Below are 182548 nucleotides of genomic sequence, written 5' to 3' on the forward strand. Positions count from 1 at the left end.
CTGATTCAAAAATACATCTACCTCAATATCATCTGGATGGAGACATTGAGCTTTGCTAAAGTGCGGATTGCCGTTATATCCTATTTTTGCTAAGGCATTTTTAACTATTGTTCTATACTCTTGATGACTTAAATTTACACTTGAGTTGATCTCGCCGCCAATTACAATATGCTTACCAGCAACGAAAACTTCACTAGCCACCCTTGCTTTTGAATCTTGCGAAAGTATCGCATCTACTATGCTATCAGCTATTATATCAGCACATTTATCTGGGTGTCCTGGACTTACAACTTCACTTGTAAATAGATACATATTTTTCCTTATTTTGACAATTTTTGGCGTGGATTTTAGCATAATTTTGTAAAATATATATTAAATTTGTAACTTGAATTTGATATTATCTCGCTATAAATATTACTAAATCTTATTAATATTTATATAGTAATTTAGATAAAAATTTTATAACCCCCTACTCTTAGCCAAATTTAATTAAATTTAAAATATAATAATTGATTTTATTAAAGGATTTTTATGATTAGACATATTGCACAGCGATATAATGATGGCAATTTAATAGTCCAAATTTTAGTTGGTATTATCCTTGGTGGGATTTTGGGGTTTGTAGCTTATGGTGGTAATGATATTGCGATAAATTTAGCCAATTTTGCTGCGATTTTAGGCTCTATTTTTGTGGGCGCTCTAAAGGCTGTGGCTCCTATTTTGGTCTTTGTGCTTGTGAGTGCTTCTATAGTGCTTAAAGAATTTGGTCATACGCATGGAATGAAAAATATAGTTATACTCTATATAATTGGCACATTTTTAGCCTCTTTAGCTGCTGTTTGTATTAGCTTTATCTCTCCTACTACACTTGTATTACAAAATACATCTGTAGCTATGAGTGCTGCACCAAGCGATATATCAGTGGTGCTAAAAGATCTAGCATATAAGATAGTAGATAACCCCTTAAACGCAATCGCAAATGGTAATTATATCGGCATCTTAGCGTGGGCTATCGGGGTTGGTATAGCTCTTAGGCAGTGTAGTAATGAGACAAAAAAGGTATTTAAAGATATGAGCGGCGCAATTACAAAGATAGTTAAATTTATAATTCGCCTAGCTCCATTTGGTATATTTGGTCTTGTTAGTATTAGTGTAGCTCAAACTGGATTTGCTGCACTTGGCGGGTATTTAAAGCTACTGCTTGTTCTTGTGGGGACTATGCTATTTGTGGCATTTGTGATTAATGCAATTATAGTATTTATAGTAACAAAGAAAAATCCATATCCGCTTATAATGATATGCCTAAAAGAGAGTGCGGTTATGGCATTTTTCACCAGAAGTAGTGCTGCAAACATACCTGTAAATATGAATTTATGCAAAAAATTAAATTTAAATGAAAATCTCTACTCAATCTCTATTCCATTAGGTGCTACTATAAATATGGCTGGGGCTGCTGTAACTATAGCGGTTCTATCTTTGAGTGCGGTTTATACCTTGGGGATTGAAGTTGGATTTTGGGATGCTTTACTACTTAGTATAATAGCAGCAATTGGTGCGTGTGGAGCTAGCGGGGTAGCTGGAGGCTCTTTGATGCTTATACCGCTTGCTTGTTCGCTATTTGGAATTAGCAATGATATAGCTATGCAAGTGGTGGCTATCGGATTTATAATTAGCGTTATTCAAGACTCAGTAGAGACAGCTCTAAATAGCTCTACAGATGTTTTATTTACCGCTATAATTTCAAATAATATAAAGGAATAATTATGATATGGGATCTATCTAAATTTTTTAATAGTATTGATGAGTTGGATAAATTTTGTCTAAATTTACGAAAAAATGCTGATGAATTTAATGGCAAATTTAGTAAAAATTTGAGTAATCTAAATAGTGATGAATTTAAAAATGCTATGGAAGGTTATGAGGAAATTTTAGCTGGTATTGGCAAGGTTATGAGCTATGCTTATTTAAATTTTGCTAAAGATACAAGCAAGGGGGCATTTTTAGCCAAATATGAGGAGATCTACACCAAGATAGAAGAGAGTGTGTTATTTTTCGAGATTGAATTTAATGAGCTTGATACAAAAACTCAAAAAAATTTTATAATAAACACGCCTAAATTTGGCTACTACTTAGAGAATTTGGCTAAGAGTAGATCTCACCAGCTAAGCTTTTTAGAAGAGAGAATTCTATTAAGGACAGCAAATACTGGAGCAAGTGCGTTTAGTAGGCTATTTGATGAGAGTATGGCTAGGGCTAGATTTGAGTTTGAAGGGGAGCTTTTAAAAGAAGAAGAGATTTTATCTAAGCTTAGTAGTAGTAGTGATAGAAATATAAGAAAAGAGGCTGCCAAATCCCTAAGTAAAGGGCTAGAGCCAATGCAACATCTGCTCACTTATATCTATAATATGATTAAAACAGATCTAAAAAATAGCTGCGAACTGCGTGGATATGAGTATGGAGAGTCAAGTAGGCACCTAAGCAATCAAATAGAAAAATCAAGCGTAGATGCTTTGATTAATGCTAGTGAAAATAGCTTTGGTTTGGTATCTAAATTTTATGATAAAAAGCGTGAAATTCTAGGCTTTGATAAGCTATATGATTATGATAGATATGCCCCTTTAGGTGGCGATGAAAAGATGGATTATGAGGAGGCAAAATCAATAGTAATTGAGGCATTTAGCCAGTTTAGTCCGCTATTTGGTAATTTGGCTAAAAGGGCTTTTGATGAGAATTGGTGCGATGTATATCCAGATGAGAATAAACAAGCCGGAGCCTTCTCACACTCTGCTAGTAGCGATGTCCATCCATTTGTACTGCTAAATTTTACCGGTAGAAGGCGAGATCTTTTCACATTAGCTCACGAGCTAGGCCATAGTATCCATCAATACCTTAGCTATAGCGTGGGATATTTAAATTCGCACACACCGCTAACCACAGCTGAAACAGCCTCTGTATTTTGCGAAATGCTGGTTTTTGAATATGTCAAAAATAGACTTCCAAAAGAGCAAAAAGTTGCTTTATTAGCTGGTAAAATAGAAGATATATTTGCTACTTTGTATAGGCAGATAAATTTCACTACTTTTGAACGCCTAGTGCATTCATACGAAGGCGAGATAAGTAGCGATGAATTAAATAGAATTTGGCTACAAGAGAGTAAAAAGATGTTTGGAAATTCTCTTATTTTAAATGATTATTATAAAATTTGGTGGAGCTATATTCCGCACTTTATACACTCCCCATTTTACTGCTATGCCTATTCATATGCTCAGCTTTTAGTGTTAGCGCTTTTTGGACTATATAAAAGCAAAGAGTGTGATAATTTTGTAGAGATTTATACTAAATTCTTAAGCCTAGGTGGAAGCAAAAGCCCAAAAGAGCTTGTAGGAATGTTTGGCTTTGATATTGATGATGAGAAATTTTGGAATATTGGAATTTCTCAAGTGGAAAATTTGGTTGATGAGTTTATAAAGGAGAGTAGTCTATGATTGAAGAGATTTTAAAAGATGATAAATTTGGCTCTATGATGCGTAAAAATATCTATGATTTGCTAAATTTTTTGATAGATAAAGGCTCTACAGTTGATATTTTAGTAAATACTAAATTTGTAAGCTTTAATCCAGATTTGCCAGATAGTATCAAATCAAGCTTTAATCCATCTGTTATTTTATTTAGTTTAGCTGGATATACGCTAAGTAGTGTTAAAATCAGTAGTGATGAGATAAGCTTTGAAGCTGGATTTGGCGAAGATGACTTTGCTAGTGTAGTGAGTGTCCCAATTGGTGCTATTATCAGAATTAGTATAGATGAAAATCCGCTATTAATAAATTTCGCTACCTATACACCAAATAGCATTAAAACAAAACAAGAACACTCAAAACAGATATTTTTAAATAACCCCAAAAATAGGGATATTTTCAAAGGTTAATAGATATTTTACTAACCTTATCTAGTATATGCTCATTCTCCCTAAGCCCAGCTATAAATACTGGGCGAATGATCTTTACTCCTTCTATATCGATAGGAAAGAGTAGTCCATCAGCAATAGCTTGTCTTATTAAAAATCTAGGCAAAAATGCCACATACTCTTTAGCCTTATTATTTAGCATTGCATACTTAGTAGCTACAGCACCATCTAGCCTATAAATGGTGCGAAGCTCTTCATAATTTACCCCAAACTGCTCAAAATACCCCTTTAAAAAGGATTTTGTCCTATCTGTAATGAAGTTAAACTCGCCAAGTTTTGCTGGGGTGATTTTTTGATTTGCTACCATATTTGAGACCAAGATTATATCATACTCAAATAGCTTTTTAAATATCAATTGCTCATTATATAATCTCTCTTGAGTCATGATAATATCGCATCTTTTGTCTATTAGACTTGAGACTAAATCATTATTTGTATCAGCTATTTTAACATCTAAATCGCTATTTATCACATCGCAAATTTTATCTAGCATAAATGGTAAAATCGCATGTGCTATAAGTAAATTAGTAGCAACTGAGATTTTAAATTTCTCATCTTTTATCCTATGGGCTTCTTCTTTAAACCTAAACATAGCCCCTTCAAATTTCATACATAATTTATAAAATCTATCGCCCTCTTTTGTCAGCACTATACCATTTTTACGCCTTACTAAAAGCGTGGTTTGTAGTGCCTCTTCTAGCTTTTTAATCTGTAAGGTAACAGCTGGCTGCGATAGCCCTAAGGTCGTAGAAGCCTTTGAGAAACTCCTTTCTTTGACAATTGTCATAAAAGTGTATATTTTATTAAAATCGATCATCAAAAAACCTTTTGGATTTTATAATTTTTTGATTTTATAGTTTATAGCTTAAATTAAAATTTAATATAATGTAAATTTTAATTATATTGATAATTATTAATAAAATATGTAACTTTTTGTAACACATATTATTATTAAGTTTAAATTTGGTATAATCTTAGCTTTAATAATAAAAAAGAGTAGTTTATGGATAATGTATTAAATTCGCTTAACGAAAATCAAAAAATCGCCGCCACGCATATAGATGGACCAATGCTTATTCTAGCTGGGGCTGGTAGCGGCAAGACAAAGACTATCACTTCACGACTAGCATACTTAATAAGCGAAGTTGGGATTGATCCTTTAAATACGCTTACGCTGACTTTTACCAATAAAGCTGCTACTACAATGAAGCAACGAGCTATGGCTATGCTTGGGGGATATAATGCTAATCCTTTGCTTTGCACATTTCATAAATTTGGTTTGCTATTTTTGAAATTTCATATAAATGAGCTAGGTAGAAGTAATAATTTTATCATAATTGATACTGATGATAAGAAAAAGATTATAAAAGATATAGAGAGCCAAGTCCCAGCTGCTATAATATCAAATGAGATCTCAAAATATAAAAATATGCTTTTAAGCGTAGAATCTGTAATGGATAGCTCAAAGCTAGATACTCAATACTCAAAGACAAATTATGAAAAAATTGCTAAAGCCTATAAATTATATGAAGAGTATTTAAAGGGTAATAATTTAGTTGATTTTGATGATCTTTTGTGCTTGACATATAATATTTTGGATAATAATCCTGCTTTAAGTAGCGAAATTTCAGATAGATATAAATATATAATGGTAGATGAGTATCAAGATACTAATGACCTTCAGTATAAACTACTTCGCAAAGTATGCCATAATCACCAAAATTTGGTCGTTGTAGGCGATGATGACCAGAGTATATATGGCTGGAGAGGCGCAAGAATAGAAAATATCTTAAATTTCAAAGATCAGTTTAATGATGTTAAGCTTATAAAATTAGAGAGAAACTACCGCTCTACCCCTTCTATATTAAAAGCAGCTAATGAGCTTATAGATCATAATAGATCTAGACTAGGTAAAAGCTTGATTAGTCAATTACCAGATGAAAATCCTATAGAGATACTAGATCATATCGATGAGAATGCTGAGGCTAAAAATATCGCTACAAAGATTAATAATCTATTATCAAGCGGTGTATCAGCTAGTCAAATTGCTATTTTATATAGAGTAAATGCTCTATCAAGAAGCTTAGAAGATGGGCTAAATAAAGCAAGAATTCCATATAAGATGGTAGGCGGAGTAAAATTTTATGAAAGAGCTGAGATTAAAGATATTATAAGCTATTTAAGATTGATTTTAAACCCAAATGATGATTTTTCTCTTACTCGCATTATCAATAGACCAAAGCGTGGTTTAGGCAAGGTTAGCTTAGCAAAATTAGAAAAATTTGCCTTTGATAATAAAACATCTTTATATAATGCGATATATATGGCTAGTGAGAATGTATTAAGCAAGAAATTAAGTCAAACGCTTATTGAGCTAGCTAATAATATTAAAGATCTCTCTACCCTAGCCCCATATGATTTGATAAGCAAATTTGACTCTACATTTGGGATTAAGGCATATTATGAGAGTTTGCCAGATGGGGCCGAGAGAGTGATAAATATCGATGAATTCTACGCTTTATTAAAAGATCATATATTAAATACTCCAAATTTTGATTTAGAGGAGTTTTTAAATGAGCTAGCACTTGAGAGCGAACAAGATAGAATTAGCGATGATGCTATATCTATTATGAGCGTTCATGCTAGTAAGGGGCTTGAGTTTGAGCATCTTTTTGTAATCGGACTTGAAGAGGGATTTTTCCCACTTCTTGGCGATGGTAGCGATATAGAAGAAGAAAGACGCCTAGCATATGTAGCCATCACTAGAGCCAAAAAGGGATTAAATCTATCATACTCAAATTCGAGATTTTACAAAGGTCAAAGGACAAGACTAAATAGATCAAGATTCTTAAGCGAAGCTGGGCTTTGCGAAGGCTCTTTAAAGATAGAGAGCCAAAATGAGTTTAAAAAAGGGGATCTAATCCAGCATAAGATTTTTGGTATCGGGCGTGTTATAGAAGTAAGTAAAATCAAAAATGAATTTAAACTAAAAATAAATTTTGGTGGAAATATCAAGGATATTATGTCATCTTTTGTTAAGAAGGTTATATGAATAGGCTATTTGTCGCATATAAACCAAAAGGAGTGGTATCAAATCACTTTTTAAGCAGACTTAAGCGTAAATATGGGGTTAAAAAAGCTGGATTTTCTGGGATTTTAGACCCATTTGCTAGTGGGTGCTTGATTGTAGCGTTTGGGTCATATACAAAGCTATTTAACTATCTAAATATCGAGCCTAAACTATATCGAGCGACACTTTGGCTTGGGGCTAGCTCACCTAGCTATGATAGTCAAAATATCACTCAAATTCAAGATATCCCATCTCTTGATGAGAGAAAAATCAAAGATGAATTAGGCAAATTACAAGGCAAAATCACCTACACTCCGCCGAAATTTAGCGCTAAAAAAATTAATGGCAAAAGAGCCTATGAATTAGCAAGAATGGGGAGTGAATTTGAGCTAAAAGAGTGCCAAATGGAGGTATTTGATGTGAAATTTATCCACTACTCTCACCCATTTTTAACCTTTGAGATTAAGGTTTCAGCTGGTTCATATATACGCTCTTATGCTCAAATTTTATCACAAAATTTATCTCAAATAGGCACTTTAAGCGCACTTGAGAGAATCAGTGAAGGTGAGTTTAAATTTCAAAATGAAGCACCGCTTAATCCTTTAAAATATCTAAATTTAACCAAAAATAGCTATAAAGGCGATATTATGGATATAATTTTGGGTAAAAAGCTTAGAGCGTGTGATTTTGATATTAGCAGTGATGGGGAGTATGTTATAGAGTATGATAACGCTTTTAGCATAATTAAGATAGAAAATCAAGAGGTAAAATACGCAATAAACAGGATGGAAAAATGCTTATATTAACAAGAAAAGCCACAGAGTCAATACAGATTGGAGATGATATAGAAATCAAAATTCTTAGCACCTCTAATAGCACGGTAAAGATAGCAATTGATGCCCCAAAAGATATTTTAATTTTACGAAAAGAGCTAGTAAAAGAGGTCGCTGATAATAACGCAGTAGCTAGCACACCTAAACAAAATTTACTTGATCTTTTAGCTAAAAAGATCTTTAAATGAGAAGTTTTGCTAAGATAAATGTATTTTTAAAGATTGTTGGATTTCGTAATAATTATCACGAGATTAAATCTAGATTTATCCTTTATAAAGGGCTTTATGATGAGATAGATTTGGTTAGTAGGGTTAGTGATGGGCTTATTATCGATAATCCTTTTAGTGATAATATAATTTTTAAAGCTTATAATAAAATAGCAAATTTGGGTTTTGCTAGTGAGCTTGATGAGTATTTTAAAGATAATCAAGTAAAATTAATTAAAAATATCCCATCTGGCGGTGGCTTGGGTGGTGGAAGTAGCAATGCGGCGGCTTTTTTACACTTAGTAAATGATAGGTTAAATTTAAACATTTCTAAAGAGAAATTAATACAAATAGCCCATAATATCGGTGCTGATGTGGCGTTTTTTGTAAGTAGATTTGACGCAGCAAATGTAAGCGGGATTGGCGAGATTGTGGAGGCTTTTGATGATGATATCCCAAATTTGGATATTGTAACAAGCCCTATTTTTTGCTCTACTCCAAAGGTTTTTGCAAGGTATAGAGCTGAATTTAAGGGATTTGATATAGATTTAGCTAATAAACTTTGCCAGATGAAAAGCAAAGAAATTTTAAATAGCTATGAAAATATCAGATTAAACGACCTACTAAAACCATGTCAAGAGATATATAGCAATTTAAGCGTGGCTAGCGATGAGTTTTTAAGCGGAAGCGGAAGTAGTAAGTTTAAACTAAAAATTTAATATAAAAAAGTAAAATATATAAAACCAAATCAAGAAGGAAAAATATGAAGGTACTACTAATAAAAGATGTAAAAGGCTTAGGAAAAGCAGGAGAGGTAAAAGAGGTAAAGGATGGCTATGGCAATAATTTTTTAATAGGCAAAGGTTACGCTAAGGCTGCTACGGATGCGGTTTTAAGGCAGTGGGAAGCCGCTAAGAGAAATGAAGCTCAAATAAAAGAGTATGAGATAAATCAAAATGAGAAGTTAAAAGATGAGTTGGCTGGGGTTAAAATCACTATAAAAACAAAATTAGGAGCTAATGGCTCTTTATTTGGCAGTATCACAAAAGATGAAATAGCTAAAGCCCTAAAAGAGCAAAAAGGCTATGAAATCGATAAAAAATCCCTAGAATGCGATAATATCAAAACCCCTGGAGAGCATGAAATTTCAATTAAATTAACCCACCAAATTCACGCTAAATTTAAGATTGAAGTAGTAGGTGAGTGATGTTTCATGCTACTACAATTTTAGCTTATAGAGGCAAGGATGCTGCAGTCATCGGCGGAGATGGTCAAGTTAGCTTTGGTTCTACTATTTTAAAGGGCAATGCTGTAAAGATAAGAAAGCTATATGATGGCAAAATTTTAGCTGGATTTGCTGGTTCTACTGCTGATGCTTTTAATCTTTTTGATATGTTTGAGCGAATTTTAGATGGGGTTAAGGGGGATTTGCTAAAAGCCGTTGTGGAATTTAGCAAAGAGTGGAGAAAAGATAAGGTCTTAAGAAAATTAGAGGCTATGATGCTAGTGCTAAATAGAGAGCATATATTTTTGCTTAGTGGCACTGGCGATGTAGTTGAGCCAGAAGATGGCAAGATAGCAGCCATTGGAAGTGGCGGTAACTACGCTTTAGCAGCCGCTAGGGCTTTGGATAAATTTGGCTCGCTTAGTAGCGAAGAGCTAGTAAAACAGAGTTTAAATATAGCTGGAGAGATCTGTATTTATACTAATACAAATATAAAAACTTATACATTAACGGATTAAAGATGAATTTAACACCAAAAGATATAGTAAAATTTCTAGATGATTATGTAATTGGTCAAAACGATGCTAAAAAAATTATCGCTATTGCACTTCGTAATCGCTATAGGCGTATGCAACTACCAAGTAATATACAAGATGATATAGTGCCTAAAAATATTTTGATGATAGGCTCTACTGGCGTTGGTAAAACCGAGATCGCAAGACGCCTCTCAAAGCTATTTGGGCTGCCATTTATCAAAGTAGAAGCTAGTAAATATACTGAAGTTGGCTTTGTAGGTAGAGATGTGGAGTCTATGATACGAGACCTAGCTATGGCGGCGCTAAATTTAGTAAAACAAGAGCACAGAGATAGAAATAGCGATAAAATAGAAGAGTATATAGAAAAGCGAATTTTAGAAAAGCTCCTTCCGCCACTACCAAATGGAGCAACTGATGAGAAAAAAGAGCAGTATGAAATCAGCTATGAGAAGATGAAGCAAAAGCTAAGAGATGGTAAGCTTGATGATTTGGTTATTGAGATTGAAGTGGATCAATCGAGCTTTGAAGCTGGAGCGAATTTGCCACCTGATATGGCTGCTATGCAAGAGAGCTTTATCAAAGTTATTGGTATTACAAACAAAAAAGTTAAAAAAGATATGAAGGTCAAAGACGCCAAAGAGAGTTTAAAAAATGAGGCTAGTGAGAAGATTTTGGATATGGAAAGTATCAAATCTGAAGCTTTAAAAAGAGCGCAAAATGAGGGGATTATATTTATTGATGAGATTGATAAAGTAGCCGTAAGTAGCTCAACTCGCCAAGACCCTAGCAAAGAAGGAGTTCAAAGAGATCTTTTGCCTATTGTAGAAGGTAGCGATGTATCTACTAAATTTGGGACTATCAAGACCGATCATATCCTATTTATCGCTGCTGGTGCATTTCATATGTCTAAACCAAGCGATTTAATCCCTGAATTACAAGGGAGATTTCCACTTCGTGTAAGCCTTGATAGCTTAGATGAAAACGCTCTATACGAGATCTTAACCAAACCTAAAAATTCACTTTTAAATCAATATAAAGCCCTACTAAGCGTAGAAGATGTAGAGCTTGAATTTGATGATGAGGCTCTTAGACAAATTGCTAAATTAACGCAAAATACCAATCAAAAAGTCGAAGATATCGGTGCTAGGAGATTACATACTGTGATTGAGAAGCTACTTGAGGATATTAGCTTTGATGCTGATATTTATAAGGGGCAAAAATTTATAGTAACTAAAGAGCTTGTAGATGAGAAATTGGGCGAAATTTGCCAAGATGAAGATAGAGCAAAGTATATATTATGAGAAGTGGGTTTGTAACCTTAATAGGTAGGACAAACGCTGGTAAAAGCAGTCTTTTAAACTACTTGCTAAATCAAAAAATATCGATGGTATCACATAAGCAAAATGCTACTAGGCGTAAGATTTTAGGCATTGTAATGCATGGAGATGACCAAGCGATATTTATAGATACACCAGGATTACACGATAGTAGCAAGGCGTTAAATAAATTTATGATCCAAAGTGCTATAAGCTCCTTAGGCGATGCGGACACGGCTGTCTTTGTAGCAAGTGTGTTTGATGGTGTAGAAAATTATGAAAAATTCTTAAATTTAAATAGCCCCCTACCCCACATAATCGCACTTACAAAAATAGATGAAATTACCCAAGATAAGCTATTTGAAAAGCTAAATGAGTATCAAAAATACTCTAATAATTTTCAAGCTATTATCCCAATAACAATCAAAAAACAAGCTTATCGTAAGATATTTTTAGACGCACTTATGCCGCTTTTACCTACTCATCCACACTACTATGATCCTGAATATATAACTACAACAAATGAAAAAGATATATATAAAGATTTTATCTTAGAAGCGATATTTGAGTGCGTAAGCCAAGAAATTCCATATAGCTCTGATGCTATGGTATCAAAGGTTAAGCAAAATGGCGATATTTTAGAAATTCAAGCTAAGATTATTACTGATAATAACCATCATAAGGCTATTTTAATAGGCAAAAATGGGGCTACAATTAAGCGGATTGGAATTGTATCTCGTAAAATTATAAGTAAATTTAATAATCAAAAAGTTTGTATGAAATTAAGCGTAGAAGTGGATAAAAATTGGCATACAAATGAAAATAGTATTAAAAAATATTTAGATATAAAAGGAAATTAAATGGGATTTCAAAGGGTTCTTAAGGCCATAGAAGACATAAAAAATGGTAAAATGATAGTTATGGTAGATGATGAAGATAGAGAAAATGAAGGTGATATTGTATTTTCGGCCGCATTTAGCGATGTTCAAAAGGTAAATTTTATGATTACTCATGCTAAGGGCGTTGTATGCACTCCACTTAGCAAGGAGTTAGCTGATAAATTTGAGTTATATCCGATGGTTGGGGCAAATACTAGCTCTCATGATACAGCTTTTACCATTAGTATTGACGCCAAAAAAGCCTCAACTGGAGTTAGTGCGTATGAGAGAGATATGACAATCAAAATGCTAGTAGATGGTGCTACAAGGGCTGGAGACTTTGTAAGACCTGGCCATATATTTCCTCTTATTGCTAAAAGTGGCGGGGTATTAGAAAGAACTGGACATACTGAAGGAAGTATAGATCTATGTAGGTTGGCTGGGTTAGCACCTGTGTCGGTAATTTGCGAAATAGTAAATGACGATGGGACGATGGCTAGGCGTGATGATTTAGAGAAATTTTGCGATAAATTTGGATTAAATATGGTTAGCATTGCTGAGATTATCGAGTATAGGCTCCACCATGAGAAATTAATTAGTGTTAGTGAGCTTGGCAAATCTCAAATTGCTGGTAAAAATGCAAATAAATATAGCATTATGGATCATTTAGGCAATACCCACTACGCTTTTATTTTTGGCGATATAAAAGATACAACAAATGTCAAATTTCATAAGATTAAAGATGATATTGAGCTTTTAAATTCGCATAAATTTAGCGAATTTATCTCCCATATAGATTTGCTTGATAAAGATGGTGGGATACTAATATTTTTAGCTGGTAATGAAGATGATGGTAGCTTGATTAAAAACTATGGTATAGGTGCTCAAATCTTAAAATATTTTGGGGCAAGCGATATTAAAATTTTAAGCTCTAGCGAATCTAAGGAGTTTGTAGCTATCAAAGGTTTTGGGCTTAATATTTTGGGACAAAAATCATAATAAAATCACTTGAAAGTTATAATATTAGAATATTTATAAAACTATAAATATTCTAATAAATTTAAACTAGATTTTAGCAAATTTAAAAACTAGATAAAATCTTATTATAATAAAAATTCTTAAAACACACTGGTAAAAAATTTACTAAATGCATCATAAATTTGCTTATTTCTATTTTCGATATCGCCTTTTAACCAATCCTCTTGCGGACTTGCGGCTAAATCTTGTGCTTCTATAAAATAAGAAGATTGATATATCTCTTTCTTTTTATTAAAATACCCATTTCCAGCCTGAATATTTAACTTTTTCTCCAAAAACATTTTATTACCAACCTGTTCTAAATACTCTTGAGCCTCCTTTTCATCCCAACCATTATAATTTGTATTTTGCCAATTTCTAGGAAAAATATGCTCAATCTCTGCCTTTACTAAACTATAATTTTTATTATCTTTATTCCATTCCATTACTTGATTTTCGTTATACAAAATAGCATAAAGAGATAAAATATAGCGAATTTGCTGTGGTCTAGCTTTTTTTGAAAAGTCTATAAAATTTTCTAATGATGGCATTTTTAAATCTGGTAAATTTATACTCGACTCAAAAATATTTTTTATCTTATTTTCTTTAATAATATTTACATTTGCTTTCATAAGACCCCAGAATAATCCAGAACTTCCACCCTTTCCATATATAAGCCCTAATGCATTATACGCTACAAGTTGTGGTAAGATTTTATCGAAAATACCCTTATTTTCATCATTTTTATCCTTATAAAAACATACACTTACAACCATCTGCCATAATCTATTTTGATAGGTATTTAAAATCGCAAAATATTTTTTAGCTTCTGGATTTAAATAATTATAAGGATTACACCAAAACTCACCCAATTGTTTAATAAATTCAAAAGTTTCTTCTTTATTTAATAAATCTTCATTCGCGGCAAAATTTACTCTTTTATTTTTAGAGTTCTCTTTATCTTTTTTAGTCCAAAACTCAAGCACACCAGGAATAACTGTATCAACTTCACCATGCTCCGCTCTAATAATGTGCTCATATTGAGTAAATAAGAAACTAACATCTTCTTTTTTAAGATAGTTTGAGTTTTGAATTTGATTTTCTAAAGCTTTCCACTCTTTTGCAAATTCCATTCTATCCTTATCATTTTTATTAGTAAAAATCAAGCCTTTAAAAATATCAGCTGGACTTAAGGAGACACCTCTATTGTTTAATGTATTAAAAATTCTTAAAGCTTTATCTCGACCATCACATTCAATTGGCAAAATTACACAATTTTGCAATAAACATAAACAAAAATTAAACCACTCTGTAGGTTTGTCTTTTGCTAATTCATCAATTTTATTTTGAAATAATATAAAATTTTTCTCATATAAAGATAATTTTTTACTCTCTTTATCAATAATTAAGTTATCTTTAAAAATATTTTCTAAGCTTTGATTGTCTAAATCTGTAGCCACTTCACTTTTAAAATGCACTTTATCAAAATCAATATTTCCAGTCAAGGGATTTATATCCCAAAGACAAGAAGCTAAATTATCCTTTAGCTTATCGATACCATTTTGCCCTCTTGCTTTTTCATATAATGCACGAATAAATAAACATAAAGTTGTCGTTCTTTGCTGTCCGTCAATAATGTTTTGTTTGCCATCTTCCTTATAAATTACCACAGAGCCTAAAAAATACTCCTCATCTTCTTCTTTATTTTCAAAGAAATTATAAACATCTTCCCATAACTGTTCGCACTCATCTTCGCTCCAAACATAATTCCTTTGATACATAGGGATTAAAAATTTATTTTTTGATAGATACTCAAAAATACTCTTTCTTTCCGCTCTCATTTCAGCCATCTGATCCTCCTAAATAACTTAAATTTTAAAGTTTAATCTACCTTTTCTTTGGTCTAAATACCTTTATTTTACTCTCATCGCACTCTATATACGCAGCACCTATTAGGTCTAGGCAGTATGGAATAGCTGGAAAAACCGGCTCTAAACACTCTCTTATCGCTTTTGGTTGGCCAGGCAGATTTACTATTAAAGTTTTATCTTTGATACCAGCAATTTGCCTTGATAAAATCGCTGTTGGGACATATTTTAAGCTCACACTACGCATTAACTCGCCAAAGCCAGGAAGTATCTTATCGCACACTGCTTTGGTCGCTTCAGGGGTTACATCTCTAGGGGCTGGTCCAGTCCCACCAGTGGTAAATACAATATCGCACCCTTGTGAGCATAGCTCTATTAAGCTAGATTTTATCAGCTCATACTCATCAGGAATTACCTTATAAATAAACTCCAAATCCCCTACTATCCACTCTTTTAATAAATTTTTAATAGCCACGCCACTCTCATCAGCATACACTCCAGCACTTGCCCTATCACTTAGAGTTAAAACCCCTATTTTAGCCATTATTTATCCTTTGTATTATCATTATTACATCTGATTTGCTAGCTGATTCATTCTCTATTAAAAATGCCGATAATAGCTCTATCTCGGCTCTCATTTTAGCAACCAAATCATCTACTTGAGCTCGTATATCTTCTAAAAGTTTGCTAATTTCATCATCGCTAGATATGATTTTCTCTCCCATCGCATACTCATCTACTATTTTTTTAGCAATATTTTTAGCGATTTTTAAATCATCTTTGGAGTTAGTATATAACTCGCCTTTTATTAAATTCAGTGCTGAAATACCAGCTAAATGCACCTTTATAAGTCCTAAAAGATCGCTTTTTGAGCTTAAATATGTATCTCCTAGAGTAAATTTATCATTTAAAAGTGAAATTTGATTAAAATTAATACCATAATATTCAGCCATAAGGGCTTTTGCTGATTGATATATGGCTTGGATTTGCTTCTCATTTTGATTTAAGCTATGAAGTGGCTTTTTGCCATCAATTACCCTATTTTCCACAGCTTTAAAATCATCATTAGTTATAATATCCTTACCATTTCTTAAAGCATTTATAGCCGCTTCATTGACTAAAGTCGCAATCGACGCACCGCTAAATCCAGTTGTATTTCTAGCTACAATATCTATATCTACGCTATGCTTTTTATCTTGTAAATACATTTTAAGTATATCGCTTCTATCTGAAATATCAGGCAGACCTACATAAATTCTCCTATCAAATCTCCCGCTTCTTAGTAGCGCTTCATCCATCATCTCAATCTTATTTGTAGCAGCGATCACCACCACGCCACTACTACTTAAAAATCCATCCATCTCTGTAAGCAACTGATTAAGAGTAGCCTCTCTCTCATCGCTTCTATTGCCACCCCTTGCTTTGCCAACAGCGTCAATCTCATCGATAAATATTATGCTTGGGGCATAAGTTTTAGCCATGCTAAATAGCTCACGCACCCGCTTTGCCCCCATTCCAGCATAAATTTGAACAAAATTAGCACCACTTTGGTAGAAAAACGGCACATTCGCCTCCCCTGCTACAGCCTTTGCTATTAAGGTTTTACCCACTCCAGGAGAGCCAACCATCAAGACACCCTTTGGCATTTTAATACCTAAATTTGCATATTTAGCTGGATTTTTTAAAAAATCCACTATCTCGATTAATTCACTTTTAACCTCTTTTATACCAGCGACATCATCAAATGAGACATTTGATACTACTGGCGTAATCTGATTTGTGATATTTTGAGCTAGCTCTGCGTTTTTACTTTTAGGCTCTAGCCTTGCTATCTGTGGTAGAAATTTAAATGCCATAAATGCCATTACACCAAATATAATTAGAATAAGAAAAATCCATATAAATGAGCCATCGCCACTTATCTCTACAGCTACTTTTTGACCCAATTCATTTAAATTTATCATCTCTTTTGGGATTATGAAGCTTCTATTTTCTGTTTTTATTATCACTTCGTTATTATCAATTATAGCATTTTGTATGGCACCAGCTTGGAGATAATTATCATACTCTAATAGGGTAATTTTGCTAGGCATTGAGCGAAATATAGCAATTGCAAATAGCAAAACCAAAACCAAACTAGCCGCTACAATGATGGATTTTTTGTTAAATTTAGATAGTTTTATTTGATTAAATTTTAGCATAGTTAAATTCCTGCATTATTTCATAATCTGAGATATTTATCCACTCTTTTGATATATTTTTAGGGCTTTTTATCTTTATTTTATTATAATATTGATCCCAACCTTCATAAATATCATCATCGCAGCGTTTCTCAACTAAAATATTTAAAGGCTTATTAGAGTTATTTTGCCTAAATTTATAGTTATTATCAGCAACTATATTTTGAAGGGTTTTTAATCTCTCTTTAGCGGTTTTAGGATCTACATCTATAGCCATTGTGGCTGATTTCGTCCCATTTCTTGGACTAAATATAAAAGCGTGGATATGAGTAAGTGGGAATTTAATGAAATTTTCTAAGGCTTCATCCCAAATTTTTGGCGTTTCTCCAGGATGAGCAACGATAAAATCCGTCCCAAGTGCAAATCCCATCGAGCTAAGCTCACAAAATAGATCCAGATCTCTAAGCGCCATATTTCGCCGATTCATTATAGTTAGCATATCTTGGCTAGTATGCTGAAGTGCGATATGCAAATGCCGCTCTAACCACGGCTCAAGCAAAATCTCCTTAAAGCTCTCATCGATTTGACTAGGCTCAATGCTACCAAGGCGAATTCGCTTAATTCCACTAATTTTACCAAGTTTAGCTAATAACTTACCAAGAGTAGTAGAGCTACCTTTGCCATAGCTACCGATATTTGTCCCAGTTAAGACAATTTCGCTATATCCATTATTTGCTAAAATTCTAGCCTCATTTAATATCACACTCTCATCGATGCTTCTGCTAAGACCACGCACACTTGGGATAATACAATAACTACAAGAGAAATCACAGCCCTCTTGAATTTTGATAAAGGCTTTAGTGTGATTTTCATAGTTGCTTACTATATTTTTATCGATGAAATTTAGATCACCAAGCTCATAAAATGGCTCATTTTTACTTAACATCTCATCAATTTTATCTTTATTACTCGCTCCCAAAACGCCAAAAATAGCTGAATTTTTATATAATTCCAAGCCCTTGCTAACTGCCCCACAACCTGTCAAAACAACTTTTTTACCACTGTTTCGCATACTATTTATATAGTTTCTTACTCCGCTATCAGCGCCATTAGTAACTGTACATGAATTAACCACAATTATATCAGCTAAGCTCTCATCATTTATAATCTCATAATTTTTAATATAGCTTTTTAAAAGCTCGGTATCATAGATATTTGTGCGACATCCAAATGTTTTAAAATATACTCTCAATCTAAATTTTCCTTATTAAATTCTAATTGTCTATTTTCTATTTTACCAAAGTGCCTACCCATAAATAGAGTTTGAGTTGGGTATGCGATTTTAATATCGCTCTCAGCATTTAATGCTTCTACAATTTCAGCACTAATAGTACTTCTAAGCGCAAGCGTGCCATACGAATTATTCATATACCATACACTAATATTAATCCCATAAGGCTCAAAAAAGCTAAATATTCTAGGCTCTACATTTGTATTTTTGATATTGTATTGATCTCTAAGCTTATTCATCTGTTGTTTGGCTATATCTGTGTAGCCTTTTGAATACTTTCTTGCTATATTTTTGATTATATGTATCGCTTTTTTGTGGTTGCTATCATAACTTAGCATTATATCGATCCCATCCCATACGGTTTTCATACCGCTGTGAGTGTAGTTGGCAATGAGTTCTGTAAATATATAGTTATTTGGTATAAATATAATCCTACCACTTCTGCGATTTATCTTATAAGTTGTAAGGGTGATATCTTCATATATCGTCATCCTAAGCAAACTAATATCTATAATATCTCCCACATAATCGCTATTTTGGTATCTTACACGAATTCTATCGCCCACATGAAATGTCCCACCAAAGATAATCACACTCCACCCAAGCAAACTCATAAACATATCTTTCATAGCAATAGCCAAACCAGCCGAAGCAAAACCCAAAATAGTAACTATATAGCTGACATTTTCTATATAGGCAAAGAGTAAAATAAATATTATGATAGTAAAGTTTATCACATTTATAAATTTATTTATTGTGTAGAATTTTTGATTATCTGTAAGATATTTTTTAGCTGTATATTTAAGCAAAAATCCAATCAAAATAACAATAAGAATGGTAAAAAATATAGTTAAAGTCTCTTTAATCTGTGATGTTAGGCTATCAGTAGCACGATTAATAGTCTCATCTAATCTAGTTTGATATACTCCAAATGTAGTTGTAGCAATCTCTTTGGCTATATTAAATTCGCTTAAAGTTCTATTGATCTCAACTAAATTTGTATAGTTTGCTGTAGTTTTATTTGCGTCATAAATCTCTTGGAGTAAATTTTGCTTTTTACTAAGAATATCTACAGCCACCTCAAGTTGTGCTAAGCGACTATAATACTCAGCCTTTTGCCCCTTAAGACGCTTAATATATGAAAAACCGCCAATTATAGCAATTGGATTTGTGATCTTATACTCCTCTTCAATATCAGGCACGGCTAACATATTTTGAAATGGAGATCGCTCATACTCTTTTAAAAGCTCAATTTGCTCTTTTAAACTAGCCACTCTGCTACTAGCTTCTTCATAGTTTTGAGTGGATTTATCACTATTTTTTAGCTGATTTTGAGCCTGTTCTAACTCTAATAGTAGATTTTGATAAGTGTTATAATTAGCATATTTTATCAGCCAAATATTGCTCTTTAAGGCTGTATCTAATCTATTTATATTCTCATTTAGCTGATTTTGATCACCAGCCATTAAAATGGTGGTAAAAAATATTAAAAAAGCTATGATTTTACTCATTTAAATAGCCTTAAAACTTCAATTACTTGCTCTTTGGATATATCACTTTTTATGGTATTTGCTCCAATTCCATTTGGAAGAATAAATTTAATCACGCTATTTTCACTCTTTTTATCTAGGCTAAATACGTCATAAAATGCGTATTCATCTTTGATTTTATACTTTGTTGGAAGGTCAAATTTGATTAGTAAATTCTCTATTCTATCAAGCTCCTTAACGCTCAAAAGCCCTAAATTTACAGCTAATTTATTTGCCATATTCATTCCTATAGCCACTGCCTCGCCGTGTAAAAGACCTTTATAATTTAGCTCATTTTCTATCACATGAGCAAATGTATGACCATAATTCAACACCGCTCTTAAGCCCTTCTCACGCTCATCTTGGCTGACAACCATCGCTTTTAGCTCTACACATCGCTTAATAATTTTAGTTAAATCGCTTTGATTTGTTATATCACAACTTTCAAAAAATTCAAAAAACTTTTTATCAAACATAACCGCCATCTTAATCGCCTCAGCTATACCAGCTACGAATTCACGACTAGGTAGGCTTTTTAAAAATTTACTTTGGCAATAGACTGCTTTGGGTTGATAGAAACTACCGATTAAATTTTTACCAAATTTATTATTTATGCCGGTTTTACCACCTACACTTGCATCTACTTGAGCTAAAAGCGTAGTAGGAATAGTGATAAAGTCAATCCCACGCTCATAAATACTAGCCACAAATCCGCTCATATCGCTAACCACTCCACCACCAAGGGCTATTATAGTGCTAGAGCGATCTAAACGGCTGACAAAGAGCTGCTCTAAAATGCTTTGTATGGTGGCCATATTTTTATACTCTTCCCCATCTGCAATGGTGATAACATACTTCTCATCAGCTTCGATTAGATCTAAAATTTCAGCTAAATATAGTCCGCCAACCTTAGAATTGGTAATTATAGCTACCTTGCCTTTAAATTTGAGTTTATCAAGCTCATCTATATAGACTTTATAACTATTTTTATCTAAATTTATATCAATTTGCATATTTTATCCTTTTTTTGATTTTATCCAACTCACCTTTAATTACTCTTTAATTAGCCTTGAATTGCGTATAATTTTTTACGCTCACTTGAGCTAGCAATATTTAGCATTTTACGATATTTGGTTATAGTTCTGCGGACTAATTTTATATCAAATTCACTCTCAATCATAGCCAAAATCGCCTCATCGCTTAAAGGCTTTAATCTATTTTCATTCTTAATTAAGTTTAGCAAAAACTCCTTAATAGCGGCATTTGATACCTCTTTTGCCGCTGCTGCTGTAAAGAAATTTTTTAGTGGGACAATTCCTCGTTTGGAGCTTAGAAATTTATTTTGTATCGCACGGCTAATAGTAGATGGATTTCTGCCTAAATCATCAGCGATATCTTTTAGCTTCATAGGCTTTATATCTCCGCCAAAGAAGTAGTCATATTGATATTCTATTATCATTAAACCAATCTTATAAAGCGTGGATTTACGCATCTCTAATGCATCGATTAGATCCTTTGCCTCTTTGATTTTACTAGATACAAACTCGCTTTTTTCATCAACTCCATCTATATCAATATTAATATGTGGATAAAATTCATCATTTACAGCCACCTCTATCGCACCATCATTATCATAAACAAAAATATCAGGAATAACTAATATATCACTATCCATATACTCTATTGCCGGGGGGTTTTTGAATTTTTTTATTATACTCATAGCGGCGTCATAATTTTTGCGTTTTGTAAATTTACTGATATTTTCAAAATTTTCTATAATCTCAACACAAAGCCTATATATCTCATCATCATCGCATAGATCATTAAGCTGAAATATAAAACTCTCCTTATAATCCACAGCCCCAACTCCAATAGGCTCTAAATAGGCAAATCTAGCACGAACTCTCTCAACTTCCTCCTTGCTAAAATTAGCAAATTTCTCATCACTCCACTCAAAATAACCCTCATCGCTAATAGACTCAATAATCAAATTTGCTATCTCTTTGGACTTTTGAGAAGGAAACAATCTATCATCGATTTGATTATATAGCTTTTCATAAAAGCTCTCTTTATAAATTATGTTTGATTCTATCGCATCACTTATGCTAGTTTTATATAGATCGTTATAAAAATTAATAGATCTACTTTTTGGATTTGGCTCTAGCTGAGCAAATGGGTTTTTTTCTAAAAATGGCTCTAAAGTCTCCTTTAGCTCATCGCCAGAAGCTTGTAAAATAGGCAACCAGCTACGAAGAGTTTGATTTAATTTAGTTTTAGCGGTGAGCTTTTGAGAGAGTTTCATTAGTCTAGCAATTTAAACTCTTCGCCAAGATAGTGAGTTCTAACCAAATTATTATTGGCTACATCTTTTGCGCTTCCACTAGCTAGCAAAGTTCCACTTTTAATCACATAAGCCCTATCACAGATCGCCAAAGTCTCTCGCACATTGTGATCTGTGATTAAAATTCCAATATTTAATTTTTTAAGATCATTTATAATACTTTGAATATCAGCCACAGCAATCGGATCTACCCCAGCAAATGGCTCATCAAGTAGTAAGAATTTTGGCATTATCATCAAGCTTCTAGCAATCTCACATCTACGCCTCTCTCCACCACTTAGACTAAGCCCTTTTCTAGTCCTAATAGGCTCAATATTTAATAAATTTAGCATCTCATCTACTTTTTGATCTATGATCTTACCATCTTTATATAGAATTTGTGCTGCTAAAATGAGATTTTCTTCTACTGTTAAATCTTTAAAAATACTGCTTTCTTGAGGTAAATATCCAATTCCTTGCATCGCTCTTTTATGTAAAGGATTGGCCGTAATATCATTTCCATCAAGTAAAATCTCGCCACTACTAGGCAAAATAAGCCCACAAATCATATAAAATGTAGTGGTCTTACCAGCTCCATTTGGCCCTAAGAGCCCCACTACTTCACCGCTTTTAATCTCAAGCGAAACCCCATTTATGATATTGGTTTTTTTAATATTTTTCTTTAAATTTCTAACCTCTAAGCTATGCATAACTCACCTCATAAATTCTCTCATCACCGCAAATTTCAATATCCACAATACACACATCAAGCCCATTTGTCTTAGCAAACTCAAGTAGCTCATCATCTGCCCACTCAATTATATGAAGTCCATCTTCATATAAATTCTCATATAATCCATTTTGTTTTAATGCTTTAAAGCCACCGCTATATATATCATAGTGATACACTCCATCATACTCTTGCATTATGCTAAAAGTTGGCGAAGTAACTAAATTTGAACTATTTATAATTGCCTTGCTAAGTGTAGTTTTACCACTAGCTAAATTTCCCCTAAGAGCGATAATTCCGCTATTTGGTAGCTCTTTTATAAGGCTATTAAGCTCATTTAAACCGAGTTTAAATCTCTTTGACATAGCTACTTTGCTCGCTTTTTGGGATTGATTTGGTCGTTGGGATAGCTAATACTTCATAGCTAATCTCTTTAACTAGGAATTTAATCGTAATCTTATCGCCGATTTTCACCTCTTTACTAGGCTTAGCTACAACTCCATTTATGCTTACTACGCCACTTTTACACATATCTTCGCTAATTGCACGGCGTTTAGTGATATTTACTGTATTTAAAAATTTATCTACTCTCATAGGAGTTATTTTAGCTAAATTTGGCTGAATTTTGATTTTAATTTATATATTTTATATAGTAGAGATAGCTCCCTCTTCATTTGAAGAGGGCAAGGGATTATTTTTTCTTGCAAGATTTGCAGTTAGCAACTGCATCTTTAAAGTTTTTACCAACTTTAAATTTAACAACTTTTTTAGCTGGAACTTTAACTTCTTTACCAGTGCTTGGAACTTTAGCCGTTCTGGCTGCTCTTTCAGTTACGCTAAAAGTACCAAAACCGACAAAAGTAACACTATCGCCTTTTGTTAGCACTTCGCTAATTGCTTCAAGCACACCATCAAGTGCAGCTTCTGCGTCTTTTTTTGTCAAGCTAGCTTTATTAGCTACTAGGCCTACAAATTCTGATTTTGTCATTATTAATCCTTATGTGGAAATTTGCAATATAATTCTACACTATTTTACCGCTAAATTCAAGAGTTTAGCCTATTTTTACGCAAAAACAAGCCATTTTATACTAAATTTATATAGTTTTGACTTTAAATTTAGTATAAATAGCCATAAATTCACTATCTTTTTACTATTTTAAAATTGAGTTAATAATGGTTTTTGCACCATCTTTATCTATTAAAGATATTAATTTTTGCGATATATTTTTTAAATTTATGCTATAAATTATATTTATTAAACTATCTTTATCTATCTTATTTTGCTCTATTATCATTCCAGCGTCTTGGTCTTGTAAAAATTTAGCATTATGGAATTGATGGTTATTTGCAGCGTGCGGAAATGGTATAAAAAGTGTAGGTAAGCCATTTGCACAAAGCTCCCAAATAGTGCTAGCTCCAGCCCTACTAATGCAAAAATCAGCTCTATTCATAAAAAGCTCAATATCTTTACTAAAAGGGAAAACTTCAGCTTTTACGCCAATTTCTTCATATTTTTTACAAATTATCTCATACTCTTTTTGACCGCATTGATGGATAATTTTAACCCCATTTTTATCTAAATCTTTAGCCAAATTTACAGCTAATGAGTTGATAAAATTCGCCCCTTGTGAGCCACCAAGAAATAAAATTGTCTTTAAATTTTCTCGAACTCTTCTTGTTTTAAAAAATTTCTCATCAACAGGATAGCTAAATTTTGGCTCAAAATATGAGCTAAAAAACCCCTTAGCAAATGGCTTAAGGATTAAATTTAACCTACCAATCACAGCATTTTGCTCGTGAATATATAACTTTTTACCCCACATAATCGCACCAAATGCCGCTGGAGCTGCACTATATCCACCCACGCTAATAACTAAGCTAACCCCATGAGTATTAAAAATTTGCTTACATTTAAAAGATAAACTTAGTATATTAATTAAAGATTTTAATCTACCCAAACCTCGCTTATTTACCACTCCACTGCTATTTAAAAAGTATGTAGCATCAAATATATCACTATTTTCAAACCACATTCTATCTTGTCCGCTACTTGAGCCTATAAATATCGTCTTAATGCCACGCGAATTTAGCTCATTAGCAAACGCTTTAGCAATAGCTAAATGTCCACCAGTCCCGCCACCTGTAATTGCTATCATGATAGATCTGCTTTCTTACTAACCATAAGCACCATTCCAACTCCTACACAAAGTGCTAAAATAGAGCTACCCCCATAACTCAAAAAAGGAACCGCAATCCCTTTAATAGGCGTAATTGATGTAATACCATATGAGTTGATTAAAAACGCCATCGTAATAATCGTCCCAACCCCTAAACTAAATAGATGATAAACTCTATTTTTATTTCTTGATGAAATTTTAAGTATCCTATAAATTGCAAATATCATTATCAAAGTAATACCAAAAATACCGATAAATCCAAGCTCTTCAGCGATTCCAGCTAATACAAAATCTGTATGAACTTCGCTTAAAAATCCAAGCTTAAATGTCCCATTTCCAAGCCCCACACCAAAAAATCCACCATGATATATAGCATTTAGCGAGTGGCCTATCTGATATGGCTCCTCTGCTCCACTTATCCGTAAAATATCAGCCATACTAGCTGGTAAAAATGACAATACAAAATCTTGATTTGTAACCCACCAAGACTGAAATCTCCTAATCCTATGCTCCTGAGTTATAATAGCAAAAAAGACTAAAATTACCCCAGCAAGACCAAATAAACCAAAAAATCTCTTACTAGTACCAGCAAATGTAGCTAAGACTATCAAAGTTAGTGCTAAAACCACCACTTGACCTAAATCTTTTTGTAAAATCGCAATCAAAAATACAGCAATAGCAAAAATAATAAAATATGGAAAAAGTAACATAAATTCATCTTTTAGCCGCTTTTTATTGTGATCTAGCTTTCTTGAAAAGCTCCAAGCTAAAAAAAACACAAATCCAATTTTAAAAAACTCCACAGGAGATAAAGAGATAGGGCCAAATCTTATCCAACGCTTAGCCCCGCCAGTAATAGGCACAAGCGAAGCTGGCAAAAACTGCATTATAATCATTGCTAAAAATGAGCCAAAAAATAGCGTAAATCCTATCACTTCAAAAGATGTAAGTGAGCCGATCCATCTCTTATCTGGGTCAATTTGCGAAAGCTTCCACATAATAAAAATTCCAACAACCCCTACCAAAAACTGTCTAATAAAAAAGTGATAACTAGAAAAATCATAATAAAGCACGGTAAAAGCTGGTAGCGATAGCGAAAATATCATACCAATAGTAATAAGCACAACACAGGTATAAAATAGCCTAAAATCAACCTCGTACATATTTCTCCATCACTAATCATTTAGCTCTTCAGCTACCTTTGCGGCTAGCTTTAGTTTATCGCTATCAAAATGTGTATAAATTCTAGAAGTATCAAGACTAGCATGACCTAAAGCTTCTTGGACTAAGACTAGGTCTTTTTGCTTTTTATATAGCATTGTAGCAAATGTATGTCTAAGCATATGAGCACCATTTTTGCCTTTTCTAATACCAGCTTGAAATAAAATTTGCTCTACAATCCGACTTACATAAGCTTGAGTTAGCTTCCCGCCATTGCGATTGACAAATATATAGCCATCTTGATTTATATAATTAATAGCTATAGCATCTAAATGCGTATCAATCAAATGCTTTTTTACCATCACAACTCTATATTTATTGCCTTTGCCTCGTATCCTAATAATATATAAATCCCCTTCTTGGCTAATATCTTTTCGTTTTAAATTTATTGCTTCACTAACTCTAATTCCAGTAAAAACAATAATCTTTATAATAAGTCTATTTCTATGCGTATTACTCTTAAATTCAGCCGTATCGATAGCGGCTATAAATTTTTTTACCTCGTCTTCGCCCATAAATTCAGGTAGTTTAGCCCCTTGCTTTCCGCTGATACCACCCCAATTTTTAAGCTCGATATCAAAGATATGAGATTTGCCATTCTCTTCATTTTGCTTACTTAGATAACTAAAAAAATTGATAGCTGCTATCCTATAATTTTTCTTACTTGCATCGCTTAGTGAGCCAGTAGCACTAGCTAATACTTCGCTTAATAGCTCTTCATTTATCTGAGAGAGACTCTCAAGATCATAATAATTTAGAGTCTCATATATCTTTTTAAGGGGGTTAAAATATGTGTTTATCCCAGTCAAACCAGCATTTCTAGCAACCTTAGCTAAGCCATCTAGCTCTTCAATATCCTTCACACCTTTAGTTAAAGCAAAATTTACACTAGCTAGGGCTTTTGGATCTTTTAGCTCTTTGTTTGATAGGGAATTTAACTTATATTTTACATATCTACTAAGCCAAAATAGCATAGAGCTTCGAAAATTATCTTTATAATCTAACTTATACTTCATGGCTTAGTAAAACTTTATTAATCAATTTTTCTACCATTTTTACCAGCGATGATAAAGCGAAGAGCATTTAATTTGATAAAGCCATTTGCGTCTTTTTGGTCATATACGCTATCTTCTTCAAATGTGCAATAAGCCTCGTTAAATAGATTATCACTTCTGCTATCTCTACCAATTATTATCACATTGCCTTTATATAATTCCACTCTTACTATACCATTTACATGTTTTTGACTCTCATCGATTGCGGCTTGTAGCATCTTTCTTTCTGGAGAGAACCAATATCCATTATAGATTAATTTTGCATATCTTGGCATTAATTCATCTTTTAAATGAGCTGCTTCTCTATCTAGAGTTATACTCTCAATGGCTCTATGTGCTTTTAGCATTATTGTGCCTCCTGGAGTCTCATAGCATCCACGACTCTTCATACCTACATAGCGATTTTCAACTATATCAAGTCTGCCAACTCCATGCTTTGCCCCAAGTCTATTTAGCTCTTCAAGCATCTTACTAGCTTTTAACTCCTTGCCATTTAATGCTACTGGGTCGCCATTTTTATATGTGATTTCTATGATTTCGCTTTCATTTGGAGCATCTTTTGGGCTTGTTGTCCAACGCCACATATCATCTTCTGGAGCGTTATTTGGATCTTCTAAAATCAATCCTTCATATGAGATATGAAGTAAATTTGCATCCATTGAGTATGGGGATTTGCCTTTTTTCTTGCTTATATCTATTCCGTGCTTTGAAGCATATGCTAAAAGCTTTTCACGACTATCTAAATCCCACTCTCTCCAAGGTGCTATAACTTTGATATTTGGATTTAGAGCGTAAGCCCCTATCTCAAATCTTACTTGATCATTCCCCTTGCCTGTAGCGCCATGACTAATGCAATCAGCCCCAGTCTTTGCCGCTATCTCAACAAGTCTTTTTGCTATTAAAGGTCTAGCAATAGATGTGCCTAGTAGATACTCGCCTTCGTATATAGCATTGGCTCTAAACATAGGAAATACGAAATCTCTTACAAATTCCTCTTTTAAATCTTCGATAAAAATATTTTCAGGTTTTATACCAAGGCTAATAGCCTTTGCGCGAGCTGGTTCTACCTCTTCACCTTGACCAATATCAGCTGTGAATGTGACAACCTCGCACTTATACTCATCTTGTAGCCATTTTAAAATTATACTAGTATCAAGTCCGCCACTATAGGCCAAAACTACCTTTTTGACATCTTTTGCCTTCATTTTTACTCCCTTAAATAAAATGGAGTATTTTAGCCAAAATATGCTTAAGATTTGATATTTTGTATATTTGATTTATCTTAAATTTAAAATATTTGGAGCTAGAATTGCTCCAAATTTATATGGTTTATTTTAAGATTGTGCCATCTTTGCGAATTAGTGAGCCATCTATATCGCGTAAAAATTTGCCATTTTCATCACATTTAAAAATATCTTTATTGGTAAATGAATCTACAATTTCCCAAAATTCATCAGCACTAAATCCACTATATTCAAGATACTTTTTAATAGCTTTTTTAGGCGGCTTACCATCATATTTATTTACTAGCCTTACGCCCTGCTCTCTATCTATATATCCTAGTCTAATATCCATACAAGCATTATCAGTAGCCCTTCCAAAGCCGTATTTACAATATTTTATATAATCATGCAGATGGTTTGAGTAGCAATCTAAATTCTCAAAATTCTCATATGTAGTCTCAACAGGGCGATCAGAGCAGCTAAAGCCATTCTCTTTTGCAATTCTTAAATTCTCTTTATAATCCCACTTCACATAATAGCCTAAAAATAGCCCAGTTACATTTACTCTTTTTAGCTCCTCATCGCTTGGATATGTGTAAAAATACAAATCTTCTTTAGTAAGTCCATCTACACCTATCATATCCTCTATACTACAACCCAAAAGCCCACCAAATCTATGTAGCCAAGATTTATCTAAGATATTATTATCCTTTGATGAGGCTGGGCCACCATACTCTAATTGCGGACTTTCGCCCCAGATTATTAGAGGAATTCCAAAATTTACAGCAATTCGTGGCACGCATGAAAAGATCCCAAGATGGTTTTGCCACTCATTATCCCCAGTCCTTTTAAATGCTGCTTTGGCTAGTTTTTTATAGACATTTGGATCTCTTTTTATATGGATAATATCAATTCCAAGTCTATTTAAATTTTTTAGATTTTTGCGACCTACTTTAGTTGGGATAGTAGGCTCAAAGCATACACAAAGCGGATTTAACCCTAAATTTAGCATTGTTAATACCTGAAAGTGAGAGTCCTTACCTCCGCTTACACCAATTACACAATCATATATTGGATGTTTTTTATGCTTTTTGATAATCTCTAAAAACTCAGCCTTTCTACCATTCCAATCAATATCTAAATTCTTTCTCTCTTGAGATCTACACGCATCGCATACTCCCTCTTCATCAAAATACAAATTTGGCTTTGTATTTGGCATAACGCATCTTTTACAAAATTTCATCAATTCTCCTAAAATTTTAAAATTTTCGCCAAATTATACCCCAATTGAAAAAAAAAAAAATAAATTTGAAAAATTAATAACCAAATAAAATAATATATTTAAAATAAATATAAATCTACTATATAATTAAAATATCCGTTTTTACCAATAATAATTAGATAAATTTAATAAAATATAGATATATTATTGATTTACTTGACATTGTTAAAATTTTTTGATACAATTCGGTTATTAATTTTGATTAGAAGGAGATAAAATGCAAAAGGAAACTTTAGCAACCCATTATGGTTATGATACAAAGGTTGGCACAGGAGCTATGTCAGTGCCTATATATCAAAGCACGGCTTATGACTTTGGCACAGCTGAAACTGCTGCAAATAGATTTGCATTAAAAGAGCTAGGGCCTATCTATTCTCGTCTTACTAATCCAACACTTGATATATTTGAATCTCGTATAGCAGCACTTGAAAATGGCAAAGCAGCCATCAGCACCTCAAGTGGTCAAGCTGCGATATTCTTTGCGATTGCAAATTTAGCTGAAGCTGGTGATAATATAATAGTTGCTAAGAAAATTTATGGCGGTGCTACAACACTTCTAACTCATACTATAAAAAGATTTGGTATAAAGGCTAAAATATTTGATTCTGATAGTGCTGATGATTTAGAGGCATTGATAGATGATAATACTAAGGCTATATTTTTTGAAACTCTATCAAATCCACAAATTGCCATTGCAAATGTAGAAAAAATCGTTGAAATAGCAAATAAATATGGCATTGTAACAGTAGCCGATAACACTGTTGCTACTCCAATTTTATTTAATCCAATAAATAAAGGCGTAGATGTAGTAGTTCATAGTGCTAGTAAATATATAAGCGGTCAAGGTATTAGCGTAGCTGGTGCCATAGTAGCTGGTGAGCAACTAAATAAAAAATTAATAGGAAATAAAAGATATAATCACTTCAATGTAGCTGAAGATAGCTATCACGGATTAGTATATGCTGATTTAGTCGGAGCCTTTGATATATATACGCTAAGAATTCGCCTAAGCTTGTTAAGAGATATTGGTGCTACTCTTTCAGCGTTTAATGCTTGGCAGTTAATACAAGGCTTAGAAACTCTAAGCATAAGAGTTAAAGAGCACTCTAAAAATGCACTTAAAGTGGCTGAATTTTTAGAGTCTCATCCAAAGGTAAAATATGTAAATTATCCAGGATTAAAAAGCTCAAAGCTAAATGATTATGTCAAAGCAAATTTCACAGATGGTTTAGCTAGTGGGCTTTTAAGCTTTGAAGTGGCTGATTATGATACAGCTAAAAAAGTGCTTGATAGTGTTAAAATATTTAGCGTAGTAGTAAATATAGGCGATAGCAAATCTATAATAACCCATCCAGCTAGCACGACTCATCAGCAAATTCCAGTTGATGAGCTAGAAGCTACTGGTATTAGCCCAGGACTAATCCGCCTAAGCATAGGTCTAGAAAACGCTAATGATTTAATAAACGATCTAAAAGAAGCTTTAAAATGAGCCTACTTACCACCAAAGGCGTATATGGCTTAATGGCGATCTTAGAAATATCAAAAGGAGATAGGAGCAATCCCGTCTCCTTAAAAGAGATCTCCACAGCCATTGATGTCTCAAAAAACTATTTAGAACAACTCCTAAATAGCTTACGAAAAGATGGTATAGTAGGAAGTATAAAAGGTATTAAGGGTGGGTACTATCTTAGTAAAACTATAGATGAAATTACCCTTTATGATATATTTAACAGCTTAGAAAATGAATTTAATCTAATAAGCATAGAGCTAAATATTAGCCCATACGATATATTTTTCAAAGAGTATAATAATAAATTAAAAGAGCTATTTATGCAGCCTCTAAGCAGTATTAAAATAGACTCAAAACAAGCTGGTAAATATCTAAACTACATAATCTAAGGAATAAATATGAAAATTGCAAATAGTGTAAGTGAGTTAATCGGTAATACTCCTCTTATAAAAATAAATAAATTTGGAAATGAAGCAACTATCTTAGCTAAATGCGAATTTTTAAATCCTAGCCACTCTGTTAAAGATAGAATTGCGTTAAATATGATTGAGAATGCAATTGCTACTAATAAAATTGATAAAAGCACAACAATCATTGAGCCAACAAGTGGCAACACAGGCGTAGGACTAGCTATGATAGCAGCTGAGAGAGGGTTAAAAATCATTTTGACAATGCCAAGCTCAATGAGTATCGAGCGTCAAAAGCTACTTAAAGCATTTGGTGCTGAGCTTGTATTAACAGATCCAAAATATGGCATGCAAGGTGCAGTAGATGAAGCTTTAAGGCTATCAAAAGAGATTTCAAATAGCTTTATTCCAAGTCAATTTGACAATCCAGCTAACCCAGAGATGCATAAAAAGACAACAGCACTTGAAATTTGGAATGATACAGATGGTAGAGTCGATATATTAGTCGCTGGATTTGGTACTGGCGGGACGGTAAGCGGTGTTGGCGAGATACTAAAATCTAAAAATCCAAATATCAAAGTAATCGCCGTTGAACCAGCTAAATCACCACTTTTAAGCAAAGGCGAAGCTGGCCCTCATATGATCCAAGGTATAGGCGCAAACTTCATACCAAAAAATTTAAATAGAGATATTGTAGATGAGTTTATCACAGTATCAAATGAAGATGCCATCGCTACAGCTAAAGCACTAGCTCAAAAAGAGGGTCTATTAGTAGGTATATCAAGTGGTGCAAATATATACTCTGCTAGCCAAGTAGCCAAAGCAAATCCAGGCAAAACAATAGTAACAATCCTATGCGATACTGGCGAAAGATATTTATCAACCGTGCTTTATGATTAAAATTTGGAGTGGATTCACTCCAAATTTGTATTTATAAAATTATAAAAGCGTAAAAAGCTTTTTAAGCGTGTTATCTTTTAAATTTTGGGTTTTAAAACCATAATTATTTTCTTGTAGCTCTTTTTTATATCTACTTAGCGTATCTTCTATACTAGCTAAGGCTGCGGCCTTATCTTTTGGCGACATATTTTGCATATCAAGAGCCTTTAATAGCTCAGCTCTTTTACGCTCAATTTGCTCTTTGATTTTGTCATTATTCATCATTGTGATGGTTGCCATAATGCCATATTGCATTATATTATCTTTAAAATTTTGAGTTATATCTGATGAGTTGCTACCATCTGTAAGATTAGAACTCATCTGCTCTAAAATATCGCTAAAATCGCTATTTGATTGAGATTTAGATATATATTGAGTGTAGCTATTTAGATTGTTATTTACTTGCATATCTATCCTTTAAAATTTAGATATATCAAGCAAATTTAATTCCAAATTTTAAGCTTTTTCTCTTTTAAATTTAGCTATTAAATTAAGAAATTTTAAGCTAATTATCTTTAGAAATCCACGCTTTTTACTCTTGCTTAGTAGATATTTGGCTATCTCTTGCCTATTAAACATCACAGCAAAGCTATATGGAGTAAGCCCCATTCCATTATTTGCATCTATATCGGCACCATTTTCGACTAAAAGCTTTGTCATTTCAAGATTACCCTTAAAACACACACCAGCAAGAGGAGTTTGCCCTCTATCATTTCTCTCATCTACTCTAGCACCTTTTTGGATAAGCATTTTTGTAGTTTCTAATGATCCATTATATGCTGCTAGCATAAGCAAGCTATCGCCTTTATGATTTTTTAAATTTGGACTAAGTCCAGCATCTATCATCTTTTCAAGCTCATTTGTTTCATTATTTCTAGCGAAGTTAAAGGCATATCCACATAGCTCTTCATATCGCTTTTCTTCTTCTGGAGTTATCATCTTTCTATCCTTATTGCAAATTTAAATTGCACCTTTGTGATACTTAAATTTACAATATCTCCCCAAGATGGGGAGCTTTTTATTTAGCTAATGCTACTTTTACGCCATCAGCGTAAGATGGGTCAATTTGGTTAAAGTGATTAATAGCTCTTTGAATTATCTCATCTTTAACCCCCTCCATACTCGCTGCGATATTAGAATAAAGCCTATTTTTCTCATCAGCTGGAAGGATATTATATAGAGATCTTGCATCAGTATAGTAATCAGCATAATACTCTCTATGACTAAATCTTTGTGCCACATCACCAATAGCTAGATCTGGCTCAGCGAATTTATCGCTCTCTACTGGACCACCAAAACTATTTGGCTCATAGTAAGCGTGTGATTCTTGCTTATAGCTACCATTATTCATAGATCCGCCAACATAGTAGTTATTTACATCTACTATAGGTTTATTTACATTAAGTTGTTGATAATGCACACCTATTCTATATCTTTGAGCATCTGGATAGCTGAAAATTCTAGCTTGAAGCATTCTATCTGGGCTATAGCCAATACCTGGGACTATATTGCTTGGGCTAAATGCGGCTTGTTCTACTTCATTAAAGTAGTTTTCAGGATTTTTATTTAAAGTCATCACACCAACTGGTATTAGCGGGTACTCAGCATGAGGCCAAATTTTAGTTAGATCAAATGGGTTAAATTTGCAATTATTTGCTTGTTCTTCGGTCATAATTTGTATTTTAAAATCCCATTTTGGAAAATCGCCTTTATCTATACTATTATATAGATCTCTTTGGTGGCTCTCTCTATCATTAGCGACTATTTTTGCTGCTTCTTCGTTTGTTAAATTTTTTATACCTTGACGAGTTTTAAAGTGGAATTTAACCCAAAATCTCTCACCTTTATCATTTATAAGACTATAAGTATGAGAGCCAAATCCATGCATATGGCGATAACTAGCTGGAATTCCACGATCGCTCATAAGTATCATTACTTGATGCATTGTCTCAGGGTTTAAAGTCCAAAAATCCCAGGCGGCATTATTTGATCGTAAATGAGTTTTTGGATCTCTTTTTTGTGAGTGGATAAAGTCTGGGAATTTCATACCATCTTTTATAAAAAATGTTGGAGTGTTATTTCCTACTAGATCCCAGTTGCCCTCTTTTGTATAAAATTTGATAGCAAATCCACGCACATCTCTTTCAGCGTCAGCTGCACCAGCCTCTCCTGCAACTGTTGAAAAACGGATAAATAATTTTGTTTTTTCGCCTTTTTGTAAAACAGAAGCCTTTGTATATTTAGATATATCTTCTGTAATCTCTAATTCTCCATAAGCTCCACTACCCTTTGCATGGACTGTTCTTTCTGGGATTCTCTCTCTATTTTGAAATGCTAGTTTCTCAATTAATTGATAATCTTGAAGTAGCACCGGCCCTCTAGCACCAGCTGTGATACTAAATTGATTTGAGCTAATTGGATTTCCACTAGCTGTGTTTAATTGTTTTGCCATATTCTTTCCTTCTTAATAAATTTGGTTTGTTTTGAAATTATATATAAATTTAAATAATATTTTTTAAATAAGAAAAATTATTATTTAAATTTATACCCCAAAGCTGGGTATAAATTTAATTTTCACTACTTTACTAAAGCTATTTTTAGCACATCCAAGATAGTATCAACTGGCATAATATCCATATTTTCTACCACTTGCTGTGGGATATCTTTTAGATCTCTATCATAATTTTTACTAGGGATTATCGCTCTTTTAACCCCAGCCTTATAAGCTGCTATCAACTTCTCTTTTAACCCTCCAATTGGCAAGACCTTGCCACTTAGCGTGATCTCGCCAGTCATAGCAACATCGCTATAAATTGGCGTATCGCTCAAAATAGAAGCAATCACGGTAGTCATAGTGATTCCAGCACTTGGGCCATCTTTTGGCGTAGCACCTTCAGGGACATGAATATGTAAATCATAGCTATCATATATAGCTTTTTCTTTGCCATCATCATCGGTTTGGATTAAATTTTTAGGAATTTTAATCTCGCCTCTATCTATCAAGCTCTTAACCAAGCTAAAAGCGATTGTTGCTGACTCTTTCATCACATCACCTAATTGACCGGTGATTTGCATCACGCCTTTGCCTTTGATCTTTATGGCTTCTATCTTTAATACATCTCCACCAACAGCCGTCCAAGCTAAGCCATTTGCGATACCAATCTCATTTTTATTGCCTACAATCTCTATCTCAAATACCTTTTTATCTAGATAGTTTTCTAAATTTTTTGTAGTTATTGATACTTTTTGAGTTGTGTTATTTAGAATTTCTAAGGCTGATTTTCTTAATATATCAGCTATTCTATGTCGCAAATTTCTTACTCCGCTCTCTCTAGTGTAATCACTAATTAAAAGATTTAAAGCATCTTTTTTGATTGTTACTTCGCTACTTTTTAGTCCATGTTTTTTAAGCTCATTTGGCCACAAATATCGCTTTGCTATCTCAAATTTCTCTTGTGGAGTATAGCTATTTAGCCAGATAAATTCCATTCTATCACGAAGTGGTGCTGGTATGGCACTAGCGTCATTTGCGGTAGCTATAAATATCACCTTGCTTAAATCTATATGAAAATTTAGGTAGTAATCACGAAATTTGCTATTTTGCTCTGGGTCTAATATCTCTAGCAACACAGCAGTCGGATCGCCCTTATAAGATCTAGCAATCTTATCAATCTCATCTAAAACCACAACAGGATTCATACTCTTAGCTTCAATCAATCCTTGGACAATTCGCCCTGGCATAGCTCCTATATATGTTCGGCGATGACCTCTTAGCTCATTTACATCCTCTAATCCACCAAGTGCGATACGCACAAGCTCACGCTTTAAGGCATTAGAGATTGAATTTGCTAAGCTAGTTTTGCCAATCCCTGGAGGTCCTACAAAGCACAAAATAGCTCCATTATTATCCTCAAGCCCCCTACTATGCAAAAGCTCTTTAAGCCCAAAATACTCTACAATTCTTCTTTTTGGCTTTTCTAATCCAAAGTGATCGCTATCTAGCTCTTTTTGGACATCTTTGACTGTTAAATTCTTAGTGCTAAAATTGCCAAATGGAATATCAAGCACCCAATCTAAATAGCTAGTAGTCATGCTGGATTCTGCGCTATCTGCGTGGAGTTTGCTTAGTTTTGTTATATTTTTATCAATCTCTTTATAAGCATCTTCGCTCATAAATTTTTGTTTGCTTTTTAATCTATTTTTATATTGAGCTATTTGGGCTTCTTTGTCTAAATCTATACCTAGCTCACGCTGAATCTCTTTTAACTGCTCTTTTAAAAAATACTCTTTATTGGCTCTATCGATTTTAGAAGTAACTTTGGTTTTTATCTCTTTTTGGAGCTTGTTTGTCTCTATTTGAGTATTTACATACTCTATAATATCTAAAATCTTCTTTTCTAAATTCATCTCTATAAAGAATTTATATGCTATATCTTTTTTAAGATGTAAGGCACTACATACAAGATCACAAACCCTATTAGCCTCATTGCTATCATCAATAGTACGAAGTAGATCTGGTGGAAAAAAGTGATTTAATAGGCTTAAGTTTTTCACACTCTCTTTTAATACACCCAAACTAGCCTTAACTCTATTTATGTCATAATCATCTAAATTTACACTTTGTACTTTAGCAGTAAGTGGGTCTATATCTATAGGCATTACTATCTTGCCGATATTTAATCCCTGAAATAGAATTTTTACCCTACCATCTGGCATAGCTACCCGTCTCATCACATTGCCTACTACGCCAAATTCATATATACTATCAAAATCCCTCTCTCCATCCTTTGATGGCTTGGAGCAGACTACCATTACAGATGTAGAGTCTTTTATGGCTAGATCTAATGCTTTGATATTTTTCTCATCGCTTAAAAATATCGGCGTTATCATAAATGGGTATAAAAACAGCTCATCTTCAACTATAATAGGTAAATTTGCCAAACTCATACTCTCTCCTACTCAAATGGCCTCATATACCAAGGCAATTTCGCCTTAGTAGAGTTAATATCATTTAATGGTGAATTATCTATCTTATCTTGATATATCGCAGCTGAATCTGATCTATCAAGCTTATCATAAAGATTATAAATATCGGAATTTAAGTAATATTCAGCCAATCTAAATTTAACAAGCATAGTCTCTATAAGTGCTTTATACTGAGTATTTGGGTAATTATTTAAAAATTCATTAATTTGAGAAATGCTCTCTTGGATCAATTTTTGATTACGATTTGGCTTAGAAAATGAGTCGAAATTTGCTTTAATTTTAAGATATTGAATATACTCAATACTCTCTTTTGTGCCATATTTTTTGATATACTCATCTAGATAAAAATTTGCCATTTTATACTCTTCTTCATCTACATGAGCATTAGCTAAGATGATTAAGACTTGCTCTAAATATGGACTAGCCACATGCTCACTAGCAAATGATATATAGTGTTTATTAGCAGTTTCTAAATCAGCATCTTTTATATCATCTAAAATTTGTTTATACCACTGATCTGGAGTAAGATTATATAATTCATTATCCTTTTTAGCTCCGCAACCTGCTAATAGTGTCAAAGATATGACAAATATAGCAGATTTGAATTTCATATTCATTGTAATTTCCTTGATTTATTATTGAATTTAGTGATTATAACAATATTTTGGTAAATTTATGTATTATTAGCAAAAAATTATATATTTTACATTTTAAACTCTATGAATTTGGAATAAAAAATGCTACAATATCACAAACCAAAATTTTTAAGGAGAGTAAAGTGAAATATTCTGTAAAAAACCCCATTCCAGGCTTTGAAAGTATAAAAGAAGTTGAGATAACTAAGATTGATGATTTTTTTGTCAAAATGCAAGATGTTGATAGTAAAACATCATTTACTATGATTAATCCATATGCACTTCGTCCTGATTATGAATTTGACATTCCAACACCATATAAAAATCTACTTGAAATAGATGAAAATTCGCAATTAGAGCTTTATGCAATTGTAGCTATTAGTAGCCCAATTGAAGAATCTACTGTGAATTTCTTAGCACCTGTGCTTTGTAATACCACATCTGCTACATTAGCACAGATCGTTTTAGATAATCGCTACTATCCAAATTTTGGTCAATCAGAGAAAATTAGCAATTATGTCCAAAAACAATAATTTGCTTATAGTGGCTCTTATTTGAGCCACGAATTTATGCGTTATGCCTTCTCATCGATTGAGTTAGTTATCTCAATTATCATTGTATCGATTGGAGTTTATTCGATACCATCAATAATACAAATCTCACATAAAAGTGCTAGTGATATGATTTTATCCCAAGCAATTAGCCAAAGCTATACTAAAATGTTAAATATAATCTCACACCCATGGAGTGATAGCATAGATCCAGCCCTACCCCAGCCCATCTACCACAGCGATACTCTACCGCTAAATTCACTTACTAGCAGACAGATATCTCAAATTTCGCCAAATAATATAAATAATAATAAAAATAGCATAAATGGATTTGATGGCGATAGCGGAGTATTAAAAGCTAGCTCAAAAAGTTTGCTAAATTTAGACTATTTAATTAAGGTTAAATTTGTAGATAAGCCAAATGGTATCAGCTCAAGTGATGCTATGCAAATTAGCATATCAACAAAAGCAAATGATCAATTAATTATACTAAATTCATATAGCTACAATATTGGCGAACCACTAATCAAAAGCCTCATAATCCCAGCAAAAGAGCAGCCGTGAGAAGAGCATTTAGCCTAATAGAGATGATAATCTGTATTGTCGTCGGGGTAATTTTAATAGGGGTAATAATACAAATATATAATCTCTTATATAGCAATTACCTTCACACATCATCGCTTAACAAGCTAGAATCTAGCTCCATAAATACTATGCTAATTATAGAAAATTATCTAAATCAAAGCATTAAAGAATCAATATCTATAAAAAGCAATAATCAAATTCTCCCACTTCATACTAGCATAAATTCAGATGAGTTTATATGGTTTAATCAAAGTGTAGAGAGTCGTCAAAATAGTAGTAGCCAATTTAAGTGGAGCGGATTTGTAGATATTGATAATTTAGAGATTAAGCAAAATTTAATTACTATTAATTCACCTCTAAGTAGCCTTAACTCTAGTTTAAAAGATAGGGTTATAAATAATCTTAAATTTGATAATGATGATATAAGAGTGATATTTAAAGGTAGTGATAATATCTATCAAAACGCATATAAAATTCTAAGCTCAAATGGCGAAAATATCACAATCCAAAGAGAAAATCAACCAATTTTTGTAAGTGAAATTTACTATCTAAGCCACAATCTAATATCGCTAAAACTACAAGATAACACTCTAATCTTAAATGAATTTAGCCCAAAAAACCTAAATTCACCCATTAGAAGTAATATCTTAGCCACCAATGTAAGCTCATTTAATATCAAACAAAATGGAGGCAATATAATCTTTAGTCTATGTATGTTTGATAACGATGTAGAGCTTTGTAAAAGTAGCGGAATATGAGGGGTGGATTTAGCCTGATTTTGGCTATAGTTTTTATACTTGCCATCTCAAGCATCGCCTTAAATATTATAACCATAAACTCAACTACAATCTCTATGACAAACCAGCTATATCTACACTCCCAAGCAAAATTAATAGCTATCTCATCTACACAAAATGCCATTGCTAATATCCAGCGTAATGATTTTGATAAAAGCTGTCCGAGCCAATTTACGCTATATTATCCAAATAGTGGGGATTATATGCTAAAATCCGTAGTTACAATCAAATATATCGGCGGTAAAATGCCTAAATCTTGTAATGCTCAAATTTGGAAAGAGAGCAAAGATGGTAGCGGTATAAAAGCAGCCATAATCCACACTTTAGTAAATTCCAATCCAAATCTACTAATAACCCCAGTAAATATAAGTAAAATAACCACTCAAAAGCCCTAAATAAGATTATTTATGATAAAATAGGTCCAATTTTTCAAAGGAGAGTGCAATGAATACAAGTATTGTAGGCAAACAATTTGAGCTAACTGAATCTATCAAAAACTATTGCGATAGTGCTTTTGATGCCCTTGGTAAATATAATTTAGATATTATATCTGCTAAGGCTATAATCTCAGCTGATGAAAGAAATGGCAAAAAGGGATTTGATGTGGAATTTGCTATTAATCTAGCTAAAAAAGATACAATAATAATTCGCCAAAAAGATAAAGATCTATATGCCGCAATCGATCTAGCGCTTGATAGGGCCAGTAAGGTTCTTCGCAGACACCACGATAAGCTAGTAACTCACAAAAATAGCGATGAGATTAAAGAGAGTAAAATAGCTGATGAGATAGCTATTGATGGTGCTGATGAGATAGTCCCTACTGAGCTTGAGCTATATAAACCTATGGAAGTTGAAGAGGCTCTAAATAAGCTCAAAGATAGCGGAGCGCAATTTTATGTATTTAATGATATGGATGCTAAAATGCGTGTGATATATAAAAGAAATGATGGAAAATTTGGATTATATTAATCCTTAATAAATATTGGGGGTTATACCCCCCCCCAATTTATTCTAAATTTAAATATAAAGGTAAATTATGAAGTATTGCAAAAATTGTTTGCAGCCAGATACTCGTCCGGGGGTAGCTTTTATAGATGGAATTTGTGGTGCTTGTAGATGGGAAAAAGAGTCTAAGACAATTGATTGGAAGCAAAGAGAAAATGAGTTAAAGGATATAGCTCAAAATGCCAAATCCAAAGCCAAGGGCGCTTATGATTGCGTAGTTGGTGTAAGTGGTGGCAAGGACTCTACATTTCAAGCTTTTTATGCTAGGGATGTGCTTGGACTTCGTGTTTTGTTAGTTAATCACGAGCCAATGGAAATAACGCCTATTGGCAGGGCTAATTTTGAGAATTTAAAAAATCATGGATTTGAGACAATATCTATAAATCCAAACCGCCATATAGCCAAAAAATTGATGAAAAAGGCCTTTTGGGAGTATCTAAATCCTACAAAACCTATAGAATACACGCTATACGCATCAGCTTATATAATTGCTGATATGTTTAATATCCCTATGATTTTACAAGGCGAAAATGCCGCCTTAACCTTAGGAGCCAATAAAGGCCTTCAAGATAGTAGCGGAAATGCTCTAAATATCGTCCAATCCAACACTCTAAAAGATGATCCACTATCTATATATATGGATGAAGAGATAGAGTTAAAAGATCTATTTTTATACAAAGTTCCAGTAAAAGAGCTAATGCAAAAAGATATAACCGCAGTGTGGCTAAACTACTACACAGACAAATGGAGCACCGGCCACAACGCTAAATTCTCAATGGCAAGAGGCCTTAGTATATATCCAAAAGATATAAATCCATATGATCTAGGCACATATAGAAGATGCTCTCAACTTGATGCTTATACAACTATTGTAAATCAATATTTCAAATATGTTAAATTTGGCTTTGGCCAATGCACTGACCATGTCGGCTACGATCTAAGAAAAGGCAATATCACTAAAGATGAAGCTAAATTTTTACTTCGTGAATTAGATGGGAAATATGGTGATTTTTATATGGATAAGATGAGCTCATATCTAGACCTTAGCAAAGATGAGATTTTAACTCACGCTAATAAATTTAGGGGCGATATGTTTGAGCTTGATGAAAATGGAGATTATAAGCTAAAAGACCCTATCTGGGATATAGAGCCTATAAAGGGTGATTATAGTGTAAAAGGCATTATGTCAAAGCTTGATTATTAATCTTGCTTAATCTTGATAATAAGCGACTATATCGCTTATTGCTTTTGCTATTTTATCTAAGGATTTTAGCTCTAAATGCTCATTTATGCTGTGTGGTGAGTGGATATTTGGGCCAATTGATGCGGCTTGTAAGCCCTTTTGCTTAGCTACAAATACTCCACACTCAAGCCCAGCATGAACAGCTTTAAATTTAACTTTTGGGTTATATTTTTGCATAAAATTTAATACCAAATTCGCAAACTCATCTATATCAGGCGTCCAAGCATCACTTCTTTCAAAAAAGCTCACATCAAACCCAGCCAATTTGGCTAAATTTGAAGTCTCAAATTTCAATCTCTCTAGCCCATTTTGGCTCATTGAGCGTGCGAAAAACTCAATCTCAATGCTATCTTCATTATCGTTTATTATAGATAAATTTATGCTATCATTTACAATATTAAGGCTCTCATTATAGCTCCTAACACCTTGAGAAAAGCTATTTATAAAATCTAGTATATTTTGACTCTCACTAATCACCTCACAATCGCAATTTCCAAGATATTTTACACCAACTCTCTCATCGCTATAAACCATATTATAACAAGCGATTAACGCTTTGGCATTCACAGGGATAGAGTTATTTCTCTCGCCACCACTAAAATTTACTATTTTACCACCATTTTTGGCTATAAACTCAGCCATAATTTTTATGGAATTTGGAATATCTTTGATAATCTCTATCCCACTATGCCCGCCAGGCAGACCACTGATATTAAGCTCATATAAATTTGATTTTACTGATTTTTTGGTTTTTGATATCTTAGCTTTGATTAACTCACCAGCAGCACACCCTATAAATACTCCATCTTCATCTTCGCTATCTAAATTCAAAAGCTGATTGCTTATAATCTTTTTATTAAAGCCATTAGCGCCGATTAGGCCTACTTCTTCATTAGCGCTAAATATCACTTCAAGATTATTAAATTTACTCATCATCTCCATCATAATTGCGACACCAATCCCATTATCAGCGCCTAAGCTAGAGTTTTTCGCACGCAAGATATCGCCATCATATATTAGCTCGATTTTAGGTGCTTGACCCACGCATACCATATCATAGTGCGATTGAAGGCAAATTTGTGGCTTGCCTTTAAAGGCGTAAATATTATCAAATTCATCAATTTCAACGCTGTATCCACAACTTTTAGCAAATTCAACTAGATAATCCCTAAGCTTTAAAGCATTAAAACTACAATGAGGAATGGCACAAATTTGCTTAAATTTATCTAATATTTGCATATTTTACTCCCAAATTTTTGCAAAATTATATCTAATTAAACAAAATAATGGTAACATTATCGCTATGAGAAATTTGATTATTTTTACTATTTTGGTGCTACTTTTACAAGGTTGCTTATGGGTAAATAAGCGTGGAATTTCAGATAAATACTACAATGGTTGTAAAGAGTATTATGATGCCTCTGGAGTCTATCATAAAAAGTGCGATGAAAATCTAATAGATTGGAAAGATTTATGAATAACACTTATAATGAGCTTTTAAATAGAATTTCAAAGCTTGATAATAGCAACTCCAAGCTTATCTTAGATGATAGCGTAAGGCTAGAGATACCAAATTTTACTAAAGATATTAAGGATATGGCTCTAGCCCTAAAGCCTTGGAGAAAGGGGCCATTTCATCTAAATGAGCTTTTTATCGATAGCGAGTGGAGAAGTTTTGTTAAGTTTAATATCCTAAAACCGCATTTAAATTTAAAAGATAAGGTTGTAGCTGATGTAGGCTGTAATAATGGCTATTATATGTTTAAAATGCTCGAATTTAAGCCAAAAAGCATAGTTGGATTTGACCCTAGTGAGTTAGCATTTTTGCAATTTAGCTTTATTAACCATTTTGCTAAAAGTGATATAAAATTTGAGATAGCTGGAGTGGAGAGTTTGCCTAGTTATGGTATTAAATTTGATACGATTTTTTGCCTTGGAGTTTTATACCATAGGAGCGATCCTATAAAGTGCTTAAAGGAGCTAAAATCCGCTATGAAGCAAGGTGGCGAGGTCTTTATAGATACTATGTATATTGAGCGTGATGATGAGATGGTGCTAAGTCCAAATGGCAGCTACTCCAAAATCCCAAATATCAGCTTTATCCCAAGTATAAAAGCACTGCAAAACTGGGTCAAAAGAGCTAAATTTAAAAGCTTTGAAATTTTAGCCACCAAAGATACTGATAGCTTCGAGCAACGCAAAACTAAGTGGATTGATAGCCAAAGCTTGGAGGATTTTTTAGACCCAAATGATAGCTCAAAGACAATTGAGGGCTATCCAGCACCAAAGAGAGTTTATATAAGATTAACTTAAAGGTAGATTATGAGTGAATATGATGAGAGTTTGCAAGATATTGGATTGATAGATAGCTCAGAGCGTTTTCAAGGGATTTTAAATATTCCAATGTCTATAAATTCAACACTATGTGGTGGAATATTAGATATGAAGTCAAACTACGCTAAAACCGCTTTGATGGCTAGTAATGAGATGGTTTTTGATGATGAGAGATTAGTTCATGGTGGATTTATCATTGGAGCTGGGGAGTGGGCTGCACATGTAGCTGTAAATACTCGATACTCAGTTACCATAAGCACAAAAGCAAATTTATACGCTCCAGCTAGGGTTGGGGATTTGATTGAATTTGAAGCTCACGCTTACTTTGAAGAGTCCAAAAAGCGTGAGATAAAAGTAGTAGGCACCATCAAAGGCGTAAAGGTCTTTGAAGGCACATACCAAATAGTTGTATTAGAAGAGCATATATTCAAAATTCAACAAAAGAAAAAATCTGACGACAACGATGAATAGTAGCCTATATGGCTTGAGCCCATCTGGTTAAAGAGCTTCTTTGGCTATCTAGAGTTGTTGGCTCTCCATGTCCTGGGTATAACTTATAATTTCTAAATTCAAGAACCTTATATAGGCTTTTTTTCATTAGACTTCCATCGCTAAAAGGAAAGTCATATCTACCTATTGAATCTTTAAATATAAAATCCCCACTAAACATAACTTCACCAGCTGTTATCACGCTGCACCCTGGCGTATGCCCAGCAAAGTGATGAAAGCAAAATTTAACCCCACCAAGCTCAATCTCATCTTTATCATCTACCATAATATCTGGCTCAAATTTCGCTTTTAAAAGCCCAAATGGATCATTTTGGCACATAAAAGCATCATCTTTGGGGATATAAATTTTGATTTTAAACTCATCTTTTATAGCTAAGCAATCATAAACATGATCAAAATGCCCATGAGTGCATAATATCGCTAAAGGATTTTTACACACTCTTTTAATCCACTCATAAGCCCCATCGCCTGGGTCTATTATCACCTCTCCACCATCTAAAACAACCACATAACAATTCGTCCCATAAATGCCAAAAGACCTTGAAATAATCTGCATTTTTACCTTTCTGATAATAAATTTAAATATTATAAGATATATTTTACCTTAAAATAGATATAATTTTGTCAATATTTTTATAGTTGATATTAGTGGAAAATTTTAAATTCTTAGAAAATAAACTTATAAATTTTCTTAGTTCTTATCTAAATAGCTCTAAAGCAAATGGCTTTATCCTTGGGCTAAGTGGCGGTCTAGACTCTGCGGTTGTGGCTACTCTTTGTTCTAAAGTCGCACCCACAAAAGCCCTTATAATGCCTACTTCTAGCTCAAATAAGGTAAATTTAAATGACGCTCTAACCCTATGTCAAAGCTTAAAAATAGATCATCAAATAGTAGATATCAGCGAAATTTTAGCCTCATTTTTACCTTTTAGCGATGAAAATGATAGATTAAGAGTTGGTAATATCACTGCTAGAATTCGTATGATAATGCTATATGATCAATCTGCTAAGCTAGGATATTTAGTCGCAGGCACGAGTAATAAAAGCGAGAGACTACTAGGATATGGGACAATATATGGAGATATGGCGTGTGCTTTAAATCCAATTGCTAATATCTATAAAAGCGATCTTTTTAAATTTGCTTCATATCTTGAGATTAATCAAAATATAATAGATAAAGCCCCAAGTGCTGACTTATGGCCAAATCAAAGCGATGAGAGTGAGCTAGGATATAGCTATAAAGAGATTGATGAGCTATTAAAAGCTATAGAAAATAGTGATGATCTATCCAAATTTGATAGCGAGCTTAAAAGCCAAATCATAGATAGAATGGCTAAAAATAGCTTCAAACTAAAACCACCAGCGATACCATAAATTAGGAGATTTAATGAGAGATATACCATTTTTTCGCCCACTGATTACAGATAGAGAACACGAGCTTATCAAAGAGACCTTAGAGAAAAATGCAAACTATATGGTTGAGAATTTAGAAAACAACATAAAAAATTTCTTCGGTGCCAAACACGCTATCACCACAAATAACGGCACCGCCGCTATACACCTAAGCTTATGTGCGATGGATTTAAAGCGTGGAGATAAGATCATCTGCTCTGTTAATGCCTTCCCTAGCATTGCTCAAGTTATTAGACATTTTGATGCTGAGCCGATCTTTGTCGATATAAATGAAGATGATTTTAATATAGACCCAAATGATTTAGAAAAAATCCTAAAAACCCAAAAACATAAAAAACTAAAAGCCGCATTTATCACTCATGTAGCCGGTCAAAGTGCCGATATGGACGCCATATACGCCATTGCTAATGAGTATGATATAAAGATTATCGATGATGCTAGTAGAGCGATGGGGGCTACTTATAAGGGCAAGTTAATTGGTAATATGAGCTCATATATGTCTTGCTTTCAGATCAATCCACAAGTCCAACACGCAGTAGCAACTACTGGGATTATAGTTACAAATGATGATGAGATGGCTAGTCGTGCAAGGCTCATTCGCAACCACGCTATAATCAATGATAGCTTTGATAAAGATGGAAATTTAGGATATATGTATGATGTTATAGATATTGGACAAAAATATGATTTAAATTCACTCTGTGCGGCATATAGTATCGCTCAATTTGAAAAGCTTGATATGTTTATTGAGCGTAGAAAAGCTATAGCGGCTATATATAATGAAGAGTTAAAAGATTGCCCACATATCACCACTCCAGTAATTAAGCGAGATCACATCTATAATCAATATATAATCAAAATTGATAAAAACCGAGATAGCTTTGCTAGGGAGCTAAAGGATATTGGCATTCACACTAGCCTTCACTACCGCCCAATGCATCTATTAAGCTACTATAAAAATAAATACCACCTAAGGGTAAATGACTTCCCAAAAGCACTTAAGGCTTATCAGCAAATTCTCTCACTACCTATATATGCTGCCTTAAGCGATGAAGAGGCGCTATATATCTGCAATGCAGTCAAATCAGTAGCGCAAAATCGTGTTTAACCCTAAATTACACGCTTGGCTGGAGAGATACTTTTATCAGCCAGGCTATTTTGAGCTAATTATTAGCACCCTACTCTTGCCATTTTCACTGATATATTACTGCTTGGTTTGGGTGAAATTTAAACTTGCTAAGCCGGTTAAATTTAGCATTCCAGTCATCAGCGTTGGTAACTTAATCTTAGGCGGTAGTGGCAAAACCCCGCTTACAAAGGCGATATTTAATGAATTTAGCCACAAATATAAGATATTTATAATCCTAAGAGGCTATAAAAGAGAGTCTAAAGGTATGCAAATAGTCGCCTTAAATGGTGTTATAAAGTGCGATGTAGCAACTAGCGGTGATGAGGCTATGGAGTATGCCATAAGCCTTAAAAATGCTAATGTAATCGTCTCAAATGACCGCAAAATCGCTATAGATAAAGCCATTAGCCTTGGCGCTAATCTTGTAATTTTAGATGATGGATTTGGCAAGGCTGATATTTATAAACTAAATATTTTGCTCCATCCAGCCAAAGAGCCAAGATTAAATTTCACCATACCAAGCGGAGTTTATCGCTATCCAAAAAGCTTTTATAACTTAGCTGATATTACCTTAAAAAGTAGCGATATAATCAAAGAAAATAGCATTATAAACCCCACTGATAAAATGGTTTTAGTAAGCGGTATTGCTAATCCTTCAAGACTTAGCTTCATATATGATAGCTGCGTTGGATATGAGCATTTTAAAGATCATCATAAATTTAGTAAATTTGAGTGTGAGAGTATATTAAAAAAATATAACGCCGATTCGCTTTTAGTAACGCAAAAAGATTATGTAAAGATTAAAGATTTTGGCTTAAAGCTCTCAATTTTAGAGCTTAAAACTACTATTTTGCCAAATTTAATAGATAAAATTGATATGTTTATCAAAAGCTACCAAATTTCAGATAGAATATACTCAAATTCACAAAAAGGAGATCTATGTTAAAAAGCAGTAGAACAGCTGAAGTAATTCTTAGTGCTTTGCCATATATACAGAAATTTAGGGATAAAATTTTTGTGATTAAATATGGAGGCGCAGCACAGATAGATGATAAGCTCAAAGATAGCTTTGCTAGGGATATTGTGCTTTTACAAATTGTTGGTATCAAGGTTATATTAGTCCATGGGGGCGGTAAAACAATTAACTCATTTTTGGATAGGCTTGAGATTAAAAGCGAATTTATAAATGGACTTAGAGTTACTGATAGCCAGACTATGCAAATAGTGGAGATGGCACTAAGTGGCTTAGTAAATAAAGAGATTACTAGTATACTAAATAAGCACGGCGCAAGAGCCATAGGAGTTAGCGGTAAAGATGACAATATGCTAAAAGCTAAAGCTATGGATAATGGCAAATATGGCTATGTAGGCGATATTACCAGCGTAGATGATAGGCTGATTAACTCACTTTTAGATGATGGATTGATACCAGTCATCGCACCAATTGCCATTGGAGAAAACTACGAATCATACAATATCAATGCCGATTTATGCGCTAGTACGATTGCTAGTAAATTAAGAGCTAATAAGGTAATATTTTTAAGCGATATAAAAGGTGTTTTGGATAAAAATTCAAATTTAATTGGCAAACTTAATGAAAATAGCATTAATGAGCTTAAAAAAGATGGCACAATAAGCGGTGGAATGATACCTAAAATAGATGCGTGTCTAGAGTGTATAAGAAGCGGTGTAGGCTCAGCACATATAATTGATGGTAGAATTCCACACTCATTGCTATTAGAGATTTTCACAGATGAAGGCATAGGGAGTATAATACAATGAAATTTATAATTATAAAATTAGAAAAAGATATGAGTAAAAAGGCGTTAAAAGAGCTTTCAAAGCATAAATCAGTATATGAAATTTACCACTTAAACCAGCACAACGCTAAGAAAATATTAGATATTAACATTGATGATAGTAAAGAGCTTATAGCAATCATAGGCAAATACAAGAAGATTAAATCTATTTTAGAAAGAGATTTCCCTGAGCTTATTAGAAATTTAGAAGCTAGAAAGCTAAATGAGATGAATCCTAAAAGTATTAAGGCGCTAAAAGATATTAATCTACCAAAATTAGTAGGCACTAGAGCTAATTTTACAGATGAAGATAATGAGCCTGTGAATTTGGATTACGCACTTCTTAATCCAGCAGCTAAATATGGCGGATTATACTCTCCAATCAATCTACCATTAATTAGCAAAAAAGAGTTTAAAAAGCTCTCAAATATGGATTATAATAAATTTGCTCTAGAAATTATCAAAAAATTTAACTTCAATATAAGCTTAAATAAATTTAAAAAGGCCATAGATAGATATAATAAATTTGATAAAAGTGCTGTAGAGATCAAAAAAATAAACAAAAATCTATATATAAATGAGCTTTGGCACGGTCCTACAAGAGCCTTTAAAGATATGGCACTTCAGCCTTTTGGAGAGCTTTTAAGTTCGCTTTCTAATGGCAATAAACAGCTAATAATGTGTGCTACAAGCGGAGATACTGGCCCAGCTACTTTAAGCTCGTTTGAGAATGCTAAGGATATTAAGGTAGTTTGCCTATACCCTAAAGATGGCACAAGCCAAGTCCAAAGACTCCAAATGGTAAATCAAAAGGCACCAAATCTCAAAGTTATTGGTATTGAGGGTAATTTTGACGATGCGCAACAAGCACTTAAAATGCTATTAAATGATGATGAATTTAAAAACACTCTAAAAGATTTAGGCTACAATCTAAGTGCGGCAAATTCAGTAAATTTTGGTAGAATTTTATTTCAAATAATATATCATATCTATGTCTGTGTCCATATAAACAAAAATGAAAAACCAATTGATATAGTCATTCCAAGTGGGAACTTCGGCAACGCACTTGGAGCGTATTACGCTAAAAAAATGGGTGCAAATATCGATAAAATCAAGATAGCTTCTAATAAAAATAATATCTTAACCCAGTTTTTTAATACCGGAATTTACGATCTAAACAACAAAGAGCTAATCCATACAATCAGCCCAGCGATGGATATTTTAATTAGCTCAAACATTGAAAGATTGCTATTTGATAAATTTGGCCCAGTAAGAACCAAAGAGCTAATGGATAACCTAGCAAATAGTAAAAAATATGAGCTGACAAACGATGAGCTAGAGGTGCTTAAGGCTGAATTTCAAGCAGATTATTGCGATGATGATGAGTGTATGGAGAATATTTGTAAAGTGGCTAAAAACGGTATATTAATAGACCCGCACACTGCTACATGCTTAAAATTAACTCAAGATGATAAAATAAGCGTGATCACCTCAACTGCTCAATGGGTTAAATTCACTCCAAGTATGATTAAAGCACTAAAAAATAGAGATAGCAGTGATGAACTAGCCGATATGAAGTTGCTAGCTGATAAATATCATATCAAACTTCCAAAAAGCATAATAAAACTATTTAAAGAAGATGAAATTCACACTCAAGTCGTAAAAAAAGATGAGATAAAATCAAATATAATAGATTGGATAAAAAGATGATAATCATACCAGCCCGCCTAGCTTCAACTAGATTTGCTAATAAAATCCTAGCCGATATAGGCGGGATTCCTATGTTTATAAAAACTGCCAAATTAGCCAGTAAATGCGATGATGTAGCCATAGCTTGCGATGATGAGGCCATAGCTCAAATCGCAACTAAATTTGGGATAAAAGCCATAATGACAAGCAAAGATCACAATAGTGGCACCGATAGAATCAACGAAGCGGCTAAAAAGCTAAATTTAAATAGCGATGATATTGTGATAAATCTACAAGCCGATGAGCCATTTTTCGAAGAGAAAAATCTAATTAAATTTAAAGACTTCACCGCTCAAAGAATCAAAGATGGGGCTTTTATGACTAGTTGCTTGAAATTTACTAGCCATGAAGAGGCTAAAAACCCAAATTTAGTCAAGGTAATAACCGATAAAGATGATTACGCCATATACTTCTCACGCTCACTAATCCCATATCCAAGGAGTCGTTGCGATCTATATAAAGCACATATTGGGATCTATGGCTATAGCGTAGATACCTTAGCTAGGTTTTGCTCACTTACTACTAAAGAGCTTGAAAATATAGAGAAATTAGAGCAATTAAGAGCCTTATCAAGTGGCAAAAATATAGCTATGCTTGAGATAAATAGTAGTAGCATTGGTATTGATACCATCGAAGATCTCCAAGCTGCTGCAAATAAATTTGGATTTACATCTACTTTACTGCGATGAATACAGCCACAAAAGAGTTAAAATCACACCCAAAAATTTATCAAAAGCTAATGCTACTATACATCATTATTTTAGCTGTATATGGCTCGATGTATGCTTACTCTGGGCTATTTTTTCTATTTACAAATTTTGCAATATTATTTTTCATATCTACGGCTCTTTATATTGATTTTAACGAGCCAAAATTTGAAAAAATTATAAATTTTTGGATTCAAATTAGTGCCACTTATGCTATGGTTATATCCATAATTACACTAGGCTGGGGATATGGATTTGAGCTATTTTTGCTTGAGTTAATAGGCGTTTACTATGTATCGCCAATGAAAAATTTATTTATCAAATTTATGCTTCCATCTCTTCAGCTAATTCTATTTATAGTCTTATACCTTACCTTTGGAGATCAAGATATTAAATATGGCTCACCAACACTTCAGCATATTAGTTTTCTATTTTGCTTTTTTATGATTGCTATTAAATTTATAGTATTACAAGATAGCCACAGCAATACCTATGCTATGGATATTATCACTACACAAAATGAGAATATCAGCTATAAAAATATCGCTGAAATTGACTATCTAACTGGCTTATATAATAGAGCTCCAATGAATGAGATAATAGAGCAAAATTTCAAAATGCTATCAAATAAAAAGATTAAATCACTAGCTATTATCCTTTGTGATATAGATAATTTTAAAAGCATAAATGACGCCTATGGTCATATATTTGGCGATATAGTTCTATCTAAAGTAGCAGAGATACTAGATAATAAAATATCTAAATTTGGCAAGATTAGTCGCTGGGGCGGAGAGGAGTTTTTAGCTATAATTCCAGCTCAAAATATAAAAAGATCAATCCAAATCGCAGAATCTGCTAGAGTAGCCATTCATAGCGCCAATCCAAATAAAGTCCCAATTAGCGCTACATTTGGTCTATTATACATAGAAGATGCCATAGATATAAATCAAGCTATTAGCCTTGCTGATAACCTACTTTATCGCGGCAAAAATCAAGGTAAAAATCAAGTAGTATCGGAAAAATATGAAACTAATAAGCGATAATCTCTCATTTAATTTCAAATTTGTATTAACGCTATTTTTGTGCGTTACACTTCTATACTCTTTTATATTTTACATGATGAATATGTATATTCTATCTGTTGTCTCATTTTTGGGGCTTTTTGTCTATGCTGTTTCTATTAAATCCATAGATGAAAATGAGTATGATAGGGTATTTTTGCTATCGCATTTGCATATTGTCATATCAGCGGTGTTGGCTACTATTATACTTGGGTGGGATTATGGGTTTTATCTTATTATTATAGCTATTGCATCAACTACATATCTAAATATCTTTAAAAATAGAGTGATTACTTATCTATTAGCTGGATTTGATTTTGCTATTTTTATCTTTGTTTATATGATCTCAAATATATATTTTCCAAAAGAGCCAGGAGAATTTGTAGAGATATTTTATATAAGCAATCTTGCCTTTTTATTATTTTTATTTGTTGTGATATTTAAGGTTTATGGTATCGTAAATCAGATAAATATCAAAGACCTTCACAGATATAGACATGAGCTAAAAACTGCCTCTCAGACAGATCACCTAACAGGTCTTATAAATAAACGAGCACTAAATATAATACTAGCTAAAAAATCCAATAAAACAATCACCATAGCTATGTGCGATATAGATAACTTTAAGAGTATAAATGATAAATTTGGACATAATGTTGGCGATGAAGTATTAAAAACTCTAGCTAAGATATTTACCGAAAATACAAATAAGTCTGATATAGTCTGTCGCTGGGGCGGAGAGGAGTTTGTCATCGTAGCAACCAATACTAGTAGAATAAATTTTATAAACCAAATTCAAAATATTAGATTTATAATCAATCAAACTCCAGTTAAAATCTCTAATAATAAATCCATTCACTTTACAGTAACATTTGGAATTTCAGATAGCGGGACAGATCCAAACAAACTTACAGATCAAGCTGATAAAAGGCTATATAAAGGTAAAAGAAGTGTCAAAAACTGCATAATTGCCAAATAGAGCTTAAATTATAAAATAATACCAAAGATCGCCACACTTGAAATATTATAAGGAGCTTAGTCGTGGCGATCTGAGTTACCAAAAATAGTAACTCTAAAAATATTAATCTACTTTTTCATACTACCTGTTTTATTAAATCTATCATGCCAGCTTAAAGCTTCGCTTAAAATATGTGGAGTATGACCTGGCTTTGGCTGAGCGCACGCTCTATCGAAGTAGTCTTGTAGCATATCTCTATAATCTGGATGAGCTATAGCTATCATCTTTTGCGCTCTCTGTCTTGGACTACAACCTCTTAAATCAGCATATCCATACTCAGTTACAACCACCATAGTATCATGCTCAGTGTGATCAATATGGCTTACAAATGGCACGATTGCAGATATTGCTCCACCCTTTGCTACTGAAGGGGTTAAGAATAGAGATAGATAGCCATTTCTAGCAAAGTCGCCACTACCGCCAATTCCATTCATCATCTGCGTTCCCATAACATTTGTTGAGTTGATATTGCCATATATATCAGCTTCTAGCATACCATTCATAGCTACAACTCCAAGGCGTCTTACTAATTCTGGGCTATTTGATATCTCTTGTGGGCGAAGAATTATATGCTCTTTATAGAAATCAACATTTTTTCTAAATTCCTCTACAGCAGTTGGGCTAAGTGAGAGAGCTGAAGCTGAGGCTAGATCAACGGTGCCGTCTTTTACAAGATCTAGCATACCATCTTGGATAACTTCTGAGTAGCACTCAAGCCCTTTATATCCAGCCTTGCTAAGAGCAGCTAAAACAGCATTAGCTACATTGCCAATACCGCTTTGAAGTGGCAATAATTTGCCTTTTGGTAATCTACCAGCCGCCTCTTCAGCAGCAAAAAATTTAGCTACATTATCCCCAATTGCTATTGATACTTCATCAAGCGGAGTAAAGCTATTTAGCCTATCATCAGTGGAGCTTAATACCACAGCTACAACCTTATCAAAATCCACGCTCATATATGGAGTTCCTATGCGATCTCTAGCAGTTTTAAGCGGGATTGGCTCACGAAATGGCGGCTTTGCTTGGACATAAATATCATGGAAGCCCTCAAGCTCTTTTGGCTGATTGATATTTAGCTCTAATATAACCTTTTTAGCAGCGTTTAGCCAAGCTTGGTTATTGCCTACTGATGTAGTAGGGATTAATTTACCATCTTCTGTAATGCCTGAAATTTCAATAACTGCAAAATCCATATCACCAAAATATCCACACTCCACTTGCCACGCAAGAGATGATAAATGCACATCAAGATACCTAGTCTCACCTGAGTTAATGCGACCTCTCATACTTGGGTCTGTATTAAATGGAGTTCTAAACTCAACACAATTAGCCTTAGCCAAAATACCATCTAAATCCACATCAGTGCTAGCACCTGAATATATACTAATTTTATACTCATTTCCAGCGGCATGTAATTTTTGCGCTCTATTGGCAATTGCAATTGGAACATACAAAGGACTTCCAGCACCGACAAATCCGCTAAATCCGATTTGAGATTTATGCGGGATAAGGGCTGCTGCTTCATCAGCTTTGATAACCTTAGATAAATATCTAGCATCTTTGATACGACTAGTATCATTTATAGTATTGTCAATCATTTTTATCCTTTAATTAAAATTTGACTTGATTATAAGCAAAATTTCTATAATTTCTCTTATAATATTAATAGTAGAAATTTATTTTAAGCCAAATTTAATATTTAAATCGATGGCTTTGCCATACCAGCTTCGACTAAAAAGCAGCTTGGTTGATACTGAACTTTTCTTATCTTATCATACTTAGCATAGCTTAGCACTAATTCATCTTTTGCCCTTGTAACAGCTACATAAAATAGCCTTCTTTCCTCTTCTATATCACTCATTAATTTTGAATTTGGAAATCTACCTTGAGCTAAATCCACCACAAAAACAAGATTAAACTCAAGCCCCTTACTAGCATGAATAGTAAGTAAATTTACCCCTTCGCCTTGGCTCATTTCGCTCTTGCCTAAGGTTAGAAAATTATAAAAATTATCAATATTATTATGGCGGTTGCTAATCTCTAAAAGCACATTAGCCTTTGATATTATACGCTCCATTGCGTTATGTTTTAGCTCATTATCTATATTACCACTTTTTAGCGTTGCTCTTTTAGTAGCTAAAATATCAACTATTATATTGTAAATTTTAGATTTTATTATCGTGTTTATAATCTCATTTGAGCTACTATTTTTATCTAGATTAAGGATTAAATTTCTAAGCTCATATAAAAATATTGCACCATTTTGATTTAAATTTGAGTAATTTAAAATAGGAGATGCCATAAATTCATCATCAAATCCAAGATCACAAAATCTATTTGAAGGTATAAATTCACTAAAATCATCAAACAATCCAAGCTGGTAATTGTGCTTTTTAGTAGAGAGTTTTACACTATTTTTATCTGGATTTCTAAGACCTTTTATTATGCTTCCATGACCTGCTGAGCTTATAATGTCAAAAAGCTCTTTAGCGTGAGCATTACCCACACCCTTAGCATACTCTAATATATGGATAAATGCCATAATATCCCTAGGATTTACCAAAATTGCCACTAGATCAATGAGTGCTTTTATCTCACGAGACTCAAAAAAGCTAATCCCGCCCTTTCTTTTGCAGCTTATGCCAAGCTCTTTTAATGCTATCTCTAAGCCATCTGCACTTGAGTTATTACGAAAGATTATGGCGATATCATTTTTATTATATCTGCTATCTAAGATTAGCTGTGCTACAGAGCTATACTGGATAAAAAGCTCATCATAAGTAAGTAAAATTGGGGATTTAAACTCCCCTTGACGCCCTACTTCAAGGGATTTTGGATATAGGCGTGGGTTGTTAGAAATTACCCTATTTGCTAAGGCTAGGATTTTAGCACTTGAGCGGTAATTTATATTCAAAGAAAACATATTAGAATCTAAATATCTATCTTTAAAGCTACCAATAATCCCTATATTTGCCCCATTAAAAGCGTAAATGCTTTGGTCAAAATCCCCTACACAAAATAGACTTTTAGTATTAAAAGCGTCTATTAATGAGCCTTGAAGGGAATTTGTATCTTGATACTCATCAACTAAAATTTCATCAAAATAAATTCTAGCCCCTTTTTTTAGCTCATTTTTCATCTTGATTAATAGATCGTTAAAATCAGCATAATTAAAATTTGCCTTAGTCTCTTCAAACTCACGCAAAATATCATCGTAAATTTCAGCAAATTCAGCCTGATCTGGATAGTTTAAGCTAAACCAATCTACAAAGCTCTCATCATTAACACAGCTATTACAAAACAAAGAGTATATATCATACAAATACGCCCCGCTATAGCCCTTAATATCGCTAATTCTGTGGAATTGCCTTCTATCTGTAATGCTCTTTAATAGCGTCTTTAGCTCACTAGGCTGCTTTAAGATCACCCCTTTATCAAGAGTTTTTAGGAGTAAATTTGAAACTGAATGAAATGTCCCAGCTGTGATTTGCGATATTGTGGAGCTATCAAAATAACGCTCCAATCTCTCTATCATCTCGCTAGCGGCTTTATTGGTAAATGTTAATAATAAAATTTTATTAGCTTTTATGCCTGAATTTAGAAGGTGAGCTATCCTAGCTACTATTGTGCTAGTTTTGCCAGTTCCTGCACTTGCTATAATGAGATTATGCCCCATAGGCGCTGTAGCGGCTCTATACTGCTCTTTATTTAGCTTTGAAAGTGGCATTTACTTAGCCTTATTTGAGCGATTAATTGCTCTTATATGGGCTTCATAAGTAGAGCTAAATATATGAGCTCCTGTGCTCTTATCTCTTACGAAATATAGATAATTTGTCTTTTTAGGAAAAATTGCTGCCTTAATCGCATCAAAGCTGACATTACAAACCGCATTTGGCGGAAGACCAACATATTTATAGGTATTATATCTTGAGTTGTCATTAGCTATTCTTTGTGGTGTTATCTTCTCGTGAGAGTGTAGATCATAATTTAGCGTCCCGTCCATCTGTAGTTTCATTCCGATTTTTAACCTATTATATATAACTGAGGCTACAATAGGCATTTCATCTTTATTTGCGGCCTCTTTTTGCACTACTGATGCTATGGTGATAAACTCATACCACCGCCTCTCATCCCACTGCCCAAATATCTTTTTGCTTAGGTTTTCGTGCTGTTTTTTTGAGATATTTATAAGGTAATAAACCAGATGAGCCTCGCTAATTCCAACTGGAATTTTATATGTTTCAGGGACTAAAAATCCCTCTTTAATTGGCGAATTTGCTAAATAATTTCTCATTAATTCATCATAATTTAAGCCAAATTTCTTAGAAATATCATAGAAAAAATATGCCGTAGTCTCTCCAGGAATTAAAGTAATATCTCTCATAGCAGCCTTAGCTGTAGTAAGCTTGTATAAAAAGTCAAATTTGCTAAGAGTGGTCTTGCCGATATCTATCCAGCCAGATTGCGGAAATCCCATTAAAACCAAAATGTATTTATCAAATCCATCAACCTTAAAATTTAGTTTAGCTAAATAGGATATAATTTCACCTACGCTTCCTTGTGGCAAATATACGACCTTACTTGTATTCATTGTTTGGGATAGTGATGCGAAAATCGTTAGGAAAAATATGAATAAAATTTCACATATTATATTTAAAAATCGCCTTTTAATGCTGTTTTTAACGCTAATTATAGCCATCTTTGCCCTTTTTATATGGTTAAAAATCGGAATTAAAATAGAATCTTTGGATTTTAACCGATTTAAAATTTCGCAATTATATATAAAATTAGATAACAAAATTACACTAAGAGTAAAAAATATAGATATTTTGCCATCTGATGATAAGCAAACTAGCCAAAAATCATCACTTCAGATTATACATTATGCTAAATGGATTGATATGCTATTTGATAAAATAGAGCTAGAAAACATATCAATTGGTAAGCAAAAATCATACTTCATCTATACAGATAATAAATTTAATCTTGATAGCAAAAAAATCTATATAAACGCACATTTAGCTAGGCAAAATAATAATCTAAATTTAGCCATAAATGAGATAAATATTAAGGATTTTAATACCACAATTAGCGGATATTTAAGGCTAAATTTCTATGATGATAAGCATAGTTTTAATGGCAAATTTAACTCATATGAGCTAAATGGGGATATAAATTTAAATATAGATAAAGATATTTTAAGCTATGAAATTTCAAATGTAAAAGCACCAGCCATAGCTCAATTTATGGATGCTTTAGCTGGTGCAATAAGCCTAGATAGCGAGGTTAAAAATTGGATTTATGGATATATCGTTGCTAGTGATTATAGGCTTGAGATTTTGCGTGGAGAGTTTAATCTTAAGAGTAATGACCCACTTATTTCTAAAATATATGGCAAAGCAAGTGCTAATATGCCAGTTGTCAAATTCCACCCAAATCTCCCAGCGGCAACTGCTAACTCAGTTATAATCACATTTGAAAACTCAAATTTGATATTTGATATCAAAGAGCCAGTTTATCAAGACCAAATAGCCGATATAGGACTTAGTATAAACAATCTAGATAAAAACTCAAATTTAATCTTAGATATTAGCACAAAATCTCTATATAATAGTAGTATCAACGATATACTAAAAGCCTATGATATAGGAATTCCAATATTACAAAATAGCGGATCTCTTGATACTAAATTGCGTCTTGATATAAACCTTAATAGCTCAAATCTTAAAGCTGATGGGGAGTTTATACTAGATGATAGCGTTATAGATATAGCAGGGGCTAAATTTAGCTCCAAACACGCCAAAATAATTCTAAAAGATAATAAAATCACAATCCAAGACGCACATATACAAAATGATATTTTTGATTCTAATTTCACTGCTTTGATAGATACTAATAGCAAAGTAGCGCAATTTAATACCAAATTTAACTCACTGAAAATTCCAAATCTACTTGATATTAAAGATTTAGATGATAATATCACTTTAGAATTTGCTAGCGATACTATAATTAGCTCAAAAGCCCTAGGCTATAGTATAAATTTAAATCAGCCAATAAAAATAGATATCCCTAGCATTTCCCCGCTTAAGCCATATTCTAAGCTGATAAATGACCTAAACATAACCAAAGCCAATATATCAATCATAACTGATGATTTTAGCAATATTACAGCTAGGGCAAGTGATGTAAATTTTAATTTACCAATCATAAATAAAAAAGATGAGAGCTACACTAAGGATAACTTCACCATACAAATTAGCGATGTTATAGATATTAAAAGCGATAGTGGAGTGATAAATGCAACCATTATAAATGATGAGATCAATCTATTTTTAAACTCAGCTAAAATTTCCATAGATTCAAAAGCGGCAAAAAGTAGCTTAGATACCAATATAAATTTCATAGCTAATAATACAGCCATAAATGCTACTGATATTAATAAAAGCGTTTTATTTGAGCATTTTAGCGGTAGCAAGAGAAAAGATGAGTTTAGATTTGACGGGGAATTTGATGGGGGATATATATCTTTAACTGAAGGGAAAGATATATTAAAAGCAAGAGGAAATGGCATATCAGCTCAAACCGTAAATGATATTTTAGACTTTAATAGCTTTAGTGAAGGTATATTTGGGATTAAACTAATAGGCAAAAGTAGCAAAAATTTTAAGGCTGATTTAGAGCTACAAAACACATATTTAAAAGATTATATAATCTACCAACAGCTCTTAACTTTCTTAAATTCCGTTCCATCTTTGCTTATATTTAAAGTTCCTGATTTTAATACCAAAGGTTTTAGTGTTAAAAATGGAAATATAAGAATTCAAAGAGTTGATGATAATCTTACCATACACGCCATAGATATAGAAGGAGCAAGTGCAGATATAGTAGGTAGCGGGAGTATAAATTTAAAAGATAATAGCCTAGATATAACCTTGGAGTTAAAACTCCTAAAAGACGCTAGCACCATAATAGATAAGATACCTTTGGTTAATCACATATTATTAGGCAAAGATAAAAGCATATCAACCATCATCGCCATAAAAGGGACAATAGATGAGCCAGATATTCAAACTCAAGTGATAAATGATGTCTTAAAAACCCCATTTAATATAATTAAAAATACACTAACCCTGCCCTTTGTGATATTTGAGTAGTGTTGGTTAAATTTAGTTAGTTATAATATTGATAAATCAAAAGGAGAATATATGCAAAAACATCAATTTCAAACACAAGTGAGCGATCTTTTAAATTTAATGATCCACTCACTCTACTCTAATAAAGAGATATTCTTAAGAGAGTTAATCTCAAATGCAAGCGATGCATTAGATAAGCTAAACTATCTAAGCCTAACTAATGATGAGTATAAATCGCTTGAGTATAGCCCTAGAATCGATATTAAACTAGATAAAGAGAGTAAAACTCTAATAATTACAGATAATGGTATAGGTATGGATGAAGATGACCTAATCAACAATCTAGGCACCATCGCAAGGAGTGGAACTAAAGGCTTTATAGAATCCATGAGCGGAGATGCGAAAAAAGATAGCTCTTTAATAGGTCAATTTGGGGTTGGATTTTACTCTGCGTTTATGGTGTCAAATAAGATAGAAGTAATTAGCCGTAAAGCTCTAAGCAATGAAGCATATAAATGGAGTAGCGATACAAATGGATATGAAATTTCAAAAGCCTCACTAGAGAGCCACGGAACCAAAATCACTCTATATCTAAATGATGATGAATTTACAGATAGCTTTAGAATAGAAAATATAATCACAAAGTATTCAAATCACATTCCATATCCTATTTTTATGGATAAAGATGAGTGGATAGCCCCTCAAGATGACCAAAAAGAAGGTCGCTATGAGAGCAAAAACTCTCAAATCAATAAAGCAAGTGCCCTATGGAGAATGAGTAAATCTACTTTAAAAGATAGCGATTACAATGACTTTTATAAGCAAATAAGCCACGATAGTAGCGATCCACTACTGCATATCCATACAAAAGCAGAGGGCAAAATAGAGTATTCTACCCTATTTTATATCCCATCAACTCAACCATTTGATCTATTTAGAGTAGATTATCAAAGTGGTGTAAAACTCTATGTTAAGCGTGTATTTATCACTGATGACGCTAAAGAGCTATTGCCACCATATCTTAGATTTGTGCGTGGGGTTATGGATGTAGAAGATATCCCATTAAATGTAAGCCGTGAAATCTTACAAGAGAATAAAATTCTAACCGCAGTCAAAGACCAAAGCGTCAAAAAAATCCTAAGCGAATTAGAAAAACTACTAAATAACGATAAAGAAAAATACTCCAAGCTATACTCTCTTTTTGGTAATGTTATCAAAGAGGGCCTATATGGATTTAATGCTAATAAAGATAATATCTTAAATTTATGCCTATTTAAATCCACTCTAAACGACAAGCCAATCACTCTAAAAGAGTATAAAGCCGCAATGAAAGAAGATCAAAAATCGATATATTATATCAGCGGTCAAAATGAGAGTATGCTACGAAACTCACCACTTCTAGAAGGATTTAAATCCAAAGGGATAAATGTCCTAATCTGTGATGAAGAGATAGATACAATAGTCTTGCCTATGGTAAATGAGTATGACTCCACACCATTTAAGAGTATAAATAGCTCTGATATAGATAGTGAGATAACTAGCAGTGAAATTTCAACTAATGATGAAACAAACGCCCTAATAAGCAAAATAAAAGAGATCTTAAAAGATGAAGTCAAAGATGTCAAAATATCAAATCGCCTAAGCGACTCCGTAGCGTGCCTAATCTATGACAAAAACGACCCAGATTATGCTATGCAAACTCTATTAAAACAGATGGGTCAAGAAGCGCCAAAAATCAAGCCAATCTTAGAGATCAATCCAAATCACGAAATCATCACCAAATTAGCTAATAACGAATTGATGATAAACGATGTTGCTATACTAATCTTAAATATGGCTAAAATAAGCGAAGGTATGAGCATAGAAAATCCAAGCGAATTTAGCTCTAAACTCGCTAAAATTATATCCAAAGCTCTATAAATTTACTCTGCCCTACTCTGGGCAGAGATACTCTATCAAACTGAAATTTATAAATAAATTTAATAATAATGTTACGATTATACACACCCAAACGATTTTTTTAAACAATTTTTATAATTTATTTTAAATTTAATAATAATTTACGCTAAAATAGAATTTCACAAAATTTTTATCGATAGGAGTCTATATGCAATGGACACAGATATATGATCCACTTGGCAATATATGGCTAAGTGCGTTTGTGGCATTTTTGCCAATTTTATGTTTTTTGGTTTCGCTTTTAGTTTTTAAGCTAAAAGGCTATATGGCTGCTTTTTTAACAGTTATTTTGGCTTCTGTTTTGGCATTATTTGTATATGATATGCCTTTTTCTCTCATCGGTGCTAGCTTCGTTCAAGGCTTCGCTCAAGGTATGTGGCCTATCGCTTGGATTATCATCGCTGCGATATTCTTATACAAACTTTCAGTCAAATCTGGCTCTTTTGAAGTTATCAAACAAAGCGTTATTAGCATCACTCCAGACCACAGAATTCAAGTTATCTTAATTGGATTTTGTTTTGGCTCATTTTTAGAAGGTGCTATCGGTTTTGGTGGTCCAGTTGCTATCACTGCTGCGCTTTTAGTTGGTCTTGGACTTAAGCCTTTATATGCTGCTGGATTGTGTCTGATAGCTAATACTGCTCCTGTTGCCTTTGGTGCTGTGGGTATCCCTATTATTGCGATGGCAAATTTAGTTGGCGTAGAACAATATGAAATCTCAGCAATGGTTGGTAGAATGCTAGTTCCACTTAGCCTTACTATTCCATTTTTCATTGTATTTTTAATGGATGGATTCAAAGGTGTTAAAGAGACATTTCCAGCAATTTTAGTAGCTGCAATTAGCTTTACTGCTACACAATTTATCAGCTCAAACTACCTTGGTGCCGAGCTTCCAGATATTCTTTCTGCTGTTGTATCTCTTATTTGTACTACTGCATTTTTGAAAATTTGGAAACCATCTAATATATTTAGACTTGATGACCAAACAGACTTTACAAGCAAAACCGAACTTAGTAACGGCCAAATATTCAAAGCTTGGCTACCATTTATCCTATTAATCGCTTGTATAATTCTATGGACTCAACCATGGTTTAAAGCACTATTTGCTAAAGGTGGGATATTTGATTACACAGTTGTAACTCTAGCTGCCAACAATGTAGGCGCAAGCATAGTTGATGCTACTGGTAAGGCTATTGGGTTAAATTTAAATATCAGCTTTGTAGGCCTTCAAGCTGGCACTGCTATATTACTAGCTGCTTTCTTATCAATTTGGTTTTTAAAAATCAAAGCAAATGACGCCGCAGATTGCTTCTGGGATACACTAAAAGAGATGGCGATTCCTTGCATTACAATCGGTCTTGTTGTATCATTTGCCTTTATCGCTAAAAACGCTGCTATGAGTACAACTCTAGGTCTTGCCTTTGCTCAAACTGGCGATGCTTTTGCCTTCTTTAGCCCTGTGATTGGCTGGATAGGCGTATTCTTAACAGGTTCAGATACAAGCTCAAATCTTCTATTTGGCCCACTTCAACAAGTTAGCGCTAGAGAGCTTGGTGTTGGTGAAGCACTATTTTTGGCAGCCAACTCAGTTGGTGGTGTCGTAGGTAAGATGATAAGCCCACAAAGTATCGCTATAGCATGCGCTGCTGTTGGTTTAGTAGGTCGTGAGAGTGAGTTATTTAAATTCACACTTAAATACTCAGTTGCTTTCATTATCTTAATTGGTATTTGGACTTTAATCATCGCATTCTTTATGCAAGGAATTATCCCAGATATCGTACTTAAGGGTTAACATCTATGAGAAAAGTATATTTTTTCGCTACTTGCCTTGGTAGTGCTGCTATGCAAGATAGCGTTTTAAATGCTATTAAACTTCTACGCCGTGGGGGCGTGGAGGTGATTTTCAAAAAAAATCAAACCTGTTGCTCTCAACCATCTTTTAATAGCGGATATTTTGATGAGAGTAGAGCTGTAGCTATGCATAATATAAATTTATTTGATGAAGATATCCCGATTATCGTCCCTAGTGGCTCTTGCGCTGGTATGATGGGGCATGATTATTTAGAGCTTTTTGAAGGAAGTAGTGAATTTGACAAGGTTCAAAAATTCGCCGCTAGAGTATATGATCTAAGTCAATACTTAGATGAAATTCTAAAAGTAGATTACCAAGATAAAGGCGATAAAATCAAAGTCGCATGGCACTCTAATTGCCACGCTTTAAGAGTAGCTAAAAGCGTAGAAGCTAGTAAAAATTTAATTCGCAAACTTGAAAATGTAGAGTTAATCGAGCTTGAACACGAAGAGGAGTGCTGTGGATTTGGTGGAACTTTCTCAGTTAAAGAGAGTGATATATCAAACGCAATGGCACTAGCCAAAATCGAAGATATTAAAAAAACTGGCGCTAGCTACCTAATAAGCGGTGATGGTGGATGCTTATTAAACATTTCAGGCACAATGAAAAAAAATGGAGTAGATATAAAGTGTATTCACCTATATGACTTCTTAATCAAACGGCTAGAGGGGGTATCTCTATGAGTAAAAAAATGCCACACGATCAAATCGTAAAGATAAAACTTGCCGATACTCAGTTAAGGCAAAATCTCACAATCGCTATGCATACCCTACAAAAAAACCGCCTAAATGTGATAAATGCTAAATTTAAAAATTGGCAAGGGCTAAGAGATAAGGCCAAAAAAGCTAAAAATAACGCTCTAATGTCCCTTAGCGATAGATTGATTGAATTTGAAAAAAATGCCACAAAAAATGGGATTAAAGTCCATTGGGCTAGCTCTGCTACAGATGCTTGTGAGATAATCTATGAGCTAATGCGTCAAAATAATATCAAAAAGATATTAAAAGGCAAATCTATGGCTAGTGAGGAGATAGGATTAAATCACTATCTAGCAAATAAGGGATTAAACGCAGTTGAGACAGACCTTGGTGAATTAATAATCCAATTAAACGATGAAGCACCAGTCCATATAGTCGTCCCAGCTATCCATAAAAACCGCAATGAAATAGGCAAAATTTTTCAAGAAAAATTAGGAGCTGATTTAGAGAGTGAGCCAGAAAAGTTAAATCAAATAGCTAGAAAACACTTAAGAGATCAGTTTGAAGGCTTGGAGATAGGGCTTAGTGGAGTGAATTTTGCTATGTCTAAAGAGGGGGCATTTTGGCTAATTGAGAATGAAGGCAATGGTAGAATGTGTACTACCGCACCTAAAATTCACGTTGCGCTTTGTGGAATTGAGAAGGTTATGGAGAGTTTTGAAGATGCGGCAACTATGGTTCATCTACTCACCCCTTCAGCTACTGGGCAATTCATCCCTACATATAACAACATAATCACAGCTCCACGCAATGAAGAATTAGATGGCCCTAAAGAGGTACATTTAATACTATTTGACCATCACAGAAGTGATATGTTAGCTCATCATGATTATTATGAGGCACTTAGATGTATTAGATGTGGGGCTTGTATGAATTTCTGCCCTGTATATGATAAAATCGGCGGCCATAGCTACCAAACCATCTATCCAGGGCCTATTGGCGAGGTGATTAGTCCAAATATATTTGGTATGGAGGCAACTGGCGATATTCTTACATTTTGCTCACTATGTGGTAGATGTAGCGAGGTTTGTCCGGTTAGAATTCCTTTAGCTGATCTAATCAGAAAGCTAAGAGCTAATAAAGTTGGTCAAGGCAAAAATCCACCACTTAGCACACAAAATGGCCATAAAAATAGAGGCGAAGCTTTTGCTATGAGACAATTTGCAAATATTGCTACAAACGGAGCTTTATGGAGATTTGGTCTTAGTAAAACTCATCTATTTAACGCAGTTTTACATAAATTTAAAGGCTCTATTCCGGTGATTAAAAACTGGAGTAAATATAAAGAGCTACCACAAATCAAAAAAGATCTATATAAAGAGCTTGAGAATATGGAAGGTGTCCGCTATGAATAGAATAGATGAAATTTCAGCCAAATCCAAAGAGATGATCCTTGCTAGATTAAAAGATAGCCATAAGATTACTGGATTTGAATCTAGCAGTAGCATTGATCCAGTAGAGCATATCCAAACAACAGATAATCCACTTGAAGAGATGAAGCAAAAAATGAGCGATAATAAATATATCGTTCATGAGTGCGACCCTTTGGCTCTAGAAGATACCATTAATGAGATTGTAGCAAGCTATGGGTATAAAAAAATGATCTATGGAAGTGGGCTAAATTTAAATTTAGACAAGATTAACGCAGAGCAAAAAATCTGCTTTGATAAGCCTATAGAGGAGTTAAGAGATATTGTATTTCATAGTGAATTCTCTATAATTCATGCTGAATATGGTGTCAGCTCTCACGGCGTAGCACTTGTAAAATCTAGCCAAGCACAGCCTAGAATGCTAAGTCTAGCTCCAAATCTTTGTATAGTGCTACTGAAAAAAGATAGGATTAAAAGCTCATTAGTTGGTGCGCTAAACGCATTAAAAGCTGATCACAATGGCAAACTTCCAAGCAATATTTTATTTATCGCTGGACCATCAAGAACTGCTGATATAGAGCTTATCACCGTTTTTGGCGTCCATGGCTCACAAAAGGCACATTTAATCTTATACTAAGAAATCTGCATGGGGAAACTCTCCATGCAAAAATTATCTATCCTTAAAATCCCTTAGAGTAACTTTAAATTTAGTCTGATTATCTCCACTTTGACACTCAATATTAAAACCAAGCTCATCGCAATATCTCTTAACCAAGCTAAGCCCGATCCCAAATCCGCCATTTTGTGTATCAAAACGGCTAAATTTATCATAAATTTTATCTATATTCTCTTTAGAAATAGTCGTTCCAAAGTTGATTATCTCAAAGCTATTTTGATTTAAATTTATAATAATTTTACTATTTTTACTGCTATATTTTATCGCATTTGATATGAGATTATCAACTATTTTACCCAATTTTTGCATATCACTAGATAGCTCAAAAGAGTTAGAGTTAATCTCAAATTTAATCCCCTTTGAAACTGCTGAAAGCTCAAATAGCTTAATGTGGCTCTCAAGCAAAGATTGCATATCAAATTTGCTAATACTATTTGGATTATTTTTTAAATTTAATGCCAAATCACTATAAATTCCACTTAGAGTTTTGGCAGCTACTTTGATATTTTCTAAATATTTTGGCGGATTTTTATCAAACATCTCACTACTCATAAGTATCACGCTAAGTGGGGTATTGATCTCATGCGTAGTATCGGTAATAAAGTTATTAAGTGCTTTAATCTGAGCTAAAAGGGGCAAATAAGCAAGCTTAACCAAAACAAACGCAATTAGCCCAACAAGTATAAAAACCGCCCCAGCAATAAACCACACACGCCAAAATAGATCATTAATATCACTAGCGGTAATTTCGTTTTGTAGCTCTAAATTTAGGTCAATTGTGCGTTTTCTAGAGTGGATATTCTCACGCATATACAAAGCATCAGAAGTCTCATAAAATTTATCTTTAAATTTAGGAATATCAAAGCTTTTATATATATACTTATTTGTTTTAATATTATAAAGATTGATTGGGTAAAGACTTGCTAGTTTCATAATATTATCTATATTATCATTTAAGCGAAGAAGGTACTCAAGCTCTTTAGCGAACGCTTCCATACGTATCATATCTCGTTTGATTATATCGAATTTGGCCTCTTTATAATACATAGTGGCAAATCCGATTAAAAAAATCATACTAGAGAGAGTATATAGCAAAAATATTGGTAAAATATACTTTTTACTATACATATTCATAGCCTATTTTTGGATGCGAGATTATCCTCTCCTCGCCTATGATTTTGCGTAAATTTCTGATATAAACTCTTAAGCTAAGCTCACTTGGTATTTGCCCATAATCCCATAAATTCATATAAATCTCATCTCTGCTTAATATTTTGCCACGATTTTTTAATAATAATACTAGCAAATCAGCCTCTTTTTTAGCAATTTGGACTATTTTATTATCTTTGATTAGCTTTTTTTGGATTATATCAAATTTTATATTTGGAGAAATTTCTACATAGCTATCACTACTTGAGTGGCTAAATTTGCGTTTTAAGATATTATCTACCCTTAAATGTAACTCTGCTAATTCAAATGGCTTTTTGATATAGTCATCGCAACCACTTTTAAACCCTTTGGCTAAATCACTTATATCATTTAATGATGTTATAAAAATAGATGGAGTATCTACTCCTGAGCTTCTAAGATTACTAAGCAACTCAAAGCCATTACCCCCAATAATCTTAACATCAAAGATAAAAATATCAAATTTACCCTCATACGCTAGGCTTAATCCATCATCATAGTTATCACTACTTACTACTTCATAGCCTTGCTCTGTAAGATAATCTTTAATCATCTCACAAAGCATTGGCTCATCTTCTATAAGAAGTATTTTGCTACTCACAATCTATCTCGCCGGGCAATCTAAATTTATACAATTTGGATGGTCATAGGTAAATTTACCTGGACGCTCGTGATGATATTTTACTCTTTTACCAGCACAAATTCCCTTATAAAACTTCTCATCTTTACCTAGTTTTGCCATATTTTGACGCATTTGATACCTAAATTCCTTATAAAATTCCTCTTTTTGTTTAGCATCCATATTTTGGGTTGCTTTTGTTATTTTGTCGTGAATTTTATCGCAACCTTCTTGAATTTTATAATACTCCCTACTAGCTTCTTTTTTAAACTCAAACATCTCTTTGCTTAAACTAGCTGGGCTATCAGTACCAAATGCTATACTACTACCTACCATAGCTATCAAGGCTATACTTAACACTTTTTTCATCTTAAATCCTTTGTATTAAAATATAGCGAAATTATATATAGCTCTTGTTGAAAAAATGTGAATTTAAAAAAGAGAGTTGAATTTTTCTATAAAAACTAATGGATCGACTTGAATATTTTGCACTATCACGCCAAAGTGTAAATGTGGGCCACTTACCCTACCAGTTGCACCACTTAGACCGATTTTATCGCCTTTAAGAACCTTTTGCCCTACTTTAACATCAATTCTATCTAGATGGTAATACTGAGTGTAAATCCCGCCACCATGGTCTATCACAACGCTCTTTCCAGCATAATATCTATCTTTAGCGATTCTTACAATGCCATCATTAGCACTTATCACACTCTGCCCTATAGCCGCCCTATAATCAACCCCACCATGATAGCTTTTAACACTACCATTAAACACTCTAGCATTCCCATACTGACTGGTAATAAAGCTATTCATCGGAGATATAAACTGGCTATTTACTAGCAAATTTGGACTAAAAGTCCTATATATCTGCGTAGCCTCATCTCTTTCTTTTTCTATGCGTTTCATCACATCTTTAGGCGGATTTGCCTTTGCTGGAGCTACACTTATACTCTCTTTTTTGTAGCTTTTTTGTTCTAATTTTAATAACATTGAGCTACTTTGATTATTTAAGCTATTTGTGATATTTATATCATTTTTAGCATAATAACTCACAGGAATAAAAGCTATTTTTACCCCATCTTTCTTAGGGTGATCTAGCCATAACGAGCTTTTATCATTAACTCTTAGCTCTCCTGCGTAATCTGACTCAATGCTAATAATCTCTAATCCACCATTAAATATAGTATTACCCCAGCTAAATAGAGCAAAAATCAAAAGAGAGAAAACTACTCGCATAATCAAACTGAATATAGGGATAAAAATCTTTTTCTACTAATTGGAGAGTATCCATTTAGCTGTTCATACGCCTCTTCTGTATCGCCATCTGTTAGCTCTTTAATCTTTTCAATAAGCTCATAAAGCTCTTCATCATCTAAATTTTCAAACTCCCCACACTCTTCTAAAACCTCTTGTATAATCGCTTCTAATTCTAATTCATCAAAACTCACTATGTCTCCTTAAAAAATTTTCGCAATAATACCCAAAATTCCTTAATCTAACTTTGAAATTTATATTTTGATAATTAAATTTATGCTAAAATTCCAACCAAATTTTTTGGAGCTTATGATGAGAATTTTACACTTTATACTACCTTGCTTTATCTGCCTTAGTGGCTGCGCTCAAAATATAGATGATTTATCCATACAATCATACAATATAGAAGTGGATTTTATGGACGCAAATGAGCATAATAAAAGAGATATAATGCTTGGATACAATGATATACTACACGATGTTCAAATAGACTCAAATAGCGATAATTTAACGCTTATAATAAGTGGAAAAACGGCTATAAATAGAGTTAAATTTGATGAAATTTCAAGCAAAATCGCACAATATTTAAAAAATCATAGAGAGCAAAATAAAATAGCAATCGAGTATCATCTAGATTCTAAAAAGCTATTTAAAGCCCTATTTTAGTCTTTAAATTTCATTTAAAATCGATCCCTTAAAGCGGGATCTAAAATCATATAGTTATCTCTTTAATATCAGCTACTTTTAAAAATGCTTGATAAATTTGACCAATTATAGATATACGATTTGCCTTAATCTTTGGATCATCACTATTAATCATAACATTATCAAAATACTCATCAATTTGTGGCTTGAGATTAAATAGAGTTGATAAATAGCCCTTTGTATCGCTAATATCTAGCTTTAAAGAGGTAAATGCTAGGTGTAATGCTCTTTCGCTCTCATGCTCCATTAGACTCTCATCTACTTTGATAATTTTGCTATCTTTAATGATATTTGCTAATCGCTTAAATGTGGAGAAATTCTCTTTAAATTCGCTATCTTTGCTGATTTCATCTAGAGCGATTATTGCTGAGTTTAATCTCTTAATATCGCTTATACCGCTATTTAAACAAGCTTTTATAACTGATGGATTAGCACTATACATAGTATAAAGCCTATCTGTGATAAATTCCTCTAAGCTATTTAAGTCAAATTTATCATAATTTTTAGCTATTAAAGATAGAATTTTTTTAATATCAAACTCTATATTTAGATTTAAAACAATGCGTATAATCCCAGCTGCGGCTCGCCTTAATGCGTATGGGTCTTTATTGCCTGTTGGGATTTTATTTATACTAAATAACCCCATCAAAGTATCAAGCTTAGAAGATAGTGCTACCATACTAGAAAAGTAGCTCTTAGGACAAACGCTACCCTCTTTATTAGGCAGATACTGCTCTTTTATAGCCTCAACTACAAAGCGATTTTCCTTTCTATACTGAGCGTAATAGCTCCCCATAATCCCTTGAAGATCAGTAAATTCATACACCATCGAGGTAGTAAGATCAGCCTTGCTAAGCATCACAGCACGATCAAGCTCATCTATAAATTCACCGCCAAACTCCTCTTTAAGCTCTTTTTCATATATTTTAGCTAGCTCTCTAGCAATCTGGCGCTCTCTAATCTCCTTATCATACATTGAGCCAAGACCGGCTAGATAGGTGATATTTTTTAATTTCGCTGAGCTAAACTCACTAGCTAAATCACTCTCCCAAAAAAATTTAGCATCACTAAGTCTAGCTCTTAGCACCTTTTCATTGCCTTTGATTATTAAATTTGAATCGCTGCTAATAGAATTGCTAACCACCACAAAGTGATTGCTTAATTTTCCATCTTGATTATATAATGGGAAATATCGCTGATTTTCCTTCATAGAAGTAACAATAACTTCGCTTGGCACCTCTAAAAATTCCTTTTCAAAGCTACCCATAAGCGCGGTAGGCATCTCTGTAATAGCCACAACTTCATCTAGCAAATCCTCATCTAATTCGATTTTTAAACCACTATTTTGCTCTATTTGTTTAAATTCATTTAAGATTTTTTGGCGTCTATTATCAGCATTAAGGATAACTCCATTAAACTCTAAAGCACTATAATACTCATCTATACTACTAAATTTTACCATCTCATAGCCATAATATCTATGCGGATAAAATGCCATTTGCGACCTAACGCCATAAATCTCCATATCCACTAATTCATCATTTAATATCGCTATAATAGATCTAATCGGGCGGATAAACTCATACTTACTCGCCCCCCATCTCATAGATTTGCCAAAATTTAAAGATGAGATAAATTTCTCAATAATCTTAGGAAGCAAATTTTTGCTTAAATCGCCTTTAATAACACTCTTATGATATAAAACTTCTTTGCCATTGATAGTTTCAAATTTAAGCTCATCTAGGCTTATACCGCACTTTTTAGCAAATCCTATAGCCGCAGCAGACCAATTTTGGTTGCTATCTAGTGCTATATTTTTTGGTGCGCCGATATTTTCTACTACCTTATCCTTAGCAAATTCAGCCATATCCCCTTGTAATACAATCCTTCTAGGCGTATAATCTAGCTTAAAATCGCAATTAATATTATACTCATCTAATACGGCTTTAAATTTAGGCTCGATATTGCCAAGCTCTTTTAAAAATGGTATCGCAGGAAGCTCTTCTACTCCAATTTCAATCAACATTCTCATTACTCTCTCCATCTATTTTTTGCTTTTTATCCTTAGCTGCCTTTCTAGCAGCTACTATCTCATCTCTAATCCTATTTTTCTCCATCATTTGGCGATTAAACCCAACGACAAGGACAAAAATAATAAATATAACGACAACCCAACCCATAAAACCTAAAAAATCACTCAATTATCAGCTCCTTTTGCCCCTTATAATTCCAAACAACAGCCCTTTTAACCGCTATTTTCCCATCACTTATTTTACGATTTGGGGAGTAAATTTTAAATTTATCTTTAGATATTTTAGCAAATCCACCACTAATATCTAAAGTAATATCATCTATCACATCGCCACTTGTAGCTATACTAATATCTTTTTTATCCATTAAATACTTGCTCTCATCTGCTTTAAATTCAGTATCTACACTTATATAAGATAGGCTAGTAACTTCGATATTTCCTTTATAATTCTCAATTTTATTTACCACCGCTTCAACCTTAGCCCCAACGCTAAGCGATGGATTTTTCTCATAGATATAAATTCCACGCCTACTCTCATCGCAGATTATATAGCCATTTTTATCCTTATACACAATTACCCCAGTGATTTTAGCCCTTTGTTTGGTAGATTTAATCTGATTAATCGATACCTTAGGCAGATCTTCAAAGAGTGATTTTGTGCTTAGAGTTGCATATATAGGGTAGTGATCAGAGTAGCTTTTATCCATAAAATTTGCCTTAAAAACGCCAAAACTTCCATCTTTATAACGCAAATTTCCACCCATTAAATCACTACTTAATATTATATGATCAATCGCACTCTTGCCATTTTTATAGCTACTTCTTTGACTAGCAGGGACAAACTCCCATAAATTCGTCCATTCATCAAGATCGTTAAGCAGAAATTTATATCCATAATTGCTATTTAAATCGCCTAAAATCACCCCATTTTTACTATTTTTTACAGCCTTTTTCATAGTATCGGCTGCGGAGATTCTGCTTTTAAGTGGATTTTTAGCCGCTGGAAAATGAGCTACAAAAAACTCAACACTATAACCATCAAATTCAACCCTACTCATCAATATCGGCCTAGTTTTGACATTTGGCACTATATAAACCATACTATCACTAATCCTATATCTACTAAGCAGTCCAAGCCCTACTGGGGCACCCTTTGTGGTAGCAAATTTATAATATTTATATCCGCTTAAATCGGCCAATTTTTCAATTACATTTTGATTTTCAATCTCATTTAAAGCGATAATATCAGCATCTAATTCCTTTAAAACTCTAGCGATTTTTTGCAATTTTTGATGATACTTCGCACTATTCCATCTATTTGATTTAAAATCAGCATACTCGCTACCGCTAATCTTATCATCAAAAAGATTTTCAACATTATATGTAGCAATTTTTAACTCCGATGAAAACAGCACTCCAAAAAGCAGCATAAAAGCAATCAAAACTCGCATACACTATCCCTAAAATCAAATTTATCTATATTTTGGCGGATAGCCTCATAGGTAATAATCCCCACACTAGTGGCTAAATTCAGGCTTCTTCCTTGGCTTGTCATCGGAATTGTGATACAATTATCCATATTTAATCTCATCAGCTCAAGAGGCAACCCACAATCCTCACCGCCAAAAATCAGATAATCTCCTGGATTAAATTTAGCCTTAAAATATAGTTTATTACACTTAGTGGTCGCAAAGAAAAATCTATCCTTAAACTCCAAATTCGCCTCTAAAAACTCCCCTAAACTCTCCCAAATTATGGGATTTAAATTCGCCCAGTAGTCAAGTCCAGCACGCCTTAAATGCTTATCATCAATCTCAAATCCAAGAGGCTTAACTAGATGCAATTTAGCTCCGCAATTTACACACATTCTACCGATACTACCGGTATTTGTGTGAATTTTGGGATTTACAAGCACGATATTAAACATTAAAATATCACCGTTTTATTATTATAAACAAAAACTCTCTCATCAAAAACAAGATTTAAAGCATTGCTAAGCACCATTTTTTCCACATCTCTACCAGCTTTTTGCATATCTTTCCAATTCATTTCGTGATTTACCCTTATAACATCTTGAGTGATAATTGGCCCTTCATCTAAATCATCAGTAACAAAATGCGCCGTAGCTCCGATAATCTTCACGCCACGCTCATAGGCTTGTTTATACGGATTTGCTCCGATAAATGCTGGTAAAAATGAGTGATGGATATTAATAATCTTTTTTGGATATTGCTTGACAAAATTAGGACTTAAAATTCTCATATATTTAGCCAAAACCATATAATCAAATTTATATTTTGCCAACTCATTTAATACCAGCTTCTCATGCTCACTTCGCTCTATTTTATCGGCATTAATATAGATAAAAGGTATATCAAATTTATCGCTTAATGGACGCAAAGTATCGTGATTAGCAATCACAGCTAAAATATTTGCGTTTAGATCCTTGCTACTATGCTTAATAAGCAAATCACCTAAGCAGTGGTTCTCTTTTGTAGCTAGGATTACTATATCTTTTTTCTTAATAGCTTCAAAAAATATCACACTATCACTTGGTAAATATGCACTTAAAGTATTCTTAAACTCAATAGTATTCACCTGCCCTACAACCACAGCACGCATATAAAATCTACTATTTTCATGATCTACAAATTCACTCGTGCTAACATAGTTTAATCCATGCTTAAATACAATCTCACTAACTCGTAAAATGAGGCCCTTTTCATCATTACAATCAATCTTTAAAATATAATCCACAATATCTCCAAAAATTTTAGAAAAATTCGGTAGATTATACAATTTTTTTGCTAAAAATTAGCCAAAATTAACCGCTTTACTGATATAACAAAATTAACTATTTTTAATAATTTTAGCCAAAAAAAATGCGTCCATATCGCAATCTGGTAAAATTCTAAGCCCAAATTCTCCCACAATCTCACTATCTAAACCAAAGCTAACTGACTCAATGCTAATATCAAATTTAGAGTTCAACCCATTTTTTACCACCTCTTCATTTTCACATTCAAAAAATGTACAAGTGCTATAAACCACGCTTCCACCTGGCTTTAAAGCTGTAAGAGCTGAATTTAAAAGCTGTTTTTGTAATCTTGATATGGCCTTAATCTCCTTAGCTGATTTTTCCACAAACCCATCACCAAAATGCGAATAGCTAGAGCATGGTGCATCTAATAAAATTTTATCAAATTTGTTTTGGCAAGTTCTTGAAATGCTCCTTGCGTCTTTATTATAAGTTCTCACCCACTCGCAACCATATTTATTTAAATTTGCCTTTAGTGTGTAAAATCTCTTGCTATCGCTCTCCATCACGGCTAAATTAGCATTATTTCCCATCATATTTGCTAATGCAATGCTCTTTCCACCTGGACTAGCACACATATCCAAAACTGCATCATTTTTACTCGGATTTAGGGCTAAAACTGCTAAATAACTGCTTGGATTTTGGATATATATCGCTCCGTTATTAAATAGCTCACAGCGGGTTAAAATCTCTTTAAATTCAGCCTTGCATAGATAAAAATTTGGCAAAAATTCTTTAATCTCAACCCCCAAATCATCTAAATTTGAGATAATATAATCCTTATCAAATTTCAATAAATTTAGATAAAATCCAACACTCTTAGGTTTAAAAAAGCTATCCCAAACCCTTTGAAAATCAGCCTTATTTAAACTAGATTTTAGATAATCTTTGAAATTCATCTTTTTAAAAATCTCTCCAAAATTATCATCGCCGCTACGCTATCGAATTTGCCATCTCGCCTATCTCTTACTAGCTCGCTAGCTTCAACGCTACTATAAGATTCATCTTGATAATGCACTTCTCCATCGAAATTTAAAAGAGAGATAAAGTGAGTAATCCTACGCTCCATCTCATCTTGGCAGCTACCACCCTTTGGCAAGCCTACAACTAAGATTTTGGCTCCATTATCTCTTAGCATATTATCAAGATCTCTTGCGGCTTGATTGCGATTTTTACGCAAGATTGGTATGGTTGGGATAGCAATTTTGCCATCTGGGCTTATAGCTACGCCAATTCTTTTAAGCCCTATATCAACCCCAACTATCATAAAATTCTCACATAAATGCCATCAATAGCAATCTTACCATCTAATTCATACTCATATATTAAATCCCCAAATTTAGCATAACAATCATCGAAATTTGAGTTTTGCTTGATAAATTCCACCACTTCATCGCCTCTATCATAATTTTCCACGCCAAATTTCATAGCAAATTTATCAAAATCAGTGATAATCTGTGCCTTACCACTTTGTAATAGCTCATTTGTTCCACTACTTTCTCCAAGCCTTTGAGGCAATACATAAAGCGGAATACCAAATTTAATAGCAGCCCTAGCACTACTCATAGAGCCACTTTGAATATCAGCTTGAGCTACGACAACTGCGTCACTTAGAGCCACTGTGATTAAATTTCGCTCCAAAAATTGCCACCCCTTTGCTGTGATATCTGGCTCATATGTGCTAAGCGCTAATGAATTTTCATAAATATCTTTTATGATTTTGGAGTTTTGAATAGGATAAATTTGATCTAAACCATTGCCAAAAACTGCGATTGTATGCGGATACGCTCCGGTATGAGCGCAAATATCCACCCCAATGGCTGCCCCACTAACTACGCAAACTCCATATTTTTTAAGGGTTGAAGCTAAATTTATAGTCATATTTTTGGTATAAGATGAGCATCTGCGTGAGCCTACAATCGCAACTTTTGGATAATCTAATAATTTTAAATTCCCCTTATAATATAGCTTTTTTGGCGGATTTTGGAAATTTGGATTTAGCTTAAATTCAGTGATAAAGCTCATACATATCCTTTAAAAGTATCAATCTAGTTTGGCTTTCTAGCTCACTTTTTATGGCTTTTAGAGCTTTAAAAGTCTGCTCATATGGATGTCCGATGGCTATGGCAAAACCATTTTTTTTAGCTATTTTTATACTTTCCTTTAGCTTACTAATTATAGCTTTTTCATCTTTGATATTATCTATAAAAACATCTCGCTTTAGATATTTATTGCCAAATTCATCGCTTAAAATCTTAGCTTTAGAATCTTTGGTGGTGTAGCTATCGATAAATATCATATTATGCTTTTTAAGTGTCTTAAATAGATTTTTCATAGAGTTATAATCGCTTGTAAATTTACTTCCTGTGTGGTTATTTATATATATGGCATTTGGGAAATTTGATCTGATTTTATAAATTTGTGCTTCTATTTTTGCGATATTATCGCCTACTTTTAGGGTATCTTTCTCTTGTGCTTGGTAGTTCATCGCCTCAAGTGGTAAATGTATCATATAAAACTCAAAATCCTTAGCCACATTAGCACTATTTGGGTAGTTTTTACTAGGTGGAAATATAGAAGGGGTGATATTCATATCCAAAGACTTAATCTTTTTAGCTTGATAAAATGTAGATATATCATCTATGATTATGGCCAAATTTGGTTTATCCGATTTTAAATCAATGCTATTTATCGTAGTTGGTGGTTCTATTTTTTCATCAAATTTAATATCATTTTGCGTCTGATTTTCATCTATATTTTTAGGCTTATCAAGGATGGTATAATCCCTTTTTTTACCTTCGAAATATCTATCAATATTATCAATAGCTTTAAAGCTTACACTCTCTTTTTTAGTGCTTGATGCTAAATAGACAACACCAATTATAACTATAATAGATATTAAAATACCAAAATATACAAGCACCTCGCCATTTGAGGTGCTCTTTTTGCTACGCTTTGCCAATTAATTTTTATCTTTATTTACTAATTTACCTTTATTTATCCAAGGCATCATAGCTCTTAATTTTTCGCCAGTTTTGTTTAGCAAACTCTCATCGCTTAATTTACGCTCAGCATTCATTTTTGTATATCCAGCTTTACGCTCTAAGATGAAATTTTTAGCAAATGTACCATCTTGAATCTCTTTTAAAATCTCTTTCATAGCTGCTTTTGATCTCTCATCTACTACTCGTCTGCCACTTACATAATCCCCAAATTCAGCTGTATTTGAAATAGAGTATCTCATATCAGCCATACCACCTTGATAGATTAAATCCACAATTAATTTCATCTCATGTAAGCACTCAAAATACGCCATCTCAGGCTCATATCCCGCCTCTACTAAGGTCTCAAACCCAGCATTTATAAGCGCACAAAGTCCGCCACATAATACAGCTTGCTCGCCAAATAGATCAGTTTCAGTCTCAGCCTTAAAGGTAGTCTCTATAATACCAGTTCTACCACCGCCAATAGCACTAGCATAGCTTAGAGCTATATCTTTTGCTTTGCCTGAAGCATCTTGAGCTACTGCGATTAGATCTGGGATACCACCACCATTGACAAATTCATTTCTTACAGTGTGGCCTGGGGCTTTTGGTGCTATCATTATACAATCAATGCCTTTTGGTGGGACGATTTGACCATAATGGATATTAAATCCATGACCAAATGCGATTGCACTACCGCTTTTTAAATTTGGTTCAATTTCAGCTTTGAAAATATCAGCTTGTAGCTCATCAGGAGTAAGTATCATCACAACATCAGCTTCTTTTGTCGCGTCGCTTACGCTCATAACCTTAAAGCCTTTAGCCTCTGCTTTAGCCCAGCTCTTGCCATTTGGATTTAGTCCGATGATAACCTCTACTCCGCTATCTCTTAAATTTTCAGCGTGTGCGTGACCTTGAGAGCCAAAACCTATCATAGCTACTTTTTTAGATCTAATTAGGCTTAAATCACAATCTTTGTCATAATAAACTGTTATTGCCATAATCTTCCTTTAGTAAAAAATAAATGGCAATTATACATTATTAAAATTTAAATTTAATAAATTTTCAAAAAAATTATCCAAAATTTAAGTTCAATCGTAGTAGAATTATGAAAATTAATCAAAAATTATTATGAGAAATTCCAATGAATGAAGCAATATATAAAAGTATAAAATCTCTACCACCACTTGATGAGACAATTATCAAAATTCAAAAGATTTGTAGCAATGATGATAGCGATATAGCAGAGTTAATTAGCGTAATCCACCAAGACCCAATGTTTACAGCAAATATTTTGCGTTCAGCAAATAGCCCATTATATGGCTTTAGTAGAGAGATAAATGATGTTGATAGAGCCGTGGCGTTATTTGGTATGGCGACTATTAGAGGATTTGCCCTTGCTGGGACTGTAAGTAAAAATTTTAAAATAAATTTAACTCCATATGGAATTAGTGAAACTCAATTTATGGAGTTAGCAACAATGCAAAATGCCTTAGCATTTAACTGGTGTAATAAGATAGATCGTGGGCTTTTAAATATCATATCACCGGCTAGTTTTATGATGGATATAGGTAAAATAGTAATCGCTAAAGAGCTAATAGACTCTAATAAATCAGATAAATTTAAATCCCAAATACAAAGTATATCAACCCCAATAGAGCTATATAATTTAGAGATAGATATGGTAGGTATCTCAAGCCAGATGGTAACAGCACAGATATTTAAAAACTGGAATTTAGAGCCAGAAATTTCAAATGCTATTAGATATTTATTAAATCCATCTGACGCACCAGATAATGTGAAAAAACACTGTATAATCTTAAATATCATAAGCAATAGTATAAATATTTTTGGCACTCTATCACAAAGTCAGATTGATAGCTCAAAAGAGCTTTTAGATTTTTATAATCTTGATGTTAAATCATACCTAGACGCCATAGAAAAAGTAAGAAATTGAGAGCATTTTTAAACTCTTTAACAACTGGCTTAGAGAGCAAATATATAAAGTCAAGTGAGCTTGAAATTTTAAGAGTTTTAGAACAGATAAAGGCCGTATCAAAACATAAAAATAGATACTATCTAAATGATGGCTTTGTCTGCGGAAAGCTCGATATATCTGGCAATGGAACTGGATTTTTATACCCATATGATAGTAGATTTAAGCAAGATTTAATGATAGAAAATCGTGATTTAGGTGGGGCTCACTTTGGCGATATTGTCCTTGCTAAATTAACTAAATTTAAAAAGCCACGCCAAAAAGCAGCCGTTGTGGCTGTATTGTTTATGGCAAATGAAACAAGCGTGGTCTATACTAAAAAAATTGGCTCCGTTATAATGGGCGTAACAATCCCAAATTCCATCACAATAGCTCTAAAAGCCAGTCAAAAATCCCTAAAAGAGCTACCTCAAGGCACAGTTTTAAAAATAAATAATTTAGATAATGATATTGTAGAGGTCTTAGGGGTATTAAGCGATCCAAATGTGGATCAAAAAATCTCTATGGCACTATATAATAAACGCGAAATTTTCCCTAAAATAGCAAGCAATGAAGCAATTAGCTTTGGCGATGAGGTTGATAAAAGTATGTATCCAGATAGGATTGATCTTACTCATCTACCATTTTGCACGATTGATCCAGTTGATGCTAAGGATTTTGATGATGCGATATATTTTGATAAAAGTACAAATGAAATTTACATAGCCATCGCAGATGTAAGCGAATATGTCAGCCCATATAGTGGGATTGATAAGGAGGCTAGATTTAGGGGCTTTTCTATATATTTTCCGCATATTGCCGTACCAATGCTACCTAGAGAGCTTAGCGAAAATATATGCTCTTTAAAGCCAAATTGCGATAGACTTGCCTTTGCTTTTAAAATCTGCTTAAACTCAAATTTAGAAGCCATTAAAGAGGAGCTAATAAGCTGTATAATTCACTCTAAAAGAAGGTTTAACTACGATGAGATTGATAGCTTAATAAATGGCGAATTTGAGTGTCAAAATGAGATAAAAGAGTGGATAACGCCACTTTTTAATATAACTCAAAAATTAAAAGAAAAACGGCTTAAAAATGGCTTTGACTTCCACACATTAGAGCTTAGAATGAGCCTTGATGAAAATGGCAATATCAAATCAACTAAATTTGAAAGCTCCACTCCATCGCACTCACTTATAGAAGAGTGCATGCTCTTAGCCAATAAAGCTGCAGCAAAAAGAGTAAATAAGGGCATATTTCGCAATCACGAACCAGCAGATTTTAATAAAATAAACGCTCTTTTAGATGACCTTAACCTGCTTGGAATTAGCGTAAAACCAACAAGCGATCTAGTATCTATGATAGCTCAAATTCAAGCTAAGGCTAATGAGCTAAATATAAGAGAAGATGTAGATAAACTCATCATAAAAGCACAAAAAAGAGCCGAGTATGCAAGTGTATCAAGGGGGCATTTTGGGCTTGGATTTGAGCTATATTCACACTTTACTAGCCCTATTCGTAGATACTCTGATTTAATTCTTCATAGAATTTTAAAAGCTCAAGATGATGCTAAATTGACAAACTACCTAATGCTAGGCATTGATGAGCTTTGTGCGAATTTAAATGTATTAGAAAGAGAAGCCGATAAGGTCGCTTGGGATTTTATGGATCGTAAATTTGCCCGTTTTGCAGCAAAAAATATAGATAAAATTTTTAAATGCTACATATATGAAAATAGCAATCAAACTATCGCTAGACTTGATGATGAGATAAAGGGAGCTAGGATTTTTTTAGATAATTTTACTTGCGATTTACTAACTCCGGTGATGGTAAAAATCATAGAAGTAGATATTCCAACGGCTAAAATTTTAGGAAAAGTGGTGGAAATTTTAGATGTATAAAAAGGATTTTATAGCACTTCTAAACTCTGCTAATATACCAAATTTTTTCTTACTTTATGGTGCTGAGAGCTATCAAGTGGAGTTTTACGCTAAGGAAATTTTAAAAAAATTTAATAATGATAATTTGCTTAGCTTATACTATGATGATTATGATTTTAGCCTTGCGATTTCGCATCTTAGTGAGCCTTCGCTATTTGCTAATTCAAATTTATTGCACATCAAAAGCGATAAAAAAATCCCATCTAAAGATACAAAAGAGCTAGTCTCTCAGTGTCAAAATAACCCAAATAATATCTTTATCTTTGAGTTACACGAAGGCGATGAGAAATCCTTAAGCGATATAAAGAAGCATTTTGGATTAAATTTCGTTAGATTTTTCCCACCTAGCAGTGCCACAGAGGTAAATCAAATTCTATCTAATCACGCTAAAATCCTTGGTCTTAATATAGATAGCCAGTCTCTTTTATATATTTATAACTTACAAAATGAAAATCTATATCTTAGTGCTAGTGAGCTAAATAAACTTGCAACCATAGCGACTAAATTTAATTTAGAAGAGATAAAAGAGCGAGTTTATCCCTTAAATGGAATTGGATTTGATGCTTTATTTGATAAAATAATTAGCAAAAAAAGTATTAATAGCGACTATTTTGAGTTTATAAACGATAGCTCATTTAACGAAATTGCCCTTTTAAATATGCTTTTTAAGGCATTTCATAGACTATATTTGATCCATAGCTCAATTAAAACTAGTGGAAAATTTGACCCAAAAATTGTATTAGGATACACTCCCCCGCCACAAATCCTAAATAAACTCCAATCTCAAGCAATATCGATAAAAATTTCACAATACTCTCAAATATTTAAATTTTTAAACGAGATTGAATTTGATCTAAAATGCAAAAGCAATATAGATAAAGAGTGCTATTTACTCTCATCGCTTTTAAATTTACAAGATATACTAAATAAAAACAGCAAATTTTAAGTAATTTTTCAGTATAATTCAAACCGCATTTTATGCAAATTTCCTTGCTCTTTTGGCAGAAAAAGGGCTAAATCCATAAGGAGAATATATGAGACATTATGAGCTTTTATTCATCTTAAAGCCAACACTTACAGAAGATGAAGTTAAAGTTAAGGCTGATTTCATTAAAGAGATCATTACAAAAAATGGTGGCGAAATCGCTAGTGTAGTTGAAATGGGCACACGCAAATTGGCTTATAAAATTGATAAATATGAGCGTGGCACATACTTTGTAATCTATTTCAAAGCTCCAACTCAATTAATCGCTGAATTAGTAAGAAATTTAAGAATAACTGAAGAGGTTATTAGATTCTTACCTGTAAAATATGAAAACAAAAAAGAGATCGCAGCTTGGGAAAAACTAAGCAAAGGTCAGAAATTAACTCAACCTAAAAAAGAGCCAAAAACAGAAGAAAAAGCAGCTCAACAAGAGTAGATATAAAGGCTAAATTATGTTTAATAAAGTAGTTTTAGTAGGAAATTTAACTAGAGATATTGAGCTTAGATATATCCAAAGTGGCACCGCTGTAGGTAGCACTGGAATGGCCGTTAATCGTAAATTTAATGTTAATGGCGAAAGAAGAGATGAAACTTGCTTTATTGACATAACTTTTTTTGGTCGTCAAGCAGAAGTGGCAAATCAATATCTAAATAAAGGTAGTAAAGTTTTAATCGAAGGTAGGCTTAAATTTGACACTTGGCAAGACCAAAATGGACAAAACCGCTCCAAGCACTCAGTCGTAGTAGAAAATATGGAGATGCTAGGAGGACAGCAAAATCAAGGTGGATTTATTAAAGATGGCAATGAGCCAAACTACGCTAACAACGGATATAGCACAAATATGTATAATCAAAATAGAGAGTATAGCCAAAATAGCGGTGGATTTAATAGAGAATTTAACCAAAATAATAACTACTCTCAAAATCGTAGCTATAATCAAAAGCAGGTAGTTTCAGAGCCATACCAAGAAAAAGTCCCAGAGATTGACATTGATGCCGATATTAAATATGATAACAAACCTACTAAATCAAATTTTGATAGTGGCACCGAAAATGAAGAAATTCCATTTTAAAAGGATACACAATGGCAGAAAAAAGAAAATATAGCAAAAAATATTGTAAATTTACAGAAGCTAAGATTGATTTTATCGATTATAAAGATACAGCACTTTTAAAACAATGCTTATCTGAAAGATTTAAAATTATGCCAAGACGCTTAACTGGCACGAGCAAAAAACACCAAGAGATGGTAGAAAAAGCAATTAAAAGAGCTAGACATGTTGCTTTAATACCATACATCGTAGATAGAAAAAATGTAGTTACAAATCCATTTGAAGGTTTGTAATACACAGCGCCCTACTTTAGGGCGTTTGCTTTTACATAATCTCTTTTAGCCTTATAATCAAATTTAAACCGCATTAAACAAATCTCGACAAGCTTTAGTGGTTGGGCTAAATGTTAAGAGCTTTAGTGAGTAACTATTCTTGATTTTATATAAGCTTTGATTGTTTTAGAATTTATCTCTTCTATACTACAAGCAAAAATCCATCACTCCAAAAGATTTTTTATTTTTAAAAATGTTTTTTAAATACTTCGAATCTTTCATCACGCCAAACATAAAAAGTGGTTATTTACTTCATATATTAAATAATAGAGCCTACGCTAACTTATAGTAAATATTATATCATTAAATGGATATGGTTTATATCGCTAAATTATATGTGCTTTTAGATTGTGTTTAGAGCAATTTGTAGAAATATAACCACACAGTTTATAATTATTCTTTTTCATTTTTTACTTTACACCTTTATAATACAATTATATAAAAAATGTGGAAGATAACATTTGTTAAGTGTCATAAAGTATAGAATTTACCCAATTAAAATACAAAAAGAGTTAATTTATAAATACTTTGACTGTGCTAGAGTGGGTTTATAATTATTTTTAGACTAAAGAGTAATTTAGTAAAGGCATAAAAGAAGAATATTTTACTTGATAACAAAATAAAACTTAATAAATCTAGGATAATAATCACCCAAAGTTTCTCTAAAGATAGCAATGGCGTGGCATCAAAGTATGTTTATACACTCTACCCATCAAGTCAAACGCTCTTTAGGCATTCATCATCACACTTATCAATTTATAACTCAAATAATTTTTATATATCTTAGGTGAGAAAATTTTAAAATTATAAAGCAAAAATCCCTAAAGCAATCATCAAATTTAAATAGATATTTTCTATTTAAATTTTTTAAGATTAAAATATATAATTATGATATTTATAAAGCCACTTAATTATTAAGTAACCTTATAATATCCAAAATCTATGAAAACCAACTCTTAATCTTATCCCAAATTCCCTTATCAGTAGCCATCTCGCCGCTTTTAACGCTAAAGCTATTTTGAAGTTTTTTAAGAAGCTCTATCTGCTCATCATTTAGCTTTTTAGGCATTTGGATTGAAATTTGAACTATTAAGTTGCCAAGCTGCTTAGTGCGAGCATTTTTAACACCCTCTTTAGGTATTACAAACTGCTGCTTATCCTTCGCTCCTACTGGCAAGTCTAAAATCGTATCGCCCCTAAGTGTAGGTATCTTAATACTATCGCCAAGTGCTGCTTGAGTAAAAAATACTGGAATTTCTATATATACATCATCTCCATTTCTAAGAAAATGCTCATCATCTTTTACAACAATACGAACATATAAATCGCCACTCATATCCTCATATCTATTACCCTTTTGGCTAACCCTTATCCTCGTTGCGTTATCTACGCCCTCTGGAATATTTATCTTAATGCTATCGCTTATCTCATTAAAGCCATTACCGCTACATTCAGGGCATTTATCCTTAATACTCTCACCAGTTCCAGAGCACTCCGGGCAAGTTTGCACAAACTGCATAAATCCTTGCTGAATTCCTATCTTGCCACTTCCACCACATTTAGGGCAAGTTTGCTTTTTGCCATCTTTTGAGCCAGTTGCATTACAGCTTTGGCATGGAGTTTTATATCTATATTTTATCTCCTTCTCGCAGCCAAAAACCGCTTCATTAAATTCAAGCGTAAGCCCTATTTCTATATCTAAAGCATATTTATATCTACTTTTAGAGCCCTTTTGACTAGAGCCAAATCCACCACCAAAAAATGAACTAAATATATCGCCCAAATCATCAAAGTCAAATCCGCCACTAAAGCCGCCACCGGCCATGCCTTTTAATCCATCTTTACCATATCTATCGTATATTTCTCTTTTTTCTGCGTTGCTTAAGACCTCATAGGCTTCATTGATCTGCTTAAATTTCTCTTCAGTCTCTTTATCGCCTTGATTTCTATCTGGATGATACCTAAGCGCTTGCTTTCTATAAGCCTTTTTTATGGTATCGCTATTAGCATCTCTTGATACCTCTAATATCTCATAATAATCAAATTCCAAAATATCTTCCTTTATAATTTTAACTGGCGATTTTATCTAAAAATTACTAAATTTATACATAAAAAGCAAATTTATTATTAATTTTTGGTATAATGTCGCTAATTTTTAATACTAGGAGTCAAAAATGATAAATGTATTAATGATAGAAGATGATCCAGAATTTGCTCAAATTTTATCTGAATATTTGATAAAATTTAATATCAAAGTTACAAATTACGAAGATCCATATTTAGGTCTTAGTGCAGGGATTAAAAATTATGATCTTTTAATACTTGATTTAACCTTGCCAGGTATGGATGGATTGGAAGTTTGTAAAGAGATTAGAGAAAAATATGATATTCCTATCATTATTAGCTCAGCTAGAAGTGATGTAAATGATAGAGTTGTTGGGCTTCAAATAGGCGCAGATGACTACTTGCCAAAGCCGTATGACCCAAAAGAGATGCATGCTAGAATCACAAGTTTAATTCGTCGCTATAAAAAAAGCAATGAAGTTCAAGAAGAGATAGCTGATACGCTATTTAGGGTAGATGATAAACGCCATGAAATATCATATAATGGCACACCACTTACCCTAACTCCAGCAGAGTATGAAATTTTAGAGTATCTTATTAAACAGCATAGCTTTTCAGTCTCAAGAGAGCAATTAGTCTATCATTGCAAGAGCCTAAAAGATAAAGATTCTAAAAGTTTAGATGTGATAATCGGTCGTTTAAGGACAAAGATTGGTGATAACTCAAAATCACCTAAGCATATATTTTCAGTCCGCGGAATAGGATATAAACTAGTCGGATGAGATACTCTCTAACTACTAAAATCACGATAATATTTGCTATTGGATTTATCGTGATTTGCACACTATTTTTTATGTTCTTCAAACTACAAAATGAGAGGATATTAGGCAAGATTGGGGAGAATCATTACAACTCAATTAATTGGCTACTCTCGCTATATCAAAAATCAAATATGCCAGAAGATTGGGAGAGATATTTTAGAAATTTTGATCTAGCCTATGTCAAAAATGTAAATTTACAAAAAGCAATCTTTGATAATGGTACAATTGTAAGCCGTGCTGATACATTAATTGGCACAGTAGATACCATCAGTTATAAAAATAATCTATATTTACGCATTAAAAATCAAAGTGTAACTATACTATTAGAATCAACCCTACATAGCGGAAATGATAGCTTATTATTTAGTTTTATCATTGTTATGGCGTTGTTTATATCTTTGTATGTGTCGATTTTTAGAAGCCTAATCCCGCTTAAGAAACTTCGTAGCGATATACGCAAATTCGCAGCTGGAAATATGGATAGCGTATGCGTGGTTAATTTTGCCAAAGGCAATGATGAGATAAGCGAAGTGGCATATGAATTTAATAACGCGGCTTGTAAAATTAAGGATTTAATACTCTCTAGACAGCTATTTTTACGCACCATTATGCACGAGCTAAAAACGCCAATTGGCAAGGGTAGAATAGTAAGTGAAATGATCGAAGATGAGACCCAAAAAGAACGCTTGATAGCTATATTTGAGCGGCTAAATATATTGATTAATGAATTTGCTAAGATAGAACAGCTATTAAGCAAAAGTTATAGCTTAGATTACGCAAAGTATCACTTCAGCCTTATACTAGATCAAGCTAAGGATATGATGCTTTTAGATGATTTTGATAGTAATGTCAAGGTAGAATTAATCTGTGATCCACTATTAAAAGTGGATTTTCAGTTATTCTCGCTTGCGATTAAAAATTTAATAGATAATGCATTAAAATATTCTGATGATAAAAAGGCAATTATAAAGTGCGATAATAACGCAATCTATATAAGAAATCATGGAAAACCGCTTAATCGCTCAATTGAGCATTATAAACAAGCATTCATTAGAGATAATAATGCTAAAACTAGCGGTATGGGGCTTGGGCTTTATATTATAGAGCATATCTGTTCTATGCATAAATTTAGCTTAGATTATAATTATATAGATGGGTTTCATGAGTTTTGTATTAAATTTGGAAGTGTAAATAGTGAAAAATCTTGATCAATTTGATAATCTCGTAGAAGCATTTGGCAAAATTCCTGGTGTAGGCAAAAAATCAGCCATAAAATATGCCTATTATATAGCACTTCAAGATCCATTTTTTGGTCTAAATTTAGCTCACACTATAGAAAATTCAATTCATAATCTAAAACATTGCGTAATCTGCGGAGGAATTAGCCAAAATGAAATTTGCGATATATGCGCTAATGATAGTAGGGATAGCTCATTAATATGCGTAGTAGAAAGCCCAAAAGATATATTAACCATTGAAGATTCTCACTCATTTGATGGGCTATATTTTGTATTTAGCGATATCCAAAGCGTTGAAAAATTAAAAGATATGATAATTAAATTTAGCTCAAAAGAGCTAATCTTTGCTTTTAGTCCAAGTATAAATAGCGATGGTATAATGCTATACATAGAAGATCAGCTAAAAGATATTAATATTAATTTTACAAAAATAGCTCAAGGAATTCCAACTGGTGTAAGTCTAGAGAATGTAGATATGCTCTCGCTTACTAAAGCAATTAAGGATAGAAAGGAGCTTTAAAGCTCAAATGCTTTACTCATTAACTCTGTTATTTTAAGCTCATCAAATTTATTATTATAAAATAGATTAAACGCAAGGACAGCTTGATAAAGCAGCATATCCTTGCCATTTTTAAATTTCAATCCCATATCTTTAGCCAAATTCAAAAATGGAGTTGGTCTATTATATATCACATCAAAGGCAAATTTAGAGCTACCTAAAATATCTTTTAAAATAACCTCATCGCACGGAAGCTCATTCTTACAAAGTCCAGCTGAAGTAGTATTAACCACTAGATCATAACCTGAAGGAGTAAAGCTAGAATGAGTGTGAAATTTATAATTTACAAACTGGGATTTTTTATCACTTCGATTTAAAATTTCAACATCCACGCCATTGATTGATAAAATATATGCAAGTGCCTTAGCAGTTCCACCAGCACCAAGTATCAAAGCCTTATCAATCTTACCAAATTCCAAAATCGCCATCATAAATCCGGGCGCATCGGTATTATATCCTTTGATTTTTCCATTTTTATTAACCAAAGTATTGATCGAGCCTATATCAGCTGCAATTTTATCAAGCTCATCACAAAGAGTTAAAGCTGACTCTTTAAAAGGGATAGTGATATTTGCTCCAGATAGATTATATTTTCTAAATTTAGCAATAATATCACTACCTTGCTCTAATAATACCCTGCCATAAATACCGCTTTGACCTAGCCCTTGCAATGCACTATTGTGTAATCTAGGCGATATGGAGTGAGATACAGGGTTACCAAATAGAGCAAAATAGCGCATTATAAATTCCTATTTTACCCTATATACAAAGGCACCATTTGATATATCTTGGCGAATTTTTTGCATATTAGCCTCTAAATCAGAACCAAATGGCCCAATAAGAATTTTAATAACCGTATTGCCATTTACTACAACTTTATGTGTTTTGTATTTATAGCCACTTGCTACAATTTTTTTGATTAAGGCGCTATTTGTATCTAGCTTGGATACTGAAGCGACTTGTATATATGCACCTTTTTCTAAAGATGGGTTGCTTTGAGATGCGTTTGTTTTAACGCTATCTTTTTTAACTTCAGCCTTTTTAGGCTCAGTCTTTTTAGGCTCAGTTGGTTTGGTTTGAGCTTTTTTATTCTCTACTTTTTTAGGTTCTAAATTTTTAGATACTTCTTGTTTTGTAGGCTCTTTTTTAACCTCTTTTGGCTCAGCTATACTAAATGGCTCTTCTACCTTTGGTGGCAATACAGGTGTAATTGTATTTGACGCTGTCTCCATAGTAGCTTGAGCATTCTTATACTCATTTACTATATTTTCAAAACTATCTTTTGAATTTGTAGTATCGCTTACTATAGGCACTTGCTCAAAAAGATCATTTGAGGCATTGCCAACTGGCGTATTAGTCGTAGGCAACTCTGTAGGCAATAAAAGAGTATCGGCTATATCGTTATTTTTGTTCTTATTATCTGAATTTAAGAATTTCATAACAATTAAAACAACAACAAAAACGATAACAAGCAACGCCACACTAATTAAAATTTTACGCACACCGCCGGACTTCTCTTCTTCATTTTTATCTAGCAATATATCTTGTAAATTATTATTTTCTTCCATATTTATCCTTTACATATGCTTTGACCAGCTAGCGCCTCGTTCTTTTTGATACAAAGCGTATGGCAAAGCTAGAATATTATACTCTAATGGCAAATCCATAGTAGGAAACATTCTCCACTCTTGTGGTAGCTTCTGTGATAGCATAACTGAGAGTTTGTTAGCTATTTGACAACCCTCCATAAAGGTGGTGTGACCCTTATGTATATATAGATGTAGATGACCTGGGGTTTTGCTCTCATAGGCTGTAAAATTTATAAACCCCTCCTCTCTTAACATCAGTTGAGCCCTATGCCAAAATCGTTCTGGCATTCTACCATTATAGTCAAAAACGATATTTTCAACCTTATTTAGCCTATTAATTAAAGAGTGTGCTACAACAATTTTTCTCTCTTCGTGCTCTCTTTGGACTGATAAGCTAAGCGGTTCATCTACCCTTTCGAATTTATCAAAATAATACCTACCCTTATGCTCGATCTTTTTTACTGTTATATCTCGCTTAATATAGTAGTGATCGGTTATCATTTTAATAAGTGATAAATCTATACGCTGCATTAGAATGTCGCCTTATTATAAATAATAAACTCATTAGCTAACTCTTTAAGCTGAGCTGCGATTTTGCGTTGTTTATCAACATTATTAATATCATCTAGCACATCAGCAATACGATTTGCAATTAGCTCAAACTCACTCTCTTTCATACCTCTAGCAGTAAGTGCTGGACTACCTATCCTTATACCACTTGTGATAAATGGACTTCTAGTTTCGCCTGGGACTGTGTTTTTATTTACCGTAATTCCAGCATTACCAAGAGCAATATCTGCATCTTTACCACTAAATTCTTTATTTAAAAAGCTTACTAGCACAAGGTGATTATCAGTACCACCACTAACCAAATCATACCCACGGCTAATTAAAACTTCGCCTAATTTTTTTGCATTTGCTTTTACCTGTTTAGCATAAACTTTCCATTCATCGCTTAAATTATGCTTAAATCCTACAGCCTTACCAGCTATAACATGCATTAATGGGCCACCTTGAATTCCAGGGAATATGGAGCTATTAATTTTTTTGGCAAATTCCTCATCATTTGTCATAATTATACCGCCTCTTGGACCCCTTAGAGTTTTGTGAGTTGTAGAGCTTACTACATGGCAGTGCGGAAATGGATGAGCGTGCTCTCCAGCCACAACTAGCCCAGCTATATGAGCCACATCGGCAAATAGATATGCACCCACGCTATCAGCAATCTCTCTAAAGCGTTTAAAGTCAATCTCTCTAGTATATGCACTGGCCCCACAAACTATCATTTTTGGTTTGACAATATTTGCTATATCAGCTACCTTATCATAATTAATCCTACCATCAAGCTCAACACCATAAAAGAAACTCTCATAATATTTACCAGAGCTTGAGACTTTTGCTCCATGAGTTAAGTGACCGCCATGACTTAAATCCATACCTAGAATTTTATCGCCTGGTTTTAAAAAGGCACCATACACACCTTGATTAGCCTGACTACCACTATTTGGCTGGACATTAGCAAACTCGCAACCAAATAGAGCTTTACATCTATCAATTGCTATCTGCTCTATCTCATCTACAAATTCACATCCACCATAATATCTCTTACCAGGATAGCCCTCAGCATATTTATTAGTCAAAATAGAACCCATAACTTCCATAACTTCAGGATAGGTAAAATTCTCACTAGCAATCATCTCTAAATGGCTACACTGACGCTCAAGCTCTTTATTTAAAAGAGTATAAATCTCCTTATCGTAACTTTCTAAATTCATATCTACTCCTTAATTTTTGGTTTCATCGCTGGAAATAATATAACATCGCGAATTGATTTTTTATTTAATAATAGCATTACTAATCTATCAACGCCAAGACCCCAACCAACAGTTGGTGCCATACCATAACCAAGAGCTACGCAATAATCCTCATCCATCTCATGAGCCTCATCATTACCAGCGTCTTTACTCTCTATTTGAGCCTTAAATCTCTCATATTGATCGACTGGATCATTAAGCTCATTAAATGCGTTTGCTAGCTCACGACCAGCAATAAATAGCTCAAATCTCTGTGCTATCTCTGGCTCTTCATCACTTCTTCTTGAAAGTGGCGAAATAGATATAGGAAAATCTGTAATGAATGTAGGATTAATAAGTTTACTCTCAACATAATTATCAAAAAGCTCAGCTTGTAAATGACCTAAATCTAGCTTATCATTTGCTTCAAATTTATCATCTCTTAATTTAGCTAAAATTTTATCTTTATCGCCTATAATATCCCTATCGATACCGCCTATTTCCACTAACGCATCAAGATATTTAATCCTTCTAAAAGGCTTAGAAAAATCTATATTTTCTCCATCAAATTCAATAATTTTTCCTAAATTTAACCTATCAAGCAAGGTGGCAAAAAGCTCTTCAGTCAAATCCATAGCCTCAAAATAGTCATGCCAAGCCCAGTAAAACTCAATACTAGTAAATTCAGGATTATGAGTTAGATCCATACCCTCATTTCTAAAACAACGATTAATCTCAAATACGGCCTCCATACCACCTACGATTAATCTTTTTAGATATAACTCTGGGGCTATTTTAAGGTATCTATCCACGCCTAGTGCGTTATGATGAGTTATAAATGGCTTAGCATTTGCTCCCCCAGCTATTGGGTGCATCATAGGCGTCTCAACTTCTAAAAATCCACGCTCTTCAAAAAACCTTCTAATAGTGCTAATTATGATTGAACGCTTAAGAAAATCATCTCTGACATCACTATTCATAATCATATCTAAATATCTTTGTCTATATCTAGTCTCAATATCAGTTAAACCATGAAATTTCTCAGGTAGTGGGGATATAGCTTTAGTAGCTAAAGTTATCTGACTTGCATGTAAGCTAAACTCCCCAGTTTGAGTAACAAAAGCATACCCCTTAGCAAGTATAATATCGCCTACTTCAAGATTTTTTTTGAATTTAGCATAATCTTCTTCGCCAATACTAGCTAGTGAGTAGTAAATTTGTATATTACCGCTCTCATCTTCTATATTGGCAAATGTGGATTTACCAGCAACTCTTTTTAATTTTATTCTACCAGCTATTGTTACTTCTTTAGTAGCTTTTTTATCGCCATCTGGTAGATCTTTTATATAGTTAAATTCACTCTTAAAATTAGCTATACTAAACTCTCGTTTTAAAAAATGCGGATATGGAGCAACGCCCATCTGCTTTAACTCATCAGCCTTAGCTAGACGAGTCTGCTCTAATTCATTATCAAAAATCAATCAAATTCCTTTTATTTTTTGTTTACTACACTCACTACAAACGCCATAAAGTTGCATTATATGACCTGTAAGCTTAAAGCCATTATCTTTAGCAATTGCTAATTGTCGTTTTTCTATTACTTGATCTTCAAATTCAACTATCACACCACACTGTCTGCAAATCATATGATCATGATGCGGTTTATTGGCTAGTTCAAATTTTTTCCCTTGAGCCCCAAAGCTAATAGATGTTACCATACCTGATTCTTCAAGTAAATTCAAGCTCCTATATACAGTTGCTATACCCACATTTAAATCAGGATAACGCTCCTTAATATGTAAATATAGTTGCTCTGGAGTAAAGTGTTCGCTATTATTATATAGCGTTTGTAAAAGCACCTCACGCTGCTTAGTATATTTTAGTCCATTATCTCGCAACACACGCTTAAAACGCTCTAATAAAGCATCATACTCAATATTTTCTATCATTCTTCCACCTTAGTTGAATTTTGTTCCATTGTCTCATTACTATCTAAAATTTCAGGCACGACTATTTCGCCATTTTCTAAGCTATTTTGGACGCTACTTATATCCATAGCCATTATAAACTCTCCAGCAGCTAGAAGTACTGGATAGACCTTACTATCTTTGAAATATGGAGAAATTTTTTGGTTTAAAACTGAAATTCTAGATACAATCGCAACCAAAATAGCAAGAACTAAAAATATCTTTGCAGCCCCTACGAAAAATCCAAGCAATCTATCTACAAATCCAAGTCCGCTCATCTTTAACATTTTAGATAGCAAATTTCCAAGCAATAAACATATAAACCAAAATATTAATAAAGTAAGCAAAAACCCAAAGAAAAACTCCGCCGAATCACTAAGCTCATATAGATAAAGGCTGATTTGCTCCCCTACTAAACTAGCATTTCTACTAGCTACGATCACACCGCCGATAATGCCAATTAGCCCAAATACCTCTTTAATAAGGCCATTTATAACACCCTTAATCCCTAAAATCACTACAACGGCGATAACAATAATATCAAACCAAGTAATAAAATCCATCAACTTTGCTCCATTAAATTTAAATTTTTAGTATTAAAACGCATTGCAACCTCTTTTGTAATTATATTCTCATTTAGTGCTTTTTGAATTTCATTAGCCATCACTCTCATACCGCTTTGAGCACTACCAATTTGCATTTGAGATAGTATTTGATGAGTTTTGCCATCTCTTATTAAATTTGAAATTGCGATATTATTTAGCATAATCTCAAAAAGCGCAATCCTACCACCTCCAATTTTTGGTAGTAAATTTTGCGATATTACAGCTATCAAAGATGAAGCCAAAGAGCTCCTAATGTATGATTGATCGCTAAGGCTAAAGCTATCTACAATTCTATCTATAGAGCTTGGGGCTGAGTTTGTATGCAAGGTAGCAAAGACCAAATGACCAGTTTGAGCCGCTTCAATCGTCATCGCCATAGTCTCTTTATCTCTCATCTCGCCGACTAAAATAACATCTGGATCTTGTCTTAAGGCATATTTTAATGCTTTTGAAAATGAGCTAGTATCACTTCCTACATTTCTATGGGAAAATAGAGAATTTTTACTTGTATGAATAAATTCCACAGGGTCTTCAATAGTGATAATATGCCTATTTTGTGTCTGATTTATCTCATTTAAAATTGCTGCTAGAGTTGTGCTTTTACCACTTCCAGTAGCACCTGTAACTAGTATCAATCCTTTTTGCTTTTTTGCAAGCTCAAATAGCAAATTAGGCGCACAAATATCATCTAATGTAGGCGTTTTAAATGGTATTATACGAAAAGCAGCACAAAGCTCCCCGTTCATTGTATAATAGTAATTAGCACGAAATCTACCAGCCCTATTAAGATCTACTATAAAATCAAGCTCTTTAGCAGATTTTAGCTCCATTTTTTGCTCTTGGCTAAGCAGTGGCAAGCAGATCTCTTCTACATCTTTTGGCGTTAAGGCCACACTTCCAGTAGATATAAGCTCACCATCAACTCTAATCTTTGGCACACTTCTAGCCACTAAGTGTAGATCGCTAGCCTTCCTATCTATAACTAAATCAAGAAAGGTTCTTATACTCATACTCTACTCAATAATCTTTGGCACTTCAAAGCTTCTGCCATGCTTTTTTGGGGCATTTTGTAATATTATATCTATAACATCGCTCTTTACTGGCTCATCATCACGAAGTAAAGTTCCACCACTTATAGTGCTTACAGCAGCCTCTACACCATCTAAATTTAACTCATTTAAAACATCTACAAAATCTACAATTTTGCTAAGTTGGCTTTTAAACTCTTCTCGCTTGTCATCTGGGATTTTTAATGCGCTTAACTTTTCTAATTTTTCAAGTATTTTATCATCAATATGCACGGCTATACTCTCGTAATTTAAAATTTTGGCGCTCATTATATCATAAGTTTTCTTAGATATAAATTATCAATATTATCAAGTTTTTAATAATTGGCTATTATTTGTTATATTTAAGAAAATTTATGCTAGAATTAGCAAATTTTTATTTTAAGGAACTTACTTTGGCAGTTAAAGAGAATATTGATTATATAAAAAGTGAGATAAGCTCTCAAGAGCAGTTTTTAGAAAGCGCTATAAAAAGCGAAAGATTTTTTAGAAAAAATAAGAGAATTTTAATTGCTATATTTTTGGTTATACTAATCGCAATTATCGCATATGGTGTTTTTAATACTATACAAGTTGAGACAAAAATAGAGGCAAATAAAGCATATAACGCACTAATAAATAATCCTGATGATAATAGCTCAAAAGAGCTTTTAATAGCTAAAAATCCATCTTTATACGCACTATTTGTGATTAAAACCGCAGATGATTTAAATAAAATCAAGCTTATAGATGAAGCATTGGCTTTAGATATTGATCCACTTTTAAAAGAGATTTTACAAAATTTAAAAGGTAATAAATCAGCTAAAATTTTATCAAATTATAACTATCTAATAGATGGATATGAGCTATTAAAAGATGGTAAAATCGACGAAGCAAAAGGCGAATTTGCTAAAATTCCACTAAATTCACAATTACAACCAATAGTTAAAAATTTAGAACACTATCAAGGAAAATAGTATGAATTTAAAAAACTACATTTTATCATCCTTAATTATTTTAACTCTTGCTGGTTGCTATACAAAAAGGGAGTATTATGAGCCTGAGTTTGTATCTAAAAATGTGAGTTTTGATGGCTCATTGAGCTCATCTTTGCAGCAAACTAGTAAATATGGAGCTGTCTTAAAAAATGGCAATATACTACTTAAAAATGGTAATATAATAGAGCTAAATTTAGATAAAAATGATAACTTCTTAGGCGAGTATCAAGGCAAATTATTAATATCTAGTATTGATGGTAATTTTAAGGTGTTAATGGGCGAAGATGAGTATTATACTACCAAATTTAAAACTCGCATAGTATCAGCATCTATAAATGACAACCACCTTGCAGCACTTAGCGTTGATAATACCATCTATCTAATAGATATGATAAGCGACAAGTTGCTACTAGAGTATAATGTCGGCGTAGCATATGCCATTGACGCTAAGATGGCAAATCCAGTATTTTTAAACTCAATTATCGTCTATCCAACATTGGATGGCAAAATTATGATAGTAGATAAATTTAATGGTCGCATATTAAGAGATGCAGTAGTAAGTAGTGAATCATTTTTTAATAATATTATATTCCTTGATCTCCTTGGGGATAAGATGTTTGCAGCCAGTGCTACTAAGCTAATGGCGATCTCTACTCAAGGAGTTAAGCACTATGATGGTCAAATCAAAGATGTCTTGATTTATTCTGGGAAAATTTATCTATTTTTAAAAGATGGAATGGTGGAGATTTTAGATTTAGAACTAAATAAGCTTAGTAGCAAAAACTTCAAATTTGCCATATTCTCAGGCGTTATCCCAAAAGATGATAAGCTATATATAATTGAAAAAACTGGATATATGTTTATCACTGATTTGAATTTAAATAATCTTGAAATTGTAAAGCTTGACTCAGAGATTAGCAAAAAGAGTTTTATGGGCGAAAATGCCTTTTATTATGATGATGAAATATTAGAATTAAAATAATGGATAATAGAATTTGTAATATTTTTAACCAGCATAAAATTCTACTTAAAAATCTACAAACCCTTGATATAAAGGAGTTTAGTAAAAAGCGTAACTATCAACTCTTTTTAGGTGTTGATAGTAGTGGATTTTATAATCTGCTTTTTTTTAGAGAGTCTAAAAGTAGATTTATAAATAAGGAGCTTGAAGAGTTGAAAAAAATAAGTGAGCTTGTAAAGCGTAAATTTGACATTAATATAGTTAAATTTGGCTTATTATATAACTCTGCGATATGCTCGAAAGTTTTAAAATCAAATTTAGATTGGAAATTCTATGATTTTGTGTGATATTGGCAATACTCATGCCACCTTTTTTGATGGTAGGAAGATTTGGAATTTAAATATTGATGAGTTTAATCTTTATGAACCAAAAGAGAAAATATATTATATAAATGTAAATGAAAGAGTAGCTCAAAAAATTCAAGAGCCACTATTTATAGATATTGAGCCATATATTAATCTAAATAGCACTTATATTGGCTTAGGAGTAGATAGAGCCGCAGCTTGCTACGCTATAAATAATGGGCTTATAGTGGATGCTGGAAGTGCTATCACGCTTGATCTGATGGCAAATGGATGCCATATCGGTGGGTTTATCATACCAGGAATTACAACTTCTCTATCTAGCTTAAAGACTATTTCAAAGCGTCTAGATCTACCGCTGAATTCGCAAATAGACCTAGAGTGCTTACCACAGCACTCTCAAGATGCTATTAGCTATGGAATAATCAAGCCAATAGTAAGCTTAATTAATGAATTCTCCCGTGGAAAGTCAATATATCTCACCGGTGGAGATGGGGAATTTTTATCTAAGTTTTTTTCTCAATCCATATATGATAGAATGCTAATTTTTCGCGGTATGCAAAGAGCTATAAATGAAAATAAGGAGATTTTATGCTAAGTGTAGCACTACCAAAAGGTAGAATTGCCGATCAAACCTTGGAGATTTTCACTCAAATTTTTGGTGATGAGTTTAAATTTGAAGATAGAAAGCTCATTATGCAAAAAGGAGAGTTTAAATTCCTAATGGTTCGCAATCAAGATATCCCGACTTATATAACCGAAGGAGCTGCTGATATAGGCGTAGTAGGTCTTGATGTGCTTGAAGAGCATAGGTGCGATGTGCTTAGACTACTTGATCTTGGACTTGGAAAATGCAGAGTTTGTATCGGGATTAAGGATAATCAAGAGCTAGATTACACCAAACCGGAGCTAAAAATCGCAACTAAAATGCCAAATATCACTAAAAATTATTTTGACCAAAAGGCAGTTGCAGTAAAGATAATCAAGCTATATGGCTCAATTGAGTTAGCTCCGATTGTGGGGCTTAGCGATGCGATAGTAGATATTGTAGAGACTGGCACTACAATGAAGCAAAATGGCCTAAAAGTAGCCCAAGAGATAATGCAAAGTAGCGCTCATCTAATTGCTAATAAAAATAGTTTTATCACTAAACGAGATGAAATTCTCTTGCTTTATCATAAAATCAATAGCATTATCAAAAAGTAATTTTATCATCAATTAAGGTTTTAAATGAGTCCACATATATTCATTCCACTATCTACAATTATATTTTTTGGTATGAATTTATATAGTTATTGGTGGTTTAAAAATAGTTTAATATCTAAATTTAAATGGCTTTTAAGACTGATTTTTACTCTTATATTTCTATTTGAGGTTGCATATTTCATCGCCATTAAAAGCTCTCCACTTCCGCCACTAATCTATCAAATATCCATAATTTGCATAGGTATAAGCTTTATGCTATTTTGCACCATTTTGCCATTTAATTTAGCACTACTTTTTATAAAAAAGCTTAAAAAAAATAGTCAAAAAATAGCTAAATTTATCATTGATATTTGTGTGATTTTTGGCTTTTGTTTGTATATTATAATTGGCGCTTATAATGCGAATTTCAACACCATAATCACTGAGTATAATGTAAAAATTCAAAATCTCAAATCCCCATTAAATCTAGCAGTAATCAGCGATGTGCATATAGGTGAGTTTTTTCAAAAAGAGTATATGGCTAGTATAGTTGATAAGGTAAATTTATTAAATCCAGATGCCTTATTTATCGTGGGCGATTTGGTAGATTTAAGTAGTGATGAATTGGGCGATTTTTTAGATCCTTTAAAAGATGTTAAAAGCAAATTTGGCACCTTTATGGTCGTTGGCAATCATGAGTATTATCACGGAATTGATGGATTGATTAGTAAATTTAAAGAGCTTGGAATTAGAGTTTTAGAAAATGAAAGTGTAGAGATGGGAGGCGTGAATTTAGCAGGTGTATATGATATTACCGGCTTTAAAATGGATAAATTTAAGCCCGATTTTAATCAAGCTTTCAAAAGTGTAAATCCAAATTTGCCTACAATCTTACTAGCCCATCAGCCTAGATCTTTAAAATATCTTAATAAAGATGTGGATTTAGCTATTTCAGGTCACACTCATGGCGGACAAATTTTTCCATTTTCACTCTTAGTATGGATAAATCAAAAATATATCTATGGACTATATAAAATCAATGAAAATATGCAACTACTAGTAAGCAGCGGTGCTGGACTATGGGGACCGCCATTTAGAGTTGGAACAAATAGTGAAATTGTATATTTAAAGCTGGGAGATTAATATGGATTATAATAAATTTTCAAACTATTTTGGCTTGGTCGCACACTATAAATTTCCAAAATGGCTTCAAAATGCTATAAATAGCTGGTATGTTAAAAAATTTAAAATAGATATGAGTGAGTTTAATCCAATTAATAGCTATGATAGTTTAAATGCTCTTTTTACTAGAAAATTACAAGCTCCAAGACCACTTGGCGATGGCTTTGTCTCGCCAAGCGATGGGCTTTGCCTTGAGTGTGCTAAGGGGAATAATCTAAAAGCTTATAGCATAAAATCCAAAGAGTATAAAATAGATGAACTACTAGGCAAATCACTTGAAGATAGTGAGCTTGATGGCGAATTTGACTATCTAAATATATATTTATCCCCAAGAGATTATCACCACTATCACGCCCCTTGCGATATGGATATTTTGAGTTTAAATTACACTCCTGGAACGCTATTTAGCGTAGCAAAAAGCGCTCTTTTAAAGCATGATAATCTCTATGCGTTAAATGAGAGAGTCGTGCTAAAAGCAAGGCTAAAAAATGGCAAATTAATCTGGATGGTCTTTGTAGGTGCTTTAAATGTGGGTAAAATGAAATTTGACTTTGAACCACGCATTAAAACCAACTCAAATCTAACCAAAGCTTTATATAAATATGATAATTTAAGCTTAAAAAAAGGCGAACATATAGGTAATTTTGATCTAGGCTCAACCATAGTTATAATCACTCAAAATAACGCTATCAACTACACAATCAAAAAAGATATGATACTCAAACAAGCTCAAAGCATAGCTAGTATATGCTAATTCTTAGCCTTTAATTTAACTGCTAGAGCTTGTAGATTTTTTATTCTATTTTCATGGCTTGGATGCGTGCTTAAAAACTCCAATCCACCATCGCCTGAGTGCTCTTGCATCTTCTTCCATAGTGAAACCGCACCATCTGGATTAAATCCAGCCATATAAGCAAGCTCAAGCCCTATCTCATCACTCTCATTCTCATGCGAACGGCTAAATGGCAGCGAAATACCCACATTTGCAGCTAAATTTGCAACCCCTAAAATAGTATTATCAACCCCAAAAATCGAAGCTACATTTATTAATCCGCTCTTTATCATCTCTTGGCTTTGCTGCTCTCTGACATGCTCTCTTAAGGCGTGAGCAATCTCGTGAGATAGGATAAATGCTAGCTCATCATCATTTAAATTTAATTTCTCTACAATTGCGGTATATACGGCGATTTTACCACCAGCTATACACCAAGCATTGATAGTATCGCTTGTAATTACATTTACCTCCCAATTCCACTTTGAGCTATCTTGTCTAAAATATGAAGTTTTAGCAATTAATCTATTTGATATATTATTTACTCTTTGTGTTAATTTTGGGTCTTTATTTAGCGTATTTGTCGCCCTTGCTTTATCAATTATCTGAGTATAAGCCTTAGCAGAAGCCTCATTTATCTCCTCGCTTGATATAAGCATCAACTGACCCCTATTAACTTCAGAGTGGCCTACATTTGTGGTATTTTGCACACAACCAAAAAGAAATATAAGAGTAAATACTAATATAAATTTTTTCATTTTAAACCTTAAAATTATTTTTGATAATTCTACCTAATTTTACTTTAAAACTCCCAGCTAAATATTAAATTTGCTAGAATTTAAGATTTATTTGGCTATAATCGCACATTTTATATAGAAATTTAAAGGTTAAAAATGAGTAAATGGAATAAAGATAGCTGGAGAGACTATAATATTTTACAACAACCTATATATCCTGATATTACCAAGCTTAGAGAGTATGAAGATAGACTTAGTAAGCTTCCACCACTTGTCTTTGCAGGTGAAGTAAGGAATTTAAAAGATGAGTTAGCCAAAGTTACTCAAGGCAATGGCTTCTTACTTCAAGGCGGGGATTGTGCTGAGAGCTTTGCTAATTTTAGTGCGGTTAATATTCGTGATATGTTTAAGATTATGCTGCAAATGGCGATTGTCCTTACCTTCGCTGGTGGCTGTCCGGTGGTAAAAGTCGGCCGTGTGGCTGGTCAATTTGCTAAGCCTAGAAGTAGCGATTTTGAAGAGATAAATGGAGTTAAACTCCCTAGCTATAGGGGTGATATTATAAATGGATTTGAATTTAATGAATCTGCTAGAGTACCAGACCCAAAAAGAATGATAGACGCATACTACCAAAGTGCTTCTACACTAAATCTTTTAAGGGCGTTTTCTCGTGGTGGTTTAGCTGATTTACATGAAGTCCATAGATGGAATTTAGGATTTATAAAGCGTGGTGAGCTAGATGAGAAATTTGAAAAACTTGCTTCTGAGCTTACTAACACTCTTAAATTTATGGAGGCTTGCGGGGTTACAACTTCCAATACTCCAACCCTAAGCGAAACTAAGCTATACACTTCTCACGAAGCACTATTACTACCATATGAAGAGGCACTTACAAGGGTTGATAGCTTAAGTGGAGATTGGTATGATTGCTCTGCTCATATGCTTTGGATAGGTGAGAGAACTAGAGGTATTAATGACGCTCATGTCCATTTCTTAAGCGGAGTTAAAAATCCAATTGGGTGTAAAATCGGCCCAAATGCCACAGCTGATGATGTGATAAAATTAGCCAACAAACTAAACCAAAATAACGAAAATGGTCGCCTAAATATCATAATTAGAATGGGTGCTGATAAGATAGAGAGCTACCTACCAAATATCTTAAAAAATGTTAAATCTGAAGGATTAAATATCCTATGGAGTATCGATCCAATGCATGGTAACACAGTAAAAGCCTCTAATGGATATAAAACTCGTGAATTTGATAATGTTTTAAAAGAAGTTAAAAGCTTTTTTGATATTCATAATGCTTGTGGCACTATAGCTGGTGGGGTGCATTTAGAGATGACAGGACAAGATGTTACAGAGTGTACTGGTGGTGCATTTAAGGTTACTCAAGAGGCTCTTGCTAGTCGCTATGAAACCCAGTGCGATCCAAGATTAAATGCCGATCAAGCCCTAGAGCTTGCTTTCTTAATCGCAGATGAAGTGAAAAAATCTCGCTCTTAAGCTATGGTATTTTAGCCATAGCTTTTAGAATATATTAAATTCAAAATAAATATAAGCATATTTTTGATATAATCCATATCTATTTTTACATAAGGTGATAGTATGGATTATCTACAAATCAAAGGTGGAAAAAATTTAGAAGGCAAAGTGGTAATAAGTGGCGCTAAAAACGCAGCCTTACCTATAATTGCTATGTCAATTCTAGCCAAAAATAGAGTAACAATCCAAAACGCACCACAAGTAGCTGATATAAAAACTTTGATAAAACTACTACAAAATTTAGGCGCTAAGGCTGAATTTACAAACTCAACCCTACAAATAGACACAATGGCTATAAACTCCACAAAAGCCACATATGATATTGTCCGCACTATGCGTGCTTCTATATTGGTGCTTGGCCCACTCCTTGCTAGATTTGGCCATTGTGAGGTTTCACTCCCTGGTGGGTGCGCCATTGGGGCTAGACCAATTGATTTGCATTTAAGCGCATTAGAGAAAATGGGGGCAAAGATAGAGATAAAAGATGGATATGTGATAGCTAGTGCAAATGATGGATTAAAGGGTGCTAATATCGTTTTTGATAAAATCACAGTTACTGGCACTGAAAATATCATAATGGCAGCAGCTCTAGCAAATGGCGTAACTAAGATATTTAACGCAGCCAAGGAGCCTGAAGTAGTCCAACTATGCGAAATTTTAAATCAAAATGGAGTTAGAATTGATGGTATTGGCACAAGCGAATTAACCATATATGGCACAAATAGAACGCTTATAAATTTAGATGAAATTAGAGTAATTCCAGATAGGATTGAAGCTGGAACATATATGTGTGCTGTAGCAATCGCTGGTGGAAAGGTTATAATAGAAAATATAAATCCAGATCACCTAGTAGCTATCACTTCAAAGCTTTATGATATGGGGGTTAAATTTGAGTTTAATCCTAACTCAATAAAAGTAATTAGCGATGGCAATTTAAAACCATGTAATATAATCACTACTGAATTTCCAGGCTTCCCAACAGATATGCAAGCGCAATTTATGGCTCTTGCTTGTGTGGCTGATGGAGTATCTAGCATTGATGAGAGACTTTTTGAAAATCGCTTTATGCACGCTAGTGAGCTATCTCGCATGGGAGCTGATATAAAGCTAAATGGGCATATAGCCACTATCACAGGCACAAAGCTAAATGGGGCTGATGTGATGGCAACTGACTTAAGAGCTAGCTCGGCACTTATCATTGCTGCTTTAAGAGCTAAGGGAACGACAAGAATTCACCGAATTTACCATCTAGATAGAGGGTATGAAAATTTAGAATCCAAGCTTACTGCCATTGGAGCTGATATAAAAAGACTTAGCGAGTAGATTATGAGAGTTGATGAGATATTTGAATTAGCTAAAGATTTAGAGCCACTAAATAGGAGCGAAATTTTACCCCTTAGCCAAGCTACTGGAAAAATCCTAGCTAGTGATATTATAGCTAGTAGGAGCTTACCAGCGTTTGATAATTCTGCTTTAGATGGATATGCTTTTGCTTACGCTGATATAGCTAGCCCTCTTAAAATTAAAGGGGTGATTTTAGCTGGAGATAAAAATAGCTATGAAATTAGTAAAAATGAGTGCTATAAGATTATGACCGGTGCGGCATTTCCTAAAGGCTCTGATAGCGTTGTAATGATAGAAAACGAGTCTTTTGATGAGAGTGGAAATTTAATAGTACCACCAGATACACCTAAAAATAATGCTAGAAAAATCAAAGGCGAAGAGATAGAGGCTGGAGAGCTTTTACTAGCTAAAGGCTCAAGGCTTACCCCAGCTAACATTATGCTCCTAGCAGCTCAGGGAATTAGCTATATTAATACTTTTAAAAATCCTAGAATTGCTGTTTTTAGTAGTGGAAATGAGATAAATGAGCCTTGGAGCGAGTGCGATAAACTATCTATATATAACGCAAATAGCTTTGGTATCATATCAGCATTAAGCCAAAATGGGTTTAAAAGTGAGTATAAAGGGATTTTAAAAGATGAAATTTCATATATAAAAGAGGCTATTAATAGCTGCAGTGACTATGATATTATCATCACAAGCGGTGGGGCTAGCAAAGGAGAGGCTGATTATATGAGTGAAGTATTAAACTCGCTTGATTTTAAGCCGTTATTTAGCTCTATCGATGCTCGTCCAGCCAAACCAACAAAATGTTATCAAAAGGGTAATAAGCTTATTTTTGTTTTGCCTGGCAATCCTATGTCATGCTTACTAGCTACATATATCGCCGTTATACCTTTTGTTAAAAGAGTTGCTAATTGGAGTGATTATCTACCTAAAACGCAGATTGCGAAATTTAAAGGTAGCTTAAAATTCAAAGCTAGTAGAGCAAATATTGTAATTGGTACAGCAAATAACGGCGAATTTAGAGCTACAAATGATAATATCTATAGTCCTTCGATGATAAGACCAATATCATTATCAAATTCTATATATATCTCTAATATCGGTCAAAGTGAAATTTGCGATAATCAAGAGATAAAAATTTATCAAATATCTTGACAAGTGGGTAAAAATATGATATTATTCCACCCTAATTTACAAAAATGCGGGAATAGCTCAGGGGTAGAGCACAACCTTGCCAAGGTTGGGGTCGCGAGTTCGAATCTCGTTTCCCGCTCCATATTTTTGCTTCTTATATTTTTTATTCCACTTTTTAGCGATACCTTAGTTGATAGACTTCACAAAACCATAAAAGATGAGTATCCCTCTATAAATATCAGCTCTATAAATATAGATAAGCCAAATGATTTACCAAATAATTTTAATGAATTTATACTAAAAGAGATTATTTTGCTTAATCTGCGTGATGATAGCGGGGCATTTCGAGCGATATACATAACGCCAAATAAGAGTAATAAAAGTATATTTTTTAACTTTAAAATTGATTTTAAACTTCAAGTATTAATCGCTAAAAGGGATATAGATAGAGATCATATCTTAAATTTAGGCGATTATGAGCAAAAATTTGTAAATTTAAAAGATTATGATAAACAAGCTTTAACTAATATTCCCAAATATCAGCTCATAACTAAAAGTAAGATAAAGCGTGGTAAAATTTTAACTAACCGCCACTTCAAAACCCTAAGCGATGTAAGAAAAGGCGATAAAATCACAGCCGTGATCAATGATGGTTCTTTAAAAGTTGAGATTATAGTAACAGCTCTTAGTGATGGCAATATAGGACAGATTATCAGCGTAAGAAATCAAAATAATCAAATTTTAAAAGCACAAGTAATAAATAAAAATCAAGCTATAATCAAGTAGAGGTAAAAATGAAATCATGTATATATCCAGGGACTTTTGATCCTATTACAAATGGGCATCTTGATGTTATTAAGCGTGCTAGTAATGTATTTGATAAGGTTATTGTAGCAGTTGCTTTAAATGAGAGCAAAACCCCATATTTTAACTACAATCAAAGAGTTGAATTAGCCAAAATCGCTACAAAAGATCTACCTAGCGTAGAGGTTATGGGATTTGATAATCTCTTAGTTGATTTTGCTAAATCGCTTAATATCAACACGGTTGTAAGGGGATTAAGAGCTGTAAGTGACTTTGAATATGAGCTACAAATTGGCTATGCTAATGCCTCTTTGTGGAGCGAATTTGAGACAGTGTATTTTATGCCAAGTCTTAAAAATGCCTTCATATCAAGCTCTATTGTTAGATCTGTTTTAAGTCATAAAGGGGATATTAGCTTACTTGTACCAAAAGATGTTTATCAAAAAATAAAGGATGAGTATGTTAATTAGTTTTGAAGGGGTCGATGGAGCGGGTAAAACAACGCAGATTAATATGCTAAAAGAGATCTATCCAAATGCCATAATCACCAAGGAGCCAGGTGGGACAGAGCTTGGAGCGATGATTAGATCGTATCTTATGAGTAATGCAAGTAAAATATCTCAAAGAGCTGAAATACTACTATTTTTAGCAGATCGTGCTGAACACTATGAGAAGATTATAAAACCAAATTATAAAAATTTAATCTTAAGTGATAGAAGCTTTATCTCAGGTCTTGCATACGCTATGGCAAATGATGATAATCTAGATATTAAAACCCTAATTGAGCTAAATAAATTTGCCCTTTGCTCGGACTTTGGGGATAAATTTATCTTTTTAAAAGCAAATAAAGAATTAATCCACCAAAGACTCTTTAATAGAGATTGTAGCGATGAGATTGAGAGTCGTGGGATTGAGTATTTAATGAGAGTTCAAGAATTTATGAGTATAATACTCACCGATTTAAAATTTGAAGTATTAGAGATAGACGCATCACTAGCACCAGAGATTATACAAGATAAAATAAGGAAATTTATATGATAACTGCTCTTCGTGGTATGAAAGATCTGCTTGAAAATGATGGCAAGCTATATAAATTTATAATACAAACCTGTGAAAGTGTAGTCAAAAACTACGGCTATAAATTTTGCGAGACCCCAAAGCTAGAAGAGACAACACTATTTAAAAGAAGCGTAGGACAAAGTAGTGATATTGTCGGTAAGGAGATGTATCAATTCATTGATAAAAGTGGTAATGATGTCTGCCTTCGCCCTGAAGGCACAGCTGGGGTGGTAAGAGCCTTTATAGAGAGTAAATTTGATAGAGTTGGTGGGATTAGAAAGTATTTTTATTATGGTAGTATGTTTAGGTATGAGCGTCCTCAGCGTGGGCGTTTGAGGGAATTTCACCAATTTGGCGTAGAGTGCTTTGGCGAAGCTAGCGTTTATGAAGATGCCTCAGCGATCTTAATGCTAAATGAAATTTTAAATAATCTAGGGATTAAAACAACTCTTAAAATCAACTCTTTAGGCGATGGCGAGTGCATGCCAACTTATAAAGATAAGTTGGTTAAATTTATAAATATAAACAAAGAAAATCTATGTCAAGACTGCCTAAGAAGGCTAGAGACTAATCCTATTAGAATACTTGATTGTAAAAATGATAGTTGTCAAAATATCCTAAAAAACGCGCCATTAATCACAGATAATCTAAATCAAATTTGCCAAGATGAGTTTAATAAACTTCAAGAGATTTTAAGAGCAAATGGGGTTGAGTTTGAGATTGACCCTAAGCTAGTTAGAGGTTTGGATTACTACTGCAAAAGTGCTTTTGAATTTGTAAGTGCTGAGATTGGCTCTCAAAGTGCTGTAGCAGGTGGTGGGCGATATGATAAACTTTGTGAGTATCTAGGTGGCAAACCTACTGCAGCAGTGGGCTGGGCTATGGGAATTGAGAGAATTATGGAAATTTTAAAGCAAAAAGAGCCACAAAATAGCCGTCAAGGGATTTATATATGTGCTTTAAATCCAAATTTAATAGATGAAATCTACAAAATCGCTCAAAAGCTAAGAAAGCACCATATAACAGAGATTTCATATGAAGCCAAAAGCCCAAATAAGCACCTAAATATAGCCGATAAAAGAGGGTTTGAGATATTTTTATGTCTTGGCAATGATGAGTTTAGCCAAAATCAAATTTGGTATAAAAATCTAAATGATAAGAGTGAAAAACGAATATCTATAGATGATTTATGGAGCAAAATATGACAAATGACTATGGACTTAGCCTTTGGGGTGATTCAAATTTTATAATTGATAGCGGTAAGGTCTGTCTAAATAGCGACTTAAAACCAGCATTAATCGATATAGTAAAAGAGATTAGAAATGATGGCTATAGAGGGCCTTTACTCCTTAGATTTCCACATCTTATAAAAAAGCAAATTGTCCAAGTCTATTCTAGTTTTGAAAGAGCCAAAAAGGAGTTTGGATATAGTGGAAGTTTTAATGCTGTATATCCACTAAAAGTCAATCAATATCCAGGCTTTGTAGAAAATTTAGTTAAAATCGGCCAGAGTTATGGCTATGGCTTAGAGGCTGGCTCAAAGGCTGAATTGCTCCTAGCTATGGCGTATAATAACTATGGTGCGCCAATTACCGTAAATGGATTTAAGGATAATGAGCTAATCGATATTGGCTTTATCGCTGCTGAAATGGGGCATAATATCACTCTTACAATTGAAGGGTTAAATGAGCTAAAATCGATAATCTCCACTGCCAAAGAGAGATTTAAGCCAAAGCCAAATATCGGACTTAGAATTAGACTTCATAGTAGCGGGACTGGAGTTTGGGCTAAAAGCGGTGGGATAAATTCCAAATTTGGATTAACATCAACTGAGCTAATTGAAGCGGTAAATTTACTAAAAGAGAATAATCTAATAGAGCAATTTACAATGATTCACTTCCATATTGGAAGTCAAATTGATGAAATTCACCCACTTAAAAAAGCTCTTATAGAAGCTGGAAACATATACGCAGAACTTCGTAAAATGGGAGCAAAATCCCTAAAAGCTATAAATTTAGGTGGCGGTTTGGCTATAGAGTATTCGCAATTTAAGGAAAATCCAAGTAGAAATTACACTCTAAAAGAGTATGCAAATGATGTTGTATTCTTACTAAAAACTATAGCAAATCAAAAAAATGAGATAGAGCCAGATATATTTATAGAAAGCGGTAGATATATTGCCGCTTCTCACGCTGTCTTGGTAGCTCCAGTGCTTGAGCTATTTAGCCAAGAATATACAGAAGAAAAATTGATATTAAAAAAAAATAATCCCCCTTTAATTAGCGAATTATATGACTTATATAGGAGTATAAAACCAAGCAACGCTATAGAGTATCTTCATGATGCAATAGATCATATGGAGAGCGTTTTAACCCTATTTGACTTAGGTTATGTAGATCTTCAAGATAGATCAAATAGCGAAATTTTAGTCCATCTAATCATGAAAAAAGCGATCTCGCTTTTAGGTAATAAGCAAAATTACGCTGAGCTTTTAAAAATTCAAGAAGAGGTTCAAGAGAGATACTTAGTAAATTTTTCTATGTTTCAAAGTCTACCTGATTTTTGGGGACTTGGGCAAAACTTCCCTATAATGCCTCTTGATAGGCTTGATGAGCGCCCTACTTTGTCTGCTTCTATTTGGGATATTACTTGCGATAGCGATGGTGAAATCAGCTTTGATGCGACTAAAAATCCTCTATTTTTACATGATGTGGATTTAGAAAAAGAGGATTATTTCTTAGGATTTTTCCTTGTTGGAGCGTATCAAGAGGTGCTTGGAATGAAGCATAATCTCTTTACCCATCCGACTGAAGCTACAATTATCCTTAATGAAAATGGCAATTATGAGATAAAAAATATCTTAGAATCACAATCTGTTATGGATATATTAGAAGATTTAGATTATGATATACACTCCATTAGAGATACTTTAAATGAAAGGATAGAAAACTCAACCTTGGTAGATGAGAAACAAAAAAAACATATCCTAGGTGAGTTATATCTATTTTTAAACGATAATGGCTATTTAAAAACTATAGGCTAAGAATGGGAATTTTAAAAACAATAATAGAAGATCTATCGCAACCAAAATCTCAAGATCCAGCATATCGTAGTTGCGTAGATCTGATATTTAACTATCCTGGTGTATGGGCTGTGTTTAATCATAGATTTATCCATGCTTTATGGGTTAAAAAATGGCATAAATTAGCTAGAATACTAGCTGGTATTAGCAACTTTCTAACTAGAGTTGATCTACATCCTGCAGCTGTGGTTGGCAGACGCGTTTTTATCGATCATGCAACTGGAGTTGTGATCGGAGAAACAGCAGTAATTGGCGATGATTGCTTAATATATCAAGGTGTAACTCTAGGTGGTGTAAGCTTAGATAAAGGCAAAAGGCACCCTACTTTAGAAGATGGAGTTGTAGTTGGTGCTGGGGCAAAAATTTTAGGCAATATAACTATTGGTAAAGGCTCTAAGATAGGTGCTAATTCAGTAGTAGTAAAAGATGTCCCACCTAACTCTACAGCCGTTGGAATTCCAGCTAAATGTGTTAGTGGCAACACTCGCCCATTAGAGCATAATAAACTACCTGATATTACAAAAGAGTTGCTAATATATCTCATAAAAAAAGTAGAAAATCTTGAATGCCACGGCGATTCTAAAATAGTATTAGACAAAAAATATCAAGAGTATATAAAATCAATCAAGGAGTAAAAAATGTTACTATCTCAAAGAATTTCTGTCCTAAGCGAAAGTATCACAATAGCAATTAGCTCAAAAGCCAAAGAGATGAAAGCAGCTGGGCTTGATGTCATTAGCTTTAGTGCTGGTGAGCCTGATTTTGATACACCTGAAGTTATCAAAAATGCGGTAAAATCAGCATTAGATAAGGGTTGTGGTAAATACACTCCAGTTCCTGGCACACCTGAGGTATTAGAGGCTATTGCTACAAAACTAAAAAGAGATAATAATCTAGATTATAAACCAAGCCAAATAATCACAAATGTGGGTGCTAAACACTCTTTATTTAACCTATTTTCTTGTATTATAAATCACGGCGATGAAGTTATTATCCCATCTCCATACTGGGTAAGCTATCCTGAAATTGTCAAATATTGCGGTGGAGTTCCAGTTATCATAGAAACTAGTGAAGATAATAAATTTAAATTAACTGCTAATCAGATAAAATCAGCCATAACCTCAAAAACTAGAGCAATTGTCATAAATAGCCCAAGCAACCCATGTGGTGGCGTATATAGTAAAGCTGAGCTTGAGGAGATTAGCGAAGTGTTAAAAGGGAGCCAAATCCTAGTAATAAGTGATGAAATTTATGAAAAATTAACCTACAATGGCGAATTCATCGCCTCAGCGTCAATTAGCGATGATATGTTTAAAAGGACAATTACCATAAATGGACTTAGCAAGTGTGGCGCAATGCCAGGCTGGAGATTTGGCTATATGGCAAGTAGCATTGATGAGCTAAATAAAGCCCTTAGAAAGCTCCAAAGCCAAAGTACGAGCAATATCTCAAGTATCGTTCAAGCTGGTGCTATCCCAGCACTTTTAGGAAAAGCTGATAATGATATAAAGTATATGAAAAGTAAATTTATAGAGCGTAGAGATTACGCAGTAAGTGCTATAAATAGCATAGAAAATCTAAGCGTAGTCTGCCCTGATGGCGCATTTTATCTATTTATCAATTGTAAAAATGTCGAGCCTAACTCAATGAAATTTTGCCAAGAATTATTAGAAAAAGCCTTAGTAGCCACTGTGCCTGGAGTGGGATTTGGTATGGATGGATACTTTAGACTTAGCTTTGCGTGTGATATAGATAGCTTAAAAATCGGTATTGAGCGCATTGCTGAATTTGTCAAAAATTATAAAAAATAAGCTATAGGAGTGCCATAAAGCACTCTTATTCAAACTAAATTCACAATCTTTAGCTATAATCCTAAGCTTATAAATAATAAAAGTATTAAAATGGGAAAAGATTTAGCAAAAAATAAAAAAGCATTTCATGATTATACCATCATTGAGAGCTTTGAAGCTGGTATAGTGTTACAAGGTAGCGAGGTTAAGGCACTTCGTGCTGGTAGAGCGAATTTAAAAGATAGCTTTGTGCGAATAATTCGTGGTGAGCTGTTTTTATTAAATGCTCACATCAGTCATCTCCAAACCGCTCACTCACACTTTCGCCCTGATGAGAGAGCGCCTAGAAAGCTACTTATGCACCGCAAACAAATCGATAAGCTCCTTGGTAAAGTCAGCACCGATGGCCTTACTATCGTGGTTTTAAGTCTATATTTAAATAATAAAAATATAGTAAAAGCTAATATAGCTTTAGCCAAAGGTAAAAATCTCCACGACAAAAGAGAAGCATTGAAAGAAAAACAAGCAAATTTAGAAGCTAGAGCAGCCCTAAAAAGATACATATAAAGGAAAAATATGAAAAATATTAAATTTATAACCCTATTTCTAACGGCATTTTTGCTACTTAATGGGTGTAGTAAAGATGAATCAAATACTCAAACAAGCCAATCAGAGCAGTATAAAACCGCAGATGAGATAGAGCTAACTAGCATAATTGGCACTAAAGCCACGCTAATACGCACAGAAAATGGATTTAAGCTCAAAGATAGCGATAAAATTCTAATGCTTGATATATTTGGTACATACTGCGCCCCATGCCAAAAAGAAGCCCCACACCTTATGGATTTTCAGCTTAAGAATGCAGATAAATTTATGTTAATTGGGCTAATTCACTTTGAAGATGTAAGCGATGAGTATGTGCTAGAGAACTTTAGCAAAAAATATAACGCCTATTATTTCATAGCAAATTCAAAAGAGAATAGCAAAATTGTAGATCAAATTCTAAATGATATTAACTACAATAGAGCCCTTTCTATCCCTTTTAAAGTGGTTTTAAAAGATGGAATATACCAAAGTCTAAGTGATAATATAGATGGCACAGTAGTTGGGAATAAATTCTACCTAGGAGAGGTTAGCACCAACACAATTAGCCAAGATATAGATAAGATTTTAAATGCAAACTAAAAGAACGCTTAATACTAAAACCAAGCTAAAAGAGTTTAAACCAACTCTTTTTAAGGTGATTTTATTAAACGATGACGTTACCACTATGGATTTTGTAGTTATGGTGCTTTGCGAAATTTTCAATAAAGAGCTAAGCCAAGCTGTAAATTTAATGATGCAAATTCATAAAAACGGAAGTGCGGTCTGTGGAATTTACACCAAAGAGATCGCACAAACCAAACAAAATCAAACGCTAAGCCTTGCTAAAGCAAATGGCTTTCCGCTAAAATGCGTTATAAAAGAGGATTAATGATAGAACAAAATTTAGCAATGTCAATAAAACAAGCCAATGACCTAGCCATATCTCAATCTCATGAGTATATTAGCTCAGAGCATATCTTATACACATTGACATTTGATAAGGAATTTATAAAACTTTTAGAAAATATCGGTATAAGCGATGTAGTAGCACTTAGAAATGATCTAATAAATATGTTAAAAGATACGCCAAAATCTAATGAGAAAAAGCCGCCGATACTCACTCATAAACTTAGCGAACTATTTTCTAATATCACTGAAGAAGAGAGATTTGGAGTAGAGGAATTTTTAGATGAAATTTTAGCTGATAAAAACTCCCAAATATATCAATTATTTGAATTTCACGGATTAAATTTAGAAGACAATGATCTACTATCTGTAGCCACAAATTTAAATGAATTAGTAAAAAATAATCAAATAGACCCAGTAATAAATAGAGATAAAGAGATTGATAAAGCACTACAAATCCTATGCCGCCATAAGAAAAATAACCCAATTTTTGTAGGCGAAGCAGGAGTTGGTAAAACCGCTATAGTCCAAGGAATAGCCCAAAGAATAGTAAATGGCAATGTCCCAGATAAATTAAAAGATAGTGTGATTTTTAGCTTAGATATATTTGCTATTTTAGCTGGAGCCAAATATAGGGGTGAATTTGAAGAGAGATTAAAAGAGATAATAAACCGCCTAAAAGAGAATAAAAATCACATAATTTTTATAGATGAAATTCACACAATACTAAACACAGGTAGCAATGACAATGGTCAAGACGCTGCAAATATCCTAAAGCCGCACCTAGCAAATGGAGATATTAGGTGTATTGGTGCGACTACTTATAGTGAGTTTAGGAATTTTAATAAAGATAGAGCCCTACTTCGCCGTTTTAATAAAATTGATGTAGCCGAACCAAGCAAAGAAGAGACTTTAGAAATTTTAAAAGGCTTAAGGCCAACTTATGAGAAATTCCATAGCGTAAAGTATAGTGATGAAATTCTAACTCAAAGTATAGAGATGGCTAAACGATATTTAAGTGATAAATTCCTGCCAGATAGTGCTATAGATATAATCGATGAGGCTGGAGCCGCTACAAATATTGAGCATAAAAAAAGCGTAACAAAAGCCAAAATAAATGAGATTGTCTCTAAAATGGCAAATCTATCTAATATCCAAACAAACTCTGATAACACTCAAATTTTAAAAAATTTAACCACCACGCTAAGCCAAAAAATATTTGGTCAAGACCTAGCTATAAAGAGCCTAAATGACGCTTTAATCACATCATATGCAGGGCTAAATGAGCCAAATAGACCTATTGGGGTATTTTTATTTACAGGAAGTAGCGGAGTTGGTAAAACTGAGTTAGCAAAAGAGTTAGCAAATGCTTTAAATATCCATTTTGAGCGATTTGATATGAGCGAATATATGGAGAAACACGCCGTAGCTAAGCTCATTGGGGCACCTCCTGGATATATAGGATTTGAAAATGGCGGTATGCTTACAAATATGGTAAAAAAGCACCCATATAGCGTGATTTTATTTGATGAGATTGAGAAGGCTCACCCTGAGTTATTAAATATATTTTTACAAATTTTTGATAACGCAACTCTAAGCGATGCAAGTGGAAATAAGAGTGATTTTAAAAACACAATTATTATAATGAGCTCAAATTTAGGCACCAAAGAAGCACCGATTATGGGCTTTAATAAAAGTGATAGCGATAAAACTGATAGAGCTGTGAAGGGATTTTTTACCGCTGAGTTTAGAAACAGAATTGATAAGATTATAAATTTCAACTCTTTAAGCCACGAAGTGCTTGAAAAAATAGTCCAAAAAGAGATAAAAGAGCTAGAAATATCAGCTAAAAAAGTTAAAATTTCCCTAAGCAAAAAAGCTATAAATGAGCTTATAAATCTAGGCTATAGTAGCGAATTTGGCGCTAGAAATCTCAAACGCACCATTAAGGATAATATAAATCTCAAGCTATCAAAAGAGCTTCTTTTTGGTGATTTAAAAAATGGCGGCGATGTTAGCATTGATTTTGATAATGGCGAGTTTAAGTTTAAATTTAGATCTAAAAATAGCCTATGAAATCCATCTTCCCAGATCCATCTAAAGCACCAAAAGATACGCCACTAGCTTATGGTGGCGATCTAAGTAGCGAAATTTTAATCGATGCTTATACCCATGGTATATTCCCTTGGCCTTGTGATGGAGCGATATTTTGGCATAGCCCTGATCCTCGTGCGATATTCTACCCGCAAAATGTTAAAATTCAAAAGAGTTTAAGAGCGTTTTTAAGGGATTATAGAGTTAAATTTGATTATAATTTTGCAAATTTTATAAATTTTTGCAAAATACAAAGAGAGCTTAAAGAGCCAACTTGGATAGACCAAAATGTCGTAGATAGCTATATCAAAATGCATGATCTTGGCTATGCTCACAGCGTGGAGGTCTATTATAAAGATGAGCTTATTGGTGGGCTTTATGGGTTGATATTTGGTAAGGTTTTTTGCGGTGAGAGCATGATAAGCAAGGGCAAAAATGCCTCTAAAGTTGCCTTGGTAACTCTAGCTAAAACTTTATCAAAGTATGATTTTATCATTGATGCACAGGTTATGAATCCTCATCTTGAGTTTTTAGGAGCAAAGAATATATCTAGAGATGAGTTTTTGGCTATTTTAAATATTAAGTCAAATCAACCTAGTGGATTTGAGAAATTTAGTGATTTAGAGCCAAATTTGGAATAAATTTTGCTTAATCAGCCTAATAAATTTAAAAGGATATCAGATGTATGCAGGTTTTAGCACTAGCAAGTCAAAGCAACTAGTTGATTCTGCTCTTAGTAGTAGGGTTACTCGCAACCAACTAATCGCCAGTAATATCGCAAACATCGATACTCCATTTTATAAAGCCAAAGATATTGATTTTGAAACTGCTTTGATAGAAAAAAGAAAAGAGATCTATAAGCTAGGCGCAAACGAGCCAAAGCTAGAGTTAGCTAGGACAAATGATAAACATTTTGAGGCTATTGATTTTCCATCATCAAAGATACCAACCATATATCTAAGAGACGGTCATATGGCTAGAAATGACGCTAATACCGTGGATTTGGATATTGAAACAAGCGAAATGAGTAAGAATGTTTTAATGATTCAAGCTCTAGATTCAGCTAGTAAAAAACATGGCGATATATTTAAAAGCGTGATAGACGCAAGCTCAAAAATCTAAAGGATAAGTGATGGCATATTTAAGTGATTTTGATATTAGCGGATATGGTCTTAGTGCTCAACGATTTAGAATGAGCGTAATTAGCTCAAATATCGCTAACGCTCACACCACAAGAACAGCTGAAGGTGGTCCATATCGTCGCAAAGAAGTTGTATTTAAAGAGATTGAATTTGACAAAGAGTTAAATAATCAAATAAATGCTAAAAATGATTTTTTAGAAAACGAAAATCCATTAGATGATATAGACGCACCAAGATTTCCAAAACCTGCCATCTCAACTGTGATAGTAGATAAGATTGTCCGTGATGATAAGGATTTTAAAATAAAATTTGACCCTACTCACCCAGATGCTAATGATAAGGGCTATGTAATGCTACCAAATATAAATCCAGTAATTGAGATGGCAGATTTAATAGAAGCCACAAGAGCATATCAAGCTAATGTATCGGCATTCCAAAGCGCAAAAGCAATCGCAACAAGTGCAATTGATATGATGAAAGGATAATTTAGATGAATATTAATAACATATCAAATTTAAACCAAATAGAGCAAAAAAATAGTAAAAATACAAATTTAACAGACCAAAGCTTTTCTGATATATTAAATAAAACTCTAGGCGAGTTAAATGATGTCCAGCAAAAAGCTGATAAAGCTGTAGCTGATCTAGCCACAGGAGAGGTAAAGGATCTCCACCAAGCAGCAATAGCAATCGGCAAAGCAGAGACTAGTATGAAATTAATGCTAGAGGTTAGAAATAAAGCTATAAGTGCATATAAAGAGATAGCAAGAACACAGCTATAATGAATCAAAATAGTAGCCAAAGTAAGGTTTATATAGTATTTGTATTAATAATACTTGGTATTTTTATATTTTTAACGGTTATATTTTATCGCTCCAGTATAGAAAGAAGACTTCCAAAACTCCAAAGTAGCGACTACACAAGTGCAATGCGTGGATCTATCTTAAGCCAAGATGGATTTAACCTAGCAAGTAGCCAAAAGCTATTTAAAGCTATGGTTGATACTAGAAATATCGATCCAAATAAAAAAGAGCTATTTATAAAGCTATATACTCTATATAGTGGCGATGATCCTAAAAAAATTCGAAAAATCTTAGCCAAAAAGGGGTTAGTTACCCTCTCATATGAGATTGACGCTAAGGGTGCTGCATATCTAAAAGAGTTAGCTAGAAAGCTATATAGAAGCAAAGTTTTTATAGCCTATCAAGATCCAAAAACAGGTATAGTCTCCACTCAAGGAATGAGTATAGTAGAAAGCGGAGAGAAAAGGCTATATATGGCAAGTGATGCTCTAACTCCAACTATTGGCTATATAAAAAAGATAGAGATTGATGGGATTACCAAGGTTGAAGGGGTAAAAGGTATTGAAAAAATATATGACAACCTACTCTCTTCTACTCAAGATGAGCTAACCAAAGGGCCAAGGGATTTAGCAAATACAATTATATTAAGCAAAGACGCAGAGCTCTCACGCCGCATTGATGGCTATAATGTCGTGCTAAATATCCCTTTAAAACTCCAAAAAATCTTAGAAAAAATGGCAACTGCAAAAATGAATGAGCTAATAGCAAAAGAGGTAATTATAGGGGTGATGGATGCTAAAACTGGAGCTATAATATCTCTAGTATCCACCTCAAGATACAACCCATCAAATATAACTAAAAAAGATTACCAAGCACTAAATTCAACCGCAAGCGAATATGCATATGAGATGGGCTCTGTTATGAAGCCATTTATATTTGCCCTACTCTTAAAAGCTGGTAAAATAGATCCATTAGAGATAATAGATGTATATGGCGGTAAGTATAAACTAGGCAAAAGAGTTATCACTGATAGTCATAAAAATGATAAGCTAAGCGCTCAAGATATTATAGTAGAATCTTCTAATGTCGGTATGATACAAATCGTAGATAGATTAAATGAATTTGAGCTATATAATGGACTTTTGGATTTTGGTTTTTCTAGAAAAACAGGGATAGATTTAAGCTACGAGCAAGTAGGCATTATGCCATCTATATCAAAATTAAAAAATAAAGTATATAAATCCACTTTAAGCTATGGCTATGGCGTTCAAGCTACATTTATGCAGCTTTTAACCGCTTATAACGCCATCACAAATGATGGTATAATGATAACTCCACGCATAGTAAATCACCTAGAAAAAGACTCCAAAGCATACAAATATAAAGAGCAAGAGCAAACCCAAGTCTTACCCAAAGAGAGCGCTCAAAAGATGAAAGATATCCTAGTAAAAGTAGTAGAAAGTCCAAATGGCACCGCTAGAAAAACGCAAATTCCAGGTCTTATAATAGGTGGTAAAACTGGCACCGCTCATATAGCAGCAAGTGGCGGATATAGTGATAAGAGATATAATGCTAATTTCTTTGGCTTTGTGCGTGATGCTAATGGCAAAGAATATACCATTGGGGTGCTAGTGCGTGAGCCTATGAGACCATATCCATACTATTACGCATCATGGAGTGCATTGCCAATATTTCGCTCCACAGTTGAATTAATGGTAGAAAATGGTTATTTAACACCAGCTAAAGTGGAGATAAAGAATACAAAAAGCAAAGAGACAAATGTGATATTAGACTAAAATTTACCATAAATAAAAGCTTTTTAAGTCACTTTAGCATATAATTTGAGTTTCATTTTTTAAGTAGAGTTGATTATGAATTTAATAGAAAAATTAGAAAATAACCAAAGATTAGAATTTGACGATGCTATTAAGCTTTATGATTTGGAGCTATTTACTCTTGGTAAATATGCCAACAAAATACGAGAGACAAAAAATGGTAAAAAGGTATATTTTAATATCAATCGCCATATAAATCCGACAAATTTATGTGCTGATGTGTGTAAATTCTGTGCCTTCTCATCTCATCGTCAAAATGCTGAGAAGAGCTATACAATGAGCTATGAGCAGATTATACAAGCAGTGGATAGAAGCGTCTTAAATGGAGCAAAAGAGATACACATAGTCTCAGCTCACAATCCAAATGTATCGTGGCAATGGTATTTAGAGATATTTAAAATGATAAAAGATAAATATCCAAATTTACATATAAAAGCACTCACGGCAGCTGAAGTGGATTATCTCCATAGAAAGCATAATCTAAGCTATGAAGAAGTGATAGAAAAGATGATTGAGTATGGAGTAGATAGTATGCCAGGAGGTGGGGCTGAGATCTTTGATGAAGGGATTAGATCTGAGATTTGTAAAGGCAAAGTAAGTAGCGATAACTGGCTTAAAATCCACTCCCTTTGGCACCAAAAAGGTCGCCAAAGCAATGCTACAATGCTCTTTGGTCATATAGAGAGTAAAGAGCATAGGATAGATCATATTCTTAGAATTCGCTCACTGCAAGATCGCTCACTTGCGTTAAATAATGGTGGCGGCTTTAACGCTTTTATCCCGCTAGTCTATCAAAGAGATAATAATTATCTTAAAAATATCCCATTTTTAGGCTCGGTTGAGATATTAAAGACAATGGCAATTAGCAGAATTTTACTTGATAATATCAACCATATTAAGGCTTATTGGGCCACTTCTACTTTGAATTTAGCTCTAATAGCACAAGAATTTGGTGCTGATGATTTAGATGGCACTATAGAAAATGAAAGTATTCAAAGTAGCGCTGGAGCAGCTAGCAAAAATGGCAAAAGTCAAAAAGAATTTATAGAACTTATCCAAACAAGCGGTTTTATACCCGTAGAAAGAGATAGTCTATATAATGAACTTAAAACATACAATTAGGAAAATCTTATGGATATATTTAAACTAAAACAAAATGGCACAACCATAAAAACTGAGTTAAATGCGGCTCTTACGACATTTTTGGCTATGTTATACATTGTCCCCGTTAATGCTTTGATACTAAGTGATGCTGGTATGCCAAAAGATGCTTTATTAGTAGCTACGGCGCTCATTACCATTATCGCAACGATTTTTAATGGATTATGGGCTAACACCCCTGTAGCACTAAGCACTGGAATGGGGTTAAATGCCTATTTTACCTATAGTATGGTAATTGGTATGCAAATTCCATGGCAAACCGCACTTGGGGCTATATTTATTAGCTCTGCGGTATTTACTATTTTAAGTTTTACTAATTTTCGCCTTTGGATTATCAAAAATATCCCACTAGATTTAAGGTGTGCTATAAGTGCTGGTATTGGTGCTTTTATATGCTTTATTGGCTTATCGCAAATGGGGCTTATAGTCTCAAGCCCATCAACCAAAGTAGCAATAGGCAATGTAGCAGATCCTAAGGTTTTAATCGGATTAATAGGCGTTATACTTATGATTATATTTTGGGCTTTGAAAATTCGTGGTGGATTTGTGCTAGCTATTGCTATTACTTCAATAACTGCTTGGGTATTTGGAATTTATAAAATTCCACAAAGCATAGTTTCAATGCCAGTTAGCATTGCTCCTATTTTTGGTGAGCTTGATATATTTTCAGCACTTCAAATTTCTCTACTTCCAGCTGTTTTAACACTATTTGTAACTCATCTATTTGATAGTATTGGCACTCTTACTGGGGTTGGAAATAGAGCTAATCTATTTAGTAGCTCTGAAGGAGAGAAAAAACTAGCTAGAAATTTAGAAAGTGATGCTATTGCTAGTATGGCTGGAGCCACTATAGGAACTAGCACTATAACTGCATTTGCTGAGAGTGCAAGTGGAGTAGAAGCTGGTGGTAGAACTGGGCTTACGGCTGTATTTATCGGAATTTTCTTTATATTTACCCTATTTTTCTTGCCGCTATTTGGTGCCATTCCTGCTAATGCGATATATCCAGTGCTTGTGATGGTGGGGATTTTGATGTTTAGCGAACTTGGCAAGATAAATTATAAAGACCCAGCTATTTGCGTATCTACATTTTTAACCGTAATTTTAATGCCACTTACCTACTCTATTACCATTGGATTAAGCGTTGGATTTATCTCATATTTTATTGTCAAACTAGCATTAAGAAGATGGGAAGATCTAAATTTAGGCGTGATTACCCTAGCTGTGATTAGTCTATTTGCCTTCGCTGCTAGCTCTATGCCAGATCTATTTCAATCCATAATTGGAGGCTAAAGGTGAAGTATTATAGTTTTAGCTCATTTGAGCAAGATGTTAAAATACTAGCTAAAAAAATCAAAAGTGATTTTAATCCAGATGCGATCTTAGGTATAGCTAGAGGCGGACTTACTCTAGCTCATTTTTTAGCAAATGGGCTAGATATTAGAGATTGCTTTAGCTTAAATTCCATTCATTATGAAAAAACCAAAAAGCTAGATACTATTGAAATATACAATATTCCAGATTTAAGCAAATTTAAAAAAGTTTTAATCACTGATGATATTGTAGATAGTGGCGAGACTTTGGTAGCTATCAAAAAAGAGATTAATAAGCTATATCCAAATTTACAACTTTGCATAGCAACTATATTTTATAAGCCAAAAGCCCTTATAATACCAAATTTTAGTATTAGAGAAGCTGATGATTGGATAGAGTTTTTTTGGGATTTGAGTTTGGATTAGACAATGAAACAAGCTGAGATTTTGCTATATTATTTTTGCACAGGGCTAACTCTATGCATCTTATACGCAACTCAGCCTATTGGACCTATCTTTGAAAGTCAGCTTGGTATCTCTAAGACCCAGGCTGCTCTATTTACCACTGCGATCATGACTCCACTAGCGTTTGCGGGGATATTTTATGGCTATTTGCTTGAGAAAATTCAGATAAAAAGCATATTGGTTATAGCATTTTTACTTCTTGGAATTAGCGAGATTATCTTTAGTTTTACCCACTCATATTTTTTGCTTTTAAATATTCGTGGATTTCAAGGATTACTAATCCCTGCGGTACTAACAGGAATTATGAGCTATATCAGCCAAATTTCATCTAAAGAGAGTGTCGCAAATGCCATTGGCGTGTATATTGGAGTGACTATAATTGGTGGATTTATGGGTAGAGCGCTTAGCGGATTTTTTACTGATATTTTTGGGTGGAGGGTGTTTTTTTTTATAATTGGTTGTGTAGCTATAATCGCTTCAATGCTTTTGCTTAAATTTAGCCAAAATATTAAAGCTAGTTATCTCAAACCACGCCTAGTAGATATAATCCACACGCTAAAAACTAGACACAATCTATATATATTTTTAATGATTTTTGGGATATTTTTTACATTTCAAGCAATGCTAAATTTCATTCCATTTGAGCTAGCTAAAATAGATAATGAGTATAGCTCATCAAAGGCTGGAATGCTATATATAGGCTATTTAGTTGGCGTATTGGTGGCATTTAATACTAAAAAAATAGTAGCCTTTTTTGGCGGCTCAATCAAGGCTATAACCGCTGGAATAATCATACTAATCATCGCTATTCAAATTTTTAGAGTAGATAGCTTTGAGTGGATTTTTATAGCTATGGTGATATTTTGCCTTGGCAACTTTATATCTCACTCAATTGCTAGTGGCTTTATAAACAAAATGGCAATTTCTCATAAGGGAATTTCAAATGGATTATATGTGAGCTTTTACTATTTTGGCGGTGCGCTTGGTAGCTTTGTGCCTGGATTTATATATATGCCTTTTGGTTGGAGTGCGTTATTGTGGTTTATTAGTGGTGTTAGCTTGATTTCGTTGATATTTATAATGGTGATTCGTGATATTAAAAATTAATATATATTGGCTCTTTGGAGCACTCATTTTAAACCTATCTCTTTTAATTTTTAGCCTAAGTGGATTAAGCATTAGCTATTATGAGGCTCAAATTTACTATAGTAACTCAAATTTAGGAGCAATACTACGCTATATTAGCTCTATTTTTAATAGCAATGAGACTATGCTTAGGGCAGTGTTTTTAACCTTACATATAGCCAATTCACTCCTTATCTACGCCATCTCTTTAAAGATTTTAAAACGACAAAGCGATTGCGTGATAGCTGCTATTTTATATATGTTTTTGCCTGGGGTATTAGTAAGCGCTCTTATCATCAACCAAGAGAGCATTGCTATATTTCTTACACTCATCATAATCCTTCTAGAGCAACACTCTAAGAGAATTCTAATGAGCCTAACTCTAGCCATAACCTTGCTATTTAGTGAGCCATTTATCGCCTTATATCTTGCTATTATGCTATTTGGAGTATTTAATAGAGATAAAAAAATGACAATCCTTGGGGTAATATTTTGTATCGCTTGGTATTATCTAAATGACTTTGATGCTAGTGGCAAGCCACGGGGGTATTTTTTAGATTCTATGGCGGTATTTGCTGCGGTTTTTTCTCCTTTGCTTTTTATATATTTTATATACACTTTATATAGAATCGCCATTAAAGAAAATAAGAGTTTTTTATGGTTTATTAGCACGACTGCCATTGGTGTGTGTATGCTAATCTCTATGAGACAAAGGGTAGAATTGGAGATATTCTTGCCATTTTGTGTGATTTTCGTGCCTGTTATGGTACGGACATTTTTTGCTTCATATCGCTCAAGACTTCCACAATTTAGAACAACACACAAAATAGCAACTATAGTAGTCCTAGCTACCTTAGCTATAAATAGCCTAACTATAATATTTCATCAATATCTATATCTATTTTTGGATAAACCAAGCAATCACTTTGCCTATAAATATGATATTGTAAAAGAGTTAGCAAATGAGCTAAAAAAGATGGGTATAACGAGCGTTAGCACAAATTCAATCCTATCACTTCGGCTTAAATTTTATGGTATTGAAAATGGCAAAGAGTATAAATTAAGCCAAAAATATCAAAAATCTTGTAAAAATATTAAAATATCTAAATTTAATAAAACCATCGCCACATTCTACCTATGCAAAAAATAAAAGCTTTTAGTATTCTTGAGCTTATAATTGTTATGATAATAATTGGTATATTTATATCCATCACAACTATAAATTTCAAAAATGATGAACTATTAAGAGCTGTAAATCAAGTAGCGTTTCATCTTAGATATACTCAATATCTAGCTTTGATAGATGATAAATTTAATCAAGATGATAAAGATTGGTTTAAAGGCAGGTGGCAAATATACTTTATAAAAACAATCGATAAAAAAAGCGTCTTACACTATGCTGTATTTAGCGATAGTGGCAAATATAGCGGAAGTCCAGATGGCTATGAAGTAGCCAAAAATCCGCTAAATCCAACCAAGGTTCTAGCCATCTCACACGCTGGGATAAGTAGTATAAACCCAACTGATGAGCTAGATTTGATGAGTAAATTTAATATATCTAATGTGGAGCTTTTAGATGGGTGTAGCTACTATAATTCAACTAGAATTAGCTTTGATAATCTTGGAAGACCATATAAAGGCAATCCAAAAAGTAGCTCTAACTCCACTCAAAATTTAATCACCTCCACTTGTAAAATCCGCCTAACCCATAAAAATGGCGAGTGCATCCATATAAATATCGCCCCAATCACTGCTCTAATAAGCATAGCAGATCCGCAAAAAAATTGCAATTAACCCCATTATACAAAGCTCGGAGCATCATTACTAAATAAGATTAAATCCCCACTCATAGTATTTGATGATAAAAACTCACCCATTTTAGACTTATCAAATAATCTTACAATCTTAGCTTTTTTAATATACTTTGTTAGCTCATTTTCATTTAAAGCACTTGTAATTACCAAAATATCAAAAACATCATCTATAGCCTTTGAAAGCTCGATATTTACGCCACTTCCACCCTCTATAATACCTGGTGTTAATATAATTTTTCTTCCTTTAAACTCACTTACAAGCTTATAACTAGCTAGCATACCATTTAAATTTCCATTAAAGCTATCATCGATAATTACCTTGCCATTAGCATCAATCCTTTGAAGTCTATGCTCTACGCTTTTTATGCTATCTAAATTTATATTTTTAACCCCAGCAGCCTTACAAGCCAAAATCGCAGCGGCAAGATTATAGCTATTAAACTCACCAAGCAAATTCGCACTAAAATGCCTTTTTACCCCATCTAAGCTCATATCAAACCAAACCCCATCAAGGGTGCTTCTAACCCCACTTACTAGCTCATCGTAGATTATGGCTTTATCTTTTAAATTTGTAGAGCTGTGAGCTATACAAGTCTTAAGTCTATTTGAGTTTAACGCCTCTAACTTTACAGCCCTTACCCTATCAAGTGAGCCAAAATACTCTAAATGCGCCCCACCAATCTGCCCTATAATCACAATCTGCGGATTTATAAATTTAGCAATCTCATCTATATCGCCACTAAGTCTAGCCCCAGCTTCAACTATATAAAGCTCCACATCACTGCTTAAATTATCATTAATATCACGAATGATCCCAAGCAAAGTATTTACGCTTCGTGGGGTCTTATGAGTTTTAAGCTCCCCATTAGCGATATCATAGATAAAATTCTTAATACTAGTCTTGCCAAAACTAGCTGTCACTAAGATAATTTTTAAATTTGGCATAGATTTTAGCTTTGAGATGGCTTGATTTTTATACCAAATAGCTACTATTTTTTCGCTAAGAGTGCTAAATAAAATGGCAAAAATCAAGCTAAAAATCGTATGAAAAAGCCAATTCCCACTATAAGGACAAAAGATAAAAAGCCCAAATCCAACAATCAAAAAAGCAAAAAATCTCTTCACCCTAGCAGTTATCACAACCCTTTTATCTAATTTATAAGCCCAAAAAATAGTAGCTATCAGATACAAAATAGTAATTGAAATTTGATATATAAAATTATCAAAAATAGCTATCAAAAATAGCGGTAAAATGATAAAATATATATGCCACATCGGCTTAGTATAGTGAAAAATCACCCTTTTAATCTTATAATTAAACCACTGAAACGCACTAATAAAATAGTATCCAAGAGTCATAACAAAGATAAATTTAGCCAGCACCAAGAATATACTCACTTTAGCTCCTTAGATATGGTTTGAGATATAAATTTAGCATTATTTAAGAAAAAAAAGTGATCGCCTTCAAGTGGGTAAAATTTGCTATTTTTAATCAAACTAGCAATCTTTTTCCCACTACTAAGTGGCGTCGCATCATCGCTAATCCCCCAAAATATAAGAGAATTTGAGTTAAGATTAGCAAAAATGGAGCTAAAATCCTCATCTACAACGCTCTTTAGCGTCTCATACATAATCTTACTCATATTATTCACATCTTTAGTAGCAAAAAATCTCCAAAATCTACTAAATCCAAAACGCTTTAAAAGCTTAAAAATAGCTATCTTAAATCGAACACTAAGACGCTTTTTATGGATTATCCCAGCACTACTAAGCAAGATTAAATTTTTTGGCTCTAAAAGTGTAGCTACCTTCCCACCAAAGCTATGCCCCATAATAGCATCAAACTCAAATCCTAGCATACTACTAAATTTACTTACAATATTAGCATAATCACGACTATTAAGCGCTACTTCTAAATGGCTACTAAGCCCAAATCCAGGGAGATCTAAATATACACAATTATAATCATCAAAATATCTACTAAATGCCCTTTTCATCAGCTCCTTATTTGCTCCCCAGCCGTGTAGGATTAGGATATTTTTACCGCTATTTTGCCCTAAAATTTCGTAGCTTAACTCATACTTTAATCCATTATACTCTATCTGTTTTACCGCCATCTTAGCTCTCTTTTTTCTTATTATAAATCGCTTCTAGCAAGGTTACAGCTTCGCTTAATCTCTCATACTCATCCATATTTAAAAGCACAGCTTCAAAGCGATTATTTTTTAGTATAAATGCACGCTTCATCTTAGCTTGTGAAATATCGCTCAAAATCGAGCTAAAATTTCTTACAACCTGTGTAGCAGTATAGATCTCATCTTTGCTAAATTTTGCCATCTATATTCCTTGATGCATGGTTTTATGTAAAATTATACATAAAACTAACTTTAATAGCGATGAATTAAGGCAAATTTAAATAGCCAAAAGGCCATTTAAATTTAGGCTAATTTACCCTTATTGCTTGTGATTGAGTTGATATATTTATAATCAACTGGGATTTTTCTCTCTATTTTTACACTATTTGCTAAGCGATTTATAGAGCTTGTAAAGTCGCTAAATAGATAGTTTGCTAAGCTACCTGGATTTGGATTTATCTCATTTAGATAGACCTCATCATCAATAACAAAAAAATCGCATCTAATGATCGCCCCATCAAAGCCACCACCGATATAAATCCTATTAAATGCCTCTTTAATCTTATCTTTAATCTTATCGCTAATATCAGCTTCTTGTGAATTTGAACTTGAAAAACTCATATATTTTTGATTAAAATCTAGCATTTTATCCTTTTTTGGCTCTTCGATTATAGATAGCTCAAGCCCATTATCACTCATAAATCCAGCTAAATTAAACTCTCTAACACAATCTATAAATGGCTCAACCAAAATCTCTTTATCAAACTCAAACCCCACATCCAAAGCATAATCTAGCTCTTTTTGGCTAGATACCACGCTTACCCCAATGCTACTTCCAAGGTGCGAAGGCTTTAGGATATATGGCAAGCTTAAATTTGGCTTTTGACCTCTAGTTATCACCTCGTATTTAAGCGTTTTAACACCGCATTTTAAGGCTAAAAATTTAGTTAAAACCTTTGAGTAGCTCATCACACTAGCCTCAAGTCGTGGGCCTATAAATTTAAGAGAGTAAAACTCAAATAGCCCAGCTATCTTGCCATCTTCGCCATCGCATCCGTGAATTAAATTTATATAACAATCCACCCCAATACTCTTAACGCCAAAGATATTATGAGTGATGAAACCACCATCTTTTAAATATAGTTTTTTACACTTTTTATACTTTTTAGAGCTGAAAAAATTAGCCCTCATATCGCTAGGCTCGATTAGATAAAACTCCCTATTAGCATCTACAAATATAAATTTCAAATTAGCTTTTAACGCCCTTTTAATAGCTATAGCTGAGACAATGCTAATCTCATGCTCCCAACTTGCCCCACCAAAGACTATACCATAATTCATAACCAACCTTTAAGATAATATTTTAAGCGCCTCTTTAATCAAAGATGGCGTATCGCTACTGGTGCATTTAGATAGAGCTGCACTTATTTTATCTCGTTTAAAGCCTAAGCTCTCAAGCGCCATAAAGGCTTCACTACTAATACTATTTGAGCCACTTATATCGCCTAATTTAGCATCGCTTAACTGAGCTATTAGAGTTCTAGCACTCTTTGGGCCTATTCCTGGGACACGCTTTAGCACTCCATCATCACCATTTATAATAGCTGAGCTAAACTCCTCTGGGCTTAGAGATGAGCAAACCGCCATAGCCGTAGAAGCCCCAATGCCATTAACCTTTAAAAGCAATTCAAAAATCCTTTGCTCACTCTCATTTAAAAATCCATATAGCAAATTCGCATCTTCTCTAATAATTTGGGTGATAAGCAACTCGACATTATCGCCTTTATTTAATGAAGTGCTAGTAAATAGCGATATATTTACTGCGTATGTGATACCGCTACACTTAATGTGTATATTTGTTGGCTCCTTTTTAGTTATTAATCCCTCAATTGCCCTTATCATAGCTCATTTGACCTTTTTATCTCATATCCATTTATACCAGCCTTTAGCGTCATAACCCTTGCTATCTCATTCTCTTTAGTGCTATATGATATATCAATTGGCGGCTCGATTAATTTAAATTTAATCTCATTTAGCTCAGTCCAGCGATCTCTATTTATGATTTTAGCATCAAAGATTATACTCTCCATACTAATTAACTCATCTTTTAAGGTAGCTAACTCTATCTGTTTTGAATTTATGCGTTTTAAAATTTGATTATAATCAGCTACTAATCCTTGGAAATCTTTTAATTTATTTAAAAACGCAGCTGGTGGGGTAATACCCTCTTGTCTCATCTCTAATAATCTATTTTTTATCATATTTATAGAGTTTTTATTACTCTCTATAACATTCTTTTTATACTCTAGATCTTTTGGCAATACCTTTAGCTCATCTTCTAAGGCTTGGATTTTTTTATGATGTTTGGTTACTTCGCCATTTTGATCTAATATACTACTTACATCTACTATTAATCTATTATTATCGCCCTTTAGCTCATCTATGCTTATTAAGGTTGAAGCTCTTATAACTGAATTTGAGTGAAGAGTTTTTATATATATCTCATCAGCTTCTATATCGCCACCTAAAACACAACCTATATACGCCTTTTTCGCCTTTATCTTACCACCTTCTAATCTATCTATATGAGCTTCATCGCACTCCAAATAACCCATATGTAATGATATATTCGCATCTTGTGTATAGATTTTTGATTGGGCGTGAGTATTACCCTCTATTACTACGCTTTTAGCTTTGATTACTGCATCTTTAGCGACATTACCAATAGCTCTAACCTCGCTAGTTTCAACCTTCATACCACTACCAATAGCATCGCTTAAATAATCACTCTCTTTAATATTTATCCTAACATCAGAATCCAAGCTTGTAGTAATCGAGCCAGTAGATTTTAAATTTACAGACCCTACATCTATCTCCTCTTTTATATCATATTTATTACCCTCTTCAATTACATAGCCACTTTTAAGAGCTATATATTTGATATGATCTTCGCTCTCTTCTGCTTTGATATTTTGACTTACTATTATTTGATTCTCTTCAGTGTTTTTAGGAGCTTCTACTGGGATAATATCCCCTTTTAAGCTACGCCCACAAGAGCCAATAGTAGGCTTAATATACTCCATTATCAAATCACCCTCTATAACACCACTTAAAAATCCCCTATCAATATCTCTTCTACCCTTTTTTTTATCATCATTATTGCTATCATCATTATTATTTTTATAATAAACTAGCAATTTACCATCCATAGATAGCACTGGATCAATGCCAGTAGCTACAACAATAGTCTCTGATTTTTCTATCATCTCATTTATTCTTAAAATTGAGGTTAGCCTAGATACTCTCTTTTTAAAATCTTTACATCTTAAATCGATTAAAAATCCAGCCTTAAGCATTTTTTTATAAATTGTATTTATCAGCTCTTTTTCAAATGTCGGAGTATATTTAACTGAGGTATCTTCTTTTATCGTTGCTACTACCTTTGTGGAGTATTTATTTGCTCCTAGAGTGATCTTTGGAAGGTGTGGTCTAATATCTTCTCTAGTATCATAAAATTTAACCTTATAACTTTGCATGATGGATAAATTCTCATCTAAGAAAAACTCATCATCATCAAAAATAGACACATCTTCTGCTAGAGCAAACTCGGCTTGTTGATTATTTTTATAACTAGTAAATATCTCTAAAATATCAAAATCCAAATACTCTGGCGGTACCCCCATACTCTTAGAAACCGCATCAATATCTTGATATGGATTTTTGCTGTCTTCTACCATCTATAAACCTTCTTACAGATTTTAAAATAAACTTAATCGCAAAATTATATCTAAAAAAGATAAAACGGCTTTTAAGCCTAATTATATTATACTTCGCACAATCTAATTTTTGGAGCAAAATTTGAAACAAAAGCTAATCTTAATCGGTGCTTCTACTGGTGGTCCTGGTCATTTAAAGAAGTTGCTATCTGGTATAAGCTTACCATCAAATGTCTCTGTAGTTATAGCTCAACATATGAATAAAAATTTTGTTGGTTCATTTGCTAATGGGTTGGCTCAAGAGTTAAAATCAGGCGTAGAGCTACTAAATAATAAAATAACATTACAAAATAAAATTTATATTTGTGAGCAAAATAGCATAATGCTAAATCATCAGCTTTTAACGGCAAATATAGATCAAAGCGGAGTTACAACCACATATAACCCAAATGTAAATATGCTATTTAACTCCGCTGTACCACTATGTAGGATCGTTGATGTGATGGGAATTTTGCTTACTGGTATAGGCGATGATGGAGCTAGTGGATTAAATGAATTATATAAAGCTGGAGCTAAATGCATAGCAGAAAACGAACAATCAGCCATAGTCTATGGAATGCCAAAAAGAGCTAAAGATATAAATCCAAAATTAGAAATTGGCAATTTAGATATGATTAAAACAAATTTACAAAGGTTTATTGTATGAGAGAATTTGAGTGTAGCAGTAATGATATTTTAGAATTTATTGAACTAGCTAAAAGATTTAGCGGAAATGACCTAATAAGCAAAAAAGATATAGTTAAAAATAAAATAGCTAGTTTTGCTAAAAATAAAAATATAGATAGTATGAAAGATATATGTAGCAAATTTCAATTTGATAGAGCTTTAAGACAGGAAATTTTAAATTTAATTACAATAAATGAGACATATTTTATGCGTGAGTTAAATCAGCTAAACTCTGCCATTCAATATGCTAATAACATTAGTATCGGCACAAATAGCGTTAAAATTTTATGTGCTCCATGTAGTAGCGGTGAAGAGGTCTATTCTCTTGGAATTTTATCTAAAATTATAGGAATAGATAGGTATAAATTAAAAATTATCGGGATAGATATCAACTCGCAAATGATCCAAAAATGTAAAGAGGGCGTGTATAATGAGCGATCTGTTAAAAATTTAAGGCAATCGCAAAAAGAGATATACTTCAAAAAATATGAAAATGAGTATCAAATCAAACAAGATCTAATGCCGATGATAGAGTTTAAAACCATTAATATATTTGATGATTCTCTATTTTCTCTTGGGCAATTTGATGTGATTTTATCTAGAAATATGATGATATACTTTGATGAGAATTATCGACTTTTAACTATAGAGAGATTTGCTAAAATCCTAAAGCCATATGGTAGAATTTACTTTGGTAATGCTGATTTGGTACCTTATTGCGATCTATATAATAAAGTAGTTGATCTATCTAGTACATATTATGAAAGAGTATAGTGTCTATATACATAAAGGTAGTAAAATGCCCCAAACAAAAATATCATCGCCATCAAAAATGTAATCATAGCTAGACTCACACCACTTTCATATAAAAGTCCAACCACAAAAGATATGGTAGCAGATATAAAATAATACACCATATCTTTATAAGCTATAACCCTACCATAAAATCTCTTATCGCAATTATTTTGTAACATTGTAAATGTATATGACCACAAAGTAGAGGTACAAAATCCAGCCGCCACAAGCCCTATAAGCCCCAAATAGTAATTAAACTGCAAAATAGCCCACAGCCCAATCCCCAAAAATTCACCAATAAATAGCCATATGAGCGTTTTGTCATTTGTAAATTTGCTCAAAACCATAGGACCAACAACCAAAGAAACCGCCCTTGTCATATTCATAAATCCAATTATCAATGATATGCTCATAATCTCCTTATACTCGTATTTTGCCATAAGGGCGATTAAATTATCATAGGCCGTAACCCCTACAAATGAGTGTAGCAATATTATATGTATTAAAACTGGATTTGATCTAATATACCTTAACCCCTCAATCATCATTTTTAGGATATTTTGAGTGGTGGTTTTTATGATTTGTGGTGCTTTTAAACGAGTTAAAATCAGCATACCAAAGATATATAGCCCAAAATCAAACAAAAATGACGCCTTAATCCCAAAATAGTGGATAAAAATCCCAGCTAACCCCATTCCAGCAGTATATGAGACAGCCCAGATGATGGAGTGAATTTCATTTGCTAATTTTAGATTTTTCCTACTCATTAAATTTGGCAGCAGACTCATCTCAGTTTGAAAATATACAACCCCTACCCCCATACGCACAAAAATAATTATAAAAAGCAACCAAAGCAAAGAAATATCATCTATAAAAAGTAGCATAAAAACGGTAATAGTCTCTATTAATAGCATTATCATCATTAAATTTTTAGGGTTAAATCTATCTACAATCACGCCATTTATAGGGGCTAAAAGCACATTTGGGATAAAGGCCATCGCAGCAGCTAAGGTAATAGCCCACACAGGAGCTGACATCTGTATCAAAAGGGTAAAAATCCCAGTATGAGAAAACCACATTCCAAAATAACATATAAATTGTATAGAGCTTAAAATTCTCAAATTTGGCTTATAACAAAGCAATGCGTAATACTTTTTCACAACTAACCTAATGCTAAATTTAAAGCCAAAATTATAGCTAAATTTATATAAATAAGCTTGAATTTTGCCACTTTTTGATACAATATCGCCTAAAAATTTAAGGAATTTTCGTGAGTAGATTAAGCGTTGATGAGGCTTTAAACCTTATCAAAAATGGAGATTTAAGAGAGCTTGGAGAGATGGCAAGCGCTAAAAAATTAGAGCTTCATCCTGATAAAATCACAACTTTTATAGTAGATAGAAATATTAATTATACCAATACTTGCTGGGTGGATTGTAAATTTTGTGCGTTTTATAAGCATGTTAATGAAGATGAGGCTTACTTGCTTAGCTTTGATGAGATTGATAAGAAGATTGATGAGCTAATAGAGATTGGCGGGACGCAAATTCTCTTCCAAGGTGGCGTCCATCCAAAACTCAAAATCGATTGGTATGAAAAATTAGTCTCTCATATCGCCACAAAATACCCAAATATCGATATTCACGGCTTTTCTGCTGTGGAGATAGACTATATAGCTAGAGTTTCTAAAATTTCAATTAGCGAAGTCTTATCAAGACTTAAAAATGCTGGATTATATAGCATTCCTGGTGCTGGAGCTGAGATATTAAGCGATAGAGTTCGCGATATAATCTCACCTAAGAAGTGCTCTAGCGATACTTGGCTAGAGGTACATAAAGAGGCTCATAAAATTGGGGTAAAAAGCACGGCTACAATGATGTTTGGCACAGTTGAGAGCGATGAGGAGATAGTAGAGCATTTAGATAAAATTCGCAATCTCCAAGATGAAACTAGCGGATTTAGAGCTTTTATTTTATGGAGTTTTCAATCAGCTAATACAAAACTAATTCAAGAGATACCAAATATCAAAAAGCAATCTCCAAATAGATATTTAAGACTACTAGCAGTATCAAGGCTATTTTTAGATAATTTTGCTAATATCCAAAGTAGCTGGGTAACCCAAGGCTCATATATAGGACAATTAGCGCTTAAATTTGGTGCTAATGACCTAGGTAGCACTATGATGGAAGAAAATGTAGTCAAAGCCGCCGGTGCAAGCTATAGAATGAGCCAAGATCAAATGATAGAGCTAATCAAAGATATAGGCGAATTCCCAGCTAAACGAAATACAAATTACGATATTTTACAAAGATTTTAATTTGTGGCTCTCATCGCCACAAATCCCTTAAAATTTATGTGGATTTCCACCATTTTAGGTTATCAAAATGAAATTAAAATAGAGATTAATTACTAATCCTATCTAATTAGTAGAAATTTCAGCTGGTTTTACTAAGCCTTTTTTTAGCTTTCTTACTAGAAATCTCGATGGATTTAAGGCGTGTAATATCGATTTTTTAACACAAATTTGACGCCCCAAAACCATATCAAGCAAGATATTAGCACCCATAATTGCCGTGCTAAGCCCCCTTGAGCCATGAGCTGCACTGATTAAAATATTTGGGTGATAGATCGGATCTTGATGGGTTAGTTTGCCCTTTGTCCATAGAAGTGAGCTATAAATTTGCATATATCTACTCGCATTATGAACTCCGCCAATTATAGGAAATCTATCGCCACTATAGCCTCTAAATCCAACATTTGAGCCAATTATATCTATATCTTTTCTATCGATAAATTCACTCACTAAAGCCAAATTCCCATCATCATCGCTACTTCTAGGCAAGGCATACTCATCGCCTCTAGCATAGCTAGCACCAATTAGCTGGATTTTATCTACTGCTTTGGTTATATACCCCCTAGCACTAAGTGGTCTATCAAGCTTGATAAACTCACTAACTAATGTAGTCTGCCCTCGAACACTGCTAAGTTGCATATATGGGTCATTAAACTCACCTAAAAAAAGCTCCCTTGCCCTATTACCATTAGCAAAAATCACTAAATCCGCTTTAATAATATTTAAATTATTAAATTCAACCTCATAGCTACCATTTTGATATTTAAGGGATTTATACTCATAGCCATAGCAAATATTTAGCTTGCTAGCTAGGCTTTGAGAAAGATTTTTAGGCATAATTTGCATAGCAAGATCGATATTTGCCCTAGGATATATATCATTAAAAATGGTAAAAAACTCGCTTTTATGGTTAAATTTAGCCGCCATTTTATCACTTATCAAATACTCATCACAACCGCAAAAATCTACAAATTCACCACCAAATCTCTTATAAAACTGCCTTGATAATAAAAATGAGCTAATATGCATATCGCCTAAAATCACTCCAGGCTGAGTAATCAGTGGCGCACAAACACCAGCTAAATTTGAGCTAGCACCTTGAGCTGAGCTACTAGCACTCTCAGCCACAATGACATCAAATCCAGCTTTGCTAAATAGCGTAGCGATGGATAATCCAGCAATACCAGCACCAACTACCAAAACGCTTTTTGGCTTAACTATCTTTGGCGGCTCAAACCAAATTTCCCTTTTAACCCTACTCTTTGGCGTTACACAAATGGCTTGTAGCATCTCTCGCTTTTTATGATAGCCCTTAATCTTGCTAACTTCAAATCCATTTTGACTAAGTCTATCACGCACCACCCTAGCGCAGCTAAAGCTTCTAATAACCGCATTTTCACTAGAGTAAGCGGCTAAATTTGATAAAAACTCTTCGCTCCACATTTGGGGATTTTTACTTGGAGCAAATCCATCTAAATACCAAATATCAGCCCTAAACTCGCACTCATCTAAAAACTCCAAAATATCGCCAAAATATAGATCAACAATAATGGTTGAATTTAGCAAATATATACGCAAAAGCGAATTTTTGACAATATAATAACTATCTAAAAACTCATCATAAATATCGCCACCAAGCCCAAGCTCTCTATATATAGTAGTTAGCTCATTCTTGCTAAATGGATACTTCTCAACTGCGATATAGTGAAGGCTTTTTTTGTTTAGGGTTTTGAATTTTTCAATAGTGCAAAAGAGATTTAGCCCCGTGCCAAATCCAGCCTCAGCTACTACTATTTCATCATTATCAATCTGCTCCAAAGCACTACTATAAGAGTATTGGCACTCCTTAAGCGGCTCATAAGTATTAAAGTATATATCATCAAATTTAGAGCTATAAAGCGTATTATTGATATACTCAATCATTGATTTTTCGCAAAATAATCATCAATTCCATTTGCTATCCCAAGAGCAATTTTGTTAGTGTAGTTTTTATCCGATAGCAATTTATGGTCATTTGTATGGGTTATATATCCAGCTTCTATCAATACAGCAGGCATCAAAGCCCCCACCAAAACCCAAAATGGCGCCTCTCTTACCCCGCCATCTACTACTTTAAATTTAGATTTGACCGCACCTAAGAGATTGGATTGAACATCAATAGCAAGCTTATTAGAAGCGATAATCTTCTCTCGGTTTAAAAAATTTAGATAACTAATTTTGGTAAAATAGTTCATCTCATCGGTATCAGCTTTATTCTCTAAATTTGCAGCTTGCATGCTTCGCTCACTTCTAGTTGGACTTAAAAAATAGGTCTCAATGCCTTGCATCTCTTTAGCTTTTTTCTCATTTGGGGCGGCATTTGCGTGGATTGAGATGAATATATCAGCTTTTTTCTCATTAGCAAAGCTTGTGCGATTTCTAAGATTTATAAATTTATCGCTACTTCTTGTATAATACACCTTATAACCACGATTTTTTAAGATCCTTCCAGCCTCTAAGGCTATATTTAAAACAACATTTTTCTCATATAATTTATTTTTACCTACAGCTCCAGCGTCCTTACCGCCATGTCCAGCATCTAAAACTACAATCTTATTTTTACCTGAATTTGTCTTTATGGTGGCTTTTTGAGCGTTATCGCTTTTTTGTGTAGATTTTTTTGTGGTGGTGGCTTTTTGCGTAGTTGATTTTGTGGTGAAATTTGAATTTTTAGCTGATTTTAGGGTAAAAATCACACTATTACCGCTTAATTTATACTCAATATCTTGCGATTTATCATCAGTGAAAACAACCCTAACTATCTCTTTATTAAACTGAGCTATTCTGATTTGATCTGAGATTTGATCCTTTTTATTCTTATAACTTGTAGTTAATACTCCATTAAAATCAAATATTTTGCGATATGTTTTATTCTGATTAAGCTGTGATGATTTGATATTTAAATCACTACTATTACTATTTAAATTCAAAATAAAAGTGGTTTTAGAAGATGATATAGATAGGACTTTATAGGTTATATCACCACTTTTATCTTTTTGATTATTTTTTTGATTATTCTTGCTCTCTTTAATGCTATTTTTAGTGGCGATTTTTGGCTTTAGACTATCTTTGATTGCGGTATTTTGGGCTTGTATGCTACTTAGCTCCTTAGCATAAACGCTATAATCTACCTTAAGAATCTTCCCGCCACTAACTAATCTTTTTAAGCTCTCTAATTTTAATTTGTCATTATCATTTAATATAGAATTAAGATATACGCCCTTTAGCTCGTGGTAAATTTGAACTCTATCTTGTTTATTTGCCTTAGTAAATTTATTATCGAAATCATCAAACACACCACCAAAGGCAAAAATAACAAGAATAAATGGCAATAAAAGCTTAACTATTTTCCCCATAAACCAACTTTTTTATAAGCTCTTTAACGCTAATTATCTCATTTAATCTATACCCATTTGCCCCACTGAAAAATAGCCCAGTCTCCTTATTGCCACTTACAGCGTCATATAGCCTATCAGCGATACAATATCCAACTTGCTTAGCCTCTTTGCCTCTTTGACATGGGGCTACGCAGTTGCTTATACATTGGATTTTTGGTCCAGCTTTTTTATCTACTAAATCAAGCAAATTTGTCTGAATTCCACGAGCTGGGTATCCAACTGGGCTTTTAATAAGCCTAATATCCTCTTTTTTAGCAGCGAGTAATACCTCTTTAAATCCATCCGCAGCATCACACTCATAGGTTCCTATAAATCTAGTTCCCATCTGAACGCCACTTGCTCCAAGATTAATAACCTTAGCAATATCATCATGATCCCAGATCCCACCAGCTGCTACTACTGGAATTTGCTCTTTTTTTATATCAGCCCATTTAGTCGCCTCATCAACTACTGGCTTAATCAAATTCTCAAGCTGATAATTTGGATCTAAGCACTGCTCATATGTAAATCCTTGATGTCCCCCACTAAGTGGCCCTTCTAGCACAACCGCATCAGGTAGTCTATTGTAGCGATCATACCACCTTTTACAAATTATTTTTAGAGCTTTAGCAGAGCTTATAATTGGCACCAAAGCTACATCAGCAAACCCCTTAGTAAGCTCAGGTAAATTGGTAGGAAGTCCAGCCCCTGAAATTATGATATTTATACCATGCTCACAAGCATCTTTTACAATCCTAGCATAATCATTACTAGCACACATTATATTTGCCGCTAGCGGTCTATCGCCACAAATTTTACGAGCGTTATCGATTATAGCTTTAAACCCCTCTCTAGAGTAGAAATTCACACTATCATATGGCTTTGAATTTAACTCTTTGGTGATATGAGCTCTATGCTCATAATACCCAGTACCAACAGAGCTTATAACGCCCAAACCGCCATTTAAGCTTACATTACCAGCTAATTTATTCCAGCTTATACCAAGACCCATACCACCTTGAATTATGGGATATTTGATTACATATTTTCCGATCTTTAAACTCTTTAATTCCATTATTTTACCTCTAATCTAGCATAAGCTTTTTTACCAACTTGTAATACATACTCACCCTTAGAAAGTCTAAGCTGTTCATCGCTAATCTTAGCTTGATTGATGCTTACAGCATTTGCCTTAATGTGGCGACGAGCATCTGAATTTGACCCAACTAACTTACATAAACTAAGTGCTTCTACTATCCAAATATCATCAGCATTAATCTCAAATTTAGCCATATCGCTTGGCAATTCGCCCTTAGCATGAACTCTATTAAACTCCTTCATAGCTTCCATAGCTGCTTCTTTAGTATTAAATCTAGCTGCTAACTCTAGGGCTAAATTCTCCTTAGCAACCTTAGGGTGTAAAGCTCCACTTTTTACATCACTTTTAAGCTTATCAATCTCATCGATACTTAAACTACTAAGTAGCTCATACCAAACCCACATAAGATCATCGCTAATGCTTAAAGTTTTAGCAAAAATATCACTGGCTGATTCAGTAACACCAATATAATTACCAAGACTCTTACTCATCTTATTAACCCCATCAAGACCCACAAGAAGTGGCATCATAATGATAGCTTGCTCTTTGCCGATATTATATGTTCTACCAAGAGTTCTGCCCATTAAGAGATTAAATTTTTGATCCGTTCCACCCATCTCTATATCGCACTTCATCGCTACGCTATCATATCCTTGTAATAATGGATACAAAAACTCGCTAATAGCAATTGGAGTCTCAGCCTTATATCGTTTAGTAAAATCATCACGCTCAAGCATTCTAGCTACATTAAATGTGCTAGCAAGTGCGATCAATCCATCAGCTCCAAGATCATTTAGCCAAGCTGAATTAAACATAACTTCAGTCTTATTCTCATCTAAAATTTTAAATACCTGCTCTTTATAGGTTTTAGCATTTTGAGCTATAACCTCATCGCTTAAAATCTTTCTAGTAGCACTCTTGCCAGTTGGATCTCCAATTTTAGCAGTAAAATCCCCTATCAAAAACTGCACGATACCGCCGTGCTCTTGGAGCAATCTCATCTTATTTAGCACCACTGTATGACCTAAGTGAAGATCTGGAGCTGTAGGGTCAAATCCAGCTTTGATATAGAAATTTTTGCCATTTTCATAGTAATTTTTGACTAATTTCTCAATACGCTCATAATCAATTATCTCAGCAGTTCCACGCCTAATTTCACTCATAATTTTAGCTATCATAATCTTCCTTAATTTTTATATGCATCACTTAGTGAGCTAAATTCAGCTATCTTATAGCGATCTTTTAGCTTATCTTTAATCACTGAACTATCTAAATTATCACTAAGCTCTATTACCACATCAAAATAATCAGCCGCTATCAAATCATCACTTTCACTAAGCGTAATAGTAACCAAATCGACATTTAGCTTAGCCAAATAGGTTAAAAATTCAGCCAAACTTCCCCTTTTATTTTCAATGCTTAAAATAACCTTATATCTATGTGGAGCATTTCTTGTCCATTTGACAAAGATCATCTCCTCTTTATCACTCATCAACTTAGCAGCTCTTTCACATAGCTTGTGATGAACTGTAACATTACTACCATTTCTAAATCCTATAATATCATCGCCCCGTTTTGGATTACAACAATAATCAAAATCCACACTCTTAATAGCGAAATTTGAATATACCACTATATTGTCAAATTTCTGCTTTTTAATCTCGTGTTTATCACCAAATTTAAGAGAAAATAGCTTATCTTTTTTAGAGTGCGTATCTAGAATTTGAACAACCTCTTTTAGATATACAGAATCTGTAGCAATCTTAGAAATCTTCTTACTTAATCCTTCTTTTTCTAACCAATCTAAAATTCTATCATTGCTAACATTAAATATAGCAGATAATATATCAATCGATACTTGATAGTTTATATCACGCAACTTTTGGCGACAAAAACTTCTAATAGTCGCCCTAGCCTTCCCAGTCTTAACACTATCAAGCCAACTACAACGATATTTGGCCTCATCTCCTGTGACAATGCGGACTATATCTCCATTTTTTAACTCGGTTAATAAAGGGACTTTTATCCTATTTATATAAGCTTCTTTAGCATGCAAACCAACTTCGGAGTGAATTTCATACGCATAATCCAAAGCCGTAGCACCCCTAGGAAGTGTGAAAATCCCACCTTTTGGAGAATATACAGCGATATCTTCTACATATAAGCTATCCTTAGCATACTCATATAGATCCTCAATGCTCTTATCATCGCTCTCTTGAGCTTTAATGTCACTTAGCCAATCAAGCTTAGGCGATACCAAGCCACCGCTTTTATACTTCCAATGAGCCGCCACCCCATACTCTGCGGTTTTATGCATGTCAAATGAGCGAATTTGAGCTTCTATAATAGATTTATCATCAAAGATCGTTGTGTGGATAGTTTGATATCCATTTTGCTTTGGCAAGGCGATATAATCTTTAAATCTTGATATTAATGGATTAAAATTCATATGTATAATCCCAAGTGCTAAATAGCAATCCTTTGGATTATGGACTAAAATTCTAACGGCTAAAAGATCCAAAACCTCTTCTAAGCTTATCCCTTTTCGTTGCATTTTAAGATATATTGAGTAGTAGTGCTTAATTCTCTTTTGCACAACAAAGCTATCTTCAGAAAAGCCATTTGCCAAAAGCTTTTCGCTAACCTTTTGGCTAAATGAATTTATCTTTAATTGAAGTTGTTGCTTATGCTCATTTATATATGACTCTATCCCGGCATACTCTTTAGGCATAACATATTTAAAGCTTAAATCCTCTAATATATTCTTAATAGATGATATACCGAGTCTATGAGCAATTGGCGCATACACCACCAAGGTCTCTTCTGAAATTCTCTTTTGCTTTTCTGGTCTTAATACATCCAAAGTTAGCATATTGTGTAATCTATCACAAAGCTTGATAATCAAAACCCTAACATCTTCTATAGATACTAAAAGCATCTTTCTAAATGTCAAAGCTGAAGCTGCTAACTTCTCATTGGAACTAGAGCTAATAAGCTCATTTTCTCTAATTGCCACAATCTTCGTAAGACCACGCACAAGCACCGCAACCTCTTCACCAAACTCAAATTGCAACTCCTCTTCAGTGCATTCAGTATCCTCTACCACATCATGGAGTAAAGCGGCAATAAGCATACTCTCATCGCCACCCATATGTGCTACAAATGAACATACCAAAATAGGATGAATGGAGTATGGCTCACCACTTTTTCTAAACTGCCCATCATGCAATCTAACGCAGTAATCAACAGCCTTTAAAAGCATTCCAGTTGGCTTAGCCACAGAGTATAAAACATCTTTTGCCGATTCTATGCTTTTAGCACAGACAACATCATCAATAAGCTGCTCTAAGAGCTGCTCGCTATCTATTTGATTCAACTATTCCCTCTAAAGCAATTTTACCATAAGCTATCTCTAAAAGCGCAATATCAGTATATTTCATCTTTTGTGTGTTTATATCTACTAAAATTTGCGCCCCATTTGCTAAAGCTTCAGCTCTTTTAGCCACTAAAAGTGCTAATTTATATCTATCATCGCCCACAGCTTCTAAAGCCTTAGCCGCTATCTCTTCTATTCTCATTATCTTCCTTTCTTATAAATTCTTAACTATCGAGCAGTTAGTATAATCTCCGTTTGCAATTTTCAATAAATTACCATCTTCAAACATATTACAAACTATAATTGGTAAAGAGTTATCCTTAGCTAAAGCAATAGCAGTATCATCCATAACCTTGATATTATCCTCCATAGCTCTTTCATAACTTAGCTCATTTAGAAGTTTTGCGTCATTAAATTTCATCGGATCCTTATCATATACGCCATTTACCTTTGTAGCTTTGATAATCATATCTGCATTTATCTCAATTGCTCTTAAAGTCGCAGCAGTATCAGTAGTAAAAAATGGATTTCCCGTCCCAGCAGCAAATATCACAACCCTTTTTTTCTCCAAATGTCTTTGAGCCCTACCTGTAATAAATGTCTCACAAATAGCCTCCATCTTAATTGCACTTTGGACTCTTACATCAAGCCCAGAGTGCTCCAAAGCTTCACGCATAGCAATAGCATTAATCACAGTAGCTAGCATACCCATATGATCGCCACTAGTTCTTTTAATGATACCGCCCTCAGCAGCACTCACACCACGAATTATATTGCCACCACCAATTACAATGCCAACTTCGATGCCATTATTAACTAGCGACTTAATCTCCCCAGCAATATATCTTAAAATATGAGAATCAATCCCAAATCCATTACCGCCAGCTAGTGCTTCCCCAGAAAATTTAACTAAAATTCGCTTATTCTTACTCATTGCTATCTCCATAAAATTTGGCAATTATATCTAAAACAAATTAAAAAACGCATTAATTAATAATCAAATTTAAATCCATCAATTCATAGCGATCAGCTCTAGCGGATTTATGTGATAATTTTTCTGTGTTACTTCAAATGTCAAATCTTGCTTAACTCGTCCAATTACATAGCCTTTTTTCACCTTTTGGCCTACTTTGATAGTAGGAGCGATCTTATCAAGATGTGCGTAAATAGTATGAATTCCATTACCATTTTCTACTATTACAACCTTATCAAGCACAGGTGTTTGCTTAGCAAAAACTATAGTCCCAGCTAATACATTTTTAACCCTAGCATCAGTAGTAGCTGAGCGTAATACAACAGATTCATTAAAAATTTTAATATTATAAACTGGATCTATATAATCGCCAAATTTCTGTTTAACGCTAAATTTATCCAAAGGCGCAATAGTTTTAGCCCCATTATATCTCTTTACATTTCCAGCTTGATAGCTTGAGCCTATCATTCTGACATCATCGCTTTTAGCTGTAGTTTGCTCTTTGGCTTGTTTTTTAGGCTCCTCTTTTGGTTTTGCGGCTAAAATTTGTAAATTCTCAAGCGTCTTTCTCATCTCATCTTGTTGCTTTTTAATATCATTTAACTTCTTAGAGTAGATATTTTTATCTTGATTTAAAATCTCTAACTCTCTTTTTTGCTTATTTTGCAAGGATTTGAGCGAAGCTTGTTTTTGGCGAAATTCTCTAAGGTCAAATTTTATAGATTCTATCTTTTTTGATTGTGATTTTATAAGATTAGTTGTCTCTTCGTAATCTTGAGCTAATTTTTTAAACTCACTACTCATCACGCTATTTAAATTTAGCAAAATTTCAGTAGCGATAATGCTATCTTGGCTCTCTGAATAATCATTTGGCACGACAAGATCATAAGCAAAATCCTCGCTAATAATCTTTACCATCCTAAGCTCCATATCTTTTTGACTCTTAATAAGCTCCCCATTTTGGCTTGTAAGCTTATCAAGCTCGATATTTGCACTATGAGCACTATCTTCTAAGGCTTTAACTTGCTGCGATAGCTCACTAATTTGCTTAGCGGTATTCTCTACAGCCTTATTACCAGCGATAATATCGATAGCTAACTCTTCTAGTTTTTTATTTATCTGATTTTCTAATTTTTTAGCTGAGCTTATGCTATCTTTTTGATCTTTAATCTTTTGTGAGACATTTGAGGCAAAAATAGCATTAAAAAATAGAGCAATAAGTAGTAAAAATCGCATTATCTACGCCTTGAAAACATCATAACCAAGCTAACTGCAACAATAGAAACCACAACTGATGCACCAAATAAAATTGCCGCATCACTTAGCAAATCTAAATTTGGCTGGTCAAATCCAATGGCAAAAATCGCACTTTTAAAGCTTGGAAGTGCTGGAAAAATAGCATAAAAGATCACAACAAGAGTAGTGGCTATAATGCTATCTACAATTGCAAGTTTGTAAAGCATAGCTGATTTTAGCCAATATGGCGCACCAAAAAGCGTCATAATCTCAACTCTCCTACGATGCTCATAAAGCCAAATTCTCATCTGCTTAAATACCAAAACAAGCCCCAAAAGCCCAACCAAAATAGCAAAATACCCAGCTAGGCTTTTAGATAAAATTAGCATATTATAGACTTGATCGTGCGTTTTAGAAAATGTCTCTACTCGCTTTATGCCTTGGATTTTAACTAAATTTGTCTTTATATCCATCATAGTTTCCTTAGATGGAAATTTAGTCAATTTAAGGGAGTAAAATCTTGGTAAAACGCTCTTTAATACGGATATATTTTTAGCTGATATATCATTTTTAAGACGATTTAAAACCAAATTCGCATCAAGCGTAGAAAGTGAAGCAAATGTCGGTATAACCGGAATTAGCATATTATCATTTAACTCCACTTCTGATACAACTACTATATTATAATCATTTGCCATTTTTAGCTCATAATCACTCACAAATTTACCAAGCATTAAGCTAAATTCAATAGCAAAAAGCAAGATAAGAAGTGGGAAAATAACGCTAATATGACTCTTAAATGATCTCATTTATCTCTCCATTAGATAGCTCAAAATGGCGATAGTGCATTCTTAAGCCTGAAGGGATCTTATGTGTAACAACCACCACGCAAGTCCCAAGCCCCTCTTTTGCTGAGCGAAGGAGCGACCAGATAACATCGCTTGAATACTCATCCAAGCTCCCAGTAGGCTCATCGCATAAAAGAAGTTGAGGATTGTGTGCTAAGGCTCTTGCCATCGCTACTCTTTGCTGTTCTCCACCGCTTAGCTCAAGTGGAAATTTATCAGCTTTATGAAGTAAATTTACATGATTTAATAGCTTTGCAGCCTGTTTTTTACACACGCTTTGATTGTAGCCTTTGATTATTAGCGGTAGCATCACATTTCGCTCTACATTCCACTCATTTATAAGTCTAAAATCTTGAAATATTATCCCAACCCTTTGGCGAAGAAGTGCTAAAGCAGATCTACTAATACCCTTTAGCTCACTCAAACAGACATTTAAGCTACCCCCACTAATATTCATATCCCCATACATTGAGCGGATTAAGGTGGATTTGCCACTACCACTTTTACCAGTTATAAACACAAAATCATTTACATTTATATTAAAACTAGCACCATTTATAACCTTAAAGCTTTTATCATACTCTAAAACCAAATCTCTAGCTTCTACAATGTGACGCATCTTAGCATATCCTCTAAATTCTTATGAGCTTTGATATTTTCTATGGTTAGTAATGGCTTTTTAAATAGATATGAGATACTATCTTTTGTTATTATTAAATATCTATGCTCGGGTCTATAAAATGAGCCAAATGCCACCCTTAATAAAATAGATCCATCACAAAGCGTATAAATTCGCTCTAAATGTATAAAATGATCGCTATTTTTGATAGTTTTATTGGTAAAATTTGATTTTATCTGCTCCAAATTTGGCCTATCAAACTCAAATTCACACTCCAAATTTAGCTCATCACTACTACCATAAAATGAGTAGATCACATCATAAATATCCTTATTTTGCCTTATCCATCTATCTTCATATTTGCTTGATATTTCTAAAAATCTATTTTTATATATCTGTATATTTGAAATTTGTAAATCCATAAAGCAACTAATGGTATAATCACTATACTCTCTATCATCACTTCTTAGCTCAAATTTGCCACCATCTTTTAATATACGCTTAGTCTCCATAGCAAATTGTTCGCTTACTACTCGTCTCATCTTACTCTTTGTCCATGGCACTGGAAAGTGTAAAAATAGCCTATCAATGCTATTTGATTTTAATAAGCTCATCACAAGTCTAGCATCTAAATTTAGTAATAAAATATTATTTAACCCATTAATTCTAGCTAAATTTTCTACTTGCATACAAGCTGGTTTATACACCTCTATACCTATTATTAGTTTATTTGGGTTCTCTTTAGCTTGATATAGTAGATGCCTACCACTACCAAATCCAATCTCTACAAAAATACTCTTATACTCACAACCATCTAATCTGCTTAAAAGCTCATCGCTGCTTATTATATACTGATTATAACTGCTATTTTTAGACTCTTTTAATGCTATAGCCTGACTAATAACATCAGTAGCAAATAGATCTTTATATGCTATTAATGCCTTTTGTATAGCCTTAAGATTGGCTGGTCTTGAGAGTTTATCGCACTTAATTACATATTTGTCGCCGCTATTTTTTACCACAAGGCAAAATTCACAATCTAAAGCTTTAGTATATACTAACTTCTCATCGCCATTTATAGCCTCCCAGATAAACTCCACCCCATCCAATGATACTGGAAGTTTAATATCTTTTAAATTCTTAGCTAAAAAATTTGGCATTATTTAGTTATCACCACTGCTTTTTGACTATATTTAGACTCTAAGCCAAACTCATCTATGGCTTGAATTTTATATGTATATTCTACGCCTCTTCTAACTTCAAAATCGCTATAAGTTTGAGAATTTATATCATAAATTATATTCTCGCCTTCACTGCTTGATTTTGTAATTTTGTATTTTACAGCTCTTAAATCACTACCTTGATTCCAGCTAAGCTCCACAGATGAGCCATTAAATCCAGCTGAGCTAAATAGCGGCTCTTTAGGGGCTGGAAGAGTTGAGCCGACTACTGCGTTATTTTGGCGTGGGCTTTCTAAGCCATCACTATCTACAGCTGTAACCTTATAATAATAATTCACCCCATTATCATTAATCAAATCCTCATATGCCGTATCTAAAGTGGTAGCAACCTTTGTCATAGGAAATATATCATTTGTAGCACGGTAAATAGCATAGTGATTAAAATCATCATTTGAATTTGGATCCCAAGTCAAAATAATTTTTTTAGGTAAATTCACACTAGCACTTAAATTCATAACCATATTTGGTAACGCCTTTGTCTGTGCATCTACTACCTTACTAGGAGCTGATATGATACCGCTATAGGTTTTGACTGAAATTCTATATCTATAATTCTGCCCTGGCTCAACACTATTATCTATATATTCTACATTTAACCTGCCATTTATACGAGCTACTTCGTGCCAACTATCACTAGATAGTGAGCTTTTTTCTAATATATATGAAGCCACCCTAAGGTCTGGATGGGGGCGCCATAAAACTTTTATCTTATTTGGCAAACCATAAAGAGCTTGAATAAATGTAACTGACTCAATAAGAGGCTGAGTTGTAGCACTGATTCTTTGTCCTTGTGCTGAGATATTGCCTAGCTCATTATATGTCCTAAGCTCATATAGATACTCAGTTGATGGAGCTAACGCACTATCTACATAATGGGTGGTGAATTTATCATCAAGCTTAGCTATTACATTTAGTTGATTATTATCATTTGGATTTGAGCGATATAGGTAGTATCCGCTGATATTTGCATCAGCCATCAATAGCCACTCAAAAGCAATCTCAGTCATATCGCTAATAGTTTTTAGCTCATTTACTATAGGCAAATTCGGATCTATCTGCGTTGCTTTATTCGTAACACACCCAGCAAGAAATATCCCTAAAAACATCACACAAAACACCAATACTCTCATCTACTATCTCCTTATTAAATTCCTTACCAATACGCTCATAAAATTCATTAGGCAAAGGGGCTTTAAATTCCATAATTTGACCACTTCTAGGATGAATTAATCTCAAAATATATGCGTGTAAAAAAATTCTGCCTATTTTATCATTATTGCTCTTAAAACCATATAAATCATCTCCTAAAATATGACGATTTATACTTGCTAAATGCACCCTAATCTGATGAGTTCGCCCAGTAAATAGCTTCGCAGCGATCAAATTTACCATCTTATTTTCGCTTGTTAAAATATTAGCAAATGCTGATTTAGAAGGCTTTGCACCACTTATTACGGCATTTTTTAATCTATTTTGCATATGCCTACCAATTGGTCTATTTATAATACAATTTTCCTTAAGAGGCAAATCACAAAGTGCTAAATAAATTCTACCCATATCTCTACTGCTTAATTGAGAGCTTAAATTTGCGTGAGATTCATTATTTTTAGCCACTACCATCACTCCGCTAGTGCCTTTATCTAGCCTATGGACTATTCCAGCACGCTCTTGAGAGGCTAAATTTGAAAGCGTGTAGCCATTTTGCTTTAGCCACTCTACAAGCGTGGCTTCTTTGACGCTTGGAGCTGGATGGACTGTGATATTAATTGGCTTATTAATTACCAAAATATCATCATCTTCATATATGATTTCTATATCAAACTCAGCTTTAAATTCGCTTTGAATTTGAGTGATTTTAGCTTGATTTATCGTGATTTTATCGCCTAAATTTAGATTAAATCCAGCTTTTTTTACCACCTTATTATTTACGCTTACATTTGCGCTTTTGATTAAATTTATCACTTGATTTCGTGAAATATTAAGATGAGATGTCAGCTCTTGGTCTAGCCTTGCGATATTTGTAGATATAAATTCAGTCAATATTAACCCTTTTTTGGCTAGAATTTTAGCCAAATTTTGCTTAGGTTTGAATTTTGATACTATTAGATAAGAGAATCTTAACACATTTTGACTATGTTCAACCAGCACTTATTTTGCCAATCATATTTCTTTCATATAGCCTAATAAACGAAGCTAGCGATATGCTCTCAGCTAAGATGGTGGCATATTTGATAATTGGCTTTGGGGCGTTTTTGCTATTTTTTTTATTACCAATTCGCAAACTTGAGTGGCTCATCCCTAGCGTATATTGGATAAATATAATTTTGCTACTAAGCGTAGAATTGGTCGGCGTTAGCAAGCTTGGAGCACAAAGGTGGATTGAAATTCCATTTATCAACTTTACAATCCAGCCAAGCGAGATTATGAAACCTGCTTTTGTCTTAATGCTTGCTTATATCATCAAAAAAACTCCACCAGATGATGAAGGCTATAATCTTAAGCAATTTATCAAAATTAGCTTTTACATACTGCTTCCATTTGTTTTAATATTAAAAGAGCCAGATTTAGGCACGGCACTTATGCTATTAATCACTGGATATGGAGTGCTATTTATAATCGGAGTAAATCGCAAAATTTGGATTAGCATAGCCCTTTTAATCGGGATTTGTTCGCCAATATTATACGAAAATTTACACGATTATCAAAAAAAGAGAATAGCTGATTTCATAAGCGAAAAACCAAGTTATCAAGTAAGACAGAGCATTATCGCAATCGGAAATGGCGGAATAACTGGTAAAAGCGTAGATGAAGCAACTCAAACTAAATTTAAATTCCTACCAATTGCTACAAGCGATTTCATATTTGCTTATACGGTTGAGAGATATGGATTTATCGGTGGTGCTGGGCTTATTATGCTATATGGGTTTTTGATTGTCCATCTTTTGAGCTTAAATTACAAGCTTAAAGATGAATATTTCATCAAAGTCGCAGTAAGCGCTGTGGCGCTTTTGATATTTATATATGTTAGTATCAATATCTTTATGACTATAGGTTTTGCGCCTGTTGTAGGGATTCCACTTCCATTTTATAGCTATGGCGGAAGTAGCTTTATAACATTTATGTGTCTTTTTGGAATTTTGCAAAATCTATTAACATTTAGATTTGATAAAACAAATAGATTTGTTAAGATTAATTTTTAGTCAATCCCAAAATCTCTTTTCTTATCTCATCTTTGGTTAAATTTGAGATCTCTTTATAAAATTTTCCATCTTTTTGAAATAGATAGAGTGAAGAGCTATGAGCCACGCTATAATCCATAGCTGAATTTTGTAAATTTACAATCTCATATCTAGCGTTATAATTTCTCACTACCCTTTTTAACTCATCATCTGTCATCTTTAAACATACTGAATTTGGATAAAAATATTTAGCAAATTCATCGCACTCCTTTTCACTATCTCTTTGTAAATCTAGTGTAACAAACAGAACTTTAATCCTATCATTTAACCCCATTTCATCGATTACTGATGAGAGAATAGTAAAAGTAGAAGGGCAAATATCAGGGCAGAATGTATAGCCAAAATATAAAATTTTATACTCATCTTTAAAGCTTGTTATATTCACAGCTCCAAGCGTGCTATTTGCGTCAAAATTATATTTAGCAATTTTTAGTCTATTATCTACCAAAATATACGCACCAAGTGCTAATACAATTAACAAAACAGCATACACCAATCTTTTCATAAGTGCTCCTAAAATTTGCTTAATCAAAATTTCCTTGCAAAGATTGAATTTGCAAGGATGAAAAAAGTGGGGAAGGGGTTATTTATTTGCTCTTTCTATATACTCGCCACGCACAGTATCTACACGAATTACTTCGCCCTCAAGCACATGAAATGGTATCTGAACTACAGCACCGCTTTCTAGAGTTGCTGGTTTTTTATTGCTACCTTGAGTGTCGCCTTTGAAATTTGGCTGAGTTTGAATAATTTTAAGCTCTACAACTTGTGGCACCTCTACACCAATTGCCTTGCCATTGTGGAATAGAATTTGAACCATCATTCCATCTATCATCCATTTTTTAGCTTCACCTATCTCCTCATCAGCAATGGCTACTTGCTCATATGACTCAACATCCATAAATTGAGAGTATTCACCATCATCATATAGATATTGCATCTCTTTTTCTACTAAATTTGGAGCCTCACACTTATCGCCTGCGTGGAAAGTTTTTTCTAATACCTTACCATCAACAAATGATTTGATTTTTACACGCACAAATGCTGCACCCTTGCCAGGTTTTACATGTTGATACTCGACAATTTTATAAGGTTTGCCATCAATTTCGATTTTTAAACCCTTTTTTAAATCTCCCATAGAGTATGTTGCCATATTTTCTCCTTTTAAATTAATACTGCATATCTAGCCCACACACACGCATCAAGTGCATTTAGCTGGTCTAGTATATCTTTGTTAATATCCTCATCTACTAATATAACAGCTAGGGCAAAGCCATCATTATCCCTACCTAATCTAAAATCAGCAATATTAATCTTAGCTTTTGCTAAAATTCCGCTAATATCGCTAATAACGCCTGGTATATCACGATTTTTAAATACTATCATTCTGCCTTTTGGCTTAAAATCAGTCTTAAAGCCATTTACACTTACTATTCTTTGCTCTGTTTCGCTAAATACAGTGCCACCTACGCTCACAGAGTCCTCATCTGTGATTAGCTTGATTGTTAATTTGCTCTTATATCCACTTGTTGGCACTACATTAGTAGATACTTCAATACCCTTTTCAGCTGCTTTTAGCGTGGCGTTTTCATAATTTATAGTATCACCTAAAACATCTTTTAAAGCACCAGCGATGCCAAAAGATAGCATAGCTTCAGCGTAATCTGATACCTCTCCTTCAAGCTCCAATCTAATAGCTTTAATCTGCTTTTTACCGCTAAGCTGAGAGGCAAAATATGCCATCTTAGGTAAAAGCTCTGTATAAGGAGCCACAAACAAAGGTAAATCCTCTACTTTAATAGGTAAATTTAGAGCATTTGGATAGCAAATACCCCTTGCTGCGCTAATAGCCTGCTCTGCTGCATCAATGGCGATATTTTTTTGTGATTCATATGTGTTAGCACCTAGGTGCGGAGTAGCACTTACATTGCTAAGCTCTAGTAGCTGATGGTCATTGCCAGGCTCTTTAACAAACACATCGATACCAGCATATGTTATTTTACCACTTTTTAAATTCTTATAAAGAGCCTCTTCATTATATAAGCCACCACGAGCGCAATTGATAAGCCTTACTCCATCTTTCATCTTAGCAATCTGCTCTTCATCTACCATATTTGTAGTCTCTTTATTTTTTGGTGTGTGAATAGTGATGAAATCACAACCCAAAATATCATCAAAATTCGTAGTATATGTAGCCCCCATATCTGTAGCCTTGCTAGGATCGATATATGGATCATAGGCTATAACCTTCATACCAAAAGCAAGACTTCTATATGCTACTCTTGAGCCGATATTACCAAAACCAATTACGCCTAAAGTCTTGCCATAAAGCTCATTACCATACCATTTTTCACGCTTCCAAACACGATTTTGCTGCAAGTCATTTACTGAATTAATATAATTTCTAGCACTATTTAACAGATGGCACATAGTCATTTCAACAGCCGCAATTGTATTTGCAGTTGGTACATTCATAACTATAATGCCCTTTTTAGAAAAGCCATCTATATCAACATTATCCACGCCGACACCAGCTCTAACTAAAGCCTTCAATTTTGTAGCTGCGTTTATAAATTTCTCACCACAATCAGTTGAGCTACGAGTAATAGCCACATCAGCCTCACCCAAAATCTCTAAAAGTTTATCTTTTGGCATATCTACAGCATCGATAACTTTTATATCACTTTGAGCATTTAAAATTTCAAAACCAACTGGATGGATAGCATCGCACACTATAACTGTTTTCATAGGTTAATTTCCTTTAAAGTTGTATGAATATTATATTTTTTGAGTCCATTAACTACTTTTAAAGCCATATCTTTATCATCTGTATCCATATAAATAGTAGCTATATCGCCATCTTTTACCACTGTAAAATTTAGATTAAAATCCTTAAAAACTCTATTTATACAAAACATAGAATAAAAATCACATCTATTGATAATTAATATATATTGTTTAGTAGGCTTATTATCAGCAATCTTCTTATCATCTATCTTAATTATCATTAAATTTGTAGGCAATACAGAGTTATTATTTTTAAACTCTGCAATCTTCTCTAGCCAATTACCTGATTTTTGATAGTTATACTCTAAATTTATATCACTACTAGTAGCTGTCGCTAAAGGAGAGGATAGCCCCGAATTTGCATAAGCAAACAAGGCTATCAATCCACCAAAAACTACTACAAATATAACAGCTAAAATAAGATAAAGGCTGTTAGTTTTCATAACTCAATTATGCTAACTGCTCTTTAATAATATCACCGAGCGTCATTTTATCATCATCATTAATCTCATTTAAGACTTCACGCTCTTTTTGTTTAGCTAATCTTTTTACGCTTAGGCGAATTCTATTCTTTTTCTCATCAATAAAAGCAATAGCCGCCTCTATGCTATCTCCAATTTTTAAAGAATCAATATCAAGTGAGCCTATATCTTCTTTTCTAATTAGAGCATCGACATTGCCATCTAAGCTTACAAATATACCAAAATCTTTAATATCTCTTATAGTTCCACTTACAATATCGCCTATAGAGTGAGATCTAGCATATTCCATAGCCGGGCTAGCTTTTAAATCTTTTTGGCTTAAAGAGATTTTTTGCTCTTTTGGATCAATTTTAATGATTTTTACCTCTACTTCATCGCCAGCTTTAAACATATCTTTACACTTATCATTTCTATCCCAAGATGAGTCTTCATTATGTAATAAGCCCTCTAATCCGCCTACTCTTACAAAAGCACCAAAATTAGTAAGAGTAGTTACTATACCTTTTACCACATCTCCTTCTTTAAATTTAGAGCTAAACTCATCAAATGGTTTTGGTAATAAATTTTTAAGACTTACTCTTAGGCGACGACTAGCTGGGTTAATCTCTATAACCTCTACATCTAACTCTTCATTTTCTTTGATGAAATCTTTAGGATTTTTTATATTTTTATCCCAAGAAATTTCGCTAATGTGTAAAAAGCCTTCAATATCATTACCCAAATCAACAAAAGCCCCATAAGGCTCGATATTACTTACAGTTACCTTAATAGTATCTCCTACCTCTAAGCCATCTTTGATCTCTTCCCATGGGTCTGGAGCCGCTGCTTTAATAGATAGCGATAGATGCTTTTTCTCATTATCATATTTAATAATTTTGACATCTACCTTATCACCCTCTTTATATAGAGTATTTGGATTTACTGGACCTTTATAGCTAATCTCGCTATAATGGACTAAGCCATCTATTCCACCTACATCTACAAACATTCCATATGTTGTAATTTTTTTGATTGTGCCTTCTATTATATCTTTATTTTCTAAGATTGTAGATACTATCTCTTTACGCTTTTTTCTATCTTCATCAACTAGCTTTTTGCGTGAGACTACAATGCTTTGATTTTCCTTATCAATCTTAATTACTTTGACTTTAAAGCTCTTATTCATAGCTTGATTTGGGTCTTTAAATCCGCTTTGCGATCTAGGCATAAAAAACTCTATACCATCATCATTAACAGCGACAAAACCACCTTTATTTTTTGATATAATCTTTACATCAAATATATTCTCAGCATTCTCATCAAAATTATCTATAAATGCCTTTACCTTCTCTTTTCTAAGAGCTTTTTTATGTGATACGCTAGGTCTGCCATTTTTAGAGCCTGTTACTGCTACTTTAATGCTATCACCGATATTAAATAGCAAATTTCCATTCTCATCAGTGATCTCAGATATACTCATCACTCCTTCTGATTTTTTGCGTATATCTACATAGACTTCATCATCTTTGATATTTACGATTACACCATCGCACACGGTAGCTTCTTCACTCTTTAAAGACTCTTCAAACATAGTAGCAAAATCTTCTTCTAGCTCGATTTTGTCAATGTCATTATTAACGAATTTATTCGCCTCAGCCATCTTGTTCCTTTTATCTATAGATTTCTTTCTGCTTTACAGCATTTAAGTGCTAAATTCTACCTTTTTTTAGCTTTATATTATATTAACCATTACAAATTTTATCGATATTTTCAAGCTCTTTTATCACATTTTGTATAACCCACTCAGGTGTGCTAGCCCCAGCACTTACGCCACAATATTTCTTATCTTTAAACCAAGATGAATTTAACTCATCTTGACTCTCAATCAAATAGCTATCCTTGCATAAATTCTTAGCTATTAAATATAACTGCTTGGTATTTGATGAGTTTTTACCGCCTACGATTACCATCACATCTGCTTTTGTAGCTAACTCTCTTACGGCCTCTTGATTTTCTAAGGTCGCATTACATATTGTATTAAAGACTCTAACCTCTTTTACTCTTTGCATAAGGTAGGTTACAATAGTCATAAAATCTTCAATTTTCTTAGTAGTTTGAGATATTACTGCTACTTTTTGAGGTAGTTTAGCACTTTCTAATTCATCTTTAGACAAAACCACATGAACAGTCTTAGTCGAATAGCTCATAACGCCTCTTACTTCAGGATGATTAATATCCCCAAATATCACTATTTCATAACCCTCATTACTCATTTTCTCGACGATATTTTGCGGTTTGGTTACAAATGGGCAAGTAGCGTCTATTATCTCTATTCCAGTGGTTTTAAGCCTTTGCAAATCACCTTTTGTAATGCCATGAGTGCGGATAATTGCCTTTTTCTCATCAGTTAGCTCATTTATATTTTTTAAGGTTTTTACTCTAAATTTATCCTTTAACCTATCAATTTCTAAGCTATTGTGTATTAATTCTCCGATTGTGGCTGATGTGGATTCTTGCGAACCGGCTGAATTTTCAGCTATTTTAATAGCTCTTTTAACGCCAAAACAAAATCCATAATTTTTAGCAAGTTCAATCTTCAACCTTAGCTCCTAAAACCCTTAAAAAATGGCTAAATTTAGGAAAAGATGTAGCTATAAATTCGCTCTTTGATATATTCATTCCGCACTTTAGCCCAAGCACCGCAAAACTCATAGCAATTCTATGATCTCCGTGGCTATCTATTAATGCCCTATTTGGTTTAGATCCAACTACCCAAAATCCATCATCATACTCTCCAGCCTCTATACCACAAGCCTTTAAAGCGTTGATAGTTACGCTAATTCTATCGCACTCTTTTACTCTAAGCTCAGCCGCATTTTTTAATTCGCTCTTACCATTAGCACAAGCAAAAGCAATAGCAAGGGCTGGGGCTTCATCTATTAGCCATGAGATGTTATCATCTACGATAATGGAATTTAATTTATCGCCGATAATTTCAATATCTCCTATATCTTCATACTCGCTATTTGTCAATGTGTAGCTAACTTTTGCACCCATTTTTTCTAAAATTTTATAGGCTTGAATTCTAGTTTTATTAAGTAGTATATTTTTAAATTTAATCCTAGCCCCAGGAGTTATAGCCGCAGCCACAGCGTAAAAAAAGCATGAGCTAGGATCATTTGGCACACTCATAATAAGTGGCTTTAATTTTTTGGAATTTAGTGGTTTTACTATGATTTTACCATTTTTATAGCTGATATCAGCGCCCATTCCTTTTAGCATTCTTTCACTATGATCTCGGCTCAATTCTGGTTCGCTAAATTCACAACCCTTCGCACAAAGTCCAGCTAAGATTAAGGCGCTTTTGACCTGTGCTGAAGATATCTTAGAATCGTAGCTAAAATAGTCTAAGTTTCTACCTCTAATAGCGATCGGTGCTTTATTAGCACTATCTCTACCATCGATAGTAGCACCAACTTTCATAAGCGGTTCAGCGATTCGCCTCATTGGGCGTTCATTTAGATACTCATCGCCACTTAATACATAAAATCCATCGCAACCTGCTAAAAGCCCCATATATATTCTCATCGCAGTTCCAGAGTTGCCGCACTCTAAAACTGATTTAGCCGAGCTAATTTTGGTTGGTGGAGTGATATAGTATTTATTATCAATTTTTTCGATTTTGGCGCCAAGTTTTTTAGCAATTTCTAATGAATTTAAAGTATCTTCAGCCTCAAGATAATCGCTAATTACACTCACCCCATCACTCAAAAGCGAAAATATCGCACACCTATGGCTAATGGATTTATCTGTTGATACTAGGTCAAACTCTACATCAAATTTTGATTTTAAAGGCTCTACTCTCATCTTAATCCAATACCCAAATTCTCTTTTAATGCTCTTAAAATACTATCCATAATAGCTACAATCTCTTCATCTTCAAGGGTTTTGCTATCATCTTGAAATGTAAATTTAATACTCAAACTCACGCTATTGCCTAAGCTCTCATCACTATAGATATCAACTGGTAAAAACTCTTTTAAGCTCTTAATTTCTAACTTCTCAATTGTCTCTTTAATGCGGATATAAGGCATATCTTTTGGCATTATGATGCTTAAATCTCTACTTAAGCTTTGGAATTTAGAGTATGGATTTGCTAATTTTTTTATAGGTTTTAAATTGTCAAAATCTATCTCACAAACATAGGTTTTAAATAGATCTCTGCTTTGTTCTATTGTAGCATTTACTCTACCAATATAGCCGATATAATCACCATTTTGATAGACTTTTGCTTGTTCAAATTCGCTTAGAAATTCAATATCACTTGATTTTCTTAGCTCAATTTTACCTAAAATATTTTGGATTAAATTGGCAAAATGTATAAAATCAATAGTAGCTGGTTTAGCCCCATTTAACAGCGTTGGCTCACCTATAAGTCCGCTAAAAACAAAGCCAAATTTAGCCCTTTGAATCCCATCTTTGCTAATAACATCGCCAAATTCAAATAACTTAATTGATCTTTTTGAGTTTTTGATATTAAAGCTTGTTGCGTTTAATAGATGATTTATAAGAGTTGGCTTTAAGATGCTAAGTTCGCTATTTATCGGATTTAGCAACGCTTCAGATGAGCAAGGCACACCTAATTCTTTTAGCTCGGCTGGATTATCAAATAGATAATGCACACTTTCAAAAAATCCTAAATTCGCAGCTTTTTGCCTAATATCACGAGATAATTTATATCTATTATATGCTTGATTTGTGCGGTTTTTTTCGCTATATTCTAAGGCTTTTGATAGGATATTATCAATCCCAATTATTCTTACAATCTCTTCGCAAATATCATGAGAATTTAAGATATCATGTCGATATAATGGGACTTTAGCATATATCTGCTCTTGTTCGACATTGGCATTAATATCAAATCCAAGCTTTTTAAGGATTTTAACGACATCGCTGCTACTTATTTGCATTCCGATCATTGAGCTAATCTCAGATGCGCTAAAGCTGATCGTTAGCTGCTCTTTATCTAGTTGGACTTGTTGGGTGCCAGAATATGGCGATATATTGCTATCTTTGGCAAAAATATTAAATAAGATATTCATAGCATAATTTAAATTTGGCTCTGACCCACGAGCTGTTCTGTAGGCGAATTCATCTTTTGATATATTTTTGTTATCGCCTAGCAACTCCAATACTAAATTTGGGTCTATATAACTAGCTTCTATTATCGCAATTTTGGTATTTTCATCCACTCTAGCTTCACTGCTTTGAGAGATTCCTGCTATACTAAGTATCTTATCAGCAGAGCTAATTTCATATAATTTATTACCTGATTTTTTGATTTTTATAGCGATTTTTTCATCGCTACTACTTGCTAATTTACCATGATCATAAGCTCTAAATATAACCCCTGTATGGTGGGTGATATACTCCAATACTCGCTCTAAATTTGTAGTTTTGTTTGAGCCTATCATCGCAACTCTAAGAGCAAGTTTAAGACTTTGATTAAAGCCTTGTGAGATACCAATGGCTCTATAAGCAAAGGCTCCATCTATCTTATCTTCGCAATGTATGCTAAGCAAACGACCAATCCCAAGCTGTCTATCATCTTCGCTAAGAGATTTTTCATCTCTCATTGCGATATCAAAGGCCGCAGATAGATCCCTAGCTACACCATAAATACTTAGACAATCTCCACGATTTGGTGTTAGCTCAAGCTCTATAATATCATCATTTAAAATATCATATTCATTAAGAGCTTTGCCAAGTTCTAGCTCTCCAATGCTATCATCTAAGATCATAATCCCATCATTGATCTTAGGTAAGCCTAATTCAGTTGATGAGCATAGCATTCCGCTACTTTGGACGCCTCGTAATTTAGCCTCTTTAATCTCCAAGCCATTTGGCATAATAGCACCGACCATAGCCACAGCTACATATATATCAGAAGTTGCGTTTTTAGCACCGCAAACTATCTGTAAAACTCTATCTCCTACATCAACTTCACAGAGATGTAGATGGTCGCTATTTTCATGCTTTAGACAGCTTTTTACATAGCCAACAACTATATTATCTGGAATTTTGATATTAGTAACACTATCTACTTCTAATCCGATTGAATTTAGCTTAGCACAGATCTGCTCGGTGCTAAAATTTGAAAAATCTATAATCTCATTTAACCACTTTTTGCTTATTATCATTTAAACTGCTCCAATAGTCTAATATCCCCTTCAAATAAGCTTCTAAGATCAGGAATTCTATGAAGCAACATCGCAAAACGCTCCACTCCAAGCCCAAAAGCATATCCGCTTACATTTTTATACCCTACAGCCTCAAATACATTTGGATCAACTACCCCACTACCAAGGACTTCTAGCCAACCTGTTTGCTTACAGACTCTACATCCGCACCCACTACAAAAAATACAGCTAATATCCACTTCTGTGCTAGGCTCTGTAAATGGGAAAAAGCTAGGTCGAAATCTAACCTTAACATCACCAAACATATATCTCAAAAAATCTTCTAAAATATATTTTAAATTCGCAAAGCTAACTTTCGTATCTTCTTCAACGACTAAGCCCTCTACTTGATGAAACATCGGAGTGTGAGTAAGGTCTAAATCCCTACGAAAGACTGACCCCGGCGCAATCATACGGATCGGTGGCTTTTGATTTAGCATGGTGCGGACTTGGACTGGGCTAGTGTGAGTTCTAAGAAGTCTAAAATCTTTTAAATAAAATGTATCTTGCATATCCCTTGCTGGGTGGTATTTGGGTAAGTTTAAAGCTTCAAAATTATGAAAATCATCTTCAATAAGCGGCCCGGTTTCAATACTGAAATTTTGTGCTACAAAATAGTCAATAATCCTATCCATTGTCTGCATCACTGGGTGTAAAGCGCCAGTAGAAAGCGGCTCATCAAATAGCGAAATATCAATGGCTTCGCTTTTCATTTTAGTTTTAATATACTCACTCTCAAGGATTATTTTTCTCTCATTTAGCTTGGCTGTTAGAGTGTCTCTTTTGATATTTAAGCTTTGAGCATAAGCCTTCTTATTTTCAGGCTCAACATCTTTTAATCTATTAAATTCAGCCGTAATGCTACCCTTTTTGCCAAATAGCTCAAGCCGAATTTGCTCTAATTCATCTAAGCTTGCAGCTAAGTCAATCTTACTAATAATATCTTGCAAACCATATTCCTTAACTAATTTTTAGATTTATTGTATCCAAAATTTAATTAAAAAAAATTGATACTGATAAGTTAAATTTATTAATCCATCTAATACTAAAATGAGTTATCATTTGAATATTTAAACAACTTTAATAAAAATAGAAAAATTATCAAAATTTATAAGGAATTATAAAAATTATCTGATATAATTATGAATAATTTCACATAGGAGTTTAACAATGTCTTGTATTTTTGATAAAATTGTAGCTGGTGAGATTCCATCAAATAAGGTCTTAGAAAATGATAAATTTCTAGCATTTCATGATATAAATCCTAAGGCGCCTGTGCATATCTTGATAATACCTAAAAAGCACTATGAAAATTTCCAAGAGATGGATCCAACTCTAATGGGAGAGATGACAAAATTTATCCAAGAAGTGGCAATAGCCATAGGCGTGGATAAAACTGGATACCGCCTAGTTACTAACTGCGGAGAAAATAGCGGTCAAGAGGTGCCACATCTACACTTCCATATGCTAGGTGGCACAATGCTTAAATGGACTGACAATCACCAACACGACCCAAAAAGTAGCTTCTAAGCTACATAAATACCGGCACTGGAGTATTTTCTAAAAAGTACTTCGTGCTACCACCTAAGAATATCTCTTTTACCCCATTTTCGCCATAACTACTAGCTATAACCATATCAAAATTGCCTTTTAATGTATTTTCTAGCAAGGCCTCACCTGGAATATTTGTAGTAGTTACCACCTCAAATGTAGCATTTACATCATGATACTCTAGATAGCTAAGAAGTCTGGTTTTAATATCCAAGACTGAATTATCATATTTTTTAGTTACAATTATATGAATATTTTTAGCTTTTTTTAATATACTCATTGAGTTTGTAAGACTTCTTGATATGCTTGTTGTGCCATTCCAGCCAATTAGTATATTATCCATACTAAATTTTTTCATTGAATTTGGCATTATAATTGCGTTTTTACCGCTATTTATCACAGCTGCGTCAAATGTCGATGTAGCCTCGCCTTTTATAGGACAAGCTGTAACGACTAAATCACAAAATTTAGCCTCATACTCATAAACACGACTTCTAATACCATTTTGTGTCTCAAAATTCGCACTTGCCACACTAGCGATATTGCCGATACTTATACCTAAATCATCGCAAACTCTTTTAAAAATTTGATAATTTTTATTTTTTTGTTCATTTAGCTCTGTGGCAAATGCACCCTTTAATGACTCAAACATATTACTTCTACTAATAGTCATATCTAAAATCGACTCAAAATCCATTTGCGAAGATAAAAAGTCTATATGAGCCTCAAATTTCTTAGCGATAAGCAAACCGCCATATATATCACTTTCTATCTCATCAGTGCGAATCAATGGACAAAATATCTTTTTAATATTCATAAACTCTCCTTTTAAACTAAATCTAATGAGATTTTACCAGACTTAATCTCGCTTACTTTTACCTTAAGACGCTCCCCTTCTTTGATTGGAGATTTGATTTTTGAGATATGTAAAAGCCCATCTACGCCATCTCTTAGTGAGATAAATGCACCAAATGTAGCTATCTTGATAATCTCTCCTTCAAATTCATCTCCTATTTTAAAGCTATCAATATTTTTGCTATCTTTTTTACCGCCTCTTGGTTTATGATCTTTTTGCGTAATTTGGATTATATACTCTTTTGCCGCTTCTACCTTGCCTTTTTGCGCCCCAGATACCTTAACTTCGCCTTTTTCTCTATCTAAATCAATGCTTACATCAAATTTCTCAATTATCTCTTTTATTGTCTTACCAGCTTGACCGATAATATCTACAATCTTTGATGGATCAACGCTAAATAGCTCTAGTTTTGGCAATATATCCTCATTTACCACTATATCATCATTTGCTTTTTGCATAATGTTTAAGATATGCTCTCTTGCCTCTTTAGCTTGTAAAAGTGCCTCTTTTAATACCTCTTGGCTAATTCCACCAAGTTTAATATCCATCTGAAGTGCCGTAATGCCATCTATGCTACCTGCTACTTTAAAATCCATATCCCCATCGTGGTCTTCTAATCCCATAATATCAGTTAATATCGCATATTTATCGCCTTCAAATACTAGCCCCATAGCCACTCCAGCTACTAATTTAGAGCTTTGTACTCCAGCGGCTCTAAGTGCTAAAGAGCCACCGCACACACTAGCCATAGAGCTTGAGCCATTACTTTCTAAAATTTCGCTAACAAGCCTAATAGAGTATGGACTATCTAGCTCCACGCTTGGATATAACGCCCTTTTGGCTAAATTTCCATGACCTAGCTCTCTGCGACCTGGAGCCTTAATGGCAGATGCTTCCCCTACGCTAAATCCAGGAAAATTATAATTAAACATAAATTTATCTGCTACAACGCCTTTTTCTGTTAGTAGCTCACTCATTTGAGCATCGCTATCAGTTCCCAAAGTCGCCACGACTAAAGCTTGAGTTTGCCCCCTTGTAAATAGACAGCTTCCGTGTGCGTTTGGCAATATATTTGTCTCAATGCTAATAGGTCTTACATCTCTTAAACCTCTACCATCAGCTCTTAAACCTTGATTTATTATCTGCTCTCTTACAATTTTTTTCTTATATTTACTTAAGATATTTAAGATAAGCTCCTTGTCCCAAGACTCGCTTATAGCAGTATCGCTAGAGGCTATTTGACTAGCAATTTGATTTAACTGACTAGCTCGCTCACTTTTTGCCATCTGATTTATAGCATTTTTGACCTCATCTTTATAAAATTCATCTACATAAATGGCAATATCTCTATTTTCTATCTCGCTTTTATACTCTAGCTGCGCTGGTGCTTTCTTATACTCTCTAAAGGCCTCTTCGTAAGCATTAGAGCCATTTAGTATAGCTATATTAGCAAATTTAATCGCTTCAAGTATCTTATTTTCATCAAATTCATTCATAGATTGCTTTTGAATAAAATCACTACAAAGCCCCATATCCATCACTGGATCTATAATCATCATAGGTGCCATATCGTTTGAGATGTTTGGCAAGCTTCTCATCTCTATCATCAAAAGCTCATCTTTAACACCAGCTACATATAGATCAAGGGTGGATTTTTTAAGCTCAGAGTTGCTAGGATTTAAAATAAACTCACCATCAATATGCCCAACTCTAACCCCACACACAGGACGCTCAACTGGAATATCGCTTAAATATAGTGCCACGCTTGCAGCATTTAATCCAATAACTTGTAAATCCACCTCTGGATCAGCACTCAATACCATCACTACTATTTGCGTAGGATAAGCATAGCCCTTAGGAAATAGCGGACGAAGGCTTCTATCAATTATGCGACTTGTAAGGGTCTCAAAGTCACCTGGCTTTGTCTCACGCTTAACATATCCGCCTGGAATTCTCCCAGCTGCGTATTGCTTTTCTATATATTGGACAGTTAAGGGTAAAAAATCTTCTTCAACTTGTGTATCTTCTCTTGCTACTGTAGCTAATACTACACTATTTTTTACTCTTAAAAGCACCGCTCCACTAGCTTGTTTAGCGACCTTGTTTAGATCGAAAATTTGAATTTGATTATTTACCTCTATACTGCACTGCATCTATATCTCCTTTGATTTTTGTATTTTTTGTAATGGTAGATAGTGTGGGCTATCTTCTAAAATAGACATAACAGAATCCACCGCCACCCTATCACTATAATAAAAATCCACATCCACAAAATTACTTATCTTCTTAGCATAATATAAGCTATCAACTAAGGTATTAAAATATGATAGTATATCAGAAGCGATTAATGGTGTGCCATACACTATGGATTTGACGCCTAAATTTATTAGTGATTTTATACACACTAAAGCTGTAATCCCTGTTTGACATCCTAAATCAACTAATAATATATTTCTACCTTGAAGATTTTCTAATAACTTGCCTTTGCGATATTTATAAACATTTTTTAAAATTTTCTCTTCATATTTACGATGAGCCTCTCCATATATAAAATCCAAGCTTATATCAAATGCATTAACTAACTCACTATTATAGACAATCTCCTCAATCTCACTTACTATAGCAATCTCGCATTCAGGGTTATTTGGAGCGTATAATCTCTCACTAAAAAGCAATTCATAGCTAAGCTCAAGTCTATTAGCCAACTCATCAGCTAGCACTACACTATCTAAAGATGAGCAAACTATAACAAAATTTCCATCCATAAGCTCTTTTTGCGGCAGCGCCTCTAATAGCTTATTAGCAGCATCTAGCTCATTTTGAAATTTAAGTTCATTTGGATTTATCAATTTATCGCCTTACTATCTTGTTCTATAGAGAAATCATATTTAAACTCACCCAATGGATAGAAACTAAAATATAGATATACTCCTTGGCTCTTTTTAGACTCTATACCAGCACTTGTGTTTTTTGGCTCAATATCTTCTTTATATATTAAACTATAATCCCAGCACTTTCTCTTATAGTGAATTCCGCTTTGCCACATCTTAGTATAATCTCTTTGTAAATCATAATCCACCCCGGCAAATAGCTCATAATTATATGGCAATTTAAAATTTGCACTACCGCTTATATAGCTCTCTTTATCATATGCATCTCCATCATAGTAGTTTTTATCATATGTATGCCATACTCTTGTTGCGATTTTGCTACCATTATATGAGATGCCTGTTTGGATTTTTGAAAGATCATTATCAATATGAGAATACTCTATTTTATTGGCAAAATCAAAATTTCCATAGTATAAATTAAATCTATTCTCCAAGCTCTCCATATCACTATCATCAAAGTTATAGCTCTGTTTTATACTATGCCTTATTAGCTTTTGTCCCATTGAATCATAAAAAAACTGCGAACCTTCAAATGCCAGTCGCTCGATTGTATATTTATTTGAAATTCTATCTATAAAATTATCTTCAAAAAGCGATAAATTGCTAGCATTATACGCCATTCCATCTTGGATTAAATAGTATTTTAAAAGCTTTTCATTAGTATCGCCATCATTATATCCAGGTTTAATATAATCAAATTTAAAATTTAAAGTGTGGTAAAAACTGCTAAAAGCTCTAGCTATATCACTTTCTAGTAAAATTCTGTGATAATGGTTGATTATATCATCGCTATTATTAGTATAAAAATCAGTGCCATTATAGTATTTAGCACGATTATAATCTATATGTGAAGCATATAGATTCTGGCTTAAATATAAATTCGCATAATCATCAAATATCCCAAACTGCAATCCAAGCGGAATATCTATCTCATATTGATTAGCACTAGCTCCAATCTTTCTTGTGTAATTATGATATTTAAAATCAAATGAATAGGTCAAATTTGGAACTATAAATGTATCAAAAAAGCTATGATATTGGATTCTTGGCAACTCTTGCAAGGTATCATCATTACCATATTTAGTGCCGATTTTTGCTGTATCTATATAATATTTTGCATAAGTTCCTAAATATTGATTATCAGTAGTAATAAAGTAGTTTAACTTAGATTGGACTAAAGAGTCATAATTGCCCCCATTTCGACCTCGCAAATTTAAATAATCAATATCATTTAAATTTACAAACTCCAGCCACAACCCTTCTTTAAAATCGCCATCTATCAAATACCCAACAAGCTTATCCCTATCATATCCTACCTCTATACCAGAGTGCTGTTTGTTTTTTAAATTCTCTTTTTGTTTATACTCACTTCTTTCTTCAAATACACCACCACGGATATATCCACTAGAGTATGGCGAGTCAGCAAATCTAAATGTAGAGTATAGCCCAACACCTCTATTTGTGCGGATCTGCGGATCAAATTCTAAATCCCACTCATTATACTCAGCTATATAAAATGGCTGTAAATATACCAGCCCTTCATCTTTGCTATATGATAGTTGCGGGGTTAAAAGCCCTGTTCTTCTAGTCTTATCAGTGCTAAAACCAAAATATGGAAGATACATAACTGGGGTATTTTTGACATAAAATACTGGATTGTAAAGGTGTAAGAATTTACTCTGTTTATTTAACTCTCCTTTGCTAAATCCTATATGCCAATCTGGATCGCTAACATTACAACTTGAGACTATAGAATTCTTTACACTTACCATCTCATCGCTATTACAACTTTGAGTACCTTGTAGCCAAATCTCCTTCTTTTTATCCATTATAAAGCTATTTTCAAAGATCATTTCATTAGTGCTTAGATCTATCCTAGCATACTCAGCCCTACTAGTCTCATACTCTCCACGCATTAGGCTAACATTGCCAAATAGCTCAATAATTTTATTTTTTTGATCATACTTTGCACTACTAGCACTAGCTAAATAGTTTTGCGAATATAATAAAACATTACCATTAGCAGTGATTATATCTCCATCTTTTTGGACATCACTAGCTAGAAATTCGACATTTTCTACATTGCCTAAAAGCTTATTAAATAAAAGCCCAACAAAAGCTAGTGATCTAATACGCATTACAAACCACGGTTTTGGCTAACTTATCTTGCCAAGTTTGACGCTGAGAATTTCCAAATGCCCATAAAAATCCGATATAAAACAGAGTTTCGCTAAGTATCCTAACACAAGCTCTAATAAAGCTACTACTAAGGCTTGGGCGAGATAACATAATGGTATCTATACAGACTATTTTACACAGCATTTTACCTGGAGTAGCAGCGTAATACCATATAAAAAATGTATGATAAACCACCTTCATAAGCGCAATTTGCCAAAATAACCCAGATATAGCGTTTAATGTCGCCTCAACCCCAACATCACTAGCCCTGGCGATAAAATCCCAATAAACTAGCATAAATAGCACAGATATGATAATATCATCAATAGCATACGCTAAAACACGCCTATTTATACTAGCGATGGTGATATTTTCCCTATATAATCTCTCTTCTAAACTCTCTTTCATCAAAGTGCCTGATACCCTATATCGTTGCGGTATTGCATACCATCAAATTTAATATTTTTAGCTAACTCATAAGCTCTATCTCTAGCCTCTTTTACACTTTTACCCTTACCAACAGCTACTAATACCCTACCGCCAGTAGCATACAGCTCATCACCAACTAGCGATACTCCAGCATATGCGATATGAGAATGGGGTGGTATATTCTCCACTGCTATTTTGGCTGCTGGACTACTTTTATAAGGGTAATCCTTACTAGCTAGCACCACTCCTACAGCATATCCATCATCAAGATCAAATTTATTTAATCTCCCAAGCGCCGCACCACGCAATATCTCACCTAGTTCGCCTTTGATAAGTGGCATTAAAACCTCGCACTCAGGATCGCCAAATCTTACATTAAATTCAAGCACATAAGGCACACCATTTACCACCATCAATCCTACAAACAAAACCCCACAAAATGGAGCATTCTCATCTTGCATTCCTTTAAGAGTTGGCTCTATAATCTCTTTTTGAACTCGTTTTATCAAATTTTCATCAGCCAAAGGACTTGGAGCATAAGCACCCATTCCACCGGTATTTGGCCCTTTATCGCCATCTAATAATCTTTTATGATCTTGTGCTACTGGTAAGGATACGAAGTTGCTACCATCGCAAATGGCAAAAAAGCTTAGCTCAAATCCATCTAAAAATTCCTCTATCACAACCCTACTTCCAGCCTCGCCAAAGCTCTTTCCGCTTAGCATATCCTTTGCTGCGTCTTTAGCCTCGCTCTTGCTTTTAGCAATTATAACGCCCTTCCCAGCACACAAACCATCAGCTTTTACAACGACTATATCACCTAAGGTATCTATAAATTTAGCCGCCTCTTCATAATTATTAGTATTTATAAATTTAGCCGTTCTTATACCATTTTTAGCTAGAAATTCCTTCATATAAGCTTTTGAGCTCTCTAGCCTAGCAGCCGATTTCGTAGGGCCAAAAATATTTAGATTATTAGCCTTAAATATATCCACAACTCCGTCACTTAGGGCATTTTCAGGGCCAACTATAGTAAGCTCTATTTTATTTTCAAGTGCAAATTTAGCTAAATCATTAAAATCACTAATATCCACATTTTGCCCCAAATTCGCAGTTGCTCCATTGCCAGGAGCGAAATAAAGATTGTGTTTTTCGTTATCTTGAGTTAGTCTTAATCCTATGGCGTACTCTCTACCGCCACTTCCAATAACTAAAATATTCATAGATTTCCTAATTTAAATTAAAGTACCCAAATGGTCGGTGCATAGTAGAATCGGCCCTAATATAAAGCCAATCTTGCAAATAGGCAGCAGCTTTAGGTCGCAGCTTCTAAACCAGTTAAGCCTCAAACAAAGTCGCGTCACACCACTTCTGCACATCTTCGCCAATACTAATTTGTTGGACCTTCGTAAAAATGCTATCGAGCCATCCAGGCGAAGAAATTATATAAAAATTTGACTTAAAATTTAGCACTATTATTAGCTTTTAAAATATTTTTTTCAAATTCAGCTCCAAATTGCTATAATCTTGTTTTTAATTTTAAATTTAAAGGTAAAAAATGTATCAAATAAGAGCAGCCTCAAAAGATGATATAAATGAGATAATTACCCTTGTAAAAGAGCTAGCTGAGTATGAAAAAATGAGCGATAGAGTTAAATTTAATGATACTCAATTTGCCTCTTGTATATTTGAGAAAAATTATGCCAAAATCCTAGTTTGCCAAAATGAAAGCCAAATTATAGGATATGCTATATATTTTTACACATTTTCAAGCTTTTTAGGTCGTGGTGGGATATATCTTGAGGATTTATATGTCAAATCCCAATACCGCAATCAAGGTATCGGCAAGAGATTTTTAGCCAAACTTGCTCAAATTTGCATAGATGAGAATTTGGGTCGCCTTGAGTGGGAGTGCTTAACTTGGAATGAGCCAAGCCTAGCGTTTTACCACAAAATTGGCGCAAAAAATAGAGATGAGTTTTTTCATCTTAGGGTAGATGGCAAAGAGCTTGAGAATTTAGCAAATTTTATTAAAGATTAAATCGCTTTTTGGTAGTATGATGGATAAAAATTGTAGTATTTATGAGCTTGAGATACTCCGTGCTATGGGATTTAAATTTCTTAACCAATCCCCAAATATAAAAAGTAATGAGTTTAACTCGCTTAAAATGCTAAATTTACAGATAAAAAGCTGCAATCTATGCCAACTATGCAAAAGTAGAAATAAAGCAGTAGTTGGTAGTGGTAATAGCGGTGGTGGCGTGGTTTTTGTCTTTGAAAGTCCAGATATAAAAAGCGATAAAAGTGGAATTTGTACCCCTGATGCTTCGCTGATGAGATATTTAAAAATGGCTGATATTGATATTGATGGCTTTTATTTTACATATATTTTAAAGTGTATCAATAAAACTTCTGAGCTAAAATATATGGATATATGCTTAAAGTTTTTTGAATTAGAATTTGAGATTTTATCGCCTAAATTTATAGTTAGCTTTGGGGAAAATTGCTTTAAATATCTAGCGAAAAATAGCTCATTTGATAGCCATAGAGGTGGCGTATATCAGCTAAAAAACTCGCTATATATGCCTACTTTTGATAGTAATTGGGTGGATAAAAATCCTAGTAAAGCTGATGAATTTATAGCGGATTTAAAAAAAATTAAAGGATATATATGAGAAATTTAATTATAACTTTTTTTATTATTTGTATGATTTTTACTCAATCAAATGGGCAAAATAGATGCGATAAAGAGTGTTTAAAAGAGCTTAGCAATGGAATGGATTTTATCCAATTTATATATAATCCACTTACTCTTAAAGAGCCGATTAAGGGCTATTATGCTGATATTAAAAAGCTTTTAAATATTCCTGAAATTGAGATTGGACGCAAAGATATTAAAGTTGCCCTAATCATACCTCAAGATGTGATAAAAAGCTACTCTGTTGTGGTTAGTGATTCTGTTTTTAGCTATATTTTTAAGCGAGATATTGGCTCTCATATTGAGATATTTTATAGCGGAGATGAGAGTAAAGATAGCCTAAATTTTACCATACAAAGAGCTAAAAATAGCGGATTTAAGCACTTTATAGCTCCACTCACTATAGATGGTATAGGGGTTATAAATAGCAGTGATTATGATGATTTAATCTTTTACATACCTACGGTAAATATCAAATCAATCCAAAATCCAAGCTCAAATATATTCTTTGGTGGGATTGACTACGAAGCACAAATTCAAAAGCTATTAACCAAATCAAATGGCAAAGTATCGGTATTTGGCGATGGGAGTAAGGTCGCTAATATGCTAAATGATATAGTGGCTAATAATACAGATAATCCATATATAAAAAATATCGAAGGTAACGATATAAAGCTAAATTTTTTAAAAGATAATTATAGGGTAAAAAATAGCTCAATCTTTCTAAATACCCCACTTATAAAAAGTGCTTTGCTTAGTTCGCAATTTAGAGTATTTGATCTAAATCCACATATACTTCTTTCTACGCAGCTTAATTACAATAGTGCTCTTATAAGCCTTACTCAAAGCAAAGATCGCCAAAATATCTATATAGCTAACTCCATAATGACCCCAGATAGTCAGCTAGAGACCCTTAGTGCTCTTTTAGGGCAAAAGCTTGCTTATGATTGGGTCGCTTACTCAACGATGATTGGAATGGATTTTATATATCTAAACTATATCAACAAAAATGCAAAAGCGATATTTAAAGAGAAATTACAAAATAATCAAGTCCAATATAAGATAGATATTATGCGTGCTGGTAATTATGGGTTTTACATAGATGAAGAGATATAATGGGTCTGATGACCCAAATTTAATCTTGATTTAACTTGCTAAAAACTTCAGCAAATTCTCCATCTAGCCTAGATAGCTTGCCATCACTAATAAATCCCACAGTGACATTCGCACAAAATATTAGCTCCCTTTGAATCTCGCCTTTGATATTAGCTACTTTATATATATCTTGCTCTAGGGTTAGGCTTACACCACCAATCTTTACAAGCTTAGTTTGTATATCTAAAATATCTCCTAAAACAGCTGGTTTTAAGTAGCGTGCTTCTAGCTTGGTAACTACGAAGTGGCGACTTTGGGTAAATTCAATCCCAGAGTTAAAAACTATCTCACTTCTAGCTCGTTCGCAAAATTTAATATAATTGCTATGATATACAATCCCGCCACTATCTGTATCTTCATAATAAACCCTAACTTTTAACCCCATTAGCTCTCCTTACGAGCTCTGATAAAAAATAATGCCACTTGAGCTAAAAGCATAGCTTTCATCACAATCTCACTAGCCTTATGCATACTAGCAAATTCCGCTGTAGCAGTCGCTTCGGCACCAATTTTTTGAGCTTGTAGAATATATGGAGTAAAGTAAAACACAAACGCCATAGCTAATAAAGATATGATAAGAGAGAGAAAAAACGCACTAATTTTATAATTAAAACTCTCGCTATTTTTCAAATTCACAATCTCAAAAAGCAAAAGCAAAGATGAGACAAAAATAAGCATAATATTATATTTTAAAAATACCTGAGTCATTAGCTGACCGCTTTGATAGTGGCTTAAGACGCCTTCGCCGATATATTGCGATGGATAGAATATCACAGGTGCCATAAAAATACCAATAGCAAGCTCAGCACCAATACAAATTCCAAGTAAAAATAGATAAAAACTTCTAAATTTAACCATTATTTTCCTTTATTATAAGCTACAAATCCACGATCCAAACCAGCCAAATCTCTATAAAATTCACTCTCAAAACCTAACATATCAAGATAATTTTTCATAGATTCTCTTTGGTCATAGCCCATCTCGCAAATAAGATATTTAGCTCTAAATTTAGCGATTTTAGCAATATCTTTTAATATCTCATCGCCTATATCTCCACCTATCAATGCGATTTTTGGCTCACTTAGCACCCATTTATCTAGCGGATAATTAGCTGCGATATATGGCGGATTGGAGATAATTATATCAAATTCTCCATCAATCTCATCAAGATAATTTGATAATACAAGCTCAACATTAGCTCCAAATTTCTCCTTATTAATCCTAGCAAACTCCAAAGCCTTGTGGCTAATATCAGTAGCAACTATACTAGCGTTTTTAAGCTCTAAAGCTAAAGATATGCTAATAACCCCACTACCAACGCCAATTTCAGCAATCTTTGGTGAGTTAAATTTCCTAGCTACTTCTATAGCTTTTTGAACTAAAATTTCGCTTTCAAATCTTGGGATTAATACCCCTTCCCCAACTACAAAATCTCGCCCCATAAACTCACATCGCCTAGTAATATACTCTAGCGGCTCACCATCTTTATATCTATTTAAAAGATGGATAAATTCGCTCTTTTTAAAAAGCTCATCATTTAAATGTAAAAATATCCACTCCCTACTTTGACCTAGATGAAACTCCATCAAACAATAGGCAAAATGGCTACCAAATTCTCTAGCTAAGCTTAGTCCATCACAAATTCTCAAGACGATTTAGCCTCTCATATAAGGTTGGATGTGAGTGATAAACCATACTATAAAGTGGGTGCGAAAGTGGAAACGCCTTATTCTCCTTACCAAGCTTTTTAAGTGCTAAAATCATACTATCTTTGCTTGTTTGTTTAGCACCAAACTCATCTGCACCAAACTCATGCGATCTAGAAAAAGTAGATATAACTGGCTCAACTATCACCATAAAAAGCGCAGAATATAGCAAGAAAAATATAAATAATCCACCACCACTTTCTTCAAGTCCCAAAGCGGTATAAAAACTAGCTGGAATATTACCAAAAATTGCAAATAATATAAAAAGGATTATACTCATCAATGCTATATTTTTAATTATATCCCTATGCTTAAAATGCCCTAGCTCATGCCCTAAAACGGCGATAATCTCATCTTTATCAAGCTTATTAATCAAAGTATCAAATAGCACAACTCTCTTTGTCGCTCCTAAGCCACCAAAATATGCATTCAAGCGGTTATCTCTCTTACTTGCATCCATGCTATACATGCCACTGCTTTTAAATCCGCAAGAGTTTAAAAGCTCATTTATAGCTAAATTTAAATCACTATTTTCTAGTGGCGTTATCTTATTAAATATCGGTGCTATTAGGGTTGGATATATCAAATTCACTATCAAAATCAATCCAAAACTAATCCCAAAAGCCCATATCCACCAGCTAGCCCCAAGCAGATCATAGCATAATAACAAAATCCAAGAAATAGCAAATCCAAATATCAAAATCATAACCAAACTCTTAATAAAATCTGTGATAAAAAGCCTAGCCGTGCTATTTGAAAAGCCAAATTTCTTATCCATTACAAAGGTGTTATATATCTCAAATGGCAAATTTAAAACCGCACCAATAGCTAAAAATAGCGTTACTAATAGAGCATCTCTAACCAAAATTGTCTCCACTCCACTAAGGGAATTTTGTAAAGCATTAGCTCCCCATACGCTCCATATCGCCACTATAATAAATGTGTAGATATTATGGATTATCTCAAATTTCTGCTTTGCTATCGCTACTTGTGCAGCACTTTGAAACTCACTAGCAGATAAGACCACAGGCTCTGTGCAACCACTTATAAATTTAATCTGCAAAATACTCAAAACTACCTTATAAGCAGTAAATAGAGCAAATAAAAAAATCAAAATTTCAAGCATTAAACTCACCTTAAAAAATTATCATAAAAACTACTAATAAATACAATTAAAATGATAAATGGAATTATAAATTTAACATAATAAAACCATATATCAACCACCCTTTTTGAACTCTTGGTGCCGTGCATTATCTCAGCCCTAGCCTCATCTTTTAACACCCAGCCGACAAATAACGCACAAAATAGCGATGTCAGCACAAAAAATATCGTAGCACTAATGGCATCATAAGCATCAAATATATTCTTGCCAAAAATCGTAATATCTGATAATATATTTGTAGCCATCAGTGATGGGATATTGCCAATTATAAAGATAGTAGCAAGAACTATGGCTATGGCATTGTGGCGTTTTATTTTAAATTTCTCTTCTAAAACCGTTATTATAACCTCATATATCGGTAAAGAAGTAGTAAGTGCTGCTATCATAAGCAAGCCAAAAAACGCAATAGCTATGATCTGACCAGCAAACATATTAGAAAATACAATTGGCAAACTCTTAAAAACTAAGCTTGGGCCACTATCTGGCGAAATTCCAAATGTAAATAGCGAAGGAAATATCATAAATCCAGCCACCACAGCAATTATAGTATTAATAACTCCTGTGATTATAGAGGTTTTGATGAGATCTTCATCTTTTCTTAAAAAGCTAGAAAGAGTAATCATAACCCCAAATCCAAGCGATAAAGCGAAAAATACCTGCCCCAAAACATCAATAAATAATCTCATACTAATCTTGCTAAAATCTGGCGTAAGATAAAATTTAATCCCATCAATCGCCCCTTCAAGCGTAATATTTCTAGCTACCATCGCTAACATTAATATAAATAGCAATGGCATTAGATATTTGGCTGCTTTTTCTATACCATCAACGGCGCCTTTGGCTAAAATAATATAGTTTATAAGGACAAAAATCGCCGTTGCAATGCTAATGGCAAGGGGTGAGTTTATGATATTTTCATCATAAAATTTAGCCGTAGTAGTAGCATTAATAGGCTGCGAAAGCTCAAATCCTCCGATAATTATATTATAAATATAATCAAGCACCCAGCCGCCAATAACCATATAATAAGCCATAATACCAAAGGCACCGCAAATTCCCATCCAACCTACAATTTTCCAAAGCGGATTTATCTTTTTGCCATTTGCATAACCACCAAAAGCATCTACAGAATTTATATGCAAACGCCTTCCTATGGCATTTTCAGCTAAGATCATTGGAATTCCAATTACAATCATCGCTATACAAAATATTAAAACATAAGCCCCACCGCCATTTTGCCCTACTAAATATGGAAAACGCCAAGTAGCACCAAAGCCGATAGTAGCACCAGCAACAGCTAAAATATAAGTAAGCCTAGAACTCCATGTCTGTCTATTTTCTATCATTGATATTCCTTAACTTTGAGAAAGCTCAAGCACCTCAAAATACTCATTCTCAAGCAAATTTAGCTCACCCTTTTTCTCTTCAAGCTCTTCAAATAGGGTTTGTAAGCCAACTTTTTGGTAAATTTCTGGAGTTGAAAGAGCGTGATTGAGCTCACTTATTCTACTCTCTAAGGCTTCTATTAGTGCTGGGTGATTTTGTAAAATTTGATTTTGTTTATAACTAAGCTTTATCTTTGATGCCTTTTGTTTCTCTTTGATTTCTATGCTTTGACCTAGCTCTCTTTCCATATCGCTTAGCTGGTTTAGCTCCTCTTCAATATCTAAATACTCACTATACTCCATATAAATTTGCTCTATTTTACCATTTTCATACGCCCAAAGTTTATTAGTGATCTTATCTATAAAATACCTATCATGGCTTACTATCAATATCGCACCTTCAAAGCTAAGCAAATACTCCTCTAAAATATTAATAGTAGCAATATCAAGGTCATTTGTAGGCTCATCTAAGATTAAGCAATCATACTCTTTGGTAAATAATAGAGCTAGGGCTAAACGATTCTTCTCTCCCCCGCTTAGAGTGCCAACTGGCTTATCTAAAAACTCTTTTGGAAATAAAAAATTCTTTAAATATCCATACACATGGTAGTTACGACCCCTTACCATTATGTGATCTCCACCATTTGGACAAAATAGCTCAATTAGGGATTTATCATCGCTAATATTTTTTCTATGCTGGTCAAAATAGCCTATTTTGATCTCGCCACGATTGATTGTGCCACTATCTGCTTCTAACTCACCTAGTAAAATTTTTAGCATGGTGGATTTGCCACTACCATTTCTACCGACGATTCCTATACGCTCACCTTGTAAAACCCTAGCATTAAAATCACTAAAAAGCAATTTATTATCTATAGTTTTGGATAAATTTTTACACTCAAATAGCATTTTTTTGCGATTTTGGTTTAATCCACCGCCATTAAAGCTCTTACTAGCCCTTTCTAATTCTAGTTTAACTCTGCGTATTAATCCTGGATTTTTCTTAGCCTCTTGGCGCATAGCTAGGATTCTTTGCTTTCTTCCTTCATTTCGTTTTAACCTAGCTTTTACTCCACGCCTTAGCCACTCTTCTTCGCTTTTTAAATTTTTTATTAATGTCTCGTGAGATTTAGCCAAGCTTCTTAAAATTTCCTCTTTTTTGGTTAGGTAATTAGCATATCCGCCCTCAAAACTCCTTAATAAACCATCTTCTATCTCTACAGAGCGAGTAGCTAATCTATCGATAAAATATCTATCGTGGCTTATAAATACAATAGTTTGGTTTGAGGCTAAAAGTAGCTCTTCAAGAAATCTTACCATATAGACATCAAGATGGTTTGTAGGCTCATCAAGCAATAATACATCAGGCTTTTTAAGGATTAAAGCACCCAAGGCAACTCTGCGAATTTCCCCACCACTTAGGCTATTTACCAGCCTATCTTCATACTCTCTAAGACCAAAACTATCTAAAATTCTATCAATCTTATTTTCTATATTCCAACCATCTTTGGATTCTATAAATTTCACAAGCTCATCTTGGCGGTGAAGTAGCTCAGGATTATCATGCTCATCACTCATTTTAGCTAGGACTTTTTCATACTCATTTCTAGCATTAAATATATCTTTTAACTCTAGATTTAAAGCCTCTTTTACGCTTAGATTATCGTCAAATTTAGGGGCTTGAGCAAGCATCTCTATAGTGATGGAATTTTGTCTAATCACCCTACCGCTATCAATCTCACACTCCCCACGCAATATCTTCATAAGAGTGCTTTTACCGCCACCATTTTTCCCTATAATGGCAATTCTTTCTTTTTCATTTACACTAAAATTTGCCTCATTTAAGATAATCTTATCGCCAAATTTCTTACTAACTTCTATAAGATCGATGAGTGCCATATCAATTCCTATAAATTAATATCTTTTCGTGCAAACATAAACCATACACTACAAGCAACAGCCACAAAACCAAGAAGAATCATATAATACGCCAAATACATAGGATCAAATTTAAACACCATCGCAGTTGCAAAAGGTGTAGTAACGCCCCCAGCTATAGCATAAGCAATATTATACGAAAATGAAATTCCACTAAATCTAAGCTTATTAGGATATATAGCAATCATCAAAAATGGTGCACCACATGGCCCAACACAAGCTAGTAATCCACTAAGCAAGTATAAAACCAAAACTATCTCAAAACTCGCCCCACTATAAAGCGCATCAAAATAAGCATATACGCTAATTGAAAATAGCAAAGCTAACACTAAAGTACTATTTGCAATCCCATATTTATCACTTAACTTTCCATACACAAAACAGCCAAAACACAAAAGCACTATAGCAGCCATTTGCATATATATGGTAGTTAAACGGCCAAGCTCTACCCCGTTAGCACTAAATGCTTTTGGCATAAAATTTGGCATTAAGAGTATAAGCACCACGATACATCCAGTTAAAACCCAAGTTATAAACATAGAGACAATGCTATCAATTTTATGAAATTTAAATATAGATTTAATCGGGATATTATCTAGCTCATTTTTAGCTTGCATCTCTTTAAATACCGGCGTTTCGCTTAAATATCTTCTAAGGTATATAGATATAATCCCAAAAAATCCACCCAAAATAAATGGCAATCTCCACATTCCATCTTGAATTTCAGCATCACTCCAAATATTTTTAACAACCATAGTTACAAAACTACCTAGTAAAATTCCAGCTACTACTGCTGCTGTTAAAACGCTTATGCTAGTATATAGCTTCCCACGAGGTGCATGCTCACTTACAAATACCCAAGCACCAGGCAGCTCCCCACCAATAGCAACCCCTTGTAAAATTCTAATAATCACTAAAATTATAGGTGCTAAATATCCAATACTCTCAAATGTAGGCATTATACCTAATAAGAATGTAGGAATTACCATAAGTAAAATAGAGAGCATAAACATATTTTTACGGCCATTTTTATCCCCAAAATGTGCCATAATAATACCACCAAGCGGTCTAGCTAAATATCCAGCAGCAAAGGTGCCATAGGTATTAAAAATAGCCCAAAAAGGATCTAGATCAGCAGGGAAAAATAGTATAGATATATAAGAAGCAAAGAATACAAAAATGATAAAATCATAAAACTCAAGCATTCCACCAAGAGATGAAAGCCCTAAAATCCTAATATCTGATCTACTAAATGACCTAGCCATATTATCCCTTAAAGCAAAAAAAATAAGTCTAGCATTATACAAAAGCATTGCTAAAATTGAGTTTAATATAAATTTTAGACCGCATTTGTGATTATCTCAGCTTCTTTTGTGCGTAGTTGGTCATCATAACTAGCTATTTCTCTTATTACTGCGGCGTTTTTTTGTTTTTCGGTAGAAGTTTGAGCTTTTACAAGCTCCGTTCTTGCTTTGTTAAACTCAATTTCAGCATTTGAGAGTAGCTTTTGGCTATTAG

General features: G+C 33.7%; 185 protein-coding genes, 1 tRNA gene and 1 pseudogene (1 of these 187 cut by a window edge). 90 read left to right on the plus strand and 97 right to left on the minus strand.

Translation table 11 applies throughout. The annotated features are described in order from the left end of the window. On the minus strand, positions 1 to 312 hold the start of the coding sequence (metK, locus tag CSUIS19072_RS00895; protein ID WP_086236690.1) for a methionine adenosyltransferase. 882 nt of this gene lie to the left of the window's left edge; only the first 312 of its 1194 coding nucleotides appear in the window; it begins with the start codon at positions 310 to 312; its stop codon lies off the left edge, out of view. A gap of 219 nt (positions 313 to 531) precedes the next feature. On the opposite strand from metK, the gene sstT reads away from it, so the two are divergent. Genes sstT through CSUIS19072_RS00910 form a run of 3 tightly spaced genes read left to right on the plus strand, consistent with a single transcriptional unit; the run spans position 532 to position 3925 of the window. Next, the gene (gene sstT, locus CSUIS19072_RS00900; RefSeq protein WP_086236691.1) at positions 532 to 1761 is read left to right on the plus strand and encodes a serine/threonine transporter SstT; all 1230 of its coding nucleotides are present in this window, start codon (positions 532 to 534) and stop codon (positions 1759 to 1761) included. After that, entirely contained in the window at positions 1761 to 3485 is a 1725-nt protein-coding gene (locus CSUIS19072_RS00905) for a M3 family oligoendopeptidase (RefSeq protein ID WP_086292652.1), read from the plus strand. Before sstT ends, CSUIS19072_RS00905 begins: the two co-directional genes overlap by 1 nt. Continuing rightward, positions 3482 to 3925, plus strand: coding sequence for a hypothetical protein (locus CSUIS19072_RS00910; protein ID WP_086236693.1), 444 nt, complete (start codon positions 3482 to 3484; stop codon positions 3923 to 3925). The genes CSUIS19072_RS00905 and CSUIS19072_RS00910 overlap by 4 nt, the downstream gene beginning before the upstream one ends. Here the strand turns inward: CSUIS19072_RS00910 and CSUIS19072_RS00915 are convergent. Then, positions 3915 to 4781 carry a LysR family transcriptional regulator gene (locus tag CSUIS19072_RS00915; protein ID WP_236845250.1) on the minus strand — a complete coding sequence of 289 codons (867 nt, stop codon included), beginning with the start codon at positions 4779 to 4781 and terminating at the stop codon, positions 3915 to 3917. The genes CSUIS19072_RS00910 and CSUIS19072_RS00915 overlap by 11 nt on opposite strands. Positions 4782 to 4967: 186 nt before the next feature. Here CSUIS19072_RS00915 and CSUIS19072_RS00920 point away from each other — a divergent pair, with 186 nt between their 5' ends. Genes CSUIS19072_RS00920 through CSUIS19072_RS00960 form a run of 9 tightly spaced genes read left to right on the plus strand, consistent with a single transcriptional unit; the run spans position 4968 to position 13027 of the window. Further along, positions 4968 to 7016: an ATP-dependent helicase gene (locus CSUIS19072_RS00920; RefSeq protein WP_086236695.1), complete on the plus strand. Its 2049-nt coding sequence runs from the start codon at positions 4968 to 4970 to the stop codon at positions 7014 to 7016. Beyond that, positions 7013 to 7840 carry a tRNA pseudouridine(55) synthase TruB gene (truB, locus tag CSUIS19072_RS00925; protein ID WP_086236696.1) on the plus strand — a complete coding sequence of 276 codons (828 nt, stop codon included), beginning with the start codon at positions 7013 to 7015 and terminating at the stop codon, positions 7838 to 7840. Before CSUIS19072_RS00920 ends, truB begins: the two co-directional genes overlap by 4 nt. Then, complete coding sequence (gene csrA / locus CSUIS19072_RS00930; protein ID WP_086236697.1) at positions 7828 to 8055, plus strand: carbon storage regulator CsrA; 228 nt, start codon at positions 7828 to 7830, stop codon at positions 8053 to 8055. The genes truB and csrA overlap by 13 nt, the downstream gene beginning before the upstream one ends. After that, the gene (locus tag CSUIS19072_RS00935) at positions 8052 to 8792 is read left to right on the plus strand and encodes a 4-(cytidine 5'-diphospho)-2-C-methyl-D-erythritol kinase (RefSeq protein ID WP_086236698.1); all 741 of its coding nucleotides are present in this window, start codon (positions 8052 to 8054) and stop codon (positions 8790 to 8792) included. Before csrA ends, CSUIS19072_RS00935 begins: the two co-directional genes overlap by 4 nt. Before the next feature lie 44 nt (positions 8793 to 8836). Further along, positions 8837 to 9280, plus strand: coding sequence for a 50S ribosomal protein L9 (gene rplI / locus CSUIS19072_RS00940; protein WP_086236699.1), 444 nt, complete (start codon positions 8837 to 8839; stop codon positions 9278 to 9280). Continuing rightward, the gene (hslV, locus tag CSUIS19072_RS00945) at positions 9280 to 9816 is read left to right on the plus strand and encodes an ATP-dependent protease subunit HslV (RefSeq protein ID WP_086292650.1); all 537 of its coding nucleotides are present in this window, start codon (positions 9280 to 9282) and stop codon (positions 9814 to 9816) included. Before rplI ends, hslV begins: the two co-directional genes overlap by 1 nt. Before the next feature lie 2 nt (positions 9817 to 9818). After that, positions 9819 to 11135 carry an HslU--HslV peptidase ATPase subunit gene (gene hslU, locus CSUIS19072_RS00950; RefSeq protein WP_086292648.1) on the plus strand — a complete coding sequence of 439 codons (1317 nt, stop codon included), beginning with the start codon at positions 9819 to 9821 and terminating at the stop codon, positions 11133 to 11135. Continuing rightward, positions 11132 to 12010 (plus strand): GTPase Era, encoded by an 879-nt coding sequence (gene era / locus CSUIS19072_RS00955; RefSeq protein WP_086236702.1) that lies wholly within the window; start codon positions 11132 to 11134, stop codon positions 12008 to 12010. The genes hslU and era overlap by 4 nt, the downstream gene beginning before the upstream one ends. After that, positions 12011 to 13027, plus strand: coding sequence for a bifunctional 3,4-dihydroxy-2-butanone 4-phosphate synthase/GTP cyclohydrolase II (locus CSUIS19072_RS00960; RefSeq protein ID WP_086236703.1), 1017 nt, complete (start codon positions 12011 to 12013; stop codon positions 13025 to 13027). Positions 13028 to 13146: 119 nt separating this feature from the next. On the opposite strand, the gene CSUIS19072_RS00965 is transcribed toward CSUIS19072_RS00960, so the two are convergent. From CSUIS19072_RS00965 to pseA, 16 genes are all read right to left on the minus strand, one after another. Continuing rightward, a complete protein-coding gene (locus CSUIS19072_RS00965) occupies positions 13147 to 14895 on the minus strand; it encodes a DUF262 domain-containing protein (RefSeq protein ID WP_086292646.1) in 1749 nt (582 codons plus the stop codon). Positions 14896 to 14932: 37 nt separating this feature from the next. After that, positions 14933 to 15460 carry a molybdopterin adenylyltransferase gene (gene mog, locus CSUIS19072_RS00970; RefSeq protein ID WP_086236705.1) on the minus strand — a complete coding sequence of 176 codons (528 nt, stop codon included), beginning with the start codon at positions 15458 to 15460 and terminating at the stop codon, positions 14933 to 14935. Then, positions 15450 to 17114 (minus strand): AAA family ATPase, encoded by a 1665-nt coding sequence (locus CSUIS19072_RS00975; RefSeq protein ID WP_086242104.1) that lies wholly within the window; start codon positions 17112 to 17114, stop codon positions 15450 to 15452. Before CSUIS19072_RS00975 ends, mog begins: the two co-directional genes overlap by 11 nt. Next, the gene (gene mtaB, locus CSUIS19072_RS00980) at positions 17101 to 18345 is read right to left on the minus strand and encodes a tRNA (N(6)-L-threonylcarbamoyladenosine(37)-C(2))-methylthiotransferase MtaB (RefSeq protein WP_086292644.1); all 1245 of its coding nucleotides are present in this window, start codon (positions 18343 to 18345) and stop codon (positions 17101 to 17103) included. The genes CSUIS19072_RS00975 and mtaB overlap by 14 nt, the downstream gene beginning before the upstream one ends. Further along, the gene (locus CSUIS19072_RS00985) at positions 18342 to 19895 is read right to left on the minus strand and encodes a mechanosensitive ion channel domain-containing protein (protein WP_086292642.1); all 1554 of its coding nucleotides are present in this window, start codon (positions 19893 to 19895) and stop codon (positions 18342 to 18344) included. The genes mtaB and CSUIS19072_RS00985 overlap by 4 nt, the downstream gene beginning before the upstream one ends. Then, positions 19892 to 20926: a 3-dehydroquinate synthase gene (gene aroB, locus CSUIS19072_RS00990; RefSeq protein WP_086292640.1), complete on the minus strand. Its 1035-nt coding sequence runs from the start codon at positions 20924 to 20926 to the stop codon at positions 19892 to 19894. Before aroB ends, CSUIS19072_RS00985 begins: the two co-directional genes overlap by 4 nt. Before the next feature lie 50 nt (positions 20927 to 20976). Then, positions 20977 to 22215 carry an RNA polymerase factor sigma-54 gene (locus CSUIS19072_RS00995; RefSeq protein ID WP_086292639.1) on the minus strand — a complete coding sequence of 413 codons (1239 nt, stop codon included), beginning with the start codon at positions 22213 to 22215 and terminating at the stop codon, positions 20977 to 20979. Beyond that, positions 22215 to 22943 (minus strand): LPS export ABC transporter ATP-binding protein, encoded by a 729-nt coding sequence (gene lptB / locus CSUIS19072_RS01000; RefSeq protein WP_086236711.1) that lies wholly within the window; start codon positions 22941 to 22943, stop codon positions 22215 to 22217. The genes CSUIS19072_RS00995 and lptB overlap by 1 nt, the downstream gene beginning before the upstream one ends. Then, on the minus strand, positions 22936 to 23328 hold the full coding sequence (tsaE, locus tag CSUIS19072_RS01005) for a tRNA (adenosine(37)-N6)-threonylcarbamoyltransferase complex ATPase subunit type 1 TsaE (protein ID WP_086242105.1): 393 nt from the start codon (positions 23326 to 23328) through the stop codon (positions 22936 to 22938). The genes lptB and tsaE overlap by 8 nt, the downstream gene beginning before the upstream one ends. After that, the gene (locus CSUIS19072_RS01010) at positions 23312 to 23557 is read right to left on the minus strand and encodes an RNA-binding S4 domain-containing protein (RefSeq protein ID WP_086242106.1); all 246 of its coding nucleotides are present in this window, start codon (positions 23555 to 23557) and stop codon (positions 23312 to 23314) included. The genes tsaE and CSUIS19072_RS01010 overlap by 17 nt, the downstream gene beginning before the upstream one ends. Before the next feature lie 97 nt (positions 23558 to 23654). Further along, complete coding sequence (locus CSUIS19072_RS01015) at positions 23655 to 23951, minus strand: HU family DNA-binding protein (RefSeq protein WP_086242107.1); 297 nt, start codon at positions 23949 to 23951, stop codon at positions 23655 to 23657. A gap of 163 nt (positions 23952 to 24114) precedes the next feature. After that, positions 24115 to 25119: an undecaprenyldiphospho-muramoylpentapeptide beta-N-acetylglucosaminyltransferase gene (gene murG, locus CSUIS19072_RS01020; RefSeq protein WP_086236715.1), complete on the minus strand. Its 1005-nt coding sequence runs from the start codon at positions 25117 to 25119 to the stop codon at positions 24115 to 24117. Next, the gene (locus CSUIS19072_RS01025) at positions 25116 to 26303 is read right to left on the minus strand and encodes an FtsW/RodA/SpoVE family cell cycle protein (protein WP_086236716.1); all 1188 of its coding nucleotides are present in this window, start codon (positions 26301 to 26303) and stop codon (positions 25116 to 25118) included. The genes murG and CSUIS19072_RS01025 overlap by 4 nt, the downstream gene beginning before the upstream one ends. A gap of 12 nt (positions 26304 to 26315) precedes the next feature. After that, the gene (locus tag CSUIS19072_RS01030) at positions 26316 to 27377 is read right to left on the minus strand and encodes a tyrosine-type recombinase/integrase (protein ID WP_086236717.1); all 1062 of its coding nucleotides are present in this window, start codon (positions 27375 to 27377) and stop codon (positions 26316 to 26318) included. Between the two features lie 17 nt (positions 27378 to 27394). Continuing rightward, positions 27395 to 28621 (minus strand): argininosuccinate synthase, encoded by a 1227-nt coding sequence (locus tag CSUIS19072_RS01035; protein ID WP_086236718.1) that lies wholly within the window; start codon positions 28619 to 28621, stop codon positions 27395 to 27397. Positions 28622 to 28745: 124 nt separating this feature from the next. Continuing rightward, complete coding sequence (gene pseA / locus CSUIS19072_RS01040) at positions 28746 to 29882, minus strand: pseudaminic acid biosynthesis protein PseA (RefSeq protein ID WP_086242111.1); 1137 nt, start codon at positions 29880 to 29882, stop codon at positions 28746 to 28748. A 256-nt stretch (positions 29883 to 30138) separates the two neighbouring features. Between pseA and CSUIS19072_RS01045 the strand changes: the two genes are divergently transcribed. The 3 genes from CSUIS19072_RS01045 to cysK are packed head-to-tail and all read left to right on the plus strand — an operon-like array spanning position 30139 to position 32738. Then, a complete protein-coding gene (locus CSUIS19072_RS01045) occupies positions 30139 to 31410 on the plus strand; it encodes an O-acetylhomoserine aminocarboxypropyltransferase/cysteine synthase family protein (protein ID WP_086236720.1) in 1272 nt (423 codons plus the stop codon). Next, the gene (locus CSUIS19072_RS01050) at positions 31407 to 31820 is read left to right on the plus strand and encodes an RrF2 family transcriptional regulator (protein ID WP_086236721.1); all 414 of its coding nucleotides are present in this window, start codon (positions 31407 to 31409) and stop codon (positions 31818 to 31820) included. The genes CSUIS19072_RS01045 and CSUIS19072_RS01050 overlap by 4 nt, the downstream gene beginning before the upstream one ends. 9 nt (positions 31821 to 31829) lie before the next feature. After that, complete coding sequence (gene cysK / locus CSUIS19072_RS01055; protein ID WP_086242112.1) at positions 31830 to 32738, plus strand: cysteine synthase A; 909 nt, start codon at positions 31830 to 31832, stop codon at positions 32736 to 32738. A gap of 39 nt (positions 32739 to 32777) precedes the next feature. Here cysK and CSUIS19072_RS01060 read toward each other — a convergent pair whose 3' ends face one another. From CSUIS19072_RS01060 to CSUIS19072_RS01080, 5 genes are all read right to left on the minus strand, one after another. Next, positions 32778 to 33185, minus strand: a complete 408-nt coding sequence (locus tag CSUIS19072_RS01060) for a hypothetical protein (protein WP_086236723.1) — start codon at positions 33183 to 33185, stop codon at positions 32778 to 32780. A 48-nt stretch (positions 33186 to 33233) separates the two neighbouring features. Next, positions 33234 to 33716 carry an ankyrin repeat domain-containing protein gene (locus tag CSUIS19072_RS01065; protein WP_086242113.1) on the minus strand — a complete coding sequence of 161 codons (483 nt, stop codon included), beginning with the start codon at positions 33714 to 33716 and terminating at the stop codon, positions 33234 to 33236. Positions 33717 to 33795: 79 nt separating this feature from the next. Then, complete coding sequence (locus tag CSUIS19072_RS01070; RefSeq protein WP_086242114.1) at positions 33796 to 35229, minus strand: catalase; 1434 nt, start codon at positions 35227 to 35229, stop codon at positions 33796 to 33798. 125 nt (positions 35230 to 35354) lie between these two features. After that, on the minus strand, positions 35355 to 37724 hold the full coding sequence (lon, locus tag CSUIS19072_RS01075) for an endopeptidase La (protein ID WP_086292637.1): 2370 nt from the start codon (positions 37722 to 37724) through the stop codon (positions 35355 to 35357). A gap of 8 nt (positions 37725 to 37732) precedes the next feature. Next, positions 37733 to 38380: an outer membrane protein assembly factor BamD gene (locus CSUIS19072_RS01080; RefSeq protein WP_086292636.1), complete on the minus strand. Its 648-nt coding sequence runs from the start codon at positions 38378 to 38380 to the stop codon at positions 37733 to 37735. Between the two features lie 161 nt (positions 38381 to 38541). Between CSUIS19072_RS01080 and fliW the strand changes: the two genes are divergently transcribed. From fliW to CSUIS19072_RS01110, 6 genes are all read left to right on the plus strand, one after another. Further along, a complete protein-coding gene (gene fliW, locus CSUIS19072_RS01085; protein WP_086242117.1) occupies positions 38542 to 38931 on the plus strand; it encodes a flagellar assembly protein FliW in 390 nt (129 codons plus the stop codon). Positions 38932 to 38952: 21 nt separating this feature from the next. After that, a complete protein-coding gene (locus CSUIS19072_RS01090; protein ID WP_086236729.1) occupies positions 38953 to 39513 on the plus strand; it encodes a hypothetical protein in 561 nt (186 codons plus the stop codon). Further along, on the plus strand, positions 39510 to 40292 hold the full coding sequence (locus CSUIS19072_RS01095; RefSeq protein WP_086236730.1) for a PilW family protein: 783 nt from the start codon (positions 39510 to 39512) through the stop codon (positions 40290 to 40292). The genes CSUIS19072_RS01090 and CSUIS19072_RS01095 overlap by 4 nt, the downstream gene beginning before the upstream one ends. Next, a complete protein-coding gene (locus tag CSUIS19072_RS01100; RefSeq protein ID WP_086236731.1) occupies positions 40289 to 40726 on the plus strand; it encodes a hypothetical protein in 438 nt (145 codons plus the stop codon). The genes CSUIS19072_RS01095 and CSUIS19072_RS01100 overlap by 4 nt, the downstream gene beginning before the upstream one ends. Before the next feature lie 49 nt (positions 40727 to 40775). Continuing rightward, positions 40776 to 41300 (plus strand): ribosome hibernation-promoting factor, HPF/YfiA family, encoded by a 525-nt coding sequence (gene hpf / locus CSUIS19072_RS01105; protein WP_086292634.1) that lies wholly within the window; start codon positions 40776 to 40778, stop codon positions 41298 to 41300. Between the two features lie 67 nt (positions 41301 to 41367). Then, a complete protein-coding gene (locus tag CSUIS19072_RS01110) occupies positions 41368 to 42540 on the plus strand; it encodes an N-acetyl sugar amidotransferase (RefSeq protein WP_086292632.1) in 1173 nt (390 codons plus the stop codon). A 6-nt stretch (positions 42541 to 42546) separates the two neighbouring features. On the opposite strand, the gene CSUIS19072_RS01115 is transcribed toward CSUIS19072_RS01110, so the two are convergent. Next, positions 42547 to 43818, minus strand: a complete 1272-nt coding sequence (locus CSUIS19072_RS01115) for a M20/M25/M40 family metallo-hydrolase (protein WP_086292630.1) — start codon at positions 43816 to 43818, stop codon at positions 42547 to 42549. A gap of 64 nt (positions 43819 to 43882) precedes the next feature. Here CSUIS19072_RS01115 and CSUIS19072_RS01120 point away from each other — a divergent pair, with 64 nt between their 5' ends. The 3 genes from CSUIS19072_RS01120 to CSUIS19072_RS01130 are packed head-to-tail and all read left to right on the plus strand — an operon-like array spanning position 43883 to position 45384. After that, the gene (locus CSUIS19072_RS01120) at positions 43883 to 44056 is read left to right on the plus strand and encodes a hypothetical protein (RefSeq protein ID WP_180379355.1); all 174 of its coding nucleotides are present in this window, start codon (positions 43883 to 43885) and stop codon (positions 44054 to 44056) included. Then, complete coding sequence (cmoB, locus tag CSUIS19072_RS01125) at positions 44053 to 44892, plus strand: tRNA 5-methoxyuridine(34)/uridine 5-oxyacetic acid(34) synthase CmoB (RefSeq protein ID WP_086292628.1); 840 nt, start codon at positions 44053 to 44055, stop codon at positions 44890 to 44892. The genes CSUIS19072_RS01120 and cmoB overlap by 4 nt, the downstream gene beginning before the upstream one ends. A gap of 9 nt (positions 44893 to 44901) precedes the next feature. Beyond that, positions 44902 to 45384: a hotdog fold domain-containing protein gene (locus CSUIS19072_RS01130; protein WP_086292627.1), complete on the plus strand. Its 483-nt coding sequence runs from the start codon at positions 44902 to 44904 to the stop codon at positions 45382 to 45384. A gap of 4 nt (positions 45385 to 45388) precedes the next feature. On the opposite strand, the gene CSUIS19072_RS01135 is transcribed toward CSUIS19072_RS01130, so the two are convergent. Beyond that, positions 45389 to 45979 (minus strand): MBL fold metallo-hydrolase, encoded by a 591-nt coding sequence (locus CSUIS19072_RS01135; protein WP_086236738.1) that lies wholly within the window; start codon positions 45977 to 45979, stop codon positions 45389 to 45391. 92 nt (positions 45980 to 46071) lie between these two features. On the opposite strand from CSUIS19072_RS01135, the gene CSUIS19072_RS01140 reads away from it, so the two are divergent. From CSUIS19072_RS01140 to CSUIS19072_RS01175, 8 genes are all read left to right on the plus strand, one after another. Then, entirely contained in the window at positions 46072 to 46797 is a 726-nt protein-coding gene (locus tag CSUIS19072_RS01140) for an NAD+ synthase (RefSeq protein ID WP_086236739.1), read from the plus strand. 13 nt (positions 46798 to 46810) lie between these two features. Then, on the plus strand, positions 46811 to 47944 hold the full coding sequence (locus tag CSUIS19072_RS01145) for a DegT/DnrJ/EryC1/StrS family aminotransferase (RefSeq protein WP_086236740.1): 1134 nt from the start codon (positions 46811 to 46813) through the stop codon (positions 47942 to 47944). Beyond that, on the plus strand, positions 47937 to 48911 hold the full coding sequence (locus CSUIS19072_RS01150) for a tetraacyldisaccharide 4'-kinase (protein WP_086236741.1): 975 nt from the start codon (positions 47937 to 47939) through the stop codon (positions 48909 to 48911). Before CSUIS19072_RS01145 ends, CSUIS19072_RS01150 begins: the two co-directional genes overlap by 8 nt. Next, positions 48905 to 49747, plus strand: coding sequence for an acetylglutamate kinase (gene argB, locus CSUIS19072_RS01155; protein ID WP_086292625.1), 843 nt, complete (start codon positions 48905 to 48907; stop codon positions 49745 to 49747). The genes CSUIS19072_RS01150 and argB overlap by 7 nt, the downstream gene beginning before the upstream one ends. Before the next feature lie 245 nt (positions 49748 to 49992). Further along, a complete protein-coding gene (thrC, locus tag CSUIS19072_RS01160) occupies positions 49993 to 51474 on the plus strand; it encodes a threonine synthase (RefSeq protein ID WP_236847904.1) in 1482 nt (493 codons plus the stop codon). Further along, complete coding sequence (gene kdsB / locus CSUIS19072_RS01165) at positions 51471 to 52202, plus strand: 3-deoxy-manno-octulosonate cytidylyltransferase (protein WP_086292623.1); 732 nt, start codon at positions 51471 to 51473, stop codon at positions 52200 to 52202. Before thrC ends, kdsB begins: the two co-directional genes overlap by 4 nt. Then, positions 52199 to 53263: a GGDEF domain-containing protein gene (locus CSUIS19072_RS01170; RefSeq protein WP_086292621.1), complete on the plus strand. Its 1065-nt coding sequence runs from the start codon at positions 52199 to 52201 to the stop codon at positions 53261 to 53263. Before kdsB ends, CSUIS19072_RS01170 begins: the two co-directional genes overlap by 4 nt. Then, the gene (locus tag CSUIS19072_RS01175; protein WP_086292619.1) at positions 53244 to 54260 is read left to right on the plus strand and encodes a GGDEF domain-containing protein; all 1017 of its coding nucleotides are present in this window, start codon (positions 53244 to 53246) and stop codon (positions 54258 to 54260) included. Before CSUIS19072_RS01170 ends, CSUIS19072_RS01175 begins: the two co-directional genes overlap by 20 nt. Positions 54261 to 54367: 107 nt before the next feature. Here CSUIS19072_RS01175 and CSUIS19072_RS01180 read toward each other — a convergent pair whose 3' ends face one another. The 3 genes from CSUIS19072_RS01180 to mltG form a co-directional block, all read right to left on the minus strand. Continuing rightward, positions 54368 to 55897: a succinate CoA transferase gene (locus CSUIS19072_RS01180; RefSeq protein WP_180380040.1), complete on the minus strand. Its 1530-nt coding sequence runs from the start codon at positions 55895 to 55897 to the stop codon at positions 54368 to 54370. Positions 55898 to 55998: 101 nt separating this feature from the next. Further along, positions 55999 to 58026 (minus strand): ATP-dependent helicase, encoded by a 2028-nt coding sequence (locus CSUIS19072_RS01185; RefSeq protein WP_086236746.1) that lies wholly within the window; start codon positions 58024 to 58026, stop codon positions 55999 to 56001. Then, positions 58027 to 59037 carry an endolytic transglycosylase MltG gene (mltG, locus tag CSUIS19072_RS01190; protein ID WP_439099124.1) on the minus strand — a complete coding sequence of 337 codons (1011 nt, stop codon included), beginning with the start codon at positions 59035 to 59037 and terminating at the stop codon, positions 58027 to 58029. Here mltG and CSUIS19072_RS01195 point away from each other — a divergent pair. From CSUIS19072_RS01195 to CSUIS19072_RS01220, 6 genes are all read left to right on the plus strand, one after another. Next, the gene (locus tag CSUIS19072_RS01195) at positions 58928 to 61453 is read left to right on the plus strand and encodes a YhdP family protein (protein ID WP_141083155.1); all 2526 of its coding nucleotides are present in this window, start codon (positions 58928 to 58930) and stop codon (positions 61451 to 61453) included. The two genes, mltG and CSUIS19072_RS01195, sit on opposite strands and share 110 nt — an antisense overlap. A gap of 51 nt (positions 61454 to 61504) precedes the next feature. Next, on the plus strand, positions 61505 to 63352 hold the full coding sequence (htpG, locus tag CSUIS19072_RS01200) for a molecular chaperone HtpG (protein WP_086292613.1): 1848 nt from the start codon (positions 61505 to 61507) through the stop codon (positions 63350 to 63352). Between the two features lie 187 nt (positions 63353 to 63539). Beyond that, positions 63540 to 65183: a lactate permease LctP family transporter gene (locus CSUIS19072_RS01205; protein WP_423775014.1), complete on the plus strand. Its 1644-nt coding sequence runs from the start codon at positions 63540 to 63542 to the stop codon at positions 65181 to 65183. 5 nt (positions 65184 to 65188) lie between these two features. Continuing rightward, complete coding sequence (locus CSUIS19072_RS01210; RefSeq protein WP_086292609.1) at positions 65189 to 65926, plus strand: (Fe-S)-binding protein; 738 nt, start codon at positions 65189 to 65191, stop codon at positions 65924 to 65926. Next, positions 65923 to 67356, plus strand: a complete 1434-nt coding sequence (locus CSUIS19072_RS01215) for a LutB/LldF family L-lactate oxidation iron-sulfur protein (protein WP_086292607.1) — start codon at positions 65923 to 65925, stop codon at positions 67354 to 67356. Before CSUIS19072_RS01210 ends, CSUIS19072_RS01215 begins: the two co-directional genes overlap by 4 nt. Further along, entirely contained in the window at positions 67349 to 68008 is a 660-nt protein-coding gene (locus CSUIS19072_RS01220) for a LutC/YkgG family protein (RefSeq protein ID WP_086292605.1), read from the plus strand. The genes CSUIS19072_RS01215 and CSUIS19072_RS01220 overlap by 8 nt, the downstream gene beginning before the upstream one ends. Positions 68009 to 68041: 33 nt before the next feature. On the opposite strand, the gene CSUIS19072_RS01225 is transcribed toward CSUIS19072_RS01220, so the two are convergent. From CSUIS19072_RS01225 to CSUIS19072_RS01245, 5 genes are all read right to left on the minus strand, one after another. After that, the gene (locus CSUIS19072_RS01225; RefSeq protein ID WP_086292603.1) at positions 68042 to 69175 is read right to left on the minus strand and encodes a sensor histidine kinase; all 1134 of its coding nucleotides are present in this window, start codon (positions 69173 to 69175) and stop codon (positions 68042 to 68044) included. After that, positions 69168 to 69836, minus strand: a complete 669-nt coding sequence (locus tag CSUIS19072_RS01230; RefSeq protein ID WP_086292601.1) for a response regulator transcription factor — start codon at positions 69834 to 69836, stop codon at positions 69168 to 69170. The genes CSUIS19072_RS01225 and CSUIS19072_RS01230 overlap by 8 nt, the downstream gene beginning before the upstream one ends. Before the next feature lie 3 nt (positions 69837 to 69839). Then, on the minus strand, positions 69840 to 70223 hold the full coding sequence (locus CSUIS19072_RS01235; RefSeq protein ID WP_086292599.1) for a hypothetical protein: 384 nt from the start codon (positions 70221 to 70223) through the stop codon (positions 69840 to 69842). 63 nt (positions 70224 to 70286) lie between these two features. Next, positions 70287 to 71093 carry a M23 family metallopeptidase gene (locus CSUIS19072_RS01240; RefSeq protein WP_086292597.1) on the minus strand — a complete coding sequence of 269 codons (807 nt, stop codon included), beginning with the start codon at positions 71091 to 71093 and terminating at the stop codon, positions 70287 to 70289. 2 nt (positions 71094 to 71095) lie between these two features. Further along, a complete protein-coding gene (locus CSUIS19072_RS01245; protein WP_086224406.1) occupies positions 71096 to 71305 on the minus strand; it encodes a hypothetical protein in 210 nt (69 codons plus the stop codon). A 118-nt stretch (positions 71306 to 71423) separates the two neighbouring features. On the opposite strand from CSUIS19072_RS01245, the gene CSUIS19072_RS01250 reads away from it, so the two are divergent. Then, positions 71424 to 71777, plus strand: coding sequence for a hypothetical protein (locus CSUIS19072_RS01250; protein WP_086292595.1), 354 nt, complete (start codon positions 71424 to 71426; stop codon positions 71775 to 71777). A 46-nt stretch (positions 71778 to 71823) separates the two neighbouring features. On the opposite strand, the gene glyS is transcribed toward CSUIS19072_RS01250, so the two are convergent. From glyS to ilvC, 10 genes are all read right to left on the minus strand, one after another. Next, entirely contained in the window at positions 71824 to 73848 is a 2025-nt protein-coding gene (glyS, locus tag CSUIS19072_RS01255) for a glycine--tRNA ligase subunit beta (RefSeq protein ID WP_086292593.1), read from the minus strand. Beyond that, positions 73832 to 74017: a hypothetical protein gene (locus CSUIS19072_RS01260; protein WP_086236760.1), complete on the minus strand. Its 186-nt coding sequence runs from the start codon at positions 74015 to 74017 to the stop codon at positions 73832 to 73834. The genes glyS and CSUIS19072_RS01260 overlap by 17 nt, the downstream gene beginning before the upstream one ends. Continuing rightward, a complete protein-coding gene (locus CSUIS19072_RS01265; RefSeq protein WP_086236761.1) occupies positions 74010 to 75299 on the minus strand; it encodes an endonuclease/exonuclease/phosphatase family protein in 1290 nt (429 codons plus the stop codon). The genes CSUIS19072_RS01260 and CSUIS19072_RS01265 overlap by 8 nt, the downstream gene beginning before the upstream one ends. Further along, complete coding sequence (locus tag CSUIS19072_RS01270) at positions 75287 to 75775, minus strand: tRNA (cytidine(34)-2'-O)-methyltransferase (RefSeq protein WP_086292591.1); 489 nt, start codon at positions 75773 to 75775, stop codon at positions 75287 to 75289. The genes CSUIS19072_RS01265 and CSUIS19072_RS01270 overlap by 13 nt, the downstream gene beginning before the upstream one ends. Continuing rightward, positions 75775 to 76605: a formyltetrahydrofolate deformylase gene (gene purU / locus CSUIS19072_RS01275; RefSeq protein ID WP_086292590.1), complete on the minus strand. Its 831-nt coding sequence runs from the start codon at positions 76603 to 76605 to the stop codon at positions 75775 to 75777. Before purU ends, CSUIS19072_RS01270 begins: the two co-directional genes overlap by 1 nt. Positions 76606 to 76698: 93 nt before the next feature. After that, positions 76699 to 77565: an RsmB/NOP family class I SAM-dependent RNA methyltransferase gene (locus CSUIS19072_RS01280; protein WP_086292587.1), complete on the minus strand. Its 867-nt coding sequence runs from the start codon at positions 77563 to 77565 to the stop codon at positions 76699 to 76701. Further along, complete coding sequence (ruvX, locus tag CSUIS19072_RS01285; RefSeq protein ID WP_086252496.1) at positions 77562 to 77933, minus strand: Holliday junction resolvase RuvX; 372 nt, start codon at positions 77931 to 77933, stop codon at positions 77562 to 77564. The genes CSUIS19072_RS01280 and ruvX overlap by 4 nt, the downstream gene beginning before the upstream one ends. Beyond that, positions 77930 to 78691, minus strand: a complete 762-nt coding sequence (locus tag CSUIS19072_RS01290; RefSeq protein WP_086292585.1) for a DNA-processing protein DprA — start codon at positions 78689 to 78691, stop codon at positions 77930 to 77932. Before CSUIS19072_RS01290 ends, ruvX begins: the two co-directional genes overlap by 4 nt. After that, on the minus strand, positions 78675 to 79628 hold the full coding sequence (locus tag CSUIS19072_RS01295) for a divergent polysaccharide deacetylase family protein (RefSeq protein WP_086236767.1): 954 nt from the start codon (positions 79626 to 79628) through the stop codon (positions 78675 to 78677). The genes CSUIS19072_RS01290 and CSUIS19072_RS01295 overlap by 17 nt, the downstream gene beginning before the upstream one ends. Further along, positions 79629 to 80651 carry a ketol-acid reductoisomerase gene (ilvC, locus tag CSUIS19072_RS01300; protein ID WP_086292583.1) on the minus strand — a complete coding sequence of 341 codons (1023 nt, stop codon included), beginning with the start codon at positions 80649 to 80651 and terminating at the stop codon, positions 79629 to 79631. A 143-nt stretch (positions 80652 to 80794) separates the two neighbouring features. On the opposite strand from ilvC, the gene CSUIS19072_RS01305 reads away from it, so the two are divergent. The 6 genes from CSUIS19072_RS01305 (at position 80795) to rpsR (ending at position 85895) form a co-directional block, all read left to right on the plus strand. Further along, the gene (locus tag CSUIS19072_RS01305) at positions 80795 to 81607 is read left to right on the plus strand and encodes an HDOD domain-containing protein (protein ID WP_086292581.1); all 813 of its coding nucleotides are present in this window, start codon (positions 80795 to 80797) and stop codon (positions 81605 to 81607) included. Then, a complete protein-coding gene (locus CSUIS19072_RS01310) occupies positions 81604 to 83526 on the plus strand; it encodes an RNB domain-containing ribonuclease (RefSeq protein ID WP_086236770.1) in 1923 nt (640 codons plus the stop codon). The genes CSUIS19072_RS01305 and CSUIS19072_RS01310 overlap by 4 nt, the downstream gene beginning before the upstream one ends. Beyond that, positions 83519 to 84511 carry a DNA polymerase III subunit delta gene (holA, locus tag CSUIS19072_RS01315; RefSeq protein WP_086292579.1) on the plus strand — a complete coding sequence of 331 codons (993 nt, stop codon included), beginning with the start codon at positions 83519 to 83521 and terminating at the stop codon, positions 84509 to 84511. The genes CSUIS19072_RS01310 and holA overlap by 8 nt, the downstream gene beginning before the upstream one ends. Positions 84512 to 84599: 88 nt before the next feature. Next, positions 84600 to 84986 (plus strand): 30S ribosomal protein S6, encoded by a 387-nt coding sequence (gene rpsF, locus CSUIS19072_RS01320; RefSeq protein ID WP_086236772.1) that lies wholly within the window; start codon positions 84600 to 84602, stop codon positions 84984 to 84986. 16 nt (positions 84987 to 85002) lie between these two features. Beyond that, on the plus strand, positions 85003 to 85623 hold the full coding sequence (locus tag CSUIS19072_RS01325; protein ID WP_086292577.1) for a single-stranded DNA-binding protein: 621 nt from the start codon (positions 85003 to 85005) through the stop codon (positions 85621 to 85623). Between the two features lie 11 nt (positions 85624 to 85634). Then, positions 85635 to 85895, plus strand: a complete 261-nt coding sequence (gene rpsR, locus CSUIS19072_RS01330) for a 30S ribosomal protein S18 (protein WP_086224380.1) — start codon at positions 85635 to 85637, stop codon at positions 85893 to 85895. Positions 85896 to 86263: 368 nt separating this feature from the next. Here the strand turns inward: rpsR and CSUIS19072_RS08515 are convergent. Next, a pseudogene (locus CSUIS19072_RS08515) lies at positions 86264 to 86341 on the minus strand (IS200/IS605 family transposase); the annotation flags it as partial. Between the two features lie 54 nt (positions 86342 to 86395). On the opposite strand from CSUIS19072_RS08515, the gene CSUIS19072_RS01340 reads away from it, so the two are divergent. Then, positions 86396 to 86488, plus strand: coding sequence for a helix-turn-helix domain-containing protein (locus CSUIS19072_RS01340; protein WP_086292575.1), 93 nt, complete (start codon positions 86396 to 86398; stop codon positions 86486 to 86488). Between the two features lie 386 nt (positions 86489 to 86874). On the opposite strand, the gene dnaJ is transcribed toward CSUIS19072_RS01340, so the two are convergent. Next, complete coding sequence (gene dnaJ, locus CSUIS19072_RS01345; RefSeq protein WP_086292573.1) at positions 86875 to 87984, minus strand: molecular chaperone DnaJ; 1110 nt, start codon at positions 87982 to 87984, stop codon at positions 86875 to 86877. A gap of 124 nt (positions 87985 to 88108) precedes the next feature. Here dnaJ and CSUIS19072_RS01350 point away from each other — a divergent pair, with 124 nt between their 5' ends. From CSUIS19072_RS01350 to recR, 3 genes are read left to right on the plus strand one after another with little or no spacing between them, the layout of a single operon-like run. Beyond that, on the plus strand, positions 88109 to 88780 hold the full coding sequence (locus CSUIS19072_RS01350; RefSeq protein ID WP_086236775.1) for a response regulator transcription factor: 672 nt from the start codon (positions 88109 to 88111) through the stop codon (positions 88778 to 88780). Next, positions 88777 to 90027, plus strand: a complete 1251-nt coding sequence (locus CSUIS19072_RS01355) for an ArsS family sensor histidine kinase (RefSeq protein ID WP_086236776.1) — start codon at positions 88777 to 88779, stop codon at positions 90025 to 90027. The genes CSUIS19072_RS01350 and CSUIS19072_RS01355 overlap by 4 nt, the downstream gene beginning before the upstream one ends. Next, entirely contained in the window at positions 90011 to 90577 is a 567-nt protein-coding gene (recR, locus tag CSUIS19072_RS01360) for a recombination mediator RecR (RefSeq protein WP_086236777.1), read from the plus strand. The genes CSUIS19072_RS01355 and recR overlap by 17 nt, the downstream gene beginning before the upstream one ends. Here recR and CSUIS19072_RS01365 read toward each other — a convergent pair. Genes CSUIS19072_RS01365 through gatC form a run of 9 tightly spaced genes read right to left on the minus strand, consistent with a single transcriptional unit; the run spans position 90574 to position 97871 of the window. Next, the gene (locus CSUIS19072_RS01365) at positions 90574 to 91356 is read right to left on the minus strand and encodes a shikimate dehydrogenase (protein ID WP_086236778.1); all 783 of its coding nucleotides are present in this window, start codon (positions 91354 to 91356) and stop codon (positions 90574 to 90576) included. The two genes, recR and CSUIS19072_RS01365, sit on opposite strands and share 4 nt — an antisense overlap. 9 nt (positions 91357 to 91365) lie before the next feature. Then, positions 91366 to 92184, minus strand: coding sequence for an SPOR domain-containing protein (locus CSUIS19072_RS01370; RefSeq protein WP_086292571.1), 819 nt, complete (start codon positions 92182 to 92184; stop codon positions 91366 to 91368). 9 nt (positions 92185 to 92193) lie between these two features. Further along, complete coding sequence (locus CSUIS19072_RS01375; protein WP_086236780.1) at positions 92194 to 92736, minus strand: DUF1882 domain-containing protein; 543 nt, start codon at positions 92734 to 92736, stop codon at positions 92194 to 92196. After that, complete coding sequence (locus CSUIS19072_RS01380) at positions 92736 to 93980, minus strand: serine hydroxymethyltransferase (protein WP_086292569.1); 1245 nt, start codon at positions 93978 to 93980, stop codon at positions 92736 to 92738. The genes CSUIS19072_RS01375 and CSUIS19072_RS01380 overlap by 1 nt, the downstream gene beginning before the upstream one ends. Before the next feature lie 2 nt (positions 93981 to 93982). Next, positions 93983 to 95476: a lysine--tRNA ligase gene (gene lysS, locus CSUIS19072_RS01385; RefSeq protein ID WP_236845258.1), complete on the minus strand. Its 1494-nt coding sequence runs from the start codon at positions 95474 to 95476 to the stop codon at positions 93983 to 93985. A gap of 3 nt (positions 95477 to 95479) precedes the next feature. After that, on the minus strand, positions 95480 to 95947 hold the full coding sequence (locus tag CSUIS19072_RS01390; protein ID WP_086236783.1) for a Fur family transcriptional regulator: 468 nt from the start codon (positions 95945 to 95947) through the stop codon (positions 95480 to 95482). Further along, positions 95944 to 96528, minus strand: a complete 585-nt coding sequence (locus tag CSUIS19072_RS01395) for a CvpA family protein (RefSeq protein WP_086292567.1) — start codon at positions 96526 to 96528, stop codon at positions 95944 to 95946. The genes CSUIS19072_RS01390 and CSUIS19072_RS01395 overlap by 4 nt, the downstream gene beginning before the upstream one ends. Further along, positions 96528 to 97580: a type IV pilus twitching motility protein PilT gene (locus tag CSUIS19072_RS01400; protein WP_086292565.1), complete on the minus strand. Its 1053-nt coding sequence runs from the start codon at positions 97578 to 97580 to the stop codon at positions 96528 to 96530. Before CSUIS19072_RS01400 ends, CSUIS19072_RS01395 begins: the two co-directional genes overlap by 1 nt. 3 nt (positions 97581 to 97583) lie before the next feature. Beyond that, complete coding sequence (gene gatC, locus CSUIS19072_RS01405) at positions 97584 to 97871, minus strand: Asp-tRNA(Asn)/Glu-tRNA(Gln) amidotransferase subunit GatC (protein WP_086236945.1); 288 nt, start codon at positions 97869 to 97871, stop codon at positions 97584 to 97586. A gap of 161 nt (positions 97872 to 98032) precedes the next feature. Between gatC and CSUIS19072_RS01410 the strand changes: the two genes are divergently transcribed. The 7 genes from CSUIS19072_RS01410 to CSUIS19072_RS01440 are packed head-to-tail and all read left to right on the plus strand — an operon-like array spanning position 98033 to position 103058. Beyond that, positions 98033 to 98593: a hypothetical protein gene (locus tag CSUIS19072_RS01410; protein ID WP_086236946.1), complete on the plus strand. Its 561-nt coding sequence runs from the start codon at positions 98033 to 98035 to the stop codon at positions 98591 to 98593. Position 98594: 1 nt separating this feature from the next. After that, a complete protein-coding gene (locus tag CSUIS19072_RS01415; protein ID WP_086292562.1) occupies positions 98595 to 99596 on the plus strand; it encodes an L-seryl-tRNA selenium transferase in 1002 nt (333 codons plus the stop codon). Continuing rightward, positions 99596 to 99922 carry a hypothetical protein gene (locus CSUIS19072_RS01420; RefSeq protein WP_086292560.1) on the plus strand — a complete coding sequence of 109 codons (327 nt, stop codon included), beginning with the start codon at positions 99596 to 99598 and terminating at the stop codon, positions 99920 to 99922. The genes CSUIS19072_RS01415 and CSUIS19072_RS01420 overlap by 1 nt, the downstream gene beginning before the upstream one ends. After that, positions 99909 to 100535, plus strand: coding sequence for a type III pantothenate kinase (locus tag CSUIS19072_RS01425; RefSeq protein WP_086292558.1), 627 nt, complete (start codon positions 99909 to 99911; stop codon positions 100533 to 100535). Before CSUIS19072_RS01420 ends, CSUIS19072_RS01425 begins: the two co-directional genes overlap by 14 nt. Further along, on the plus strand, positions 100529 to 101143 hold the full coding sequence (gene hisG, locus CSUIS19072_RS01430; RefSeq protein ID WP_086236789.1) for an ATP phosphoribosyltransferase: 615 nt from the start codon (positions 100529 to 100531) through the stop codon (positions 101141 to 101143). Before CSUIS19072_RS01425 ends, hisG begins: the two co-directional genes overlap by 7 nt. 24 nt (positions 101144 to 101167) lie before the next feature. Further along, on the plus strand, positions 101168 to 102265 hold the full coding sequence (locus CSUIS19072_RS01435; RefSeq protein ID WP_086292556.1) for a metallophosphoesterase: 1098 nt from the start codon (positions 101168 to 101170) through the stop codon (positions 102263 to 102265). Position 102266: 1 nt separating this feature from the next. Further along, positions 102267 to 103058: a phosphatidylserine decarboxylase gene (locus CSUIS19072_RS01440; protein WP_086292554.1), complete on the plus strand. Its 792-nt coding sequence runs from the start codon at positions 102267 to 102269 to the stop codon at positions 103056 to 103058. Here the strand turns inward: CSUIS19072_RS01440 and CSUIS19072_RS01445 are convergent. Further along, on the minus strand, positions 103055 to 103834 hold the full coding sequence (locus CSUIS19072_RS01445) for a M48 family metallopeptidase (RefSeq protein ID WP_086292552.1): 780 nt from the start codon (positions 103832 to 103834) through the stop codon (positions 103055 to 103057). The two genes, CSUIS19072_RS01440 and CSUIS19072_RS01445, sit on opposite strands and share 4 nt — an antisense overlap. A gap of 135 nt (positions 103835 to 103969) precedes the next feature. Here CSUIS19072_RS01445 and CSUIS19072_RS01450 point away from each other — a divergent pair, with 135 nt between their 5' ends. The 26 genes from CSUIS19072_RS01450 to CSUIS19072_RS01575 all read left to right on the plus strand — a co-directional run bounded on the left by CSUIS19072_RS01450 (position 103970) and on the right by CSUIS19072_RS01575 (position 127799). After that, positions 103970 to 105319 (plus strand): class II 3-deoxy-7-phosphoheptulonate synthase, encoded by a 1350-nt coding sequence (locus CSUIS19072_RS01450; RefSeq protein ID WP_086236793.1) that lies wholly within the window; start codon positions 103970 to 103972, stop codon positions 105317 to 105319. 102 nt (positions 105320 to 105421) lie between these two features. After that, positions 105422 to 106681 carry a UDP-N-acetylglucosamine 1-carboxyvinyltransferase gene (gene murA, locus CSUIS19072_RS01455; RefSeq protein WP_086292549.1) on the plus strand — a complete coding sequence of 420 codons (1260 nt, stop codon included), beginning with the start codon at positions 105422 to 105424 and terminating at the stop codon, positions 106679 to 106681. Positions 106682 to 106684: 3 nt separating this feature from the next. Next, positions 106685 to 107863, plus strand: coding sequence for a molybdopterin molybdotransferase MoeA (locus tag CSUIS19072_RS01460; protein WP_086292547.1), 1179 nt, complete (start codon positions 106685 to 106687; stop codon positions 107861 to 107863). Between the two features lie 46 nt (positions 107864 to 107909). Beyond that, positions 107910 to 107984 (plus strand) — tRNA-Gly (locus CSUIS19072_RS01465). 5 nt (positions 107985 to 107989) lie between these two features. Further along, positions 107990 to 108628: a flagellar basal body P-ring formation chaperone FlgA gene (gene flgA, locus CSUIS19072_RS01470; protein WP_180380992.1), complete on the plus strand. Its 639-nt coding sequence runs from the start codon at positions 107990 to 107992 to the stop codon at positions 108626 to 108628. A gap of 8 nt (positions 108629 to 108636) precedes the next feature. Continuing rightward, entirely contained in the window at positions 108637 to 109116 is a 480-nt protein-coding gene (gene coaD, locus CSUIS19072_RS01475; RefSeq protein ID WP_086236797.1) for a pantetheine-phosphate adenylyltransferase, read from the plus strand. After that, positions 109106 to 109684 carry a dTMP kinase gene (gene tmk / locus CSUIS19072_RS01480; protein WP_086236798.1) on the plus strand — a complete coding sequence of 193 codons (579 nt, stop codon included), beginning with the start codon at positions 109106 to 109108 and terminating at the stop codon, positions 109682 to 109684. Before coaD ends, tmk begins: the two co-directional genes overlap by 11 nt. Continuing rightward, positions 109681 to 110910, plus strand: coding sequence for a histidine--tRNA ligase (gene hisS, locus CSUIS19072_RS01485; RefSeq protein ID WP_086236799.1), 1230 nt, complete (start codon positions 109681 to 109683; stop codon positions 110908 to 110910). Before tmk ends, hisS begins: the two co-directional genes overlap by 4 nt. Next, the gene (gene speA / locus CSUIS19072_RS01490) at positions 110907 to 112748 is read left to right on the plus strand and encodes a biosynthetic arginine decarboxylase (RefSeq protein ID WP_086236800.1); all 1842 of its coding nucleotides are present in this window, start codon (positions 110907 to 110909) and stop codon (positions 112746 to 112748) included. The genes hisS and speA overlap by 4 nt, the downstream gene beginning before the upstream one ends. A gap of 2 nt (positions 112749 to 112750) precedes the next feature. Next, positions 112751 to 113422, plus strand: coding sequence for a serine O-acetyltransferase (gene cysE / locus CSUIS19072_RS01495; RefSeq protein ID WP_086236801.1), 672 nt, complete (start codon positions 112751 to 112753; stop codon positions 113420 to 113422). A 3-nt stretch (positions 113423 to 113425) separates the two neighbouring features. Continuing rightward, positions 113426 to 114598: a pyridoxal phosphate-dependent aminotransferase gene (locus CSUIS19072_RS01500; RefSeq protein WP_086236802.1), complete on the plus strand. Its 1173-nt coding sequence runs from the start codon at positions 113426 to 113428 to the stop codon at positions 114596 to 114598. A gap of 90 nt (positions 114599 to 114688) precedes the next feature. After that, a complete protein-coding gene (gene smpB, locus CSUIS19072_RS01505) occupies positions 114689 to 115144 on the plus strand; it encodes an SsrA-binding protein SmpB (RefSeq protein ID WP_086236803.1) in 456 nt (151 codons plus the stop codon). A 9-nt stretch (positions 115145 to 115153) separates the two neighbouring features. Then, positions 115154 to 115762 (plus strand): thioredoxin, encoded by a 609-nt coding sequence (locus tag CSUIS19072_RS01510; protein WP_086236804.1) that lies wholly within the window; start codon positions 115154 to 115156, stop codon positions 115760 to 115762. Further along, positions 115752 to 116051 (plus strand): ATP-dependent Clp protease adaptor ClpS, encoded by a 300-nt coding sequence (locus tag CSUIS19072_RS01515; protein WP_086236805.1) that lies wholly within the window; start codon positions 115752 to 115754, stop codon positions 116049 to 116051. The genes CSUIS19072_RS01510 and CSUIS19072_RS01515 overlap by 11 nt, the downstream gene beginning before the upstream one ends. Next, positions 116051 to 118144, plus strand: a complete 2094-nt coding sequence (locus CSUIS19072_RS01520) for an AAA family ATPase (protein WP_086236806.1) — start codon at positions 116051 to 116053, stop codon at positions 118142 to 118144. The genes CSUIS19072_RS01515 and CSUIS19072_RS01520 overlap by 1 nt, the downstream gene beginning before the upstream one ends. Further along, positions 118141 to 118803 carry a leucyl/phenylalanyl-tRNA--protein transferase gene (gene aat / locus CSUIS19072_RS01525; protein ID WP_086236807.1) on the plus strand — a complete coding sequence of 221 codons (663 nt, stop codon included), beginning with the start codon at positions 118141 to 118143 and terminating at the stop codon, positions 118801 to 118803. The genes CSUIS19072_RS01520 and aat overlap by 4 nt, the downstream gene beginning before the upstream one ends. Positions 118804 to 118843: 40 nt before the next feature. Beyond that, entirely contained in the window at positions 118844 to 119284 is a 441-nt protein-coding gene (gene flgB / locus CSUIS19072_RS01530) for a flagellar basal body rod protein FlgB (RefSeq protein WP_086236808.1), read from the plus strand. Positions 119285 to 119294: 10 nt separating this feature from the next. Then, entirely contained in the window at positions 119295 to 119789 is a 495-nt protein-coding gene (gene flgC / locus CSUIS19072_RS01535; protein WP_086236809.1) for a flagellar basal body rod protein FlgC, read from the plus strand. Between the two features lie 5 nt (positions 119790 to 119794). Then, the gene (fliE, locus tag CSUIS19072_RS01540) at positions 119795 to 120085 is read left to right on the plus strand and encodes a flagellar hook-basal body complex protein FliE (RefSeq protein ID WP_086236810.1); all 291 of its coding nucleotides are present in this window, start codon (positions 119795 to 119797) and stop codon (positions 120083 to 120085) included. Then, entirely contained in the window at positions 120085 to 121902 is a 1818-nt protein-coding gene (locus CSUIS19072_RS01545) for a peptidoglycan D,D-transpeptidase FtsI family protein (protein ID WP_086236811.1), read from the plus strand. The genes fliE and CSUIS19072_RS01545 overlap by 1 nt, the downstream gene beginning before the upstream one ends. Before the next feature lie 72 nt (positions 121903 to 121974). Further along, entirely contained in the window at positions 121975 to 123063 is a 1089-nt protein-coding gene (gene mqnE, locus CSUIS19072_RS01550; protein ID WP_236845259.1) for an aminofutalosine synthase MqnE, read from the plus strand. A gap of 9 nt (positions 123064 to 123072) precedes the next feature. Next, the gene (locus CSUIS19072_RS01555) at positions 123073 to 124395 is read left to right on the plus strand and encodes an NCS2 family permease (protein WP_086292543.1); all 1323 of its coding nucleotides are present in this window, start codon (positions 123073 to 123075) and stop codon (positions 124393 to 124395) included. A gap of 2 nt (positions 124396 to 124397) precedes the next feature. Then, positions 124398 to 124841, plus strand: a complete 444-nt coding sequence (locus CSUIS19072_RS01560) for a phosphoribosyltransferase (protein WP_086236814.1) — start codon at positions 124398 to 124400, stop codon at positions 124839 to 124841. Positions 124842 to 124844: 3 nt separating this feature from the next. Continuing rightward, entirely contained in the window at positions 124845 to 125987 is a 1143-nt protein-coding gene (locus CSUIS19072_RS01565) for an MFS transporter (protein ID WP_086292541.1), read from the plus strand. Then, on the plus strand, positions 125971 to 127155 hold the full coding sequence (locus CSUIS19072_RS01570; protein ID WP_180380991.1) for a hypothetical protein: 1185 nt from the start codon (positions 125971 to 125973) through the stop codon (positions 127153 to 127155). Before CSUIS19072_RS01565 ends, CSUIS19072_RS01570 begins: the two co-directional genes overlap by 17 nt. A 32-nt stretch (positions 127156 to 127187) precedes the next feature. Continuing rightward, positions 127188 to 127799 (plus strand): hypothetical protein, encoded by a 612-nt coding sequence (locus tag CSUIS19072_RS01575; RefSeq protein WP_337212023.1) that lies wholly within the window; start codon positions 127188 to 127190, stop codon positions 127797 to 127799. A gap of 5 nt (positions 127800 to 127804) precedes the next feature. On the opposite strand, the gene CSUIS19072_RS01580 is transcribed toward CSUIS19072_RS01575, so the two are convergent. From CSUIS19072_RS01580 to CSUIS19072_RS01605, 6 genes are all read right to left on the minus strand, one after another. Further along, on the minus strand, positions 127805 to 129217 hold the full coding sequence (locus CSUIS19072_RS01580; protein ID WP_180380990.1) for a Mur ligase family protein: 1413 nt from the start codon (positions 129215 to 129217) through the stop codon (positions 127805 to 127807). After that, on the minus strand, positions 129214 to 129936 hold the full coding sequence (locus CSUIS19072_RS01585; RefSeq protein ID WP_086292537.1) for an alpha/beta fold hydrolase: 723 nt from the start codon (positions 129934 to 129936) through the stop codon (positions 129214 to 129216). Before CSUIS19072_RS01585 ends, CSUIS19072_RS01580 begins: the two co-directional genes overlap by 4 nt. Before the next feature lies 1 nt (position 129937). Further along, positions 129938 to 130156 carry a prevent-host-death protein gene (locus CSUIS19072_RS01590; protein ID WP_086236818.1) on the minus strand — a complete coding sequence of 73 codons (219 nt, stop codon included), beginning with the start codon at positions 130154 to 130156 and terminating at the stop codon, positions 129938 to 129940. Positions 130157 to 130257: 101 nt separating this feature from the next. Beyond that, positions 130258 to 131295, minus strand: coding sequence for a D-alanine--D-alanine ligase (locus tag CSUIS19072_RS01595; protein ID WP_086292535.1), 1038 nt, complete (start codon positions 131293 to 131295; stop codon positions 130258 to 130260). A 9-nt stretch (positions 131296 to 131304) separates the two neighbouring features. Further along, positions 131305 to 131856 (minus strand): Holliday junction branch migration protein RuvA, encoded by a 552-nt coding sequence (ruvA, locus tag CSUIS19072_RS01600; protein WP_086292533.1) that lies wholly within the window; start codon positions 131854 to 131856, stop codon positions 131305 to 131307. Then, entirely contained in the window at positions 131853 to 133691 is a 1839-nt protein-coding gene (locus tag CSUIS19072_RS01605) for a flagellar assembly protein A (RefSeq protein WP_086236821.1), read from the minus strand. The genes ruvA and CSUIS19072_RS01605 overlap by 4 nt, the downstream gene beginning before the upstream one ends. A 121-nt stretch (positions 133692 to 133812) precedes the next feature. Between CSUIS19072_RS01605 and CSUIS19072_RS01610 the strand changes: the two genes are divergently transcribed. Together CSUIS19072_RS01610 and CSUIS19072_RS01615 are read left to right on the plus strand one after the other, a co-directional pair. Further along, positions 133813 to 134376, plus strand: a complete 564-nt coding sequence (locus CSUIS19072_RS01610; protein WP_086236822.1) for a CheB methylesterase domain-containing protein — start codon at positions 133813 to 133815, stop codon at positions 134374 to 134376. Then, on the plus strand, positions 134373 to 135170 hold the full coding sequence (locus CSUIS19072_RS01615) for a CheR family methyltransferase (protein WP_086236823.1): 798 nt from the start codon (positions 134373 to 134375) through the stop codon (positions 135168 to 135170). Before CSUIS19072_RS01610 ends, CSUIS19072_RS01615 begins: the two co-directional genes overlap by 4 nt. Here CSUIS19072_RS01615 and CSUIS19072_RS01620 read toward each other — a convergent pair. Further along, entirely contained in the window at positions 135155 to 136351 is a 1197-nt protein-coding gene (locus CSUIS19072_RS01620) for an MFS transporter (protein WP_086236824.1), read from the minus strand. The two genes, CSUIS19072_RS01615 and CSUIS19072_RS01620, sit on opposite strands and share 16 nt — an antisense overlap. A 110-nt stretch (positions 136352 to 136461) precedes the next feature. Here CSUIS19072_RS01620 and CSUIS19072_RS01625 point away from each other — a divergent pair, with 110 nt between their 5' ends. After that, the gene (locus tag CSUIS19072_RS01625) at positions 136462 to 137508 is read left to right on the plus strand and encodes a dehypoxanthine futalosine cyclase (protein WP_086236825.1); all 1047 of its coding nucleotides are present in this window, start codon (positions 136462 to 136464) and stop codon (positions 137506 to 137508) included. A 102-nt stretch (positions 137509 to 137610) separates the two neighbouring features. Here CSUIS19072_RS01625 and mnmC read toward each other — a convergent pair whose 3' ends face one another. From mnmC to CSUIS19072_RS01690, 13 genes are all read right to left on the minus strand, one after another. Beyond that, a complete protein-coding gene (gene mnmC / locus CSUIS19072_RS01630) occupies positions 137611 to 139467 on the minus strand; it encodes a bifunctional tRNA (5-methylaminomethyl-2-thiouridine)(34)-methyltransferase MnmD/FAD-dependent 5-carboxymethylaminomethyl-2-thiouridine(34) oxidoreductase MnmC (protein ID WP_086292531.1) in 1857 nt (618 codons plus the stop codon). Then, positions 139464 to 140939, minus strand: coding sequence for an N-acetylmuramoyl-L-alanine amidase family protein (locus CSUIS19072_RS01635; protein ID WP_086292529.1), 1476 nt, complete (start codon positions 140937 to 140939; stop codon positions 139464 to 139466). The genes mnmC and CSUIS19072_RS01635 overlap by 4 nt, the downstream gene beginning before the upstream one ends. Then, positions 140923 to 142035, minus strand: coding sequence for a nitronate monooxygenase (locus tag CSUIS19072_RS01640; RefSeq protein ID WP_086292527.1), 1113 nt, complete (start codon positions 142033 to 142035; stop codon positions 140923 to 140925). Before CSUIS19072_RS01640 ends, CSUIS19072_RS01635 begins: the two co-directional genes overlap by 17 nt. Then, a complete protein-coding gene (gene tyrS, locus CSUIS19072_RS01645; RefSeq protein WP_236847903.1) occupies positions 142035 to 143240 on the minus strand; it encodes a tyrosine--tRNA ligase in 1206 nt (401 codons plus the stop codon). Before tyrS ends, CSUIS19072_RS01640 begins: the two co-directional genes overlap by 1 nt. Before the next feature lie 5 nt (positions 143241 to 143245). Further along, a complete protein-coding gene (locus CSUIS19072_RS01650; RefSeq protein ID WP_086236830.1) occupies positions 143246 to 145435 on the minus strand; it encodes a RelA/SpoT family protein in 2190 nt (729 codons plus the stop codon). Beyond that, positions 145419 to 145637, minus strand: a complete 219-nt coding sequence (locus CSUIS19072_RS01655; protein ID WP_086236831.1) for a DNA-directed RNA polymerase subunit omega — start codon at positions 145635 to 145637, stop codon at positions 145419 to 145421. Before CSUIS19072_RS01655 ends, CSUIS19072_RS01650 begins: the two co-directional genes overlap by 17 nt. Positions 145638 to 145649: 12 nt before the next feature. After that, complete coding sequence (gene pyrH / locus CSUIS19072_RS01660; RefSeq protein WP_086236832.1) at positions 145650 to 146369, minus strand: UMP kinase; 720 nt, start codon at positions 146367 to 146369, stop codon at positions 145650 to 145652. 78 nt (positions 146370 to 146447) lie between these two features. Beyond that, positions 146448 to 147644 carry a murein hydrolase activator EnvC family protein gene (locus CSUIS19072_RS01665; protein WP_180379360.1) on the minus strand — a complete coding sequence of 399 codons (1197 nt, stop codon included), beginning with the start codon at positions 147642 to 147644 and terminating at the stop codon, positions 146448 to 146450. Beyond that, the gene (locus CSUIS19072_RS01670) at positions 147644 to 148453 is read right to left on the minus strand and encodes an FtsX-like permease family protein (protein ID WP_180379361.1); all 810 of its coding nucleotides are present in this window, start codon (positions 148451 to 148453) and stop codon (positions 147644 to 147646) included. The genes CSUIS19072_RS01665 and CSUIS19072_RS01670 overlap by 1 nt, the downstream gene beginning before the upstream one ends. Next, positions 148440 to 149111 carry a cell division ATP-binding protein FtsE gene (locus CSUIS19072_RS01675; protein WP_086236833.1) on the minus strand — a complete coding sequence of 224 codons (672 nt, stop codon included), beginning with the start codon at positions 149109 to 149111 and terminating at the stop codon, positions 148440 to 148442. The genes CSUIS19072_RS01670 and CSUIS19072_RS01675 overlap by 14 nt, the downstream gene beginning before the upstream one ends. Further along, complete coding sequence (trmB, locus tag CSUIS19072_RS01680) at positions 149096 to 150271, minus strand: tRNA (guanosine(46)-N7)-methyltransferase TrmB (RefSeq protein WP_086292523.1); 1176 nt, start codon at positions 150269 to 150271, stop codon at positions 149096 to 149098. The genes CSUIS19072_RS01675 and trmB overlap by 16 nt, the downstream gene beginning before the upstream one ends. After that, complete coding sequence (locus CSUIS19072_RS01685; protein ID WP_086292520.1) at positions 150271 to 151482, minus strand: fibronectin type III domain-containing protein; 1212 nt, start codon at positions 151480 to 151482, stop codon at positions 150271 to 150273. The genes trmB and CSUIS19072_RS01685 overlap by 1 nt, the downstream gene beginning before the upstream one ends. Continuing rightward, a complete protein-coding gene (locus CSUIS19072_RS01690) occupies positions 151418 to 152392 on the minus strand; it encodes an RluA family pseudouridine synthase (RefSeq protein WP_086292518.1) in 975 nt (324 codons plus the stop codon). Before CSUIS19072_RS01690 ends, CSUIS19072_RS01685 begins: the two co-directional genes overlap by 65 nt. A 53-nt stretch (positions 152393 to 152445) precedes the next feature. Here CSUIS19072_RS01690 and CSUIS19072_RS01695 point away from each other — a divergent pair, with 53 nt between their 5' ends. Further along, positions 152446 to 153552, plus strand: coding sequence for an FtsW/RodA/SpoVE family cell cycle protein (locus CSUIS19072_RS01695; protein WP_086236836.1), 1107 nt, complete (start codon positions 152446 to 152448; stop codon positions 153550 to 153552). Here the strand turns inward: CSUIS19072_RS01695 and CSUIS19072_RS01700 are convergent. From CSUIS19072_RS01700 to pheS, 9 genes are all read right to left on the minus strand, one after another. Further along, complete coding sequence (locus CSUIS19072_RS01700; RefSeq protein WP_086292516.1) at positions 153542 to 154096, minus strand: SCO family protein; 555 nt, start codon at positions 154094 to 154096, stop codon at positions 153542 to 153544. The two genes, CSUIS19072_RS01695 and CSUIS19072_RS01700, sit on opposite strands and share 11 nt — an antisense overlap. Positions 154097 to 154174: 78 nt before the next feature. Continuing rightward, the gene (efp, locus tag CSUIS19072_RS01705; RefSeq protein WP_086292514.1) at positions 154175 to 154744 is read right to left on the minus strand and encodes an elongation factor P; all 570 of its coding nucleotides are present in this window, start codon (positions 154742 to 154744) and stop codon (positions 154175 to 154177) included. 11 nt (positions 154745 to 154755) lie between these two features. Then, on the minus strand, positions 154756 to 156339 hold the full coding sequence (gene serA, locus CSUIS19072_RS01710) for a phosphoglycerate dehydrogenase (protein WP_086292513.1): 1584 nt from the start codon (positions 156337 to 156339) through the stop codon (positions 154756 to 154758). Then, positions 156336 to 156821, minus strand: coding sequence for a hypothetical protein (locus CSUIS19072_RS01715; RefSeq protein WP_086292511.1), 486 nt, complete (start codon positions 156819 to 156821; stop codon positions 156336 to 156338). The genes serA and CSUIS19072_RS01715 overlap by 4 nt, the downstream gene beginning before the upstream one ends. 7 nt (positions 156822 to 156828) lie before the next feature. Then, positions 156829 to 158499, minus strand: coding sequence for a 30S ribosomal protein S1 (locus CSUIS19072_RS01720; protein ID WP_086236841.1), 1671 nt, complete (start codon positions 158497 to 158499; stop codon positions 156829 to 156831). 82 nt (positions 158500 to 158581) lie between these two features. Continuing rightward, the gene (locus CSUIS19072_RS01725; RefSeq protein ID WP_086292509.1) at positions 158582 to 159439 is read right to left on the minus strand and encodes a 4-hydroxy-3-methylbut-2-enyl diphosphate reductase; all 858 of its coding nucleotides are present in this window, start codon (positions 159437 to 159439) and stop codon (positions 158582 to 158584) included. Further along, positions 159429 to 160706, minus strand: a complete 1278-nt coding sequence (gene aroA / locus CSUIS19072_RS01730) for a 3-phosphoshikimate 1-carboxyvinyltransferase (protein WP_086292507.1) — start codon at positions 160704 to 160706, stop codon at positions 159429 to 159431. The genes CSUIS19072_RS01725 and aroA overlap by 11 nt, the downstream gene beginning before the upstream one ends. Further along, the gene (pheT, locus tag CSUIS19072_RS01735) at positions 160703 to 163039 is read right to left on the minus strand and encodes a phenylalanine--tRNA ligase subunit beta (protein ID WP_086292505.1); all 2337 of its coding nucleotides are present in this window, start codon (positions 163037 to 163039) and stop codon (positions 160703 to 160705) included. Before pheT ends, aroA begins: the two co-directional genes overlap by 4 nt. Continuing rightward, positions 163036 to 164028 carry a phenylalanine--tRNA ligase subunit alpha gene (gene pheS, locus CSUIS19072_RS01740; RefSeq protein WP_086292503.1) on the minus strand — a complete coding sequence of 331 codons (993 nt, stop codon included), beginning with the start codon at positions 164026 to 164028 and terminating at the stop codon, positions 163036 to 163038. The genes pheT and pheS overlap by 4 nt, the downstream gene beginning before the upstream one ends. 220 nt (positions 164029 to 164248) lie before the next feature. Between pheS and CSUIS19072_RS01745 the strand changes: the two genes are divergently transcribed. Continuing rightward, positions 164249 to 164608, plus strand: a complete 360-nt coding sequence (locus CSUIS19072_RS01745; protein ID WP_086236846.1) for a histidine triad nucleotide-binding protein — start codon at positions 164249 to 164251, stop codon at positions 164606 to 164608. Position 164609: 1 nt separating this feature from the next. Here CSUIS19072_RS01745 and CSUIS19072_RS01750 read toward each other — a convergent pair whose 3' ends face one another. From CSUIS19072_RS01750 to purD, 6 genes are read right to left on the minus strand one after another with little or no spacing between them, the layout of a single operon-like run. Further along, the gene (locus tag CSUIS19072_RS01750) at positions 164610 to 165446 is read right to left on the minus strand and encodes a universal stress protein (RefSeq protein ID WP_086236847.1); all 837 of its coding nucleotides are present in this window, start codon (positions 165444 to 165446) and stop codon (positions 164610 to 164612) included. A gap of 11 nt (positions 165447 to 165457) precedes the next feature. Next, positions 165458 to 167638: a polyribonucleotide nucleotidyltransferase gene (locus CSUIS19072_RS01755; RefSeq protein ID WP_086292501.1), complete on the minus strand. Its 2181-nt coding sequence runs from the start codon at positions 167636 to 167638 to the stop codon at positions 165458 to 165460. Beyond that, positions 167639 to 168334 carry a phosphoribosyltransferase family protein gene (locus tag CSUIS19072_RS01760; protein ID WP_086292499.1) on the minus strand — a complete coding sequence of 232 codons (696 nt, stop codon included), beginning with the start codon at positions 168332 to 168334 and terminating at the stop codon, positions 167639 to 167641. Then, positions 168331 to 170514, minus strand: coding sequence for an LPS-assembly protein LptD (locus CSUIS19072_RS01765; protein ID WP_086292497.1), 2184 nt, complete (start codon positions 170512 to 170514; stop codon positions 168331 to 168333). The genes CSUIS19072_RS01760 and CSUIS19072_RS01765 overlap by 4 nt, the downstream gene beginning before the upstream one ends. Continuing rightward, positions 170504 to 170962 carry an RDD family protein gene (locus CSUIS19072_RS01770; protein ID WP_086292495.1) on the minus strand — a complete coding sequence of 153 codons (459 nt, stop codon included), beginning with the start codon at positions 170960 to 170962 and terminating at the stop codon, positions 170504 to 170506. Before CSUIS19072_RS01770 ends, CSUIS19072_RS01765 begins: the two co-directional genes overlap by 11 nt. Further along, positions 170962 to 172206, minus strand: a complete 1245-nt coding sequence (gene purD, locus CSUIS19072_RS01775) for a phosphoribosylamine--glycine ligase (RefSeq protein WP_086292493.1) — start codon at positions 172204 to 172206, stop codon at positions 170962 to 170964. Before purD ends, CSUIS19072_RS01770 begins: the two co-directional genes overlap by 1 nt. A 335-nt stretch (positions 172207 to 172541) precedes the next feature. On the opposite strand from purD, the gene CSUIS19072_RS01780 reads away from it, so the two are divergent. From CSUIS19072_RS01780 to CSUIS19072_RS01790, 3 genes are read left to right on the plus strand one after another with little or no spacing between them, the layout of a single operon-like run. Further along, entirely contained in the window at positions 172542 to 173024 is a 483-nt protein-coding gene (locus CSUIS19072_RS01780; RefSeq protein ID WP_086292491.1) for a GNAT family N-acetyltransferase, read from the plus strand. 19 nt (positions 173025 to 173043) lie between these two features. Beyond that, positions 173044 to 173658, plus strand: a complete 615-nt coding sequence (locus CSUIS19072_RS01785) for a uracil-DNA glycosylase family protein (protein ID WP_192940213.1) — start codon at positions 173044 to 173046, stop codon at positions 173656 to 173658. Continuing rightward, positions 173655 to 174797, plus strand: a complete 1143-nt coding sequence (locus CSUIS19072_RS01790; RefSeq protein WP_086292487.1) for a hypothetical protein — start codon at positions 173655 to 173657, stop codon at positions 174795 to 174797. The genes CSUIS19072_RS01785 and CSUIS19072_RS01790 overlap by 4 nt, the downstream gene beginning before the upstream one ends. A gap of 19 nt (positions 174798 to 174816) precedes the next feature. Here the strand turns inward: CSUIS19072_RS01790 and CSUIS19072_RS01795 are convergent, their stop codons facing one another. The 7 genes from CSUIS19072_RS01795 to CSUIS19072_RS01825 are packed head-to-tail and all read right to left on the minus strand — an operon-like array spanning position 174817 to position 182295. Then, positions 174817 to 175221, minus strand: a complete 405-nt coding sequence (locus tag CSUIS19072_RS01795; RefSeq protein ID WP_086292485.1) for a YbgC/FadM family acyl-CoA thioesterase — start codon at positions 175219 to 175221, stop codon at positions 174817 to 174819. Beyond that, positions 175221 to 175694, minus strand: a complete 474-nt coding sequence (locus CSUIS19072_RS01800; protein WP_086236857.1) for a DUF4149 domain-containing protein — start codon at positions 175692 to 175694, stop codon at positions 175221 to 175223. Before CSUIS19072_RS01800 ends, CSUIS19072_RS01795 begins: the two co-directional genes overlap by 1 nt. Beyond that, positions 175694 to 176485, minus strand: coding sequence for a peptide chain release factor N(5)-glutamine methyltransferase (gene prmC, locus CSUIS19072_RS01805; protein ID WP_086292483.1), 792 nt, complete (start codon positions 176483 to 176485; stop codon positions 175694 to 175696). The genes CSUIS19072_RS01800 and prmC overlap by 1 nt, the downstream gene beginning before the upstream one ends. Further along, positions 176472 to 177668, minus strand: a complete 1197-nt coding sequence (locus CSUIS19072_RS01810; RefSeq protein WP_086292482.1) for a M48 family metallopeptidase — start codon at positions 177666 to 177668, stop codon at positions 176472 to 176474. Before CSUIS19072_RS01810 ends, prmC begins: the two co-directional genes overlap by 14 nt. 5 nt (positions 177669 to 177673) lie before the next feature. Beyond that, positions 177674 to 179053: a sodium-dependent transporter gene (locus CSUIS19072_RS01815; protein WP_086236860.1), complete on the minus strand. Its 1380-nt coding sequence runs from the start codon at positions 179051 to 179053 to the stop codon at positions 177674 to 177676. A gap of 9 nt (positions 179054 to 179062) precedes the next feature. Continuing rightward, entirely contained in the window at positions 179063 to 180991 is a 1929-nt protein-coding gene (gene abc-f, locus CSUIS19072_RS01820; protein ID WP_086292480.1) for a ribosomal protection-like ABC-F family protein, read from the minus strand. 8 nt (positions 180992 to 180999) lie between these two features. Next, on the minus strand, positions 181000 to 182295 hold the full coding sequence (locus CSUIS19072_RS01825; protein WP_086292479.1) for an MFS transporter: 1296 nt from the start codon (positions 182293 to 182295) through the stop codon (positions 181000 to 181002). Positions 182296 to 182548: the final 253 nt, after the last annotated feature.

The sequence above is a fragment of the Campylobacter sp. RM19072 genome (assembly GCF_024723485.1).
GTDB classification, from domain to species: domain Bacteria; phylum Campylobacterota; class Campylobacteria; order Campylobacterales; family Campylobacteraceae; genus Campylobacter; species Campylobacter porcelli.

Coding starts and splice junctions, on each gene's coding strand:
- CSUIS19072_RS01765 (WP_086292497.1), bottom strand. CDS start 170,514: ATGCGTATTAGATCACTAGCTTTTGTTGGGCTTTTATTTAATAAGCTT.
- CSUIS19072_RS01145 (WP_086236740.1), top strand. CDS start 46,811: ATGAGAGATATACCATTTTTTCGCCCACTGATTACAGATAGAGAACAC.
- cmoB (WP_086292628.1), top strand. CDS start 44,053: ATGAATAACACTTATAATGAGCTTTTAAATAGAATTTCAAAGCTTGAT.
- CSUIS19072_RS00910 (WP_086236693.1), top strand. CDS start 3,482: ATGATTGAAGAGATTTTAAAAGATGATAAATTTGGCTCTATGATGCGT.
- CSUIS19072_RS01175 (WP_086292619.1), top strand. CDS start 53,244: ATGAAACTAATAAGCGATAATCTCTCATTTAATTTCAAATTTGTATTA.
- lon (WP_086292637.1), bottom strand. CDS start 37,724: ATGAGTTTGGCAAATTTACCTATTATAGTTGAAGATGAGCTGTTTTTA.
- ruvX (WP_086252496.1), bottom strand. CDS start 77,933: ATGATAGTTGGGGTTGATATAGGGCTTAAAAGAATTGGCGTAGCTATA.
- CSUIS19072_RS01565 (WP_086292541.1), top strand. CDS start 124,845: ATGAAACAAGCTGAGATTTTGCTATATTATTTTTGCACAGGGCTAACT.
- efp (WP_086292514.1), bottom strand. CDS start 154,744: ATGGCAACATACTCTATGGGAGATTTAAAAAAGGGTTTAAAAATCGAA.
- CSUIS19072_RS01025 (WP_086236716.1), bottom strand. CDS start 26,303: ATGTACGAGGTTGATTTTAGGCTATTTTATACCTGTGTTGTGCTTATT.
- CSUIS19072_RS01420 (WP_086292560.1), top strand. CDS start 99,596: ATGGATAATAGAATTTGTAATATTTTTAACCAGCATAAAATTCTACTT.
- CSUIS19072_RS01545 (WP_086236811.1), top strand. CDS start 120,085: ATGAATCAAAATAGTAGCCAAAGTAAGGTTTATATAGTATTTGTATTA.
- CSUIS19072_RS01635 (WP_086292529.1), bottom strand. CDS start 140,939: ATGGGGAAAATAGTTAAGCTTTTATTGCCATTTATTCTTGTTATTTTT.
- CSUIS19072_RS01375 (WP_086236780.1), bottom strand. CDS start 92,736: ATGCAGCGTATAGATTTATCACTTATTAAAATGATAACCGATCACTAC.
- CSUIS19072_RS01185 (WP_086236746.1), bottom strand. CDS start 58,026: ATGCCACTTTCAAAGCTAAATAAAGAGCAGTATAGAGCCGCTACAGCG.
- CSUIS19072_RS01220 (WP_086292605.1), top strand. CDS start 67,349: ATGAATAGAATAGATGAAATTTCAGCCAAATCCAAAGAGATGATCCTT.
- murG (WP_086236715.1), bottom strand. CDS start 25,119: ATGATAGCAATTACAGGTGGCGGGACTGGTGGACATTTAGCTATTGCT.
- CSUIS19072_RS01265 (WP_086236761.1), bottom strand. CDS start 75,299: ATGCGAGTTTTGATTGCTTTTATGCTGCTTTTTGGAGTGCTGTTTTCA.
- CSUIS19072_RS01015 (WP_086242107.1), bottom strand. CDS start 23,951: ATGACAAAATCAGAATTTGTAGGCCTAGTAGCTAATAAAGCTAGCTTG.
- CSUIS19072_RS01110 (WP_086292632.1), top strand. CDS start 41,368: ATGAAGTATTGCAAAAATTGTTTGCAGCCAGATACTCGTCCGGGGGTA.
- glyS (WP_086292593.1), bottom strand. CDS start 73,848: ATGAGAATGTTGATTGAAATTGGAGTAGAAGAGCTTCCTGCGATACCA.
- CSUIS19072_RS01800 (WP_086236857.1), bottom strand. CDS start 175,694: ATGGTTAAATTTAGAAGTTTTTATCTATTTTTACTTGGAATTTGTATT.
- CSUIS19072_RS01555 (WP_086292543.1), top strand. CDS start 123,073: ATGGATATATTTAAACTAAAACAAAATGGCACAACCATAAAAACTGAG.
- CSUIS19072_RS01720 (WP_086236841.1), bottom strand. CDS start 158,499: ATGGCTGAGGCGAATAAATTCGTTAATAATGACATTGACAAAATCGAG.
- CSUIS19072_RS01045 (WP_086236720.1), top strand. CDS start 30,139: ATGCAAAAGGAAACTTTAGCAACCCATTATGGTTATGATACAAAGGTT.
- CSUIS19072_RS01400 (WP_086292565.1), bottom strand. CDS start 97,580: ATGAGTATAAGAACCTTTCTTGATTTAGTTATAGATAGGAAGGCTAGC.
- speA (WP_086236800.1), top strand. CDS start 110,907: ATGACAAATGACTATGGACTTAGCCTTTGGGGTGATTCAAATTTTATA.
- CSUIS19072_RS01810 (WP_086292482.1), bottom strand. CDS start 177,668: ATGCTTGAAATTTTGATTTTTTTATTTGCTCTATTTACTGCTTATAAG.
- CSUIS19072_RS01440 (WP_086292554.1), top strand. CDS start 102,267: ATGGATTATAATAAATTTTCAAACTATTTTGGCTTGGTCGCACACTAT.
- CSUIS19072_RS01240 (WP_086292597.1), bottom strand. CDS start 71,093: ATGCGAGTAGTTTTCTCTCTTTTGATTTTTGCTCTATTTAGCTGGGGT.
- CSUIS19072_RS01010 (WP_086242106.1), bottom strand. CDS start 23,557: ATGAGAGTAGATAAATTTTTAAATACAGTAAATATCACTAAACGCCGT.
- CSUIS19072_RS01325 (WP_086292577.1), top strand. CDS start 85,003: ATGTTTAATAAAGTAGTTTTAGTAGGAAATTTAACTAGAGATATTGAG.
- CSUIS19072_RS01785 (WP_192940213.1), top strand. CDS start 173,044: ATGGATAAAAATTGTAGTATTTATGAGCTTGAGATACTCCGTGCTATG.
- CSUIS19072_RS00975 (WP_086242104.1), bottom strand. CDS start 17,114: ATGCTAAAATTTAATCAAATAAAACTATCTAAATTTAACAAAAAATCC.
- argB (WP_086292625.1), top strand. CDS start 48,905: ATGTTAAAAAGCAGTAGAACAGCTGAAGTAATTCTTAGTGCTTTGCCA.
- CSUIS19072_RS01520 (WP_086236806.1), top strand. CDS start 116,051: ATGATAGAACAAAATTTAGCAATGTCAATAAAACAAGCCAATGACCTA.
- CSUIS19072_RS01305 (WP_086292581.1), top strand. CDS start 80,795: ATGAATGAAGCAATATATAAAAGTATAAAATCTCTACCACCACTTGAT.
- CSUIS19072_RS01030 (WP_086236717.1), bottom strand. CDS start 27,377: ATGAAGTATAAGTTAGATTATAAAGATAATTTTCGAAGCTCTATGCTA.
- hisS (WP_086236799.1), top strand. CDS start 109,681: ATGATAACTGCTCTTCGTGGTATGAAAGATCTGCTTGAAAATGATGGC.
- CSUIS19072_RS01585 (WP_086292537.1), bottom strand. CDS start 129,936: ATGGCGGTAAAACAGATAGAGTATAATGGATTAAAGTATGAGTTAAGC.
- CSUIS19072_RS01425 (WP_086292558.1), top strand. CDS start 99,909: ATGATTTTGTGTGATATTGGCAATACTCATGCCACCTTTTTTGATGGT.
- lptB (WP_086236711.1), bottom strand. CDS start 22,943: ATGCATAGCTTAGAGGTTAGAAATTTAAAGAAAAATATTAAAAAAACC.
- csrA (WP_086236697.1), top strand. CDS start 7,828: ATGCTTATATTAACAAGAAAAGCCACAGAGTCAATACAGATTGGAGAT.
- CSUIS19072_RS00935 (WP_086236698.1), top strand. CDS start 8,052: ATGAGAAGTTTTGCTAAGATAAATGTATTTTTAAAGATTGTTGGATTT.
- rpsR (WP_086224380.1), top strand. CDS start 85,635: ATGGCAGAAAAAAGAAAATATAGCAAAAAATATTGTAAATTTACAGAA.
- CSUIS19072_RS01605 (WP_086236821.1), bottom strand. CDS start 133,691: ATGGTAGAAGACAGCAAAAATCCATATCAAGATATTGATGCGGTTTCT.
- CSUIS19072_RS01120 (WP_180379355.1), top strand. CDS start 43,883: ATGAGAAATTTGATTATTTTTACTATTTTGGTGCTACTTTTACAAGGT.
- CSUIS19072_RS00995 (WP_086292639.1), bottom strand. CDS start 22,215: ATGAAACTCTCTCAAAAGCTCACCGCTAAAACTAAATTAAATCAAACT.
- CSUIS19072_RS01825 (WP_086292479.1), bottom strand. CDS start 182,295: ATGGCTAGGTCATTTAGTAGATCAGATATTAGGATTTTAGGGCTTTCA.
- CSUIS19072_RS01065 (WP_086242113.1), bottom strand. CDS start 33,716: ATGATAACTCCAGAAGAAGAAAAGCGATATGAAGAGCTATGTGGATAT.
- CSUIS19072_RS01755 (WP_086292501.1), bottom strand. CDS start 167,638: ATGCAGTGCAGTATAGAGGTAAATAATCAAATTCAAATTTTCGATCTA.
- CSUIS19072_RS01080 (WP_086292636.1), bottom strand. CDS start 38,380: ATGAATATGAAATTCAAATCTGCTATATTTGTCATATCTTTGACACTA.
- CSUIS19072_RS00920 (WP_086236695.1), top strand. CDS start 4,968: ATGGATAATGTATTAAATTCGCTTAACGAAAATCAAAAAATCGCCGCC.
- ruvA (WP_086292533.1), bottom strand. CDS start 131,856: ATGATAAGGGCAATTGAGGGATTAATAACTAAAAAGGAGCCAACAAAT.
- CSUIS19072_RS01450 (WP_086236793.1), top strand. CDS start 103,970: ATGAGTAAATGGAATAAAGATAGCTGGAGAGACTATAATATTTTACAA.
- CSUIS19072_RS01615 (WP_086236823.1), top strand. CDS start 134,373: ATGAGAGAATTTGAGTGTAGCAGTAATGATATTTTAGAATTTATTGAA.
- CSUIS19072_RS01415 (WP_086292562.1), top strand. CDS start 98,595: ATGAATTTAAAAAACTACATTTTATCATCCTTAATTATTTTAACTCTT.
- CSUIS19072_RS01250 (WP_086292595.1), top strand. CDS start 71,424: ATGAGAATTTTACACTTTATACTACCTTGCTTTATCTGCCTTAGTGGC.
- aroB (WP_086292640.1), bottom strand. CDS start 20,926: ATGCAAATTGATATAAATTTAGATAAAAATAGTTATAAAGTCTATATA.
- CSUIS19072_RS01665 (WP_180379360.1), bottom strand. CDS start 147,644: ATGCGATTTTTACTACTTATTGCTCTATTTTTTAATGCTATTTTTGCC.
- CSUIS19072_RS01115 (WP_086292630.1), bottom strand. CDS start 43,818: ATGCAAATATTAGATAAATTTAAGCAAATTTGTGCCATTCCTCATTGT.
- trmB (WP_086292523.1), bottom strand. CDS start 150,271: ATGCCAAATTTTTTAGCTAAGAATTTAAAAGATATTAAACTTCCAGTA.
- CSUIS19072_RS01715 (WP_086292511.1), bottom strand. CDS start 156,821: ATGAAAACTAACAGCCTTTATCTTATTTTAGCTGTTATATTTGTAGTA.
- CSUIS19072_RS01290 (WP_086292585.1), bottom strand. CDS start 78,691: ATGAGCTTTATCACTGAATTTAAGCTAAATCCAAATTTCCAAAATCCG.
- CSUIS19072_RS01170 (WP_086292621.1), top strand. CDS start 52,199: ATGAATACAGCCACAAAAGAGTTAAAATCACACCCAAAAATTTATCAA.
- CSUIS19072_RS01460 (WP_086292547.1), top strand. CDS start 106,685: ATGAGAGTTGATGAGATATTTGAATTAGCTAAAGATTTAGAGCCACTA.
- tsaE (WP_086242105.1), bottom strand. CDS start 23,328: ATGTCAAAGAGATTTAAACTCGGTTTAAATGAGCTTAATAGCCTTATA.
- rpsF (WP_086236772.1), top strand. CDS start 84,600: ATGAGACATTATGAGCTTTTATTCATCTTAAAGCCAACACTTACAGAA.
- era (WP_086236702.1), top strand. CDS start 11,132: ATGAGAAGTGGGTTTGTAACCTTAATAGGTAGGACAAACGCTGGTAAA.
- htpG (WP_086292613.1), top strand. CDS start 61,505: ATGCAAAAACATCAATTTCAAACACAAGTGAGCGATCTTTTAAATTTA.
- abc-f (WP_086292480.1), bottom strand. CDS start 180,991: ATGGCACTCATCGATCTTATAGAAGTTAGTAAGAAATTTGGCGATAAG.
- holA (WP_086292579.1), top strand. CDS start 83,519: ATGTATAAAAAGGATTTTATAGCACTTCTAAACTCTGCTAATATACCA.
- CSUIS19072_RS01270 (WP_086292591.1), bottom strand. CDS start 75,775: ATGTTTAATATCGTGCTTGTAAATCCCAAAATTCACACAAATACCGGT.
- CSUIS19072_RS01135 (WP_086236738.1), bottom strand. CDS start 45,979: ATGCAGATTATTTCAAGGTCTTTTGGCATTTATGGGACGAATTGTTAT.
- CSUIS19072_RS01675 (WP_086236833.1), bottom strand. CDS start 149,111: ATGCGTCACATTGTAGAAGCTAGAGATTTGGTTTTAGAGTATGATAAA.
- CSUIS19072_RS01655 (WP_086236831.1), bottom strand. CDS start 145,637: ATGAGAATAGAAGAGATAGCGGCTAAGGCTTTAGAAGCTGTGGGCGAT.
- CSUIS19072_RS01700 (WP_086292516.1), bottom strand. CDS start 154,096: ATGAAAAGATTGGTGTATGCTGTTTTGTTAATTGTATTAGCACTTGGT.
- cysK (WP_086242112.1), top strand. CDS start 31,830: ATGAAAATTGCAAATAGTGTAAGTGAGTTAATCGGTAATACTCCTCTT.
- CSUIS19072_RS01060 (WP_086236723.1), bottom strand. CDS start 33,185: ATGCAAGTAAATAACAATCTAAATAGCTACACTCAATATATATCTAAA.
- CSUIS19072_RS01515 (WP_086236805.1), top strand. CDS start 115,752: ATGCAAACTAAAAGAACGCTTAATACTAAAACCAAGCTAAAAGAGTTT.
- fliE (WP_086236810.1), top strand. CDS start 119,795: ATGAATATTAATAACATATCAAATTTAAACCAAATAGAGCAAAAAAAT.
- murA (WP_086292549.1), top strand. CDS start 105,422: ATGGATTATCTACAAATCAAAGGTGGAAAAAATTTAGAAGGCAAAGTG.
- CSUIS19072_RS01750 (WP_086236847.1), bottom strand. CDS start 165,446: ATGAATATTAAAAAGATATTTTGTCCATTGATTCGCACTGATGAGATA.
- CSUIS19072_RS01815 (WP_086236860.1), bottom strand. CDS start 179,053: ATGATAGAAAATAGACAGACATGGAGTTCTAGGCTTACTTATATTTTA.
- CSUIS19072_RS01205 (WP_423775014.1), top strand. CDS start 63,540: ATGCAATGGACACAGATATATGATCCACTTGGCAATATATGGCTAAGT.
- CSUIS19072_RS01130 (WP_086292627.1), top strand. CDS start 44,902: ATGAGTGAATATGATGAGAGTTTGCAAGATATTGGATTGATAGATAGC.
- CSUIS19072_RS00965 (WP_086292646.1), bottom strand. CDS start 14,895: ATGGCTGAAATGAGAGCGGAAAGAAAGAGTATTTTTGAGTATCTATCA.
- purD (WP_086292493.1), bottom strand. CDS start 172,206: ATGAATATTTTAGTTATTGGAAGTGGCGGTAGAGAGTACGCCATAGGA.
- CSUIS19072_RS01510 (WP_086236804.1), top strand. CDS start 115,154: ATGAAAAATATTAAATTTATAACCCTATTTCTAACGGCATTTTTGCTA.
- CSUIS19072_RS01770 (WP_086292495.1), bottom strand. CDS start 170,962: ATGAAAGAGAGTTTAGAAGAGAGATTATATAGGGAAAATATCACCATC.
- CSUIS19072_RS01215 (WP_086292607.1), top strand. CDS start 65,923: ATGAGTAAAAAAATGCCACACGATCAAATCGTAAAGATAAAACTTGCC.
- pheT (WP_086292505.1), bottom strand. CDS start 163,039: ATGATAATAAGCAAAAAGTGGTTAAATGAGATTATAGATTTTTCAAAT.
- CSUIS19072_RS01180 (WP_180380040.1), bottom strand. CDS start 55,897: ATGATTGACAATACTATAAATGATACTAGTCGTATCAAAGATGCTAGA.
- cysE (WP_086236801.1), top strand. CDS start 112,751: ATGGGAATTTTAAAAACAATAATAGAAGATCTATCGCAACCAAAATCT.
- CSUIS19072_RS01640 (WP_086292527.1), bottom strand. CDS start 142,035: ATGGAATTAAAGAGTTTAAAGATCGGAAAATATGTAATCAAATATCCC.
- hisG (WP_086236789.1), top strand. CDS start 100,529: ATGCTAAGTGTAGCACTACCAAAAGGTAGAATTGCCGATCAAACCTTG.
- pyrH (WP_086236832.1), bottom strand. CDS start 146,369: ATGAGTAAGAATAAGCGAATTTTAGTTAAATTTTCTGGGGAAGCACTA.
- coaD (WP_086236797.1), top strand. CDS start 108,637: ATGAAATCATGTATATATCCAGGGACTTTTGATCCTATTACAAATGGG.
- hpf (WP_086292634.1), top strand. CDS start 40,776: ATGAATACAAGTATTGTAGGCAAACAATTTGAGCTAACTGAATCTATC.
- CSUIS19072_RS00960 (WP_086236703.1), top strand. CDS start 12,011: ATGGGATTTCAAAGGGTTCTTAAGGCCATAGAAGACATAAAAAATGGT.
- CSUIS19072_RS01745 (WP_086236846.1), top strand. CDS start 164,249: ATGTCTTGTATTTTTGATAAAATTGTAGCTGGTGAGATTCCATCAAAT.
- CSUIS19072_RS01595 (WP_086292535.1), bottom strand. CDS start 131,295: ATGAATTATGGTATAGTCTTTGGTGGGGCAAGTTGGGAGCATGAGATT.
- CSUIS19072_RS01210 (WP_086292609.1), top strand. CDS start 65,189: ATGAGAAAAGTATATTTTTTCGCTACTTGCCTTGGTAGTGCTGCTATG.
- tmk (WP_086236798.1), top strand. CDS start 109,106: ATGTTAATTAGTTTTGAAGGGGTCGATGGAGCGGGTAAAACAACGCAG.
- CSUIS19072_RS01195 (WP_141083155.1), top strand. CDS start 58,928: ATGAATAAAATTTCACATATTATATTTAAAAATCGCCTTTTAATGCTG.
- CSUIS19072_RS01590 (WP_086236818.1), bottom strand. CDS start 130,156: ATGGCAAAATTTAGCAAAGATGAGATCTATACTGCTACACAGGTTGTA.
- CSUIS19072_RS01390 (WP_086236783.1), bottom strand. CDS start 95,947: ATGATAGAAAATATTGAGTATGATGCTTTATTAGAGCGTTTTAAGCGT.
- CSUIS19072_RS01035 (WP_086236718.1), bottom strand. CDS start 28,621: ATGAAGGCAAAAGATGTCAAAAAGGTAGTTTTGGCCTATAGTGGCGGA.
- pseA (WP_086242111.1), bottom strand. CDS start 29,882: ATGAAATTTTGTAAAAGATGCGTTATGCCAAATACAAAGCCAAATTTG.
- CSUIS19072_RS01435 (WP_086292556.1), top strand. CDS start 101,168: ATGAGTCCACATATATTCATTCCACTATCTACAATTATATTTTTTGGT.
- serA (WP_086292513.1), bottom strand. CDS start 156,339: ATGAAAACAGTTATAGTGTGCGATGCTATCCATCCAGTTGGTTTTGAA.
- CSUIS19072_RS01685 (WP_086292520.1), bottom strand. CDS start 151,482: ATGAGAGTATTGGTGTTTTGTGTGATGTTTTTAGGGATATTTCTTGCT.
- CSUIS19072_RS01445 (WP_086292552.1), bottom strand. CDS start 103,834: ATGAAAAAATTTATATTAGTATTTACTCTTATATTTCTTTTTGGTTGT.
- smpB (WP_086236803.1), top strand. CDS start 114,689: ATGGGAAAAGATTTAGCAAAAAATAAAAAAGCATTTCATGATTATACC.
- CSUIS19072_RS00915 (WP_236845250.1), bottom strand. CDS start 4,781: ATGATCGATTTTAATAAAATATACACTTTTATGACAATTGTCAAAGAA.
- rplI (WP_086236699.1), top strand. CDS start 8,837: ATGAAGGTACTACTAATAAAAGATGTAAAAGGCTTAGGAAAAGCAGGA.
- mnmC (WP_086292531.1), bottom strand. CDS start 139,467: ATGATTGAGTATATCAATAATACGCTTTATAGCTCTAAATTTGATGAT.
- aroA (WP_086292507.1), bottom strand. CDS start 160,706: ATGAGAGTAGAGCCTTTAAAATCAAAATTTGATGTAGAGTTTGACCTA.
- CSUIS19072_RS01395 (WP_086292567.1), bottom strand. CDS start 96,528: ATGGATTTTATTACTTGGTTTGATATTATTGTTATCGCCGTTGTAGTG.
- ilvC (WP_086292583.1), bottom strand. CDS start 80,651: ATGGCAATAACAGTTTATTATGACAAAGATTGTGATTTAAGCCTAATT.
- CSUIS19072_RS01355 (WP_086236776.1), top strand. CDS start 88,777: ATGAGATACTCTCTAACTACTAAAATCACGATAATATTTGCTATTGGA.
- flgC (WP_086236809.1), top strand. CDS start 119,295: ATGGCATATTTAAGTGATTTTGATATTAGCGGATATGGTCTTAGTGCT.
- CSUIS19072_RS01790 (WP_086292487.1), top strand. CDS start 173,655: ATGAGAAATTTAATTATAACTTTTTTTATTATTTGTATGATTTTTACT.
- CSUIS19072_RS01500 (WP_086236802.1), top strand. CDS start 113,426: ATGTTACTATCTCAAAGAATTTCTGTCCTAAGCGAAAGTATCACAATA.
- CSUIS19072_RS01380 (WP_086292569.1), bottom strand. CDS start 93,980: ATGAATTTAGAAAGTTACGATAAGGAGATTTATACTCTTTTAAATAAA.
- CSUIS19072_RS00985 (WP_086292642.1), bottom strand. CDS start 19,895: ATGAGTAAAATCATAGCTTTTTTAATATTTTTTACCACCATTTTAATG.
- CSUIS19072_RS01795 (WP_086292485.1), bottom strand. CDS start 175,221: ATGGGGTTAAAAGTTAGGGTTTATTATGAAGATACAGATAGTGGCGGG.
- sstT (WP_086236691.1), top strand. CDS start 532: ATGATTAGACATATTGCACAGCGATATAATGATGGCAATTTAATAGTC.
- CSUIS19072_RS01575 (WP_337212023.1), top strand. CDS start 127,188: ATGATAATAATTGGTATATTTATATCCATCACAACTATAAATTTCAAA.
- CSUIS19072_RS01235 (WP_086292599.1), bottom strand. CDS start 70,223: ATGAAAAAAGTGTTAAGTATAGCCTTGATAGCTATGGTAGGTAGTAGT.
- CSUIS19072_RS01350 (WP_086236775.1), top strand. CDS start 88,109: ATGATAAATGTATTAATGATAGAAGATGATCCAGAATTTGCTCAAATT.
- truB (WP_086236696.1), top strand. CDS start 7,013: ATGAATAGGCTATTTGTCGCATATAAACCAAAAGGAGTGGTATCAAAT.
- CSUIS19072_RS01365 (WP_086236778.1), bottom strand. CDS start 91,356: ATGCGCTATTTTGCTCTATTTGGTAACCCTGTATCTCACTCCATATCG.
- CSUIS19072_RS01280 (WP_086292587.1), bottom strand. CDS start 77,565: ATGAATTTCAAAGATTATCTAAAATCTAGTTTAAATAAGGCTGATTTT.
- hslV (WP_086292650.1), top strand. CDS start 9,280: ATGTTTCATGCTACTACAATTTTAGCTTATAGAGGCAAGGATGCTGCA.
- thrC (WP_236847904.1), top strand. CDS start 49,993: ATGAATCCTAAAAGTATTAAGGCGCTAAAAGATATTAATCTACCAAAA.
- kdsB (WP_086292623.1), top strand. CDS start 51,471: ATGATAATCATACCAGCCCGCCTAGCTTCAACTAGATTTGCTAATAAA.
- CSUIS19072_RS01670 (WP_180379361.1), bottom strand. CDS start 148,453: ATGAGATCATTTAAGAGTCATATTAGCGTTATTTTCCCACTTCTTATC.
- CSUIS19072_RS01370 (WP_086292571.1), bottom strand. CDS start 92,184: ATGGAAGAAAATAATAATTTACAAGATATATTGCTAGATAAAAATGAA.
- hslU (WP_086292648.1), top strand. CDS start 9,819: ATGAATTTAACACCAAAAGATATAGTAAAATTTCTAGATGATTATGTA.
- flgB (WP_086236808.1), top strand. CDS start 118,844: ATGTATGCAGGTTTTAGCACTAGCAAGTCAAAGCAACTAGTTGATTCT.
- CSUIS19072_RS01225 (WP_086292603.1), bottom strand. CDS start 69,175: ATGTATAGTAAAAAGTATATTTTACCAATATTTTTGCTATATACTCTC.
- CSUIS19072_RS01050 (WP_086236721.1), top strand. CDS start 31,407: ATGAGCCTACTTACCACCAAAGGCGTATATGGCTTAATGGCGATCTTA.
- CSUIS19072_RS01100 (WP_086236731.1), top strand. CDS start 40,289: ATGAGGGGTGGATTTAGCCTGATTTTGGCTATAGTTTTTATACTTGCC.
- CSUIS19072_RS01780 (WP_086292491.1), top strand. CDS start 172,542: ATGTATCAAATAAGAGCAGCCTCAAAAGATGATATAAATGAGATAATT.
- aat (WP_086236807.1), top strand. CDS start 118,141: ATGAAATCCATCTTCCCAGATCCATCTAAAGCACCAAAAGATACGCCA.
- CSUIS19072_RS01070 (WP_086242114.1), bottom strand. CDS start 35,229: ATGGCAAAACAATTAAACACAGCTAGTGGAAATCCAATTAGCTCAAAT.